Here is a 230,686-nt window from a genome sequence, read left to right on the forward strand (position 1 = left end):
GCGGTTAAGGTGTGCTATACTTAAATCAAACAACCTAAGGAGTGATGTCAGATGGCCCAATCTCAAGCCAAGAAGCATCGGCAAAAGCTCATCCGAGAAGGCAAACGTAGCCCGGAGCTCAGCCGCAGTCCATTTGCGTTCCAAGATCTGCGAACCCGCAAGACGAAAACAAAGCAGGAACAACTTCATCGGCAAAAATATAAGAACCACGCTTCCATGTATGGAGACGATGGTTCTTATTATTTTAATCCTCTGAATCTATGCTTTTCGATACGGTTAAAAAGATCTCGTACATCGTACTTTCCTCCGACGTTTTGGTCTGGTGCTGCTTGAGAAACGCCGTGACCCAGTCCTGAAATTCCTTCGCCTCCTGCGGGGTCAGATACACGTGATCGGTGGTCAATTGCCCGGAAGACGTTTGCGAGCGGGATGCTTTCAAAAACCGCTTTTTGCTTTCATCATATAAATTGCTTAGCAGCTTCTCGGTTTCTGTCAAAGCAACCTGCCTCATGGAATCATCAAAATAACTCTTCTTAATCTGAATAGCCCCCTCATAGGGCTCATAGTACTTCGCCGTAATGCCGTTGATGATCTTCGTGTCCACGAGCTGCAGCAGGCCGATGCTCTCCAGTTTTTTGGCGTGATAATAGACCTTGGCTGGAACTTCCCCCATCTTATCTGCCACTTCCTTCATCGTTGCCGGACGATTTAATTGCTTAAATGTATCCAGGATTTGAAGGCGATACGGGTCAGAATAGATCCGAATGTCCTCCAGGGTTTTTAATTCCTTCACATTGTCCACCAGTAAGCCCCCCACCCGAACCTTAAACGGTTGTCGTCATTGTTTTTAGTATAGCCTGGGTCTATCAAATGCGCAAAGCAGAGGAAGGCGTCAAATTTCCATAAAGCTTCGCTGCTTCAACAATAGCAGTATCGGGATGAGCAGGAGGCACCCAAAGCTCACATACAGGAGATGGACGGGCATCCATTCCCCTATCAACCCGGCCAGCGCACTGCCCGCAGGGATCGCGCAGGTGCAGACCATCGAGTATAACGCTCCGACGCGGCCAAGCAGTTCCTTGGGGACACTTTCCATAAAGTAGGTCGTGGATGGGGTGTTGCACAATGAGACGGAAAGTCCCATGCCAAAGGAAAATAACGCAGCCAAAACAAGCGGTTGAACCGGAATGACTGCAGGCAGGTACATCAGCGCATAGTTGGCTCCAAGCAGCAGGTAACCGGTGAGGATGAGCCGGCTTTTTTTGTAGGCGGAGCCTTTCTTGCCAATCCATAATCCGCTGACAATAGTCCCGCAGATTAAGCTAAACCCCATCAAGCTTAGGCCGGCAGGACCTGAACCTAAAATTTCATCAACATAGACGGCGTTTAGGACGTTAAACGGGGATAAGCAGAAGTTCACGAATGCCGCAGCCATCACGATGGTTATCAGTAGCTTATTGGATACGAGATATTTTAACCCTGCTTTAAGTTCTTGAACAAAGGAGTTATCTGGTTGTGCAGCTTTGAGGTGAGGTGCAGGCGAAGTTGGGTTGGCGTTTGGGCTGGTGTTACGGATCAGCAGGATGAAGCCGGCCGCAAGGGTGAACGTAATTCCGTCAATCAAAATTGCAGCGGAGATGCCCAAAGTTGCAATAATGCCGCCGACGGTGGCCATGCCCGCTAATTCAGCCGCCCGCGAAGCGGAGGTGCTGAAGGAATTGCCGCTGAGCAGCTTTTCCTTGGGCAGCAGTTGGGGAACCAAAGCCAGCTCGGCAGGAGAGGCAAAGCATTCCAGCGTGGAGGTCAGAAAGGTCAGCATATAGAGATGCCAGGGGGCGAGCCAGCCTTGCCAATAGAGGAAGGCCGTGAAGCAGACGATGAGGCCGCGTCCCAGATAGGTGAACGCCGCGACCTTTTTCTTGGACCAGCGATCCACCAGTGTTCCCGCGAAAAAGCTGAAGGCGATGTTAGGGATGAAATTGAGTGCGAACAAGGTGCCCATCATCAGTGTGGAGCCGGTCAGTCTGTATACCATCCAGCTGTAAGCAATCGAGTCAATGGAATCGCCAAAACGGGAAATTACACGAGCGAGCAAAAGGTACATAAACGGTTTATAAGCTGCCAGCTCACCGAACCGGATCAACGGCTGGCTTTTGACGCGCACTTCTTGAGACATGAACACTCCTCCTACACAATAAAAATGTTAATACGTTAAAAATATTTTTACGTAAAGTTTATTTTATCGTTTTTTTGATGGAATGCAAATCTTTTTTTGGCGGGCTTGTCCGACGGGAAGCGGCGGCAAATTCCTCTACCCGTTGTTCCGGTGCGAAACCAGGCAGGAGAAAGAAGGAAGGGCTTACAAAGTGCTTTGATTCTTGACTTTGCTGCGTAACCGTGATAAATTAAATGGTGTTCTCACTAATTTCGTTCCCCGATAGCTCAGTCGGTAGAGCACTCGACTGTTAATCGAGTTGTCACAGGTTCGAGTCCTGTTCGGGGAGCCATTTATATGGAGAGATACCCAAGTGGCTATAAGGGGACCCTCTGCTAAGGGGTTAGACTGCGTAAGCGGTGCGAGGGTTCGAATCCCTCTCTCTCCGTTTTGAGATACATCATGATAAGAGCCTCCGGCGATCCGGAGGCTCTTTGTTGTAAGAGGGATGAGAACCCTCAAATGGAGGGGGCGTCGAAAGCCGTCCAGATTCCGGAGGGCTTTTTCGTGTTTCGCGGGTGAATCGCAGGAAAACAAAAATTTTGTAAAATTAGGGCTTGCAAGCCGAAAATCTTTTTGCTATACTCAATTTTGTCGCCGCTTCTAGTGGTGATTAAGCTGTGGCCCGTTGGTCAAGGGGTTAAGACACCTCCCTTTCACGGAGGTAACAGGGGTTCGAATCCCCTACGGGTCACCATCCTATTTCTTTGATTCATCAATTTCATATGCGGTAGTGGTGGAATGGCAGACACGCTATCTTGAGGGGGTAGTGGGCGTACGCCCGTGGAGGTTCGAGTCCTCTCTACCGCATCCTAAGAAAGTGAAGAACCTTGCGTTTAGCAAGGTTCTTTCTTCATATGCCCGAAGGCATAGGCAAGGGCTAGATTTCGAGTAAGGTACGAATCGCATAAGCCACTCCATGTTCGTCATTGGTTCGGGTGACCGATGTGGCCAGGCGCTTGATTTCATCTACGGCATTTCCCATGGCAATTTTGGTTCCTGCGACTTGAAACATGGATATATCATTGTAGCTGTCGCCAATCACGACGGTATTGGTCAAATCCACTCCCAAATGACCGGCGAGAAATTGCAAAGCGTTACCTTTGTCGGTTTCCTTCGCGATGACCTCTACGATATGCTTGGCAGAGGAGGTCGTTTGCACCTGCGGCTGGCCGTTAAAATGCTGCGTGATTTCGTCGAGTTTGTCTTCGTTATAGGTAAACACCAAAAGCTTATACACAGGCCGCTCTTGCTCTATTAGCTGCAGCGGATGGTCGATTCCCTTGAAACCAAATTGAACGAATTGGATTTTGGCGCTCTCCCACAACCGGTCCCGATCGACCTCTGGATTTGCGCTGACCAGCATATCCATTTCAGCCAGCAGCTTTTGCTCGCCGTTTGAAGGGGAATAGATGGCTTCCGGACAAAAGATTTCGAAATAGACGTCCTGTTTCAGCAAATAACGAACGGCTTCCGCGGCAGCGTCCGGGTGAATTGGCGTTTCCCGCAGCAGCTTTCCTTCCCGGTCGAAAACCTCCGCGCCATTGGATGCGATAATGGGGATGGACAGCTCCCCGGTTAAATGTCTGGCGTCAAAGCTTGCTCTACCGGTACAAAGCGTTACGGTATGCCCCTGGTCCACGGCATGTGAAATGGCGTCCAAGCCTTGGGAGCTCGGGCGGCTGTTCGAGGTAAGCAGCGTTCCGTCCAGATCTACAGCGATCAGTTTCATTGTTTGTTTCCTCCTATCCTTCCATCATTGGTGAGGGTTATCTTTTGGTTATGAGTATAAATTATGAAATGCATTTCAGGTCAAGGAGAGATCAAAACGTGGCAACTCAGCTTTGGATAATTGTTCTGATTGGAGCAGGAACCTATTTATTACGGGCAGGTTCCTTGGTATTAGGCAGCCGGATCCGATGGTCCGATTCTACGAAGGAATGGCTGGCGTACGTGTCGCCTGCCGTGCTTGGCGCGCTGATCGGGCCGCTGCTGCTGCTCGAAGATGGAAAGTGGATTCCGCTCTCGGATAACCTGATGCTGTTTGCCGCTATTCCTACGATGATCATCGCCTGGTGGTCACGCCGTCTTCTGTTAACAGTAACCGCCGGCGTGCTGTTTTATGCTGGTTTTCACGCTTGGATTGGCTAAACAGGATAGAAAGATAGATAGAGGGAGAGGAAGCAGTCATGAACCGGTCGAAACGAAGTGAAGAGATTCAAAAGGCGCTGCGGGATGCGTTTCCGATTATGCTGGCTTATTTTCCATTGTCCATGACTTATGGTGTGCTTGCTGCGGCGGGAGGATTGCCCGGGGGAATGGCCGTATTCAGTTCGGTATGGATCTTCTCGGGAGGGGCCCAGTTTATGCTGCTAGGCATGTTAGCATCCGCTGCGGCTCCCGTGACGATCGTAACGACACTGCTGCTGTTAAACATGCGTCATGTCCTTTATGGGGCAACGATGGGGCCTTACCTGGCGACATGGCGGGAGTCCCCGAAATGGCTGGCAGCGATCGGCCTAACCGACGAAGGGTTCGCGGTCACTTCCAGCCGGGCAGCCCAAGGGGAGCCCATTTCGCCTTCTTATTATATAACTTTTGCGCTGGCGATTTATGGATCGTGGATTGCCGGTACAGCGGCAGGCACCGGATTGGGGAGTTTCGTCACCGCAGAGCTGGCTGAAGTCTTAACTTTTGCGCTGCCGGCGCTCTTTATCGCCTTGCTTGCCGGGGGCGAGCGTACTTTGCCATTCCTGGCCGCAGCCGGCTGCGGGGCAGTGCTCGCCACTTTGGCAGGGATGCTTCAGCTTGGGGGGATCGGCCTGATCGCCGGAGGTTTGGCCGGCGCTACACTTGGGCAGCAGCTCAGCCGAATCCTATCACGGCGTTCGAAGGCCGCCCGGGACAAAGCTGAACGTGCGATTCGCTAATGCTAAGCGTTTTGTGTAATTATTCTTGCTTGGGCGGCAAGTCCAGATTTGAGGAATATTTGGGATATAATGCCCGGATGCAATCAGGACAAATGTCGTGCGTAAATTCCGCGTGCGTATGCTTGATCAAGTAAGCTTCGGTGGTGCACCACATGTTGTCTTCATCCTTGATCTTCTTACATACGGCACAAATGGGAAGCAGTCCCCGGAGCGTGCGGATATGTGCGAGTTCATGCTGGATTTGAAGTTGCAGACGCTTCAGCCGGGTGATGTTGGTACAGGTGATCACGATGCCTTGAGGCGAAAAGGGGTTTTCTTCCGCATATGGGGTTAATTCGGCAAGAAACCATAACTCAGCATCTTTGGTAGGGGCCTTGAATTCAAATTCAAACCTCTCGGTTTCCCCGCTTAAGATTTTCGAAAATTGCTCCAACAGCAGATGGGGGTTAAAATAAGTATGATCATGCGGCCCATGCTGAAAAAACTGAAAAACATTTAATCCGGGCCGTGCCCAGCCCGGAGCAACGCCCAAAAAGGCGGCTCGGTTGGCCCAAGTTCGGTTGACAGAGATGATCGTTCCATTTGGTTCTATGATTGCAACGCTCTGATTCAAAGAATGATAGGGTGCCTTCCATTGGGGATTGTCATTCATGGCGGGTACGCTCCTGTCATGAAACTGAGGGCAGTCTTCCGACCTATTAAGTACTTGCCGGCGCTGTGTTAAGATATAGACATAGTTCCAGCATTTCACTTTATTATAAACGTATTTAAGTTGTTTCACAACTTTTAAATTACTTAAAAACGTCATCAAAGCTGTTGAGGAAGGTTGGAGAGAAGTTGTCAATCTACGAACGTATTGAACTGCTGATCAAAAACGCCGGAATGACGAAAAAGGCGTTTTGCCTCGAATTGGGGATCAGTACCGGGAACTTCGGGGATTGGAAGCGGGGAAAGTCCACGCCAAGTACAAATAAATTGATTGAGATCGCTGCTTTCTTCGATGTCAGCCTGGACTGGCTCATGACTGGAAAAGAGAAACAGGCGGAATACGTGCAGGACCAAAGAACGGAATATATCTCCACCGATAAAGACTGGATTTCGTTCATCGGCACGTTAACCGAAGCCGAGCGAGCTTTCGTTCGGGAATATATCGAGTTTGTTCGTTACCGGAGGCGAAAGTCCGGCCGGATGGACAAATAATTCCACTTTACTTTTGAATACTGCGAAGCTATAATAACCATGTTCGTCTGAACCTAGACTTAACATGCGCGGTAGTGGTGGAATGGCAGACACGCTATCTTGAGGGGGTAGTGGGCGTACGCCCGTGGAGGTTCGAGTCCTCTCTACCGCATTACAGAAGAACTTTCTCGGAGGGATCCGGGAAGTTCTTTTTTTGCTTCTCATCGATTGGGGTGGGCGTGCGGCGTATGGGATGGTGATTTTTTGCACATTCTAATAAAATCTTGCGCAAAGTGCGTCAAATCAGGCCGTTTGGGCAGGTTTTCAAGTTGACACGCCGATAAAAATTCATTAATATGTCTAAGTACTAAAAGAGCTGCGCTCTGGAACGAAATTTGATAATACGGGTGATAACATGGCTTACAGACCGAATGTTGTAAATGTAACCAAGGCCGGCAGCAACGAAAATGACGGATTGTACGAGTTTATCGTGAATCTGGCCGATGGTACGGCGTGCCGCGTGTTTTACCACCGTAATCCCGAATGGCGGTTAACCAACGTCAGCAGGCTGCAAAAGACACCTTGCCCGGTCTGCCGTAAAGACTTCATTTGCGGATGTATGGAGAAGTTTACGGATGAAATCAACCGTCAGATGGTAGAGGGACAGTGGCTCGACAAGCTTACGTCCTAGTAAGAACGCTATGGCCAGCTGGCGACAGCAAGCACGGGAAATGTCCCGTGCTTTTTTCATATCTTCTATAGATGAGATTTGCGTTACCCGCAAACAGGAGAGGGGGCCAAGAGCATGTCAGGTCAACCGGATGAACGGAATGAGCATGTGATCTTATTTGACGGCGTCTGCCATTTATGCCAAGGAGCGGTCAAGTTTATCATTAAGCGTGACCCGGCTGGGCGGTTCCGCTTTGCCTCTTTGCAGTCACAGGCCGGGAGCCGGCTGCTGCAAGCTGCAGGAGCGCATGAGGAATCATTGGACAGCGTCGTGTTGATTGAACGCGGAACCTATTATATCCGCTCAGATGCGGCTCTGCGCATTGCTAGAGGCTTACGGTACCTCTGGCCCCTGCTGTACGCGCTGATCGTCGTCCCGAAGGGGATTCGGGATGCAGTCTATCAATTCATCGCCAAACATCGTTACCGTTGGTTTGGAAAGGACGAAACCTGCCTCGTGCCGACCCGGGAGCTGAAGGAGCGGTTTTTGGAGGATGGGTAGGGTTAAACGGAAACTATGAAAAAGCTCTTGTCTATCATCCATAATTGTGATATTCTTACTGTAAAATTTAGGAATATAGAAACGGAACGGTAGCACCGTCCATTACTCGATTGTTGAATCGGGTTATTGGGCGGTGCTTTTTTTGTTCTCGTTTTCCTTGAAGGAGGGGATTAAGATTCCAATCAAATTGGTGCTGGCCGTGCAAGAGGAGGAGTATATCGAACCATTTTTACAGTATGTACATGCGAGCGAGTTCGATCGGCGTTTGGTGGTGATCGCGTTTAGCCGGAAGGAGGCGTTTGCCCAATATATGCTGGAATCCGGCGGAGAGATCGATGCGGTGTTGGGTGACCCGGCATTCCTTGAGGCGGCGGAAGCCATGAAGCGCCCCGGGCTTTACTTCATTGAACTGGGTGAAGGCGGCGGATCACAGCATTCCGGTAGCTTACGCGTCGACAAGTATCAATCGTTGCATCAGCTGCTTTCTGCGGTGATCGAGCTCGTTCAGGGAGGCTCGGGCAAGGAGGTGCGCATCGGCGGGAAGCCTTTGGTCATTGGGGTTTATTCGACCGTAGGAGGCTGCGGCAAGACAACGGTGGCCCTGCATTTAGCCCGACAGCTGGCGACTGAAGGGGGAAAGGTGTTTTACCTGAACCTGGAGACGATTGGCAGCGAACCGCCGTTTGCCGGGCAGAGCTCAAAGGAGGGGAAGCCTGGATTGGCCCGGCTGCTGTACGACTTGAAGGCCGCGGAGGATCGGCGGGAACCGCCCCGTTTCCCGATTTCTGCGTATGCCTACAGGCATCCCGTACTGCAAGGGGATACGCTGGCTCCGCCGGATAATCTGAATGAGCTGCTGGAAATGGAGCGCAAAGATACGATGGAGTTAATCGAGTACATCGCCGGCAGCGGCTTGTACGATTCGGTGATCGTGGATATGGACTCCTTTCCGGATGGCCGTACGGAAGCGGTACTGGAGCGGGCGGATCGCGTCGTTTGGATCGTTACGGATGACTGGGGAGTGATGCGTAAAACCGGGGGATGGCTGACCCATCTGGAGCGCACTCGGCCGGATTTTTACCGGTCGCTTCTGAAGAAAACTCGCTTTACGCTGAATCGGCATACAGGCAAGCAGTTGACTGATTTGCCGCGGCCGGAGATGAAATTAAAGGCCACGTTATCGTATATTCCGGCCTGGAGTCAGGGCAGCCGTCAAGGGGAATTGCTGCATTCGCCGCTGTATCAACGCGATATGATTCGGCTTTGCCGCGAGCTCCAGGGCGAGGAACCGTCATTCGCTGGTGCGGGAGGGATCCATGATGGAGGAAGCGGACTTCACGGCCCTGCGTAATGAAATTCGCCAGGGGCTGGATGTCACCTCCGTTCTGAACGATGACCAGCTGATGGATTATATTGAGCGGCGCGTGTTGGAGGAGCGGAGATTAAGCGGGGCGACGGCGGCTGAGAAGCGCAAATGGGTGCGCAGACTGTACGATTCGTTTCGCGGGCTGGATGTCCTTCAACCCCTGGTTGAGGATCGCAGCGTCACAGAAATAATGATCAACAGCCATGAGGAAATCTTCGTTGAACGGGAGGGGCAGGTCCAGCGGATTCCCGTCCGCTTCGAGTCTCGGGAGCGCTTGGAGGACATTATCCAGATGATTGTATCCGGCGTTAACCGGGTAGTGAACGAATCGTCGCCCATCGTTGATGCACGCCTGCGGGACGGGTCGCGGGTAAATATCGTGCTGCCACCCATCGCTTTAAAGGGCCCAACGATGACGATTCGCAAATTCCCGGAACGGCCGTTGACCATGGAGCAGTTGGTTGCGATTGGCTCCCTGAGTGAGGAAGCGGCAGAGCTGCTGCAACGGCTCGTGCGAAGCAAATACAACATCTTTATCAGCGGCGGAACAGGCTCGGGGAAAACGACGTTTTTAAACGCCCTGTCCCAGTTCATCCCATCCGATGAGCGGGTGATTACGATCGAGGATTCCGCCGAGCTGCAAATCGTTACGGTCCCTAATCTCGTCTCGCTCGAAACCCGAAATGCGAATACGGAAGGGAAAGGCGAAATTACCGTGCGCGAGCTGATCCGATCCTCGCTGCGTATGCGGCCCAACCGGATTATCGTTGGGGAGGTGCGCGGGGCGGAGGCGCTGGATATGCTGCAGGCGATGAATACCGGCCATGATGGCTCTCTTTCGACTGGGCATGCCAACAGCACAGCGGATATGATCAGCAGGCTGGAGACGATGGTGCTGAGCGGAGCCGAATTACCGCTTCCGGTTGTTCGTCAACAGATCGCTTCGTCGATCGATGTTTTTGTTCATTTGTCGCGGTTGCGCGACCGTTCACGCCGAGTGACGGAAATCTCCGAGGTTGTTGGTCTGAGGGACGGGGAGGTGGTGCTTCAGCCGCTGTTTACGTTCCAGGAAGAAGGGGAGCAGAACGGCCGAATCGTGGGTCACTTGCAAAGCAGCGGCGCAAAGTTAATCCATACGGACAAGCTGCGTATGTCGGGATTACCAGTTGATTAATGCACAGGAAGGAGAGGATGCGGTTTGTTGCTGAAAGCAGGATCCGGTTTGCAGCGTCGGAAGTCCGGGCTGAAACCGACGGCAGACCCAGCAAGTCTTGCGGACTATCGGGTGTATCCTTTGTCTCCGCGACAGAAGGTCATCTGCACGCTGGTTGGAGGAGCAGCTTTCGTTGCATTAGGCTATATTTTCTTCCATGCTCTCCCGTTGGCATTGCTGCTTTCGTTAGGCGGCTTATACACGCCGAAGTATTGGAGCGGTTACCTGCTGCGCCGGAGAAGGGAGAACCTGAGCCTGCATTTTAAGCAAGCGTTGTATTCGCTGTCCTCCTCATTGGCCGCTGGCCGCTCGGTGGAGAACGGTTTTCGCGAGGCGATCGACGATCTAAGGCTGCTGTATCCAGACGGGGATAATGATGTCATGCGAGAGCTTGCGATCATTTGCGCCCGGATGGATTACGGTCAGCCGATCGAGGAGGCGCTGCTGGATTTCAGCCGACGTGCGGCAATGGAGGATATCGACAACTTTGCCGATGTGTTTACGACCTGCAAGCGTTCCGGTGGAGATCTGGTGGAAGTGATCCGGCGGACATCGAACTTGATCGGTGAGAAGCTGGAGATCACACAGGAAATCAGCGTAATGATCGCCCAGAAACGTTTTGAAGCGAAAGCGATGCTGGCGGCACCGGTCTTGTTCTTACTCTTTATGCAATTCACTTCCCCGGATTATATGCGCCCGCTGCATCATGGCGCTGGGTTGCTGATCTCAGGTGTGGCGTTGCTGTTATATGCAATCTGCGCCTGGCTGATGTTAAAGATCATCGATATTCGAGTATAAAGGGGCGTTGGCTGATTGTACCTTGTGGTTTCGGGATTGCTGCTGTTCGTATTAAGCGGAGGCTGGCTATATGCTTACCAGAAATCTCGCTTCCTCTACCGGGGAGATCTGGATTTGCATCTGGAAGGATTAAAGCTTGTTCGCCTCTCGCCGCCAATGTTGCTGCTTTTGGAGCGGATCAAGGTATCTCAGCGATTTCCCGGCTTCTTCTTTAAAGTTCAGCGTGCCGTGCAGAAAATCGGCGGCAGCCGGCGCAGCCGCGAAATGACGCTGCTCTGGCTATCGGAGGCGCTCACGTACAGTTACATTTGTCTCCTGTTCGGGTGTCTGATGACGTTGCTGAGCGACGCCCCTGCCGGCTTAGGGATCGGCGTCCTGTTCGCTGTGTTGGTGCCGATGGCGCTGCTCAATGACCTTCATCGCAAGGTTCAGCGGCGGGAACAGGCTGTCCTGCTGGAGCTGCCGGAGCTGCTGAACAAAATCGTGCTGCTGGTAGGTGCTGGGTCAACCGTCCAGCAGGCGATGAAGTTATGCCTTGAGCGCAAGCGGGAGCAAATCGGACATCCCTTATACCGGGAGCTGCTGCAGATGCAGAAGGAATGGGAAGGGGGGGATTCATTTCAGCAGGCGATGGAAGGATTCAGCAAACGCTGCGGCATTCAGGAGGTGTCGGCTTTTACGACGGCAGTTCTGTTAAATTACCGCCGCGGCGGAGAGGATTTTGCCCTGGCCCTGCGAGACTTGTCCCATTCATTGTGGGAGAAACGCAAAGCCGTCGGCAGAACGCTGGGCGAGCAAGCCTCGTCCAAGCTGGTGTTTCCGATGGTGCTGCTGTTTATGGCAGTACTGATTTTGGTTGGGGCACCGGCCTTTATGATTATGAATTTGTAATGCACACAGAGGAGGAGAAAACATGTTAACGGCAATTCGCAAAGAGATGAGAAGTTTTTGGCGTAATGAAGAGGGGCTTGGAATGCTGGAAATGATCTTGATTATCGCGGTGATCGTTATTATCGCTGCGATCTTCCGCAAACAGTTGAAGGCGATCATTGAGAGCTTGCTCGATAAAGCCAAGACGAAAACGGAAAACTTCATGGACGAGACTTAAGAATGAAGCTGTGGCAGGATCAACGCGGGGTTTTTACGGTTGAAGCTTCTTTGGTGCTTCCGTTGATTTTTTACACGGTGCTGATTCTTCTGTTCTTCTGTCTTTACCTTTACCAACAGGCGTTGTTGGGGCAGGCTGCCATCGTTGCGGCGGAGCGAACCGCTTATACCTGGGATAACAGCTACCGGGACGGCTTAACCGGAGCCTATGCCGATGGGAAGTACGACTCCCTCTACTGGCGCCTGGGGGATGACGGGTTGCTGCAGGCGATTTTTGGCGGGGACGGCGGCGACAGGGCAGTGAAGCTGGCATTGCCTGCGGATGCAGGTGATGGAGAGGCTCAGTCGCTTCCGCTGAAGAAGCTGAATCGGACAGGGGCCAGGCTGCCTGAAGGCATCGACGGGGAGATGCGCTATGACAACCGGCTGCTGCTGCGCAAGGTAAGTGTTGCGCTGGATCGGTTCGTCCCGCTGGCTCCGTTGGAGGCTTGGATTGACGATATCCATCAGCGCAGCCGCGCGGAGTCTTATGTGGTCGAGCCGACGGAATGGATTCGGACCGTTGAGCTTGCGCGATATTATGGCGAGAAGTTCCGAAGCGGCAAAGGTGCAGGAGGAATGGACAAGCAGGAAGCGCAGGAAGCGTTGATACGGTTTGGAAAATAACCGGAAGGAGAAGGAGGCGGAGATGTCGGTGTTTTCACGGAATCGCTCGGAGCAAGGGGCGGTTACGGTATTTTTTATCGTAATTTTTGCCGCGGTGTTTGCGTTTGTCGCCCTGTTTATCGATTTCGCCCGCATGTTCGCTTTGCAAGCACAGGTGGAGACCTTGGCGCATGCGGCTTCGAGATCCGTCCTGTCCGCATATGATCGCGAGTTGGCTGAACGGTACGGCATATTTGCATACGGGCAAACGGACGGGAATTACATCATGTCGAAGGTGCTTCAAGACCAATTTGAGCTGGTCCGGCAAACGGACGGGTTCCCTTTGCTAAACGCAAGGCTGGATTCCTCCACCGCCAGCTTCATGCATCCAATCGGGACTTACCCGGTGTTCGAGCAGCAAATTCGCGAGCAAATGAAGTATCGGGCGCCCATCGACGTTACCATCGAGCTGCTTAATCGCTTTAAACCGATGGCCGGAGTGATGAAGGAAGCCTCTAATACGGTAGATTTGCTGGGGAAGTTGCAGAAGCTTTACGACCAGCGGGAGGCCAAGCTTGATGAGCTCTTGGAGCTGCAGCGCCAAGCCGCCAAGACGGTGGAGTCTTATGCGAAGGTGCTGTCGGGAGGCGGCGGGAGCGGCAGTCTCTCCACGTTGGCCGATGCCACAGCCGAATATCCTGAATTTGTGAGCCAAGTTGAGGCGGATGAGGGCCTGGAGCCGGAGGATCGGATGTATACAGCGGAAATCAGCCGCTACCGTTCTGCAACCAGCGGGTTGTTTGCTGCATTGGATCGCGCTTTGCGTACTGCAGAGCAGAGGCATGCATCGTACCTGCCGCAGGCGAAGTCGCTGCTCGATGAAGCGCGGCGGATCAATGAGCAGATGCGGCAAACGATCGCGGAGGCGGAAAATCGCCCGGAACAAGCGGCCTATAACGAAGTATCCGTCGGAACGAGCACCCGCAGCGGCAGCTCGGATCCGGTTGGCGAGGGAGCGGCAATCACCGAGATCCGGGCTCAAGCCGATTCGTTGCTGCTGTCCGATGAGTTATTCGCCGGCCTAGCCTCAGATATGGATCGGCAGACCGCGGCATTCGCTGAACTCCGGAGCGTGGGAAGCGCGCTGCTGGCGCAAAGCGGCTCCGTATTATCCGCCACAACTCCGCCCAGCTCTTTCTCTTCGAGCGTGAATAGTGCTGTCAGAGTAAGTGATGCCTATCTGCGTCAATTCGTTACTTCCGGCTCAAGCAATGTTTTAGAAGCGAGTGCATGGAGATTGGATGCCCATCGGTCCTCTGACAAGGAGCGGAAGGCCACAGAGCAGGCGGCAAGTGCAACACTGAAGGATGCAGCCAGTTGGATCCGCAAGATCGAACAGTTCAAAAACGGATTAAGTGAACATCAAGCGAAATTCGATCAGCTGAAGGCGAAGATGGAAGCGAACCGTTCGTTGAACCGTTCCGTGGCTGGCGAGGAGGCTGGGTCTACGAGCGTAAACGATGATCCGAGCGAGGCAGGACGCACCTCCATGGGGATCATGGACAACATCTATGGCGGGTTGGCGGGCCTGATGGGCGGCATGTCGGATTCCGTTTATCAAATGGAATACGTTGCGAGTTATTTTCACTTCCTCGATGTCAGTGTCTTAAACGGTCTGTTTGAGGGCAAAGGCCAAACGGACCCGCTGGAAGTGATCCGCAGACAGCTGGCACCGGAAAGTCAAGAGGTCGAGTATATTCTGTACGGCGTGCATAATCCGGCGGGGAATATCGCGGCTGCGTTCGGGGAGATTTTTGCCATGCGGCTGGCCATTCGGACGATGGAGGGCTTAGTGAAAAATGCGGCAAAAGGCAATCCGTTGCTGGTTTTTGCTGCGGCCTTGCTGTACGGAGCGCAACATGCGCTGCAGGACATGATTTCTTTAACCCGGGACGGAAAGATTCAATTAAGCGACTATCTGAAGGTCGATCTGACCTACCGGGATTATCTCAGATTATTTCTGCTGCTCCATGGCCGGAGCGAACAACGATTGTCGCGGATGCTGGCCGTGATCGCGCTTAATACCGGGGTGGATCCGGCGGAACGGTCCACATATGTCCAAGGGAAGGTAACCGTGGCGATGCCGTTATGGTTTTTGCCGGGAGTAAGCAAAGCGCTGGGGAAAGTCGGCATATTGAAAGGTCATGTGGAAGGAAGCCAGTATTATGTGGCCAAGCAAGCGGATTTTTCATATTAAGGGAACGATGTCGCGCCGCTTCCGGAAGAGATTTTCGGAAGGAAGCATCACTCTGGAAGCCGCCCTAGTCGCTCCGGTGTTTGTGCTGGTTGTATTCTGGTTTGTTTTTCTCGTCCATATGACGCTGCTTTACGGACAACTGCATCTGACCGCAGCAAATGCTGTGAAACAGATCTCTGCTCATATTTATCCGGTAGCGCTCGCAGTCCAGGCTCAGCATAGTGAGGGACAAGAGGTGCAAGCTCCAGCCGCAAAGCCGGGTGATGAGAACTCAGGAGTTTCTTCGGCTGGGGGATCCGATGTCCCAGAGATTACAACGGAAAGCGGTCCGTTTTCCTGGAAGATCCCGTCCCTGTCCCTGGAGGAATGGGCGAGGCAATATGCGTCCAACTTGCCGGAGCCGCTGTCGACATGGGTAATGGATGCTGCACTTAAAGGTGACGAACCGCTGCAGGAGCTTAAAACGAAAGTGTCCGAGGCCGTATTGGACCCGTTGGTCAAGCCGATGCTGCGCCCTTTTCTTCGCGGCACCCTGCTGGAAGAAGAACGTCTGCATGTCACCCGCGTTACGGTTCCGGACTTGAAGACGGGGAAGCAACCTTACTTTGGCCTCGAGTTAAGTTATGAGCTGCCTTTAAAGGTTCCGCTTATCGGCCGGCAACTGGTGCTGCAGACAAGGGCGGAGGAGCGGTTGTGGATCGGCGATACCGGGGAGCTTGATCCCGGAGCTGGAAGCGGTGAAGATCAAACGGGTCAAGCGGCGGTCGTGATCGCTAAGCCCGACCCGGCGTACGCCGGACACCGAGCGACGGTTCTGGCTCAGGTTGCCCCGGGGTCAACCGCCAAGCTGACCGTGTATTACAAAAGCGGGGTCAGCCAAGCGAAATATTTGGGTGAGGCGACGGCGGATGACCAAGGCCAAATCAGCTGGACTTGGCTGGTCGGAGGAAACACCACGCCGGGGACGTGGAGTTTCGTGATTGAAACGGAGGAAGGCATACGTACGACGGCCACGTTCGAGGTGGTAAGCCCGCGTTCGCAATAGGAAAAGGAGTGAGGAACGGATGATTGAGATTTGGGGTTGTTTGCTGATGTTGCTTGCAGCCTTCGTAACGGATTTAAGAACGATGAAAATTCCTAACGTGATTACGGTTACGGGCATTTTCACCGGACTGTCTTATCACCTGTTAACGGACGGGTGGAAAGGCGCCTGGTTTTCAGCGGCCGGGGCGGTCACCGGGTTTGGGCTGATGTTTGCGCTGTATTTGCTTCGTGCGGTCGGAGGCGGCGATGTCAAGCTGTTTGCAGGAATTGGGGCCTGGACGGGCATCGCTTTAACTTTATCGACGATGATGTATTCGATATTGGCCGCCGGGTGCATCGGTCTGATCCTCTTGATTTGGCGCCGGGAAACCGGGCATCGTCTGCGCCGGATTGCCGGCAGCCTCCTTGGAGCGGCGATGCTGCGCAGCCCAGCCCCCATCCAGGCAGTCGCCAAACACCAACTTCAGTTTCCGTTTATGCTGGCTGTGGTGCCGGGAGCACTACTGGCGATTTACTATATGTAACGTATGGGGAGGGATGGAACATGCCGGAGCTGGTTACTGATTTTGTCCGGGACGGCGGTACCTACATGATCCTGCAGACGCAGGAGGGGCTGAGGCCGGAAGATTTGAACCGCGTTCAACGCTCCATGCTGGCCGCGGTAACCGTACCAAATCTGCTGCGGCTTGATATCCGTGAAATCGATTATCAAATCAGCCTGCATTATGATATCACCGGAAAAAGAATGCTCTCCCAGTGCCTTCGCAGCGACAAGATCAGTATGCCGGAGTTTTACGGTTTGCTGCTCCAGGTGGTTGCTGTACTGGAGGACAGCAAGAGGTATATGCTGTCGCCATCCGGTTTTTTATTGGATGAGACGTATATTTTTGTGGAGGAGCCGTTGTCCAGCGGGGCCATGTATTTTACATATATCCCTTGGAAGGAAGCGCCGCCCGAACCCCCGCTGTCTCAGTCGCTGCTATCGCTGATAACCCGGATGCTGACCTGTGTCTCCCGGGTCGAGGGGGATGGAATCCCGCAGTTGGTCCGATTATGCGGAGATGAGCTTTTTTCATTGGGAGAACTAAAAAAAATGCTGCTCAATTTATTGTCGGAGGAGCCGGACGCCAAGTCCATGGGCGGTGAGCGGGTTGGGGAGAGGAAATCTATTCTCAACGATCCGTCTCCAAGATTGGCAACGTCATCACCACTTTCGTCCCCCCGTTCTGCCGTCGTTAAGGAATATGTTCCTATTGGGGATCAGGCCGAATCGGGAAAATGGGCCGGGGCCGCTGCATCGAATGCCCATGATGCAACTGATGTAAGTTCAATAAGGGGAGCTTGGCCAGGTCTCGATGACGCGGAGGCAACGGGAGAGACGCGAATTAAACCAACCTACCTTGTACTAGGTCTCATTCTGGTCGATGCTTTAGGTTGGAAGTTTCTCTATCTCGATCGTCCCGGAACATTGGGGTTAGCGCTTGGCGCTATGCTTACTGTATTGTTAGGGGCGGCGGGGGTAGTGTTATGGCGTAAATTTTGCAGCAGTTCCGCCAGCTTGGAGGAAGAAGAGGCGGAAGTTGATCACGAGGTGGCCTCCGGGCCGCTCGGAACTTCGCATTCGTTGGACTTCACGGACGAACGGCATTTTGGCTCATCATTCTTCGGCAGAAATGCCGCAATGTCGGAACGTTCGGGTTCTGCGGCGGAGGCCTCGATGGAGTCGTTTGTGCCCCGGCTAGGCCTTCCGGACATGATGATGGAGCCCTCCGGTTCCGCCATGCCTGAGCCGGAATCCGAAGCGAGGTTATCGCCGCCTACGGTTCTGCTGAGCCGGACCGGCCTGGCAGGACAGGACAGCCCGGCCCGTGAACGCGTTCCGCGCTATTACTTGGAGCGGTACGAGTCTTTCGGCGGTGCGGCGGAGCGAATTCCACTGACGCCGGGCAGCTTTGTGATTGGCCGCTCCGAAGACATTGCGCAATACGTAGAGAATACTTCTGGTGTCTCCCGTGCCCATGTGGAGATCTTGGTGACTTCGCACGGCTGTACCTTAAAGGATCTCGGTTCAACCAATGGAACCTACCTCAACGGGGAAAATGTGGCACCCTATAAAGAATATCCTTTGCAAGCTGATGACGTGTTCGTGTTGGCGGAAACGAGGTTTAAGTTTGGAGTGGAAGCGGCCTGAACTCAAATTTGAAATGACCGTAGATTCTCACCGGAAAAGCAGGTATAATGAACGAGAATTATTCTCAATTACAACTTACATACACGGCTTACTGGAAAATTGATTAAAGGATGGTTCTCGACATGTCTGCATTAACCCAATCTTCTAAGCCTCGCTTGCGCTCCCGTCCCTTGGCGGCAACGTTGATTCTGATCGGCGGCGCGGCGTTGCTGCTATTTGCGATCAGCCTCTCGATTTCCGTCGGGGCGGCGGATATTAAACTCGCGACCGTCTGGGATGCGTTGTTCCACTTTCAAGCGGAACAAACCCAGCATCAAATTATTATGGAGCTGCGTCTCCCGCGCGCCTTAGCCGCTGCTTTGATCGGTGCGGCGCTTGCGGTAGCCGGTGCGATTATGCAGGGGATGACCCGCAACCCGATGGCCGATTCGGGCTTGCTGGGGCTTAACTCCGGGGCCGGCCTGGCGCTGGCTATTTGCTTCGCATTGATGCCGGGAACCCCGTTCCTGCTGACCATGCTGTACTCGTTTATCGGGGCTGGTCTGGGCGCTGGGCTCGTATTTGGCATCGGCTCTTTGACCAAAGGAGGCCTGTCCCCGGTCCGGCTGACCTTGGCAGGCGCGGCTGTCAGCATGCTGCTGACCGCGATCAGCGAAGGCATCGCCATCTATTTTAAGATTGGACAGGATCTTGCCTTCTGGTACGCCGGTGCGATTGCTGGTGCCAACTGGTTGCAAATCAAGATGGTTTCGCCCTGGGTATTCGCAGGTTTGCTTTGCGCCTTGCTGCTGTCAAGATCCATTACCCTGCTGAGCCTTGGCGAAGAGGTGGCAACCGGTTTGGGTCAAAGAACCGGCTTAATCAAGGTGCTTGGCATGATCATCGTCTTGATCCTTGCCGGCAGCGCAGTTTCAATCGTTGGCGCGATCGGCTTTGTGGGCCTGATGGTTCCGCACGTCGCCCGTTTTCTCGTTGGCGTGGATTACCGCTGGGTTATCCCTTCCTCAGCGCTGCTTGGCAGCTTGCTGATGGTGTTTGCGGATATTTTGGCACGACTGGTTCATCCGCCGCATGAAACGCCGATTGGCGCGCTCATCGCTGTCATTGGGGTACCGTTCTTCCTCTACCTTGCGATGAAGCAGAAGGGGGGATTGGAATGAACCGGATCGAAGCTCCTTTGCATTTGCGGCAAAAAGCCCGCAAAGCTTATATCGTAATGACCGTATTTGCGATGCTGATCATTGCGGTGTTCATTTTTAGCATGAACACCGGGTATATCCGGCTGTCGCCAATGGATGTATTTAAGACTTTGTTTGGAATGGGGACGGACAAACAAGAGCTGATTCTCTACGAATTCCGGTTGCCGCGGATCGTCATTTCCGTGCTCATCGGGATGGGCATGGCGGTTGCGGGCTGTATCTTCCAAGGGATTTCCCGGAACCCGCTGGCCGATCCCGGCGTGCTGGGGATTAATGCCGGAGCCGGCCTGGCGGTAACGCTGTTTATTTCTTTTTATCCGACGACGGCCAGTGCGCCCGTCTATTTGATGCCGGTCTTGGCTTTCCTCGGATCGGCCGGGGCAGCAACATTAATTTACGTGCTCTCTTTCAAAAAAAATTACGGGTTGCTCCCGATTCGGATGGTGCTGGTCGGGATCGCGGTAGCCGCTGGCATCAACGCGGCGATGATCGTGCTGCAGCTGCGGCTGCGTCCCGAGAACTTCCAGATGCTGCAGATCTGGTTGGTTGGCAGCATCTGGGGGACGTCTTGGAAGTACGTGCTGGCGCTGCTGCCTTGGCTGATCGTGTTGCTGCCCTACGTGTTCTTGAAGTCCCGCGCGCTGAATGTGCTTAACCTGGGGGATCAAACTGCCACAGGCCTCGGCACTTCGCTGGAACGCTCCCGATTGGGCCTCCTGGCGGCTGCGGTTGGCTTGACCGGCTCCTGCGTTGCGGTGGGCGGCGGTATCTCCTTCGTTGGGCTGATTGCGCCGCACTTGGCCCGCCGATTGGTCGGGCCCAAGCATGAGTATTTGCTCCCGGCCTCCGCGCTGGCCGGCGGCTTGCTAGTGATCCTGGGCGACACGCTGGGCCGATGGGTCCTGCAGCCGGCCGAGATCCCAACGGGGATTGTGGTGGCGATCATCGGTGCACCGTATTTCTTGTACTTGTTAACGAAGTCTCGAGTGTAATAGATAGAGAGAAGCAAGATAAAGGCCCGGAGAACTGGATGTTCCAGTCCTCCGGGCCGTTTTTTTTCATTTGGATTACTTCAGATCGGCGACGGCGGATTCCAGATCGGGGAAAGCGAAGGTGAATCCTGCGTCCAGCATAGCTTGGGGGATGACCTTCTGCCCCTCGAGCAGCAGCAAGGACATCTCGCCTAAACCCGTTCGGAGCACTGGTGCCGGGAGCGGCAGCCAGAAGGGACGGTGATGCACGCGGCAGACCGTGCGTCCGAATTCCCGGTTCGTCACCGGCTGTGGACTTACCGCGTTCACCGGCCCGTGAATGGACGGATGCGTTGCACAATAATCCATCAGCCTTACCATGTCTCGCAGGTGAATCCATGGGACCCATTGCTTGCCGCTGCCGAGGCTACCTCCAAAGCCCAGCAAATAGGGCAGACGCATCAAGGGGTAAGCGCCGCCATCCCGCCCCAGCACGACTCCGGTGCGCAGCTTAACAAGGCGGACTCCACGGAACTCCCGGTCCGCCGTCTCTTCCCAGGCCGCAGTCACCTCGGCGAGAAAATCGGGAGGCGGCGATGGGATCGCGGTGCTCTCGTCAAACGCTTCGGTGAACGAGAGGCCGTAGATCCCCACAGCGGAGCCTTGCACGACAACCTCGGGCTTTCGCTTCATTCGCTCCACGGCGCGTGCTGCCGCCCGGGTGGACTCCAGGCGGGATTCCAATATCCGCCGTTTCGCCTGCTGTGACCACCGCTGGTTCAGCGTAGCTCCGGCCAGGTTGACGATCGTTGAGGCGCCATCCAGCAACGAGGGGGTCTGCTCAACCTCCGCCCATGTCACCGAGGTAAGCCTCTCATTCCTATAGGTCGCCTCACGCAGCCAGCGATTTCCCTTGGCCGTCCTCCGCGTGACGACCATAACCTCATGTCCAAGGTCCAGCCAATACTCGGCTAAAGCCCGGCCGATAAACCCCGATCCCCCGAAAATGACCGCTTTCATGCGGCAAAACCTCCTTCATGCAAAAACATCCAGCAACCTAGTGCAAGACAAGGTGCCGGATGTGATTTTGCGCGGGTAGATGTTTATTTGTTCATTAGATGTTGGTAAGGGCGATAATCGATCTGATTTTTCTCCAAAAACTTGACGAGGAACTTGTTGTCGCGTTTCGGCGTGGCTATGATATAGCCTCGGATGCAGTGCTCCTGCGTAACCTCGGAGGCGTTCTCCTGCACCGCGATTTTGCCGATCTCGGCGGCAATCGAATGCTTGGCGATATCCCGGAACGGCCCCGGAACCGGCTCAACCAACCGGTCGAGGAATGCCTTGGCCTCGTCGGTCCAGAGATGGCGGCTCTTCTCAACCCAATAGTTCTGCCAATCCAGCTTCGACATGCCGTCCGCCTTCGGGAGCACTTTCAGGAATTTGCGGAACATAAAGTAACCGCCGATCGCCATCATGCCTAGCAGCACGAAGCCCCAAAACGCAATACTGTTCATAAACCAGCGGTTTGGGCCTTGGGCGGTCAATATGTAAACGGTCGTTTGCAGCACATTCATCACCTCGGAACGGATTTCGCTTTTCGCGAAAAATTCAGCTATTATGAAAAGTAGAAATTAAATCTTTCAAATCAGAGATAATCAGCTAAAATTATACCTTATTTCTTTATTTATTTCAGCATTCAAGCTAAAATAGGTTTGTTTAGCGATTTAATGTCCAAAAGGGGGAAAACACTTTGCTGAAAATTGGTTCCCATGTTTCGTTCTCGGACAAGGGCCTGCCCAGCGCTACGGCCGAGGCGGTGAGCTACGGCTCCAGCTCGTTCATGATATACACCGGGGCACCGCAAAACACGCGGCGTAAACCGATTGAATCGATGAATATTGAAGAAGGCAAAGCGGCGATGGAGCAAGCCGGGATCGGCGAAATCGTGGTCCATGCGCCTTATATTATCAATTTGGGTTCTTATAAATCCAACACCTATCAGCTCGCAGTTGACTTCCTGCAGGAGGAAATCCGCCGCACGCATGCGCTTGGTGTACGTAACATCGTGCTTCATCCCGGCGCTTTTACGGACAAGGATGCCGAATATGGGGTGAACCGCATTGCAGAGGGACTAAACGAAGTCCTGAACGGAACCAACGAAACGGATGTGTGCATCGCCCTGGAAACGATGGCCGGCAAAGGCACAGAGGTAGGGCGGAGCTTCGAGGAGATCGCGCAGATTATCGACAAAGTCCAACACAACGAGCGGTTAACGATCTGCCTCGATACCTGCCATATCCATGATGCGGGGTACGATATTGTCAACGATTTGGACGGGGTACTGAAGAAGTTCGATGACACGATCGGATTAAAGCGGATTGAAGTCGTTCATATCAATGACAGCAAAAATCCGGTAGGCGCGGCCAAAGACCGCCATGCACCGATTGGCTCCGGCTGGATCGGATTCGAAGCGATCAATCGCGTTGTGCACCACGATGCGCTGCAAGGCCGGCCGTTCATTCTGGAGACGCCTTGGGTCGGGAAGGATGCGAAGACGCAACGTCCGATGTACGAAGTGGAAATCGCGCTGCTGCGGGGGAACGTTGCCGAACGGTTTGGCGATGCCTTCCTGAGCGATGTGGAGCGTTTGGCTGACTTTTTCGCCAAGCAGGACATCCATTCGCGTTCCTTTGTGTTAGACACGTGGAATCTGCTCAAAAACGACGCCAAAGCGAAAAAAGCGGACCCGCGTGAACCGATGGAACGCTTATACGACCTTACCGTGGAAGCAAGCTTATTCCCGGATCTGACGGAAGAGCAGATCAACCATCGCCTGGTGGCCTGGTTCGCCAGCGGTAAATAAGATATAGATAACACAAGAAGCAAGGGGATCGGAAGAACAATGGATACACATGTCAAAACGGGCGGACAACCCGTAAAGCCTTATGAAAGCAATCGTGCGCGCATGCTGATTTCCTGTCCGGACGGACCGGGGATCGTTGCGGCCGTATCCCGCTTCCTGTATGAGCATGGAGCGAATATCGTGCAATCGGACCAATATACGATGGACCCCGAGGGCGGGATGTTTTTTATGCGGATCGAATTTGATTTGGACGGATTGGACGGGCGGATCGACGCGCTCAAAAGCGATTTCGAAGCGATTGCTTCGCAGTTCCGGATGCAGTGGAACATCTATCAGCTCAGCCGCAAAAAGAAGCTGGCCATCTTCGTGTCGAAGGAGGATCATTGCCTCGTCGAGCTGCTCTGGCAGTGGCAGGCCGGCGACCTGGACGCTGAAATCTCTATGGTGGTGAGCAACCATCCGGATATGAAGGAGTACGTCGAGTCGTTTGGGATTCCGTATTACCATATCCCTGTGACGCCGGAGACCAAACACGAAGCGGAGCAAAAGCAACTCGAGATCGTTAGCGGCAAGGTTGACCTGATCGTGCTGGCGAGATACATGCAAATTCTCTCTCCGGCCTTGATCGAGCCGTACCGCAATCGTTTGATCAACATCCACCATTCGTTCCTGCCTGCTTTTGTCGGGGGAAAACCGTACGCCCAAGCGTATAACCGCGGGGTAAAGATCATCGGTGCCACTGCGCATTACGTGACGGAGGAGCTGGATGGCGGCCCAATCATTGAGCAAGACGTGCAGCGTGTCAGCCACCGTGACGATGTGAGCGAGCTGAAGCGCATCGGCCGCACCATCGAACGGGTCGTGTTAGCCCGGGCAGTGAAATGGCATATCGAAGATCGGATTTTGGTGCATCAAAACAAGACGGTTGTGTTTAACTAACCGGCCGTGCAGTTTCCATTCGAGCAAAGAAAACCGGCATCCCAGACGGCTTGTCATGGGTGCCGGTTTTTTGCTATGATTACGCTCCCCGTAATACATAGTCACCGGCATAAACGGCGGATGAGTAACTAAATCAACTCAAAATATTTCATTCGCGAGAGAAGGTTTGGGAATAATGGTATGGAAAAGGGGAGAAGGAAGTGCTACAATAGATAAAGTCAAAATGATTTATTCAAAATGATTGTTTTGTAACCGCAGCGTTAAGGTTTCATGAGTTTCAAGATTTTTTCATCATTAAGGAGGAAATACGAATGCCACTTACAGACAACAATTCGATCGACAACCTCTCGATCACCACAATTCGTACGCTGGCGATCGACGCGATCGAAAAAGCGAAATCCGGTCATCCGGGCATGCCGATGGGCTCTGCTCCGATGGGTTATCAATTGTTCGCCAAAACGATGGTCCACAATCCAGACGAACCAACCTGGATCAACCGCGACCGTTTTGTTTTGTCCGCCGGCCACGGTTCCATGCTGCTGTACAGCTTGCTGCACCTGTGCGGTTATGACCTTCCAATGGAAGAAATCAAGCAATTCCGTCAATGGGGCAGTAAAACGCCAGGCCATCCAGAGTATGGTCACACTGCAGGCGTTGATGCAACAACCGGTCCGCTGGGCCAAGGGTTGGCGATGGCTGTAGGGATGGCGCTTGCCGAAACGCAACTGGCTGCGACCTATAATAAAGGCGATCTGAAAGTAATCGACCACTATACGTACGGCATCTGCGGCGACGGCGACCTGATGGAAGGCGTAGCCAGCGAAGCCGCATCGCTTGCCGGCCACCTGAAGCTGGGCAAATTGATCTTCCTGTATGACTCCAACGACATCTCGCTGGACGGTAAGCTGAACCTCAGCTTCTCGGAAAACGTACGTCAACGCTTTGAAGCTTACGGCTGGCAAACGCTGCGCGTCGAAGACGGCAACGATCTGGCTGCGATCGAAGCGGCGATCGAAGAAGCGAAACGCGACACCGAACGCCCAACGCTGATCGAAGTGAAGACGATTATCGGCTACGGCAGCCCGAACAAGCAAGGGAAAGGCGGGCACGGCGGTACGCACGGCTCCCCGCTGGGACCTGAAGAAGCGAAGCTGACGAAAGAGAACTATAAATGGGTTTACGAAGAAGATTTCTATGTTCCCCAAGAAGTGCGCGAGCATTTTGCCAAAGTCAAAGAACGCGGTATTGCGGCATATCAAGCTTGGCAAGAAACGTTCAAGCAATATAAAGCACAATATCCGGAGCTGGCTGCTCAATTCGAGCGTGCGATCGCTGGTGACCTGCCTTCCGGTTGGGATGCGAAGCTTCCGAAATACAGCCCTTCGGACAAAGCCGTTTCGACTCGCGTCGCTTCCGGTAACGCGCTGAACGGACTGGCTCCGAACGTGCCTCAGCTGCTGGGCGGCTCCGCTGACCTGGAAAGCTCGACGATGACGCATCTGAACGACCTGGCCATGTATACGCCGGAAACCCGCGATGGCCGCAACCTGTACTTCGGCGTGCGCGAGTTCGGCATGGCTGCGGCGATGAACGGCATCATGCTGCACGGCGGCTTGAAAGTATTCGGCGGTACGTTCTTCGTGTTCACCGACTACCTGCGTCCAGCTGTACGCTTGTCCGCTCTGATGAAGCTGCCGGTGACTTACGTGCTGACACATGACAGTATCGCGGTTGGCGAAGACGGCCCAACGCATGAACCGATTGAACAACTAGCTTCCCTGCGCATCATCCCAGGCTTGACGGTAATCCGTCCGGCAGACGCCAACGAAACATCCGCAGCATGGGCTTATGCAGTAGAAAATAAAGCGAATCCGGTGGCCCTGGTGCTGACGCGTCAAAACCTGCCGATCCTGGAAAACACGGCTGAAAAAGCACGCGAAGGCGTGAAGCGCGGCGGTTACGTTGTATCCGATGCGAAGGACGGCAAGCCGGTGGCTCAGATCATTGCTACAGGCTCTGAAGTTCAGCTGGCGATCAAAGCCCAAGCCGCATTGGCTGAAGAGGGCATCCATGTACGCGTCATCAGCTTGCCAAGCTGGGATCTGTTTGACAAGCAAGATCAAGCTTACAAGGACTCCGTCATCCTGCCGGATGTCAAAGCCCGCGTAGCCGTAGAAATGGCGCATCCATTTGGTTGGGAACGTTTTGTCGGCGAGAAAGGCTCGGTCATCGGCATCGACAAGTTCGGGGCATCCGCGCCTGGCGACAGAGTGATCGAAGAGTACGGCTTTACGGTTGAGAACGTCGTTAGCCACGTGAAAGCTCAATTGAAATAATTTTAGTGTAAGTTCAACAAGTCGGGTTAAGGCCGACTTGTTGAACAACCTCTTGTTAGGGGATGGAAGGGAGAGGGGAACGTGACCCAGCAACTGCAAAATGTGACTGTAGATAAGCAAGCCAACATCTATTTCGACGGCAAAGTCACGAGCCGGACCGTATGGCTTCCAGACGGAAGCAAACTGACGCTGGGGATCATGCTCCCCGGGGAGTACGAATTCGGCACGGATTCGCTGGAAGTGATGGACATCTTGTCCGGGGACCTGAAGGTGCTGCTTCCGGGCGAAACGCTGTGGCGCGAAATTAGCGGGCGTGGAACGTTCACCGTTCCCGCCAAGTCTTCCTTCAAGCTGGAGGTGCGCAGCGTCACCGATTACTGCTGCTCCTACGGGGCAGGAGCCGAGGCGTAGCAGCCTCCTGGCGGGATAACCAAAAAGGCAGGTATCAGCGAATGAACGACAACGCTGAACCTGCCTTTATGTTCCTCTCCTGTTGGAGCGGCTTTCTGATTATTCGCCGATTTGCTTGCCAATCCAGGCTTCATACACTTTGACGATGGAGGAGAGGTCCTCATCGCCGAAGCCTTGGGTTTGCCCCGCTTGGAACAGGCTCTTGGCCAGGTTCAGCATCGGGGCCGGGATGCCGGAGCCGTCGGTTAGCGCAGACGCGAGCTTCAAGTCTTTGAGCATCAACGCCAGCGAGAATTGATTCGTAAAATCATGCTCTATGATTTTGCGGCCTTTGAGCTCTGCGGCTTTACTGCCGGCGGAGCCCAGCTGCACGAGCTCCAGGAAGCGGTCGGCCGGCAGACCCGACTTGGCGGCGATCGCAAAGCCTTCGGCCAGCGCCAGGTTGTTGATGCCAACGATGGTGTTGTGGGCCAGCTTGGCGACGGCGCCGCTGCCGTTGTCACCCATGTGCAGCACTTTTTTGCCCATCGTGTCAAACAGATCCGTTACTTGCGCCAGCGTCTCCGCCGAGCCGCCGACCATAAAGACGAGCGTGCCGTCGATCGCTGCCGGCGAGCTCCCGGTGACCGGGGCGTCAAGGAACGCGCCGCCAAGTGCGGCTACCTGTTTAGCCAGACGTTGCACGAGCGCCGGTGAGATGGTGGAGCAGTCGATGACGGTCGTTCCGGGCCGGATTCCGGCTAAGACGCCGTTTTCCCCTTCGTATACTTCAGCGATGGAATCATCGTTGCTGACCATGGTGATGACAACGTCCGCTCCGGCGGCGGCTTCCTTTGGTGAAGGGGCTACGGCGGCACCCAATTCGGCTAACGGCGCTGCTTTAGAGGCGGTCCGGTTAAATACTGTTACAGGATAACCTGCGCGAAGCAGGTTCGAAGCCATCGGTGCACCCATCGTCCCGAGGCCGATAAATCCGATTGTTTTCAAGTTCGTCACCAACTTCCCATAAGAATTGAACATCATTTAATTATTTTAGCACGGGTTGTGGAAACCTGTATATTGTGCCCTTGTCATCGCTGGGAAATTACAGTATCCTAGGTTTAAGTTATTTGAGGCGGCGTTCAGCCCGGGTTTTTTAAGATATCAGAAAGTATAAACTTCGGGGCATTGGCATCCTGATATCGCAAGAAAAACTTCCGCTAAACGCGGTCTGTCTACTTTGAATGTACGTCGATAGACGTTTTTCTTACCAGACAGTATTGAACGTTTCCTCTTGGATAGGGCCAGTTAAGATAAATATTAGACGGAGGAGAGTATCAGCTATGTCCAAAAAAGTGACTTTTGACTACAGTAACGCCCTGCAATTCGTTGGACAACATGAAATCGATTATTTTGCCGAGCCTGTTCGCGTTGCTCATGAGCAATTACATAATGGCACCGGGGCAGGTTCCGACTTCCTGGGTTGGATCAACCTGCCGACCGATTATGATAAAGAAGAGTTCACCCGCATTAAGAAGGCTGCGGCCAAAATCCAAAGCGATTCCGATGTCCTGATCGTCATCGGGATCGGCGGCTCCTACCTGGGTGCGCGCGCCGCAATCGAATCGCTGTCCCATTCGTTCTATAACCTCTTGCCGAAGGACAAGCGTAAGACGCCGGAAATTTATTTTGCCGGGAACAACATCAGCTCCACTTACGTGAATCACTTGCTTGAACTGATCGAAGGCAAAGACTTCTCCGTGAACGTCATCTCCAAATCGGGGACGACCACGGAGCCGGCGATCGCTTTCCGTATTTTCCGTGCGGCATTAGAGAAGAAGTACGGCAAGGAAGAAGCGCGCAAACGCATTTACGCGACGACCGACAAAGCGAGAGGTGCCTTGAAGAAGCTGGCTACCGAAGAAGGCTACGAAACATTTGTGATTCCGGACGACGTTGGTGGACGTTATTCCGTATTAACTGCGGTTGGCCTGTTGCCGATTGCGACTGCAGGTATTAATATTGAAGAAATGATGCAAGGCGCTGCCGACGCGGCGAAGGAATTCAGCAACCCGAACTTGGCAGAGAACGCAAGCTACCAATATGCGGCTGTCCGGAACGCTTTGTACCGGAAAGGGAAAGTCACGGAAATTCTCGTGAACTACGAGCCTTCCCTCCACTACGTATCGGAATGGTGGAAGCAGCTGTACGGTGAAAGTGAAGGTAAGGATTACAAAGGTATCTATCCGGCATCGGTTGATTTCTCCACCGATTTGCACTCCATGGGCCAATTTATCCAAGAGGGCAACCGGAACATCTTTGAAACAGTCATTCAAGTAACAGAGGTGCCTAGCCACATCACGATCGAATCCGATCCGGCGGACTTGGACGGCTTGAACTTCCTGGCCGGCAAAACGCTGGACTTCGTGAACAAGAAGGCGTTCCAAGGTACGCTGTTGGCGCATACGGATGGTCAAGTACCTAACTTGGTTGTCAATGTGCCGGATTTGACACCGTACTCCTTTGGTTACCTGGTGTATTTCTTTGAAAAAGCCTGCGGTATCAGCGGATATCTGCTGGGCGTAAATCCGTTCGACCAACCGGGTGTAGAAGCGTACAAGAAGAACATGTTTGCGCTCCTTGGCAAACCGGGGTACGAGAAGGAAAAGGCCGAACTCGAAGCGCGTCTTTCCAAGTAATATAGGTAATTTCTATTAAATGTTTATCAGCGCCAGAAGCAGTTCACCGGCAAGTTCCGGAGGAGCTGCTTCTTGGCACATTCATAAGGATGGTCTCATATGCTAGAAAAGTACAAGACGGTCAGGCAATCCGGAGAAAAGGAAATCGTCATCAAGAAATCAAGGTTTATCGGGCACGTGAAGCCGGTGGAAACCGAAGCTGAGGCGCTCCAGTTTATCGAGGAAATCAAGAAGAAGCATTGGAACGCTACGCACAACTGTTCCGCTTATATGATCGGGGAACGGGACGAAATCCAGAAGCAATCAGACGACGGAGAGCCAAGCGGTACGGCCGGGAAGCCGATTTTGGAGGTGATCAAAAATCAGGGCCTCAAGAACGTGGCAATCGTCGTAACCCGGTATTTTGGCGGGATTATGCTGGGGGCGGGCGGCCTCATCCGTGCGTACACCGACGGAGCTGTCGCAGCGCTCGAAGCAGGAGAAGTGATCACCCGCGTATTGCATCAAGAAGTGTTTGTTGAACTGGATTACACCTGGCTGGGCAAAGTGGAGAATGAACTGCGGAACCGTGGCATCCGTAAGGGAGAGACGGTGTTTGCGGATAAGGTGACATTATGCTGTCTGCCGCTTCATCCGGAGGCAAGCGCCTTCATGGATTGGATGACCGATTTGACGGGGGGTCAGGCCGTGATGACGGAAGGTGACAAGGTTTATTTTATTGAAGGGGAATAAGGCCTATGGCAAGAAGAGCAGTTGATCAGGAGTTGTCGAGAGAAAGAATTATGGAAGCGGCCCGTCATTTGTTCATTACCAAAGGGTACCGCGGAATATCCATGAGGAGCATCGGTCAGCATTTGGGATACAGCCACGGCTCGCTATATTATCACTTCAAGGAAAAGGCCGAATTGTTTTACGCCATCGTGGTAAAAGATTTCGAGTCGCTTACCCACCTGTGCGAGCAAGTGACAAAACGACCGCCAGCCGACGGGCTCACCAAAGCGGAACAGCTGATGCTGGAGTTTATCAAATTCGGCTTGGAGCATCCGCACCAATACGAAATCATGTTTATGCTCAGGGATGAGGAGATCCTAGCATACTGTCGCAACGAACAAGCTAAATGTTTTAATATGTTCGAGTCGCTCATTCGCAGTTTTCTGCAGGAAGAGAAGCATCCGCTGGAGAAGCATCCGTCTCTTCCGCTCAGTATGTTTTTGGGTATGCATGGATTTATCTCTTACTACATCCAAGATCGGCTGACCTTTGAAGAGATTAAGCCGGCTGCTGTCGCCCACGTAAAGTTGTTAAGCCACAGCGTTTACCGTATAACGTCATAAGGCGTTTTTGTTTTCACTTTGCACTTTATCCAATTACACCAGTATAGCATCAATACTTTATAACACTAATTGACAAAACCGGCCATTCCGAGCTGAAGTTCATCGGGAAGTGCCGGTTTTCGTTTGGGTTTTGGCGAAAAAAAGCCGTACTCCCCGCTTGGTTGCTACTTTTTTTCAGATTGACGGAATGCCTAGGGTTTGGTAATCTATTCTTAACATTAATCCAAGTAAATTTATCAGAATTCAACGAATGATTGAACGGATTCGGGCAGCATTGAGAGGAACGGCAGCAACTTGACTTGGGCTTTCGAAACTGGAAAGGATGTGGGGTTTGGCATGCATGTAGAAGTGCGGAACTTAAATAAGCATTTTGGCAGCTTCCATGCCGTTCGAGATGTTAGTTTTGGCATCGAAAAGGGGCAATTAATCGGCTTGCTGGGGCCGAGCGGCGGCGGTAAAACGTCGATTCTTCGTATGCTCGCAGGTTTGGAGCAGCCGGATGAAGGGGAGATTCTGTTCCATGGACAGCGGGTCAATGAATTAAAGCCGCAGGATCGCGGAATCGGCTTCGTATTCCAGAGTTATGCCCTCTTCAAGCATATGACCGTATTCGATAATATTGCTTTTGGGTTGCAAGTGAAGAAAGTACCGAAGGCAGAAATACGGAAGCGGGTGATGGAGCTGGTTGAGCTGACCGGGCTGAGCGGATTCGAGCACCGCTACCCGCATCAGCTGTCCGGCGGGCAGCGACAGCGGGTCGCTTTTGCCCGGGCCTTGGCTCCGCAGCCGCAGCTCTTGCTGCTGGATGAGCCGTTTGCGGCGATCGACGCAAAGATCCGCCAGGAGCTGCGGTCGTGGCTGCGCGAGTTGATCGAGCAGGTGGGCATCACCTCCATCTTCGTCACCCATGACCAGGATGAAGCAATTGAAGTTGCCGATGAGATTATGATCATTAATCAAGGCCGGCTGGAGCAGAAAGGGACGCCATGGGATATTTATAAGGAGCCGCAGACCCCGTTTGTCGCCTCGTTTATCGGCCAATCGACGCTGGTGGAGCGCGCCACCGATCTGAAGGGCTTCGAGGAAGAATGCGGAGGGATGGCGACGAAAGCCTTGATCCGTCCGGAGTATATTGAAGTGGGCACTGAGCACGAGTTTACGCTGTTATCCGCAACCGCTCCAGGTGTGGTGAAGCATCTCCACTTCCGCGGCAGCGAATGGCTGGTGGAGGTCGAGGTCGGCGGACATACGCTGACAACCTTCCGCTCCCTGGAGAAGGAAACGTTGAAGGCAGGACAGGAAGTGCGCGTGCTGGTGCACCGCGCTTATCTCTTTGACGACGAACGAAGCTGGATTCTTGAGAATCCGCTGAAGCGTGAACCGCTCAGCGTGATCATTTAAATCTAAAGGGCTGTATCGTGGAAAGCCGTTTACGCTTTCCTTGATACAGCCCTTTAGTTGTTATTTCATACCGGAAATCGAATAGTTTTCGATAATATGTTTTTGGAAGATGATGAAGATGATGATGATCGGAACAACCATAAATGCCGAGCCTGCCATCTGCAAGGCGTAGTCTCCGCCGTACTGGCCTTTAAGCAGCTGCAGGCCAACCGACAGGGTATATAGACTCTCGTCGTTTGCAATGATCAGCGGCCACAGGAAGCTGTTCCAGCCCGCGATAAAGGTCAGGATGCCTTGTACCGCGAGGATCGACTTGGAGATCGGCAAGGCGATCTGTACGAAGATACGGAATTCGCCGGCCCCGTCCAGACGGGTGGCTTCCAACAACTCGTCGGGAATCGTCGACATGAATTGGCGGAACAAGAAAATGCCGAAGGCCCCTACTAAGCCTGGAAGTACAATCCCAATCATCGTGTTGGTTAGGCCCATCATGTTCAGGATCAGATAGACCGGAATCATCGTGACCTGCCCGGGAATCATCATGGTGGCCAAAACGAGATAGAACAGACCATCCCGTCCCTTAAACTTGTACTTCGCGAAAGCAAAGCCGGCCAGGGCGTTCAGGAACAGACCCAGGAAGGAAAAGACAACGATGATCAACGTATTTCGCAAATAAACGCCAAACCGCATATTCTCAAACAGTTCTTGGAAGTTCTCCAGGGTGAACTGGTGGGGCCACAGGGTCGGCGGGATCTGCGCCACTTCGCTTTCCGGTTTAAACGACGACAGGATCATCCAGACGAATGGCAGCAGCATCAGCAGGCCCATCACGCCGAGCAGAATTCCGACCAGCCATTGCAGCGCTTTATCGCCCGAGGTTCTGGTTTGCATGTGTGTACACCTCCCGGGATGACATCAGACATCCGCTTCCTTGTTTTGAAATCTGAATTGGATCAACGTGATCAGGATAATGGCGAAGAACAGAATAAAGGAGCCTGCCGCAGCATATCCGAATTTGCTGAATTGAAAGCCGTTGTTATAAATAAACAAAGCTACGGAGATCGTGCCATCCAGCGGACCGCCTTTGGTCATGACAAAAGGTTCCTCGAAGAACTGCAGCCAGCCGATCATCGTGGTGATGGAGACAAAGAAGATGGCGAAGCGCAGCAGCGGAATCGTAATCGACCAGGTTTGCCGCCAGTTGCTGGCTCCGTCGATTTGCGCCGCTTCATAATACGTTTTCGAGATGCCTTTGATCGCAGCGATGAAAATAATCATATTTAAGCCAATCGCCCGCCATACGGCCAGGATAATCAGCGAGATTTTCGCCATGACCGGATCTTGCAGCCAAGGGACAGACCCGAACCCCAGCGAGTTCAAAATATAGTTGAGCAGTCCCAGCGACGGGTTGTACAGGTAGCTCCATACGACGGCTACCGCCACGACGTTGGTAACCGACGGCATATAGAAAATGACCCGAAATGCTTTGAAAATACGGGCTTTACCGAAGTTGATCAGCAAGGCGATCAACAGGGAAATGATGATAACGAGCGGTACGCCGATAATAACGTAAAATAACGTGTTAAAAATGGATTTTTGAAACGATGGGTCCAACAGCACTTCCTTATAGTTATCGAAACCTACAAAGCTGATGTTGGAGAGGTCGGCCAACCCGGCTAAATCCATGTCGGTGAAGCTGATCACCAGGGCAATGGCGATCGGAAGCAGCGAAAAGAGCGCCAGCAAAATTAAGGTCGGCGCAATGAACAGGTAGGGTGCATTTTTTTGCGATAAGCCTTTCATCTCGGATCACTTCCTTTATTCAGCGCGTCTAAGCTAACGTCACCACCTCTGCCCGCCGGGGAGCCGGAGCTGCCGGCGGGCTGGAGGCGGTATGGTAAAGCTTTCGCTTACTTACTGAGGATTTTCTCAGCTTCGGCGTTGAAGGCGTCCATTTCTTTTTGGACATCCGCGCCGCCGCGAACGATACGTTCAAAGCTCTTCAAGTAGGTTTGAGCAATTTGCTCCCAAGTGGTGAGCAGCGGCATCGGTTCGGAATGCTCCAGCTGCTCTTGCAGCGCCTGATAGTTCGGATCGTCTTTGAGGGACGGATCTTCCCAAGCTTTCAAGTTGGTCGGCAGCGATTTGGTCAGCTGCATCCACTTGATTTGCGTTTCCGGCTTGCTCATGTATTGAATGAACTTCAAAGCTTCGTCCTGATGTTTCGTATATTGGAATACCGACAGATCGGAGCCGCCCAGCGCGGAAATATTGTTCTTCTTCGCCGGCAGCGGAGCCACCGCCCATTTGCCTTCCAAATCCGGTGCTTGCGTCTTGATGGAGTTAATCATCCAAGGGCCGCTGATGAACATCGGAACAACGCCCTCGCCGCTAAGCCCTTGTACCGGGTCCAATCCGAGGTCAATCGGCGCGGATCCGTCCTTAAAGAATCCGTTCAGATATTCCACAGCTTCAACGAACTCCGGCTGGTTAAACAGCGGCTTGTTCTGTTCGTCGAGCAGCTTGGAGCCGTTCTGGCGGGCGAACATAAACGCCAGCGATTGCTCGTTCATATCGATGCTGATCCCGTATTTCCCTTTGCCGCGGTCAGCCAGCTTCTTCGCTGCATCGCGAAGTTCATCCCATGTTTTTGGCGGTTGGTCATAGCCCACTTCCTTCAACAGGTCAGTCCGGTAGAAGAGGACGCGGGTTTCGGTATACCACGGAATCCCCACGATTTTACCGTCATATTTGGTCGTGTTTACGGCGCCCGAATAAAATTGATCCTCTTTAAACTCCGGATACTTGTCCACCACCGAAGTCAGATCCATCAGCGCGCCGGCATTCGCAAACTCCGGAATCCAGGTTGTCCCCATTTGGATGACGTCCGGACCTTTCTTCGAAGCGACTGCGGTCAGCAGCTTGTCATGTGCATTGGACCAAGGCAGGGCTTGGACATCCACCTTGATGTTTGGGTTCTCCTTCATGAAGTCGTCGGCGATTTGCGGTAGCGATTTGGCTTCATCGCCCATCGCCCATACGCTGATTTGCACTTGTTTGTCGCCGCCGTTTGCGGCCCCATTCCCGCTGCCGCCATCCGCCGCGTTATCTTTCGAACCGCAGCCAGCAAGAAGGCTAGCGAGCACCAGTGAGCTGGCAATCAGGGTAGTTGCTGTTTTTTTCCACATAAGGATCGTCCTTTCTGAAAATAATAGCTGTAAGTAATATGAGACATTATTTAGCGATTTTATGCAAAACAGATGAGCCGGCCTTGAGGACAGGCAACACCTCCTTCTCAAGCATAGAAATGGGTCCCCTTGTTTGTACCAAAGATGATGCCGCAGAACAGCGACAATAGACAGGTGAAACGTTTCGATTAAGAAAAATATGAACCTAGTTCCCGGAAAATCAGAACCAAGTGAAACGTTTCGATTCATTATAAAACAGATTGTAATCGTATTCAATATCTTTTTTTCGGATCATAACCCGGAGCTGATTTTGTTAAAACGACTTTATTGAAACGTTTCTACAAATTTTGAAATCGCATTCCATGAAAATTGACGGATTTTTTGATTCGATATATAATCCAACTATTCAAATAATCGAAACGTTTCACCATCATGCTATAACAATCATCTTACATCGAAAAAGGTGGGGAACCCATGACACAACAACCCATAGAGAATTATCTGAAGCAGATGACCCTGGAGGAAAAAATCGACCAGTTGCTGCAGCTCGCCGTCCCGTTCTTTGAAGGAGCCCGGACCGAGGGAGAAATCACTGGTCCGATGCAGGAGCTGGGCGTATCTGAGGAAACAGTGCGTAACACAGGTTCGGTTCTCGGATTATCCGGAGCGCAGGAAGCGATCAACGTGCAGCAGGCTCATTTAAAGAAGAACCGCTTAGGCATTCCGCTGTTGATGATGGCCGATATCATTCACGGCTTTAAAACGATCTTCCCCGTACCGCTGGCCATCGGCTGCTCTTGGGATTTGTCTCTGGCTGAGCGAAGCGCAGAAATTGCTGCCAGAGAAGCCGCAGTGTCAGGGGTTCATGTCACGTTTGCCCCGATGGTCGATCTGGTGCGTGATCCCCGGTGGGGGCGGGTGATGGAGTCGACCGGCGAAGATCCATATCTGAACAGCGAATTCGCTCGGGCGTTTGTCCGCGGCTTCCAGGGCCGCGATTTGCGGAACGATACAAGCCGGGTGGCTGCCTGTGTAAAGCATTTCGCCGCCTATGGCGCTGCCGAGGGCGGACGGGATTATAACACCGTCGACATGTCGGAATGGCGGTTGCGTGAAACCTATTTGCCGGCTTACAAAGCCGCGTTGGAAGAAGGCTGCGAAATGGTTATGGCCTCGTTTAACACGGTGGATGGCATTCCGGCAACCGGCAATCGGCGCTTATTACGTCAGCTGCTTCGCGAAGAATGGGGCTTTAACGGCGTGATCATCTCAGATTGGGGCGCAGTGAAGGAACTGATTCCGCACGGAGCTGCGGCCGACGAGAAGGAAGCGGCCCGCCGCTCGATCGAAGCGGGCATCGACATCGAGATGATGACTACCTGCTATATGAAGCATTTGGCGGAGCTGGTGAAGACCGGGGTGGTCGAGGAAAAACGGATTGACGAAGCGGTGCTGCGGATCCTGCAACTCAAAGAGAAGCTCGGACTCTTTGACAATCCTTATCGCGGCGCAGATCCAGAGCGGGAAGCGGAGATCGTCTTCTGCGAGGAACACCGGGCCGCCTCCCGCGAGCTGGCAACTAAATCCTGCGTTCTGCTCAAAAACGAAGGCGTACTGCCGCTGCGGCGGGATCAATCGATCGCGTTGATTGGCCCGTTTGCGCAAAGCGGTGACATTCTTGGCCCGTGGTCATGGCAGGGGTCGACGGAAGCGGCGGTTCGGCTTTATGACGGCCTAGTCGCAAAGGCAGGCGCGAGCCGGATCGTTGTTGCGGAGGGCTGCGGCATCGAGGAAGCCGATGACCGCCGGCTTGAGGAAGCTGTGGCCGCAGCGGCTGGCGCCGACGTGATCGTGCTGGCGTTAGGCGAAAGCTCGGAAATGAGCGGTGAGGCGGGCAGCCGGGGAGATATCCGGCTGCCGCAGGCGCAGCTGGCGTTGATCGAACGTCTCGCTGAGCTCGGCAAGCCGATGGCGGCCGTGTTGTTTAACGGCCGGCCGCTGGACCTGCACGGCGTAGCGGATCGTGTTGGCGCCGTGCTTGAAGCCTGGTTCCCAGGCAGCGAAGGCGGCCATGCGATCGCCGACCTGTTGTATGGGGACGTACAGCCGTCGGGACGGCTGTCGATGTCTTTTCCATATGCAGCAGGGCAGATTCCGGTGTACTACAACCACTTCAACACCGGGCGCCCGAAGGGAGCGCCGGACGCTCAGATTAGATACGTTTCGCAATATCTGGACATGCCAAACGAGCCGCTTTTCCCGTTTGGGTTCGGGCTCAGCTACACCACGTTTATGTATAGCGAACCGGAACTGTCGGCAACGGTTATGACACCAGAACAGCCGCTGACAATCAAGGTGAACGTGACGAATACCGGATCGGCAGCCGCTGAGGAGACCGTGCAGCTCTATATCCGCGATATCGCGGGGGACGTGGTTCGGCCGGTCAAGGAGCTGAAGGGATTCCGCAAAATCCTGTTGCAGCCGGGGGAAACTCAGGAAGTCACTTTTGAAATTACCGAGGCGCAGCTGCGATATCACCATAGCGATTTGACTTACAGCAGCGATGCGGGCGAGTTTGTGGCCTTTGTGGGTCCCAACAGCCGGGATGCCGCGGGCGTGCGATTTATTTTGCAAAAATAGAAATCATAAGGATCAAAGGAGTGGAAAGGATGACGACAGCAACGGAGGCGTGGAAAGTTCTTCAGTCGGGGGACTTGACCTTTACGTTATGGAACAGCGGCGATCTGTACGAAATGAAATACCGGGACATCCTGATGAATCAGCTGTTATCCGGCCCGGTGGAGGGTTCGCTGAACAATCTGTATTTACGTCTGCACCTCCCCGAGGGGATTCGGGCCATTCCCTTGCTTGGCATTCGCTCGATCAGCCGGCTGAGCTTCGGGGCGGATACTGCGGTTTGGAAGGGGGAAGCCGAAGGGATTCAGTACGAGGTCGTGTTGAGACTGGATTCCCGGGGCATTTGGTTCTGGGACGTTCGGCTGGAGGGACAAACCTCGGTTGAGATCGACGTTGTCTATGGTCAGGATATCGGGCTTGCCGAACCGGGAGCGGTACGCAGCAATGAAGCGTATATGTCTCAATACATCGACCATACCGTATTCCGGCATGAGCGGCGGGGCACGGTCATTTGCTCGCGGCAAAACCAGCCGCAGCGCGGAAAATTCCCTTATATGCAGCAAGGGGCGCTCACCGGAGCTGCGGGATATTCGACCGATGGCTTTCAGTTTTTTGGGTTGTCCTACAAAGAAACGGATCGCCCCGAAGCGTTGGCGCGCAAGGAGCTGGCAAACGAAATTTATCAATACGAGTTTGCTTACGCGGCGCTTCAAACGGGCAGTCAACTGCTGAATGGGCAAGCGCGGTTTGTCTTCTACGGACTGGTACGGGAGGATTATCCGGAGGCGATCGAGACGCTGGAATTCGAGGAGTTGATTGAAGACGCGTGGCGTAAATGGGAGGCCGCCCCTGTAAATGCGGTTGAGGCTGCAGCTCCAGTAACCTTAGCGACGGAATTGGGCGAGCCGCTGTCGGGTTTACCGATGGACGACGCCGAAATCGAGGCGCTATTCCCGCATCGTCAGCATGAGGAGCGGGATGGCGGGCAGCTGCTATCTTTCTTCACGGATACGCACGAGCATGTCGTTTTGAAGGAAAAAGAGCTTCAGGTCGAGCGGCCGCACGGCATCATCCTGATGTCCGGCGGGAACGACCGGGTAGGCAGCGAAGTGCTTACGACGACTTCGTACATGTACGGCGTATTTAATTCCCAGGTGGTCGTGGGCAACACCTCATTCCACAAGTGGGTTTCCAACGTACGCAATGCGCTGAACGTCTCCAAAGCGTCCGGACAACGGATCTACGTGGAATTGGACGGGGTGTACCGGCTGTTGACGATGCCGTCGATGTTTGAGATGGGCTTTAACTACGCCCGCTGGACCTATAAAATGGCGGACGATACGATCGTTGTCACCAACTATACCGCAACGGATTCCCCGGAACTTGCGTTGAACATCGTGTCTGCGAACGGCAGAGCGTACCGCTATTTGGTGACAAATCAAATCGTTATGAATGATTTGGAGTTCCAACGTTCTTTTCTCATGGAGCAAAAAGAATCGGTGCTGACGTTCCGGGCCGACCGCGAAGCGCTGTCTGCTTCCGTATATCCGGACCTAGCTTACCGGATGCACGTATCGGGAACAGGCTTTAACGTATATGATGAACGCCGGCTGGCTCCGGGTGCAGCGCCGGGCAGCTCGTCGCTGGTGGTGCTGGAAACGGAGCCTTGCAGCAATTGGACACTCACGGTGCAAGGTTTGCTGCATGACGGGGAATCGAAGCCTGCGATTCGGGAGGTACAGGAAGAAGCCGTTCGGTACCGTGAGTTTTTGGGCCGGGTGATGAACGGCTTCCGGTTATCGCTGGAGGAAGCGTCAGCGCCTGCAGCTCAGGAACTGCAAAAGCTCAATACGCTGGCTTGGTGGTATACGCACAATATGCTTGTCCATTTCTCGGTGCCCCACGGGCTGGAGCAATATGGCGGGGCCGCTTGGGGCACCCGCGATGTTTGCCAGGGACCGGCGGAATATTTTTTGGCGACGCAAAAATACGGGGTGGTCAAAGACATCCTGAAGACGGTGTATGCTCACCAATATGAGGACGACGGAAACTGGCCGCAATGGTTTATGTTTGATCGTTACTTCCGGATTCAGCAGGAGGAGAGCCATGGCGACATCATCGTCTGGCCGCTGAAGGTGCTGAGTGATTACTTGACGGCGACCGGGGACTATGGGCTGCTGGATGAAGAGGTTCCGTATACGGTCAAAGGAAGCTTTGAACTGTCTGCCACGCCGGCGACGATCCGCGAGCATGCGAAGAAGGAAATCGGCTATATCCGCAGCCATTTCTTGCATGATACTTATTTGTCTTCCTACGGCGACGGGGATTGGGACGATACGCTGCAACCGGCGAATGCCCAACTCAAGCGCTTTATGAGCAGCAGCTGGACGGTGGCGTTAACGTATCAGACGTTCCGTCAGCTGGCGGAGGCGTTGCCGGAAGAGGAGCAGCATTGGGCAAATGAACTTGCGGAGCTGGCCGAGGGCATCAAGCGTGATTTTAACAAGTATATGCTGGGCACGGAAGTTATCCCCGGTTTCGTCTATATGGAACAACCGGGGCAAGCCGAATTGATGCTGCATCCGACGGATACAAAAACGGGGATCCATTACCGGCTGCTGCCGATGACACGCAGCATGATCGCCGAGCTGCTCACCGCTGAGCAGGCGGAAGCGCATTACGGCGTCATTAAAGAGAAGCTATACCATCCGGATGGCGTGCGCTTGATGGATCGGCCGGCCAAATACCGGGGCGGCGTTAGCACACACTTCAAGCGGGCGGAGCAGGCGTCCAACTTCGGGCGTGAGATCGGGCTGCAGTACGTTCATGCCCATATCCGCTTCATCGAAGCGATGGCCAAGCTCGGCAAAGCCGAGGAAGCTTGGAGCGGGCTGCACAAGATTAACCCGGTGGGGCTTAGGGACGTTGTGCCGAATGCGGAGCTGCGGCAAAGCAACGTCTACTTCAGCAGCTCGGACGGCAAGTTCGCCACCCGTTACGATGCGGAGGAACGGTTTGATGAGTTGCGGAGCGGGAACGTGCCGGTGAAAGGCGGCTGGCGTATTTATTCCAGCGGCCCTGGAATCTATATGAACCAGCTGATCTCCAACTGCCTAGGCATCCGAGTGCGAGGGGAGGACCTGATCATTGACCCTGTGTTGCCGCCGCATTTGGATGGGCTGCGGTTTGATTTTGCGTGGATGGGCCTCCCGACCACGTTCATCTACCACATGAACGGCCAAGGCCGCGCAGTGCGGATCAACGGCCAAGAGATTCCGATTCGGGAGAATCCGGGATTTTACCGTAGCGGCGGCGTTCGGATCAGCCGGCAGGATTTTGCGGCGTTCGGGTCGAATGATCATAACGTCGTTGAAATCTGGATGTAAGTTGAATTCAAGATTCGACGTCGAAATTGCATCTGGGGAACACCTCGTGATCGGAAGACCATTTTTTGAACTACCGAATAAGATAGAGGTTCAAAAAGTGGGGTTTCCAGCACCGAGAAGGTTGGATGAAGCTTAGGGATTGAGTAGCGGAGCGTAGGCAAAACCTACGTGAGCAACTGAAATGTTTCCGAAGGAAACATGCATCGGAAGCATACGCTTTCCCGGCTGAGTCCAAGATTCGATGTCGAAATTGCATCTAGGAAACACATCGTGATGGAAAGAACACTTTTTGAACTACCGATAAGGGGAGTAATGTTGTGGTAAGCATTAAGGACATAGCCAAAAAAGCCGGAGTCTCCATCTCCACGGTATCCTACGCACTTAATGGAAGTCCGAAAATTACCGACGAGACGAGCGCAAGAATTTTGGCGATCGCGGAACAACTGAATTATGTGCCCAATGCTGCCGCACGTTCCTTAAAAACCCGTGAGTCGAAGATCATCGGCGTGTATTTGACCGACTTCAGCGGCGCTTTCTACGGCGACCTGTTGCAGGGCGTAAAAGAAGTGCTGAACCAGAAGGGGTACGACATGGTCGTATGCAGCGGCAAGCAGTCCCATCGACTGCTGCCTGAGCGGATGGTAGACGGGGCGATTATTTTGGACGCTACGTTCTCTAGTCAGGAGCTGCTCAAGTACGCCGACATTGGGCATAAAATCGTGGTGCTCGACCGCGAGCTCAACCACCCGAACATCAATCAGGTTCTGTTGGACAACAAGGCGGGAGCGACCTTGGCGGTCGAGCACTTGATCGAGCAGGGGCACCGCAAGCTTTATGTCGTCACGGGGCCCAAGGGCTCCTATGACTCGAAGCAGCGGCTGAAAGCGGTGAAGCAGACGGTCGCCCGTTTCGATGGAGTGGAGCTGACCGAAATCGAAGGAAACTTCAATAAGGATGCCGGAGAACGGGCGGCTGAGCAGATCCTTCGAAACGTGACCACACCGGTGGGCGTATTTTGCCTGAACGACGAGATGGCGATTGGCCTCTACAATGCGGTGAAACGGACCGATTATGTGATCGGCAAAGACATCCATATTATCGGTTTCGATAACATCGAGTTAGCCGAATATACGGTGCCGCGTCTGGCGACGATCGACTATTCTAAGCGGAAGTGGGGAGCGCTGGCATCCGAACAGCTGCTGAAGATCCTGGCCGGGGAACCGGTCGAGCATGAGCGGGTGTACGTGACGCTGGTGAAGGGCAATTCCGTGGGCCAAGTTTAATTCGGACAAAAAGAGGAGAATAAGGGTACAAATTACCCTTATTTTCACGTTGAGCGAATAACCGGGACGAATAACGGTAAAAAATGGCCTTATTCTGCGAAAACGAGCCTGAAATCCCCCTTCTGAGCACCATTTGGCGAAAATAAGACCCTAAAATGTCCTTATTTTCCAGAAACAAGGGGTTAAGGCTGAAATAAGGCCAAAAATTACCGCTATTTTGGCGCGACAAAAACACAAAGAAGCCGCTGATCCAACCAATCAGCGGCTTCTTCATATTTTATGCTCTTGACCGTACTTCCTGACGCATGAACAGGACGTAGGACAGGCCAAAGCAGATCATGGTGGCGGCCAGCAAACCGGTCAGTTGCGGCCAGATGAGCAATAGGCTTTGGCCCAGTGACAATGGGCTTGCGATCGCCCCGACGAGCTGGTCCATCGTTAGCGGTCCCAAGGCGCGGACGCCGGGGGAGAGCATCGTCGAGATCGTCTCCGAGAACAGCTCTGTCGGGGACAGGCGGTTCAGCGTCAGCACGAGGTTCATCTGCCGCAGCTGCGCCTCCGGCGCCGCCATTTGCGAGACGGCCGTCGCGCTGTCGATCATGTTGATGATCATGCCATAGAAGATCGTAAAGAACAGCCAGATGGCGATGGACGACAGTGCCGACGTTGCTGCCTGCCGGAAGCGGATGGAGAACAGAATCGACAAGCAGAGCCAGAAGCCGATGTAGACCACCGCAATCAGCAGGAAGATGAGGATGCGGGCGAACTCCTCTGGAGTTGGCGGATATCCGATGGTAAACAACCCCAGCCCCATCACCAGCAGCCCCAGCGAAAAGACCACGACCGCAATGATCACCAAAGCAGAAACGAATTTAGCCTTGATGAAGTCATCGCGGTAGATCGGTTGCGACAGCAGGCGGCCCAACGTTCCTTTATTCCGTTCGGAATTGACGGCGTCGAACCCTAACGTGATTCCAATCAGCGGTCCTAACCAGGAGAGGAAGGTAGAAAAAGAGGGAACCGCCAGTGCAGAACTGGTTAAGGTATACATTTTCAGGAACAGGAACGTATCGCCCGCCCCGCCGCTAGCTGAACTGCTGCCCGAACGAATCGCCGAGACAGCGGAATAGATCGAGCCGATGCAGGCCAGTACGATGATGCCCATTAGGATCCCAAAGCGCCAGCTGCTCAAGTGGTCACCAATCTCCTTCTGGACCATCACCCAAAAAGAGGAAGACGAGCGCTCCCGCGGCGGATTCGCTTCTCCGCCGGGACGGAGCTCTGCCCATAGCTTGCGTGCCCGTTCCCGCCACTCATCCAGGCGCAGCTGCTCTTTGAAAGAACGGCTGCCCACGGTTTTGTTTGGCTGCATCATGACTCACCCCTTTTTTCAAAATAGCGATGGTAGATATCGTCAAGTCCGTATTCCTTGCGGCGGATGTACACAAGCTCCGCATCCTTCTGAATCACGGCTTCGGCGATTTGTGCGGTAAGGTCCCGTTCACAAACCACCGTTGCGGTAACGCCCCGCTCGATCTCGTCGTCCCCTTGCTGCGGGTAACGGATGTCACGGACGCCCTGGATGCTGGAAATGTTACGGGCTAGCTCCTCCGTCCAGCCTTTGGCGCCAACCTCTACATAGACGTTGCCGTCCGCATCCAGCTGTTTGGACAGGGTGCGGATGTCGCCGCAGGCAATCAACCGGCCTTGGACGAATAGACCAACCCGGTCGCATATTTGCTGCACTTGATGCAGATGGTGCGAGGACAGCAGCACCGTCAGCTTCTCGTCGCGGCTGAGCGAAGAGATGAGGGCAAGCAGCTCGCGCACCCCTTCGGGGTCGATCCCGAGCGTCGGCTCGTCGAGGATGATGACCTCCGGATTTTTGATGAGCACGTCCGCCAGACCTAACCGCTGCCGCATCCCGCGGGAGAACGCTCCGACCTTCTTGCCGGCGTTGTCTGCAAGTCCGGTTTTCTCCAGCAGGGCTTTGGCGCGTTGCAAAGCTTCTTGCTCCGATACGCCGTTCAGTCTTGCTGTATACACAAGATTATCCAGCGCCGTCCGATCCTCATAGAACCCGACATCATCGGGCAGATAACCCACCTTCCGCTTCACCTTCAGCGCCTCGCGCGTCGGGTCAAAGCCGCAAATCCGCGCCTGTCCCGAGGTTGGCTCGGCCAACCCGAGCATCATCAGGATCGTTGTGGTTTTCCCTGCACCGTTGGGGCCAAGCAAACCAAAGATTTCCCCGCGGGCGATGCTTAAGTTCAGATGATCAACGGCGGTGGCTTCTCCGTATTTCTTCGTCAGCTGCACGAGTTCAATGACCGGACGTTCGCCAGTAGCCGATGGGGTAGGTGTCTTGCCGGTTTCCGTAACCATGGATTATCTTCTCCCATATTTCCGGAACAGGTAATAGATGCCTCCGCAAACGGCCAGTATGATGAGAACCCCCACCCATCCCCATAATACGGACGATTTTACGGTAACCCGCAGATCAGCGTTCGCGCTTTTGTTCGCGGAGGAGGCAGTCAGACTGACGATGTAGTCCCCTGGGAGCGATTTTTTGCTGGATTTAATGGTGGCTTGAACCTGCTTGCTTTCACCCGGCGCGATCGATGTGATCGAGGAAGGCTCGAAGGACACCTCCCAATCCGTCGGAGCGGCCGAGGAGAAGGAGAGATCTTGCAGCTCAGCGGAGCCGGTATTTTGGACCACGAAGGTCAGTTTGCGTTCGGAACCTGCGCCCACGTCTGTGCTCAGCCGGTCATCCACCGTGGAAAACTTCATGTCGTACGTTCCCGTTACGACCGCTTCGATTTTGGCGTTGGCTGTGGTATCGCCGCTCGTTGCCGAAATCGGGATTTCATAGGTGCCGGCTTTGATTTGCTCCGGCGGCTTCACTTCAATCGTAATCGACTTCTCGGTGTTGGGTTCCACTTCAACCGAAGTGACGCTGTTGCCGTCAGCTTTGAAACGAACGTCCCATCCTTGCTCGGCTTGTGCGTTGAAGGCGTAGGTCTGCTTTTGCGTCGTTCGGTTGCGCAGCACCGCGCTATACGTAAACGTGGAGTCCGAATGGCCTTCCATGTTGGCTTGATCCAAGGTCAGCTCGGTTTTGAAGGTCCCTTGCTCGGAGACGTTAACGACCAGCGGCAGCGTTGCATCATCCGCTTTAAGATTGAACACGTACCGGCCTTTGTTAATTTGCAGCGGGACCTCAAGATCGAGGGTGAAGGATTGCGTTTCACCGGCCTTTACCGCCAGCCGCGATATTTCGCGCCCGCCTGCGGTGAGCTCGTATTTCCAATCCTTGCTTTGCGTCTCTAGCGAGAGATTGGCCGAAGCCGTACTGCTGCCATGGTTGACAAGATCGATCGAATAAGACACAGATTCGCCCGGTGCAGCGGACCATTCCAAATATGGCGTGAAGAGCTCCAATGAGCCCGCCGCCGAGGCTTTGCCGACCCCGGATAAGGCAACGCTTAGGGTCGTGACCAGAATGAGCAGCAAGAACGCCGCTTTTCGATAGGTTTGAAGCATCTCTTGTACCCCCTAAGAAAAATAATGATGTTCATCAAAGGTACGCACGAAACGACGCTTTGGATTTATTCGATTCTAGAAATTTTTTTGGGGTTTTCAAGCGAATTCATTTTTGATAAAACGGGAGGTAAGAAGAGGAGAAATTTTGCGGGAGGGACAAGTATGGACCTGCAAAATGAAGAGATGACCAGGCAGCTGCGTGAGATGTGCAACGGTTCCGTCCGCGCATTTGATGCGTTTTATGCCTGTTATTCTCCTTTTGTCATGCAGGTGGCCGGCCGTCTGGTTGGGGAGCGGATGGAGGCCGAGGATATTTGCCATGAGGTGTTTTTGGAGGTGTTGCGGCGGGGGCAAGACTATGACCCGTCGCGCGGGTCAATCAAAGCCTGGCTGGCGGTGATGACCCGCAGCCGCAGTCTGGACCGATTGCGGCGCAAAGCGCGGCTGAAGTATCCGGGCGATGAGGCGCTGCGCCGGGATGCGGTGGACGAAGACAGCTCCGGCGAGAACCAAGTCTTGTCCCGGCTGGAGCGGGAAGCGCTCCGCACAGCGATCTACGCGCTGCCGGAGACGCAGAAGAAGGCGATTATGGGCTCTTATTTCGCCTTGCAAACTCAACGCGAAATGGCGGAAGCCTGGAGCGTTCCGATTGGCACCGTAAAGTCTTGGGTACGTTACGGGCTGAACAATTTGCGCAAGCAGCTGGAGAAGCAAGGTTGGGGAGAACCGCTGGAAGGAGGGAATGAGCATGAACGGGCAAGACAGCGATAAGGTTCGCAACATCGGTGGGCCAGGCAACGAGAACGTCTGCATTCGGATGTACACCGAGCAGGAGTGGATTGATTGGTTGCTGGGAACGCTGGAGGAACCGCGGCACTCTGAAATGGCGTTTCACCTGGATAGCTGCACGGTCTGCCTGGAGCAGAAAACGTATTGGGAGAGCGTCCTGGGGATCGACGGCGAGGACGGTTCATTGCCGGGGCAGCTGAAGAAAACGGAGCAACCGGGGACGAAGGTGCAGCCAGAGCAAATGGAGCTGCCGGAACTGCCGGGGAGACCGGCTGTTGGCAACCGGGAGCTTACTCCAAACCTGGCGGCTGCCCCAGGACCGTCGCAGCCTCAACTGCATCAGCAGGCCGTTTCTCCTTCCGCGCAGCGCTTGGACCCGTGGGCGGGCGCTATCCCTTCCGAGCGGATACGGCGCAGCCTGCGGAGTCGGGTAAGATGGATCAGCTGGCGACGCCGAGCGTTACGGCTGTTCACCGTTCGTTGGAAGTGGACGGTGTCGCTGGCGGCCGCGCTGATCGTACTGGTCGGCATGAGGGTTGTCATCGATCACCTGAACCAGCCCGAAGCCAGCTGGGACCGCTATGTGCAAACCTACGAGCCTGAAGCGCTGCCGGTCCTGTCGAAGCCGGACACGATCTCTTATCCAATCGCCATGGGCCGCATGGAGCCGGAGAACGGCATGGTGTGGTACAATGCAGGTACCCGAGAGGTGCTGATGCTGGTCGGCGGGCTCGTTCCGGATAAAGGGCAGATGGTCCGCGTATGGATCGTGAAGGAAGGGGCGCGCGACAGCTTAGGGTTGCTGCAATACCACAACAACCGGGCGCATCTCTACGTCAAGGACAAGACGCTGAGTTATGGAGACAGCCTAGAGCTGACGATTGAACCCGCTTATGGCGCGCCGGAGATGAACGGGTTTTCTAATTCGATCTCGTTGGATTTGTTGGGGCGGTAGTGCCAAGCAAAGCGAGATTTGGGAGGTTTCCTAAATTTCGCTTTTTTACGCGAGAGTTGCAGGATATGGCGAGCGGGGCACGACTCGTAAAACTAAGGCGAGCGGCTCGGCAGGAGGGAGACATTTCGATATGGATCGGCTTGAGTTTATCGGCACCGGGGATGCGATGGGCGTTCCTAGAGTGTATTGTGATTGCGAGGTGTGCGGGGAAGCGCGCAGCTCCGGTGTGAACCGGAGGTATCGCGCTCTGGTGGCGGTGGAAGGTGAAGAGGGCGGCTTCCTAATCGATTGCGGACCGGATTGGCGGTCCGGGATGGAGCGGCGAGGGCAGCGTTTTGCGGAGCAAATTCTGATCACGCACGCCCATTTCGACCATATTGGCGGACTGCCCGAATGGGCCGATGCCTGCCGCTGGCTGGGTAGACGGGGACAATTGTATGCTCCGCAGGAGGTGTTGGACACGATCCTTCGCCAGTTCCCTTGGCTGGGCAGCCATTTAGATCTGCATGCCGTTGGCGCGGAGGGCACTCGCCTAGCCCGGTGGCAGATTTCCGCGTGGAAGGTCTTCCACGGCAAAAACGGCTTTTCGTACGCCTATCGATTAGAGAAAGATGGCTTCACCTGGGCTTACTGCTCGGATTCCATCGCCTTGCCAGAGGATCAAAAGCAGCCGTTGTTTGGCCTTGATCTGCTGGTGCTGGGCACAAGCTTTTATCACGAAACCGCCGAATTTACGACCCGGTCGGTGTATGACGTGAAGGAGGCACTGGAGTTGTTGAACGAGATTCGGCCGACGCGGACGGTATTCACGCATCTGTCGCATGACATCGATCTGCGACGCGATTATGGACTGCCAGAGGGAGTGGAGTTTGCAGTGACGGGAATGCAAATGTCGCTGCAGAAGGGAAAGTAAAGGCTAAGGGGCTCCGAGGGGATTTCCAAAGGATTTTCAAGGAGATGTACGAGGGATTTACGAGCAGATGTACAGCTGTGTTCCAACGGATGCACCGGCGGATGTACGGCTTCGTTTCCCAGCGAATGTCCTAGCGGATGTCTGAACTTCGTTGCCAACCGTTGTCCAAGCAGATGTCTGAGCTCCGTTTCCAGCGGGCATGATAATGTATGCGAAAATTCGAATACATTTCACCCACGTGGAGTCATTTTGACCAAATGTATATGAAATTTCATGCTTATTCACCCCATTTTGACGCAAATGCCCTGAATCTATATGAAAAACCGAATAGATTTCGAGTTTTGGGCGTTTAACAGCAAATTATATTCGAAATTTCAGCTATATTAAAAAAACTAACTGGAAGGATCCAGTTAGTTTTTTGCATTCAGCACAAACTTCTCGATGACATGCTTCACGCCGTCTTCATTGTTGCTTAACGTGACATAGTCGGCGATTTCCTTCAGCGCTGGGATGGCATTACCCATCGCCACGCCTAGGCCGGCGGCTTCGAGCATCTCATGGTCGTTCCAGGAGTCGCCGATAGCGATCGTTTCTGATAAGTCGCAACCAAAATGGGCGGCCAGGAAGCGCAGAGCATGGCCCTTGGTGCCTTCCTCATGCATGATTTCCAGGAAGTTCGGCTTCGACTTGGTGATATGAACGCCGTCCCCGAGCAGCTCGCGCAGCTCCGGCGCGATTTGGTCCAGGTAATCGGGTTCGTCGATGATCAGCATTTTTGGCGTTGGCTGGGCGACCAGCTTGGCAAAATCCGGCTCCACATAATATTGCGTCCGGTTCAGCTTGGTGTAGTCGATCAGCTTCTGGTTCTCCTCGCGGGCGTACAGCTTATCGTCAATGTACGTTTGCAGGTGCAGGTTGCGCTCGATGCAGTATTCGAACAGCTTGCGCGCTGCTTCCATGGGGACGTAACGCTCGTAGAGCACCTTTTCGTCCATCAGGTTTTTGACCAGTGCGCCTTGGTACGTAATAATCGGTACGTTAAGTCCCGTTTGACGGGCGATCGCTTGAGCAGATGCGTAAGCGCGGCCGGTAGCCAGCGTGACGACGACGCCCTTGGCCACCGCTTGCTCCAACGCCTGCTGTGTTGCAGGGGTGACCTCTTTGTCATCATTAATTAAAGTATCATCAATATCGATGGCAATCAGTTTATACATGGTTTCTCTCCTTTAAGGAAGATCTCTCTATCCAACCGATTCGGGGGATTCAGATTCAACTCCACCCGATTTTAATTCCGCGAGCAGCATGCCTCCCAGAATACATAGACAGCCAAGCCCAGTGGCCCAGCCTAATTGCTCGCCGCCAAAAAGCACGCCGGTCGCTGCAGCAAAAACCGGTTCCATGGCGAAGATGACCGCGACCCGGGAAGGACTGGTGAATTTCTGGCATACTGTCTGGATCCAAAACGCAAATGCACTGGTGGGCCCGATGGAAACGAGCAGCGCAAGCCATACTTCCGGCTGCATCAGTTGACCGGCTGTTTCGCTCCAGGAAGCGGTGCGCTCGAACAGCAGCGAACCCGCCGCACTGAGGACGCCCACGACCGCCATCTGCAGCGAAGCTAAGGGCAAGGCCGGATAACGGGGGGCAAATACGCCGGTATAGGCGACGTGCAGACCGAAACCAACCGCGCACAAAAACACGAGCGCATCCCCCAGGTTCAAGACGAGGCCGGAACTGCCGGCGAACGCCAGCAGGTAAAGCCCGGCGGCAGCCAGAATTGCGCTAATCCAGGTGAAACGCGAAATTTGATGTTTTAACAGCCAAAAGGACAAAAAAGGCACGATAACAACAGACAATCCGGTAATAAAACCGGCGTTTGAGGTTGAGGTATACAGCAAGCCAACCGTTTGAAACGTATAGCCTAAAAACAGGAATAACCCTAGCAGCGCAGCATGCCCCATCATGCGCCAGGACAATTGCTTCCATTCTTGCCGGTAGAACACGCTAATGATCAAAGCGAGCAGCAGCGCTGCCCCGATAAAACGGATGCCGTTAAAAGCCAGGGGCGGGAGCACCCGGACCGCATGCTGAACGATCAGAAAGGTGCAGCCCCACATGAACGCCACGAACAACAGCGCCAAATCCGCCAGGCGGGTGCGGTTCGCGGCAGGCTTATTCATAAAAGTAGAAGCCGGATGCTCGTCAATCTTCAAGGAAAATCAGCCCGATGAATTCGTCCAGTTCAACGTTGCCGAAATAGTGCTTCACGTCAACGCCGGCGAGCGCATCCCGTACAGCCGAATCCTCATATTTTACGCCTCTCAGCTTGTCCTCGATATCGGCTACGTCGCCGACACCAAAGAAATCGCCGTAAATCTTAATGTTCTGAATATGTCCGTCCTTGATGTTCATGCGCAGATCGATAATGCCGACGGGGAATTTTTTCGCGTGCTTCACATTGCTCTCCGGCGACAAACCATAGTTCCAATCCCAGTTCTTGTAGCGTTGCTCGGAAATTTCATGGATTTTTGCCCAATCCGCTTCCGTCAGCTTATATTGAGGCACTTCGTGCGGTTCCATGCCAAAAATATGCCGCAGCAGCTCAGCGCGGAACTCCTCGATCGTCATTTTGCGATCCAGGAAGTCGATGATGTTGGCCACCCGGCTGCGCACGGATTTGGTGCTCTTCGATTTGAATTTTTCCGGATTGGCGTTCAGCGCGGCCTGTACGTTGTCGAGGTTCAGATTAAACATCAGCGTACCGTGGCTAAACATGCGGCCCCGCGTAGCAAATTGGGCGTTGCCCGAAATCTTCTTCTCCCCAACCTGAAGATCGTTGCGTCCGGTCATCTCCGCATTAACGCCAAGGGATTTGAGCGCAGCGACCACCGGCTCGGTAAACTTGCGGAAGTTATGGAACGACTCGCCGTCATCCTTGGTGATGAAGCTGAAATTCAGGTTCCCCAGGTCGTGGTACACCGCACCGCCGCCGGAAAGCCGACGGACGACTTGTACGCCGTTCTCCTTAACGTATTCCTGATTGATCTCCTCGATGGTGTTCTGATGCTTGCCGATAATGATGGAAGGTGCGTTGATATAAAACAGCAAATAGCTGTCGTCCTCCAGCGGCAAATGTCTTAAGGCATATTCTTCGATGGCCAAATTGACGGACGCATCGGTAATGCCTTCGTTATCGATAAACAGCATGGTTCTCCATCCTCCTATTTTGCGGCCGGCCGCCTGATTCTCAGGCCCCGGGATGTAGTCATACACGCATACGATTTTATTGTAAACCAATTGGTGTCGAAACCAAAGGGGGAGCAGCGTTTTTTGCCGGAAAAGAACGCAAAGTTCTTCCTTGTTGACGGAAAAAGACGGGACACCGATAATGGGGACACCTGAACTTTTTGGAAAGAAAAGAGGAATCGCTCGATGGAGTTAGAGATTTTTGGCCACGGCGGCGATCTGGTGACGGCTTCGGTCCGGTACGGCGTGGCGGCAGGGGAATGGACGGATTTTAGCGCGAACATCAATCCGCTGGGGCCACCTCCTGGACTGCTGGATGCGCTGCGCGAGGCGTTGCCCGGCATCGTGCGGTATCCGGATCCCGGGCACCGCGGGCTGGTCAAGCAGTTGGCTGAGCACCTTCAAGTCGAGGAGGAAATGCTGGTCATTGGCAACGGGGCGGCGGAAAATATGGCACTGGCGCTGCTGGGACTTACTCCGGAGAAGGTTGGGGTGGTGGAGCCTTGCTTTTCCGAATACCGTACGCTTTCGGAGCAGTTTGGTGCCCAGGTGCAGTTGGTATTTGGAACGGAAGCGCGGGCGTTTAAGGCCGCGCCGGAGGTGGTGGAGGACCTGATTCGAGAGACGGATTTGGCGTTTATCGGTCAGCCCAACAATCCCAATGGAGTGCAATACAGCTTGGACGAACTGCGGCGGTTTGCGGCGGCCGGAGAGCGGTACGGCACGTATGTGGTTGTCGACGAAGCGTTTATCGACTTTATTCCGGAACCGAAACGCCGCACGTTGCTGCCGGAGCTTCGGGATTATCCGCATCTCATCTTGATCCGGTCGATGACGAAGTTTTATGCGATTCCGGGCCTCAGGCTCGGTTACGCGATCACGCATCCGGAGACGGCCCAGCGCATGCGGGACAAGCAGGTGACCTGGAGCGTCAACTCGTTGGCACTGCTGGCGGGGGAGTATTGCTTGAGGGCGGATGCTTCGTATGAGCAGGCGACAATCGAGTTGGTGAAGCGACAGCGTGACCTTCTGATGGGTGAGCTGACGCGTCTCGGGTGTCAAACCTGGCCGGGCGAAGCGAACTTCCTGCTCGTACGGCTGCCGGAGCCGTGGACGGCCGAAACGATGCAAACGGCGCTTGGGCGGCGCGGGGTGCTGGTGCGCAGCTGCGCGATGTATCCGGGGCTGACGGAGCGGGATATCCGGCTGGCGGTGAAGGATGAGCCGGCCTGCAGCAAGCTGCTGCGGGAGCTGGAAGCAATCATGCGCGGCTAAAGGACGGGTAAGCGTTCGATGTTGTGCTATTGAACTTAGGTGTATTAAAAGTTGTTGTTGGTGGACTTTCATGTTGGGAGGAAGGGAAGGATGACGATGGGAATGCCTTTTACGGCGGCCCGTCCGGGCGAAGTGTATGAATCCAAGGTATGGCCCGGCTTAAAGCTGGAATATGGGGAGCGGCATTTGCTGCTGGAGGCGCCGGAGGAGATGGACGGACTGAGCAGCGCAGTCTATGGCGGTGGATCTGGCCGGCTGCGCCGGATGGTCAACATCTACGTAGACCGCCAATACCGCTGCGACGATCCGGCGCGGGACATTGCGGAGTTGCTGGAGCAATGGGGATACCCGGCCGAGGGGACAGCGGGGCTGCTGACGGCGGTCCCGATGCGCTACGCCGCGGTGGCAGAGGAACGCGGCGAGGATTTCGCCGTCTTCTGCTGCGCGACGGCGGGGGCGTCGAACGCCGCGCGGGCGGGCGTTCGGCGGACGACGTTCCCGGCCTCATGGACGCCGGGAACGATTAATGTGCTGCTGGCCGTGGATGGGCGGCTGACGCCGGCGGCGATGGTCAACGCCGTAATGACGGCGACGGAGGCCAAGACGGCCGCGCTGGGCGATCTCGGCGTGCAAGACGCCGAGAACGGGCTTGCGGCCACCGGCACCACGACCGACGCGGTCGCGCTTGGCGTGAGTCAGCGGGCCGACTGGCCGCTGCTGCACGCTTACGCGGGCACCGCGACGGACCTGGGCGGCACGGTGGGCCGCCTGGTGTACGCCGCCGTAGGCGAGTCGCTGCGCGCTGCGGCCGCAGGCGCGGGGGCGCGCCGATGATGGCGGCGTGGTGGGTGGTGCCGGTCGCGTATGCGCTCGACCGGCTGCTCGGCGATCCGCGCTGGCTCCCCCACCCGGTGGTGGGGATGGGCAAGGCGATCGCCGCGCTCGAGGCGGCCATCCGCCGCCTCGTCCCGCCCCGCCGCTACCGCGCGGCGGGGGTGCTGCTGCCGCTGGTCGTAGCCGGCGGCAGCTTTGCCCTGACCTGGGCGCTGCTGCGCCTGCTCGCCCAGGTCAGCCCGTGGCTGGCGGCCGCGGTGGAGGCCGCCCTCATCTGGACGACGATCGCCGCCAAAGGCTTGCGGGAAGCGGGCATGGACGTGGCCGGCCACCTGCTGCGCGGTGACCTGCCCGCCGCCCGCCGTGCGCTTGGCATGATCGTCGGACGCGACACGGCGCACCTGGATGCGCCGGAGATCACGCGCGGCGCCGTCGAGACCGTCGCCGAGAACATCGTCGACGCGGTGGTGTCGCCGCTCGTTTTTGCGCTGCTGGGCGGCGCCCCGCTGGCGATGGCGTACCGGGCGGTCAACACCCTCGATTCGATGGTCGGCTACAAGAACGACAAATACATCGATCTCGGCTGGGCCTCCGCCCGGCTGGACGACATCGCCAATTTCATCCCCGCCCGGCTGACGGCGCTATTGCTGTTCGCCGCAGCCTGGGCTTTGCGGCTGGATGCCCGCGGCGCGCGGCGAGCGGTACGCCGCGATGCCCCCAAGCATCCGAGCCCGAACAGCGGCTACCCGGAGGCCGCGGTGGCCGGGGCGCTGGGCGTGCGGCTCGGGGGAGAAAATTCCTACCACGGCGTCGTATCGTTCCGCGCTTATATGGGGGAGAAAACCCGCGAGCTGGTGCCCGAGGACGTAGCCAGCACGGCCCGCTTGATGTTCTGGGCCGCCAATGCCACGGTGATCCTGGGAACGGGGATCTGGATTGCGGTCACCGGGAATTGGGGTTGGATATAGTCGGAATCGTGGGCACGCAGGGGAGGTGGAAAGAGGATGAATGTGGAATGGTGGCTGGTTCGCCACGGCCTTACAGCATGGAACACGGAACGCCGATATCAAGGCCACAGCGATCCCCCGTTGCTGCCGGGAGAAGCGTCGGGTTTAACCGAACTGCGCCGGGAACTGGAAGGGGTAAACTTTGCAGCGGTGTATGCCAGCGACTTGCGGCGCTGTTTGGAAACGTTGGCTTGGGCCCGTCCCGATCTGCTGGACAAGGTGCACATCGACCCCCGGCTGCGGGAAATGAACTTTGGCCAGTGGGAAGGCCAAACCTATGAGATGCTCAAGGATGACGAGCGGTACCGAGCCTGGATCGATGACCCGCAGGCGATAACGCCGCCCGGCGGCGAATCGTGGCAGGCTTTTCAATCGCGCGTATCGGAGGTATGCCGGGATCTGCTGGAGCGTTCTGGAGCTGTGAAGGGGACGGTCTCGGGCCCCCTAAACCGGGCCAGCGACCAACCCGCGGAGCCTCTTTCGCTAGGGCTGGCGCCGCAACCCTCAGCATCAGCGCAAGAACCTTTGCGCCTGCTGATCGTCACCCACGGCGGCGTTATGTCGTTGCTTTGTTCGCTGCTGCAGCCCGGCCTGGGGTTTTGGGATACCCATGTTGGGCCGGGCGGGATTCAACGTTTGTATTTTCAAGGGCAAGAAGAATCAGAAGGGGGGAAAGGAAGTTGAAGCTAAGTCTGCTGGATTTCGTTCCAAGGCTTCCGGGCTATTCGGCGGAGGAGGCGCTCGAACAGGCGATCCGTTTGGCCCGGGAGGCGGAAGCGCTGGGCTATCACCGCTACTGGACGTCGGAGCATCACGGGATGGAAGGACTGGCCAGCGCGGCCCCTGAGGTACTGCTGTCCGCCATTGGAGCGGCGACCCGCCGGATTCGTCTTGGGTCTGGCGCTGTATTGCTACCGCATTACAGTCCGCTGAAGGTTGCGGAAAGCTTCCGGCTGCTGTCGGCCCTGTATCCGGGGCGTGTCGACCTCGGCATCGGGAGAGCTCCCGGCGGTGAGGCGCACGTGACGATGGCTTTAAGCGGCAATTTTCTGGAACGGGTCGGCCGCTATCCGCAGCTGGCCAAGGATCTGGCTGACTTGCTAGCGGATAATTACCGCTACGACGATCATCCGGTGATCGCCCGGCCGATTCCGCGGCTTCCGCTGGAGTTGTGGATGCTGGGCACCAATGTCAAGAGCGCAGGGTACGCAGCCGAGCTCGGAACGGGGTACGTTTTTGGCCAGTTTATGAGCGACAGTAACGGAGCAGAGATCCTGCGGTCGTACCGTGAAGCCTTCCGCCCCTCCGTTCACCTGGCCAAGCCGTCGACGATCCTGGCGGTGGGTCTCATCTGCGCGGAGACCGAAGCGCATGCAAAGACACTGGCGGCGAAGACGACGGAAGGGTTCCGCGATCGCGGCGGGGCGCCTTTTCAATGGTTTGCCGGGACAGCCTTGCAAGCCCGCGAGTATTTGCAGGACCTGCAAAACCAGTGCAGGAACGACGAGTTCCTGATCGTATCCCCCATCCCCGATTACGAGGAGCGGCTTCATTCCTATCGGCTACTGGCTGAGTTAGGTATATAATCCCGAGAAGCGGTCGCTCAACCCACTCCAAGCCGATCCAACATAACGATATACAAGTTCCCCTTGGCAACCAAGATATAGGCTAGGGGGCTTTTCTTTTCCTGGGGAAGGAAACAGGGGAACATCTACACACCTAAAAAAAACCTACCGGATATCCAAAGTCCACGCCTTGTTGAAAGCGCTTAAAGGCATAATAATGGGCTTATCCTAAATACAGGGGGTATGATCCAATGGTCAATCAGAAGCTATGGAAGAGAACTTCCGCAATCGCTTTAACCGCCGTATTGGCGCTGAGCCTGTCGGCATGTGGAGGCGGCGGTGCGAAGAATAATGCGGCGGCGAATGAGCCTGCCGGAAACGGGGGGAAGAGCGGGAGTGGAGAGAAGATCACCATCACGTTCCAGAACATCTATCCGGACCCGGCTACTCCGTCCTATAAAACGATCCATGCACTGGTGGAAGAGTATGAAGCAGCACATCCCAATATCCACATCGAGCTCGACACGCTGAATACCGACCAGCAAAAGATCAAGCTCAAAACGCAAGCGGCATCCAAAGAGGTTCCGGACATCACGATCGTGAACCCGGCCGCGCAAATGAAACCGTTCGTGGACGCCGGCCTGCTGGCACCGCTGAACGACATGCTGGACCAAAACGGGCTGAAAGACACGTACCAAGAGGGTCTGCTTGATTATTACAGCTTCGACGGCAACGTTTATGCGCTGCCAGACGGGAACAACATCGAGGTCGTTTACTATAACAAGGAACTGTTCGAGCAAGCCGGCATCACGAAAGTACCGGAAACGTTCGACGAATTCCTGGCTGACGTGAAAATTTTCAAAGAAAAAGGCATCACGCCGCTGGCGATCGGGGAGAAAGATTCTTGGACCGGTTCGTTCCTGTTCATGAACATCCTGCTTCGCACCAACGGCGGCCCAGGCTTCCTGCAAGACGTTATGGATGGCAAGAAAACGTTCGAAGATCCGGCGTTCATCGAAGCCGTTGACAAGTTCCAAGAGCTGGTGCAAGCCGGTGCATTCCCGGACGGCGCGACCTCCATTGACGCTACGGCAGGCGGCAACATCTTCAAATCCGGCCAAGCCGCCATGTGGGTGATCGGTTCCTGGGAAACCGGGGCCATCGACGCTTCGTCCGTTGCAGGCAAAGTTGGTGCGTTCCCGTTCCCGACGGTGGGCGGCAAAGGGGATCCCAACGAGTTCATGCTGGCGCCGGGCAGCGCGTTTGCGGTATCGGCGAATAGCGAGCACTTGCAAGAAACGAAGGACTTCCTGAACTTCTTTACGCTGAACTTCCCGAAGAAGCAATTTGAGAACAAAAACGCTGTCGGCCTTGGCCAAAAAGTTGACGGCGACCTGAAAGCGGCCGGTTACTCCGACTTGGCCATCGAAGTCGCCGAATTGTTCAACAAAGTGAAGGGCGGCGACCTGGCGTTCGACAATACGATGAACCCGGCAACGGCGCAAGTCCACCTCAGCAGCATCCAGAACCTGTTCGTGCAGAAAGTGGATTCCGCTCAAGTGGCCAAAGAGCATCAAACCGCCTATGAAGCCAACAAGCAGTAATTCCATTAGCCAATAACCATACCTGATCTTCTAAAAAAAGTTACCTTTCCATCGATGCGAAGTAGCCCTTGTAAGCATTCGTGCTAGAGCGCTTCTTCGCATCGCATTTCTATTGGGGGGCGGAGAGATGAAAGTACTGAAGGTGCCCGCACGCACAATAGCCGTCTTCGTATTGCCTTGTCTGTTGTTGTATGTGTGCTTGGTGTTTGTTCCGATACTCGTATCGTTTGGGACCAGCCTGCTCAACTGGGACGGGATCACCACCCCGAAGTTCACGGGACTGTCCAATTTCCGAGATATGTTCTGGAACGATCCGGTCTTCTGGCCGTCGGTCCGGAGAACGCTGCTTTATGCGGTAGCCTCCATGCTGGAGATTCCGCTTTGCTTGTTTTTTGCGATTTTGCTTAGCCGTTATTTGAAAAAGGGGAACACGCTGGCGTCGATCTATTTTACGCCGGTCATTTTATCGGTTGTGATCATCGGACAACTCTGGAAAACGATCTATAACCCGACCTCGATGGGCGGCATGCTGAACGGCGTGCTTATCGCCCTGGGTCTGGACAGCTGGACGCATAACTGGCTGACCGAGCCGAAAATCGCGATGTACAGTCTGTATTTCGTGTCGCTGTGGCAGTATTTCGGCTATCATTTGTTGATTCAATATACCGGGGTGCAGAACATTCCGGACGAGATTTATGAAGCTGCAAAAATCGACGGGGCAGAAGGGTTCAAAGCAGACCGCTACATCACAATGCCGCTGATCGTCCCGATCTTTAAAATATCGATCGTCCTGGCGTTTATCGGCTCGTTGCAAGCGTTCGACCTCGTCATGGTGATGACCGCAGGCGGACCGGCGCATGCCACCGACGTCATCTCCACGCATATGTACAACAGCTCGTTCCTGTCCTTGAAATACGGGTACGGCAGCGCGATTGCCACGTTCCTGGTTCTGTTGTGCCTCACATGCACGGCGATCATCAACTCCATCTTCAACAAGCTTGAGCGCAAATACAGCTAGCAAAGGAGGCGAGGTTCATGCGAAAAATCAAAAAAGGAATCGTATACCTGCTGTTTGCGATTCCGGTGGTTACCCAGCTGTACCCGCTGTTGTGGCTGCTGCTGTATTCTTTGAAGACGAATGAGGAGATCATGGGCGGAAGCTTCTTCGCCTTGCCGAAAGAACTGCAGTGGCACAACTACAAAGACGCTTACGAGTCCGGGAGCTATTTGAAATATTTATCGAACAGCGTGATCGTTACCGGCATCACGATGATCTGCGTCATCCTGCTCAGCTCGATGGTGGCGTATGCCATTTCGCGGTTCCGCTGGCGGTATGGGAACATGGTCATGACCATCTTTTTGATGGGGATGATGATTCCGATGCAGGCTACGCTGCTGCCGTTGATGGTGATTTTTAAAAATGTCGATATTCTAAATACGCATCTGTCGCTGATTTTGCCGTATATCGCTTTTTCCACCCCGATCTCCGTCTTTATCCTCAGCGGGTTTATGAAGAGCATCCCGGCGGAAATCGAGGAATCGGCGTTTATCGACGGAGCAAGCATTTATCGGATTTTCCGCAGCATTATTTTGCCGGTGTCCGTCCCGCCAATGATGACGGTTTGTATTTTAACCTTTATCACGATTTGGAACGAATACATCTTGGCCGCCACGTTCATTTCGTCGGAGAGACTGAAGACGCTGCCGTTTGGGGTATATACATTCGTCAGCCAATATTCTGTAAACTACGGAGCCATCGGCGCTTTCCTTGTGATGGGGGCGCTACCGGTCATTTTGATCTATTTCTTCCTGTCGAACCAAATTACGAAAGGAATGGTAGCCGGAGCAGTAAAAGGGTAAAGATTGCGCTTGCAAAATAAGGACGCCATCTTATAATGAAGGAGCAGCAGGACACGGGGTTGGGAGGGAGAAAACAGTTGCGAAACAGCTTTCATTCCATAAACCATCGGTTGTTTTTGCTGTTTCTTTTTTGTATGTCGGGCATTTTGCTGATCGTCAGCGTGCTCTACTACAGCCGGACGACTGAGCAATATCACGAGAAAATTAGTGACCTATCGCAGAAAAACGTAGCTCAAACCGTCGGGCTGTTTAGCCTGCTTTATGAAGGGTACGACAGCTTGTCGAAGTCGATCACCAACAATTTTGAAATGATCCGCCTGCTGAACGAAAAAACCGACGAGCCGGCGGTTGCCTATATTAACGAACAATCGATTACGAACATTATCGGGGCGATCTTTTACTCGCGTGATGATTTGGTGGGCATTCACGTTATCACCAACCGGGGGAAGATCTACAATTACGGCAACTCGATGAATGTGCTGGATCCGTCCTATCCCCAGGAAGACTGGTACCGCCAGCTCCGCGATTCGTCCGGGAAATTGGTATGGTTAGGCGTCTATTCCCACTCGCTGATCGATTTAGCCGAGGACAGCCCGGTGTTTGCCTTTGGCCGGCAAATTTTTGATTTGAACGAGCACAAACCGATTGGCGTCGTGCTTTACGAGGTGAACCCGGGGCCGGTGCTGGATGCTTTGGATAATCTCAAGCTGGGCGAGCATAGCGAGGTCTATCTCGTCAATCAGCAAGGCCAAGTTGTCTCCTCGTTGACCGAACCGGCACCGATGCTGGACGACCTCCCGAAGCTGGATGCAGCCCGCAACTTGGTTGTAGAGCAGGAGGGTTCGGGGATCACGGTGGCGTCCCGTCTGCCTTTTTCCGACTGGTCGGTGGTCAGCGTGACTCCCCGGCAGGATTTGAATGTAGAGTTATTGGAAACGAAGCGGTATTTGCTGATCGTCATTTCGATCCTGATCATCGTCTCCGCCGTCGTCGCCAGCATTGTGTCGCGGACAATTGCCAATCCGCTGAAGAAGCTGATCCGCGAGATGCGACAGGTGGAAATAGGGAACTTCCGCGGGATGGTGAACGTCTCCTCCTACCAGGAGATTAATATTCTGGTCGCCTCGTTTAACCGGATGGTCAGCCGGATTGAGGAGCTGATTGAGCGGGTGAAGATCTCCTCGGTCAGTGAGAAGAACGCCGAGCTGCATGCGCTGCAGTCGCAGGTGAATCCGCATTTTTTGTATAACACGCTGGATATGATTTATTGGATGCTGGATGAGAAGGAGAACGACCGGTTAGGCGAGCTCGTCTTATCGCTGTCATCGATGTTCCGCTACAGCAGCGAGTGGAAGGACGGAGCGAAGGTTACGCTGCGCGAAGAGCTGGAGCAGATCAACCATTATTTGACGATTATCTTGATTCGGCTGGAGGGCCGGCTTCGGGTGGAGAAATCGATCGATGAACGGTGGCTGGACATTCGTCTGCCGAAAATGACCGTTCAGCCGATTATCGAAAACGCGGTGAAATATGGGCTGGAATCGCTCAAACGCCAAGGTGTGCTTAAGTTATATACCCAAGAGGTTGGAGATGTGCTGAAAATCGTGGTGGAGGATAACGGCAACGGGATGACGGCCGAGCGGCTAGCTTGGTTGAAGCAGTCGATCAACTGCCCGATCCCGAAGGTATCCGGCACGGGCAGCAGCGGCATTGGGCTGCAAAATCTGCACCGCCGCCTTCAACATATGTTCGGCGAACGTTATGGTCTGGAGATCGAAAGCATTCCTGATCAAGGAACCAAGGTGGCCGTCGTGCTGCCGCTTCCGATGGAGGGGGAGGTTGCCACATGAATATTTTGATTGCCGATGACGAACGGGCGATTCGCGAGGGCATTAAGCGAACGATTAAGCGGATTTATCCGGAGTACGGGGTGGAACTGGCCGAAGGGGCTGAGGAAGCGGCGAAGCTGATGGGTGAGAAGCGATTCGACATCGTGCTGACCGATATTTTGATGCCGGGAATGAACGGCCTGGAATTCATGCGTATTTTCAAACGCAGATTTCCCCGGGTGAAGTGGGTGGTCATCTCCGCGCACAGCGAATTCGCCTACGCCCAGGAGGCGGTGCGGCTGGGAGCTCGCGATTATCTGCTGAAGCCGATTGGGAAGACGCGCCTGCAGGAAATTATCAGTACCCTGGCCACGGAGGTCCGTGAAGAAAGCGAGCTGACGAAGGAAGAGGAGCTGTTAAAAGCTAATCTGAAATATTTGCGCGAGGGCGTATTTCAGCGATTGGCGTCGGGGCTGGATATCGGGAACCTGGATTTGACGCCGTTTATGGAGGACTATCGAAGCTTTTATTTGATGATGGTTCAGATGGATGCCGGGGACAAAAGCGTGCGGCTGGAGCATTTTATCGTTGAAAACGTGTTGTCCGAGCTGATCGAGCGCCATGGCCGGGGGTTTGTTGTCAGCTATGACCGCCAAAGCCTGCTGGGACTGATCACGCCGCGGGAGCCGGAGCGAATCGAACGGTTTCAGGAGGAAGTGAAGGCGCATTTGAAGCACTATTTGAAGGTGCCTTTTCAAATCGTGCATTCAGGCTTAAACAACGATTTCAAGTCGGTGCCGCAGGTGGTCATGCGCATGAAACAGGCTTCCGATTCGCCGGTTGCCTTGCTGGATCCGCCGAAGGGCAGCGGGGAGAAAGCGATCGAAGTTGCCCTCCAATATATCAAGGAGCACTACAATGAGGAGCTTTCTTTGGAAAAGGTCGCTTCCGTCGTCTTCCTGAACCCGGCGTATTTCAGCCAGCTGTTTAAGCAGAAGGTGGGACTCGGCTACAAGGAATACGTAACCTCGCTCCGTCTGGAGCAAGCGAAGCAGCTGCTGCTGAACCCGAAGCTGAAGATCGCGGAGATTGCGGAATACCTCGGGTATCAGGACATCCGCCATTTCGCGCAGATGTTCCGCAAGAAGTATCAAGTCACGCCGAATGAATACCGGCAGCAGCAGAATATTAACATCTTGCTGGCCAGCAGCGGCAAGAGGAGTAAGTAGGGAAGAGCGTTCTGTTCTGGTGTACAATGGGAGAATGAACGAATAGACGAGAGAGGATGTCGCAAGATTGCACCCAAGATATAGGATGGTATGGGTTGTTCAAAGAGGAATGTGACGTGTTGTGTTACATTCCTCTTTCTTATTTACAGAATTCCGTCGATTATTTGCACCCAACTTCGGAATGCCTAAATTTTTCCTTTCTATACCTTTAGTCCTATTCTATAATGTTAGCAAAATTTACATATCAGGGGTGGGAGTATGAATCGGAACGAAAGGTTGGGAAGAATCGCTGCTTGGCTTAGTGTCGGCTTCACGGCGGTCCTGGCTGTTTGTGCGTTATGGGCAAAGACGCCATGGTATATCCCCTGCCTTGTGCTATTTACTTTGCTCAGCTTGGGGTCTTCGTTGTTCTTTGGAACCGGCCTGCGGGCAGCACTGGGAGGCGGGGCGCTGGCGGGCAAGCGTTCTCCTTCGGGGACAGGTGAATCCCAGCGGGAGGAAACCGATTGGACGGCAGTATTCAATGAGTCGCTAGTGGCGGCGGATCGACTGCAGGCGGCGGTTGGCGAAGTGAGCGAGAGCCTCGAGCAGCTGCAACGATTAGCCGATACTGCAGCGGCCGAGGATCTGAAGCTCAAGCAAAGCAGCGAACGTTCGCTGGAACAGGTGCAGGAGAGCCTGGCGGCAATGGAAGAGGTGGCGGCCTCGGCCTCCCAAATCCATGACGCAGCGGGGCATTTGCTTACCCGCAGCGAAAACACTCGAGCCGAGGCCATGCGTATGGCGGGAGCGCTCGAAACCGTAGACGGCACCATTCGTTCTTTGGCGCAATCCCAAGAGTCGATCGTGGGGCCGATGGAGGATCTGGAGGGGAACACCCGGAAGCTGGGCGCATTGTATCGGAGCTTGGAGGAGATCGCGGCAGAGGTCGCGTTGCTTGCGCTGAATGCGTCGATCGAGGCGGCTCGTTTGGGCGAGCAGGGGAAAGGTTTCGATGTCGTCGCCGTGCGCATGCGCCAGTTGGCGGATCAAAGCACCAGGGCGATCAACTCCTCCGCCCCGTTGTTCCAGCAAATCTCGGCGGATGTCGAGCGTGTGAAGTCCACGCTGATAGAGGGACGTGACTCGGCCCTGGAAGGAATTTCGCTGATGAAGCGAATGGGGGAGGACATCCGGTTCATTGCGGATGAAGTGGCAGAGGTGAACGGGCTGGTTGCCGAGGCGGGACAGCGAAGCCGGGAACAAGCCGAGCTGACGCGGAATATGGAGGCGATGCTAAGCGAGGTGCATGAGGCTCTCAATCGGAGCATCACCCATGTGGAGGGAGCGCTGGCTCGGATGGAATCGGAGCGAGAGCATATTTCCAAGCTGCAGACGGTGGTCGTGGGCTTGGATCGGGCCCAGGGCGAACTGATGGTATCATTGAACTCCGTCCATTCCGGGGCGGATCCGGCTGCCGGTGGCGAAGACGCGGTGGCCCTTGGTCAAGCCTATGCCCGGAAGCTGCTGGAGGCAGCCGAACAGCCAGGTTTCCGCATGCTGGAGCCGGCTAGTCACCGGGCTGCACTGGAGCAGCTGTTAGCCGCAGAGCCTGGTCTAGAAGCGGCCTGGTCGAACCGCAAGGACGGCTCTTTTATCGTATCCATTCCGGAAGCCGGCTTGCTTAACGCCAAAGGACGGGACTGGTTCCGCCAGGCGATTGCCGGAGAGACGGTCGTCTCCGAAGTGTATATCTCCGCGATCACCAAGCGGCGTTGCATGACGCTGGCCGTGCCGATTGTCCGGGAAGGTGAAGTCATTGGTGTCCTGGGAGCCGATTTGTCTTTAGAACGGGGCTAAACAAAGGAATAACGGATTAGTTATTGTCAGTCCTCCGCTTTTCCCCTATAATCCAATAGAGAAGAAAGCCTTAAGACAAGCGTACAATTTGTGCCCGTAGGTCCTGGAGCAACGGTGAAGCATGCCGTACCGCTTCGGGTTAAAAGGGAAGCCGGTGCAAATCCGGCACGGTCCCGCCACTGTAAACAGGGACGAGCTCATGATGCCACTGTCGCCCGCGAAGGGAGATGGGAAGGCGAGTTTTCGTCGAGACCTGGAAGTCAGGAGACCTGCCACGGGAATTCAAGACGGTCCTTCGAGGAAAGGATAACGTTCTGCCAAGAGCATCATGGCTTGGCGCTGCCATCGTGGAGTCTCTCCGCTTTGCGTGCGCACAGCATGACTTTGTAGACGTAACCCCATCCGCTAGGATTGGGGTTTTTTCTTTGTGCCGGTAGAGGGTTAGCCGGACTTCTTCGCCGCCGGCTGCACAACGTACCGCTGGAACACAAGGCGTTTCTTTATTTACTGAAAAATAAAGCAAGGGGAGATCTGGAGATGAAAAACTGGAGAAGACTAGGAAGCCTGTGGCTGCTGGCGTTGCTGCTGGTGCTTGCGGCCTGCGGTAACAATAACGCCGTCACCCCGGGGACAGGGAACACAGCGGACGCTGCACAACCGACGCAAAACGCTGGAACGAACGCGGCGGCCGACAATTCGGCGGCACAAGAGACGACTTACCCTTATACCGTCACTGATTCTACCGGTAAAGAGTTTACGTTTGAAGCCGCGCCGGAACGTATCGTCTCGCTGGCGCCTTCGGAGACGGAAACGCTGTTTGCACTGGGACTGGACGAGCAGGTCGCTGGCGTATCCGACCTGGATGATTATCCTGAAGCGGTGAAGGACAAACCGCGGATGGGCGGGTTCCAGGTGAATGTCGAGGCAATCGTGGCGGCGCAGCCGGACCTAATTCTTGCGGCGAGCCTGATCGATGAAGCAACGGTCAAAAACTTGACGGATATGGGATATAAAGTGTTCCAGTCCAATCCGAAGACGATCAACGAAGTAATGGAGCATATTCGGACGATCGGCGAAATTACCAACCATCAGGCTGAAGCTGCTGAAGTGGTCGGCAAGATGAAGGAAGAGGTCCAAACGGTAACCGATGCGGTAGCTTCGCTAAGTGAAGACCAGAAGAAGAAGGTCTACATCGAGTTTTCTCCGGGATGGACGGTTGGCAAAGGCGAATTCATGGATGAGATGATCACGTTAGCTGGCGGCATCAACGTTGCTTCCGATGTCAAGGGATGGTCCGAGATCAATGAGGAACAAATTATCCAAGCGAACCCGGACGTCATTTTATACGCGAAAAGCGTTGTTGACGAAAATAACAAGACGTTAGCGGACATCATCAAAGGCCGTTCAGGCTGGGACCAAATTACGGCCGTGAAGGAGAACCGCATTATCGCTCTGGACGATAACCTGCTGAGCCGTACGGGCCCTCGCGTCACGCAAGGGCTGATTGAAGTGGCCAAGGCGGTTCACCCGGATTTGATCCAGCCATGAAGCGCGGCAAATTCGCCGGATACGGAGTCATCGGGCTCTTGCTCCTGGTTGTGACGCTGCTGCTCTGCATCGGCATCGGCTCCGTTTATGTGCCTGCTGGAGAAATCGCGGCGATCTTGCTGCACAGGCTCCCGGGGTTAGACCGCCTGATCACGCCGGATTGGACGATGGCAGCAGAGCAAATCGTCGTCCAGGTCCGGTTGCCTCGCGTGCTGCTCGGGATGCTGGTCGGCGCTTCGCTCGCCGTAGCGGGCGCCGGCTTCCAAGGGGTGCTGCGCAACCCGCTGGCGGATCCGTTTACACTGGGCGTATCGTCAGGTTCGGCAATCGGTGCGGCGGTGCTGATCTTTTTCGGATGGCAGTTTTCCCTGTTTGGGATCTTTACGCTTCCGATGGTTGCGTTCCTGGCGGGGGCGGTTACGTTATGGATCGTGATCTGGCTGGCTAGAGAGAACGGACGGCTGCCGATTGAAAGTCTGGTTTTGTCCGGCGTCGTGATGCAATCGTTCCTAGGGGCTGTTGTCTCCTTTTTAACGGCAATGTCGAAGAAAACCATTAATGAAATTTACTATTGGACGATGGGCAGTTTAAGCTTGCGCGGATGGTCGTATACGGCCATCCTTTTGCCGTATTTGCTGCTGGGAGCCTTATTCCTTTGGAGCCGGGCTAAACATTTGAACCTGCTGACTTTAGGTGAACGTCAAGCCTCCCATTCCGGGATGGCCGTAGAACGAACCAAACTAGCTGTGTTGCTCGTTGCTACACTGATGACGGCGGCTGCGGTATCCGTGTCAGGGGTAATCGGATTCGTAGGCCTGGTCGTTCCGCATATGATCCGTCTGATCACCGGCCCGGATTATCGGCTGATCATTCCTTTGTCGGCGCTGGGCGGCGGGATATTTATGATGTGGAGCGACTTGGCGGCTCGCTCGCTGCTGGCTCCAACGGAGGTCCCGCTGGGCATCGTCACCGCCTTTGTGGGGGCGCCTTTCTTTGGGTATCTGTTGTATCGGAAGAAGAAACAGAGGGAGGAGGAGCTGCGTTGATCAAGGTGTCTGGGGTTGCCAAGGCGTTTGGCCGGCTGGAGGTGCTTCACGGTGTGGACTGGCAGGTTGGCTCCGGTGAGTTTTGGGGCTTGATTGGACCCAACGGCAGCGGCAAAACAACCTTGCTCAACTTGATCTCCGGCGTGGAGAAGCCGGATGCCGGCGAGATTGCGTTGAGCGGACGACCGCTTTCGTCGTATTCGCGCAAGGAGCTGTCGCGCAAGGTCGCCGTCCTTCAGCAGGACGGGCTTCCGGCTGTGGCTTTTACGGTGCGTGAAGTGGTGGAAATGGGGCGGTTCGCCCATCAGGATTGGCGCGGCAAGGAGATCGGCGGGGCGAAGGCAGGCGAACGCCTCATTGATGGAATTATGGAACGTCTCGACCTGAAGGAGCTGGAGCATCGTCCGCTGAGTGCGCTTAGCGGGGGGCAACGCCAGCGGGTAGCACTTGGGAAGGTGATGGCTCAGCAGCCCGAGCTGGTGCTGCTCGATGAACCAACAACCTATTTGGATTTGCGTTACCAGATGCAATTTATGGAGCTGGTGGCCGAATGGCAGCGCGATGCCGGACTTACCGTCGTTTCAGTGATGCATGATTTGAATTTGGCTGCCTTGTTTTGCAGCCATCTCTTAGTGATGAGCGGCGGGCAAATTGTGGCGCAAGGCGCGCCGGACGGCATTTTGTCACCGGAGCTGGTTGAAACCGTATTTGGAGTTCAGGCCCATCAAGTGGTTCATCCGGATTCGGACGTTCCGCAGCTATTGCTGCGCCGGGCAAGTTTAGGTTAAGGGTACGAGTCAGTAATACAGAAAAGGGGAATATGGTTATGGCATACAATTCAGTCGAACAGCTTGCGCAAGCAATTACTCCTTTGGACGAAGCAGCGATGAAAGCGGCGCAGGTCCATTTGGACCAGTTGACGAAGCCGCCGGGAAGTCTCGGGAAGTTGGAAGGATTGGCAGTGAAGCTGGCAGGCATCACGGGAATCATTCGTCCGGAGTTTCCAAAACGGTCGGTAATCGTAATGGCGGCGGACCATGGCGTTTGTGAGGAAGGGGTCAGCGCGTTTCCGGCAGAAGTGACGCCGCAGATGGTGCATAACTTTTTGGCCGGCGGCGCAGCGGTGAATGTGCTGGCACGCCAGGCTTCGGCTGACGTCGTTTGCGTGGATATCGGGGTGAATGCAGAGATGTCACATCCGGGGCTGCTGCAACGTAAGTTGCGTTACGGGACAGGAAATATGGCCAAGGGACCGGCGATGAGCCGGGAGGAAGCCGAAGCCGCCATTCGAGTTGGGGCCGAGGTGGTCGCTGATGCGGTGTCCCAAGGCGTTCGACTGTTCGTCACCGGGGAGATGGGTATCGGAAACACCACAGCCAGCGCTGCGATCATGAGCAGTCTGACGGGGATCGCACCGCAGCAGAGCGTTGGCCGTGGAACCGGGGTCAACGATGAACGGCTTCGGCACAAAATTTCCGTCGTGGAGCGGGCGCTGGAGGTCAATCGCCCGAATGCCAACGATCCGCTGGACGTGCTAGCTAAGGTCGGCGGACTGGAGATTGCCGGAATGACTGGCGTCATTCTGGGAGCCGCAGCTCATCGCTGCCCGGTCGTGATCGACGGCTTTATTTCAACTGTGTCCGCGCTGCTGGCGGTACGTATACAGCCGAATGTTGCCGACTATATTATTGCTTCGCACGTCTCCCACGAGCAAGGACACCGTGCGCTCCTGCAGGAGCTTGGCCTTAACCCGATGCTGGAGCTGGATATGCGGCTTGGGGAAGGCACAGGCGGCGTGCTGGCGCTCCATCTTGTAGATGCGGCTTGCCGGATCATTGCCGAAATGGCGACGTTCGAAAGCGCGGGCGTCGCGTCCGGTGAAGGAAATGGTGGGGGGACCGAGTGATGAAGATCCTGGTGACCGGCGGAGCCCGCAGCGGCAAAAGCACATTCGCTGAACGTTGGGTCATGAAACAGGCAACATCCGCTGATTACGTTGCAACGGCGCAAGCGTTTGACGATGAGATGAAGGCCCGTATCAGGTTGCACCAGCTCCAGCGGGAGCAAAGCGGGTTCACCTGGACGACGCATGAAGCGCCGCTTGAACTAGCAGAGCTGCTGCAGGAGTTAGGTAAGCGGCCCGTTGCAAAGGAGGGCGCGGCCGCCGAAGCCGCGGGTCCGGTTGTGCTGGTCGACTGCCTGACGTTATGGTTGTCGAACGTGCTGCTGAGCGCATCGGAACAGGCCGATGGTGTGGACGCCGTTTTGACGCGGGAAATTGAGCGGTTGACCGCTGCGGCCGAGGCTTTTCCCGGCACTTTGGTGATGGTTACAAATGAGGTTGGCAGCGGGATCGTGCCGGAGTATCCGCTTGGCCGGCAATATCGGGATTGGGCCGGGCTGCTGAACCGAACGATGGCGTCGATCGCGAATCAGGTGTTTCTGGTTACCGCCGGCATCCCCATCGAGTTGAAAAGCAGGGAGTATCGCTTATGACGAACGGACCAGAGCACAAAGCGCCCTCCGGGGCGGGTAAGCATGGAGCTCTGCAGCCGATCTTGGCGGCCTTCCAGTTTCTGTCACGCTTTCCGGTACGGGCTGAACTGGATTTTACAACGGACTTGCTGCGGCGCAGTATCCCCTATTATCCGCTTGTCGGAGCAGCAATCGGCGCTGTCGTCTGGGCAGGCGGCTTGCTTGCCGACTGGCTGCTTCCTTCGTACCCGGCAGCCATCCTTTCCTTATTGATTTGGGTTGGATTAACTGGAGGTTTGCATTTGGACGGTTGGATGGACACGGCCGACGGACTGCTGAGCTACCGGTCACGCGACAAGATGCTTGAGATCATGAAAGACAGCCGGGTAGGCGCCATGGGCGTGCTGGCCTGCGTCCTATTGCTGATGCTCAAAGCCTCGCTGCTGACCTCGCTCTTCCAAGGGGGCCTGCTGACGTCAGGACTGGCGATATGGCTGGCACCTCTGTGGAGCCGGTGGTTTATGACCCGGGCGATGCACCGCTGGCCCAAGGCCCGGCAAGGTGAGGGATTGGCTGCGCAATTCCACGGCTTCAGCGAACGGGATGCCTGGGGGAGTACCATCATGGCGGTGACGATATCCGTTGTAGTGTTGCTGCTCACTTTGCTCGTGTCGCTGGGAGGAATGGACGAATCGGCTTTGCTGCGATCGCTGCTGTTTATCGGCTTGTCTCCCTTTATCGCCTGGGCGGCGGGAACTTGGGCCGCTCGACGAATCAATGCCAAGCTCGGCGGTTTGACCGGCGATACCTACGGGGCGCTGGGCGAAGGGTTGGAAGCTGTCCTGTTGCTGCTTGCAGTGCTGATTTTTGCCCATTGATAACTCGCGGAGCGGAGGTGCTCTTGGGGGAGGGGACCTTCTACGGCGAGCCTTTTGCATCATTATCCCCTTGAATCAGAACCAAGGAGAAAAGAAGAAGGTTAGAGCTGGACAGATTAATCGAGAATCCTAAGAGAAACAGGTCGACTGTTAAGTAGCGGAGAATCAAAATCGTGCATTATCACCGTATGCTGAATGAAAGGGATAATGGTGGAAAGGTCGAGCGTCATCACCACCACCTGATCGAGAGGGATAATGGTGGAAAGGTCGAGCGTCATCACCACCACCTGATCGAAGGGGATAATGGTGTAAAAGGCCCTGGCAAGATACTACACTGCTGCACGGTTTGGAAAGGAGGGGAACGCGATGGGCGAAAATCATAAGAAGCTTCTGGATCAGGATCAGGAAAAAAGCGCATCAGCATCAGGTGCTGTACTCATGGTTCAAGGGACGGCGTCTGACGTGGGCAAGAGCGTGATCGTGACGGCGCTGTGCCGTATTTTTGCGCAGGATGGGCTTAGACCAGCTCCGTTTAAGTCGCAAAATATGGCTTTGAACTCGTATGTTACAGCGGACGGCCAAGAGATTGGACGGGCCCAAGGCATTCAGGCGGAGGCTTGCGGCATTGCCGCCACCACCGACATGAATCCGGTACTGATCAAGCCAACTGGGGACATGCATTCGCAGATCGTTGTTCATGGGCGTCCTTACCGCCACTTAAGCGCATCTGATTATCGTGAGGAATTTTTGCCTAAAGCCAAGCCGCTGGTGATGGAAGCGCTCAGCCGGCTCCGCGACAAGCATGGCATTGTGGTGATCGAGGGGGCTGGGAGCCCGGCGGAAATCAACCTGAAGCAACGGGATATCGTCAACATGAACTTGGCTGAATGGGCGGATGCTCCCGTGATCTTGGTGGGGGATATTGACCGCGGCGGCGTTTTTGCTTTTCTCGTTGGTACCCTGGAGCTGCTTGAGCCACACGAACGCGCCCGCGTAAAAGGGTTCATTATCAACAAGTTCCGCGGCGATTTGTCTCTATTGCAGCCCGGGCTGGATTGGCTGGAGCAGCGGACCGGAATTCCCGTACTAGGAGTGCTCCCCTTTCTGCCTGATCTGGATATCGAAGCAGAGGATTCCGTTGTCCTGGATACCTATCCTGCCCATCCAGAGCAAGCGCCAAGTAAGGAACTGGACATCGCAGTCATCCGTTACCCGCATATTTCCAACTTCACCGATTTTGATCCGTTGGCCGCCGAACCGGACGTGTCGCTACGTTATGTAAGCAAGCTGTCGGAGCTTGGGCATCCCGATGCGGTGATTTTACCGGGGACCAAGGATACGATCAGCGATCTGGAATTTTTGCGTAGGCAAGGGCTGGCGGAGGCTATTTGCAGCCTGATTGAAGAGGAGACGCGCACCCAGCTGGTCGGAATCTGCGGCGGATATCAAATGCTGGGAGAACAACTGCATGACCCCGAAGGCGTGGAGTCCAATGAACCGAGGTCTGCGTTAGGATTGGGCCTGCTCCCCTTGGCAACAACCTTCCTCTCAGGCAAAAAAACGGTACGGGTGCACGGCTATACGTGCGAGGACCAGCCGATATCGCTGCACTCTAAGAACCGCCGGCTGCCGATCTCAGGCTATGAGATTCATGCCGGCTCGACCCAGCAGCTGCGGGACACTCGTCCCTTATTTATGCTTCGGGTCAATGAGGAGCCAGTACAAGGGTCAGGGACAGCCCCGGAGTTAGAACAGGCTGAGACGCAAACACATCCGGAAGGCGCAGCCCGCGCCGATGGCAGGGTGTTTGGGACGTATCTGCACGGAGTGTTCCATAATGATGCCTGGCGACGTGCTTGGCTGGACGGACTGCGTACGAGCAAAGGGCTCGAACCTTTGGGCGTCACCTTTGTTTCTTCCTCGCGGAAGGAGGAAGCCTTCGATCGGTTAGCGGAGCAGGTTCGCAGGCATTTGCGCATGGATCTCATTTACGACATCGCCGGGATCCAAGGTAAGCTTTGACAAATCGGGTGATGTTAGGGTAGGATAAAAATACGCTTAATTTTCGATGGGTAAAGTCGAAAAGCGGGGGAACCAATCTTTTGGGGCGAATCGTTGTAGGATTAACGTAGGGAACCATCTTTCCCGAGCCCGTCAGCTAACCTCGTTTGCAGTGGATGGGTCATTTTAATATTATTTCAGTCATCAATTAATGACCCTGTTCTTTGAAGCGGGGTCTTTTTGCGTTCTGCAAGACCTTTGACCCGAGCATTCGGCGGAGTACTCGCATTCACTGCAAGTTTCGAGCTTCTTCTTTACGCATCGCACTATTAAAGGAGGAGAGGATTTATGGCTAGTCCGAAGTACATCACCGATATTGCCAAGGTGAGCCAGTTGTCCGAGCAGGAGCGGCAGGAGTTGAAACCGATTACGGACAAATTCGTTTTTCGGGTGAATGACTACTATTTGAATTTGATCGACTGGAATGATCCAGAGGACCCGATCCGCAAGTTGGTGATCCCCAATACGGGAGAGCTGAAGGAATACGGGCGTTGGGACGCTTCCGACGAAGCGGCGAACTATGTGGTGCCTGGCTGCCAGCATAAATACCGCACGACCGCGCTGCTGATCGTGTCCGAGGTTTGCGGCTCCTATTGCCGGTATTGCTTCCGTAAACGGTTGTTTCGCAACGATGTGAAGGAAGCGATGGCGGATGTCACGCCTGGCATCGAGTATATCGCCCAGCATCCGGAGATCAACAACGTCCTGTTAACCGGCGGTGACAGCTTGATTTTGGCTACAAAGAAACTGCGTTCGATTCTCGAACGGCTAAGAGCCATTGAGCATGTAAAAATCATCCGACTCGGCTCCAAAATTCCTGTTTTTAATCCTATGCGTATTTATGAAGATCCGGAATTGCTGGATCTGATTAGGGAGTTCTCCACTGTAGACCAACGGATTTATGTCATGGCGCATATCAATCATCCGCGCGAAATTACCCCTGAAGCCAAAAGAGGGTTCCAGGCGTTACACGACGCTGGGGCTATCGTGGTTAATCAAACGCCGATTCTCAAAGGCATCAATGATGATGCGGCCGTGCTTGGCGAATTGCTGGACCGCTTATCGTGGGCCGGCGTCACTCCGTACTATTTCTTTATCAATCGTCCCGTTGCCGGAAATGCTGATTTCGTGATCCCGCTGAAACGAGCATATCAACTGGTGGAGGAAGCGAAAGCCCGTACATCGGGGCTTGGCAAACGCGTGCGGCTTTCAATGAGCCATTCTTCGGGAAAAATCGAAATCCTGGCCATTGAAAACGGGCAGGCTTATCTCAAATATCATCAGTCCCGGGACGGTGAATACGGCAAATTTATGATTTTGCCTTGCCCGGATGATGCTACCTGGTTCGACGATCTGCCAGGCAGTGAAGCGTACTGGAAGAAGCCGGAATCGAAGCTGGATACGCAGTCGGATCAGCCAACGGAAGACGCTGCAAGCGCAGTGTCCATTACGGGATAAAACAAAACGTACCCTTCCGCTTCCCCGATCAGGGGAGCGTGAAGGGTACGTTTTGTTTTTAGAGTCAGATCCGGAATTTTGCGATCGACTCCTGCAGCGCCAACGCCTGCTCATGCAGCGAACGAACCGTACGCGCGTGATTTTCCATTTCGCTCAGTTGTTGCTGCGAATAGCTGCTGATTTGCTCCATGTTAGCGAGCGACTTGGCGGTAATATTGGCGGATTCCTCCACCGATGCGGTCACTTCCTCGGTACCGGCGGATACCTCTTGGGTGGATGCTGAGACCGATTGAATCGTCAAGTTCACGTTCTGAATCAGCTTAGTTAATTGTTCAAACGCCTGACCAGCTTGCTTCACCCGTTCTGTTCCGGAGACGATTTCCTCGCTGGCCCGTTGCATAGCGTTGACGGAGTTTTCCGATTCTTCTCGAATACTGAGCAGGTTCTCACCGATTTCCTCCATCGCCTGGCGGGACTGCTCAGCCAGCTTACGGACTTCTTCGGCGACGACAGCAAACCCTTTGCCGTGCTCGCCGGCCCGTGCCGCTTCGATCCCCGCATTCAGTGCCAGAATATTAATTTGCTTCGTAATTTCCGTAATGGTTACGACAACGTTTGAAATTGACTCCGAGCGATCATTCAGCGTGCGGATATGCCCCAGCGTCCGATTAGCCGCATCTTCTACATGCTGCATCTGCGTAACCGCCGTTTGTGCCAAAGTATTCCCGGCACCGGCTTCATCCGCAGCTTGTCCAATCTGTTCGGTGACTTCGGCAGACGAAGCGGCAATGTGCTGTACACCTTGCGAAATTTCTTCCATCGCACGGGCGTTTTCGGCCGCTGCGGACGCAATCGTCATGCTGCCGGCTTCGATTTCCTTCGTCGCTACATTGGAACGGGCGATCAGATCCTCAAACGTCGTAACCGAACGGGACAAGTTCTCTGAGCCGTCGACGACCGCCCGGGACGTTTGCATCACGGCAGCGAACATGTCTTTGAGCTGATGAGTCATCGTTTGGAAGCTCCCGGCTAATTGGGCGATTTCGTCATTTCCTTTCACTTCGATGGTATGGCGGAAGTCCCCGCCAGCCATTTGTTCCGTGACCGTCACGAGCTTTCGGATCGGCTTCGTGATTCGCGTACTAACAAAGTAAGCTGCCGCCATGCCCGCCACAATGACAAGCAAGGTGATGCCGATACAGATGTATAAAATTTGGTCTTTCTTCTTATCGATGAAGGTAGCGTCAAGGCCCACGGCGAGCATCGCTTTGCTGCCGGGAATCGCGATGAAAGCTGTTTTGTGCGAGCCGAATTTGTCGGTATACAACTCACTGATTTGTACCCCGCCATTGGCCGCAGCGGTCATGGCCGGCTGAAGCTCCAGCTTGTCGCCGGGGGTCATCTCCGAGTTCTCATTCGTCGCCAGAACTGTAGCGCCGTCATCTTGAATATGTAGTAAATAAGCAGTGCTCAAGTTGTAGTCCTTAGTGCTCTTCGTCAAATACGATTCCACCGCAAAACGGGAGTTATCTTTACCGCTGAGCAATTGCAGGGATTGGGTCGTATCTAACCGTTTGAAGATGTCTTGAGTACTAGTTTGCAGCACTTTATCGAACTGTGGCAGCACATTTTGCTCAATGATCCCCATAGAGATGTTATAAAAGCTGACGCTAAATAAAAGTGAAGATACGACAATAATCACCGCATAGGTACTCATCAATCTGCGGCTGATGGAGCGATTAATGACCTTGAACACGAAAATCCTCTCCGTTCCCCTTAAAAAATGTGAAGTATACGCCTGGCTGTCTCTCTTTTCTTTTTAACCAGCGGTTCATAAATATCATTTTATAGGAAAAAAGGTCCTTTGAAAACGAAAAATTCCTACATTTTTTGGTTTTCGTAAAAAGTTTCAAAAAAAACGTCTAAATCTATCGGAAAAAGCTAAAAAGAGAGCCCTGCGAATCATTTTTTGGAGATCGCCAGGGCTCTTCGAGTATGAATATTACATTACATGTTAGATATAAGTTAGTTGTTTCGGATAAGATGTGAGCACTTCAACGCCGGTTGCTGTGACTAGCACATCATCTTCGATACGAACTCCTCCGATGCCTGGCACATAAATGCCAGGTTCAACCGTAAAGACGTGGCCTTCTGCGAGGAGAAATTCGTTCTCCCCATGAACCGAAGGGAACTCGTGCACGTCGATCCCCAGCCCATGGCCAAGGCGATGGATAAAATAAGGTCCATAGCCGGCAGCTTCGATTACTTCGCGGGCGGCGCGGTCAATGGAGGCGAAGGTGACGCCCGGCCGGATGGCGGCAATCGCAGCTTCATTGGCTGCCAGCACCGTTTCATAAATCCGGACGAGTTCCTTGGTCAGCTCGCCAACCGCGAAGGTACGCGTGATGTCGGATGCGTAGCCATTCGCATAAACGCCGATGTCAAACATCAGCAGGTCGCCGCGCCGGATTTGCCGGTCGCCGGGGACGCCATGCGGCAGGGCAGTTTTCTCGCCGGACAGCACCATGGAATCGAAGGAAGGCCCGTCTGCGCCGAGCTTGCGGATTTGGTACTCGACTTCCGCAACAAGCTCGTTTTCGCTTACGCCTTCCGTTGCTTTTTTCAGCGATTCGCTAAGCACCTGTTCGATCAGATGTACGGCGTGCTTGATCTTGCTGACTTCTTCTGGGCTTTTCCGCACCCGCATGTCCCGAAGCCAAGATCCAACATCTACAGATTCGGAGAACGAGAGCTTCTCCTGCATTCGCTCGAAGTTGGCCACGGAGACCTGCTCCTTCTCAAAGCCCAGCGTACCCAGCGAGCCCGCGAGGCGTTGCTTCAAGAGGGCGTAAGGGTCGTCCGTATCGCTATGGGTGATGATCTCCGTTAAGTCCGCGGCTTTGCGGGCTGCCTCTTCATCCAGCGCAGGGACGACCAGAAAAGGCTCGCTTCCCGCCTGAAGGACGGCGCCGAGGAAGCGTTCATGCGGATTGCTCAGAAAGCCGGTAAGGTAATACACATGCTTCGGATCAGTGATCAGCAGCGTGTTGACGCCGGATTCACGCATTTTGCGTTCTAATGCAGTCCATTTATCATTCATTTTGCAAAAAACTTCCTTTCGTTCAGTCTCTTATTCCATTATAGGCCAATGCGGGGAGGAACGATAGTTAGGATCGTTGCGCCGGGCGGGCCAGGGCGGGACGGATTGCTTTTTTAGGTAAAAGGTTTACTTTTTAAATATTTTCAATAAAATAGGAAGAAGTTAGATTATTCAAATTTGAATATGAAACAAAGGAGAGAAGATGTTGGCTACTGCAACGAAAAATTCTACCCGGCTCATCTTGTTCGGATTAATGCTGGGGATTCTGATGTCAGCGATGGACAACACGATCGTGACGACGGCCATGGGGACGATTGTTGCCGATCTCGGCGGAATGGAGCAGTTCGTTTGGGTGACTTCGGCCTATATGGTGACGGTGATGGCGGGGACGCCGATTTTCGGCAAGCTGTCGGATATGTATGGCCGGAAACGCTTCTTCCTATTTGGCATCGCGATGTTCCTGCTTGGCTCCGTGTTGTGCGGGCTCGCCGGAAGCATCGTGCAGCTGAGTATTTTCCGCGCGATCCAGGGGATCGGCGGGGGAGCGCTGATGCCGATTGCGTTTACGATCATTTACGATATCTTCCCAGTGGAGCAGCGGGGGAGAATGACCGGACTCATGGGTGCCGTGTTTGGCACGTCGAGTATTTTTGGCCCATTGTTGGGCGCGTTTATCACCGACTCGCTAAGTTGGCATTGGGTTTTCTACATTAATGTGCCGATCGGTATCGTGTCGTTGGTGTTGATTATCTTCTACTATAAGGAGTCGTTGACGCACGCGAAGCAGCAGATCGACTGGGGCGGGGCATTTACTTTGGTTGGCGCTGTGGTGTGCCTAATGTTTGCCTTGGAGCTGGGCGGCGAGAAATACGCATGGAATTCCAGCGTGATTTTGGGCTTGTTTGCGGGATTTGCCGTGTTGTTTGCCGCGTTCCTGCTGCTCGAAACGAAAGCGCAAGAGCCAATCATATCGTTTGATATGTTCAAAAATCGGCTTTACGCGACAAGCTGTTTGTTGGCTTTATTTTACGGGAGTGTATTTATCGTTGCTACGGTATATATCCCGATCTTCGTGCAGGGCGTCTACGGCGGATCGGCGACCAACTCCGGCATTATTCTGATGCCGATGATGATCGGTTCGGTGGTCGGCAGCATGCTGGGCGGGATGCTCGCTTCCCGCATACCATACCGCACGGTGATGGCCTTGTCGGTGGTTTGCTTCGTCGGCGGTATCTTTGCGCTTAGCACGTTAACGAATGATTCGTCTCGCATGCTGCTTACGCTTTACAGCATCCTGACCGGCTTTGGCGTTGGCTTCTCCTTCTCGGTGCTCAGTATGGCGTCCGTGCATCACTTTGACATGCGGCAGCGCGGAGCGGCGACATCAACCAACTCGTTCCTCCGTTCGCTGGGCATGACGCTGGGGATTACGATCTTTGGTATCGTGCAACGCAACCTGATGTCGGGGGCCATGGCCGATGCGTTTGCTGGAATGGGACAAGGCGGCGGGAATTTCGGCGATACCCGGGAAGCGCTGAGTCCGGAGAAAAGAGCGCTGATTCCGCCGGCGATTTTGGACAAAATTACAGAGGCGTTGTCCATTTCGATCGCCCATACGTTTATGTGGGCCCTCATTCCGACCGTTTGCGCAGTGCTGGTCGTGCTCGCCATGCCGAAGGACCGAATCGAGCGCAAGGCGTTAAAGCCGTCGAATCAGCGGGGGTAAGCAGCAATGAAAGCTTTAGCGATCCGTCTTTGTATTTTGGGTCTGCTGCTCGAGGAGGATCAGCATCCTTATGAGATGCTCATCCGTATCCGGGATCGGTTCCTCGACCAGCACGGCAATTTCAAAATCGGTTCGCTGTATTACGCCGTCGACCAGTTGGCCAAATCGGGGCATATCGAGGCGGTGGAGACGATTTATGGCGAGGGCCGTCCGGACAAGACGGTCTATCGGATCACGGACAAGGGCCGGGAGTATTTTCAGAAGTTGCTGATCGATCGGTTCCAGGAGGAAGTGTCCGGATATCATCCGCTGCATGTTGCTTTGGTCTTTGCCAGGTATGGGGACCGGGAGAAGCTGATCGCCATGTTGCAGGACCGGATTCGGAAAGCGGAGCATGAGGTCAATTTGAGCTATCAGGTTTACGAAGAACATCGGGGGATCGTACCAAGGAGCGTGCTGCACCTGATGGTCGGACGTTACGAGCATGCCCGGACGGAGCTCAATTGGCTGCGGCGGCTGCTCAAAGATGCCGAGGCCGGACGGTTGGGGGACCGCGATCCGGTTGATTTGCTAAACGAAGAGGAATAAAAGAAACTCCCCGGGCACCGTGTGCGATTTTCGCTGACGGTATCCGGGGAGTTTTTTTAGGTTTATCTATTTGAGTTTTGGTCTGGTGCATCCGGCCGCAGTTCTTTGACCAAGCTTGGCGGCGTTCGGCCTTCGAGGGCGGCCACCAGGTTTTCAGCGGCCCGCATCGCCATTTGCCGGCGAGTTTGGTCTGTCGCTGATCCGATATGCGGCAAGGTCACTACGTTTGGCAGCTTCAGCAGCGGATGGTCCGGATCGATCGGTTCCTTCTCGAACACATCCAATCCCGCGCCGTAGATTTGACGGTTCTGCAAAGCGGCGGTCAGCGCCTGCTCGTCAACGGTAGCCCCTCTGGAGGCGTTGACGAACACAGCCGTCGGCTTCATCAAGGCAAATTCCCGAGCGCCGATCAGCTTGCGCGTTTCCGGTGTGAGCGGCGTGATCAGCACGATAAAATCCGCTTCCTTCAGCAGCTCATCCAGGGTGCAATAAACGGCACCCAGCCTAGCTTCGGCTTCCGGTTTCCGGCTGCGGTTGTGATACAGCACCTGCATCCCAAAGCCGAATTGCCCCCGATGGGCCACCGCTTCGCCGATTTCCCCCATCCCGATGATGCCAAGCTTCTTGTGGTGGACGTCGAGACCAAACAGGTTTTGGCCGTCACCGCGTTTCCATTTCCCTGCCTTCACGTATCGGTCCAGTTCCGATACCCGGCGGGCGACGTCCAGCATCAGGGCGAAAATCAAGTCGGCGACGGTGTCGTTCAGGACGGCCGAGGTGTTGGTTCCCAGCACGCCGCGGGCTTTCATCGCCTCGAGATCAAAGTTGTTGTAGCCAACGCTGATATTGCTGACAACTTTTAATTTGGGGGCATGATCCAACAGCTCCTGATTGATGCTGCGGTCCGCGGTCAACAATCCCTCGACGTCGCTTAAGCTGGCTAGAAGTTGGGCGCGGGTGATCGGTTCGTCGCCTTCCCATTTGCGGATTTCACAATGCTCTGCCAGATAATGTTCGACTTCCGGGGGGATCGGCCGGGAGATAAACACTTTTGGTTTCATGAGGTTCTCCTCTCTCAGGGGGATAGATCCATTGTTACGCACACCACGTAGACAAGGATTTAGCGATTATCGACTTTTTCCGGATACATATCATGATTAAGCAGGCGATGTTCCGCCATCGCTTCGTACTTGGTGCCGGGACGGCCATAGTTGCAGTAAGGATCGATGGAGATGCCGCCGCGCGGCGTAAATTTGCCCCAGACTTCGATGTACTTCGGATCCATGAGCTTGATCAAATCGTTCATAATGATGTTCACACAGTCCTCATGGAAATCGCCATGGTTGCGGAAGCTGAACAGATAGAGCTTTAACGACTTGCTTTCCACCATTTTGATATCGGGAATATAGCTGATGTAGATGGTGGCGAAGTCAGGCTGTCCTGTGATCGGGCAAAGGCTGGTAAACTCCGGGCAGTTGAATTTTACAAAATAATCACGGTACGGATGTTTATTGTCAAAGGTCTCTAATACCTCAGGCGCGTAGTCAAAAGGGTATTTGACGCCCTGGTTGCCCAGCAGGGTCACGTCTTGCATTTCTTCGGGTTTTCTTCCGGCCATGTGAAGCCCTCCTTATAGATATATTCATTAAAGCAATCTAGCGGACCGTACAGCCCTTATTTGCCTTTTTCCCGGACATTTCCTGTTGTAACGGACTCCAGCGACCTTATTTGGCTTTTATCGCAGCCGATGTGCTGTTTTACATCAAAATAAGGTCTACTGAGTCCGGTAGATTTGGAAAGCTCCCTCGGAGCCTCAAATAACGTCTCTGGTGTCCGTTAGCCGCGGGGTGGAGGTCTCGGCTGCATTCAAGATTCGATGCCGAACCAGCCTCCTCGAATCCGCCTCGTGATCGAAAGCCGATTGATGAACTGCCGTTTCAATGAAGGTTCAAAAATCGGGTTTGGAGCACCGAGAAGGTTGGATGAAGCTAGAGACTGAGTAGCGGAGCATAGCTAGGAGCTATGTGAGCAACGGAAGGCTCGGCTGAATTCAAGATTCGACGTCGAACCTGCACCCTCGAATTCGCCTCGTGATCGAAAGCCGATTTTTGAACTTCCGCTACACGCCGCGTTTGTTGCCCCAGACGAGGGCGTGGAGCTGCGGCAGCACCCGGACATTGTTCAGGTCCGGCGTGGCCATTACCTTGTCGATGAGCGCTTCGTAGCGGCGCAGCAGGTCGGACGCATGCTCCTGGATGTCCATCCGCTTCACGTCCGGGTTGCCCACCTGCACGTACATCGGCACGTTGGGGTAGCGAGTGTGCACCCGCTTGGCGTAAGCCAGATCGTCATCGTCAAACACGACGACCTTCAAGCTGACGGCGAGCGGGTGAGGCCGGGCAGCCAGCCTAGCGACGATATCGTCCAGCACGTCCCAGTTGGTGTCCATGCCCGAGCTTGGCGGCTTCGGCGACAGAGTCACCTGGTCGACCTCGGCCAGCCAATCCTGCCAACGCGAGCCTTGCGTCTCGACTGCGACGGTGATGCCTTCGGCGTGAAGCAGCTCCACCAAGCTGGCCAGCTGCGGCAGGAGGGCGGGGTTGCCGCCGGACAAGGTGACGTGGGAGAAACGGTCGCCGCCGATGTCGCGCAGCTCGCCAAGGATTTCCGCCGGGGTCAGGCGGCGGATCATCTCCTTCGCGCTGCCGTCCCAGGTGAAGGCGGAGTCGCACCAAGAGCAGCGATAATCGCAGCCGGCGGTGCGGACGAACATCGTCTTCTGTCCGATCACCATACCCTCGCCTTGTACGGTGGGGCCAAAGATCTCCATGACGGGGATCGGCAGCTCGCGGTGCTCTTGTGTGGTCGCTTCCTTACTCATCCTGCATCCACTCCCGTCTCGCTTCCGCATAGCTGGTTGGCGTCTCATAGAGGCGGACGAACTCCGTCCGGGCCTCCAGCACCGGATTGCGATAAGCTTCCGATTGCAGCGCCTCCTCCATCTTCTCGAACAGCCACACCACCATATTTTCGGCGGTGGTATTCATCGGCGGCAGCGTTTCATTAATGTAACGATGGTCCAGATAAGCTTCAATTTCGTTCTTCCAAATCTCCTTGATCGTGCCAAAATCAACGGTCATGCCGATCTCATCCGGCCGGCCGCTGATGCCAAACACCACTTTGTACGTGTGGCCGTGCAGGTTTTTGCATTTGCCGTCATACGCATGCAGGTGGTGCGCGGCATCAAAAGTGAATTCCTTGCTCACCAGCACCCGGCGGCGGTGGTAACGTAGCTGGTCCCGGCGGATGTCCTGGTCCAGCTTCTGCAGCGCTTCAACGATGCGAAATTCCTCCGGTGTCCGGTTCATCGTGAATTCGCCTCCTGGCGTTCCAGCAAGTATTTGTCCAGTCCAGCTTTTCTCAGCTTGCAGGCCGGGCATTCGCCGCAGCCATCGCCGATGATACCGTTGTAGCAGGTAAGCGTCCGTTCGCGCACGAAATCAAAGGCTCCAAGCTCATCGGCTAGCTTCCAGGTCTCTGCTTTGTCGATCCACATGAGCGGCGTATGGATCACAAACTCGTAATCCATCGCCAAATTCAAAGTCACGTTCAGCGATTTCACAAACACGTCGCGGCAGTCGGGATAACCGCTGAAGTCGGTCTCGCAGACGCCGGTAACGATATGCTTGGCACCTACGCCTTTGGCGAGTACGGCAGCAAAGCTGAGGAAGAGATGGTTGCGGCCGTCCACAAACGTGCTTGGCAGCTCCCCCTCCTGATGCTCGATCGCAATGTCGCTGCGCGTCAAAGCGTTGGCCGTTAATTGGCCAAGCAGGCTCATGTCTAACACGGTATGCTTGATGCCAAGCTCGGCGGTAATCGATTTCGCGCATTCGATCTCCAGCTTATGGCGTTGGCCATAATCAAACGTCACGGCCTCAACCTCGCCGAATTGCTGGATCGCCCAGAACAGACAGGTTGTGCTGTCTTGACCGCCGCTGAACACAACAACCGCTTTTTCCTTTTTAAGCATAAAAAAACCCTCCGTCTTCTTTAATAGTGAAGCAGGAATCCTTCGTTCCCGGCCCATTGTGATAGAAGAAAGAGAGTTCTTGAACTGGTCACAAAAAAACAAGCCCATTTCGACCGGCAGGGTGTCCTTGGCGCTGCGACTCCGTTGCCGTACAGCAAACGGGCATGCGAGCGCGAAGAACCCGCCGAATCAAGGCAGGGCATTTATAGTTTTTTATAGAGGGAGTTCTCGAACCTCTCCCGTGTATTCCCGTAGGAATAAGCACGGATTTCTTCTTCAATTTCGTTATGCACTGGGGAGCGGGCCTCCAGGCACAAACCCCATTATAACATATTTTGCGCAGAGGGGAAGTGAAGGCGCGATCACTCAGTTAAAATGTTACTAAGGAGGCATCGGTTCACTCACATCGAAATGTTACCGAAGGGATGTGTGTTGAAATTGAGCATGAAAACACGACGTGAAGTGATCCGTACCTTGGCTGATCAATACAAGAGAGCGAAATCGCGAAATGAAAAATCTGTAATCCTTGATAATGCCGTGAAGGTGCTGGGTTGCCAACCCGTAACGTCTGCCTCCACTGGGTAACAAAATTACGTGAGTGAACCACTATCCTTCGGTAACATTTTTAAATGAGTTGACACGGAAGGGAGGGTCGGGTGTACTATTTTTAATGAAATTGAGCTAATTTGGTTCACAAACGAGCGAAACTCACCGATAGCGGTTTGCAGCCTGTCTTTTGATGGCCTGAATGGCGCCCATATGAAGTCCTTCATGGAAGATCGTTCTCACAAGTACCTGCTCAAGGGTATGCATCCCCATATCCGTTGGCGGATACTCCTCCTCCAGCCGATCCCGGTACTGCTGCTCTATGAAGCGAGGCTGCTCCTGAAGCAGTGATATCAATTCTGACAATGACGGGGTTTCGTCCGTAAAATGCGATGGGTTCGTTCCGTAACCGAACCATTGATTAAAGCTCATCGGGACCGGCATATCCTCTTTCGTAAGCACGCGTATCCATAAATACTGATCCAGAACCACATGCCCCAGATTCCATCTGATATTGTTGTTGAAACCATCCGGTACAATGTCAGCCTCGTCTTCCGACACGTCTTCAACCACCTTCAGCAGCTCTCTGCGGTATGTATGCAGCTGCTCAAACAATACCTCATGTCTTCTTTCCATCGAAATACCTCCCAGATTCTGATATCTTAATATAATTATGTGAAAAAATATAAAATCCTTTTATTTCGAAAAAATAGGAGCGCCATAAATGCGCCCCGCTAAGCCTATCGAACCTTCCGCTTCTTTTATTCAATCAACGGACTCCTGAACTGCGTCACGATTGCTCGGAAAGGTACCGATCAGATCCAGCTTGATCCAATGATGCCCATTGCTGACCTCACTCTTGTATACCTTCGTTTTAGCACCCTGATTCGCGAACACAAGATCGTTGACACCGCGGTTGAACATCCTCGACGATATAACCTGGCGTAGTCGCAAGCGTCCCCATGTCGAACCAGTACTCCTCCTCCTCATCTGCCGATATAAAACCGTTCGTCACCATCAAGCTCATATTTCCGCTGTTATCCGCATCGAAGAAGCGAGCTCCCCAGGCCCATCCCGATTGCTGAATGCCCATTTCCTGTGCTCGGTCGACATACCTTCCGTTCTCATCTTCATGCCATAACTGATTTCCTTCCAGCAAATATCTTTCCTTACCTGCTGGTAGCGCTCACGGGATGCCAGGCGGTCGGCGGGTTTGACGTGGCCAAAGCGCTGGCCAACAGCGCAAAGACGACGAGCAGTGAGTCGAAACAGACGGTTACCGTCGAAGTTGTTCCGGCTGAATCGGCCAAGCTGACTGCGGAGGACCAAAAAGCAATTGATCTTATGAATTCTTTCTCTCTGAATATCGATAGTGCAAAGGTGCAGGATACCAAACATATTTCGATGAAAGGCTCCGTCGGCTTGAAGGGAGAGAAGATTCCGTTCCTCTTCTTCATGGACGACAAGGGGATTGCGCTGTAGGTTGAAGGCGCGAAGCAGCCGTTGTACATACCTCAGTCCATTGAGGGCGTGACGCTGCCTGACACGAGCGAATTGGAAGCCGGGGCGCAGGAGCTGACCGTCAAACTGGCGGAATTCGTGCTGAAGCATTTCCCGAACCCTTCGGTATTGACCGTGAAGCAAACTTCCTCGCAGGTAAACGGGGAGACGTTGAGCTTGACGAACCTGCATGCGGAAGTGCGCGGCGACGAGCTGTTTGGGCTGATTAAGCCGTTCCTCGCCAGCGCGGTGAAGGATGAGCAAGGGCTCAGAGACCTGATTGGGGATTATTACGCGCAGCGACAGCGAAATGTGGAACATCGGCGGGACAGTAACCGCGGATCAAGTGGATACGAGTGTCGGTGTTATCGACGTGACGGAAACGGAGTTGACCCCAGGGCAAATTTTGCGCAATTTCCAGGGTTCCGCTCCGCTGTACAAATTGCTCAAAGAAGACCTTAATTTGACCCATAGACAGCTTGTGCTCGATACCCAAAGCGACTACTATGGATTGATCACGAAGAACGGCATCTCCTTTGTACAGTTGCGTTACTTGGCTGAGCAGTTAGACGCCGAAGTGAAGTGGACGCCGGGGTCTGGCCAGATTGTCGTGATCGATGACCTGACCGGCAAGGAGATCGTTCTCAAGGTCGGCTCGAAGAAAGCGGCGGTGGATGGCAAGGTGGTAACGCTGAGCCAGCCAGCCTTTGTCCATAAGGACGGGTTGACTTACGTGCCGCTCCGATTCCTGGCAGAGGCGCTTAGCGCATCCGTAGACTTCGACGCTGACGGTTGGATCACTATCGTTAGAGAATAAGCGGTGCAATCAAAACGATAATGGAGGGACCTTCCCAAGCTATCCTGATGATGGCAAAGGGAAGGTCCTTTATTTTGGGCTGACGATTGATTAATTGTCCTAGCCTGTGTATAATGATAATCATTATCAGTAGAAAATGGGGGAGCAATACAAATGAAGGTGTTCAAACATCGATTTCTTGCGGTGGCAACGGTTCTGTTGCTGACAGTTGTGCTTGCGGCTTGCGGCCAAAACGGCGGCAATACGGCAAACGATGCGGCGGCGTCGAACCATAATGCAGCGGGAAGCGCGCAATCCGGCAACGGAACCAACGATTCCGCCGAAGGACAAGCGGCAACGAAGGTTTACAAGGACTATACCGGGCAAGAGGTTGAGATTCCAACCAATCCGCAGCGGATTGTATCCATTACGCATCTGGGTGATCTGCTGGCTCTCGGCGTGAAGCCGGTTGGGGCGGGCTCGCTTGCTCTGGAAAACTCGGTTCTGCTGAATAAGGAACTGGAAGGCGTGGAAAGCGTCGGTGATATCTCAGTAGAGAAAGTGCTGGAGCTTCAGCCGGACCTGATTATTGTCCCGACCTATACACCGGCCGATATCGTTGAGCAATTAAAGAAAATTGGTCCGGTTGTCACCCTGGCCACCACAGGCTGGGAGGGAATTGACCCGCTGGAGGAAGTGAAGACGGTGGGTGAAATGCTGGGCCGTGAGCAACAGGCGGAGGAATTTATTACCCGGTATAAGCAAAAAGCCGAGGAGGCCAAAGCCAAGCTCAGCGAGGTGATCGGACCCGACGAAACCGTGGGCACGTATTCGATCTGGGCGAAGAACTTCTGGGTATGGCCAAAAACTCGGGATGCCGGCTATAACCTGTACGAAATGTTTGGCTTGAAGCCGCAGGAGAAGATCGAGAAAGAGGTATTCCCGACCACAGGCGCGGATATTTCTTTGGAGGTCGTTCCGGAATATGCTGCGGACCATATGTTCGTGACGGTGTATGAACCGGACGGCGGGAAGGAACGCGCAGAGGAAGTCATGAATGGACCGGTGTGGAAAAACATCCCTGCCGTGAAAAATAACCACGTGTACTTGCTGAACTACAAAGAGTTCTGGATGGTGGACGGACTGAATCTGGAGAAGCAGCTGGATATTCTCGTGGACCTCGTCGTCAGCCAAAATCAAAAATAAAACAACCAACCCAAGAGGGCCGTTCCTCGCGTCGTTTGCCGATGCGCCAGAACGGCTTTTTCATGTCTAGCGCCAGCCGGCAAGCCAGCTTACAAGATCTGCCGGTGGATGGCCAACGCCCATTCCTCCGCGATCATGCGCTCGGGAAGGAGATCGCCAATCAACATGAGATAAGTGGATCATTGACAAAGAAGACGCTAGTTTCTAAGATATGTTTATTCGTAATGATTACGTTTAATACCCAAGAATAGGATGGATCGATATGCTAAAAATGAAACGGGGCGACGTCCTGCTGATCGTTGTTCTGGTCTTGTTGGGTTCGACGTGGCTCTTCCTGCGCCAGGTGCTGGAAAGCCGGGAGACGGTAGATCCGGCAACGCTTCGCGCCGAAATCCAGGTGGACGGCGAATCCTACCGCAGCGTCCCCTTGGACGTCGGGGAGGAGACCATCGAAATCCACTCGAAATACGGGAACAATACGCTAAAGGTCTTTGACGGGGGGATCCAAATGATGTACGCCGACTGCCCGAAAAAAATCTCCATGCAGATGGGCTTCATCTCCCGGCCCGGCGAGACGATCATCTGTGTGCCCAACCGTGTGTATGTGGAGATCGTCCGCAGCGGCGCTCCAGGCCCGGATGATAACGGCGTAGACGCCTATATCCGCTAGTTTTCCATCCCCGACAGATCCTCCCATGCTTTCACCGAATCCTCGCTAGGATAGACGTAGGGTCGTTTGTGGTCTTGGAATTTCTCGGATGCGCTCCGCGTTAACGGTAAGGATCGCCTCGCCCTCCCGCGTTTGCGGCTCAATGGTTCCTTCCACCTCAAGCCAGCTGTCTTTAGTCAGCTCAACAAGCGGCTGGTCGGAGGTGACCACGAGCCCAAACGCGCTCCGATCAGCACGAAAGGCAGCGCTTCCAGCAAGATGCTGAGAAAGCTGGTTTTGAACGTTTGCAGCTCGTCAAGCGGGACCTGTCGAATCAGCGACGGGTATAGGACCGTCAGGCAGGCGAGCGCGAAAGCGGCCGGCACAAGAATCGGCAGCATTCGGGTGATGGCTTGTTTATTCATGACGTACTCCTTTTGGACAAAATCAGGATCTAGTGCAGTATTATACTATTATTTTCCAAGGCGTTTCAGAACGAAGTTGATAGATTCGTTCGCAGATCCGTATCGATAGTTGACAAAGCCCAGGGAAGGAAGATATAGTATTGATTGTTAATCGTAATAATTACGAATAAACCAGAGCGGGCATCTGGTCTTGCATACGAAAGGGGATGAAACGAAATGAATGAACATATTGCGCGCCCGATTCCCGTTACGGTGCTGTGCGGATATTTGGGTTCGGGCAAAACAACGCTGCTGAACCACGTCTTGAGCAATCGCCAGGGGCTGAAGGTGGCGGTGATCGTCAATGATATGAGCGAGATTAACGTCGATGCGGAGCTGATCAGCGCCGGCGGGAGTTTGTCACGCACGGAAGAGAAGCTGGTGGAGTTGTCGAACGGCTGCATTTGCTGTACGCTGCGCGAGGATTTGCTCAGAGAGGTGCAGAAGCTGGCAGCGGAGGGGCGGTTCGATTACATATTAATCGAGTCAACAGGGATCAGTGAACCGGTACCGATCGCCCAAACGTTTACTTATGCGGATGCCGAGACAGGGATTGATTTGACGGGGATCGCCAAGCTGGACTGCCTGGTTACCGTAGTGGACGCCTACCGGTTCTGGCATGATTTCTCCTCCGGAGAGACACTTCTGGAACGCGGGCAGCAAGCAGGAGAAGGCGACAATCGCGATGTGGTTGATTTGTTGATCGATCAAATCGAGACCTGCGACATTTTAATTTTGAATAAATGCGACCTGGTAGACGAGGAGGAGTTGAAGGAACTGGAGGGTGTCCTGCGTAAACTGCAGCCAACCGCCAAGTTTATCCGCTCCACGATGGGCTGCGTGGATCCGCAGGAAATTTTGAACACAGGCTTGTTCGATTTCGAGAAAGCCAGCCAATCGGCCGGATGGATCCGGGAACTGGAGTTGGAAAACCATACGCCGGAAACGGAGGAATACGGTATCGGTTCGTTTGTGTACCGGCGGAGACGGCCGTTTCATCCAGAGCGATTGGCGCAGTTTATGAGCCAGTGGCCAGAGGAAGTGGTGCGGGCGAAAGGGCTCGTTTGGATCGCAACGGAGTCCGATATGGCGGCGAATTTGAGTCAGGCCGGGCCGTCGATTCAATTTGGTCCGGCTGGTTATTGGCTAGCCTCACTGTCTGATCGTGAGCGGGAGGAGCTGTTTAACGAAGAGCCGGAGCTGCGGCGTAAATGGGACGATGTGACGGGCGACCGGATCAATGAACTGGTGTTTATCGGCATTGGAATGGATCGCGCCGGGATTGAACGGGAGCTTAATGCTTGCTTGTTAAGCGACGAAGAGATGCAGATGAATTGGGCGAACTTCCCCAATCCGCTGCCGTGGATTTCGGCGGAAGAGCTGGCGGGCGCCAACTAAAGACTAATTCTTGAGGAGGAATAGACATGCGAGTGGTCATCACATTAGCTTGTACGGAGTGCGGGGATCGAAACTATACGACAACCAAAAATAAAAAGACCCATCCCGAACGTCTGGAACTGCGGAAATACTCGCCTCGGCTGCGTAAATACACGATTCATCGGGAGACGCGCTAATTGAGCTTGGGAGAGTTGGTACCGTTGGAGGGCGATTTGTCGTCTTTGTTAATCGTAAAAATTACGCTTTAGAGAAGAAGGGGTAACATGATTTTATCCTCGATGGAAAACGTCGTGTTTGGGTATGGCGACAAACCGGTCATTGACGGGGTGTCCCTCGAAATCCATGCCGGCGAGTTCGTTGGCATTACCGGACCTAACGGTGCGGCCAAGACGACGCTGCTCAAGCTGTTGCTCGGTCTGCTGAAGCCGTGGAGCGGGAGCGTGAAAATCAACGAGGAAGCGTTGGTGGAGGGCCGGCTGAACGTAGGTTACGTCCCGCAGCAAGTCGCCGCGTTTAACAGCGGGTTCCCTAGCCGGGTGCTGGAGCTGGTGAAGTCGGGGTGTTATCCCCGGCTCGGTTTGTTTCGCCGGTTTGGTGCAGAGGAGCAGCAGATCGTCGAACGCAGCTTGAAGCAAGTGGGGATGTGGGAGCAACGATACCGGAAAATCGGCGAGCTGTCAGGCGGACAGAAGCAGCGGATTTGCATTGCTCGAGCCTTGGCCGGGCAGCCTCGGGTGCTGGTTCTGGATGAACCCACGACGGGCATGGACCGGCAAAGCCGCCAAGGATTTTATCAGCTGCTGCGGCACATGACGGACCAACACGGATTGACGGTGATCATGGTGACCCACGGCCCGGAGGAAGCGGAGGCGTATCTGGACCGCATCATATCCCTGGAGCAACAGGAAAGCGAGGAATGGCAATGCTTGACTACGCGTTCATGCAGCGTGCGTTTTGGGCCGGCGCTTTGATCGGCAGCATCGCCCCGGTCATCGGCGTCTTCCTGATGTTGCGGCGCCAGGCGCTGATGGCCGATACGTTGTCCCACGTTTCGCTGGCTGGTGTAGCCCTCGGGGCTGTGCTGGGCTGGAACCCGGCCTTGGCCGGCTTTGTCGCTGCCATCCTCGGCGGGCTGCTCATCGAGCAGTTGCGTCGGAGCTACCGAGCGTATAGCGAGATGCCGGTTGCGATCGTCATGACTTCGGGGCTGGCACTCGCCGTCGTGCTGATGAGCTTACGAAGCAACCTGAGCCAAAGCTTCAGCGCGTACCTGTTTGGCTCGATCGTCGCGGTGAGCGACACACAACTGGTGTTGATGGCTGGCGTCGCTTTGCTAGGCGCCGCGTATTTCATCGTGCTGCGAAGACCGCTGTACAGCCTGACTTTTGACGAAGAAACCGCTCGAATCAGCGGGATCCCGGTGAAGTGGCTGTCGTTCTCCTTCGCGGTGTTTACCGGCATGGCGGTGGCGGCGGCGATCCCAATTGTTGGCGTGCTGTTGGTGTCCTCGTTGATCGTGTTGCCAGCCTCGCTGGCGCTGCGGTTGGCCCGCGGGTTTGCGGCAGCGATTGTCATCGCAGTTGCCTCCGGCCTAACGGGGATTTTCAGCGGGCTGACCGCTTCGTATTACTTGGATATGCCGCCTGGCGGGACGATTGCGTTGATTTTGCTGCTGTTTTTATTAGCCGGCATCGCGGGGCAGAAGGTACGGGGATCCCTAGCTCGGAGGAACGGGCGCAGCGTGAGGCAGGCGGCGAGAAGCCAAGGGGAGTCTATAATCTTGCCGTCGGAAGAAGGCGGAAGAATTTAGTGTGGAATCAAAGGGAGAGATGAGAATGAATTTACAATATGTGAAAAGGTTCGCCACTGCGGCGGCCCTGAGCTTGATGCTGGTGATCGCCGGTTGCGGCGGGGGTGGACAGCCCGCAGGGAATGCTGCCAATTCGGCGAATGCCGCAGAGAAGACAGCAGGCAATAACGAAGCGGTGAATGCGAAACAGCCGTTGCGGATTCAAACGAGCTTTTACCCGATCTACGAATTTACGAAGCAGGTGGCTGGCGATCTGGCGACGGTGGAGTTGCTCGTTCCCGGCGGTGTGGAACCCCACGATTGGGAGCCTAGTCCTCAGGATATTCGGAAGCTGACGGAATCCGATCTGCTTATCGTAAACGGTGCCGGAATGGAAAGCTGGCTGGAGCAGGTGGAGGCCTCTGCATCCGGCGGCAAGCCGGAGATCATTGAGGCCAGTGAAGGGATTACGCTGATGGAAGGCGGAGAAGAAGAGGAGCATGGGCATGACGAGGAGCATGCAGCCGAAGAAGAGCATGCCGACGGGGATGAGCATGACGCAGATCACGCTGCGGATCACGACGCAGATCATGAAGCCGAAGCTGGAGAAGCCGCTCACGACTCCGATCATGATCATGGCCACGATCACGGCGGGCTGGACCCGCATGTTTGGTTGTCACCGGCGCTGGCAGTCCAAGAGGTTCGCAACATTGAAGCCGCCTTGGCGAAGGCTGACCCGGAGAACGCCGCGAACTATAAGCAAAACGCCGACGCATACGTTGCCCAGCTAGAGCAATTGGATCAAGATTTCGCCAACGCGTTCGCTAATGCGAAACGCAAGGATTTTATCACACAACATGCGGCATTTGGTTATTTGGCTCAGGAGTACGGGCTGACTCAAGTGCCGATCGCCGGGTTATCCCCTGACCAGGAGCCGTCAGCGGCGCAGATGACGGAGATCGTGAAGTTCGCCAAGGAGCATCAGGTGAAGACGATTTTCTTCGAGACGTTGGTTTCTTCCAAAGTAGCCGAGACGATTGCCCGGGAAATTGGAGCGAAGACAGCGGTCCTGAACCCGATCGAAGGACTGACGGCCGAAGACGAAGCAGCTGGCCGGGACTATCTGTCGCTGATGCGTCAAAATCTTGAAGCTTTGAAAGCTGCGTTAAACGAGTAACTTCACTGGATACGATATGTGCTCCATAAGCAAAGCAGCCCAAAGCCACATTAGGCAAGGGCTGCTTTTTATTTTTCTAACGAATGTTTTTACCATAGAAGATTTCATCCATTTCGGTGACCAGCATCTCGGTAATCTGCTTTTGCTCTGCGGGAGACAGATCGTCCTTCGTGTACCCAAACAGATAGTTGTTTAAATCAAATTGCTTCAACTTGCATTTCGTGTGAAAAATATGCTCCGGGTACACATTAACATCAATCATCTGATACTTCTCGATTACTTCATCGGGAATATAGTTCTGGATCGAGCTGATATCGTGGTCGATGAACAGCTTGTGGCCGTTAATGTCGCGGGTAAAACCGCGCACGCGGTAATCGATGGTCATGATGTCCGCCTCGAAGGAATGGATCAGGTAGTTTAGCGCCTTCAGCGGCGAGATCTCCCCGCAGGTCGAAACGTCGATGTCGGCGCGGAACGTGCTGATGCTCTCTTTCGGATCGTATTCAGGATACGTGTGGACGGTGATGTGGCTTTTGTCGAGCTGTATCACCACAGATTCCGGCAGCGGTCCGGGCGATTCGTCAAACGACTCGGTGGGCACCTCCACCACGGGGCCTTCAGAAATCAGCATCGTTACACTAGCCCCCTGCGGAACGTAATCCTGGTTCGCGATATTCAAAATATGAGCGCCAATAATTTCGGAGACGGTGCTGAGAATTTTCGTCAGGCGGTCGGAATTGTACTGGTCGTCGATATAGGCGATATAGGCTTCGCGTTCCTGTTTGGTCCGGGTGTAACAGACATCGTACATATTAAAGCTTAACGTTTTGGTCAGGTTGTTGAACTCATGCAGCTGAATGCGCTGCTCCGGCGTCAACTTCATGAGAGATCCCCCTTAGCATAGGTATACCCTATTGGTTATTCCCTTTTCTTCTGGAAATAAAACGTTCCGCTGCTGCTGTATCCCCATCTGGTGAATCGATGTCTAGTCTTTCGGGTCCTGAATCGAATCTGCTGGAGATGTCTTCCTTCCCTATGATTCCCACCTTATGTTAGTTTGACAGAAATAGCATTCATATTGTATCCTACAATCAAATTGAATTAGACCTCACTTTCTAGCAATGGTGGGGTAGAGGCGCGATATTTAACAGTCTTCGGTGGAGCTTGAGCAGGCGATGAGCCCGGGGAGAAGGAAATGTCGCCGAAGCGGTATACAGGCTCACTGTATGCTGCTGGGCCTGCAGTTAATAGCTGCAGGACTGTCTTGGTAGATGACCCGATCTATCAAGTTGCGCTATCTCGTCGAGGGGAAAGTGGGTGTCAGGACGGAAATGAACCCATCAAACGGCCTCGGTGTGTATCCGAAGTCGTTTTTTTGTTTCTGTTTTTATCGATTCATTATTTTGTATGGAGAGTGAAGAAAAATGAGAAAAACCTGGTCGTTATCCATCCTCATGTTATTGTCGGCGGTGCTGATCCTTGCAGGGTGCGGCTCTTCCTCCGGCGGCAAAGACGATAATACGTTTAAAGTAGGGCTCGAAGCGGGGTACGCTCCGTTTAACTGGACGCAAAACGATGATTCCAACGGCGCGGTTCCGATTGACGGCAGCTCCGAATACGCGGGCGGCTACGATGTGGAAATCGCCAAGAAGATTGCCGACGGCCTCGGCAAGAAGCTGGTGATCGTCAAGACGGAATGGGACGGTCTGGTTCCGGCGTTGACCTCCGGTAAGATCGATGCCATTATTGCCGGGATGTCCCCGACCGAAGAGCGTAAGAAGACGATTGATTTCTCGGATAACTACTATAAATCGAACCTGATTATGGTGGTGAAAAAGGGAGGCCCTTATGAAGGAGCTACCTCGATCCAAGATTTCAGCGGCGCGAAAATTACGGCCCAACTGAATACGTTCCACTATTCCGTGATCGACCAAATCAACGGGGTGAACAAGCAACCGGCGATGGATAACTTCCCGGCAATGCGCGTGGCCTTGGAATCCGGAACGATTGACGGTTATGTATCCGAGCTTCCGGAAGGCGTCAGCGCCGCAACCGCGAATGACAATTTCGCTTACGTGGAATTCCAGGACGGCTTCACCACCTCGGATGATGACACCGCCATCGCGGTTGGGCTCGAGAAGGGCAGCGACTTGACGGCGAAAATCAACGAAATTCTCGCGGGCATTTCCGAAGATGAACGGTCCGCGATTATGAACGATGCGATTAAGAACCAACCTGCAGCGAACTAAATAAAGCACGGGACATAAGCCGGCTGCAATGGGATTGCAGTCGGTTTTATGCGGTGCGGGAGGAAATCAAATGACTTACGAGTGGATCATCCAAATTATTACCGATAACTGGCCCATGTTTTTGCGTGGAGCCGGGGTAACGTTATATATCTCGCTCATCGGCACGATGATCGGTGCGGCGATTGGTCTGCTGGCCGGCGTGATCCGAACCATTCCGGTGCCGGAACGCGGGCTCAAACACTGGCTGCTGAAGATCGTTAACGGCCTGCTGACCATTTACATTGAATGCTTCCGGGGAACGCCGATGATCGTTCAGGCGATGGCGATTTTTTACGGATCGTCCCTGCTGTTCAATTACGATATGGACCGGACGTTTGCGGCGATCTTCATCGTTTCCATTAATACGGGAGCTTATATGGCCGAGATCGTGCGCGGGGGCATCTATTCGGTGGACAAAGGGCAATTTGAAGCCGCCCATGCGATTGGGATGACCCATTGGCAGACGATGCGCAACGTGGTGCTGCCGCAGGTCATTCGCCATATTTTGCCGGCGACGGGCAATCAATTTATTATTAACATCAAGGATACCTCGGTGCTGAACGTCATTTCCGTGTCGGAACTGTACTTTATGACCAAGTCGATTGCCGGGAACAACTTCCGGTACTTTGAATCGTTCTTTGTGGCCAGCGTGTTGTATTTGATCATGACGTTAACCGTAACGAAAATTTTACAGCGTATCGAAAAAAGGCTGGACGGCCCCGAAAGCTATACGCTGCAGCGCTAGCAGAAAGCAGGAGTGAGGATGGACAAGGTAATCGAAATTCGGCATTTGAGCAAATTTTTTGGTACCCACGAGGTGCTTAAGGATATCAATCTGTCGGTCAGCAAAGGAGAAGTCGTCAGCATCATCGGCTCCTCCGGTTCCGGCAAATCCACGCTGCTCCGCTGCATCAATCTGTTGGAGAAGCCGAGCGGCGGGGAGATTATCTACAATGGCAACAATATTTTGGAGGATCTGCAGAAGGCCTCGTTGTACCGCCGGCATTTGGGGATGGTGTTTCAGCAGTTTAACCTGTTCAACAATCATGACGCGCTGAGCAACTGCGTCGTGGGACAAGTCAAGGTGCTGAAGCGCTCCAAGGAAGAAGCGACTGAAATCGCGATGAAATATTTGCGGGATGTCGGGATGGAGCAATACATTCATGCCAAACCGAAACAGCTCTCCGGCGGACAAAAGCAGCGGGTAGCCATCGCCCGCGCCTTGTCGATGGACCCGGACGTACTGCTGTTCGACGAGCCGACCTCGGCGCTGGATCCCGAGATGGTGGGCGAGGTGCTGAAGGTTATGAAGGAGCTGGCCTACTCTGGACTAACGATGATCGTCGTTACCCACGAGATGGAGTTCGCTCGGGAGGTGTCCGATCGGGTCGTGTTTATGGACCAGGGGGTCATCGCCGAAGAGGGAACGCCAGAGCAGATCTTTAATGCACCGAAGCAGGAGCGGACGAGAGAGTTCCTGAAGCGGACGTTAAATCGGGAAGGGTAAGACGAGTCAAATGGAGATAGCGGCGGAACCTGGATGTAGATCTGGGCTCCGCCTTTTTTTGTCCCCATTCGTGCGGGCATCGATCAGGATCGCGGCGTTTGCTCCTTGTAATTGAAGGAATGCCAAACCCCAAAGTTATCCTTGACGTTGATCGTGCGTCTCCCGCCCATGGAGGCATCGACGTAGTAAGGGTAACGGCGGCTGGCGGTAAAATGACCGCGGTACGCGCCGGCAAACGTTACCGGCACAATCTCAAACCGGATCTCGCGGGGGGAAACACGGGTCGTCTGCGTGGAGTTGCCATAGTTGCTCTCATGCGTTTGCTGGACGCTGCTATCCGCTTTTAGCATATTGATGTCGCTTTGCATCGCGGTGATCGTTTCTCGCAGGCCGGTCACATCGGGAGCTCCGCCAATCTGCGGGATGCAGAGCCGTTGTCCCACCCGCAGCGAGTTCGGATCCACTCCCGGGTTCGCTTCCAGGATGCTGGCGACGGTAACGCCGTATTCCTGCGCGATCTGATACAGCGTATCGCCGCGTTCGATGATGCGGGACACATGATTCGGCGGGCAGGAGGGGATGCAGATCACCTGGCCGATTTGCAGGTTGTTCGGGTCAAGGCCCGGGTTCGCGGCTAAGATGCGCGTGACGCTTGATTCCAGCCGGAACGCGATGATGTTCAGCGTATCCCCAGGCTGCACCGTGTAGGGGTAGTGCTCTGCGGGGCATTGCCGATAATAATGGGAGTTAAACAATAGAACTTCCCCTTTCGTTTAGGCTTCTTCCTATACCGTATGCGATGCTTGGGCGTCGGTTACTGGAATCTCGCTGCGGACGGGCCGTTGTCTTCGGCAATCAATGGGGCTGCATTGCGGATCGACGGAGGCTTGGTGCGCAGCATCGTTTGAGTTCCTTACAAATCCGGAATCTGCCAATCGATTTCAGCTAAACCTTTCGAGCGCAAAAATTGATTGGCCCGCGAAAACGGCCGACTGCCCAGAAATCCCCGATGAGCCGACAAAGGGCTGGGGTGCGGTGACTTGATCAAATGATGCTCGCGGTTTGTGATCAGGGCCGCTTTTTTCTGGGCATGGCTGCCCCACAGCAGGAACACGACCGGCTCCCGCTTCTGGTTGAGCGTTTCGATCACCTTGTCAGTGAATGTCTCCCACCCGATGTCCTTATGGGAGTTCGGGGTATCGGCCCGCACGGTCAGGACGGTGTTGAGCAGCAGCACGCCTTGCTTTGCCCATGGGACCAAATAGCCGTTGTTAGGGATACGGCAGCCCAAATCGTCCCGCAGTTCCTTGAACATGTTCTGCAGGGAAGGCGGAGCTTTGACCCCCGGTTTGACGGAGAAGCTGAGCCCATGTGCTTGTCCTGGGCCGTGGTATGGATCCTGGCCGAGAATCACCACTTTGGTGTCGGCGAAGGACGTATAATGGAGCGCGTTAAATATATCATACATATCGGGATAAATCGTTCGGGTACGGTATTCATTCGCCAGAAACTGGCGCAGCTGCAAATAGTACGGTTTCTTGAATTCGGGCTCCAGGAAGGGGGCCCAATCATTGTGAAGAATCGTCAAGCCAAGTCACCTCGCAAGTTCTAGAATGCTTAAGTAGACTTCGACATCAGCGAGCCTAGTTCCTCCTTGACGCGTGCGAAGGCGCTCGCTTGCTTGGAACACCGTGCTAGAATTCAATATAATAGAGGTAATGTACTAACGGGCGGGAGGACAGGCGATGAATAAGCAGGAACAGGTACTCCTGGAATTCAGGAATTTATTTAATAAACTGGTCTGGCTCAATAAAATGAAAATAGAAGACCGACTGAAAGGGGTTAAGCCTTCCGAAGTCCATTGTATCGAGGCGATTGGGAAGCAGGCGGAGCCCAATGTGACTCGGCTTGCTGAGACCCTCTATATGACGCGAGGAGCCATTACGAAATTAACGAAGAAGCTGATGGACAAAGGTCTGATCGAAAGCTATCAGAAGCCGGACAACAAGAAAGAAATCTATTTTAAACTGACCGCGCAAGGTCAGAACATTTTTGATATCCACGAAGAGTTGCATGAGGAACTGCAAGCGCGCGATCAAGCCGTATTTGAGCAGGTGACGGAGGAGCAATTTGATCAGATGCTGCACTTTATTGAACGATATAGCCGACACTTAGATGAGGAAATGAAGAAACAAGGGATCTCCCTGCACGACATCAGCAGGAAGTGATTTGGCACAACACATAGTTAAATTCCAGGCAGTCCACTCGATTAGGAGCGACTGCTTTTTTTTGTTTCGATAATTGTTGACAAGGAAACAATAATACGTTATGTTTTTGTTGACACAGAAACAAAATGACTATAATAACATCCGAGAGGAGAATCCCATGCAGAACGTAAAAGAGAAAGGAAGAGAGTTACCTAGAGAAATCCTCATGGCTGCCTGGGCAATTGCCCTTGGAGCCATTGCTCCTATGCTTGATTCAACGATGGTGAATATCGCGATCGATATCCTCACCAAAGATTTTCAGACGACGCTGGATATTATTCAATGGTCCATCACCGGTTATGTGCTTGCCCTTGCGATGGCGGTACCGGTCTCCGGCTGGCTGATGAACCAATTTAACGGGAAGAAGATTTTTGTCGGCGCCGTTGTTGCTTTTGGCATTATCTCCGTCTTTGTCGGCTTCAGTTGGAATGTCTTCAGCTTTATATTTTTTCGCTTGGTGCAAGGATTTAGCGCCGGGATCATTACCACGCTGATGTTCACGCTTCTAGTCAAAACCGCAGGGCCGGATTATCTGGGGCGAGTGATGGCGATCGTCAGCACACCGATGATTTTTGGCCCCATCCTGGGACCGGTCATCGGAGGCTTCATCGTTCAATGGGCGTCCTGGCAATGGATTTTTTTCATTAATGTGTTGATTGTTCTGATCTCCGCACCGCTGATGATGAGAAAAATCCCCAACTTCGAGCCGTTCAACCGAGACAGCAAACTAGATGTCATTGGGATCGCCTGCTTGTCCTTCATGAGCGCTGCTTTGATCTATGGCATTACAAAGGCGGCGGACCATGCCTCGTTTAACAATCCCGAGACTTTGTTATGGGTGGGCATCGGCCTTGCTTTAGCCGTTATCTATTTCGCGTACAACCGTTTCACGAACAATCAAACCGTACTCCCTTTGAACCTGTTTGTGCATCGGAGTTTTCTGGCTTCCAGTGTTGGACTGTTTCTGGCGAATATGGCCATTATGGGACCGATGCTCATCTTGCCGTTGTTCTTTCAAAATTTCCGGCATTTCACGGCCATTGAAGCTGCGCTTGCGTTAATTCCCCAAGGCCTAGGGATGCTCGTTACCCGTCCGTTGATCGGCAAAATGATCGATCGGATCGGCGCGAAATACGTGGTGATAGTGAGCCTGATTCTATCGCTGATCGGGTCCGTTCCGCTGATCTTTATCACTGATCAAACGAGCATGGTATGGATTTCCCTTGTCTTGTTTATTCGGGGAACCAGCATCGGGGGCATTAATCTCCCGTTAACGAGTGACGCCTATACGGGACTAAACGATCATCAGCTTTCGGAAGCCGGCGTTGGGATCAATATCATCGAGAACCTGGGTGCCAGCTTTGGCTCAGCGGTGATCGCCACTGTTGTTGCAACAGTCGTCCAAGGCCTGCAACCCACGGTGGCAAATAGCTTAAAGGGCTATCACGCCGGATTCCTGGTTTCCACCCTCGTCCTCATTCTGATTTTTATCCCCGGGCTGTTCCTCACCCATAAGAAGAGGGCGATGAGCGCATAAAACAAGCCGCGAGGTTCTCCTCGCGGCTTCAGTTCATTCTTTATTTATCAAGCCATTGGAAATGGAAGGTGCCTTCTTGGTCAACGCGTTCGAACGTATGGGCGCCGAAGTAGTCGCGTTGGGCTTGCAGCAGGTTAGCAGGCAACCGCTCGGAACGGTAGCTGTCGTAGTAAGCCAGAGCGGAGGAGAAGGCCGGTACCGGAATGCCGCGGGTTACAGCAGTGGCAACCACTTGTCTCCAAGCGTCTTGGTAGTTCTCGACGACATTCTTGAAGTAATCGTCGAGCAGCAGGTTTTTCAGATTCGGGTCGCGATCGTACGCATCTTTAATATTTTGCAGGAAGCGAGCCCGAATGATGCAACCGCCGCGGAAGATCATGGCGATGGCGCCATAATTCAGATCCCAGCCATATTCCTCGGAAGCGAGACGCATTTGCGCGAAGCCTTGGGCGTACGATGCGATCTTGCTGGCGTACAGCGCCTTGCGGACCGCTTCAATGAATGCTTCCTTATCGCCGTCATACGGCTGGGTGGCCGGACCGTTCAACCGTTTGCTGGCGGCCACGCGTTCGCTCTTCATTGCGGAGATGAAGCGGGCAAACACCGACTCGGTGATGATCGACAGCGGTACGCCAAGATCGAGGGCGCTTTGGCTCGTCCATTTGCCAGTACCTTTCTGGCCGGCGGAGTCCAGGATCACGTCCACCATCGGTTTGCCGGTAGCTGGATCCTTCTTGCCAAAGATGTCTGCCGTGATTTCGATCAGGTAGCTGTCCAGCTCACCGCTATTCCATTCCGTAAAAATCTTGTGCAGTTCATCAACGCTCAGCCCCAGCACATCCTTCAACAAATGGTACGCTTCGCCGATTAGCTGCATATCCCCGTACTCGATCCCGTTGTGAACCATTTTCACGTAGTGGCCGGCACCGTCCGGGCCGATGTAGGTGGAGCAAGGATCGCCGTTCACTTTGGCCGAAATCGCCGTCAAGATTGGCTCAACCAATTCGTAGGCGTCCCGTTGGCCGCCAGGCATGATCGCCGGGCCTTTCAGCGCGCCTTCCTCGCCGCCGGATACGCCGGCGCCGATAAAGCGGATGCCTTGGGCTTCCAGCAGCTTGTTGCGGCGCTGGGTGTCCGGGAAGTGGGCGTTCCCGCCGTCGATCAAGATGTCCCCTTTCTCAAGGTAAGGGACCAGTTGGTTGATCGTGTCGTCGGTTGGCTTGCCGGCTTTCACCATAATTAGAATTTTACGCGGCGTTTCCAGCGATTGCACAAATTCCTCGATGCTGTAGGTGCCAACGAAATTTTTGCCCGGCGCTTCCTCCAGCAGTTCTTTGGTTTTCTCAGGCGAACGATTATACAATGCAACGGAGAAGCCTTTGCTTTCGATGTTAAGCGCGAGGTTCTTGCCCATGACGGCGAGACCAATCACGCCGATTTGTTGTTTTTTCATATATACCTACCTCCAAACCTATCCTCTCTAATCTATGAGGTAAAGCTCTTATTTTACGGATTTCTTCCAATCGGCCGCGAACTTCTCCAGCCCTTGATCCGTCAGCGGATGTTTGGCCAGTTGTTCGATGACCGCGAACGGAATAGTAGCGATATGCGCTCCAGCTAAAGCTACGCGGGTAACGTGATCCGGATGGCGGACAGAAGCGGCGATGATTTGCGTATCCAGGGTATGCACACGGAACAGCTCCGCAACTTTCGATACTAGCTGCACGCCGTCTTCGGAAATGTCGTCCAAGCGGCCGAGGAACGGCGATACATAAGTAGCGCCTGCACGAGCGGCCAGCAAAGCCTGGTTGACCGTAAAGATCAAGGTGACGTTGGTCTTGACACCTTTTTGCGCCAAATATTTGGTTGCTTCGAGACCTGCCAGCGTCATTGGCAGTTTAATCGTGATTCGTGGATCATGGTTGTTGATTTTGATCAGCTCTTCCGCTTGGGCAATCATCTCTTCGGCTGTGACTGCATCCGGCGTGACTTCCGCCGAAACGGACTCCACGTCGGGGACGGCCTTCAAGATTTCCTCAATGCGGTCCTCGAACTTGACGCCTTCTTTGGCGACGAGGGAAGGATTGGTTGTCACCCCGGATAAGACGCCGATTTTATGGGCTTTTTTAATGTCTTCCAGATTGGCCGTGTCAACAAAAAATTTCATCGTAATCCCTCCAAATTTATAAATTTTAGATTTGAACGATCAGGGACAAAAAGTTCCGTATTCCCCCTTATTTGATGGACAAGGACTCTTGAGACGATGGGTTACCGGTGCTCTCTGCGGAGGTTGCCGCTTCGCTATCGCGGTCGAACCACCACTCGAACCCGTCTTTGGCCAGCAGCTCGTAGGCCGCTTGCGGACCGAAGCTGCCTGCCGGATATGGATATAACGGCACCTCATTCGCAGCGTAAGCATCCAGGATTGGCTGCACCCATTTCCAGGACAACTCGACCTCATCCCAATGCGCAAAGAAGGAGGAGTCGCCGCGAAGTGCGTCATAAATCAGGTTCTCATAGGCTTCAGGCACTTCACTGCCGCTCTTATGGGAGCCGATCAGCACCTTCGTGAGATCCTGTTGCTGAGCTTCGCCTTCCGTATTCAGACGCAGGTAAATGCTCTCGTTCGGGCTGATTTCGAACACGAGCAAATTCGGTTTACCGCCGTTGTTGGCTGTGGAGACTTGCTTCACCGGCTCGCGGAACTCAATGACGATCCGTGTGGCTTTCTCCTTCATGCGTTTGCCGGTACGGATGTAAATCGGAATTCCGCGCCAGAAATCGTCATCGATTTGCAGTTTGGCTGCGATGAAGGTATCGTTTTGGGAATCCTGCGGGATCCCGGCTTCGTCTTTATAACCGACAACCGGTTTCCCTTGAATGGTCCCGCTTGTATATTGACCGCGGACCACTTGGGTTGGGACGTCTTGACGCAGCAGCGGCTCCAGTGATTGCATCACATGCTTCTTCTTCGAGCGCACTTGCTCCGAATCGTCGCCTTTCGGCAGATGGGCGGCAAGCATCATCAGCAGCTGCAGCATATGATTCTGGAACATATCGCGCAAGGCACCGGAATGGTCGTAATACCCGGCTCTTTCCTCAACGCCAACGGTTTCGCTGGCCGTAATTTGCACGTTTGCGATGTAACGGTTATTCCAGGAAGCCTGGAGCACCGGATTCGTTTGCTGCAGCAGATGAAGCTTCTGTACCATCGGTTTGCCGAGGTAGTGGTCGATGCGGAAAATTTCCTCTTCGGTAAAAGCTTTGCTAAGCTGTGCATTGAAATCGCGGGCGGATTGGAGATCGCGGCCAAACGGTTTTTCAATGACAAGCCGTTTCCAGCCTTTCGTGTCGCCTAGTCCGCTGTCTTGAATATGGTTTGCAATTGTCTCGAACAGCTCTGGACCAACCGACAGATAAAATAACCGATTGGGTTCCGCCCCTAGGGCCTGTTCGCGTTCTTCAACGAGCTTCAGCAGGCTTTGATAGTCTTCCTTGCGGTCGACGTCCAAGACATGATAGCGGAAGAAGCTGAGAAATTTGTTCACAGCCTCTGCATCGCTGGCTTCCCGTCGTGAAAAGCTGTGCAGAGATCGTTCGATGTTTGCCTTAAAGGTTTCATCGGACCATTCTCTGCGGCCCAAGCCGATTACGCTAAAAACTTCCGGCAGCTTTCCATCCAAAAACAAATTAAACAAGGCAGGGTAAATTTTGCGTTTCGCTAGATCCCCAGTTGCCCCAAACAATACAAACGTATTGGCATCCATCTAGGTTCTCTCCTCTCAGCATAGCTTTTCTCTTATCCATTAATGGAATACAGGTTCTCTGTTTGTGGGATCCGGGATGTTGCCCATTCCCAACCTCTAAGCTATGGATTATTTGGAATGACTCCAATATAATACGAATATCACCATAGGTGAAATTAATATATTTGACAGGAGCTATAGACCAGGTTTATGACAAACAATTATGAACTATATAAAGTGTTTTATTGGGCAGCGAAAACCGGCAGCTTAACCCAAGCAGCCAATGCGTTGTTCCTGACGCAGCCCAGCGTCAGCCATGCCATCAAGCAGCTGGAGGAAAGCTTTGGCCTTTCGTTGTTTTACCGTAACTCCAAAGGAGTGTCGCTGACGCAGGAGGGCGCGATCTTGTACTCGTATATCGAGCAATCGCAGATCTTGATCTCCCTGGCGGAGAAAAAGATGGCCGAGCTCAAAAACCTCGAGACCGGTGTTCTGCGGATCGGCGGCAGTGACTCGTTGTTTAAGCATTACTTGCTTCCGTATTTGGAGGATTTTCATCGACGGTATCCGGACGTCGGGATTCAGCTGCTTCACGGGACAACTCCGGAGATCATGGGTTTCTTGAAGGAGGGGAAGATCGACCTGGGCGTAGCCCGGATGCCGATCGTCGATCCGCATATCGAGGTGCGGGAGGGCATTCAGCTGCAGGACTGCTTTGTGGCCGGCTGTGCCTATGCCAATCTCAAGGACAAAGTGATTTCGCTGGAAACGCTGCTGGAGCACCCGCTGATCTTGTTCTCGCGCAACAGCCGCGCCCGCATGGCGATCACCGAGCTGTTCTATGAATATGGCTACGAGCTGAAGCCTGAAATTGAGGTTGGCAGCGTCGACCTGCTGATCGAATTGGCGCGCAAAGGACTGGGAATTTCTTATGTGGCCCGGGAGTTCGTGTCGAAGGAACTGGAGGACGGCTCGCTGTTTGAAATCAAACTGGACGTAGAGCTGCCACCGTCCCAGGTGGGCATTATGAATATGCGGAACGTGCCGCTTACGACTGCAGCCCAGAAGTTTATGGAGGAATTCCGGTTATTTCGAAAATAACTATAATAACAAGAAGGGAGGGAATTGCTAGTAAGGAATCCCTTCCTTTCTTCATGTTGTGAATAGCTCGTTTAAGTTCCCCCAATCAGCTTTTAGCAGCTTCTTTAACAATTCGACCTGCTCGGTTCCAAGAGCATCCGCAATAATCTGCTCCAGCGCTGCCTTGATGGTGGCGTTCTTCTCATAACAGCTTTCGCCCAACGGCGTTAATTTCAAGCTTTTTTCCTTCTTGTTATGCTGGGCTGGTATGACCTCAACCAACCCTTTGGCTTCCAAGCTCTTAATGAATTTGTGGGTCGCCTGCCGCGAAATATCCACCTGTCTTGTTACCTGCGAAATCGTTGGATTTTGCTGATAAATCCTTGCCATGATAAACCATTCTGAGTTGGAGATATATATCTCGTTCCGTTCGTTCCACACCTGCTCACAGAGGGAGCGAAGCTGGACATGACGTTCGCTAATCAGATCGATCAGGTTCAAAGATTCAAATTTGGGATGCATGGAATCCCTCCATTTCCGTTCCTGTTGCTAGTTCTCCTACACTATACAAAGACGGCCGGAAGTTGTCAATTTAGTTGACAAATTAACGGAAAAGGAGTATATTAACAATAGTCAACTTAGTTGACAAAATAGAGGGGCGGGATCACGGCCATGTTTGATAAGGGGGATTTGATCAGTTATTCGGTGCATGGCGTTTGCCGCATCGACGAGGTTTGCGTAAAATCGCTGGCCGGTGTTTCCAAGACTTATTATGAACTGCATCCGCTGAGCAATGAGACCTTAAAAATCAGCATTCCGGTCGATAGGGCGCCCTTGCAATTGCAGAAATTGATGGGGCCGGAGGAAGCGATGGCGTTAATCGACTCTTTTATGGCACCGGGCATTCCATGGATCGATAACAATCATGAACGGCATCACAATTACAGTGCGATTGTCAAGACAGGCGACCGGGAGGGAATCGCGAAGGTTGCCAATACGTTGATGCGCAGGAAACAATGGTCTGAGCAAAATCATAAGAAACTCGGCAATCAAGACAACCAGCTGTTATTGGGCATACAGAACACTTCATTTAACGAAATGGCCATCGTGTTAAAGACCACATACGATGACGTTTTGCAGGCTGTCCAGGAGAAGGTTGCCGTGAATCAGTCATAAACGGGTTCTTTATACGAGTTATACGAGGAAAGAGAGGTGCAGCTGCACCTCTCTTTTTGGGCTTATTGATAACATTGATTTCTAAACCTTTAGCATGCCGCGGAACCCTCTGGCGCCATAATAGGATTCCGCCCCGTTATGGTACACAAAGACTGTGTCGTAACGGCGGTCGCAGAAGAGGGCGCCGCCAAGCTTACGGATGGAAGCAGGGGTTTGCACCCAACTGGAGGTCTTCAAATCAAATTTCCCCAGCTTCTGCAGTTCCCGGTATTGCTCTTCCGTTAACAGCTCAATTCCCATAGCAGCCGCCATGTTCATCGCGCTGTCTTCCGGCTTATGCTGCTTTCTCGATTCCAGGGCTTCATGGTCGTAACAGACGCTTCTGCGGCCCTTGGGCGATTCCGCCGAACAATCTACGAATAAGATTTGATCGGTTTGCTCATCGTATCCAATAACGTCCGGCTCGCCGCCGGTCCGTTCCATTTCATGGAGCGACCACAGTTTATCGGGCTGCGCCTCCAGCTTCGCTTGGACCTGAGCCCATGCCAACTCGGGATGGCGATTCATGTTTGCCTCAAAACGCTTGCTTAAAACCTGGAGCAATTCTTCACTTTGTTCCGGTGCTAAAACCTTGAGTTCTTTGTTCATCATGAGCAACCTCCTCAAAACTTGTTGTTTTTCACCTCTACAGTTCTTCCGTGCTTAGCGTAAAACCTTCAATCACCGCGTCCTCATCAACCTCAATCAGAATGCAGCGTTTGCCGTGATAATTGACTTGCTTCAGGTACTTTAGATCTTGAGGGCTGACCGAGATCGTGGCTACCTTCGTTTCGATCTTGATCGATTTCGAAGTAAACTTCGGCACGACGCTGCTTGCTTTGATCTCATAGTTTTTGTCGTCAACAACCGTTTGGTACGCCAGCTCCACCTTTTCCGTCGTAACGTTCTCCACGCCGCTGGCTGTCAGCACGCGCTCCACATCCCTATAATCCAGCTTCGGCGGTTCTTCCTCCTCGTGGGTTTCAATCACCTGCTGAATTTCTTCGTATACGCTCGCAATCGTGGAGGCGTCAAGCTGATCTCCGGCAATTTCCTTGACGATGTCCTCAAAGATCGCTCTCTCTTCCAGCGCGGTTACCGTCTTCTCGGCGTTTAGGACCTGATCGATAAAATGCTGATTTGGATCATTCGCTTTGCCCGCGCAATAGAGTACCCGATTCACATCAGAGAAGCCGTCCGTAATGCTGGGATAGAAGAAGCCTTGCTCCGGCGAGCGCAGCTTGATGATTGGATCAACGATCACGTTGTACTTGAACTCGCGTTCGACATAGTCGAACATAAGCGTTTTTCGCTGCGGTTCGGTTGAATTGATGCTGCACAAAATAAACGGATTCGCAAACATCTCATCAGTTTCGCTTTCCTCGGCTTCCTCATTGCGCTCCTTGGTGGGCTTGTAGTATTGCCCGCGGACGAAGGTGATTACCGTATCCCGTTCATACGTCGTATCCTCCAGCATTTTCTCTACCAGCAGAAGCATCAAATCATGCCATTCGTCGGCATCACCGGTCACGAGAGCTTGATGCAGCAGGTCTTGCGAAGGCTTGTCCGTTTCCGGGTGATCCTGGAACTTTAGCTCGAACAGCTTCTGATCCAATTCTCCGGACAGCAGTCTTTTGAAATTGCCCATATGCAATTCCTGCTTTTCTCTCTCCAACAGCTCAAACGGTGTACGCTCAAAATGATAGATTTCGTTCGTTTCCTTCATAATATAGACGTTCAGAATGTCGTAAATACTTAGTCTTTCATGATCCAGTTTGAATTGCTTGCGGATATAAGCGAGTTCCTTCTTGATCAAGATAATTCCCCTTTGCAAAAATTCAATATTTGCATTGTACTATAATGCTCGTCACCTGTCATGATACGTAAAAAATGAAAAAGACCCAAACCGTTAAGTTTGGATCTGAAGTGCACCCCTTAGAATAGACATTGGAAACCCCCCCTGGTTATTCCGATGAATTCTAGGGGGTGCATTTTTTATTGCAATCAAAGGACAACGATTTAAATCATACTCTGAGGAACTGAAGTTGGAGGCGATACGTCTTTATTTGGAGGCAAAATGGACGTATCGGCAGATTAATGAGCACTTAGGGATTCAAGATAAGGATCGGATGAAACGCTGGATGCGAAAATATCGCGAACAGGGGGAGTTTGGTCTACTCGACCAAAGGGGGAGACGAAAGGAATATGTGGATCAGGACCGCTATACGAAGCAGTTACAACGGGAGAATGAAATGCTAAAAAAGTGTTTGGAAATCTGGAAACAGGAGGTAAAGAACAAAGGTATGCATCCATTCGGAAAGCCTCACAAGGGTACAACATCAGCAGCTTGTGCAAGTTGTTTGGTGTCTCCAGAAGTGGATACTACGCTTATTTGAAACGTCAATTGAAGATGATTGATCGGGATCACGATGCAAAAGCCTTAATCCAAGCCGTATATAATCGCTATCGTGGTATCTACGGCTATCGACAAATTCAACTCTTCCTACTGCAAGACGAGGAGGTGTGGATGAATCATAAAAAGGTTCTTCGTTTAATGCAACAATTAGGGCTACGTTCACACATTCGACGTAAGCACCGTTTTAACTATGCTTCGAATGTAGGCAGCCGCGTCGCTGAGAATACGCTGCAACGTCAATTTAAGGCGGATGCCCCTAACCAGAAATGGGTAAGACTTATTTAATAATGAAATCGTAGCGTATCACATGAGTCTACGTAATGATAATCAGCTTGTACTTCAAACCTTTGAGAAGGCCTTGAATCAAACGAAAGACGTGACGGGATTGATCGTTCACAGCGATCAAGGATTCCAGTACACGCCTCACGCCTACCACGACATGCTGCTGAAGGTTGGCGCCCGAATCAGCATGTCTAGACGAGGCAATTGTCATGACAAAGCCTCTATGGAGAGCTTCTTCTCGCATCTCAAAACAGAAGGGCTCTATCCCTATCATATCCGAACTCTAGACGAGACACAAAGGCGAATTGAAGAATATATTGAGTTTTACAACAACAAACGACCACAAAGAAAACTAAACAAGCTGACGCCGAGTGAGTTTCGACGCCAGCTCGTAGCCTAGGGGCTTTTTCCAATGTCCACTAAACGGGGGCTTGACCAAAAAGCAAAGGCGGCTTAATTTTTTCTTCTCTTCAATCAATTCATTGCTGGAAATTCCGAGTATCTCGTATGCCTGTTGTACCATATCACGATCTTTATCGAATATTGGATTCGACAGGTCGTAGATTCCGCTTTTGGCTGTGACATGATGGAGGCTTTAAACCATAGGATGGAAGCTTGTCATACTCTCCTTCCCGATGTACCATCAAACTTCGATTAATTCAAAACATTTAGATGGAGGAGATGTATTCATGCAACAATTCGGTCCAGAATGGTTAAAACCGGCTTTTGATCATAGGTTTAATGAATTGGTGAGGCAAGCGGGTATGCAGCGGGAGATTGATCAATTACAAAACAGGCATCGAGAACTTGAGAATTTACTAAAAAGTGAGTTATCACAAGCCCAGTATGAGTTATATCTTGAGATGGAAGAGATCATCAATTATCGCAATACTCTCATAATACAGCAGTTATACTTTGCTGGACTAAAGGATGGGGTTCAGTTGTTGAGAGAGTTACTATAGTCTGCCATAAGGCAATTTGATAAAAGATCGTTTTGATATTGGATTTTCCTTATCAATACGATCTTTATTTTGGATTCTTCGATTGATGTTGGACTCTGACATTCAAGTTGAGTATAGGTTACGACAGCAATAGCCAGTCCTCTCTGTTATTCCAGAGAGGGGTTGGCGACAGCAAAATCCTTCCGACCATCTGTTAAAGATGTCGTTCCGCTGAGGATTGTTATTCCTTATCATCAACCTCGCCATATTCATTTTCAACAAGTTTGATCATCTCTGAAGGCGTAGTGTTAAGAGCCTTCGACAATGCAAATATCGTTGTAAGGGTCGGTTGATAAATACTTCTTTCCAACATTGAAATGTATGTCCGGTCAAGGTCACTCCTGAAGGCAAGTTCCTCTTGGGACATCTTTTTGGTAACTCTCAAGGACTTAAGAACTTTGGCGAATGATAATTCTAAAGTCATAAACACGCCCCCTTAAATTTTCTATTATTATTCAGTATGGGAGCAATTTCCACGTAGTATACTCTACAAATGGGGTTTATTTTGGGATAACTTTGTAGTAATATTGAACTACGAATAGTTCTAAAGACTCAAAATGACACTAACTGTTATAGGCATTGTCGCATTTAGTCTATTATGCGGATAATTGTTGAAAGATGACGTGAACTTCATATTTCTCATATCGAAAGGCAAACCTATTGAAAAATAGGGACGCAAAACTATGGACCTAAGGAAGTTGATTCTACGGTCGCCAAGTTGCCAAGAGTGAGGTGAATGTATCTAAAACATCACTCCTATGGATGTTTTTTTATTTTTACTCGGGAGGGACAAATATGGCAAGAATCCTGATCGCTGACGACAGCCCTTCTATTCGTTTCTTGATCTCAGCCTTAGTTACCGAAGCAAGCCATGAGGTTGTCTTACAAGCTAAAGACGGACTCGAGGCACTAAACGCATACTACGAAACGAATCCCGATTTATTAGACTGAAAAAGGATGTAAAAGTACTTTCAAAACCATTTGATGTCAATGAGTTTTTCGAATCTATTGCCACAACCTTAGCCAACCATAGTTGATAGGAAAATAGATTCAAGGACCTCTCACACATAAGACTCATACTAAATATCCGAAAATTCAGATATTATCTGGCTTGTAGTGAGGTGTTTCCAATGTCAGAACATATCAGTGAACAAGAAATCATTAATTTGTTGAAAAAACTTGACGAAGCTCCTAGTTCTCAGGTATGTGAAGAGGCTGGATCATTCTCATCTACTACTCAAGGAGTAGACGCAAATGCTGTGGTCACTGATGGGTTTATTAAGGTTGAACAAGGCAAGATTACGGTTGGAAACCCCACCAATGGTGGTAAGTTTCCGGCTATTAATGCGACTCCACCAGTCAAGTTAATGGTGGATGGAAAACAGATCGATAAAGAGACGAAGGTTACATCTGAAAGCGTGATCAAATGGGAGATTGAAGAAAAGCCTTTATTTGAGATAACTGTATCGGATGACAAAATAGAAGCATATCTAACTATTAATCGGACACAAAGATATGCGTGGATATTAGCAGATAAGACTCCTTCATTAAATGTGACTTTGACTGCTGAGGAAGATCTTACAATTATATTGGAAACTTTGAGTTTACAAGATATTATTACGGCTGTTGAAAATATGAAGATAAAAATGAATCTTGATGTTGTGGCGATTCAAACGGAGATCCTCCGACCTTCTTTTCGACCTGTAACCATTGCTAGGGGTAAAGCCCCAGTCCAAGGTCGGGATGCACAACTTGATCTATATTTCTCTGAAAATATCGAGAACATATTTACTGAGGTCAGGGGTTATATCGACTATAAAAATCATATGAAAATTCCTTCCGTCAAGAGCGGAGATGTTATCGCCAAAAAGACCCCTCCTGTCGAAGGCCAGGCGGGGTATGATGTTTTCGGAAACGTGTTGCTCCCAGAACCAGTCAAGGACATTCGTATTGCAGGAAAGGATAATGTGGAGATAACACCCGATTCCATCGTCATTGCTCTAAAGGAAGGGCGACCTAGAGTTACAGGAAATCGGATCAAATACTTTGATATCAACACGGCATTTATCGTACCAGGAAACGTTGATATGCAGACGGGAAATATTGTGTTTGCTGGTGATGTGATCGTGTATGGCGATGTCACGGACAACATGATCATTGAATCACTTGGAAACATTTATGTGGCTGGCAGTGTTTTCAATGCAACATTAACCGCGACTGGCAGTATCGCAGTCAAGGGAAACGTAATAGGAAGTAATCTTTATTCAGGGTATTTCGGAATGCTTTACAACCGACTCTATAACAGTTCTAAACAATTGATCGAAATACTTGAAAAAATGATGGAAAGTGCGAAGTTATTGCTTCATGAGTTGGCCAAGAAAAATATGCAGGTACGTTATGGACAAGTCTTAGTGCTGATTACGGAAAACAAATATCAGCAAGTCGGGGATGTTGTGAAAGAATTGTTAGGCGTAATTTCTAGTATTCAATCTTACAATAAAAATGATTTACAGCAGTTGAACTATTACTTGGAGTTATTTCTGCAACCAACAAAAATAATTGAGGTAATGACAGCACCGAAAATGGAAGATTTCTTGCGTATTCTGAAAGAAGCATATATGAGAGTCGCATTAAGTCAAGAAACGAATGTGCAAATTGTCATCAATCAGGGGCAAAAATCAATTCTCAAGTCGAATGGAGATATTCTCATTCGTAAAGAAGGAGTGATCCAATGCGATCTCTATTCAGCAGGGAACATCATCTTCTTATTGGACAATTCCGTATGTCGGGGTTCCAAACTTGAGGCGGGAGACACCATCTCAGCTATGTATGTTGGAGGGACTACTGGAGTATGGACAAGCCTTAAAGCTGCAAAGAAAGTTATTGTGAAGAAAATGTTTGAAGGCAAAATCATTGTGGACCGGTATAGTATGGATATCTTTGAACCAGTTGAAGAAATGACGTTTGACCGCAATACCATTAGACAAATGGCATAAGAAAACGGGGTGATTCTTATTGATAATACATGGTTTATTGGGAGAAGATTAAACAACAATATCTATTCCAAGCAAGGCAGTTTGCTTCTGCCAAAGAACAGTATTTTGAACACTCGCCATCTTGATCTTCTACGTCAACATGGAATCGAGATTGGGGCAGAAGATACCGAGTTGGTCACCGAAGTAATCGTTGATGAAGCGATATCTGAAGTTCAGTCGATTTATGAAAAGATACACCAAAATTCCAGTCAACTTTCAAATCAAGTTATCCGTCATATTGTTATGCCGAAAATTCAAGAAATTTGTTTCAATAATAACCTTTCAAACGTCATATTGGACTTAAGCAAGAAAGATCATTACACTTATCGACATTGTATCGGTGTTGCAATCCTCTCCTACTTAATTGGTAAATGGTTGGGGCTGAAAGAAGAGGAACTGAATGACCTCGCCGTAGCGGGGTTGCTTCATGACCTTGGAAAGACCAAGATCCCTGATTCGATCTTGAAAAAACCAGGCAAACTCAGTGTGGAAGAGTATTCTGAAATGAAACGCCATACTCACTTTGGGTATGAAATGGTTAGCAATCTTCCAGGCATGTCGGAACAACAAGCATTGGTTGCCCTTCAGCATCATGAACGGGAAGATGGCAGCGGCTATCCTTTCGGGGTCAGCGGTGATAAGATCACTTACTTCAGCAAAATTGTAGCCGTTGCCGATGTGTTCCATACGATGGTTTCAGAGCGGGTGTATAAGAAGCCAGTTCCCTTATACCAAGTGTTTCAAGAAATCTATCAACGTGCATTCGGATTATTCGATCCGATCATTGTTCAATGTTTTATTACCAACGTAATGAACAGAATGATCGGGGATTCAGTTCTCTTATCAGATGGTCAAGTGGCTCGCATAGTTATGCTGCATCCAGATGACTTGATCAATCCGCTGGTTGAGTTTCAAGGGCAATTTTATGATCTGCGGCATTCTAAAAATAAAATCTTGGGCTTTACCAGCAACCAGTAACGACGAGGTTGGGAAAATTCTGATATTTCGGGTGCATTAAAGGAACTCTTTAAACATGCGAATATTGCGCTGTATAAAGAGAAGCGGAAACGGGCAAAGGCATTGAACGGAAAAAGACTCGGCATTGAAAAACAGTAATTGAGATGAGAGGTACGTACAACCTATGTAATAGGGGCTGTAAAATAAACTGTGTAAACTCTCCAACCAATCTATTAAACTAGGAGAAAGGTTGGATGGAAAGGATGAACATAGTGGCCCCAAAGTTCAGCAGAGATCAAGTGAAGGCCTTCATTAAAGACAACGATTTTCCAGATTAGCAAGGTGACTTTAACAGGTGATTTGCCGGTGGCCCACTAACCATTGCACGTCCATAGCTTCGCGTGTGATACGAGATCAGAAGTGTCTCAACCAGCTTAATCATGGTTTGCGCAATAGTGGGTGAACAGTTTGTGTAACGGGCTTGTTCGCCCCAATTCTTGATCGTTCTCTCCCGACTACAGCTATCATAAATCAAAAAGAGGCTAACCAGATTAAGCTGGCTAACCTCATAATACGAAAATTCTTGACAGACTCCGAAAATGTCCATTACCCTGAGCATTTTCTACGCTCTCAACAATTTGAATTATCTTGTTGAAGTTACCAGCCTAACCCCGATGATGTTTTTAAAGGGTTAGGCTGCTTTTCGTTTTGACAACTGGTTTAGGCGCCCTATTATTTGTCAATACGATGTGTTGACACTACACACTCCACATGACTCGTCTGCGGAAACATATCCACCGGCTGCACCCATTCCAGCGCATATCCGCCGTCCAGCAGCGCTTTGCAATCCTTTGCCAGGGTGGACGGGTTGCAGGAGACGTAGACGAAGCGCTTCGGTTTCGTCTTTAGCACCGCTTCGAGGAAGCGGGGATCCAGCCCGGTGCGCGGCGGGTCAGCGACGATGACGTCCGGGGCGAATCCGGACTTGACCCAGCGGGGGAGTAACTCCTCGGCGTAACCGGTGTAAAACTGAGCGTTATCCCGGCCGTTCCGGGCTGCATTCGCTTTGGCGTCCTCGACGGCTTCGGGGATCGATTCGATGCCGCGAACCTCCTTCGCGTAAGGTGCTAGCCACAGGCCGATCGTGCCGGTGCCGCAGTAGGCATCAACGACGGTTTCTTTACCCGTCAGACCCGCAGCTGCACGCACGGATTCATACAGCTTGACCGTTTGCAGCGGGTTCAGCTGGAAGAAGGCGCGGGGCGATAGCGTGAATTCCAGATCACCCAGCGATTCCTGAATGCTGTCTGCGCCCCACAAGATCTCTGTCCGGTTGCCAAATACGAGCGAGGTGTTCTTCGGATTCACGTTCATTGCGATGCTGGTCAGCTCGGGCATCGCCAGTCGCAGCTCCTTGACCAGCTGCTCCCGGCGCGGCAGCTTGTCGTTGGCGGTGACTAGCGTGACTTGCAGCTGCCCGGATTGGAAGCCAACGCGGACGACAATCGTACGGACCAGCCCTTGGTTGCTTTTTTCCTTATATACTGGAATACCTAGTCGTTGAAGCACGTCCCGGGTCTTGTCCACCACCTCGTTCACCTTCGGGTGTTGAATGGGACAACCGGTAATATCGATCAGCTTATGGGAGTCGGCCGCATACAAGCCGGCGATCATGCCCTCTTGGGACATGCCTAATTGCAGCTGCGCCTTGTTACGGTAGCCCCAAGGGTGATCCATGCCCAGCATCGGCTTCAACCGCACGTCCTGCAGGCCGGCGTAACGCGCAAACGCCTCCCGGATGATCTCCTCTTTGCCGGCTAACTGTCCCTCGTAGGACAGATGCTGGATCTGGCAGCCGCCGCAGATGCCGAACACCGGGCATGGCGCCTCCAACCGATGCGGAGAGCGCTTCTCGATCTTTCGAATCACGGCAGCGATATATTTAGGCTCCACGCGGGTAACCTCTGCATGTATGACCTCACCGGGAATACCGCCTTCGACGAACACGGCTTTCCGCCGATAATAGCCGACGCCTTCGCCGTTAATGCCCAGCCGCTTGATCGTCACGACGATCCGGTCGCCGGTACGTATCTCATCGGCCTGTTCCCGCTTGGCGATCGGCGGCTTGGGCCGCGATTGCGTTTTGTTGCCCGGGCGGTTGCCGGAATAGTTACGTTCTTTCATGAATCCTGATTCTCCATCCTGTTAGGTTTGTACTAGACTCAATATACCATGGGAATCCAAGGGATACCATGACCTGCATCGACGAAGGGTTATGGCAGCTGCAATAACAGAAAAACCAGAAACCGGTGCCAGCAAGCGAGAGGTTGATCCAACCAAAGATTTTGGCGTATTTCTGTTCCTTTTGCTTCTGCTGAACCTTATAAATCGTTTGATCCACCAGAAGCAAGACAAGTCCGGAAAAGAGTGAGATGGAAGCGGTAAAAGCAAACACGTGATTCATCACATGCACCTGATTCATGACATGCACCTCCTAATTCGCTTTAAGCCGGCTCGACGGATCGAAACACTGAGTTTCACGGATCCCGGGATGTTCGCATACATCTGTCCCCAGTCGCTTTTCTGGTGAATGTGCTAGGATATAACAGAACAAGGGTTTCCCGAACCCCGTAGATCCCAATCGTGGAGAGCACGAGCAACAAGTACAAGCTGGCGCTGACGGCGATGCCCAGCATGACCGACTTCAAGCCAATTTAAGAGATGAACTGATTTCATCGACATCATGATAACAAACAAGAAGGGGAAGATGACAAACGGCCAATAAATCAGGTGAACATAGGCAAATTGAAGCGCATGAATAATCGTCAATGGTTTGAAAAAACTGGTCGAACAGCGCCGGGACAATCAGCGCATCCCAACTGTTCGAGGAAGAAGACGAAGGTGATGGTTTTGAAGGATGCTTCTTCTCATACGCTTCGTATTTGGATTTCCAATCCAGCATATCTGCCGCCTCCGAACGAATTGTAGGATTATTAGAGAGTGTTGGACTTTTTGGAAAAGTTTATGTAGCGTTTGCGGCGGTTGCCCAATTCTCCAAACCCCGGTAAACTAAAAAAGTGCATAAAGCCGGTCTGTCCCGAAAATCCGGGAGGACGACGGCCGATTGGGAAGTTAGGAGAAATCAAGCGAAATGAGCACGGAAGCACTTACGATGGAACATGCGCAGCAGCTGCTGCAGAAATATTACGGATATCCCGATTTCCGCGAAGGGCAGCGGAGAATCGTCGAGAGCGTATTGTCCGGCGCGGATACGCTGGGCATTATGCCGACGGGCGGAGGCAAATCGATCTGTTACCAGATCCCGGCTCTGATGTTGCCGGGTCTGACGCTGGTTGTTTCCCCGTTGATCTCGTTGATGAAGGATCAGGTCGATGCGCTCACGGCGATGGGCATCTCCGCCGCCTACATCAACAGCACGCTGTCGGGCAAGGAAGTGAACGACCGCATCCGGGCGGCGCGCCGCGGTGAGCTGAAGCTGCTCTATGTTGCGCCGGAGCGGCTGGAGCTGGACTGGTTCCGCGAGGAAATGAGCGGTCTATCGATCTCCTGCGTCGCCGTCGACGAAGCGCACTGCGTCTCGCAGTGGGGCCATGACTTCCGGACAAGCTATCTGGCGGTCTCCCCGTTTGTGGAATCGCTGCCGCAACGGCCGATCCTCGCAGCCTTTACAGCCACGGCCACTCCGGAGGTCATGGACGACATGGTCCGTCTGCTGCGCCTTGCGAATCCGGCCGTGTTCGTCACCGGCCTCGGTCGGGATAACCTGGCGATGTCGGTGCTGCGCGGTGAGAACAAGCGCGAATTCGTCCTGAATTACGCGACGACCCATGCGCATCAGCCCGGGATCGTCTACGCCGCAACCCGCAAGGAGGTTGACGACCTGTACGAGCGCCTGCGCCGCGCCGGCATCCCTGCCGGCCGCTACCATGCCGGCTTGTCCGACAAGGAGCGGGAGGAGAGCCAGGAGGCTTTTCTCTATGACGACATTCGCGTGATGGTGGCGACCAACGCCTTTGGGATGGGGATCGACAAATCGAACGTCCGTTACGTGATCCACTACAATATGCCGAAGAACATGGAGGCTTATGTTCAGGAAGCGGGCCGGGCTGGCCGGGACGGCGAGCCCAGCGAATGTATCCTGCTGTTTAGTCCGCAGGACATCATGACGCAGAAATTCCTGATCGAGCAAAACCCGCAGGATGGAGAACGCAAACGCAACGAGTACCGCAAGCTGCAGCAGATGGTTGAATATTGCTACCAGACGAGCTGCCTGCGCTGGGCAATGCTGGATTATTTCGGTGAGGCTCACGACCGCACGCCTTGCGGTGTTTGCAGCTCCTGCCGGGACGAACGGGAGCTCGTCGACATGACGCGCGACGCGCAGATCGTCTTCTCCTGTATCCACCGGATGCGGGAGCGGTTTGGCGTCTCGCTGGTCGCTTCGGTGCTCAAAGGTTCGCAGAACAAAAAGGTGCTGCAGTACGGCTTTAATCAGTTGCCTACCTATGGCATGCTGCGCACGCGCACCGAGAAGGAAATTTCTGAACTGATCAATGTGTTTATTGCGGAAGGATATTTGGCCTTGTCCGAAGGGCAATACCCGGTCGTAAGGCTGCAGCCGTTGGCGGTTGAGGTGCTGAAGAGCCGCCATCAGGTGATGCTCCGTGCGCCGGAGACTGCCGCCGCGTCCTCATCGTCATCTAGCTCGCGGCGCCGCAAGTATGATGAAGGGCCGTCCGCCGTCAACGAGACGGTGTTCGAGCAGCTGCGCTTGATCCGCCGCGATTTGGCCGAGAAGGAGCGGGTGCCTTCCTATATTATTTTCAACGATGCGACGCTGCGCGAGATGAGTGTGGTCTGTCCGACCAGCGAAGCGGATATGCTGAGAATCAAGGGCGTCGGCGAAGTGAAGTACCGTAAGTACGGAAAGCCGTTTCTGGAGTTTTTTCAAAATATGGAGTAGGGTTGTGAGCATGTGAAAGTCATATTGGCAACGCTGAACGCAAAATTTATTCATACCTCGCTGGCGATCCGGCTGCTCAAAGCCTACAGCGGCAACGAGTTTGACATCGATCTGGCCGAATATACGATCAAGGACCCGGTGATGAATATCGTGTCGGATCTGTTTAAGCGGAAGCCGGATGTCATCGGGTTCTCCTGCTATATCTGGAATATCGAAGAGACGATTCGAGTGGTGGCCTTGCTGAAGAAAGTGCTGCCGGAAGTGAAGATTGTACTGGGCGGCCCCGAGGTTAGCTACGACACGAAATACTGGATGGAGCGCATCCCGGAGGTGGATTTTATCGTCATGGGGGACGGTGAGGAGACATTCCACCATTTGCTGCAGGAACTGTCCGGGGAGCAGAAGTTCCACTTCGTGTTTGGCGCGGCCTATCGCAAAGGAGAAGAGGTCGTACTGAATCCGCCTCGGCCAAAATCCGATCTGAACACGCTGCCGTCGCCGCATCGTTTTCCCGAGGATATTCCGAATCTCGGCAAACGGATCGTGTATTTCGAGACCAGCCGCGGTTGCCCGTTCAGCTGCCAGTTTTGCCTCTCAAGTATTGAGGTGGGCGTGCGGTATTACGATATCGAACGGGTGAAGTCGGACATCCTGTACCTCATCGAGCATGGCGCGAAGATCATTAAATTTCTGGACCGCACGTTTAACATTAACCGCAATTACGCGATGGAGATGTTCGAATTTCTGATCAACAACCACCAGGGTTGCGTGTTCCAGTTCGAAATCACGGCGGACATCATGCGGCCGGAGGTGCTGGACTATTTGGCGGAGAACGCGCCGCCCGGCATCTTCCGCTTCGAGATTGGCGTGCAGTCGACAAACGATCCAACCAACGAGCTGGTGAAACGCCGCCAGAACTTTACGAAGCTGACCCGGACCGTCACCAAAATCAAGGAAAGCGGCAAAATCGCCCAGCATCTGGATTTGATCGCCGGATTGCCGGAAGAGGACTATGCCACGTTCCGCAAAACGTTTAACGACGTGTTTGCTTTGCGTCCCGAGGAGCTGCAGCTTGGCTTCCTGAAGATGCTGCGCGGAACCGGGCTGCGGAATGACGCGGAGAAATACAACTACGTGTTTATGGACCATGCGCCTTATGAAATCCTGAGCAATAACGTGCTGCCGTTTGAGGACGTAATCCGGTTGAAGCGGCTGGAGGACGTGCTGGAGAAGTATTGGAATGCGCACCGCATGGATCACACCGTGGAGTATCTGGTCACTCACGAGTTCGATTCGCCGTTTGACTTCTTCCAGGAGTTTGGCGACTATTGGGAGGAACAAGGCTGGCAGCGGATCGGTCATCAGCTGGAGGACCTGTTCACTCGTCTTCACGCGTTCTTAAGCGGACGCACTTTGAAAGAGCCGGAGGTTGTGCTTGGTTTAATGAAGCTCGACTACCTGCTTGGACACAAGTATAAGCCGCGGAAAATCTGGTGGGAGGACCGGGTGGACAAAGACCGGCGCAGCGCGTATTTCCGTGCGCTCGCAGAAGCCCCTGCTGCTTTGTCAGAGCAATTTGCGGCATACGGCCTGGATGAACGCGGGCTGCAGAAGTATGCGTGCATCGAAGAGCTGCCGTTTGCGCTGGGCGATGTACTGCGAGCGGAAGGGTCAGAAGCGCCAGCAAGCCCGGCGAACGCAGGGGATGAGCCGCAAGGCACGCTGCTTGTTGTCCTCTACCAGCAGGAAGCAGACGAGCGGCCGGTGTATTTCCACGCCCCTTTAAGCGCTTGGTCCCCGGAGCATTGCACCCTGGTCAAGTGAGGAGAGCAATAACGAAAAAGCGAGCCTGCAAACCGGCTTCCTCTTCCCGAGGAGCCGGTTCAGCAGGCTCGCTTTATTTGTTTATTCTGCGTTCGCTGCTTCGGGCGGCAGATGCCACTCCAGCCAATTCAACACATCCGACATCACTTCGTCGCGGTTGATTTCGTTCAGCATTTCATGACGGCCGCCGGGATACAGCCGCACCTCAACGTCCTTGAGGCCCAGCTGATGGTACAGTCCGGCGAGACGCCGGACGCCGGCGCCGTTTTGGCCGACCGGATCGAGGTCGCCGCCAAAGATATAAACCGGCTTATCCTTAGGGATGGAGCGCATCTTCTCCGGGCGGTGAATCTCCTGCAGCAGGCCAAAGAAGCCGTAAAAGAAGCCGGCGCTGCACAAGAAGCCGCAGTGCGGGTCGGCGATGTATTTATCCACCTCGGCCTCGTCCCGGGAGAGCCAGTCGAAGGGCGTCCGCGCCGGGAGGAAGTTACGGTTAAAGCTCCCGAAGGTCACCGCGTTCATCAGCAGGCTGGGATGGGTCTCGCCTTGCAGCAGGCTTTGTAAGCGGGCGAGGCTTCGCCCCAGGCCCAGCAGCCCCCGGGGACCATCTGTTCCCGAGAGAATAAATCCAGTATAAGGCTCCGGGGCTAGGTACATGACCTTCTGCGTCAGAAAGGAGCCCATGCTATGGCCGAGCAGAAACAAGGGGAGATCGGGATGCTCCTGACGGATAATCTTCGTAAGCTGAATCATATCCTTCGCCATGCCGGTAAAGCCTTGTTTGCCCGGCCAGCCTAATTCCTCTGGACTTCCAGCCGTGCGCCCGTGCCCGCGGTGATCGTTCGCGTAGACGATAAAGCCGTGGGCGGTCAGCAACCGGGCCAGGCGCTCATAGCGCTTGGCCGTTTCCGCCATGCCGTGGGCGATTTGCAGCACACCGCGCGGCGGGTCGGCGGAATCAGCGGCGATCCAACGATACACGAAGACCCCATGACTTGTGTCATTGTCGAACGTAAACGTATGCTCTTTCAAGCGTAGCCCTTCTTTCCACGGAATTATGGGAAGACCTCAAGCGAGAAACGCAGGCTGGAAAAATTCGATCCGTTCGCCGTCCGGTCCGTTAAAGAAGAAGAATCGGCTGCCGTTCGGCAGACTGCGGATTTCCGGGTCGAGACCGGATAAGCCTAATTTGGAAATCCGGGCATATTCCTCTTCGATATCACTAGCGGTAAAGGCAATATGATGCACCTTGCCCTCATTCGGCAACTCTTCTCCTTCGGGGAGATTAATCAGCTCGACCTCAACGGATTCCTGGCCCGGAAAGGTTAGGAAAGCCAGACGCAGCGGGTCTCCCACCTCACCGATCGTGGATAACAGCTTCATGCCGATAATCCGTTCATAAAACTCGATGGAATCCTCCAGAGCCGAGACGCGAATTCCAATATGCTCGATTTTGCGAATGCCCATACCGATGACCCCCAGTTCAATTCGAATTGGTTGATTTCTTTTCAATCGCGATCAAATACGGGGCAGCCGGCCTTTGCGGCTGCCGGTACAGGATCGCCTGTCCGGCGGAAGCGGGCAGTGCAGCCGCCCAGGCTTCCACCGCCGCCGCTTCGGCGTCGCCGCCGGGATGGCCGGGGTAGAGGACGGCCGTCAAGATCCCGCGCGGCCGCAGCAGGGCCAGAGCGGCCTCCAGGGCGGGCAGCGTGCTGTCCGGCTGCGTGATCAGCGCCGGGTCAGCGCCCTCGGCTGGCAAATAGCCGAGGTTGAACATCACGGCGCCGAGCCGCCCGTGCACGTCCGCGGGCAGCACGGCCGCCATGTCCGCGTGGCTCGCCTGAAGCAAGGTGACGCCGGCGATGGAATCCGCCGGCTCCTTGTCCAGCCGAGCCTTCGTTAGGGCCAGCGCCTGCGGCTGGATATCGAAGGCGAACACTCGCCCCTTCGGACCGCAGGCTTTGGCCAGGAACAGCGTGTCCGCGCCGGTTCCCGCCGTGGCGTCGACGGCCGCGTCGCCGAGCCTCAGCCGTTCGCCGGCCAGTTTATGCGCGAAGCTTAATACGGAGAGGAAGCCCATAAGCGCTCAACGTCCTCTCCAGTATTTGCCCTGCCAGGAATCGCGGCGCTTCAGCTCCGCGTCGATGGCGTTGAGCACTTCCCATTTTTTGAGGCTCCACATCGGTCCGATCAGCAGGTCGCGCGGCGCGTCTCCGGTCAGCCGATGCACGATCATTTCTGGCGGCAGAAACTCAAGCGTGTCCACAATCAGCTTGACGTATTCGTCCTGTTCCAGGAAACGCAGCAATCCTGCTTCGTACTGCTTCACCATCGGCGTCTTGCGCATCAGATGGAGCAGGTGGATCTTAATGCCCTGCACGTCCATGTTCGCCACGGCGCGGCCGGTCTCCAGCATCATTTCATGCGTTTCCTGCGGCAGGCCGTAAATGATATGCGTGCACACCCGGATGCCGCGTGCGCGCAGTTTCTCCACCGCATCGAGGTAGCATTGCGTATCGTGCGCCCGGTTGATCAGCGTGGACGTCGACTCATGGATCGTTTGCAAGCCCATTTCGACCCAGAGGTAGGTGCGCTCATTGAGCTCGGCTAAATAATCCACGACATCGTCCGGCAGGCAATCCGGTCTCGTGGCGATGGATAAACCGACGACACCCGGCTGCTCCAGAATCGCTTCGTAATATTCACGAAGCACCTCCACCGGCGCATAAGTATTCGTATAAGCCTGAAAATATCCAATATATTTCGCATGCGGCCACTTCAGATGCTGCCGGTCGCGGATCGTGGCAAACTGCGTTACCAGATCGTCCCGGCGGCTTCCGGCAAAATCGCCCGATCCCCGGGCGCTGCAGAACGTGCAACCGCCCTTTGCGATCGAGCCATCGCGGTTGGGACAAGTGAATCCGGCATCTAGCATCACCTTAAATACCTTGTCTCCGAACTCTTGGCGCATCTCGAAATTCCAGGTATGAAATCTTTTGTCTCCCCACAAAGCAGGAGTGTCCGTCATCAGTGTACTCATTGCGGCTCCTTCATTTTGTCACAAAATATTTTTTGCATATTTATACAACGGCGAAAGCCCCGTCCGTACGCCGCTTCCACTGAATTTATTGTATCAAATTTCACTGGAAAAGGGGAATGCTGCTTGCCTGTTTCCTTGCGGCAGGGTACGGAAATATGTTATTTTGAGAATATCAATTTCGTTGGACCCCAATTCCAAAATATATCGAAAAAGGAATCACTCGTCTCGTCTCCCCGGCGAACGGTTGGTTCCTTTTTCATTGCGCGCTTTACATTTGCAGCAAACTTCGGCACAATATTGCAAGGAATGGATACCAAGAAAGCGGAGGAATAACATGCGTTTACGCGGCAGAAAAGGAATACGGGAGCATTTGGAGGAGCAGCAGGATCTGGTTGTCCTGAATCCCCGGGAATATAAAGGACGCTGGGCGGAGGTGTTCGGCAACGGCCGTCCGATCCACATCGAGCTTGGCATGGGCAAAGGTCAGTTTATCAGCGGCATGAGTGTAAAATATCCAGACGTGAACTTCATCGGCATGGACATGTATGATGAGTTGATTCGCCGGGCGAGCGAGAAGGTGCGCGCGAAATGGGACGAGCAGGGCGGGCTGAAGCCGCAAACCGTTCGTCTGGCGCTGGGGAATATTGAAATGATCGAGGAGTTTTTTGCGCCAGGGGAAGTGGAGCGCATTTATTTGAACTTCAGTGATCCATGGCCGAAGAAGAAGCATTGGCGCCGGCGCTTGACGCACCCGCGGTTTTTGGAGAAATACCGTCATCTCCTGAACGAAAACGGCGAAATTCACTTCAAGACTGACTCCCGCGTGCTGTTTGAATTTTCGCTGAATGCCTTTGCCGCGGTTGGATTGCAGATGAGCGACATTTCGCTTAGCCTGCATGAAGGCGGGATTAATGAGGCCCATGTCATGACGGAATACGAAAGCAAATTCGTAGGACAAGGCATGCCGATCTACCGCTGCGAAGTAATGGTTGGCGAAGCGGCCTTACAACGTTACCATGAGCGGAAGATGGAGATGTTTAAATAGCAAAAAAATCGGAGCAGGATGAATCCTGGCTCCGCTTTTTTGTAAATCGCCTTCCTGATCAGGCTGGTTATTTTCGGATGAAATTCGTATTTCCAAGTAAATCAATGATAGCTTGAGCACTTTGCATCGGCCGGAACCGGGCGATATGGTTCAAGACCTCTTCCCGTTTGCGAACGACTTCATCGTATTGCTCAGTCAAACGTTTGATCCAATCGGTGATATCGTCCAGTGATTTCATGGGCGTTCCCCAACCTTGCTGAGCAAAATAATGTGAATTTTCCTCTTCCTGGCCGGGAAGCGGCTGGTGGAACAGCATCGGGATGCCTTTGGCCAACCCTTCCGAGCAGGTCATGCCGCCCGGCTTGGTAATCAGCAAATCGGACACTTCCATCAGCTTGTCGATTTCCTTCGTGAACCCAAGCAGATGGATGTTGGGATGAATGAACCGGGGGTCCTTTTTCATTTTCTCCAGCGACTTCTCGTTGCTGCCCAGGCAGAAAATGACTTGGATTTGCTCCCGGTAAGAGGCGAGCAGTGCATTGACCGCTTCGTCCTTCATGAAGCCCCAGCCCCCGCCCATGACCAGAACGGTAGGCATATCCTTCAGATGGAATTGCAGGCGGATATCTTCCTTCCGATGGCGCTCCCAGAAATTCGGATGGATCGGGATGCCGGTAATCAGGATTTTATTATTGTCTACGCCCCGTTCCATCAATTTCTTCTGCACCTGGTCGGTGGAAACGAGATAACAATTCACTTCCCGGCTCACCCAAGCACCGTGCACATCATAATCGGTAATGACGGTACAGAGCGGGACGTCCAGCATACCTAGCCGTTTCAGGCGGGAAATAACCGCGCTGGGGATCGGATGGGTGCAGACGATCACGTCGGGATGAAGCTGACGGATAATTTGAATTGTACGCGTATAAAAAATCCGATGAAGAGCCATCGTCGTCAATCGGTTTAAAGATTTTTTGTAGTTGCTGCGATACATCATACGGACAAGCCGAGGCTGCGAGGACACCGTTTTCTTGTAAGCGGTGATGATGATCGGCGCCACCCTAGGGTTCAAAAAACTGCCCAGCTCTAGGACTTTCGTCTGTATGTTTGGCGCAATCTTTCGTAAACTGCTGGAGAGCGCGTAGGCCGCTTGCGTATGACCGGCTCCAAACCCCTCGGATAAAAGTAAGACTCTCTGTTTTTGCACTGGTTTCACCTTATTCCTGCAAGGTTTTCCTACTGTCTACAATATCCCCTTTAAGCCCATAATGCAACCGTTCCAAGCGCTACAGAGGAGCCGATGACCGCTCCTGCCAAGGTGTCTGAAGGGTAATGTAGGCCTAAATAAATACGCGAAACTGCCACGATCAGAGCGATCGGCAACAGCACCAGAATCAAGCTTGGGACCGCGGCCATAAACGGTACCGTTATAGAAAAAATGGCCGTCGTATGCCCGGACGGAAACGAGTGGTCCGTCAGCGGGTTCCGGAACGTATTGGTGCCCGGCAGCGTTAAGTAGGGCCGAAGACGCGGGTAGGTTTTTTTGACGAGTGCTACTGGAAGATGACTGATCGCGAGCGCGACGCAGGATTGCAAGCCGATTTTGCTCCATGGCTGCGGAGCCGCAAGCCAGATGAGCAAGGACGAAAGGATGGTGAACCAAGCTCCCCCTAAATGAGTTAAATGATACAGCCAGAAATTCAGAAAACTGCGGTGCAGGCGGCCGTTGATTCCTACAAAGAGCTGTCGGTCGAGTTGTTGAAGCTTATGGAATAAACGAGTCATAATATCCCTCCGCACGATGGTTGGCCGCGTTCTAGTCCCCGGAAACTGCCTGTCCCGTGGCTGCTCTTTTCAAATAGCATGGCATTTTCAAGTTAGACTAATCATATTTTTATTCTATGGCCTTTTCAAGGACGTTTTTTTGCGCTGCAGGCCGTGCTCTTTTTGACTTTTCGTTCTTCGCCCTTGTACAATGATTCAAATCATAGCAGATCTGTTTAAAAAAATGGTGCAGATTTGTTAACTTTTTGCCAAGTGAGTTCGTCTATGTAATTGTAACGCCAACAAGGTGTCCAGCCGAGCAATAAAAAATTAAAAAAAGAAATAAAAATTGCCAAAAGTGATGAAAATAGGATGTAACCGTACCTGAAAGCAGGTTGCGGGGCCCCCGTATGCCAAAATTCACCGGTCTTCCAGTTTTTTGCGCAACGTAAGGGCCATAGTTGCTTTGACAAACAACGTCAAGTTGTGGAAAATCGTATTTGGTTTGAAAAAAGAGCCGGCAACGAGTCCAAAGAAAGATCTAGAAAGAAAGAGCAAGATAAGAAAGAAAGGGTCATTCACAATCTAAAACTCCGAGAGATAAAGAAAAAAACAATCGGGGTAAAAAGGGGGCAAGAAATCATGTTGGATGTCATCTTGATTTCACTGCAGGTCATTCTGGCAGTGGTTGGGGTGTATCAATTTGGTTTGGCTTTATTTGGCATGTACAGAAAGAAGAACAAGGTGCAATACGAACCGAGCAAATCCTTTGCTGTGCTGGTTGCAGCACATAATGAGGAAAAAGTGGTCGGGGCGTTGATGGAAAATTTGAAACAAATGAACTACCCGAAAGAATTGTACGACGTGTTTGTCATTTGCGATAACTGCAGCGATAATACCGCAAATATCGTTCGCAGCCACGGGATGAACGCTTGCGTGCGGACCAACCCGAACTTGCGGGGGAAAGGCTATGCCATCGAATGGATGCTGAAGCAGCTATGGAAGATGCCGCGTCAATACGACGCCGTTGTGATGTTCGATGCCGACAATTTGGTGCATCCGGACTTCCTGCGGGAAATGAATAACGATCTTTGCGCCGGCGCGCGGGTCATCCAAGGCTACATCGATACGAAGAATCCGGAGGATTCCTGGATTACCGCTTCCTACGGGATTTCGTACTGGTATTGTAACCGCCTGTGGCAGCTGTCCCGGACGAACCTGAAGATGGCGAACTTCCTTGGCGGCACAGGAATGTGCTTTGAAACCGAGCTATTGAAAGAAATCGGCTGGGGCGCTACAAGCTTGGTAGAAGACCTTGAATTTACGATGCGTTGCGTTGAACGCGGGGTATATCCGGTGTTTAACTATGACGCGAAGCTGTTCGATGAGAAGCCATTGACGTTTAAAGCGTCGGCGCGCCAACGTCTGCGCTGGATGCAAGGGCACTTCACCGTCGCTCGCCGTTATTTCTTCCCGCTGCTGTGGAAGAGCATCAAGGAGCGGAACATGGTGAAGCTGGACATGGCGCTTTATGGAGCCAACGTGTACATCGTGTTATTGACGTTCCTGCTGACGGCGTTTATCTGGGTCGACCAATCGTTGCTGGAAGGGCCGCATGTTCAAACGTTGTACGGCTACCTGCCGATGTGGGTGTCGTATGTGGCGGTTGTCGCAAACGTGTTTATTTTCTTGATGGCGATGTTCCTGGAGAAGGTCAAATCCAAGAAGGTCTACGCTTACTTGGTCCTGTTCCCGATTTACTTGATCTCCTGGTGGCCAATCACGTTCTACGCGTTCTTCACCCAGAACAACAAGCAATGGAGCCATACGCAGCATACGCGGGTGGTTCGCCTGGAAGAAGTCCAAAGCAACAAGGTGAGTTAAAAATCGATTCGCTCCCAGCTTCATCCAACCTTCTCGGTGCTGAAAAGTCGATTTTTTAACTTTTGATTAAATGTTACAAAGTTTACGAAGCGGGCTCGGCGTCGAATCTTGAATTCAGCCGGGCCCTTTAAAGTTGGCTTTTTGCGCCTGCTGGGAGAATAGCGGCAAAAAATAGCCTTATTTGCTGCGAAATTGGAGTTTGCGGTAAAATAGCGGAATTTATTTCCCTTATTTTTGCCGGAAGGCGCGAAAACAAGGGATTTTGCTGCGAGTTTGTGGAAATAAGGCCATAAAACGGTCTTAATTTGACCCATTAGAGCGCCTACAGCGAAATAAGGGTAAAAATGTCCTCTATTACTCCGAAAACATCGCCAACCCGCCCATGAATCCGCCCATGTTTAATCCGGTCTCATCAGACATTCGTTTTTTTGCCAACTCCCCTTGACTTGGTAAAATACACATGGTATAGTATTTGAGGTTGCAAGATATTTTTGGATTGCAAGCAGAGGCCCCGGCTTCTCACCTGACCGACGCACGTGTTGGCTGGTTTTGATCCGTTCATTTATGAATGCAATGTTCATGAAGAATTGACGATCAATGAGGGATGCGGGTATTGGGCCTGCATCCTTTTTATGTGTGTGAGTACAGGGTCCAAGTCATTACTAAGACCACTTGGAGGTGGAGGATTATCAGTAAGGAACATTTGATCAATGAAGAGATTCGTGCGAAAGAAGTCCGTCTCGTAGGCGCTGAAGGCGAACAAATCGGCATTAAGCCGCTGCGCGAAGCGCTGCAGATGGCGATGGACCTGAATCTGGATCTGGTGAACGTTGCGCCGACTGCCAAGCCGCCGGTATGCCGGATTATGGACTATGGCAAGTTCCGTTACGAGCAGCAGAAGAAAGAGAAGGAAGCCCGCAAGAATCAGAAAATTGTGGACATCAAGGAAGTGTGGTTCCGCGCGAACATCGAGGAACACGATTTCCAAACGAAACTTCGCAATGTGATCAAATTTTTGAAAGATGGCGACAAGGTAAAATGCTCGGTTCGCTTCCGCGGACGGGAAATTACCCATGCCGACATCGGGAAGAAAATTCTCGACCGCGTCAAAGATGAGGTTGCGGAAATCTCGAACGTTGAACGAGTTCCGAAGCTGGAAGGACGCAGTATGATCATGATCCTGGCACCGAAAAACTAATCGTTTGTTTTCTATATATGATCGTTCCAACAGCGGAATGACCTGAAAGAGAAAACGGGCGTCACAAACTTTGAGGGGGAAGTACAATGCCTAAAATGAAAACCCACAGCAGTCTGAAAGACCGCTTCAAAATTACCGGATCCGGTAAAGTTAGACGTTACAAAGCGAACCGCAATCACTTGCTGTCCCATAAGTCCAAACGTGCAAAACGTGTTTTGGCCAACAGCCCTGTTGCATACGCAGGTGACGTTCGCCGCATGAAGCAGCAACTGGCGAACTTGAAGTAATTTTCGAAGGAACAATTTACACAACTTATTGGGAGGTTTTTTAAATGGCAAGAGTAAAAGGCGGATTCGTCGTTCGTCGTCGTCATAAAAAAGTATTGAAACTGGCTAAAGGTTATTTTGGTTCGAAACACCGCATTTTCAAAACTGCGAACGAGCAAGTGATGAAATCCTTGCTGTACGCTTACCGTGACCGCCGCGCGAAAAAACGCGACTTCCGCAAACTGTGGATCGTCCGTATTAATGCCGCAGCTCGCATGAACGGTTTGTCCTACAGCAAATTGATGCATGGCTTGAAGCTCGCTGACGTGAACATCAACCGCAAAATGCTGGCTGATCTCGCAGTTAACGACCTGAATGCCTTCAATTCTTTGGCAGCTGTCGCTAAAGAAAAAATCAACGCTTAAAATTCAAACGATTAAGGCGCTGTTTCCGGATCCTTCCGGGACGGCGCTTTTTTTGGGGAATAGAGCGGTCCGAGGACGATTACATAGGCAGGAGCAGAAGCGTGAATGATCGCATGGGTATGGTCGCAAAGCTGAATTCGAATGTGCTTTTTGCTGGAAATTCATGGAACTCTCCCCCCGGATGAGCTTATGCGTTTGGAACAGAATATCTTAAGTGCATGGTATGGAATTGTTGAAAATATGGAATGCTGTATAAGAACCGCACGACACGTCCGTCGATCCTTACAAACCTGGGAAAATACCAATGTTTGCGCGTGAATTAGGTCTGAATGTTCGGAAATAGCGTGGTTAGCCGGATAATCTCACATGATGCGAACATTGGATGATAAATTTGTCGAAAGTAAGCGTTTTATCAAAGGTAAAGGCGAAAATTATTTAACCCAAGGTTATTAAAAGTATGGATTTTAGTATATTTTACAGGTATAATCTGTCTGTGTGGTCAACTTAGATTAGACTCACAAAATTTTAAGGGGGATTAACCGCAATGAACAAAGCCTTCAAACTTTCTTTACTCTTGGTGCTCGCATTTACTCTGATTTTGGCGGGATGCGGTAACAACAATGCAGCAAACAACGGCGGAACAACCAATACGGGGAATGCTGGAAATACAGCAGACAACACGCAAGCAGGCAACGGCGGAACGGCAACCGATGCATCGAAGTTTAAAATCGGTCTCGTTACTGACGTAGGCGGCGTAAACGACAAATCCTTCAACCAATCGGCATGGGAAGCGCTCGAAGCGCTGCATGAGGAGCTAGGCATTCAAAACAAATATCTGCAAAGTGCTCAAAGCTCCGATTATGTTCCAAACTTGAACCAATTCGTACAAGGCGGCTATGACTTGACTTGGTCGATCGGCTTTGACCTTGGCGATGCGACATTACAAGTTGCTCAAGCGAATCCAAACGCAAAAATGGCAATCATCGACAACGTGGTTGATGCTCCTAACGTAGAGTCCGTAACATTTGCCGAAAACGAAGGTTCCTTCTTGGTTGGCGTTGTTGCTGGTCTGACCACGAAAACAAACAAAATCGGCTTTATCGGCGGGATGGAAAGCCCGGTTATCAAACGCTTCGAAGTTGGTTTCCAAGCGGGTGTAGCTGCGGTTAACCCAGATGCAAAAGTAACGGTTACTTATGCAGGTGCATATGACAAACCGGACGTAGGTAAATCCTTGGCAAGCCAATTGTTTAACGATGGCGCAGACATCATCTTCCCGGCTGCAGGTCAAACGGGGAACGGCGTATTTAACGAAGCAGCTGCTCGTAACCAAGCCGGCGGTGCTAACAAATTGTGGGTTATCGGCGTAGACAAAGACCAATCGCTGGAATTCGGTGACGAAGTAACCCTGACTTCCATGATGAAACGCGTTGACGTTGCTGTTAAGAACGTAACTCAACAAGTCATCGACGGTAGCTTCAAAGGCGGTCAAGTCACGAACTTGACGCTGAAAGAAGACGGCGTAGGTTTGCCGGAAGAGAATCCGAACCTGAGTCAAGAAATCTTGGACAAAGTCGAAGAATTCAAACAAAAAATCGTCAATGGCGAAATTACGGTTCCTGCTGAGTAATCAGCAAGCGCAAGACATTTACGTCCGTATGGACAGTGGAATATAATTAAGTCATTCAAGCGAGCAAGGCCAGTGGATCTACTGGCCTTGTTGCTTGCGTTAATCCCATAATGGTGAGGGTGGTTTCATGAGCGCTGAAGCTCCCGTAGTCGAGTTGAAGCAAATCACAAAACGGTTTCCCGGTATCGTCGCGAACGATTCCATCAGCCTAACCTTACGCAAGGGCGAGATTCACGCCTTGCTAGGCGAGAACGGCGCGGGTAAATCAACGTTGATGAACATTTTATTTGGTCTGTATCAGCCGGATGAAGGCACAATCGAAATGAATGGCCAGCCGGTGACAATCGACAATCCCAACAAGGCGATTAAACTAGGCATTGGGATGGTGCACCAGCATTTTAAACTAGTTCATCCTTTTACGGTGACCGAGAACATCATTCTTGGCATGGAACCGAAAAAGGGACTTAATATCGACTATAAATCGGCGACCGCCCAAGTGGCGAAACTGTCGGAGCAGTACGGCCTGCAAGTTGATCCCAACGCGAAAATCCACGATATTTCCGTAGGGATGCAGCAACGGGTCGAGATCTTGAAAATTCTGTTCCGCGGCGCAGATATTCTTATATTTGACGAACCTACCGCTGTGCTGACTCCCCAGGAAATCGAAGAACTGATGGCGATTATGAGACGGCTGGTGGCAGAAGGCAAGTCCATCATCTTGATCACGCACAAACTGAAGGAAATCATGGAGATTTCCGACCGAGTTACGATTATTAGACGGGGCAAAGTGATCGATACCGTCGAAACAGCAAAGACGAATCCACAAGAACTGGCCGAGAAGATGGTGGGCCGCGGCGTGACCTTTAAGGTTGATAAAAAAGAACCGCAGATTGGCGAGCCTGTCCTGCAGCTGAGAGATTTGAAAGCGAAGGACAAGCAGGGGATTCAGATCCTGAACGGGCTGAACCTGGATGTGCGTGCCGGGGAAATCGTCGGCATTGCCGGGGTTGACGGCAACGGACAGAGCGAATTGATTGAGGCGATCACTGGATTGCGTAAAATTGATTCCGGCTCCATCAAGCTGTCGGGCAAGGAAATTGCCAACCTTCCGGCGCGCAAGATTATCGAAAGCGGGTTGTCCCATATCCCAGAGGATCGTCATAAGCACGGCTTGGTGCTGGACTTTTCCATCAGCGAAAACATGATCCTTGAGACCTATTACAAAGCACCTTACAGCAAGGGCGGTATCCTAAATCGGCGGGCGATCGACGAGCATGCCAAGCAATTGGTTGAAGCGTTTGACGTGCGTACGCCAAGCATAGAGACGAAAGCGCGCTCCCTGTCCGGGGGGAACCAGCAGAAGGCGATTATTGCGCGGGAAATAGACAAGAATCCAGATCTGCTGATTGCTGCTCAACCGACACGGGGACTGGATGTCGGTGCGATCGAATTTGTTCATAAACAGCTGATTGAGCAGCGGGATCAAGGCAAAGCGGTGTTGCTGATCTCCTTCGAGCTGGATGAAATCATGAACGTGTCCGATCGGATTGCCGTCATCTATGAAGGCCGGATTGTCGGGGAAGTGCTTCCGCACGAAACCAATGATCAGGAGCTGGGTCTCATGATGGCGGGAAGCCTGGAACGGGGAGGTCAAAGCGTTGGATAAGTTGCGAAAAATATTTACGCTAGATAGCATTATTCTTCCGATTGTAGCCATTGTGCTTGGCTTATTGGTCGGCGCGGTGGTTATGCTGGTCGGCGGATACAATCCGTTAGTAGCTTATGGTGCCTTGGTGCAGCGGGTCGTAGGGAATCCGTACGATTTCGGCGAAACCATCCGTCAAATCACGCCGTTGATGTTCACGGGGTTAGCGGTCGCTTTCGCCTTCCGCTCCGGGATGTTTAACATCGGTGCGGATGGACAAGTCTTGATCGGCATGACGGTGGCGACAGCGGTATCGCTGTCCTTCAAGGGATTGCCATCGGCCATCCTGGTGCCTTTAGCAGTTATTGCCGGGGGAATTGGCGGCGGACTTTGGGCTGCCATTGCGGGATACCTGAAGGCCAAACGGGGCATCAATGAAGTTATCACCACGATCATGTTGAACTGGACGGCGCTGTATCTTTCCAACTACATCATTCGTAATTTTTACCTGCTTAAGGGCCAAAACCGTTCGGAGAACATCGATGCGTCCGCTTCGATGACGTTCTTAAACGATGTGTTTAATAACGCACGGGTCCATTGGGGAACGGTAATTGCTTTGCTGACAGCCGTATTCTTCTTTGTGTACCTCTGGAAAACGAAGCAAGGCTATGAAATGCGCTCCGTGGGTCTGAACCCAAATGCGGCGGAATACGCCGGGATGAACGTCGGCCGCAACATCGTGAAAGCGATGTTCATCAGCGGTGTGTTTGCGGGTCTGGCCGGCACGTTTGAGGTGCTTGGCGTGTTTCATTATCAATCGGTGTTCGCCGCGTCTCCGGGATACGGGTTTGACGGTATCGCCGTGGCGTTGCTGGGCATGAACCATCCGTTTGGCGTGGTGCTTGGTTCGATCCTGTACGGCGTATTGACGTACGGCTCGGCCGGGATGAGCTTTAGCGCCGGTGTACCGCCGGAACTGATCAAGATCGTAATCGGTTCGATCATATTCTTTATTGCCGCTCAAGGCATTGTAAGAATCGTGCTGAAGCCGTTTTACCTGAAGCGCAAGAAAGAGAAGGTGTCGTAAGATGGACGTACTTACACTGCTTGGTCAATTGCTGAACTCCACCCTTGTCTTTTCCACGGCGTTGATATTTACGGCGCTTGGCGGTATCTTTTCCGAGCGTTCCGGCGTCGTTAACATCGGCTTGGAGGGTTTGATGATATTCGGTGCGTTTGCGGCTGGCGTCGGGACCTACTATGCCCAAGAAGCAGGGATGGGCAGCTTCTCGCCGTGGGTTGGCGTGATTGCGGCGATGGTAGCGGGAGCGCTCGGCGCGCTGATTCATGCCATTGCTACGATTACGTTTAAAGCGGATCAGACGATCAGCGGGATCGTAATCAACTTCCTGGCAGCGGGCTTGACCGTGTACATCGTCAAATTGATTTTCGACGGAGCCGCTGAAACTCCGCTGGTTACCGTGTTCCATAAGGTTCCAATTCCGATTCTGCGCGATATCCCGATCATCGGGGAAGGCTTCTTTAACTCGTACCCAACGACGTATCTGGCGCTAATCCTCGTCGTGGTCATTTACTTCGTGTTGTTTAAAACGCCGTTTGGACTGCGCCTGCGTTCTGTCGGCGAACATCCAAGTGCGGCGGACACGCTGGGCGTTAACGTGACCAAAATGCGTTATATCGGGGTGCTGCTCAGCGGTGTCCTCGGAGGGATCGGCGGCGCTACGATTACGCTGACGACAACCAGTACGTTTGCCCATAATACGATCTCCGGCCAAGGCTTTATTGCGATTGCGGCCATGATCTTCGGTAAATGGAACCCGCTGGGCGCCTTTGGTGCGGCGATGTTCTTTGGCTTCTCGCAGGCGATCCGCAACTACGTGCAGTTGTTCGATTGGTCGAGAAGTATTCCGCAGGAATTTATCTTTATGATCCCTTACGTGCTGACGATTATCGTCCTCGTTGGTGCGGTGGGTCGATCCTCGGCGCCGGCGGCGCTTGGTACGCCATACGATCCGGGGAAACGTTAAGCTTCAAGTTGAAAGGATGCTGCCCTTGGTCAGCATCCTTTTTTTGCCCTTCTGGAGTTAGAAGCCCGTTTGTCAGCGGTCAAGGCGATGGTGTATGCCAGGGTGGAGACAGGCGCATATGCTAAGGGTGTACACAAAATAGCCGAGTCAAACGGTTCGGCCAGAGCGGTTTTCACGGCTATAGGATCTAACCTGACAGGAGGAATTCGGATGGGCAGAACGGTTACGAGAAAAGAAGCCGAGAAATGGCTGGGCAAGCAGATCGCGGCTTATAAAAAAGACGGCACGGTGGTTACAGGGAAGCTGGTGAAAATTAGCGGCAATCGCTTGATCCTCCGCCAAGCTCCCGGCAAAAAAGTCAAAACCAAAGCGTTAATCCCGCTTGTATTGTTTGATCTCTTAGCGATCGGCACCGCTCCATACGCCTTTGGCGGTTATTCGTACGGGGGGTATCCGTATGGCGGAGGCGTACCGTACGGCGGTTATCCTTCCCCGTATTTCTGGTAAGCTGGCTTAATTGCGGCTGGGCAGTCTTTTTTCCAGCTCATAACATTGGGACAACGGGATGTAACGCTGAGTCCGATATCCCAATTTGCGGTAAAAGAGGTGGGCTCGGGTGTTATCCCGGTCCACCATTACTTTTGCCCGTTGACATCCCCGGGAGACCGCGAAGTTTTCCGCATGGGCCATTAACGTTTTGCCATGACGCTGCCGTTGGTGTTCCGTTGCCACCGCCATCATATCGATATATAACAGGTCGCCGTAAATAAGAAAATGGATGAAAGCGACGGGATCCGCTTCGTAGGTTGGTGACGCAATCAGCGATACGCCGCGTGACAGCCGCACTGGGAGATCCTTAAAGACCGCTTCAATATCCTGAGGAGGCATATGGGTGAAGGGGACAAGCTCCCTGCGGATGAGATCGTAGATGACGGGATCGTCCTGTTTCGGCCTTCTGTAACGAATCATACGCGAATCTCCTCCTAACCGTGCATAAGATTGGGCGCTATCTTTTATCATATGAGGGAGAGGAGGGAAAGGGTTCCTGTTGGAAACTTTAATTGTTTAGGGTATTGACGTGCGGTGTCATCTAATCATATAATGTTCCTAAACATTTGAAGCATATCTTGCAAACGGCAATGATGAGGACGAAGCTTTAAGGGCTCTTTGCTCAGAGAGTGGATGGATTTGCTGAGACCACCACCAAAATCCCTTAACTGCGAGCTCACCTCGGAGCTGTTTCCCTGAAAAGCTGCAAGCCATCCGCGGTGGAGCTTGCGACAAAGGCTTAGTAGGGGGAATCGTCTGGTCCGCGTTATGGACCACGAGTAAGGCAGCTTAGGCTTTTACTCGTCAAGGCTTGGCACTGCGAGGTGCTGGGTAAAAATGGGTGGTACCACGGAGGATTAAACCTTTCGTCCCTCGGAGCAGGAAACTGTTCCGGCGGACGGAAGGTTTTTTTAGTTTAATAAGAGTTTCAAAAATTGACTTTTAAAAAACAACCTATGAAAAGGAGGATGACTGATGAGCGCGCAAATTCCAGAAGTGCGGTCTACAGAACAATTACGAGAGAAATGGATGAAACCGGAAGTCATTTCGGGTTCCGAAATCCTGCTTCGCAGCTTGCTTTTGGAAGGTGTCGAATGCGTCTTTGGTTATCCGGGCGGAGCGGTGTTGTATATTTACGATGCGCTGTACGGATTTAAAGACTTCCATCACCTGCTAACGCGACATGAGCAGGGCGCCATCCATGCGGCAGACGGGTACGCTCGGGCTACCGGCAAAGTCGGCGTATGTATCGCCACCTCCGGTCCGGGAGCAACCAACACGGTGACGGGGATCGCCACTGCGTTTATGGATTCAGTTCCGCTGGTTGTGATTACGGGGAACGTCGTTTCCAGCCTGATCGGTACGGATGCGTTCCAAGAAGCAGATATTACCGGCATTACGATGCCGATTACGAAACACAGCTATCTGGTTCGGCGCGTAGAGGATTTGCCGCGAATTATTCACGAAGCATTCCATATCGCGAACACGGGACGCAAAGGACCGGTTCTGATCGACATTCCGAAGGACGTATCCGCAAACAAAACGTTGTTCGAGCCCGTCCAAACCATCAACCTGCGCGGTTACAACCCGACGGTGGTGCCAAACCGCTTGCAGCTGGATAAATTGGCTGCGGCGATCCAGGAGGCTGAACGTCCGGTGATTATTGCCGGGGGCGGCGTCGTATACTCCGGCGGACATGAACAGCTGTTCGAATTCGTTAATAAGACGCAAATTCCGATTACAACGACTTTACTTGGCTTGGGTGCTTTCCCGAGCGGCCACGAGCTGTGGATGGGAATGCCGGGAATGCACGGCACGTATACGGCCAACCAGTCGATTCAACAATCCGATTTGCTGATCAACATCGGGGCGCGGTTTGACGATCGGGTGACCGGTAAGCTGGACGGATTTGCCCCGCATGCCAAAGTGGTGCATATCGACATCGACCCAGCGGAAATCGGCAAGAACGTTTATGCGGACATTCCGATCGTGGGAGACGTCAAAACGGTGCTGGAAATGCTGAATCCACTCGTATCCCGGGCGGACAAAGCGGATGCTTGGAGAGCACAAATCCAACGCATGAAAATCGAGAAGCCGCTGAAGTATAAGGACTCGGATACGGTGCTGAAGCCGCAGTGGGTCATCGAGATGCTGAACGAAACGACAGGCGGCGATGCGATCATCACGACCGACGTAGGTCAGCATCAAATGTGGACGGCCCAGTACTACAAATTTAATCAGCCTCGCTCCTGGATCACTTCGGGCGGCCTCGGAACTATGGGATTTGGCTTCCCTGCCGCTATTGGTGCACAAATGGGACATCCCGATCGGCTGGTGATCTCGATCAACGGTGACGGCGGCATGCAGATGTGTGCTCAGGAGCTGGCGATCTGCGCGATCAACAACATTCCGGTCAAAGTCGTGGTTATCAATAACCAGGTACTCGGCATGGTTCGCCAATGGCAGGAATTAATTTATAACAACCGCTACAGCCATATCAATCTCGAGGGAAGTCCGGATTTCGTCAAACTGGCGGAAGCTTACGGCGTCAAGGGCCTGCGGGCAACCAACAAAGAAGAAGCCAGACGCGTATGGCAGGAAGCGCTCGACACGCCGGGACCGGTACTGGTGGAATTCGTGGTCAGCAAAGAGGAAAATGTATATCCGATGGTTACCCAAGGCTCCACCATTGATCAAATGTTGATGGGGGACAGTGAATGATGATGAAAAGCCATGCGATCTCTGTTTTAGTGAACGACCAGCCAGGTGTTCTGCAGCGTGTTGCCGGCCTTTTCGGACGGCGCGGTTTTAATATCGAGAGCATTACCGTAGGGCAATCCGAGGAAGCAGGCTTGTCCCGGATGATCATCGTCACGCAAGGGGACGACAAAACGCTGGAGCAAATTGAGAAGCAGCTCTACAAACTGATCGACGTGATCAAAGTTGTGAATCTCAGCTCCAGACCGATGGTGGCGCGCGAGCTCGCTTTGATCAAGGTTAAAGCGGAGCCGGCGGAGCGCCCGGAAATTATGGGCGTTGTCGAAACGTTCCGCGCCGCAGTCGTCGATATCGGGACGCACAGCATGATCGTCCAAGTAGTGGGCGATACCGAGAAAATCGATGCAATGATTGAATTGCTCCGTCCATACGGGATCCGGGAGCTGTCGCGCACCGGCGTGACCGCCATGATCCGGGGGAACGCGTAAAACGTAAACAAGGCTTCACCAAAGCTCATTGACACTACAGTAGAATTGCCGCCGCGCGCGGCTTCACCTCTCCGCTCGCTGCCGAGCGGGTGTTTGAGGGGATCGATCAAGCCAAGAGTTCACTTTACCGCTTCAAGGCGTCGGTCCGTTGAAATACCCGCTCGTTACAGGCGGAGGAAACCATATTATACTAATTATCAAGGGCACAGCTTGACTGTCCCGCAAATCTTAGGAGGGCATAAGAAATGGCAGTTACTTTGTACTATGAACAAGATGCAGATCTCAGCGTATTGAAAGGAAAAACCATTGCTATTATCGGTTACGGCAGCCAAGGACATGCCCATGCGCAAAACCTGCGCGAAAGCGGACTGAATGTCATCGTCGGCCTGCGCGAAGGTAAATCCTTCAACAAAGCGAAGGAAGACGGTTTTGAGGTATTGTCCGTTGCGGAAGCAACCAAACGTGCAGACGTTGTGCAAATCCTGATGCCGGATGAAACGCAAGCTGCGGTTTATAACAGCGAAATCGCTCCTAACCTGAAAAAAGGCGCCGCATTATTGTTCGCTCACGGCTTTAACGTACATTTCGGTCAAATCGTACCTTCCCCGGACAATGACGTGTTGCTCGTTGCGCCAAAATCCCCAGGTCATATGGTTCGCCGTACTTATGTTGAAGGCTTTGGCGTTCCCGGTCTGATCGCGATCCACCAAGACGCTACCGGCAAAGCGAAAGAAATCGGACTCGCTTATGCGAAAGGGATCGGCTGTACGCGTGCAGGGGTTATCGAAACTTCGTTCCGTGAAGAAACCGAAACCGACCTGTTCGGTGAACAAGCTGTATTGTGCGGCGGTGTATCTGCCTTGATCAAAGCCGGCTTCGAGACGCTGGTTGAAGCAGGTTATGCTCCAGAAATGGCATACTTCGAGTGCTTGCACGAAATGAAGCTGATCGTCGACCTGATTTATGAAGGCGGCTTGGCGACCATGCGCGATTCCATCTCCAACACGGCGGAATACGGCGACTATGTTACTGGCCCGCGCATCGTAACGGAAGAAACGAAGAAAGCGATGAAAGAAGTGCTTTCCGATATCCAACAAGGGAAATTCGCCCGCGATTTTATCCTGGAAAACCAATCCAACCGTGCGTTTCTTACGGCAACTCGCCGCAACGAAGCGAACCATCCGATCGAAGTGGTTGGCAAAGAGCTGCGCGGTTTGATGCACTGGATCAAGAAATAAGCGGTATACCGCTCCTATTGTAAAACGTAAGATAAGTATTAACCTGAATATCCAATGCGGCCGTGCCTAATGCGTGAGCCGCATTGGAGCTTTTCGGAGGAGGTGCATGGCATGCGCAAAATCTACATTTTTGATACGACGCTTCGGGATGGGGAGCAGTCTCCCGGAGTCAACCTGAATACTCGCGAAAAGCTGGAGATCGCCTATCAGCTGGAGAAGCTGGGAGTCGACCGGATTGAAGCGGGCTTCCCTGCAGCTTCGCCCGGGGATTTGGCCGCCGTGAACGCCGTGGCGCGTGCGGTTAAGAAGTCGACGGTGATCGGTTTGTCGCGTTCGCGCACCCAGGATATCGATGCGGTCCGCGAAGCGCTGCAAGGAGCGGAAGACCCTTGCATTCACTTGTTCCTGGCCACCAGTCCGATCCACCGGCAATATAAGCTGAAGATGAGCAAAGAACAAGTACTGGAAACCGCGCAGGCGGCACTTCGTTATGCGAGCAAGTACTTTTCCAAGATCGAATTCTCCTGCGAGGATGCCGGCCGGACTGAATTGGATTTCCTCTGCGAGATGACGGCGATGGCTATCCGCGAAGGCGCATCGGTGGTGAATATCCCAGATACGGTAGGGTATTTGTATCCGGAAGAATACGGCAACATCTTCCGTACGCTGAAGGAGAAGGTGCCTGGGATCGAGAAAATCCAGCTGAGCGCCCATTGCCATGACGATTTGGGCCTGGCGACGGCGAACTCGCTGGCGGCCATTTTGGGCGGCGCAGACCAAATCGAAGGAACGATCAACGGGATCGGGGAGCGGGCCGGCAACACCGCGCTGGAGGAAGTGGCGATGGCGCTGGAAACCCGGTTTGATTTCTTCGGAGCCAAGACCACGCTTGAACTGTCGGAAATCGCCCGTACGAGCCGGCTCGTCAGCCGCTTGACCGGGATGGTTGTGCCGGGCAACAAGGCGATTGTGGGCGCAAATGCGTTTGCCCATGAATCCGGCATCCACCAGGACGGCATGCTGAAGGAGAAAACCACTTACGAAATCATGTCGCCGGAGACGATTGGGCTCAAGGAGAGCAAGTTAGTGCTGGGCAAGCATTCCGGCCGCCACGCTTTCCGCGAGAAGCTGGTCGATATGGGGTATACCTTGGACGACGAGCGGTTAAATGAAGCTTTCGCCAAATTCAAGGCGCTCGCCGATAAGAAGAAGGAAATCACCGACGAAGACCTGCTGGCGATCGTTGAGGAGAAGCTGGTCGATACGCCGGAGGAATTCCGTCTCGAGACGATCTTTGTTTCTTACGGCAACGAGGCAACGCCTGCAGCGAAGGTGCGGCTGGTCACCCTTGGCGGCGACATCATCGAGAAGGAAGCCGAAGGCAACGGTTCGGTTGATGCGATTTATAACGCCATCGACCTGGCTTCCGGCGAGGAAGTCAAGCTGGCGGACTACTCGATCAAATCGGTTAGCCAAGGCAAAGACGCCCAGGGTGAAGTGCATGTCGTGCTGACGCAAAACGGCATCTCCGTACAGGGCCGCGGCATTAGCACCGACATTTTGGAAGCGAGCGCCCGCGCTTATGTCGATGCTATTAACCGGTTGATTGAGAAGAGAAAAACCCACTCTACGATTCAGGCGTAACTCCTACGTGGATGTGCGGTTACAGCGGAGCTGATTCATTCAGCTTCGCTGTTTTTATTTTTGCTTATAGTTAAAACCTATGACCTTAATAGATTCTATATCTTTGTTTATCCTAACCCGGTGTGTTACAACTGAAGAAGAGGATGTTCACGAAAGGGAGCTGGAAGCAATGGCAGAAGTCAAGAAAATCGCGGTCATCGCGGGCGACGGCATCGGGCCGGAAGTGGTGGCCGAAGCGGAGAAAGTGTTGAAACGGACAGAGGAACTGTTCGGATACCGATTTGAAACGGAGCATGCGTTGTTCGGTGGGATCGCCATCGACGAGAAAGGGACGCCGCTGCCGCAGGAAACGTTGGAGATTTGCCAAAAGGCTGACGCTGTTCTGCTCGGGGCCGTAGGCGGTCCAAAATGGGACAACAATCCGAAGGAGCTGCGCCCGGAAACCGGTTTGCTCGGCATTCGTAAAGCGCTGGGCTTGTTCTCGAACCTGCGTCCGGCAGTTGTGTTCGACTGTCTGAAGGACGCTTCGACGCTTAAACCGGAAATACTTGAAGGAACGGACCTTATCGTTGTACGTGAGTTGACCGGAGGCATTTATTTCGGCGAAAAATACCGCCGCGATACAGAGCATGGTCAAGAAGCAGTGGATACGTGTGCGTATAACGTGAACGAAGTGGAGCGGATCGTTCGCCAAGCGTTTGAGATTGCACAGAAGCGCCGGAAGAAGCTGGCTTCCGTGGATAAGGCAAACGTGCTGGAAACGTCGCGGTTGTGGCGTGAAGTCGTGAACCGTATCGCGCCGGAATATCCGGACGTTGAGCTGGAGCATGTCTTGGTGGATAACTGCGCGATGCAGCTGCTGCGCCGTCCTGCCAGCTTCGATGTGATCGTAACGGAAAATATGTTCGGCGACATTCTGAGTGACGAAGCGGCCATGTTGACCGGCTCGATTGGCATGTTGTCCTCCGCTTCCTTGGGCGAAGGCAGCTTTGGGCTGTATGAGCCCGTGCACGGTTCGGCGCCGGACATCGCAGGCCAGAACCTGGCGAACCCGATTGCGACGATCTTGTCCGTTGCGCTGATGTTCCGCTTAACCTTTGGCTATGCTGATGCAGCCGACGCGATCGAAGCCGCTGTAACCGACGTGCTGAATGCCGGACATCGTACCGGCGACATTGCCGTTGACAAGAGCAAAGCGATTGGTACAAAGGAAATGGGCGATCTGATCGTAGCTGCGATGAAGAAATAAATCAATCTGCATGGGGCCGTTTGATTGACTTTGGAAATGGCCGATGTTACCATGTGGGAAGAAATAAGAAGAAGGACCCCCTGTTTGAGCCTGGCTCAAATCGGGGGTTTTTTGCCCAGAAGCTTTCTCTGGCGAAGGATTGGCCAAACTCCCAGGATTTACAATCCATACGCAGGAATTTGAAGCAAGCTTCACGAATAAATTATATGAAAATCCCGGCTTCAGGGAGAGCCAGGAAGAGGAAATGAACCAAACGCGGGAAGGGGTGAAGGGGAATGAGCTTTTGCTGCGGAGCCAGCATGCTGGGGACAAAGGGCACCTTAAAGCATTATCGCACGCAGGTACATAATGTGCCCCTGTTATTTTGCCCGGTGTGCCACCGGGTTGAGGTTCATTATAAAGTGGAGAACGAATACGAAATTCTGGCCGAATACGCGCATGGTGACGGAGTGGCGGAGATTGATTTTCAGGATTTTGTGATGGAGGACGATGACTCCATTTTCGGAAATTGCGTAAATCGGGAAGATGAAGATCCCTTGGCCATTGTGCAGAGCCAAATCGATATTTCGCTGGACCTCATGTCTGTTGCCAAACAAATCGGCGACGAGAAATGGACGGAGGAGCTAAAGAAAAGGCTGGCGGTCATGAGCCGTCGCCGGGCCCGGCTGCTACACAACAATCGTTAAATCCTAGAAATAGTCTTCCGGAAGGGAGACTATTTGCATTTTTTTAGGACTATGGTAGTCGTTTTGCGTTGATCCCACTTTTTTCGACAGTTTCTCTGATTGACGGTATTTGGAAAACTTGACTATGATTGAAACAGGTGGCTTTTGACTTATCGGGAATTGAACCATGGACAAGTATGGCATCGCCTGGTGCGAAATATGACATAGATCGCATAACAAGGTTGAGGTGAGTGCACCGCGTCAGGGTAAAGGTCTTCTAGGTAGTGATGGTATGTTGTCTTGCAAGGCAAAGTACATCATTTGAATAAAGGGGGAACCAAGCTTGTTGAGTGAATTTCAAGAGACATTGCTCCAGTCCGTCAAAGCATACCAATCGACCCAACTCGTAAAAAACAAGTATGAGAACGTACTCCAACACCTGGACAGCGGAATCATGCTGTTTGACTGTGATGGGGTTCTAACCTTTATCAATGTACAGATGGCCAAGCTGCTTGAAATGCCGCGCCAATCCCTGATCGGCTGTAATTTATTGCAGCTGCTGCGGCATCCGCATCTCAACCAATTTAAGAAGCGTAAGATCTTGCGTATTTACCGGGAGACTATCTTTCACCGCAAAAAGTACCATGAGTTAATTGACGAATACGGCAGACATTGGCTGATTACGGTTACATACGGGGATCAGATGGATGGGGATTTTCTGCTTAGCGTCAAGGATGTTTCTGATTTTAAACGGATCGAACAAACGGCTTATCAGAACGACAAGCTGGCGATGCTTGGAAAAATTTCCGCGGCGATTGCGCATGAAATTAGGAATCCGCTTACAGCGATCCGCGGATTTATTCAGTTGCTGCGGCCTCATTTGCTGCAGCTGGGCAAGGATGAGTATGCCCGGATTATCTTAACGGAAATCGACCGGGCGAACGATATTATCCATGAGTTTCTAAATTCTTCGAAGCCTTCGGCTCCGCAGAAATCGACGGTCAACGTTTCTTCCTTGTTGAAGGAGGTTGTTCTGCTTACGGAGAGCGAGGCGTTGATGAAGGGATGCCAAATGATCCTTCACGAGCCAAACGAGGAGCTGCTCGTCTCCATCGATGTTAAGCAGATCAAGCAGGTGCTGCTGAACATTATCAAAAATGCGATGGACGCCATCGCCGAAGTAGGCGGCGACCACCAAGGGGTGATCGATATCCGTGCGGAGAAGGAAGGCAAATCGGTTTGTATCTCGATACAAGATAACGGCGGCGGAATGGACAAGGGGATGCTAAGCCGCTTGTTTGATCCGTTTTTTACGACGAAGGAGAAGGGAACGGGATTGGGATTGTCGGTGAGTTACCGGATCATCCGGAACCATCGGGGGAACATTTCCGTGGACAGCTTAAAAGGAGCGGGAACGATCTTTACCGTTTCGCTCCCGCTGGCATTATAAATTAATCTTTAGGGCCTTTGGCCGCAGATGGCGTAGAGGACGCCGCGTACTTCCCGCAAGCTGCAGAACAGGACTTCTGCTGCGAGCAGGAGGCGCAGGCGCCTTTTTTGCTTTTCTTGAAGCCGCGGTATAACGCGAAGGCAGCATATCCAAAAATAGCGGTAAGGATGATGATGTCGGCCATAACAGGCAGCTCCTTTCGTTTATCGAATTTTGCTTAAGCCAGTCCGAATCCTAGCCGCCATCCGATCTGATAGATCAAGAAAGCCACGAGGTAAGCCAGCGTCAGCGAATAGCCGATAGCAAATAACGTCCACTTCCAGGAAGCTGTTTCTTTGCGAAGAACGCCAACCGTTGCAAGGCACGGGGTGTACAGCAGAACGAAGGCCATAAAGCTGTAGGCCTGCAGCCCGGTGAAGGATGCGGCAATTTGGCCTTGCAGTCCGGCCATATCCGGAACATGGTAAATGATGTTCATCGTTGATACCACGACCTCCTTGGCCATAAACCCGGTAATCAGCGCTGCCCCGGATTGCCAAGTGCCGAAGCCTAGCGGCTGCATGACGGACGCGAACAAGCCGCCGATGGCTGCGAGGAAGCTGTCATCCATGTTGTCCGCGACGCCACCCGGACCAAGGTACGTGAGCAGCCAGATCAGCACGGAACCGCCGAGAATGAAGGTGCCGGCTTTGCGCAGGAAGCCTTTGCCCTTCTCCCAGGTGCTGCGGAACAGGGTGACGCTTTGCGGCATCCGATATGGCGGCAGCTCAACGATAAAGAAGGAACGTTCGTTTTTGAACAGGAACAGCGAGAACACTTTGGCCAACCCAAGCGCCAGCACGATGCCAAGCATATACAGAGAAAAGACGATCAGACCTTGCGACTCAGCGAAAAAGATGCCGGCAAATAAAGCGTAAACCGGTAACCGCGCGGAGCAGGACATCAGCGGAATGAGCAGCATGGTCAGCATCCGTTCCTTCGGCTGCTCGATGCTGCGGGAAGCCATAATCGCCGGCACATTGCAGCCAAAGCCTAGGATAAATGGAATTAACGCTTTGCCGTTTAGACCGACGATTTCCATCAATTTATCCATCATGACGGTAATCCGGGCCATGTAACCGGAGTCTTCAATGAAGGAAATGATCAGGAACATGATGAAAATCTGCGGAATAAACACCAGTACGCCGCCAACGCCGCCGATGATGCCGCCCGTGATCAACGCCTGCGTGAAGCTTGAAGCCCCTATGCCGGTCAGCAGACCCTCCACACCGCTGATCAGCGGACCGCTGATGAACCCGTCCAGCAGATCAGAGAGCGGGTTGCCGAGCCAATCAAACGTCAGCTGGAAAGTGAGATACATGAAAACCATAAACAGCGGGAGGCCGAGAAACGGATGGGTGACAATACGGTCGATGCGTTCGGTCATCGAGTGCGGTTTCTTCTGTGAGGCATCCACGGCTTCACTGCAAATGTTCTGAATCCGCTGGTTCCGGACGGAGCGGATATACGCTTCCGCGGAGGAAGCCAAATCGTTCGCAGCCAGCTTCGCTTCTACTTCGGCCCGGATCTTCTGCAGCATGTGCAAGTTGGTCTGCGGCGGAAGCGCGGAGATGACCGCCGGGTTGTCCTCCAGTACCTGCAAGGCGATCCAGCGTAAGGCCGGACGTTGTTCCTCCCAGTCTGCTGCAAGCTCACGCGTGATGTCGTGAATGGCTTGCTCGATCACTTCGCCATAATCGATCGTAAATTCCGGCTTTTGCGCCGATTCAGAAGACTGTTGTTCGATTGCCCGCAGCACTTCTTTACTGCCTTTGCCGGTACGTGCAATCAGCGGGAGAACGGGAACGCCCAGCAGGGCCGCCAGCTTCTCTGGATCCACCTTCAACCCGCGGGCCTCGGCAACGTCTATCATATTTAACCCGATGATTACCGGTTTGCCGTATTCCAGTAGCTGCAGCGTCAGATATAGGTTACGCTCCAAGTTAGAGGCATCGACGATATTCACGAGCACGGAAGGGGGCTCGGAGGCCAGGTACTCGGCTGCAATCCCCTCATCTCGGGACAAAGGATGCAGGGTATAGATCCCGGGCAGGTCGGTGAGCAGTCCGGTTGTGCTTCGCAGGTGCCCGACTTTTTTCTCCACCGTTACGCCGGCCCAGTTCCCGACATATTCGTAAGAGCGGGTTAAGGCATTAAACAGTGAGGTTTTCCCTGTGTTCGGGTTCCCAATGAGTGCGGCGTTGTTCATGAGACTGCCACCTCGATATGGGCCGCTTCCTTCTGGCGGATGCCCAGCAGTTGCCCGGCGCATTCCAGCGTGACCGGACCGCCCCATAAGCAGTACCGTTTCACGACCACGCGGGATCCTTCCCGGATCCCGAGATCCGCGAGGCGCCGTTTCAGGATCGGGTCCATATTGCCAATTTGCGTGATGGCACAAGTGGTCCCGGGTTTCAAACCTAGCAGGCAGCATCGGCAAGGTTTCATGAAAACTTCCTCCTTCGTCATGTAAGTAAGCCGAAAACGGCTGAAAAATCTAGTTGATTAAACGCTATTGAGAATCAATCTCAATTAAATTCACAAGTAATATAGCACGCACCGCTGGCCCATACTGTGATTTACTTCATAACGAAGAATGGAAACTTCGTGATCCAAAGATGACTTTTCGAACAACTGCTAAAATAAAAGTTCGAAAAGTCAGGTTTGAAGCACCGAGAAGGTTGGATGAAGCTGGGACTGAGGAGCGGAGCGTACGTTTTGGGTACGTGAGCACCGGAAGGCCCGGCTGAATTCAGTTTCGACGTCGATAGAAACTTCTTGATATACTTCGTGATCCAAAGATGACTTTTCGAACAACCTTTAGTAAGATGGATAGTAAAACGAAACGATGGAGAGGAATATGCCAGATGAAAGCCAACAAATGCAAAATCGTCGACTGCACCATCCGTGATGGAGGACTGGTGAACAACTGGGACTTCAGCGTAGAATTTGTCCAAAAATTATACGCGGGCCTGAATGAGGCGGGTGTGGATTATATGGAAATCGGCTACAAAAACTCGCCGAAGCTGCTGAAAGGCGCCGATGAAGCCGGTCCTTGGCGGTTTCTGGACGACGATTTCCTGCGCAAGGTAATTCCTCAAAAAGGAACGACGAAGCTATCCGCACTGGTCGATATCGGCCGGGTAGACGAAAACGATATTTTACCGCGCAGCGAAAGCCTGCTCGATTTAATTCGAGTTGCTTGCTACATTAAAGATGTGGACAAAGCCCTGCAGCTGGTGCAATTGTTCCATGATCGCGGCTACGAGACGACGTTGAATATTATGGCGTTGTCCAACGTGATGGAGCATGAGCTGCTGGAAGCCTTTGAGATGATCAAAGATAGCGTCGTTGACGTTGTCTACATCGTTGATTCCTACGGAAGTCTCGATTATAAAGACATGGAGCATTTGGTCAACAAGTTCAAAACCCATTTGCCAGGTAAACGGCTAGGTGTTCACACCCACAACAACATGCAGCTGGCTTTTTCCAATACGCTGGTGGCCGCTGAAAATGGGGTTGAACTGCTGGATGCCTCTGTGTATGGCATGGGACGCGCGGCCGGCAACTGTCCAACCGAGCTGCTTGTGACCCATCTGAAGGGTACGAATTACAAGCTGCGCCCTGTACTAGAAGTTCTGGAGGAGCTCTTGATCCCGCTTCGCGAGAAGGAAGAGTGGGGGTACCTGATCCCTTACATGATCACGGGGACGCTTGACGAGCATCCGCGTTCCGCGATGGCGCTGCGGGCTTCGGACGACAAAGACAAAGTCGTCGATTTTTACGATAAGCTGACGACGCCGGAGACAACGGTTCATCGTCCCAAAAAATCATAAAAATTAAGCCCGGGCCTTGTGTCCGGGCTTCTATTTTTCCTCGACAAATTTGAGAAGAAGGCAGGAAATAAGCGGAATATGTTGAATAGTAGACTCATGACGGATCGATAAGTACTTACCTCCGGAGGTTGATACGCATTGAGGATTAGGGCAGAGGAACGAACGACAATCATCCAAGGGGTAATCGGATTGGCGGCGATGATCGGGGTTGTCCAGTTGTCGGCATGGAACGGATATCCGCCGGGGACGGACGCGGTTGTTCAGACGCTGCATCTTTTGGCAGGCCTCATGTGCCTGGCCGTATCATTCGCCATATTTGCGCAGGGATGGATTCTGTTTACCGACAAACTTTCCAAGCAGCGGCTTTACACGGCCGTTTTATTTTCGATGATCGGGATATTGGATATCCTGTATACCGTTTTATACGGTGACATCTCGCTGCTTGGCTTCGAACCGAGCGAAAATTTGGCGACCTGGTTTCTGGTGATCTCACATTTGCTAGGGGCCTTTGGGATGCTGCGGATCTTTGCTGCAACGGACCAGCAGGTGTCCGGACAGCAGAAAGTGACCATGTTTGTCAGTGCCGTCTTGGTGACACTGGCAGGTCTGTTTGTGTTAAACCGGTACCAAGACCGCTTGCCGACATTATTTGAAACGGAGCTTCTACAACTGGTTTTGCAAGCGGGGATTCCTCTGCTCTACCTCCTCGTGGCTGCGGCTGTCCTTTATCGGCATCGGGCAGAGCGCCCGTCGGCGATGATGACGGTAACCCGGTCACTGCTCTTCATGGCGATGGGGCATGTCTTGCTGACCTGTCCGCCGGGGCATGTTGAGGGGTTAACCCAGGCGGCGGGGCAATGGTATATGGGCATTTCGTATTACATCGTATTAAAAGGGGTTTACCGGCTGACGATTGAAGAACCGTTGCGCGGCAAACTGCTCGTGGAAGCCCAGATGAAGCATATGGCTTACCATGATGATTTAACCGGACTGCCGAATTTGCGGCAAATGAAAGAGCAGTTGGACGAGCTCTTGGGATTTACGCGGGCTTGTATCGGCGTGGCGGTTATCAATATCGACCGGTTTAAGGCGATTAACGACTCGTTGGGTTACAGCGCGGGGGACAAGGTGTTGACCGAGCTGGGAAGTCGGTTAGCGGTGCTTGAAGGCCCTCAGCAGTGGGTGTACCGGATGGGCGAGGACGAATTCGCCGTGGTCTTCTCCGAGCTGCCGGATGCTGCGGCCGCCGAGGACCGGGCTAAACAGCTGTTAGCCTCTGTAGATCCGGGGGTACTCATCGACGACACCGAATACCATATTTCCTTGAGCATGGGTTTGTCCGTATTTCCGAATGACGCCGACTCAGTGAACGAGTTGATCCAATTTGCCGATATGGCGGTGCACCATGCTAAGGAACAAGGCGTGGAGTTTCTGCGTTATCATGCAGCGATGAAACAGCGTACCCAAGCGAAGGTGGAGCTGGAGAACGATATGCGCAAGGCGCTGGAGCGGGAGGAATTTTTCCTGGAGTTCCAGCCGCAGATTCGTTTGGATACGGGGAAAATGGTTGGGATGGAAGCGCTTGTCCGTTGGAACCACCCGAAGCGGGGACTGATACCGCCAAGTGAATTCATTCCGCTGGCCGAAGAGAGCGGGCTGATCGTTCCTCTCGGCGAGTGGGTGCTGAAGACGGCTTGCCAGTATAATAAGAAATGGCAGATGGACGGTTTTGAACCGGTTTGCGTATCCGTCAATTTATCGATGCGCCAGTTCCGGCAATATAATTTAGCAGAGCACGTGAACGCGATCCTGCGTGAGGTAGGGTTAGATCCGCAATACCTGGAGCTGGAAGTGACGGAAAGCATGACATACGATATTGAAACCGCGCTAGATCAGCTTCATCGCTTGAAGCGTTTAGGGATACATATCAGCATCGATGATTTCGGCACAGGCTACAGCTCGCTTTATTATTTGAAAAGCCTGCCGATCGATCGGTTGAAAATTGACCGCGCCTTCGTCAAAGAGGTCATGTACGACGGGAACGACGCGGCGATCGTCTCCACCATCACCACTATGGCACATCACTTAAAGCTGAAGGTGACGGCCGAAGGCGTAGAGAACGAGGAGCAGTTGGAGTTTCTGAAGCGCCAACGTTGCCACGAAGGACAAGGATATCTGTTTAGCAAACCGGTGTCTGCCGGTGTGCTGGAAAGCGAGTTCCTTAGCCGGTTAGCCGGCTAAGGAATTTTTTTAACATTATAGAATTTATAAATTTTGGGGTGGGAGCAGGTCTTCCGCCTGATTTCTGTTTTTGGTAAGGTTAGGATATGGAGACGAACATTTTGAAACGAATCTTCTTTGATGAGCGAGGGCACTGGGATCGGTTTGTGGCAAAACATGGTGGCAAGCTGCGTGCCAATGTGCGGAAAGAAGTAGAGAAGTTCCGTCGATGCGGGGATCCCAGAAACGGGTTTAAGCTGATGGTATGTGAAGGATGTCATGACCTATGGCTCGTTCCGTATCGTTGTAAAGGAAGATTCTGTACGACCTGTTCATGCGGAGAAACAGAGGAATGGGCACGTCTCCTGGAACAAGATGTATTCCAAGTCAACCACCGCCATGTCGTCTTCACGATCGACGAAGGATTACGGGAAATCTTTCTGCTCCATCGGGCAAAATTACTCAAAGAATTTATGGATGAAGCGGTACGCTTAGTCAAAGAACATTTTGAGAAGAAACATAAGGTAACTCCCGGAATCGTAGCCGGGTTGCATACGTTTGGGGCACGGCTTAACTTCAATCCTCATGTACATATGCTTGTAACGATGGGAGGAATGAAGAAGACCGGCGAGTGGAAAACATACGATTTTATTCCGTTCGAGATGCTGCGTAAGCAATGGCAGACGGTTGTTTTGAAGCTGATTCGTCGAAAGTTAAGTGAACAAGAGAAAAAGCAAGTGCAGTCCCGTTTGCAAAAAGCTTACTGCGAGAACGGAGAAGGCTTTTATGTGCATGCTCCGAAACAGAAAGGGAACGTCAAGCAGCAACTCGGGTATATCGGGCGATACATGAGAAGACCAGCGATAGCGGTTAGCCGGATCGAAGCGTATGACGGAGAAAAGGTGACATTTCGTTACCGGGATAAGAATGACGGGGAAGAGAAGACCGAGACGATTTCGGTAGAAGAATTTATGGGTAGACTTGTGCGGCATATTCCGGATGAAAACTTCAAAACGATCCGTTACTACGGGGTTTATTCGCGGCGGATCAAGAGCCTGTGCAAGAAGTTAGTCAGTGAGTGGCAAAAAGCCGCGAGAAGATGGATTGTCAAGGCAAAGCGGATATTAAAACGCAGAACGTGGAGTGAACGGATCAAGGAGCAGACGGGGAAGCCGCCATGTTGCCCAAAATGCGAAAGTTATTACGAATACAAGGGAGAAGCCTGCCTTGAGGATGGGAAGTTGAAGGTGAAGTACGCGGTGTGCTCCACCTCAAAGGCATGTCTGGAGAGGATGATTCGGGATGTCGCCGGTGTCAAAGAAACGAAAGGTAGCGAAGAAAAAGAAAAAGCCGCAAAGCGGGCTGCATAGCAAAGCGAAAGTAACCTACATCTGTCTTCAATGTCATACAACAGAAGAGATTCCGCTGAATGTCGTTCGAAATTTCGATGCGATGGATGATGGAGATCCAACAGTACCTCCGCAATTCCGCTGCGAGGAATGTGGAGGAGGCATGTACCCGGAATATTACAAAGGAATTCATGGTTACGAGTACAGGATTAGTGACGTAAGAAAATAAGCCGGATGTAGATTGTTCCCCACACCCGGCTATTTTGCACGTATGAACTAAATCGTACGAACTAAAGGACGCCGTCAGGCGTTTTTCTTAAGATATCAGAAAGTATAAACTTCGGGGCATTGGCATCCTGATATCGCAAGAAAAACTTCCGCTAAACGCGGTCTGTCTACTTTGAATGTACGTCGATAGACGTTTTTCTTATGATTTAAGAAAGGATGAGTTGGGTGTAAGTGTTGACTTTTGATCGAACGTTCGATTATAATGTGGCCATGAAAAATAAATCCGATAACAAAACAGAGCTGATCTATCAGACAACGATTGAACTTCTCAATGAAATTGGACTATCCGAAATATCCATGTCCAAAATTGCGAAGAGGGCGAATATCTCTTCGTCGACCATTTACTTTTATTTTGAAAGTAAAGAAGACTTGCTGATTAAACTATACTTTAAGCTCAAGGAACAAATGCATGAGAAGATGTTTCTTGGCGTAACGGCGGATATGTCAGTCAAGGCTGCCTTTGAGAAGATCTTGCGTAATTATTCCAGTTATATCGTGAATAATCAAGCAAATTTTCTGTTGATGGAACAGTTTCTTGATTCGCCGTTTATACAAAAACACTGTAAAGATCAAAACGGTGGCGTGTTCAAGCCGATGTATCCTTTATTCGAAAGGGGGATTAAGGAAGGACTGTTTAAGGATTCGGAAACGAATCTTCTCGTTACTTACTCCTGCTTGCCATTTGTCCAAATGGGCAAAGAGTATATCAATGGTGAGTATGAATTCAGCCCTGCCAACATCGACAAAATGATTCAAATGAGCTGGGATGCGATTAAAGCATGAACGGCCCATTTTTTTAACCTTTATCGATCGAACGTTCGATAAAAAGAATGAATTTTATAGCATTTTGAACGAACGTTCGATTAAAAAAGGGGGGTGAGGCTTATAAGCACTAAAGTAGAACTCGGCAATACAAATCATTCCGAAATGTTGATTTCTTAACATACGAAACAAAATGACAAAGGAGAGATTTTTTATGGAAAAAAGAGCTCTTGGGTCAAGCGGGCTGAAAGTCTCTGCTATGGGATTAGGCTGCATGACCATGTCTGATTTTTACGGTAGCGACCGGGATGAACAGGAATCGATACGGACGATTCATCGAGCATTGGACCTTGGTGTAGACTTCTTGGATACCTCAGATCTGTACGGTATCGGAGAAAATGAGAAACTGGTGGGAAAAGCGATTCAAGATCGGCGTGACGAGGTCGTTTTGGCTACCAAGTTCGGGGTCGTACGCGACAGATGGGGAGGCCCTTGGAGCTATAACGGAAGACCGGAATATGTTAAGGCAGCCGCTGAAGCAAGCTTGCGCAGATTAGGCGTTGACCACATTGACCTGTATTATCTGCACCGGATCGATCCCTTCACCCCCATTGAGGAGACGGTAGGGGCGATGGCTGAGTTGGTTAAAGAAGGAAAGGTCCGTTATATCGGCCTTTCGGAAGCCCCGGCACATCTGATCCGCAGTGCACATGCAGTTCATCCAATCACAGCAGTGCAAACGGAATACTCCTTATGGTCCCGAGACATTGAAGACGAAGTTCTTCCTACTCTCAGAGAGCTTGGCATCGGATTTGTCGCCTACAGCCCGCTTGGACGCGGGTTCCTAACCGGGACAATTCAGCGCTACGAGGATTTGGATTACGACGATGTAAGACGAAATTTCCCAAGATTTCAAGGACAGAACTTACAGAAAAACCTTCAATTTGTTGCTCGGATTCAAGAAATGGCGGCTGAAAAGGGATGCACCGCCCCTCAACTGGCGTTGAAATGGATTTTGATGCAAGGTAACGATATCGTGCCGATTCCAGGAACGAAAAGAAGAAAGTATTTAGAAGAAAATATTGCAGCCTTGCAGGTTGAACTTACGGATTCGGACCTTCAACGTCTCAATCAAATCGCGCCCAAAAACGTTGCTGCAGGACATCGTTAATTACAGAAAATGAAGGAGGATCACCATGACTGAATCCATAGATTTTGAACTAGGCATCAATACTTTTCTAGAGACCTCACCAGATCCTGTAACGGGCAAGAGAATCAGCCATTCCGAGCGGATTCGTAACGGGATCGAAGAGATCGTTGTTGCCGATCAAGTTGGCCTTGATGTGTTTGGAATCGGAGAGCATCAACGGTTTGATTTTGCCTCCGAAGCTCCAGCCGTCATCCTTGCTGCAGCGGCAGCTTTAACCAAGCGAATTCGGCTCACGAGTGCCGTTACCGTCCTTTCCTCGGATGATCCGGTTCGCGTCTACCAATCATTTTCAACGCTGGACAGCATCAGTAATGGGCGGGCCGAAATTATGGTGGGGCGAGGATCCTTTGTTGATTCGTTCCCGTTGTTTGGCTACAGCTTGAATGACTACGACGAATTGTTTGAAGAACACCTTGAGTTGCTTCTAAAGATTAGAGCTTCGGAAAAAGTCACCTGGCGAGGGGGGCATCGCCCGGCGATTCATAATCTCGGCGTCTATCCGCGATCTGTCCAAGACCCGCTTCCGGTGTGGATTGGCTCCGGCGGACGACCAGAATCGGCCATACGAGCAGGAATGTTGGGATTGCCCATCGTCTTTGCGATCATTGGCGGAAACCCGGAAAGATTTGCTCCGTTAGTCGAATTGTATAAACAAGCAGCTGCGAGTGCAGGTCACGATGTAAGTAAGCTTAAAATTGCGACACACTCGCACGGCTTCGTCGGAGAAACCACAGAACTGGCTGTCGAGTTACACCGACCTTACACGGTCGTTCAAATGAACGAACTCGGCAGAGTGTTGGGATGGCCGCCATACAGCGCTGCATCCTACGATGATGCTCGCAAGATGAATGGTGCCCTCTATGTAGGTGATCCTGAATATGTTGCAGAGAAGATTCTTCTCGTCCGCAAAAAGCTAGGAACAAACCGTTTCTTCTTGCATCTGAATATCGGCACGTTGCCACATCGTGAAGTCCTGCGTGCCATCGAGATGTTTGGCACCCGCGTTGCACCGATTGTTCGAAAAGAGATTGCAAAAGAAAACAAGCAGACAACCGTTTAAAATATCCTTCCCTGCGGGGAGTCATATATAAGGGAGTTTTGATGCGTATGACACAAAAGTCAGCAATTGACGACAATGACGGTATATCCAAGGAACCTGGGGTCGCCTTGAAGTTAGATCATCATGTTGAACTTGCTCTTCCACCGGTGAGAGCCGGATTTTCAGATGATGGACGTCTTGCTTTGCAAGTCGGTTCTGATTTTCTGATAGGCGACATGTATCTTGCGAACATTCTGAAAACGATTATTGCAAATGAAAGTTTCGTATATATGTATTTGAACGAGGATGTGTCACATCTTTGCGATTTGTTGCTGGAGTCAGAATTGATTTTATTATCTGAACGGCTTAAGGAACACTTTGCTCATACGGTTAACCATCCAGTGGACCCTTTCCAACCCGAAGGGATTGCCCGATTATTAGGTCTTGATGCTGCTTCAATAAGCAATGAGGCGAATCGAAATCTTTTGCTAGAGAATTTAAATCATTTATTGGTGAGACGATTCGGTAAAATTTCCGACACAGGCAAGTATAGAGAATCTTCTGGCTTGAACAGAGCTATAGAGATTCATCATGAAGGCACTGCAAACCCTACACTGAAGATAACGTTAAATAAGAATGAGGGTGAACATACGTTCCTTGACTCTCATTTTAAAACAGAAGTTATTTCTACGTACGGAATTTCAGCGGTAGGCGCCTCCGAGGCGGTTGCAGATATTGGCAAAACGATAACGACGTTTGAACGTATTATTCCTCGGCTTGGAATGTACTATGCTCTATCCCAAGCTCAGATCGCTTTGCTTCGTTTAGGATGGGGCTCAAAGGACTTGGAAGTAAGCGATAGCGTAATCAAAAACTGGATTAGCGAGGTTACCGCCAAGCTATTACCTGCAAGTAGAATGCCGAGCGAAACCACGATTTTATATTTCATCAAGGCGACTTTAGCGGATGGTTCCGAGGTGAATGGGATGTGGCCAAATACATTATCAGCCGAGTTATTTTACAACCTCGAAACCGGCCGTGTAGATAAATATGTTTCCGAGCATGAACATGACTTGGAACTGAAAGATGGTAAGAGATTTACCATCGCCAACACGGCAGATGGTGGTGTAGCCGTCAGAGCGGCTCCAGCCGATACGACGGACACCCATCATACACTTCAGTTCTATAACGATACAGAACATTTGGATAAAGGTTTGATATTACCAACTGAAGACCGGTCAGTCTCTCTACTTGGCCAAATCAATCCTACAGCCGGTCGTTTTAAAACATCACATTTGAGAGCCCCTAAAGGAAAGGAATTTAAATTTGTCCTGTGGGGATCCAATAATTTTGATGTTTATATCGTGGAAGAAGGTCAAGGCGGAGTTTATACCATTAACGATAACTCCGTTTCGTGAGCGCGGGGATGGCGAGCCCACCTGCCGGCAGCAAGAGCTGCTGGCAGGTTTCGCTTGCGCTCGCATGCGAAACGTGATATATTAATTTCTGCCTTCTCAAAAAGGCCTGCATTACTTCGGGACGTAGCTCAGCTTGGTAGAGCACCTGGTTTGGGACCAGGGGGTCGCATGTTCGAATCGTGTCGTCCCGATCTGTACATTGCGGGTGTAGTTCAATGGTAGAACTCCAGCCTTCCAAGCTGGTAGCGTGGGTTCGATTCCCATCACCCGCTCCATAATGAAGAAGCTTAAATCCTTACTTCGGTAAGGATTTTTTTGTTGTTGCGGCGGAAGTAGTTTAAAATTTATTTTCTCAATTTTTGATATTTGTGATTTAAATCACATATATAGTGAAATAAATCACATATAATAAAGACATCAAAGATGATCATCCGAAAAACAAAAAACCAACGATAAATAAGAGGAGTGGTTCTTATGTTTAACAATTTCCTGAGAACAAACAAAGTGGCGATGTGGCTCCTGACCGTTATCCGCGTCTACCTGGGCTACCAATGGATCGAAGCCGGCTATCATAAAATCACCGGCGGCTTCGATGCCGCAGGCTTCCTGACCGGAGCGATCGCGAACAGCACTGGCGACCATCCGGCCGTACAAGGCTGGTGGGCAGCCTTCCTGGAACACTTTGCCTTGCCGAATGTCGGACTCTTTAACTTCCTGGTGCCTTACGGCGAATTCCTGGTTGGCCTGGGGCTGATCCTCGGTACCTTCACCACCTTCGCTGCACTGATGGGCTTCGTGATGAACGCCGCGTTCCTCTTCTCGGGTACGGTAAGCACCAACGCGCAAATGTTGATCCTTGAAGTACTGATTCTCGTCGCTGCAGCTAACGCTGGTAAAATCGGCCTCGACTACTACGTGATGCCTTACCTCCGCAAGTTGTTCCACAAAAAAGGCGATGCCGGAACGCAAGCCCCGACGCCTAAGCAACCGCTGAACGTTAAACACACGGCGTAACAAACAACCATAAAGCAGAAGGGCTCTCCTAGAGAGCTCTTCTTTTTTTAAGATATCAGAAAGTATAAACTTCGGGGCATTAGCATCCTGATATCGCAAGAAAAACTTCCGCTAAACGCGGTCTGTCTACTTTGAATGTACGTCGATAGACGTTTTTCTTAATATGACATTGCGATGTCTTATTTGTAGGGTATACTTGTCATCAAAAGGAGAGGGTACGCGTGCAAATGAACCGTCTGTTTGAAATCGTCTATCTGCTGCTGGAGCGTAAAACGATCACTGCCGCCGAGTTGGCGCAGCGGGAACCGGAATCGGTTGCCCGGATGAGGGCGTTCCTGGAAGCGAATGGATTAACCGAGAATTTCGATGACCTTCGCAAGCATCATGAAATCTATCTGTCGGACCCACGCAAAACCGCGCCGGAGAAGATGAAAACCGTGCTGCGGCATCCGGTAAGGCGGATCTAAGTCTTTGGATCAGTCGGATTTGCCGGGGTGAATCACTTTCACTCGGCCTACCTGACCGTCCTGTAGCCGGACCTTAATGCCGTGCGGATGGGTCGCGGAGTTCGTCAGAATGTCCTTGACTATGCCGCGGGTTAGTTTGCCGGTGGGCTGATCTTTTTTTAATACGATGTCCACGGTGAGGCCAGGCCTGATGTTCTTGCGTTCGTTGCCGTTCATTGGGCGGGTCCCTCCTTGACGTGATGGAGTAGCGTTTGGTATAACCACTTTAAGATACCATAATTCACCGCTGACTTGCCAACGGCTGTCCGTTTAGCATATAATAGCAGGTAATTATGACATGAAATGCGTGGATGGAGAAGAGTAAGCAGGAACCGACCAACAGGGAAGGGGCGCCGGAGATTGAGAGCGCCGCTAGGGAAACGGAGCTGCCGAAGTTCGCTCCGGAGCAGTTCCTTGAACTGCCGCTGCGAATCGTTACGCCGCAAGGCGTATGGTTGCAGCCCGGCACATTAGGGGATACCGGTTACGAGCCGTTATTTCGTTGGAGCGAGAGCAATGCGCACCTTGCGAGCCATGTGGCTGGCTGAGGTTTACGCGGTGCTCTAACAAGGGTGGTACCACGGTCTTTTCGTCCCTTACGGGAGAGAAGGCCTTTTTATTTTGCCTTAAGAGGTTGTTCAATAAGTCATCTTTTGATCACGAAGCAGGACATGAAGCGGATTCGACGTCGAATCTTGAATTCAGCCGGGCTAAGCGTATGCTTACGATGCATGTTTCCTACGGAAACATTTCAGGTGCTCACGTACCCCAAACGTATGCTCCGCTTTTCAGTCCCTAGCTTCATCCAACCTTCTCGGTGCTGAAAACCTGACTTTTTGAACTGACGCTTGTGACTCGGAACGGTTTTGTAAGAAACCGAATCGAGAAGCAGCGCTCATAACATTTTTAGGAGGAGCTATTCATGAAAGAACGTCTTGAAGCACTAAAAGCGGAGGCGCTCAAAGAGCTGGCGGAAACCGTCGATGCCGGGCATTTGAACGACCTTCGGGTCAAATATTTGGGCAAAAAGGGCGCATTAACTGAAATTTTGCGCGGGATGGGGTCCTTAAGCGCCGAGGAGCGTCCGGTGATCGGTCAGATCGGCAACGAGGTCAGAGCCGCCATCGAAGCGGTGATTGAAGAGAAGCAAGCGGTGTTCCAACGCCAAGAAACCGAAGCGCGGCTGGCCGCTGAGAAAGTGGACGTCACGCTGCCGGGCCGACCGCTGAAGCAGGGGAGCATCCATCCGCTGAACCAGGTGATTCAGGAAATCGAAGAGATTTTCATCGGCATGGGGTACCGGATTGCGGAAGGCCCTGAGGTTGAAACGGACTACCACAACTTCGAGGCGCTGAATCTGCCGAAGGACCATCCGGCCCGTGATATGCAGGATTCCTTCTACCTGACGGAAGATTTGCTCATGCGGACACAAACGTCCCCGGTACAGGTGCGGACGATGGAAGCGATGCAAGGGGAAGTGCCGGTCAAAATTATCTGCCCGGGACGCGTATTCCGCCGGGATGACGACGATGCAACCCACTCGTTCCAGTTCCATCAAATTGAAGGGCTGGTTGTAGGCAAACGCATCCGGATGAGCGACCTGAAAGGCACTTTGCTTGAGTTCACGCGCAAAATGTTCGGACCTAACACGCAAATTCGCCTGCGCCCCAGCTTCTTCCCGTTCACGGAGCCAAGCGTTGAGGTTGACGTAACGTGTATGAAGTGCGGCGGCCATGGCTGCCGGGTGTGCAAACAGTCCGGCTGGCTGGAAATTCTGGGCAGCGGGATGGTGCATCCGCGCGTGCTGGAGATGAGCGGCTACGATCCGGAGCAATACAGCGGCTTCGCATTTGGGATGGGTGTAGAACGGATCGCGATGCTGAAGTACGGCGTTGATGATATCCGCTACTTCTTCAACAACGATCTGCGTTTCCTGCAGCAGTTTGCCAGAGTTTAATTTCACGTAAAGAGGGAAGGGAACTGACAATGAAAGTATCAACCGAATGGTTGTCTGACTATATTTCGCTGGATGGGGTAAATGTTGAAGAGCTGGCGGAGCAAATCACCCGGTCCGGGATTGAAATCGATTCGATCGAAAACCGCAATCAAGGCGTTTCGAACGTTGTGGTTGGTTTTGTCAAAAGCAAAGAAAAGCATCCTGACGCTGACAAGCTGAACATTTGCGTCGTTGACGCGGGGCAGGGAGAGGATCTGCAAATCGTATGCGGCGCGAAAAACGTGGCGGCCGGCCAGAAGGTACCGGTTGCGCTCGTAGGCGCCAAGCTGCCGGGCGGGCTGGAGATCAAGAAAGCCAAGCTGCGCGGCGTCTTGTCGCAAGGGATGATCTGTTCGGCCAAAGAGCTTGGCCTCAACGACAAGCTGCTGCCGAAGGAACAGCAGGAAGGCATTCTCGTATTGCCTGAAGAAGTGGAGATCGGCACACCGATTACCCAACTGCTGGGGCTGGACGACAAGGTGCTGGACTTCGACCTGACGCCTAACCGGTCGGATTGCCTGAGCATGATCGGGGCTGCTTATGAGGTAGGCGCGATTTTGAACCGCGAAGTAAAGCTGCCGCAGCCTGAGCTTGCCTCCTCTGGCGTACTGGCCAAGGAACGGATTCAGGTTAAGATCGACGCACCTGAGCTGTGCAGCCGGTATGCGGTACGTTACATCGCCGATGTCAAGGTCGGCCCATCGCCGTTGTGGATGCAAAACCGGCTGATGGCGGCGGGAATTCGCCCGATCAGCAACATTGTCGACATCACGAACTACGTCATGCTGGAGTACGGCCAGCCGTTGCATGCGTTTGATGCTGACAAGATCGCCGGCGGCATGCTGGGCGTGCGCCAAGCCAAAGCTGGCGAGAAGCTGGTGACACTGGACGGTCAGGAGCGTGAGCTGGAAGCCGGCGCACTATTGATCGTGGATGGTGAAGATCGTCCGGTGGCTTTGGCGGGCGTCATGGGCGGACTCGATACAGAAGTGACCGATCAAACGGTTAACCTTGTGCTGGAGTCGGCGAAATTTGCCGGCGCCAGCGTCCGCCGCACGTCGCGGACGCTGGGGCTTCGCTCGGAGGCTTCGCAGCGGTTCGAGAAAGAGGTGGATCCGGCTTCCGTCATCCCGGCGCTGAATCGCGCGGCCTCGCTGATGGCAGCCTATGCTGGCGGCCAAGTGGCTGAAGGGATCGTGGAGATCGTTCATCAAGAGCAGGAAGAGAAAGTGATCGCCCTGTCGCTTCAGAAGCTGAACGATTACCTGGGCACGAACATTTCCTCGCTGGAGGCGAAAACGATTCTGGGACGTCTCCGCTTCGAATGTGCCGGCTCGGAGGAGGTCATCGAAGTTCGCGTGCCGACGCGCCGCGGCGACATTACGCGCGACGTGGATTTGATCGAAGAGGTGGCGCGGCTCTACGGTTACGACAACATCGAGGCAACGATGATCGAAGGGGTAACGACAGTCGGCGGCTATACGAAACCGCAGGCGCTGCGCCGCACGATCCGCCAACTGCTCACTCATGGCGGCTGGCAGGAAGTGATGGGTTACTCCTTCATCCGGGAAGGGGCAAGCGCGAAGTTCCCGCAGCTGGGGGAAGGGGATCGGGAGATCCGCCTGGCCATGCCGATGAGCGAGGACCGCAGCGTGCTGCGCGGCAGCCTGCTGCCGGGAATGATCGACATCGCCGTTTACAACCGCAATCGCAAGCAGGACAATCTGGCATTGTTTGAAATCGGCAGCGTCTTCCGCACCAAGGAGGAGAAGCTGACCAAGCAGCCAAGCGAGCTGCCGGTGCTGTCCTTGCTGCTGGCCGGCGAACGGGCAGAAAAACGCTGGAACGCTCCGGCGGAGAAGGTGGATTTCTTTGATCTCAAAGGTGCGTTGGAGAGCCTGTTCGAATACTTGGGGGTTGCTGAACGGATGACGTATGAAGCGGATGGGCCGCAAGGCTTCCATCCTGGACGTTCGGCTTCCATCTTCCTGAACGGCACGTCCGGCAAGGAACGGATCGGTACGCTGGGTCAGCTTCATCCGGAGCTGCAACGGGAGCTGGATCTGGATGATACGTATGTTGCCGAGCTGCTGCTTGAACCGCTGTACCGCTATGCGGGCGAAGCTTACGTTTACCAAGAGCTGCCGCGTTATCCGGCGATGCAGCGCGATATCGCTGTTGTCGTGAACTCCGATGTGGAAGCGGGCGCGTTAATCGGCGTGATCCGTGAAAAGGCCGGCGAGCTGCTGGAATCGGTGGAGGTATTCGACGTATTTACGGGTGCCAAGCTAGGCGAAGGCAAGAAGAGCGTAGCTTTATCGCTGGTATATCGCCATATGGAACGGACTCTGACGGACGAGGAAGTTGCCGCAGTACACGACCGGGTGGTCGAAGGGCTGTCGCAAACTTTTGCGGCGGAGCTTAGAAAATAGCAGGAATTGGACGAAGTCACATCGAATCATTTGTAGAACGACCGATTCGATGTGACTTTCGTGCAATTATCCGCATCTAAGAGACGACTTACAGGACCGAAGGAGGCACATAACGTTGAGTAACCAAGGCCGAATTAGCGTAAACGTAGAAATTTACGGAACTTCTTATAAAATCGTTGGAAGCAGCGCGGAATATATGAAGCAAGTCGCGCGCCGGGTGGATGAGCATATGCGCAGCATCGCCCAGGCCTATCCCCATCTGGACACGCCGCGGCTGGCTGTGTTGGCAGCCGTGCGCATGGCGGAGGAAGCGATCCGGGTAGATCAGCTGCAGAACGAACTGCAGAATGCCAAGCAGGAGAAAACGGTCCTGCTTCAGGAGAACTCAGTGCTGCAGGATTTACATGCCAAGCAGGAGAGCATGTATAAGGCGCTGCAAGAGGAACAGCAGCAGCTGAAGAATGAGAAGCGTCAGCTAGCCGGACAAGCGGAGAAGCTGGAGGCCTCCCTGCTGGGGCAGGAGGAGGAGGCGCGCAAGCTTCGCAGCCGGGTACAGGAGCTGGAGCGTCAGCTTAGCGAACAGCGCGGCAGCAACTCGCAGCTGCAATCCAAGCTTCGCCAAGTCGAACAGCAGACGGCGCGGGAGAAAGAGGAAGCCGCGAAGCTGCAGAAGCAGGTGAGCGAGCTGCAGCGGCGGGAGCAAGAAGCCAAAGCGGCCGAGCAACGGGCACAGCAGCATAGCGGGAAGCTGCAGGAGCAGACGAAGCAGCTCCAGAGCACGCTTCAAGCCGCGCAGGCAGAGGCCAAGCAGCTGCAACAGCAACTGCAGGAACGCAAGCAGCGGGAGGACAAGCTGCGAGCCGAAGTATCAGCGGCGCAGCAAAGCGAGAAGTCGTGGCAGAAGCTGGCTGAGAAGCGCAGCGAGGAAATCAGTCGCCTAGAGATCAGCTTGCTCGAGGCTTCGGACAAGAGTGAACAGCTGAGCGAGCAGCTGGCCGCCGAAGTGAGCCGGTTGGAGCAAGCAAATAACGAGCTGCAAGCCGAGCGGGACAAGGCGTCGGCCCTGGCTGCCGAGCTGGATTCTCTTCGCTCCCGGTTGGAGCAGGCAGCCGAGGAACGGGAGCAAGCACTTCTGGCGGCGCAGGCGGCCGGAGAAGAGAAGCGGCAGCTGGAGCAAGAGCGGGACGAGTTGGCTCTGCGGTTGCAGGAGCTTGAGGACAGCCGCAAGTTGGCAGCAGAGTTGGAAGCCGAGCTGGCGAGCTACCGTGAGGCTGCGGAGCAGCGGGAGCAGGAGTGGCGCAAGCAATGGGCTTCGGCAGAACGCGAGCTGAGCTCTTGGCGTGAGAAGGAAGCTGAGCTGCAGCGGCAACTGGAGGAATGGCAGCAGGAAAGCGCAGCTGGCAGCGAACGGGTCATCACCATGGCCAGCGACTTCGAGGCCTTGGAGGAAGAGAAGCGCAAGCTGGCGGAGCAGCTGCAGGAGGTTACGGACAGTTACGAGGTTATTTCCCATCAGTTCCGGCTGTTGCAGCTGGAGCGGGAGAAGGAGCAGGAGCGGCAGGCTGCGCGGGATGAAGAGTACCAGCGGCTGAAAGATGACTACGCCAAGCTTCAATCGGAATTTAACGAATGGATTGAATTGCTGGAGCAGGATCAAAGTTAATGGCGAGAGGATCGCTTTGATGCGATTCAATGAGAGCAAGAGCCCGCGGCTGTGCGCTGCGGGCTCTTGCTACATGCGTTTATTCAACGATAATTTTGGAGATCATGGCGCTGTGGCCGGAACCGCACATCACCGAGCAGGCCACTTCGAACTCACCGGCTTCGGTTGGCACGATCACGGCGGAGTCGTTCTTGCGGTCCAGCTGCAGCTTTAAACCGGGCACGAGAATGCCGTGATTACCGGAGGCGTTCTTGAAAACGATTTTGACCGGAACATCTTTCTTCAAATGGTATTCGGCTTGATCGAATTGATAGTTGCTGGCTTCAATGACCAGTTCCGCTTCCGGTTGGATATTATTCCCGGCGGCACTGCTGTTCTCAGCCGCTTTGCTGCCGCTGCAAGCGGTAACAAGTAACAAGAGTACGGAAGTTGCAACGATGGCTATGCTTTTCTTCACAATAATCCCTCGCGATACAGTATATTTGTGGCAATTTTAAGAATATCATACCGTATTTTGCAGAGGGTGGGTGGTTTAAGGTTTGAAGAATTGTTGAACTTCCTTCAGTTATAAGTCAAGAGGCCGTTCCTTCCGCAGTGAATGGATCACTTGCGGAGGAAGGCCTCTTAGCCCTGAACACAGCCATTAACGATTGTTTTTGTCTTTGGCAGCGTTAAAGGGAGTTGCGACAGGGATGAACAGGTCAATAATCCCGATGACCAATGCAGCAAGTAATGCACCGATCACAGAGACGGAAACGCCGGAAATGATGAACTGGGCAAGCCAGATCACGAGTGCACTCGTAAGAAAACCGACGATTCCTCGCCCGAACGGGGTAACCTTCGTTCCGAAAATGCCTTCAATGGCCCAACCCAACAGGGCGATGACCAAGGCGAGAAGTAAGGCGCTGCCGAATCCACCGATGCTGAATTGCGGTACAAGCCATCCCACAACCAGCATAACTAAGGCGGAGACGATGAATCGCACGACGTGTCCCAGAAAATGCATGTTACATAGCCTCCTTTTGAGAGTAAGTACGTTTGGCTATACGCAATTATCATGTTCCGCAAATCGCATTCTTATGTGTCCAAGGGGGCAAATGGCGAAAAATGAACGGTTTCGTTATAATGGGATCATAGCCCGAGGGGAGTTGTGAACGTACTTGGACGAGAAAATTTTGAAAACCATGGAATATCAAAAAATTATAGATCAGCTGTCCTCTTTTTCCCAAACGGCACTTGGAAAAAGAACAGCCGAAGCGCTGCGGCCCGTCACCGATCTGGAGGACGTCAAGCGGCTGCTTCAAGCCACCGATGAAGCGTTTAAGGTGGACCGTCTTAAGGGGGCGCCCGGATTCGGCGGAATCGTGGATATCACTCCGGCGGTCAAGCGGGCCCGGATCGGCGGGACGCTGAATCCGCACGAGCTGCTGGGCATTGCAACCACGCTGGAAGGCTCGCGCCGGATTAAACGGTATATTGCCACGATGCACGAAGAACATGAAGTTCCGCTGCTGTATCACTTAAGCGATACCTTAAGCGATCAGAAGCCGTTGGAGGATGCGATCAAACGCTGCATCGACGAAAGCGCGGAGGTGCTCGATTCGGCTAGTCCGGAGCTGGCCACCATCCGCCGCGAGCTGCGGAGCGGGGAGGTGCGGATCCGGGAGAAGCTGGATGCGATGATCCGCTCCGCTTCGGTGTCGAAGATGCTGCAGGATCAGCTGATCACGATCCGCGGCGACCGCTTCGTCATCCCGGTCAAAGCGGAATACCGCGCGCATTTTGGCGGGATCGTACACGATCAGTCCGGATCGGGAGCTACGCTGTTCATTGAGCCGGAATCGATTGTGGCGATGAACAACAAGCTGCGCGAGACGCGGCTGCGTGAGGAACGGGAAATCGAGGTCATTTTGCAGAAGCTGACCGCCCTGGTTGGCGAGCAAGCCGAGCTGTTGCTGTACGACGGGGATGTGCTCGGCCAGCTGGATTTCATCTTCGCCAAAGCCCGGTTGGCTCGCGAATTAAAGGGGACGCTGCCGCGGATGAACGACCGCGGGTTCATCAAGCTGAAGAAGGGGCGCCATCCGTTGATTCCGGCTGACCAGGTCGTGCCGATCGATGTGGAGCTGGGGAACCAGTACACGACGATCATTGTCACCGGTCCGAACACCGGGGGGAAAACCGTCACCCTGAAGACGATTGGTCTGCTTAGCTTGATGGCGATGTCCGGGTTGTTCGTGCCGGCGGAAGACGGCAGCCAGCTTTGCGTATTTGATGCCATCTACGCCGATATCGGGGACGAACAGAGCATCGAGCAGAGCTTAAGTACCTTCTCCAGCCATATGACGAACATTATCTCGATTTTGCGCCAGATGACGCCGAAGAGCCTGGTATTGCTGGATGAGCTGGGTGCGGGAACCGACCCGGCGGAAGGCTCGGCGCTGGCCATTGCGATTTTGGAACATATTCATTCGCTGGGCTGCCGGATGGTGGCGACCACTCACTTCAGCGAGCTGAAAGTCTACGCCTACGAACGCAAAGGCGTAATTAACGCCAGCATGGAGTTCGACGTAGCGACGTTAAGCCCGACTTACCGCCTGCTGGTGGGCATTCCGGGCCGAAGCAACGCGTTTGCTATCGCCGAACGGCTGGGGTTGCCGGAGCGAATTCTGGAGTATGCCCGCGGCGAAGTGACTGAAGAGGACATGCGCGTCGAGAACATGATCGCTTCGCTGGAGCAGAACCGCCTTGGGGCGGAGCAGGAGCGGGAAACGGCCGAGCAGCTGCGGCGCGAGATGGAAGAGCTGCGCAGACGCCATGCCGCCGAGCTGGAGAAGCTGGAGCAGCAGCGGGATAAACGCCTGGAGAAGGCGGAGGAAGAAGCGGCAGCGATCATTGCCAAGGCAAGGCAGGAGGCCGAGCGGATTATCAGCGACCTGCGCCGCCTCGCGATGGAGGAAGGCGCGGCCGTGAAGGAGCACAAGCTGATTGCAGCTCGCAAGCAGCTGGATGAAGCCGAGCCGCAGCGCCGCAAGAAGAGTGCAGCGGCCCGCAAGGCGGCCAAACCGCCGCGGCAGATCGAACCGGGCGACGAAGTGATGGTATACAGCTTGAACCAGAAGGGGCACGTCGTTGAGCTCTCCGGCAACAAGGAAGCGATCGTACAGCTCGGCATCATGAAGATGAAGGTGAGCCTGGACGACATGGAGCTGATCGCTGCGCCTCCGGCTAGCAAGCCGGTTCAACGGACGGCTCCCAACGTTAAGCGGACGCGCGATGAGAACGTCCGCACCGAGCTGGATTTGCGCGGAGCGAATTTGGAAGAGGCCTTAATCGAGGTTGACCGTTTCATCGACGAAGCCTACTTAAGCAATTTAGGCCAGATCTACATTATTCACGGGAAAGGGACCGGGATTTTGCGGTCCGGGATCTCGGAGTATCTTCGCAAGCATAAGCATATCAAGAGCTTCCGCCTCGGGAACTACGGGGAAGGCGGAACCGGCGTGACGGTCGCTGAGCTGAAGTAAGAACGAATCGCCTCAAGGTATAAAGGGAGAGGGCGCTATGAAGGAAAGCATTGATCCGATCTTGGAGCAACCGCTGGGGCTGATGATCGGGTATTTTTCCGTGGCGGTGTTAGAATTGATTGTGTTTCTTTCTTGCTTCGAACTGTTTGCAAGATATCGCTGCTGGCAGGAGATCAAGCGCGGCAATATGGCCGCGTCCCTGGCTACCGGCGGAAAAATCTTCGGACTGGCGAACATTATCCGTTATGCGGCGGCACATCCCTCGATTTACGACTTCATGATATGGTCATCGGTCGGAGCCTTGCTGCTGTTCGCTGCATATTTGCTGTTTGAATTTTTAACGCCGGTGTTTCGCATCGACGATGAGATTGCAGCGGGGAACACCAGCGTAGGTTTTATCGCGATGGCCGTATCGGTGTCAGTGTCTTTTTTGATCGGCGCTTGTATAGGTTAGGGATCTCAGTTGAAGGAGTAGAAACGACGTGAAAAACCTGGTCAGGGTGCTATTTATCGCCTCTATTCTGTTTTTGGCCGCGGGCATTATTTATTTGTGGAATGCTTAATTTGGTAACGAAAGGACGAAGTTGGGAATGGATACAACGATTTGCCCATGGTGCCAAACGGAGATCGTTTGGGATGAAGAGCTGGGGCCGGAGGAGGTATGTCCGCACTGCCAAAATGAATTAAAGGGCTACCGAACGATCAACATTACGCTGGGTTCGGAGGAGGAGTTCGAGGACGAGGAGAATGACCATCCCTTCCATGATCGGAAGCATTCCCATGGTGATGATGACGAGGATGCGGATGACGATCTCTACTGGGATGAGGAAGGGGACTCGCATCTCGGAGGCGTCCGCCGGGTCGAGGCGTTTACGGCATCGGGCGGCGATTTGCTGAAGTACGAGACCGGCGTGGAGAAGCTGCTTGACGGGCAAGACGAGGTACCCGAATGCCCGCATTGCCGGGAATATATGGTGTATGCCGGGAAGCAGAAGCTGGTTCCGGAAGGCGGCGAATTTGTTCCTGCCGACGGGGAACACCCGCTTCTTTCAGGGAATGCTGAGCTGAACGTATACGTCTGCACCGCGTGCTTCCATGTCAGCCGGTTTTTGGGTGAAGACGCCCGGATCGCCATGATTCGTACGATTGCCGGTGAAGAAGACAACAAGTAAAAAAATTTGGCAGCCACTGGCCCTGTCCTTGATGGACAGGGCTTTTTCGCGTTTGGGGGCCTGCGGGTATGCTTGCTAAGGCCTCATGCTTCGGTCATTTTTGGGTATCTTACAGGGGGAACTCGAAGTTTGGCCGGGAGGAGCGAATCTATGAAAAAACAGCTGAACAGCCAATCCATCCTGCTGCTGGCGGTGAACGGTCTGTTCGTGCTTGCCGGCGCCTTGTCGGGCACGTTCCTGAACGTCTACATCTGGAAAGTGAAAGCGGATTTTAACCTGATTGCCTGGTTTACGTTCAGCCAGCAGCTGGCCTTGGGACTTGTCTTTTGGATTGCCGGGAAATGGGTGAAGGAACGCGACAAAATGATCTTTTTGCGGCTCGGCATTATCGTCTCGGGCATCTTCTATTTGCTGGTGCTGTGGACGGGCAAACATACGGTGGACTACATATGGCCGCTTGGTTTGTTGTTCGGAACCGGTTCGGGATTGTTCTGGCTGGCCTTTAACGTCGTGTATTTCGAGGTGACGGATGTCGAGACGCGGGACCGATTTAACGGCTGGGTGGGGATTCTCGGTTCGGTGATCGGGATCTTTGGCCCGTGGATCTCCGGCTGGCTGATCTCCATGAAACACGGCGAGGCCGGATACCGGCTGATTTTTACCATCTCGTTAATCGTGTATGGGGTAGGGATCTTACTCAGCTTCTGGCTGAAAAAAAGAAAAACGGGCGGGCCTTATCACTGGCTGGCTCCCGTGCAAATGCTGAAAAAGGGCAGCCCGTGGCGCCAGGCTGCGCCCGCTTCGGCCGCCCATGGTCTGCGCGAAGGCGTATTTTCGTTCCTGATCAATTTGCTGATCTTTATCAGCACTTCTGCGGAGTGGCGGATTGGGCAGTTTTCACTGATCACGTCCCTTGTCTCCCTAGTCAGCTTCTGGGCGGTAGGGAAGTGGCTGAAAATCCGCGCGCGCTACTACGGGATGTTGGTCGGGGCTTTGCTCATCACTGCGGTGATCATCCCGTTGCTCTGGAAGGTCAATTACGTCACCCTGATGATGATGGGGGTAGGGACGTCCTTGTTTTTGCCGCTTTACCTGATTCCCGTCATCTCTTCAGTGTTCGACCTGATTGGCAATAGTCCGGAAAGCGTGGAGCAGCGGGTGGAGCTGATCGTGCTTCGCGAGCTTAGCATTACGGTGGGGCGCTTGGGCGGAACGCTGTTGTTTATCGTGGTCTATTCCCTCATTCCGCGCATGTCAACGATCACCTGGCTGATGTTCGCCTTGGGGGCAACGCCGGTGCTGAGCTGGCTGGCCCTGCGCCGGCTGTTGAAGCGGGAGGCGGCCAAAGCCGCCTGATGCGTATAACTCGGCGGAGTTGGCACGGGCTTCGAGGTTCGCGTCAAGTTGGGATGCGGCCCGATAAAGGGAAGGCCGTCCCGGGATTCTCCAAATACGGCCCCCCCCAGGCGTAACTGATGGACAGGTGCTCCTGTTCCGGAAACCGTTTGTGGATTTCTTCCAACAGGGCGAACATATCGTTCCTGGAGCGGGGCATACTATCGTAAGAAGGATCAGATGGATCAGAAGGATCATCCACCAGGAGGGAATGTTGATGTTGTACTCACAAATGCAGCCATTGTCGATGAAAGAACTGGATTATATCGCCGACTCCATCTCCAACGAGGAGATGCTCACGAAGCTTTGCGCAGCGGCAGCCGCCGTCTCGCAAAACTTTGAAATCGAACAGGCGATGCTGGAGCACATCCGTGCCCATGAGCATCATCTGCACCTGTTAACGGATGCGCTGCGTCAGCATCAAATGGCGGCTCCGGCTTCAACCCCAAATTAATTTTGCTTTCGAGGAGGAATATCCCGATGAATCAGACGGACATCCACGAGCTCTTACCCCAGAACGATTTGTTAAAATCGATTTTGGCCGATTTACGCCGTACTGTTCGAGAATATACGACCGCTACGACGGAGTCGTCCTGTCCGGCTCTACGGCAGATGTTTACCGAGTTGACGAACAGCACCTTGCGATTGCAGGGAACGCTGTATGAACTGATGAAGCACCAAGGCATTTACTCAGCGCCGGCACCGGCACCGCGCCAATTGTTGGACAAGAAGCTGCAAGACGCAGAGAAAACCCAGCAGGAGCTGCGTCAGTTTACCGAACGGCGAACTTCCCGCTGGACGCCCCATGCCCATCAGGCTAACGTGGAGGAGCATCAACCTAATGTACTTCCGCCGTATTCGATCTAAATGCCTAACCGTCCTATCCAAGAGCTTACTTGGAGTGGACGGTTTTTCTATGCAGACGCCCAAAATTCATGTAATATAAGTATTAAATTTGTTCTGCAGACCGCTCAAATGAAGGGCTGCGGGGCATCGCTGGAGGATGAGGGATGAAACAACTAAGCGAATTAAAGCTCAAACTGCTGGACCTCCTCAAAGAGGACGCCCGCCGGGATGCGAACTTACTGGCGACGCTCGTCGGCTCAACGGCGGAGGAAGTGGCGCAAGCAATCCGTGAATTGGAGGAAGATCACGTGATCGTCAAATACGCGACCGTGGTGAATTCAAGTGCACTGGAAGACGAGAAGGTGACGGCGTTAATCGAAGTGCAAATTACACCCGAACGGGGACGCGGCTTCGATACGATCGCGGAGCGGGTATACCTGTTTCCCCAAGTCAAATCGGTATTTTTGATGTCCGGCGCATATGACCTGCTGGTGGAAGTCGAAGGCCGCAACTTGAAGGAAGTGGCGAGCTTTGTCTCCGACAAATTGTCCACCCTGGAGTCGGTGTTGTCGACGAAGACCCATTTTATTCTAAAAAAATACAAGCAAGACGGCATCATCTTCGAAGATCCCGAAGAAGACCGCCGTTTGTTGATATCTCCGTAAAGGAAGTAATGTTATGAGTATTCAATCACAGCGTGCTGAGCAATCGAGTAAAACGATGACATCGTATTTGGCTCCGCGGGTCCGCGAGATTCAACCCTCCGGCATCCGCCGCTTCTTCGATCTGGCTAGCGGAAGCAAGGATATTATCACGTTAGGCGTGGGCGAACCGGATTTTATCACCCCATGGCATGTCCGGGAAGCATGCGTTTACTCCCTGGAACGCGGGTATACGAGCTATACGTCCAACGCGGGAACGCCTGAGCTTCGGGAAGCGATCGCTGAATATTTGTACACGAGTTATCAGGTGAAATACGACCCGAAAGACGAAATCCTCGTCACTGTGGGCGGCAGTGAGGCGATTGATCTGGCGCTGCGGGCGTTAATCGAACCGGGCGATGAGATTCTCGTCCCGGTGCCTTGCTATATCTCCTACTCGCCGATTGCCATGATCGGGGGAGGGGTGCCCGTCGAAATCGAGACTTACGCCAAGCACGATTTCAAGCTCCAGGCCGAAGACCTGAAAGCGAAGATTACGCCCAAATCCAAGGTTCTCATTTTAAATTATCCCAGCAATCCGACGGGCGGCATCATGACGTACGAAGATTGGCTGCCGATCGCCAAAATCGTCGAGGAGAACGATCTCATCGTCATTTCCGACGAGATTTATGCGGAGCTCACCTATGGGCAGAAGCACGTTAGCTTTGCTTCGATTCCGGGAATGAAGGACCGGACGATTCTGGTTAATGGGTTTTCCAAAGCGTTTGCGATGACCGGCTGGCGGATGGGTTATGCATGCGGACACCCGGACTTGATCTATGCCATGCTGAAAATTCACCAATATACGGTGATGTGCGCTCCGGTTATGGGGCAAGTGGCTGCGCTCGAGGCGCTGAAGAACGGGCTGGAGGAGAAAGACCAGATGGTTGAATCCTACAATCAGCGCCGCCGCTTGATCGTTCAGGGCTTGCGCGACATCGGCCTGGAATGTCACGAGCCACAAGGGGCGTTCTATGCGTTTCCTAGCATCGCGTCTACCGGACTCAGCTCGGAGGAATTCGCCCAACGCCTTCTGCTGGAGGCGAAGGTGGCGGCGGTTCCGGGGAATGTCTTTGGCGCCGGCGGGGAAGGGTTCTTACGTTGCTCCTATGCGACAGGAGTGAATCAGCTCAACGAGGCGTTAAATCGAATGGAGCAGTTCGTCCGTAAATTGAAGCAAGGCTGATTTTGCAAATTACTTAAGACCTACCTGAGAAGATGGAGTTAATGGGGTTAATTAACAATTCTTTCATTTTCTAATTGCTATAATTTTAATGGACATGGTATAATTTGATTTTGGAAGAAGGTTTTAGTTTCTCAGGGAGGGATTTCTTTTGTGCGGTGAGTACAACGTGCCTTACAATAACGCTTTATTTACTGATGGCCGCGTCATGAGCCCGTGCATGGATCAAGAGGAACGGCCGCATTCACCGCAAGCCGTAACGCTGGAGGATGAAATTCACTTGCTTCGCAGCAAGATGGAACGGCTATTTCTGCAAGAAAAATCCTTTACATCGGACATCGTGATTGAAATCAGCAGCTTATTGGACCTGAAAATTAATGAATTCATGAAAACTATGAAAACCACTCCAAAATCCATTCGACGTTAACCTTGTTTGATCCTTGAAGTTGAAGGAGATCCGCCTTGCGGGTCTCCTTTTTGCGGTTCCAGCAGTTGCATGACCAGCCGGGCTGTGATTTATGGTAAGATGGTACGAGAGTATGTCACGGGGAGGAAAAACGAATGTCGATCTATACGCGTTCCGGCGACCAAGGGCTAACCACGGTCATCGGCGGTCGAGTAACAAAAGATGATGCGCAGGTTGAAGCCTACGGTTCGATCGATGAGCTGAATAGTTTCGTGGGACAAGCAGTCAGTTTATCGGACGAGGTGACGTTTGGCGATCTTCGTGAACAGCTGCTGGAGATCCAGCACGAGTTGTTTGATTGCGGCTCCGATCTCGCCTACGTCAAGCTGTCGGAAAGCCGCTACAAGGTGACGCCGGAGCTCGCACAGCGGCTTGAAGCATGGATTGATCGTTACGAAGCGGACAATCCGCCGCTTGAGAAGTTTATTTTGCCCGGGGGAACGCCGCTGGCTTCGGCCCTGCACGTTTGCCGGACTGTATGCCGGCGCGCCGAACGCCGCGTCGTTACGCTGAGCCGGGTCAAGGAGATTAATGCCGAGGTGCTGATCTATCTGAACCGGTTGTCGGACTATTTCTTTGCAGCGGCTCGCATGGCTAATCATCGCCAGCAGGTGGCAGATATCGAATACGTGCGGAGCGGGAAGGTGTTTGGCAAGAAGTGAGTTCCGAATATTATGATCCGATTGAATATCAAGTCCCTGCAGCGGAGGACGGTTGGACGGTCAAAAGCGTGCTCCAACGCCGGATGGGGATCTCCCGCAAGCTGCTGTCGCGGATTAAGCTGACCGAGCGCGGGGTGATGCTGAACGGGGAGCGGGTATACATCAGCGTCCCGGTGAAAGCCGGGGATACGGTGAGCGTCTCGCTGGAAAAGGAAACGTCAACCGACATCCTGCCGGAGCCGATACCGTTTGATATCGTCTACGAGGATGAGGCGCTGCTGATCGTCAATAAAGCGGCGGGATTGATCGTGCATCCGACGCATGGTCACTACACGGGGACGCTGGCCAACGGCGTCGTGTATTATTGGCAGGAGAAAGGCGAGAAATTCCGCTTCCGCCCCGTGCACCGGCTGGACCAGGAGACGAGCGGCTTGATCGCCATCGCCAAAAATGCCTACGTGCACCAGCATATTTCCGAGCAGTTGATCGCAGGTGAGGTCACCAAGAAATATACGGCGCTGGTGCACGGTTGTCCGGCGGTGCCGGAAGGAACGATCGACGGCCCGATCGACCGCGATCCTGCCGAACCTCACCGCCGGATTGTCACCCCGTCGGGCTATCCCTCGTTGACCTATTATAAGGTCGCGGAAGCCTACGGCGACGGGGCTCGGGTTGAGCTGCGTCTCGGTACAGGACGGACGCATCAGATCCGCGTGCATATGACGTCGATCGGCCACCCGCTGATCGGCGACAAGTTCTACGGAATGCCGGGGCTCGCGGAGCTGCCGGCACCTGCACGCGAACGAATCGCCCGCTTAGATGCGGCGATCGGGCGACAGGCGCTCCACGCCTCAGAGCTTGGCTTCCGCCATCCGCTTACCGGTGAGGCGCTGACCTTTAAGTCAGAGCTGCCAGAGGATATGCTCAAGCTGGAAGCGATGCTGCGTTGGGCGAGTTTTTAGGAAAGTGGTAAGGAGGAATAAGGAACGTGAGCAAACTGAAGGTTTATCATTATCCGCAATGCGGGACATGTAGAAGTGCAATTAAATCGCTGCAGGCCAAAGGGCATGAACTGGAGCTGCATCATATCAAGGAAACGCCGCCGAGTGCTGCCGAACTGGATAAGCTGGTGGAACTCAGCGGGTTGGAATTGAAGAAGTTTTTTAATACGAGCGGTGAGGTTTACAAGACAATGGGCTTAAAGGACAAGCTGGCGGGGATGTCGCGGGAGGAGCAGCTTCAGTTGCTGTCCTCGAACGGCATGCTGATCAAGCGCCCGATCGTGACGGACGGAAAGACCGTAACTGTCGGTTACAAGGAAGAAGCCTATGTACAGGCTTGGGGCCAATAAATTTGAACGAGAAGGGTGGCTTGGGTGAACCGTGGATTTGGCGCAAAGCAGTAAAAATACGATTCTGCTAGTGGACGGAATGGCGTTAATGTTCCGCGCCTATTACGCTTCGGCCGCAACCGGGTATATCCGGCGGACGAAAGCGGGCGTTCCGACCAATGCGGTGTACGGGTTTATGCGTTATTTTTGGGACGCGGTGCAGAAGTTTGGGCCGACGCATATCGCCTGCTGTTGGGATTTGGGCAGCAAGACGTTCCGGACGGAGCAGTTTGCCGATTACAAAGGAAATCGTGCGGACGCGCCAGAGGGTCTGATTCCGCAGTTCTCCATGATCCGCGAGGTGATGGACAGCTTGGGGATTCCGAACATCAGCTCACCGGGTTATGAGGCGGACGATTGCATCGGAACGCTGGCAGCTCGCTTTGGTCAGGAGATGGACGTGCTGGTGCTGACGGGCGATCACGATATGCTGCAGCTGGTCAGCGAGCGGACAAGCGTAATCATCATGAAAAAAGGCCACGGCAACTACATGGTGTATACGCCGGAGGCCTTGATGGAGGAGAAGCAATTAAGGCCTGAACAGATCGTGGACCTGAAGGGTTTGATGGGGGATACGAGCGACAACTATCCGGGCGTGCGCGGCATCGGCGAGAAAACCGCCTTGAAGCTCGTGCAGGAGCACGGCTCGGTGGAAGGCATCCTGGCCAATCTGGACCAGTTGTCCAAATCGGTCCGGGCCAAAATCGAAGCGGATCTCGACATGCTGCATCTCTCGCGGCAGCTGGCCAAGATCCGCTGTGACATTGAGCTGGAATGCGATGTAGAGACCTGCCGGTTTGAGCTGAATCCGGCGCAGGTAATCTCCAAGTTCGAGGAACTGGAGATGGCCAGCATCAGCGTCTGGATGGGTGTCGTTTAAAAGTGGCCATTAAGGTCAATGGAGTCCGTTACACCGAGAAATTGCCGGGAAATAGGTGAATAAGAGCAATACGGTCCATTACGCAGGTTGCTGTTTTTGCGGTTTTGCGTACAACTTTAATCCGTGAAGTACGGTTCACCTAATACCTGGTACAGAAAGGTGCGCAGTTCGGTGCCTTCCTCCTCGTTCAGGTTATAAATATGTTCGAGGTACCCTTCCTCCTCCAGGTCGTCGGTGCCAAGAATGGCCGTACGGCCGTTGTGCAGGTCGGTGACCAGCTTCTTCCCATAGAAACGATTGGTTGTGGTGACCGCCAGGTCATAACGCTTCAGCGATCCGCCGATGAACGTGACGAACCGGGTCGAAGTGTTTTCGGTACTGTCGGACAGGAAATCAAGCTCTTGATGCGGGTCGCTCATCCTGTAATGCCTCCCTTATTTCGGAATGTCTCTAGTTATTATACCGGAAAACGGAAGACAATGGGAAAATGATTCCTATGCATTGACAGCTTGGTTGATTATGGTATTATTAGGGATAACAGGTTACGTTTGGAGGAAGCACCTCTTTTGCGAATTTCGCAGAAGAGGTGCTTTTTGTTTTGCGCAAAAAGATGAAATGACTCCTTCGTAGCTGAAAATTTTTCAAGGAGGGACAGGTTGATGCGGGTTGTATTTTTGAACAGTCTGGAGAAGAAGGACGGCGGGGCCATGATTCGGGGGGCCCAGGTGTGGATTGGAGAGGAGGACGGCGTTTGGCGGATGGGCTGGAATGAGGTGACAGCAGACAGTGAGCAGGAGGACCTTTGGTACGAAGGGGCTTCATGGTCGGAGATGCTTCATATTTACCGCCATCGATTGGCCGCCAAGCTAGGCGAGGGGTTTCGCCCCATAATGGAGGGAATCTGGGACGAGAAGGAAGCGTTAACCGGACGGGGGATGGCGGCGCAGAAGCTGTTTTGCTATAGCGAATTAAACAGCAATGAACCGGTATACAACGAGTTGACGGCCTGGCGTCGGAGAAAAGCTTCGTCTGAGCGCAAAGCGCCTTACTTAATTGCCAGCAATCGGTTGCTGCGGATGATCAGCGTATTTCTGCCGCAGACCGTGGATGAGCTGTTGCAGCTGCCGGGCGTTGGTGAGAACAAGGCCGGCGAATATGGCGCCGAGCTGCTGGAGATCACTCGGGCGGCCGAGCGGAAGCGCGGGTTCCCGCTGGATTGGGTCGAGCAGGAAATCGACGACGAGGTTTTCCGTACTTGGCTGTATAAGCAGAAGGAAGTGAAATACCGGGCGGAAATGGAAAAGTTCAACGTCCGTCGAGCGGTGCTCGAAGCCTTGGCCGCAGGGCTTAAGGTAGAGGATATTTGCGCCCGTACGGGCATCGAGCGGCGGGATGCGGTGGAGCTGCTGGAAAGCTTGGAGAAGGAGGGCTACAACACCGAGGATTTGGTGAGTGCCGAACTTGAGGCCATGCCCGAAGCGGAGCAGCAGGCCGTATGGAAAGCTTACGAAGAGCTGGGGGACACGCTCCTGAAGCCGGTTCTGCAAAAGGTGTACGGGCCCGAAGCCAGTGAAGGCGGCAGCGGCAACCTCGATACGCTGTACGAGCGACTGCGCCTGATCCGCATCCGGTACCGCCGCCAGCGCGAGAACGCCCGGCACGCGGGTTGAGGCGGCAAGGGATGCTTTTGGGCAGTAAGGCGATAAGTGTGGTAGTGCGGTAAGGGTAGTAAGTTGGGGGACGAGTGGCAAGTGCAGTAGTGCGGTAGTGACTGTTGGTGCCGTAAGAGTGGTACGTGTTGCTACTCGCAAGAGTCGCAAATGCAGCAGGTAATGAGGGAATTTCGAAGTGTTTGACCGCCGACGGCCGGATGAACTGTAAAAGTGCAGTTGATCCGGCCGAAAATGCCGCCAAAATGCATTTTAACTGTAAAAGTACAGTTCATTTCGGGAGATTTTGCGGAAAGCAGCCCATTTATCGAAAAAAGACTGCACTTTTGCAGTTAAGAGTCGATTTAGGGGGGGATCGCGGCAAAATAACTGCACTTTTGCAGTTCACGCTCGACTCGCCTAATTTAAACGGTCAGGGGGATTCAGGCGCACGTCCAACAAGGGGCTAGTGCAATACGTCTTGCCGTTCTCAAATGGCCAAAGCCGCAACTTAAACGGCGCATTATCAAGCGTCAGCCTAACGCCCGCGCACACACATCTCGCACCTTCAAAGGGTTAGGCTTCCTAGCAAACGTCTCGCCCAACCAAAAAGGCCAACGCGGATTCCAGCCCGTGTTGGCCTTACTGTCTATATCCAATCTCTCTTCCGGAAGATGTAGTACATGCCGAGGCCGAGCACGGCCATGATGCCAAGGACGATAAAGTAGCCGTACTTCGAATGGGTCTCCGGCATATAGTCGAAGTTCATCCCGTAGATCCCGGTGATCAGCGTCAGCGGGATGAAGATCGTCGTAATCGCGGTGAACACGCGCATGATTTCGTTGGCGCGGTTGGCGATGGCGGCCTGATAGGCCTCGCGTAAGTTGCCGACGAGCTCGCGGAACGTGTCGAAGTTCTCGGAGATCTTCACGGCGTTTTCGTAGATGTCGCTGAAGTATTTTTGCAGTTGGTCGTCGATCAGACGAAGGTCTTTCTTGTTCAAAATGTTGATGACTTCCTTCTGCGGACCCAGCACTTTCTTTAGCCACAAAATTTCACTTCGCAGCCCGATGATTTCGTTCAGGTGCGAACGTTTGGTATGCATCAGGATGTCTTCTTCCAGCTTCTCGATCTTCACTTCAATCCGATCGCCGACGGTGAAGTAGTTATCAACCACCAGGTCGACCAGCAGGTACAGGAACCGGTCGGGCTCGCTGACCTCTTGCTCCCACAGGATCGGCTTCACCGCACGCAGCTCGTTGATTTTCTGTTTAGTAACTGTAATGATATAATGCCGTCCCAAGAAAATGTTCAATGCACGCAGGAAAATTTCCTCGTCATCATACCGAATGCTGTTCACGACGATGAAATAGTGGTTCTCGTAGGTTTCGATCTTCGGACGTTGCTCTTCTTCGCTTAAGCAGTCCTCCACAGCCAGATCGTGCAGTGAAAATAAAGGCTGCAGCAGGGCAAGGTCATCCACGCCCGCGTCGATCCAATAGAAGCCTTCTTCCGGAGGGGTGGTTGTCAACTCCACGTCCTCTACGGGGGTAAATACGCCGGCTAGAACATGACGGATTTTCATATGCTTTCACTCCTTTCCCCGGGCCTGAAGGCCTGGGATGCTCTTGTTGCAGCATAGGAAAGGGACCAACCGCGGGTTCGCCCGGCAACGGTCAAAAAGGCGTTTATGCAAATACCGGGAAACGAAAGTGCCCTTTACGTTCCGCAGGTACCCAGCGGGTCGGTTTCCTATGCAATTGTTTGACCTGGGTGTTCCTCTGCGGACTCGGGTCGCCTTCCATTCTCGGTTTCACCTCGCTATGATCAGGTTACATGAATATGCGTCAAACCCTAGGCCCGTCTGGGCCTAAAGGCACTTGTCTAGTATAACGCCAGCGAATGAAATGTTTCAACCCAAAAGTATACTATGTGCACTGGATTCAAGCGGTCCATGAACACCGTGTGATTTTTCTCGCAGAGTTCTTGACGGAATACCATCGGATACTTTAAAGTGAATGTCAGGGAGTACGGGCGATGGCCCAGGCCCCCGAAAATAACTAAATACAGCGAAATCTTATCAAGAGCAGGTGGAGGGACTAGCCCGATGATACCCGGCAACCGGCGATGAAACCCATCGCAGCGGTGCTAATTCTTGCAGGACCGTCCGTTTCGAACGCTGGACGGCTTCTGAGAGATGAGAGAGGCGCATACCGAATACGTAATGACCTTTCTCCCCGTGAGAGAGGTCATTTTTGTATAAACGGCCCCTCGAAACGGATGATGAATTAAGGATGACGCTACGATTAAAGGAGTGAAACCACATGCCGATTAAAGTACCGGACCATTTACCGGCCAAGGACGTGTTGGCCAACGAAAACATCTTTGTGATGGATGAAAGCCGTGCATACCATCAGGACATTCGCCCGCTGCGGATCGCGATTCTGAACCTGATGCCAACCAAGGAAACGACGGAGACACAAATCTTACGTTTGCTGGGGAACACGCCGCTTCAGGTGGAAATCGTCCTGCTACATCCGAGCACGCATACCTCAAAAAATACGTCCGCAGAGCATCTGGAGATGTTCTACAAAACGTTTGGCGATATTCGTAATCGCCGCTTTGACGGCATGATCGTGACAGGGGCACCGGTCGAGCAGTTGGATTTTGAAGAAGTGAACTACTGGGAAGAGTTGAAGGAAATCTTCGAGTGGTCCAAAACCCATGTCACTTCGACCATGCACATCTGTTGGGCCTCGCAGGCCGGATTGTATTACCACTATGGCGTTCGTAAAGTTCCACTGGCGAAAAAGTGCTTTGGTGTCTTCTCCCACACGGTCAACGATCCGAAGGTAAAGCTGCTGCGTGGGTTTGATGAAGTGTTCCAAGTGCCGCATTCTCGTCATACGGACGTGGAACGCTCGGACATCGAACGGGTGCCGGAACTGCAGATTCTGGCGGAATCGGAGGAAGCCGGCATTTATTTGGTCGCCACCCGCGACGGTAAACAGATCTTCGTGACCGGGCACTCCGAATACGATCCGGATTCGCTCAAATGGGAATATGACCGGGATGTTGCCAAAGGCTTGGAAATCGATCTGCCGGTAAACTATTTCCCGAATAACGATCCGACTCGCACCCCGCGTTCTTCGTGGCGTGCCCATGCAAACTTATTATTTTCCAATTGGTTAAACTACTATGTGTATCAAGAAACACCGTACGATATCGATCAAACGGCCGATTTTGTATATGAGATCTAAAAGTGGAGGGATTGCAGGTGGGGGAGAGAAACAAGGAATGGCGCATCGAGAGTAGATTGGCACAAATCGGATCGGTCGAAGAACCGGTCACAGGCGCGGTAAATTATCCGATTTATCAAGCCACGGCGTTTCGGCATCCGCGTCTGGGGCAAAGCACGGGCTTCGATTATATCCGTACGAAAAGCCCTACCCGCAAAGTGCTGGAAGACGCAGCGGCCGCTCTGGAATCCGGCGATGCCGGGTTTGCCTGTAGCTCCGGGATGGCCGCGCTGCAGACGGTATTTACGTTATTTTCTCAAGGCGACCATCTCATCGTATCGTTGGATCTTTACGGAGGCACATACCGTTTGCTGGAGCGGATCATGTCCAAATTTGGCGTAACCGCAACTTATGTGGATACGAACGATTTGGATGCACTCGAACGTGTACGTCAAGAGAATACAAAGGCGGTTATTATTGAGACGCCAACCAATCCGCTGATGATGATCACCGATCTTGAAGCGGTATCGACATGGGCGCGGTCCCATGGCTTGCTGACGATCGTCGACAATACGCTGATGACGCCGTATTTCCAGCGGCCAATTGAGCTTGGTGCGGACATCGTTGTTCACAGCGCGACAAAATACTTGGGCGGCCATAACGATGTCCTGGCCGGTCTGATCATCACCAAAGGCGAGGAGCTGTCTCAGGAGATGGCGATCCTGCACAACTCGATTGGGGCGGTGCTCAGCCCGTCCGATTCTTATCAGCTGATGCGCGGAATGAAGACGCTGGCGCTGCGGATGGAGCGGCACGAAAGCAACGCGCTGGCGATCGCCAAATTCCTGCAGACACATCCACAGGTAGCCGAGGTATTCCACCCGGGATTGGAGGATCACCCAGGGTACGCGACGCAACGGAAGCAGTCGAGCGGCAATACGGGGATCTTCTCCTTCAAAGTAACGGATGCTCGGTACGTAGAGCCGGTGCTGCGCAATCTAAATCTGATTGCATTTGCCGAAAGTCTCGGCGGCGTGGAATCGCTGATGACGTATCCTGCAGTGCAGACGCATGCTGACATTCCGGAGGAGATCCGCAATGCGGTGGGCGTGGATGATCGGTTGCTGCGGTTCTCCGTTGGCATCGAGCACGTTGATGATTTGATTGCGGACCTGAGTAATGCACTGGAAGCGGCGCGGCAGGAAGTCGAAGGGGGACAAGGCGCATGAGCGGGCAGGAGAAACGGGAAAACAAATTTGAAACGAAGCTGATTCACTTCGGCAGCGAGGTGGACGAGGCTACCGGCGCGTCCAGTGTACCGATTTATCAGGCGTCGACGTTCCATCATCACGATATTTTTAATCCGCCGCAGCACGATTACAGTCGTTCCGGCAATCCGACGCGGCAGGCGCTGGAGGATTACATTGCGGTATTGGAAGGCGGGGTCCAAGGCTTCGCGTTTGCCAGCGGGATGGCCGCCATTTCCACAACGCTGATGCTGCTCTCGGCCGGCGATCATATTATCGTGACCGAAGATGTGTACGGCGGGACCTATCGTCTGCTGTCCAATATTTTAACCCGGATGAACATCGAAACGACGTTCGTCGATATGACGCAGCCGGAGCAGGTAAAGGCGGCTTTGAAAGCCAACACGAAAGCCGTCTATATGGAAACGCCGTCCAATCCTACGTTAAAAATCACCGATATCGCGGAAATCTCCGCGTGGGCGCGAGAAAATGGGTTGCTTAGCATCGTGGACAATACGTTTATGACGCCGTATTACCAGCGCCCGATTGAGCTGGGGACAGATATCGTCCTGCACAGCGCAACGAAATTCCTCGGCGGACACAGCGACGTGTTGGCCGGCCTGGCGGTGGCCCGGACGGAAGAATTGGCCCGTCAACTGAAATATGTGCAGAACGGGCTGGGCACCGTCCTTGGCGCGCAGGATTCATGGCTGCTGATGCGCGGCATGAAGACGCTGGGGGCGCGGATGGCGCACAGCGAAGTGAGCGCGCGCAAGCTGGCCGACTGGCTGAGCCGCCGGAGCGACATCGCGGCCGTGTATTATCCTGGCTTGCCGGATCACCCCGGCCGCGAGGTTCAGGAGAAGCAATCCACCGGTTATGGCGCGGTGGTCTCCTTCGACGTTGGTTCAGGCGAGCGGGCCAAGCGGGTGCTGAATCGGGTGAAGCTGCCGCTCGTTGCGGTCAGCCTGGGTGCCGTCGAGAGCATCCTCTCTTACCCGGCGATGATGTCGCATGCCTCGATGCCGCCGGAAGTTCGCGGCGAGCGGGGCATTACCGACGGGCTGCTGCGTTTCTCCGTCGGGCTGGAGGACATCGACGATTTGCTTGCCGATTTGGACGAGGCGCTTGCAAATAGCTGAATAGGCTCGTGAACGGATAAAAAGGCCGCGGTATGCGGCCTTTTTGGCATTTTCCTCTGTATGTGTCACCGTTTCTTCGGCGTCTGCGCCGTGATTGGGTGCTGTTTTTCCTGGGCGGACTGTGTTACGATTGAATTAACATTTTAAATTTTCAGGTATCGCCTGGGATTCATTTATTTGTTCTAAGTCCAGCGGTATGATGTCAAGCTGTTGATTTAATCGAATTGGAAATTTCCCGTGCCTGTTGAGCGCGGAGTCACGAAAAAAGGGCGCATCAAACCAAACCCAGCCAAAAACCATGTCAGATACCAGATTTTTACTGGGAATTCGTGAAGGACTAAGGCAAAGGAGGCGTTAATCCTTGGCGCTATTCACCTTCCTTCGAGGCGTGTAGAGTTGGCCGCTGCGTAGCAGCACATCGACCAGACGCACGAGTTTTCTTGCCGTTAAGACGAGGGCGCGTTTGTGTTGATTCTTGGGCACTTCGTGATACTTCTTCCGGTAATATTCACCGAATTCTTCATCGCGCATCCTAACCGAGTTGGCAGCTTCAACGAGGTAGTAGCGCAGGAATCGGTTGCCGGATTTGATGCGGGCGGTGTCCTCCGCCTCGAAGACGCCGGACTGGTGCCTGCGCCACGTCAGACCCGCGTACTTGGCGACGGCGGCTTGATCCTTGAACCGTTCAATATCGCCGAGTTCGCCGAGCAGACCGGCTGCATAGACTTTGCCGATGCCGGGCACTGACAGCAAGCACTGAGCGCCTTGAATGCCGTCGAGGACCCGCTCGATCGCTTTGTCGAGATCCTTGAGCTGCTTCTGGATGCTGCGGATGGATTCGATGGAGGTGCCGAGCACCAGGTCAATCGAATCCTCCACGACCTTGGACAGCCGATAGGAGGCGCGGGCAGCTTGCTGAATGCAGCGGGCGACCCGCTCGGGATCGGGGAAACGATTGCGTCCCTTGTCCCGCAGATAGTCGGCCAGATCGGCCACGTCCATCTCGGCGATGTCATCGAGGCTGAACTTCTCGGAGAGCATCTCCATGAGCGCATGGCCAAACACGGAGCTGTCGACCTCGGTTGTAAACGCATTGCACTTGTAGAACAGGTTCTGCAAGAAGTACTGCTTCTCGCGAGCCAAGTTATGGACCAAGTGGAAACGCATGCGCGTGAGGCGTTGAAGGGCGACATACTGCTCCTGCATGACGATGGTGGTCGTCAGGCGGCCGAAGCGCAGGCGATCCGCAATGACCCAGGCGTCGAGCCGGTCGGTCTTGTCCATATCCGCATAGGCTTCTCTGAACTTGCTGATGAGCTTGGGGTTCAAGGTGAACACCTTGGCCTTGCGCTCTCGAAGCGCTGGATCCTGATGCAGGTACATGGCAGGGTGCCAGCTGTAGACGGAAGTGGCTTCCAAGCCGATGTGAATCTCGGTGACGGCCAACTTGTCCGCTGCAGCGACGATTTGGTCACGCAAGTGCGAGGCGCCATTCAAATTGTTTTTGACGGTGAGTGTCTCAAGCTTGTCACCGTCAGCGTTCATGAAACACGCTTCGAGCTCTTGCGAGCTCACGTCAATACCGACAAAAAGCTTCAAGTGAAATTCCTCCTTTCGCTAGGGATTCAGGGAATGGACGCTCCGGGATGCCTCCGGCGCACGCGCAGATCTATCACCCTCGCGTATGAGGACACACTTCGGGCCATGAGCTGCCCCGGATCTGCTAAAACCGGGCATGGGATGCCGAAGGGAACAGCCAGCGGGTAAGAAGCTCAGACGCGTACCGGAGAAACAGACTTAAGGAGTAGACGATGCTACTGGAGGCAGAAGGATTTCCCCGAATGGACCCTACGTTCCATTGTCCAGAGGCATACCGGAAAGTCCAGTCCCTGATGGAATTTTCAAAGAACAAGCTGGAAATTTGGAGGCTGTTTTCCATCCCCCGGGGGGATGGAAATGAACCTAAAAGAGCTTTTTAAAGATACTATACGAGGAGGCAGTGATATGACTGCAATCGACGATATATTAAACAAAGCGCTGCAGGGCGGACGCCTGGATTTGGAGGATACGATCCGGTTGTTCGAATCTGACGAAGTGGAGAAGATCGGGCATACCGCCAACATTTTGATGGAGCGCAAGCATCCCGAACCGATCACGACGTTTGTGATCGGACGGAACATCAACTATACGAACATTTGTGACGTATATTGCCGGTTCTGTGCTTTTTACCGCCGGCCAGGTTCTGAGGAAGGGTATGTGCTTCCGGACGAAGTGATTTTTCAAAAAATCCAGGAAACGGTGGACGTAGGCGGCACAGAGATTCTGATGCAAGGTGGAACCAACCCGAATTTACCATTTAGCTATTATACGAACTTATTGAAGGCGATTAAAGAGCGGTTCCCGAACATCACGATGCACTCGTTCTCACCTGCGGAAATCATGAAGATGAAGGAAGTGTCCGATGGGCTTTCGCTGGAAGAGGTCTTGCGCGAAATCCATGCAGCAGGTCTTGATTCGCTGCCGGGCGGCGGAGCTGAAATTTTGGACGACCGGACACGCCGCAAAATCAGCCGCCTGAAAGGCTCCTGGAGAGACTGGATGGACGTAATGCAAACCGCCCATAAAATCGGAATGAACACGACGGCCACGATGGTCATCGGGTTTGGCGAGTCGATGGAAGAACGGGCGCTGCATCTGCTGCGCGTGAGGGAAGCACAGGATGAATGCATCCAGAACGGTTATCCGTCGGAAGGTTTCTTGGCCTTTATCCCTTGGACGTTCCAGCCGGACAACACGAACCTGAAAGCCGAACGGCAAACGCCGGAAGCCTATCTAAAAACGGTAGCGATTAGCCGAATTGTGTTGGATAACATCAAAAACCTGCAGTCCTCTTGGGTGACGATGGGTCCTGAAGTCGGCAAGCTGTCGCTGCAATACGGTTGTAACGACTTCGGCAGCACGATGATCGAGGAGAACGTTGTATCGTCCGCCGGTGCGACGCATAAAGTGAACATCGAATCGATCCTGTCGATCATTCGTTCCGCAGGCAAAGTTCCGGCTCAACGCAATACCAAATATGAGATTTTACGTGTGTTTGATGAAGAAGCTACGGTCGAACGCGATTTTATTATGCAAAACTAACTTGATTCTCCTATAAAATATTGCTGGCAGAACTGCCTTTCATTCCATGAACGGTTCCCGTATATCCGCTACCTTCCCACCATATACTTGGAGAAGGAAGCGGAAGGGGGCCAGATTCATGGATTTTTTTACTGTACGCGTCAATTGTGGTTCCGCCGAATCGGAGGAACGGTTCAAAGCTTTGATACAGGAGGCCGTCAGCAGCTTACATAACCGCGAGGTTCGGCTTAGCTTTCAAGCAGCCGAAGGCGGGATGCTGGAGGCGGTGCTTATCGGACGTCCAGACTCCAGCGGCGGGGGGCAAGCTGCTTGCGATCCACAACTGATCGACCTTTTGTCGCTTGGCATCGCAGAATACATCATCAGCGAGAAGGAAGAAGAGGTCGCCGCTCGAGTCATGAGACGGGATTACAGCTTCGAATCCCGCGAGGAAGCGCAGCAGGTTCATGACATGGTGGACCGGCTTCTGGCCGAAGAAGCTGTTACCGGCTGTGCCCGAGAGGAACGCAAAGCGTTGGTACAAGAAGCGCTACGCGAGTATTTGCAGTCTTCCTCCGACCTCCATCTGGAAGGGTTCGTCTGGTTTCGCCTCAAGGCTTACGAGGACAAGCTGCGCGAAATCGTAGATTATGCCGTCGACGAGTTTTTGCTCGACAAGCAGTATGAGGAATTTATTGGGCTGCTGCAGTATTTCGTGTATTTTCAGGAGCCTTTGACCCCGTTAGTTCATTTGATGCATAAGCACGATCATGAATTTGCGATTCTGAACGAGCAATTTACGCCGATTCGTGTGCCGGCTTCTGGCGGGGTTGTCGCGCGGATTGCCGATCAGGAGATGCAGATGGAGGACGTGATCGTCAGCACCTTGATCTCCCTGTCCCCGGACCGGATTTTGATTCATACCCAGGAACCTGATGCCCAGGTGATTACGACGATCTCGCGGATTTTTGGCGATCGGGTGGAAATCTGCTTGCTTTGCCCGCATTGCCAGCTGTTCCATCAGGAGACGCGGCGTCTAGATCAAGGGTAATGAAGAAGAGGTTTCTTGACGATCCGGGAAGTTCGCATTATAATTACTTCCATTAAGTGAACAACCTTAAATAGCGTGGACAAAGACATGAGCCAGAAGGCTTGAACGGTACAGAGAGAGGGAACTTGGCTGGAATTCCCTTCGGATTCGCTTTTGGTTTACCCCTTTGTAGCTGTATTCCCGAACCTTCGTGAAGTAAGGAATACCGGTTCATTCCCGTTAACGAATGCCGAATTAAGGGCCGTTTCCGAGTTGTGATGCACGGGTGAGTGCTGCGGATTGGCCGAATGAGGGTGGAACCACGGGTATTTAACGCTCGTCCCTTTCCGGGACGGGCGTTTTTTGATTTGTCCGCTTCCGGTAAACAATCACATATTTTAGGGAGGAAATCAAGGTGGCAGTATCTGTTATTTTGCCGGACGGTTCGGTTCGGGAGTATGCGGAAGGCAGCAGTCTGGAGGATGTCGCTGCTTCGATCAGCAGCGGTTTGCGCAAAAATGCGCTGGCCGGAAAAATCAATGGCGTGGCGGTGGATTTAAACACGAAGCTGGTGGATGGCGCCAAAGTTGAGATCATTACTGGGGATTCCCAAGAAGGTCTGGAAATCATGCGTCACAGCAGCGCCCACTTGATGGCTCAAGCGGTGAAACGCTTGTTTGGCAACAAGGAAGTGAAGCTGGGGATCGGGCCGGTCATCGAAGACGGCTTCTACTATGACATGGACTTGGAGCATCCGCTTAATCCAGAGGACCTGCAAAAGATCGAAAAAGAAATGGAACGCATCATCGGTGAAAACCTGCCGATTACCCGCCGCGAGGTTAGCCGTGAAGAAGCGTTAGCGATCTATACGGAGCTGGATGATCCGTATAAGCTGGAGATCATTCGCGAATTGCCGGAAGGCAGCGTCATTTCGATTTATGATCAAGGCGAGTTCTTCGACCTGTGCCGCGGGCCGCACGTGCCTTCGACCGGGAAAATCAAAGTGTTTAAGCTGCTGAGCGTGGCTGGCGCGTACTGGCGCGGCAACAGCAACAACAAAATGCTGCAGCGGATTTACGGTACCGCGTTTATGAAGAAAGCGGACCTGGATCATCATCTGCACATGCTGGAAGAAGCGAAGAAACGCGACCACCGGAAGCTGGGGAAGGAACTCAACATCTTTACGTTCAACAACCTGGTCGGCCAAGGCTTGCCGATTTGGCTGCCGAAGGGAGCGACGGTTCGTCGGACGCTGGAGCGTTATATCGTTGATATCGAAGAAAGACTGGGTTACCAGCATGTATACACGCCGGTGCTGGGGAACGTGGATTTGTATAAAACATCGGGTCACTGGGAGCATTATCAAGAAGACATGTTCCCGAAAATGGCGATCGATACGGAAGAATTCGTGCTTCGTCCGATGAACTGCCCGCATCACATGATGGTTTATAAGAGTGATATGCGCAGCTACCGGGACTTGCCGATCCGCATCGCCGAGCTGGGGATGCAGCATCGTTATGAGATGTCCGGCGCATTAACCGGGTTGCACCGCGTGCGTTCTATGACGCTGAATGACGCTCATATTTTCTGCCGTTTGGATCAAATCAAAGATGAATTTAAGCGCGTCCTGGATTTGATCAAACAGGTATACAACGATTTTGGGATTCATGAGTATCGGTTCCGGTTATCTTACCGTGATCCTCAAGATACGGAGAAGTACTACCAAAACGACGAGATGTGGAATACGGCGCAGCGGATGCTCCGCGAGGTTGTAGAGGAAGCCGGCTTGCCATTCTTTGAAGCAGAAGGCGAAGCGGCGTTCTACGGACCGAAGCTCGACGTGCAGATCAAAACGGCGCTTGGCAAGGAAGAAACGCTGTCGACTGTGCAAATCGACTTCCTGTTGCCAGAACGTTTTGAGCTGGAGTACGTTGGCGACGACGGCCAGAAGCATCGTCCGGTCGTGCTGCACCGCGGGATCCTCGGGACGATGGAACGTTTCACGGCCTTCCTGCTGGAGAACTTTGCAGGGAATCTGCCGCTCTGGCTCGCTCCGGTTCAAGCGAAGGTGCTTCCGGTGTCCAGCAACTTCGACGCTTATGCTCGTCAGGTCGAAGACAAGCTGCGGGCTGCCGGCATCCGCGCCGAAAGCGATCTGCGCAACGAGAAGCTCGGGTATAAGATCCGCGAAGCTCAGCTTGAGAAGCTGCCGTACATGCTCGTCGTAGGCGAAAACGAGCAAAACGCCGGCACCGTTTCCGTCCGCAAACGCGGCCAAGGCGACCTTGGCGCCAAAGCGGTGGATGAAGTGATTGCTCAATTGCAGGAGGAAATCCGCAACCACGTGATTTAGTTCGTGTGCGTTTCGTCTGCACCGTCCGCTCGGGCGGATGAGCGGAGTAAATGTTGCACTTTTTACAACATTTTTGTGTGGGGGAAGGCCCAGTTGAATTAACCCAACCTCAAAAGCTCCAACTGCAAAAGTGCATTGCGTGATGTGCAAAATCCCGATTTCAAGGGGCCTGAAGTGTAAAAGTGCATTTCATTGAGGGAGTTTTTGGCTGAATCGGCGGTTTTGAGCGGAAATGAACTGTATTCATGATTCGACGTCGATCAAGCCTCTTCGGTAAAGCTTCGTGATGAAAAGCCAGGATGTATAGAATTGGGCGTATGTGGAAAACCTTTCGAATAAGGGGGAGGTTTTCTCATGCGCCAATTTCATTTCTGGCACAAGTTTAGTACACGCTGTTTGCTTGCAGGATTGCTTGTATTTACGATGGCGGCGGATCTGCCGGTTGGGGGCTTCCAGCCGCAAAGCATTTACGCGAACCGGCAATACCGGAATTACGCAGAATGGCTGGGGCTGAAGCAAACGCAGCAACTGCAGGCGGTAAGAACAACACGACAATACCAATATCAACGGGTCATCATGATGAACCCGGAACATAAACAGGCTCAACAGGCTCAGCCTGAGCGTAAGAAAAAAGCGGTGGAAACGGTCAAAGTGCTGGCAACCGGTTATACCGCCGGCTATGAATCCACCGGCAAGAAGCCCAACCATCCGCAATACGGCATCACGTATTCGGGCGTTCGGGTGCGGCGTGACAAAGATACCGTCTCGACGATTGCCGCCGACTTAAAGATTTTTCCGATTGGCACGATCCTTTATATTCCGGGGTATGGCTACGGGGTCGTTGCCGATAAAGGCTCCGCGATCCGCGGTCATAAAATCGACCTTTATTTTGATACCATCAAGCAGGTTTATAAGGAATGGGGCAAAAAAGAGGTTGAGGTCCAGGTGGTTCGCAAAGGAGACGGCAAGTTGACCGAAGAGATGCTGAAGGAGCTTGGCAAAGCGATGGAAGTGAACAAAGAAATTCCTGAAAATCTTTGGGACAAGGCGATTTAAGCTTCGCCACCCCTTCGCTTTTTCGCTCGCATAATTCATCTTCCCGGTTCGCATAATAAGGTTCGTGGTCCACGACTAGGGGCTGCGAAAACGCCGACGAATCCACAAAATTGGCGTATGCGAGAGGGAGGTGAAGAATCATGGCAAATCAAAAGAAAGCCGCTTCTCCAGGTTACAAAACACCGAACGAGAAGTTTAATGAGGAATTTGCTGAAGAAAGCACAGCAACCGTTGCTCAGAAAGCGAAAGCTTCTCGCAATGCAACGACTTCAGTGAACAAACAACAATAATGATCGCGTAAAGCGAAAAGAGCGTCCCTTGAGGGACGCTTTTTACATATATTCCCTTTCCCCTCGGTCTTGGGACCGATCAAGCTTTCCATCCCGCGCCGCTGTTCATCACCTTACGCTTCAGGTAAACTGGCATTAGTAAGAGGCAGTCCATTGGAGGTAACGAGATGAGAAATGGCTTATTTGGAAGATTTATTGGAGGGATGGTGCTGATCGGTATCGGGGCAGTTTTTCTTCTGAATCAGTTCGGGGTGACCGATTTCAGCATCGGCGAAATGTTCGCGACATACTGGCCCTTGTTTCTGATTTTAGGAGGGTTGGTGAACTTAAGCAACGGCGGCTGGCGGGGCGGTAACTTTGTCGGCAGTGTCGTATTATTGCTGATCGGCGGGTATTTCCTGGGCCGCAATCTGAATTTAATTGACTTAAGTCCGGGCGACTTTTTCCGCTTCTTCTTTCCGGTGATGTTGATCATCGGCGGGTTGTTCGTCCTGTTCAAACCGCGTGATCCGCATCGGCGCAAACGGCGCGACGATTTTCCGCCGCCTCCGATGCCGCCGCTCGATCCTCCGCCACCAACGTTCCATCCGGAGATGGAGTCTCCGCTGGATTCGATTTTCGGATCGATGGAGAAGGAGAAAGAGAAGGAAGAAGCAGCTAAGCAGGAAAAACCGCGTTTTTCCCATCCTAATTTCGGGCACCACCATCATGAAGGTGGTTCAGGAGGCCATGGATCGGTCATCCAGAAATCCGGATTTATCGGTGATGTTCACTTGGGTCAGGATTATTTCCAGCTGAAGCCGATGAATATCTCCCATTTTATCGGCGATACGATCATTGATCTAACCAAGGCGCAAATTCCTTACGGGGAAACGAAAATTAATGTTTCGTCCTTCATCGGCGACGTGAAAGTGTTCATCCCCGACGATATGGATATCGGTATTGTGGCCACCTCCAGCGCGTTCATCGGCGATTTGAAAGTGCTGACGCAGAAGCAAGGCGGCTTCATGAGCAGCGTCACCGCCGAATCTCCGTATTACGGTGAAGCCAGCAAGCGGATTAAGCTGATTGTCAGCGTGTTTGTGGGCGACGTTAAAGTGAACATGGTAGGGTAACCCATGATTGTGCGGCGGATCTTGATGAATACGAAGTGGGAGCTGTTGTGTTATTTCTTGCTCACCGGCAGCCTGACGGCGGTTGCCTTCTATATCGGAACGACTACCGGGGTGATCGTGGTCAGCGATTCCTGGGTGTGGATTTACGATATGGCAGGCATCGCCGTTTTGGCGCTGATTATCGGCTATATCGCCGGTCGGCGCATCCAGGGGAAGATCGATCACTTACACCTGAACATGCTGCAAGTCGCCAAGGGGAACTTATCGGTGCGGATGCCGGAAACGGCGGACCAAACCTTTAACGGAGTGTACCAGGAATTTAACAACATGATTGATGCCATGGAGAAAAAAATGCAGCTGCTTCAACAGCTTGGCGAGCAAGAGGTTGTCGAGAAGGAGCAGGCAGCGGAAAAAGCGGTGCTGGAGGAACGCAGACGGCTGGCCCGCGATTTGCACGATACCGTCAGCCAGCAGCTCTTCGCCATTCATATGGCGGCTTCCTCTTTGCCAAAGGTGCTGGAGAATAACGCTACTCAGGCAGAAACGGTGCTGAATCAGCTGATCCAGATGTCGAATACGGCGCAAAAGCAGATGCGGGCACTCATCGCTCAGTTACGTCCGATGGAGCTGGTTGGCAAATCGTTGGCCGAGGCGCTCGATCAGTGGTTTCCCGACTATTGCCGGCAAAACGGACTCAAAGGGATTAAGGATATGGACATCCAGGGAGATATGTCGGAAGCGAAAGAGCATCAGCTGTTCCTCATCATCCAGGAAGCGATGGCGAATATCGTGAAGCATGCCGGGGCTAGTATGGTCAGCTTGTCGTTGCGAGAAGGTCCGCGTCAAGTGGTGTTGAGCATCAGCGATGACGGACAAGGCTTCAGCAGCACGTATCAGAAGCAGGGCTCCTACGGGCTAACGACGATGAAGGAGCGGGCGGAGAAGCTTGGCGGCAATGCGGAAATCATTAGCAAGCCGGGGGCAGGAACAACGATACGGGTGCATATTCCGAAGTTTGAGGAAGGGAAAGGGGGAGCTGCGGATGAGCAAAATCAAGGTGATGATCGTCGATGATCATGACATGGTACGGATGGGGTTAAAGACGTATTTGATGCAAGACCCGGGATTCGAGGTGATCGCCGAGGCTGGAGATGGTCGTGAGGCGGTAGAGTTATTGGAGCGAGGACTTCGGGAGGGGCAGCCCGACATCATTCTGATGGATTTGATGATGCCGGGCATGAACGGAGCAGAAGCAACCAAGGAAGTGCGGAGCCGGTTTCCGGATATGAAAATCGTGATCCTCACCAGCTTCTTGGAGGATGATCTCGTCGTGCAGGCGGTTGAAGCCGGTGCGGTCAGCTATGTGCTGAAGACGGTCTCAGCCGAGGAGCTGATTTACGCGCTGCAAGGGGCATACCGCGGGATGCCGGTGATGACGGGCGAAGTGGCCCAGGCGCTCACGCGCGGCCTCCGTCAGCGAACCGTACAAGGGGATGACTCGGGGATGACCGAGCGGGAGAAGGAAGTGCTGCTGTTAATCGCCGAGGGAAAAAGCAACAAGGACATCGCCGAGGAGCTGCATATCAGCATTAAAACGGTCAAAACCCACGTCAGCAACCTGCTGATGAAATGCGAGCTGGAGGACCGCACGCAGCTAGCAATCTATGCCCACCGGCAAGGATGGGTAGGGCGTTCATAGATTTATCATCATATCGGTAAAATGAGGCGTTATCCATACGTCGCCTTTAACGGAAATAGCGCCTGATGGGGCGCTATTTTTGATGCTTCGGCACGGCTCGGTTAGATCTCGAAAATGGCTTTAGATCAGCAATTCTAGCTTTTATCTCCTTTTTAATTGTTTTTAATGTATGTTTAAGGTTTCTGGTACAGAATAAAAATCAAGAAAACAAGAAAAACAAGTTACCCCTGAACCACTCGGGGGAAGGAGGTCAATGAATATGGATGATCAAAGAAATAAATCGGGCCAACCTTTTGAAGACGACGCCAACGCCAATGCAAATGAACCTAAGCGTCAAGAATCTTCGGAGTCGAGTTCTTCCTATTATTATTCTTACGGACCTTTTCAATCCTATGGAAAAAACAACGAGGAATCCGGCCAAGCAACCGGCTACTCGCAAAGCCAACCTCAAGAAGTAGAAGTGACGAGACCGCAGCCGCTGAAACCTTATCCTTCTTCCTATGAAATGATTCGCAGCTCAGCTGAACCAACGAACGGTTCCAATGGAGACGGACGCAGCAGCTTGCCGGCAGCCAAGAGTGTGAACTGGCAATACAACAGCAAACCGCAGCGTAAATCCTCCGTTCGTTCGGTAATCGCCGGTGTATTGGCCGGCATGCTGATTATGACCGGCGCGATGTTTTATGCGGACCGCGCGAACCTGTTTACGCCGGATCAAGCCGCATCTTCTTCGGTGCCGGCATCGAGCAACGCATCCAATAGCAGTGGTACTACTGAATCGTCCGGCAAGGCAACCACTGCATTGTACCCGGTAACGGATTCCGGTGAGGTGACGAAAGTCGTGAATCAAGCTGGGCCGGCCGTTGTTAAAATCGAAACGTTAACCGATGCCAGCAAGCAAAGAAGCAGCAACCCGTACAGCAACGATCCATTCTACCGTTACTTCTTTGGCGATGACTTCTTTGGCTCTGGCGGCAATGGCAGCAACAACGGCAGCGGCGGCTCCTCCTCCGGCTCGAGCCAACTGGTGCCGACGGGGATCGGATCCGGATTTATTTTCGATAAAACGGGCTACATCTTAACGAATGAACACGTTGTGCATAACGCCGACATTGTGCAGGTCACGGTCCAAGGCACAGATAAGCCTTATGAGGCCAAAGTACTTGGCACCAGCTATGAGCTTGACTTGGCCGTTCTGAAAATCGACGGCGACAGCAACTTCCCGTCGATTCCGCTGGGCAACTCGGACAACACGCAGGTTGGGGAATGGCTGGTAGCGATCGGGAACCCGCAAGGCTTTGACCATACGGTGACGGCCGGGGTGCTGAGTGCGAAGGAACGCGACATCACGATCGCCGGGGAAAACGGTGAGAAGGACCGCGAGTACGAGCATTTGCTGCAAACCGACGCTTCGATTAACCCCGGGAACTCCGGCGGTCCGCTCTTGAACCTGAACGGTGAAGTGATCGGGATTAACGTTGCTGTAAGCTCGGATGCGCAGGGCATTGGTTTTGCGATCCCGACCAGCACAGTTACCGAAGTGTTGGATAAGCTGAAAAACAACGAGAAAATTCCACAAAAACCGGTACCATTCATCGGCGCGACTTTGATGACGATGACCGAGGAAGTTGCGAAGCAAATGCAAACCGACGTGAAAGAAGGCTCTATTGTTACGGACATCGTGTTCAAATCGCCGGCTTATAACGCTGATCTTCGGCCGTACGATATTATAGTCGGGGCTAACGGTACCAAATATGCTACCAAAGAGAAATTGATTGAGTTCATTCAGAAACAGCAGGTCGGTGCGAAAGTGACGTTGAACGTCGTACGTAACGGCAAGAACATTGACCTTGAGGTTACGATTGGCGATAAAAACGAGTTTACCAACGTAAACTAATTCGCACGGGAAGCAGCCAAGGCGGTAAAGGCGGCAGGCAGGAGCAGCCTGCCGCCTTTTTGGCTTCCAGATGCGGGTTTACCGTTTATTTTGGTACAATGGAGACAGTAGAGCTTGCTGCCAGCAAGCGAAAGGCAAAGGAGAGATAGCTTGTGAGATCGGCGATTTTGGTCATAGATGATGATGAGAAAATTACGTCGATGCTGCGGCGCGGCCTCGCATTTGAGGGGTATGACGTGTATACAGCTCAGAACGGAGCGGAAGGGCTGTCGATGATGCTGAGCGCCGACCCGGATTTGATCATTTTGGACGTGATGATGCCCAAGGTAGACGGATTTGAGGTCTGCCGGCGGCTGCGCGAGGGCGGAAGCACCGTACCGGTGCTGATGTTGACCGCCAAGGACGAGGTCGAGAACCGGGTGAAAGGCCTGGATATCGGTGCCGATGATTACCTCGTCAAACCGTTTGCGCTGGAGGAGCTGCTGGCTCGGGTACGGGCATTGCTCCGGCGTAAGGACTCGGGCAGCCGATCCGGCAGCCAGCGTTTGATTTTTGAGGACATCATCATGGATCTGGACTCCCGTGAAGTGACGCGGGCTGGTCAGCGTTTGGAGCTGACGGCGAAGGAATTCGAGCTGCTCCATCTGTTCATGCAAAATCCGAAACGCCTGCTCACACGTGATTTAATTATGGATAAAATTTGGGGTTACGACTACAGCGGGGAATCGAATGTGCTGGAGGTATATATTGCCATGCTTCGTCAGAAGACCGAGGAACACGGCGGCAAGCGCGTTATTCAGACGATCCGCGGGGCCGGTTACATCCTGAGAGGAGAGGCTTAAGTATGTCGATCCGGCTGCGGCTGACTGCATGGTATACCGGAATTTTGGCCGTAACGCTGATCCTGTTCAGCGCTTCGATTTATGGGTTGGTCAGATACAATACGTATCTGGAAGTGAGAAACCGGTTGGAGGATCAGGCCAATCGGATCAAGAACTCCCAAAGCTACAGCATCACCCAGGGACTGGATTTGTATTTGGATCCGATGCAGGCGAATCGGTTGGAGGACGCCCAGCTGTTTGTGCAGATTCACAATTATACGGACGGTCACACGCGGTATTCGCAAAATTTGCTGAATTGGAATATGAAATTTCCGGTTCCCACCGGGGATTCGGCGAGCAAAATTGCGGGATTTAAACGGGTGCAGTTATATAATCATTCCTTCTTGCTGTACCAGCTCCCGATTACCCTCGATAACCAGTTGATTGGTTTAATCCAGTTAGCGGCGTATACGGGCGCCGAAGACAAGCTGATGAGCCGGATGAGTACCGTATTGTTATTTGGCTCCATCGTTACCATTTTGGCGGCCAGCTCGTTGGGTTACTTTCTTGCGCGCAAATCGATGGCACCCATCGGTAAAGTCATTGAGGCAGCGAATGGCATCCAGACCGGGAATGATTTGAGTGTAAGAATTGACTACGAGGGGCCGAACGATGAAATCGGCCAACTGATCGGGACCGTCAATAACATGCTGGCCCGAACCGAAGGCTTCTACAGGGAGCTGGATGAAGCTTATTCTGCACAGCGCCGGTTCGTGTCGGACGCTTCCCACGAATTGCGGACGCCGCTTACGACCATTCGCGGTAATGTTGATTTATTAAAACGGATGTGGTCCCAGGATGTGGAGCAGCGCGATCCAAGCGAGGAGGAGCGGGTTCGCAGCTTCTCATTGGAGGCGGTGAACGACATCGCTGCGGAGTCCGAGCGGATGAGCCGGCTGGTGAACGATCTGCTGTCGCTGGCCCGGGCCGATGCCGGGCAAACGTTAACGAAGGAACCGATCCAGTTGGCCCCGGTCGTGGAGGAAGTGGTCCGCCGGGCGCAATTTTTGCCGAGGAAAGCGGAGTGGGTCCAGGGGGATCTGCAAGCGCTGGACGGCGTGACAGTGAACGGAAGCAAGGATTATTTGCAGCAGATGCTGTTTATTTTTATTGAAAATGCGTTTAAATATACCGAGCAGGGCAGCGTCACCATCGATGCGATTCGATCTGGGGGACAGATCGGCATCCGCATTGCGGATACGGGCATCGGAATGGACCGCAGCGAGGTGCCGCATATTTTTGAACGCTTTTATCGGGCGGATCCGTCTCGCGGGATGATTCAAGGGACCGGATTGGGCTTATCGATCGCCAAATGGATCATCGACGAGCATGAAGGTTCGGTGGAAGTGTTGACCAAACGCGGCGAAGGGACGACGTTTATCATCTGGCTTCCCATTGTCTTTAATGCCCTGCCGGAATAGTTTATAATAGAGAGGCTCCCCTCCGTCAGGAATCTGGGGGATTAGAAAGCAGGGATATTTGATGGAAGTCATTAAAATTTCACCGCGCGGTTATTGCTATGGGGTCGTAGACGCGATGGTTCTGGCTCGTCAGGCGGCGCAGAACCTGGATCTGCCGCGGCCGATTTATATACTTGGCATGATTGTGCATAACAGCCATGTCACGAACTCCTTCGAGGACGAGGGAATTATTACGCTGGACGGTCCGAACCGCCTGGAGATTTTGAATAAGGTAGAGAGCGGGACGGTAATTTTTACCGCCCATGGGGTGTCTCCAGAGGTTCGCAAGCTGGCCCGGGAGAAAGGGCTCACCACAGTGGATGCCACTTGCCCGGACGTCACCAAGACCCATGTGTTAATCGAGGAGAAGGTTGCCGAGGGATATGAGGTCATCTACATCGGCAAGAAAGGACACCCTGAGCCGGAAGGCGCGATGGGGGTGGCTCCAGGTAAGGTACACTTGATCGAGAAGGAAGAAGAGATCGATCGGCTTAATCTGACCGCCGACAAAATCGTCATTACCAACCAAACGACGATGAGCCAGTGGGATATTAAGCATATTATGAAAAAATTGCTGGAGAAATATCCGGGCGCAGAGGTGCACAATGAGATCTGTCTAGCGACCCAATTGCGCCAGCAGGCGGTTGCGGAACAGGCGGGTCAGGCTGACCTCGTGATCGTTGTCGGCGATCCGCGAAGCAACAACTCCAACCGGCTTGCCCAGGTGGCTGAGGAGATTGCTGGAGTGAAGGCGTACCGCATCGCGGATATCACGGAGTTGAAGCGCGAGTGGCTGGAAGGGGTCCGCAAAGTAGCGGTCACCTCGGGGGCATCAACGCCGACGCCAATTACGAAGGAAGTCATTCAATATCTGGAACAATATGATCCGGAAGACCCGGCAACTTGGGAAATCGTTCGTACGGTAAATCTAGCGAAGTTGTTACCTCCAGTGAAGGTCGGAGCTCGAAGCAGAGGAGAATAAAACATAGATTTATAGAGCTGAAAACCGCGTCCCATCGCGGTTTTCGCGCATTTACCAACATTTGCGGGGGTCAATAGGAGTCGATTCATGTTATACTCGTTGTAGAAAGGTTACAAAAATGTAACTAAGCTATTAACTACAACGAAGGAGATGACAGAATGAAATCGAATCGACTGAAACGTTTGGTGACAGGTGGACTTACTGCTATGTTGGCAGCAGCAATTGTTGTACCAGCATCGGCCTCGGCGGCCTCGAATACGACGACGAATAAAACTTATACGACATATAAGGTTTATACAACTTACGGCACGAATACGAATACTTGGACGAACTATTTTACAATTCCTTGGTATCTATATTATCCAACGAAGCCAGTCCAAAGCGGTAACCAAGGCACTACGGGCGGCCAGACGCAAACCGGAAATACGCAAGGTACGACTCAAGGAACAACTCAAGGTACTACGCAAGGCACAACCGGTAATACGCAAAGTGCGGTAACCGACAAGTCGCAATTTGCAACGGAGGTTATCCAACTGGTGAACCAGGAGCGCGCGAAGCAAGGCCTTAAGCCGCTCACCGGTGACGCGGAACTGAACAAGATGGCATTGGCTAAAGCGAAGGATATGAGCGATAACAACTACTTTAGTCATACGTCTCCAACGTACGGCTCGCCATTTGACATGATGAAGAAGTTTGGTATTCAATTCAGCTACGCAGGCGAAAACATTGCCATGGGGCAAAAAACGCCGGCTGAAGTCGTAAAAGCTTGGATGAACAGTGAAGGACACCGTGCAAATATTCTGAACGCCAACTACAACCTGATTGGGGTTGGCTACTACAATGGGTATTGGGCACAGGAGTTCGTAGGAAGATAAGGATATAAGCGAAAGGCCGGAGAATTGTTCTCCGGCCTTTTTATGTGCGGTTGCGGCTGAGAACGAGGCGGGGGAGTGGCTCGCCGCCCCCTTTTTACACCATTATCCCTTTCGATAAGGGAGCCAGAAATGGATTGGCGTAGGAGGATGTGTTTTCCGTGTTGTGCCTCTTCCTGGATCATCTGATTACGCGGATTAAACGGGATAATAGGGTAAAAGAGTCTGAAACATGAAGGAGTTTCCGCGAAAGCTCAGTTTATTCCACATATACCTACGCCGATTAGGGTTGACGGGCGAGGTAAATTCGGCTATAGTTACTTTAGTGGTTAAAAGCTTAAAAGCGCACAAGCGTTCAAGCGAAACAGTGATTGTGCATTCGAATATTTGTTTTTAGCTCGTACACGCATCGCCTAATAGGAGAAAGGATGGGATCGAAATGATCGTTATTACTTCAAACCAAACCCCAGAGGAGCGCGTTCAGGAAATTATCGCTGTCATCGAGAAGGAAGGCCTGCAGACTCATGTATCTCGTGGGAAAGATCGGACTGTGATCGGATTGATCGGTACGATTGAACCAAAGCTTGCTGAGCACCTTCGTCAAATGAAGGACGTTGAGAACGTCATTAAAATTTCGAAATCTTACAAGCTGGCTAGTCGGGACTTCCATCCTGAGGATACGGTCATTTCGATCGGCGACGTTAAGATTGGCGGAGACGAGCTGGTTGTCATGGGCGGCCCTTGTGCCGTAGAATCGCCGGAACAAATCGACGAGATTGCGCGTCTCGTGAAAGCAGCCGGCGGACAGGTGCTGCGCGGCGGTGCATTTAAGCCGCGTACGGGTCCTTACAGCTTCCAGGGCATCGGTGTGGAAGGCCTCATCATGATGGCGGAGGCCGGCAAGAAGCACGGTCTGCTGACCATTACGGAGGTCATGACGCCGGAATACGTGGATGTGTGTGCTGAATATGCGGACATTTTGCAGGTGGGTACGCGCAACATGCAGAACTTCGATTTGCTGCGCAAGCTGGGCACCTGCAACAAGCCGGTTCTATTGAAACGCGGCTTTAGCGCAACCTATGACGAGTTCCTGAACGCGGCCGAGTACATTTTGGCGGGCGGGAACCCGAACGTTATGTTATGCGAACGCGGGATCCGTACATTTGAAACGTACACGCGCAATACGCTGGATCTGTCGGCCATTCCGGTGCTGCAGAACTTGAGCCATTTGCCGGTAATCTCTGACCCGAGCCATGGCACGGGCCGCCGTGAGCTGGTGGAACCGATGACAAAAGCATCCGTGGCTGCCGGGGCAGACGGTCTAATTATCGAAATGCACACCGATCCAGACAACTCGATGACCGGTGACGGCGTACAGTCTTTGTTCCCGGATCAATTCGCTGCATTACTGCAAGATTTGGAGAAATTGGCACCATTGGTAGGTAAACGTTTTGATACCCCAAAAGCTGCACTTCGCGTGTAAGATAGACGGACATGTGCAGCGCTTTCACAGAATAGACAAAATCCGAAAGCCCATTCGCCATGCGGTGAGTGGGCTTTTATACTATTTGTCTATTAATTTGTACTATGCGTAATAATACCTTATATCGCATGTAAAAATACCTTACATAAGTATTGACGACTTCGCCTTCATAGTCCTATAATGACGACATAATCATACTAAAGGATGAACGTTAAACGCAAAAATAAGATTTAATGTTCGTGATTTTGGGAGGAAAGAGTATGTCAGCAGAGATCGTTTTAAAAACAATCAAGGAAAAGCAAATCGAGTGGGTAGATTTCCGCTTTGTTGATCTGTCGGGACGTCAACATCACATTACGCTTCCGGCGAAAGAAGTGAATGAGGACACCTTCGTAAACGGCGTTGCTTTCGACGGATCCTCGATCCCTGGGTTCCGCGGTATCGAAGAATCGGATATGGTGATGATGCCGGACCATGGTTCTGTATTTGTTGATCCTTTTACCGCACATCCGACGTTGAACGTATTTTGCGATATTTATACGCCGGACGGCGAACGTTATGAGCGTGACCCGCGCAGCGTAGCGGTTCGCGCAGAAGAGTATTTGAAACAAAGCGGTGTCGGTACCGCGGCATACTTTGCTCCGGAATCCGAATTCTTTATCTTTGACGATGTTCGTTTCGAGAGCGGTATGAACAAAACGTTCTACTCGGTAGATTCCGAGGAAGCGATTTGGAACACCGGCCGTACAGAAGAAGGCGGCAACCTGGGTTATAAAGTGCCGGTTAAAGGCGGCTACGTTCCGGTAGCACCAACCGACAAGCAACAAGACATCCGCAGCGAAATGTGCCGTTTGCTTGAAGAAGCCGGCATTCGCGTTGAACGTCACCACCACGAAGTAGCAACATCCGGTCAAGCGGAAATTAACTTCCGTTTCGACACGCTGCTGAAAACGGCTGACAACCTGATGGTTTACAAATACATCGTGCATAATACCGCCGCTCAATTTGGTAAAACGGCAACGTTTATGCCTAAGCCGCTGTTTGGTGACAACGGCAGCGGGATGCACGTACACCAATCGATCTTTAACGGCGATACTCCACTGTTCTACGAAAAAGGTGCTTATGCTAACCTGAGCGAAATCGCCCTGAACTACATCGGCGGGATCCTCTACCATGCACCGGCGATCATCGCCTTCACGAACCCAAGCACGAACTCGTTTAAACGCTTGGTACCTGGCTTCGAGGCTCCAGTAAACCTGGTATACTCGAAGGGGAACCGTTCGGCTGCTATCCGGATTCCGGTTGCTGCCGTAACGCCAAAAGGCTGCCGTATCGAATTCCGTACGCCAGACTCCACGGCTAACCCGTACTTGGCCTTCTCCGCTATGCTGATGGCTGGCCTCGACGGCATCAAGAACAAAATCGATCCGGTGAAACTGGGCTACGGACCGTTCGACAAGAACATTTACGAGCTGTCGGATGAAGAGAAAGCATCGATTCGCAGCGTTCCGGGCTCCCTGGACGAAGCGCTGGACGCTTTGGAAAGCGATTATGAGTTCCTGACTCAAGGCGGAGTCTTCACGAAAGCGTTCATCGACAACTTCGTGGAAATGAAACGCGCCGAAGCCAGAGCTGTTGCAGTTCGTGTACATCCTTACGAATTTGGTCTTTATTACGATCTGTAAGCCGAGTAGCTATCATACGAACAACCTCTCTATCCGTTGGATGGGGAGGTTTATTTTTTTGCGAACTGAAACCCTTTACAAACCGAGGAATAGATCAGATAATGAAGATATCGAAACCGGTTTCGTTGCTTTATGAAATTGGTTTTTTGAACTCTTGGATGATTTGGGGTTCCGAATCATTTCGGAACATCTGATTTCAACGGAAAGGATGAGGGAAATGGCGACAAGCGGCTGGAAATTCCATGGGAAGGAGGGTGTGTTTCGGCTTGAACAGCCTGAGTTAAGCAGTTATTTGTATTTTCCTTTGGTTAATGATGCGGGGATGATGTCCTCGGTATCACCGAATTTGCATGGGCAAGCGACAACGGGGCATAACTCATTTCTGCTGGAGCCGATCTCGGTGGAGAGTTTGCATAACTCTAAAGCGGCGCGGAATTTTTGGATCTATCTTGATGGTTATGGGGCCTGGTCCGTGACGGGGAATTCGGCGCGGCAAAACGCGGCGTTATTTTCAGAGGAGAAAGAGAAGACTTTGCTGGAGGCCGGGTTCTTATGGCATAAGATCACGCGGGAAAGTGCCAATCTGAACTTGAGAGCCGAAATCACCAGCTTTGTTCCCGTGACGGACGATAAAATCGAACTGATGAAGGTTCGGCTGACCAATACCGGGGATACGGAACTCACCATTACACCTACCGCGGCGATTCCGCTGTATGCGCGTTCTGCTGACGATCTGCGGGATCACCGGCATGTTACCTCGTTGCTCCACCGGATATATACCTCCGCTCACGGCGTAGAGGTTCAACCGGCACTGTCGTTCGATGAGCGCGGGCATCGCGTGAACAAAACGGCCTACGGCGTATTTGGAGCCGCGCAGGATGGGACTGCTCCGATTGGATTCTTCCCGGTGATCGAAGACTTCATCGGCGAAGGCGGGGCTTTAGACTGGCCGCAGGCGGTGGTCGCCAATCGTCAGCCGGATGTTGAAGCAGGCGCCGAAATCGAGGGGTATGAAGCGGTTGGTGCGCTCAAGTTTGCCACAACCCAGCTAGCGCCGGGGGAATCGGTGTCCTATGTTGTAGCCATGATGATCGCTAATGACCGGATCGATACGAAGCGCATTGCTGCAGCATATTTGTCAGAGGCCCGATTTGATGAACTGCTGGAACAAAACGAAACTTACTGGCGGGGCAAGCTGGATACGCTCGCTTTTCAATCCGGAGATGAACAACATGATCTTTGGTTGAAGTGGGTGACGCTACAGCCGATTTTACGCCGTTTATATGGAAACTCGTTCCTCCCGTATCACGATTATGGGCGCGGCGGACGAGGCTGGCGCGATTTATGGCAGGACTGTCTGGCCTTGCTGGTGATGGAGCCGGATGAAGTGGGGCATTTGCTTTACAACAACTATGCCGGCGTGCGGATCGACGGCAGTAATGCGACGATTATCGGCGCGAAACCGGGCGAATTTATCGCTGACCGCAACAATATTCCGCGGGTATGGATGGACCATGGGGCTTGGCCGCTGTTAACGACGCTACTGTATATTCATCAAAGCGGGGACCTTGGCTTTTTGCTGAAGCCGCAGACGTATTTCCGCGATATTTTCACCAAACGTTGTAAGGAACGTGATCTTGCCTGGACGCCGGAGCAGGGGAACAAGCTGTTGTCGCAAGATGGGCGTATTTACGAAGGGAGCATTTTGGAGCATATTCTGCTGCAAAATATCGTGGCGTTCTTTAACGTAGGCGAAAATGGCAATATTAAGCTGGAAGGCGCGGACTGGAACGACGGACTGGATATGGCGCCGGCACGTGGAGAGAGCGTTGCGTTTACAGCATTTTATGCCAGCAATTTGCTGGAGCTCTCCGAGTTGATTCCTCGGTTAGCACAAGCGCCGGGCGGAACGGATACGATCGAGATTGCCGAAGAAATCGCTGTGTTGCTGGATAGCCTGGGAACGCCGATTAACTACGACAGCATTCCGGCGAAGCAGGAGCTGCTGGAACGTTATTTTGACTCCGTTGTGCCGGCCGTCAGCGGGCGGAAGCGGAAGTTTAGCGTGCAGCAGGTGGCGGAGGATCTTCGGCGGAAAGCGGATTGGGCGTTTGAACATTTACGGAAGCAGGAATGGATCCGCAGTGCTGAAGGGTTCGAGTGGTTTAACGGATATTACAACAACGATGCCGTACGGGTGGAAGGAGACCATCCAAACGGGGTACGTATGACGTTAACCGGTCAAGTGTTTACAATCATGGGCGGCATTGCGACCGAGGAGCAAGTTGGCAAAATCACAGCAGCGGTGGATCGGTATCTCAAGGATGAGCGCATCGGTTACCGGCTGAACTCACGGTTTGGTGAAATTCAACAGAATCTGGGGCGGGCGTTTGGGTTTGCTTTTGGCCATAAAGAAAACGGGGCGATGTTCAGCCACATGACGGTGATGTACGCCAATGCGCTCTATAAGCGCGGATTCGTCCAGGCTGGCAAGCAGGTGCTGGATTCCGTTTACCGCTTGTCCGCGGATTTTGAACGCAGTCGGATGTATCCCGGGATTCCGGAATATATTAACGAACGGGGCCGCGGCATGTATACTTATTTAACGGGATCGGCCAGCTGGCTGCTGTTGACGCTGCTGACGGAAGTATATGGGGTCAAAGGCGATTACGGAGATCTGCGTCTGGAACCGAAGCTGACTGCAGAGCAATTTGATGCAGTGGGAGAAGCGTCGGTGATCACCAGCTTCGCCGGACGTAAGTTGCAGATCGTTTATCGTAACCTGGAGCGTGCCGAATACGGGAAGTATCGAATCGGTCACGTTACCGTAAATGGCGTATCGCTGGATTCCAGCTCTCGTGAGGGGGGCTGCCTTATTCCGCGTCAAGAGATCGAGGCGCTGCAGGAAGGAGCCGTTCACCGGATAGAAATTACGTTAACCGCGTAATAGATAGGAAGGGAACCCATGGCTTATCATTTAAAAAACGACCGATTGCACGTTGAAATTGCCGAACTCGGCGAAGTGTACCAAGGCACCCGGTTCGACGGGGCCGGAATCATCACAGGCGTTAAGCTGGACGGACAACATCAATTCTGCGTGCCGGAAAGCCTGACACCCGGAACCGGAACAGGAGGCATTGGAATTTGCAGCGAATTTGGCATCAAGGAAGCGATTGGGTATGAGGAAACTCAGGTGGGTGAACGGTTCCCCAAGCTGGGTGTAGGCTTGCTCACACGGCCGGATGATGCGGAGTACTTTTTTTACAGGGATTACGCCTGCCAGCGTTTTGAGACTCGGGTGGAGCAAAGTGGTGAGCAGCAGATTTGTTTTACGACCGAGCCTGTGGAATGCCGGGGATACGCCATGCGTATGCAAAAAAGCATCAAAATCTCCGGCAACCTTCTGTCCGTCACTTACATATTGGAGAACACTGGGAGCCGAGTGATTATGACCGACGAATACAGCCATAACTTTCTCGGTATTGACGGATATGCGGTCGGGCCGGATTACGTGCTGAAGCTGCCGTTTGCTCCGGAGATCTGGAGCGATGATCCATCGACGCTGGAGGGCTTGGTGTTTGAGGGGGATCAAGTGACCTGGGAGCGCCGTCCAGAGAAGGACTTCTATTTCCGAATGACCCCCTTCGACGGGCGTGAAACCCCTTGGCTGTGGGAGCTGCAGCATCGGCCCAGCGGACTGACTGTACGTGAGCGGAGCAAGCTTCCGTTAAGCTCAGCCGCTGTTTGGGGGCACGGCCATGTCATTTCCCCGGAAATGTTCGTTACGGTCCATGTGGTACCAGGGGAACGGCAAAGCTGGACGCGAAGTTATGAGTTTAGTGAGATTCCTTGAGTGATCGATCTTAGTGAAGTTCACATGGCCAGCGATGCAGCAAGACCTGGAAAAACCGATCACCCCTTTCCCTTGATGAAGCGTTAATGTGTCAATTCTGCAAAATGGTGAATTTTTGCGAAATAACGGCTTGCTGGGAGATCGAATAGTTGCTATGATAATCGATAATTGTATTCGAAACCAGACATCGATTGTAAAGGGAAGGATGGGGAGAAATGAGTAACAGAGCTTATAACTTTAATGCGGGCCCAGCCGCGTTGCCGCTGGAGGTCCTGGAACGGGCCCAGGCCGAGTTCGTTGATTTCCGCGGGACAGGCATGTCGATTATGGAGATGTCCCACCGGGGAGCCGTCTATGAGTCGGTTCATAACGAGGCAGCTGAACGGTTGCTGAAGCTGTTCGGCCAACCGTCCGGTTATCAGGTGCTGTTCCTGCAAGGCGGGGCCTCCACCCAATTCGCCATGCTCCCGATGAACCTGCTTACGGAAGGCAAGACGGCCGGTTATGTGAAATCGGGCAGCTGGGCGAACAAAGCGATAAAGGAAGCCAAGCTCATCGGCGAGACGTTTGTTGCCGCATCCTCGGAGGAAGATAAGTACATGTCCCTCCCGGACTTGAGCAACTTGAATCTGCCGGAGAATACCGCGTATTTGCATGTCACTTCCAACGAAACGATCGAAGGCACGCAATTCCGCGAGTTCCCGGACACCGGCAGCGTTCCGTTGATCGCCGATATGTCCAGCGATATTTTGTGCCGTCCGTTTGATTTGACCCAGTTCGGCATGGTGTATGCCGGAGCGCAGAAGAACCTGGGACCGTCTGGCGTAACTGTGGTGATCGCTCGCGAGGAGTTGCTGCGGGAGTCGCCAAAGCATCTGCCAACGATGTTCCGTTACGATACGCATGCTGAGAACAACTCGCTGTACAATACTCCGCCATCCTTCTCGATTTATATGGTGAACGAAGTGCTGAAATGGATTGAAGAGCAAGGTTCGCTTGAGGGGATCGAGAAGAAGAACCGGGACAAGGCCGATCTGCTGTATCAAGCGATTGATGCTAGCGGCGGTTTCTACCGTGGTTGTGTCCGGCCGGAGAGCCGTTCGATCATGAACGTGACCTTCCGTCTGGCGAACGATGAGCTGGAGAAGCTGTTCGTGAAGGAATCGGAGAAGGAAGGCTTCGTGGGACTCAAAGGCCATCGCAGCGTCGGCGGCCTGCGCGCTTCGATTTATAACGCGGTTCCGAAAGCCAGCATTCAGGCTCTTGTCGAATTCATGGAACACTTCCAAAAAACGCACGGATAAAGATCGCAGCGGGGCTTCCGCTGGAAGACCCCTGCTATTCCTGAGAACCCCCAACTCGCCTGCTCGCAGGCGGTTCGGGGTTTTTTACAGTCAAAATTTGATATAATGATCAAGTCCGGTCTATGACGGGCCGGGTTTATTTTTCTAGGACGAGGAGTTCGATCATCATGGCCTTACATATTGTGCTGGTGGAGCCGGAAATTCCGGCCAATACGGGAAATATCGCGAGAACGTGCGCCGCGACGGGCATACATCTGCACCTGGTGCGTCCGCTTGGGTTCCGGACAGACGATGCTACGCTGAAGCGGGCCGGCTTGGATTATTGGTATGCGGTGCATATTGAATACCACGATTCGTTTCAGGAAGTGGAGGAGAAGTACGCGGGAAGCCGGTTTTTCTTTGCCACGACCAAAGCCAAGAAGCGGTATACGGATTTCAAGTTCCAGGACGGAGATTTCTTTGTCTTTGGTAAAGAGACGAAGGGCTTGCCGCCGGAGATTTTGGAAGCCCATCCCGACACGACGATGCGCATGCCAATGACCGACAAGGTTCGTTCGCTGAACTTGTCCAACTCGGCGGCGATTATTGTGTATGAGGCGCTGCGGCAGCTTGATTTTCCAGGGATGCAGTAAATTCGATTAGCAGCGCGGGGAAGGGGCTGCGCATGGGGGACGCGGAGCCAGCGGCTGCTTGGCTCCCGGGCCCGCAGGCTGATGCGGGAAGAATCAACCTTCGCTGACATGCAACTTGGTGTAGGATAGAGGACAGATGATGAACCTAGAGCAAAGTTGCAGGGATTGGCAGCTGAAATGTTGATCTCTTTCCCACGGCATAACTGCTGGCGATCAAGCGGGGAATGGGCCGACGCAATAGCCATTGGCGGAGTGCCAAAGGAGTTGTCATTGCAGGCATTCCCGGAAAAAATTTAAAAACATGGAACTGTAGCAGGAATCCCAAAAAAAATAGCGAAATATAATAGATTAGGTATTTGGTTCTATTCTTACATAACTATTTTTCAGGAGAGGTGTACAATTTTATGAAACCTGCTGGTGTGGTCCGTAAAGTGGATCAACTCGGGAGAATCGTGTTGCCTAAGTCACTTCGCAAGAGATATCAAATGAACGAGGGAGATCCCGTCGAGATTTTGGTTCAAGGGGATCACATCATTTTGGAGCGTTACCGGCCGAAATGTGTATTCTGCGGATCGATGGAAAGCGTAAGCGACTTCAAAGAGCGGTCCATTTGCAATCAATGCCTGGTCGAAATGAGCCAACTGTCCTAGTCTCCATCCAGGACATTTGATGCGTTTAACGGCCTCAGAGCATAAGCCTAAATAAGCTTCCCGTGCGGGAAGCTTATTTATTTTGTCGAATTTGCTCATACGGGGTCGGTCTCCACAGAGGGGGCGGAGGATGGTGGAATTTTGATCCTAACGGACCGTAGCGACCTTATTTGACGATTTCCCGGTTATTTCCCAATATAACGGACTCCAATGACCTTATTGGCCTTTTAGAGCAGAGATGATGCGTATTTTCTTCAAAATAAGGCCTTCTCAGTCCGTTGCTATGAACGTTTTTGTCAAGCCCTCGGTTTTAAATCTGCCTGAGCACGTGGCGCGAGAGCAAAAATGCGAGCGACGGTCGGCACGCTGCTATCCGTGGGTTGGTTACCACATGTTATGCCTTCGTCAGGGAGAGCCCTTGCAAGCTAGAAACGCACGTTCAGTTTCTTTCAAAACCTAGTGCAAACGGACTACGCAAATTCTCTCCTGAACCTTCGTTTGCTCCCGGGCCTCGTGCTCCGGCGTGAGCTTGTCAAGCGTCTTCCTTGACAAGCGGTGGGGTACAATTCAACACTTTTCCAAATCCTCATCGAAGATGAGGAACGCCACACGGCGAGTGTGGGGGTGCAGGGGGCAACGTCCCCTGCGTCCTTCATCGTCCAAAGGCGTTAGGAGGCTGCTGGCTGCTCCACGGTTCGAGCAACCGCCCATATGAACCCAATCAATTCCCGGGCCACCGCACCGACGGCCACATTCTTGTGCTTGTTCTTTCCAAACACAAGATGACGGTATTTGTAATGCAATCTTTCTTGCGCCTTCCAGGATAACAGCTGTACGTCGGCGGGCATACCATCTAATCGCTTAGCGAGATCCCCTTTTACGGCAGGACGGTGACGGTAACTCCAAGCGGACTCCACCAAAGTCCGTCGTAAGCGGCCATTTCCGGCTTTGGTCATGCTGCCGCGTCGAGTACTTAGGCCCGTGGAATACTCACGAGGGACCAGTCCCAAGTACGCCATCAGTTGCGCAGGGGAGCGAAAACGCGCAAAGGTTCCGATTTCAGCCGCAAGGGTAATGGCTGTAAGCAATCCAATCCCCCGTAGGGACTGAAGAGCTTGGATCAGAGAAGCCTTAGAACCGGTCGCAGCTTGCTGGACCAGTGCTTTTTCTAGGCGCCCCATGCGTTGCTCGATCTCATCCAAAGTATGAAGCATTTCGCTGAATGCCACGTGCATGGACTCATACGGGAACGTAAGCTGCCCTAACCAGACGCGATACTTCTTGGTCCAGCGACGCTTTATGGTGGCGGGTGGTTCAATCTGGTGACGAAGCAGGAATTTCAAGATCCGCTGACGAGCCCGGTGGGCATCTTCCTTGGCAGCTTCACGGGCGCGAACCAATTCCCGTAGAGCCTCATCTTCCCGTTCGGGGACGTAAACGGGAGTGAGCTCTCCTGCACGATACAAACGCGCGAGTTGCTCGGCATCCCGTCGATCTGTTTTCACTTGGTCGCCGGGGCGTTTGGGAATGAGCGATGGAGCAATGACGACACAGTGGGCCCCCATGGAGGTGATCCAGCGATAGGTTTCGTAACCTGTGGGTCCTGCCTCGTAGCAAAACGATAGCGTTTCGGCCGCTCCCAGCTCTTTGATAAGCTTGCGTAACGCTGCCGGTGTGTGGGGAATGGTTCCGTAATAGCGTGGAGCTTCCCCGCTCACATCTGCAATCGCAACCGAAATTTTTTCTTTGGATACATCTAAACCGACGAATTTTGTGGTAGACTGCATAGTATCAGCTCTCCTTTGCTATGTAGCTCTGAAATGGTTTGGGTTACACTTTCCATTTTAACCTACGAGATGTAGCAATTTGGAGGGCTGTCTTTGTTTTACGTTCATCTTAGCTAGAATTCGGTAAGTCCACCGATGGGAGCAATAACGTCTCTGATGTCCGTTAGCTGGGGGAGAGTGGGCGTTGCTTGAGACGATTCGAAAACAACGGAAGGCCCGGCTGAATTCAAGATTCGACGCCGAGCCTTCTTCTTTTGAATGACTTCGTGATGGGAAGCCGCCTTTTTGAGTTACCGGTTCAATTGAGAGTCAAAAGAGCGGGTTTTCAGCACCGAGAAGGTTGGATGAAGCTTAGGGACTGAGTAGCGGAGCGTAGCAAAGTGCTACGAGAGCAACGGAAGGCCCGGCTGAATTCAAGATTCGACGCCGAGCCTTCTTCTTTTGAATAACTTCGTAATGGGAAGCCGCCTTTTTGAGTTACCTCTTAAAGGCCTTTGGTTTTATCGTCGTTATAGGATGCAGTCAAAATCCCGCACAAAAACATCGCCATAACGAGTGCAATAATCCAGAATGTTAAAGAGAATGACAAGCCGAACACCTCCACGTTGTACTCCTTCCCCTATTATACCCGGCTATCGTCCAAAAATAAATCAAAATGTGATGGATTTCATAGACGAGTTGTTATCGGAGGAAGACGGTTGGTAGCGACTCATTTAAAAAACAAGAAATGCGTTGGCACAGGACGAAGTGTACCGTCGGACGGGTGGTTGATCACCCGGCCATTGACAACCAGGGAGGAGGAGCCTCCGCCGTCCAGGTTGTAGGCGTCCTGTACGCCCAGGTTTGCCAGCTTGTTTTGCAGTTCTTCCAGCGTTGCGCCGGAACGGCCCTTTTCGTTATCGCCGTCGACGACCAGCACCAGCAGCTGATCATCCTTGTAATTTCCGATCACCGTACGCGGCGCTCGCAGCGGGGATGTCTTCCATTTGTCCGGGATCGGGAGCTTGACTCCATTTTGCAGCAGAATCGGGACAAAAGATGCGCCGAACTTCGGTTTCAGCTTGTCCAGGCTCTCTTTGTTTTGAAATTTGCCGCCGATCAGTTGCCCCGATTGATTAAGTCCAACGAAAAATAAATCCTTATAGGAAGGCTCAAAGCCGTTCACATATTGCCCATTGAGGATCGTGGTGCTCAAGGGGTAACGTTGCCCGCGAGAATCGGCAAATCCTCCGGCGTTAATGCCGGCAACCGCGCCGTAGCGTTGCACCGCTTGCATAGTCGTTTCCGCTCCGCCCAGCCGATCTTTGCCCAGCGTCATTTTCATGGCATCCGGCGACTTGAGTCGAATCTTCATCGCATACCCGCGGTACGTGCCGGGGTTCACTTTGTAGAGCTCGATGCGAATCCGGTCGCTTTGAATCGTCTCAAAAGGTACGCCTAACTTGGATGTGATCCGCCGATCGTAGATGGATTCGGGTTTGGCGGAAGCGGTTCTGGCATTTTTGACGATGTCGCTCATGGTTTGGGTGGTCTTCTGGTAGAGCTCGGCCGTCTTTCGGATGGAGGAAATGGTCGTCTTGGCGTCTTTCTCCGCTTTGGTTAAGCCTTCCGAGATGGAGGCGGTGGTTTGGAAGACGTCCGCTTCGGGCGTGATGGGGTGCGGTGACCGGTTCCAATCAATCGCGGCCCCGCTGATGAAGAGAGCGATCAGCAATCCAATCAAGGGTCCAGTAGCCAGCAGGAAAAAACGGTTGATTTGTTTAACTGGCGTGATCATTTCAGCAGATCCATCTTTTTCTGAAGCGCGGCCAACTGCTCCTTGACCTCGCTTAATTGCGAAAACAATTTGTTACTGTTATCCGTTTTTTCGCTGGTGTTGTCCTTGGTGAATTCGAGCAATTCGTTGAACGTTTGCACTTTGTTTTGCAATTCCTGGACTTCGTCGGACAAAGCGGTGAGCTGGGCTGTATAATCGGCTTTCATCTGCTCGGCTTCGCTTTGCCATTTGGCGTCCAGCTGGTCAATCATCGACTGCTTCAAATGGTTGCTATACATATAGGCCGCAGTGACGCCGGCACCGATCAGCAGAATCCAAATCAGTATAATCAGGGCTACGGAAGGCCGCCGTGTTCTCCTGCTGCGACTTGGTTCGGTGACGGTTGCAGGTTCCGTAGAGTAAGGCATGGGAAATCACCTCTAAACATATTTTCATGCGCTTTTCGTGCAGCTTTCATTCTATCATGTCGACACGAGGTTCGCAAAAATGATAGATTTGGCAATCCTTCGTCAAAATCAAGCACGATGCAGGGGTTGGCTCCTGTTGTCTGGAAAATTTGTCCTGCAGTACAATTGCAGATACAAGCGAATGGGAAGCGGGGTGTTCTTGTGGACACGGGCTTGGAAATGCTAAAACGCCGGCTGCCGCCGGTCTTCGCCCGGGAAATCGAAGACGGGGTGCGGGGAGGCCGCCTCATTTCACTGGCTGGGCTGCAAGGGAACGGGGGCGGCGTGCGGCTGGAATGGGAATCCGCTGCGGACGGCCAAGGACAAGGCGGATCGAAGGCAGGGCGCCGCGGTGCTGGCGCCTTGCTGGAATGGCTGGCTGAGGCCTATGAAGAGGCCGAAGGCATCCGCACGGACCCGCAGCAATGGTTGCTGGCCGAAAGCGCCGACGGGGCGCTTGATCTGTTGCTGCGGGTGCTGGTGCCGGGCGGCGGCACGGTGCTCGTCGAGACGCCGGCCGCGCCGGAGGCGCTGGAGCTGATGCGCCGCCGCGGAATCCGGGCGGTCCCGGTGGCCTGTGACCGGGACGGCATGCTGCCGGACGATCTGCGGCGGAAATGCGAGCCGACCGGGGGGAGGCCAGCTTTCGTGTACGTGACGCCGCATTATGCCAACCCGTCCGGCCGGGTGTGGAGCCGGCAGCGCAAGCTGGCGCTGCTGGAGATCAGCGAGCGGTTGGGGTTGCCGATCGTCGAGGATGATACGGCGTGTTTGGTGCCGCTCGCGGAGGGGGCTTTTGCCTCAGGAAGGGCAGACGGGATGAAGCGGATGGGGGGTTCTGCTGCAGAGGCAAGTCCGAAACCCGAAGGCGGCGAGCGGGGAAGCCAGAAGCAGGAGTATATCCAAGTAGTGGAGACGACCAAACGCGAGGATAAGGCTGGGTCTAAGGTGGAATCCATCCTAGAGGATAATGCATCAAAGCGTCAGCAAAAGAAGGAAGCAGTGATCGGTGCGGCGAGTGAGAGAAGAAGCACAGAGGACAGAGAGGCCAAGCAGGAGCGCAGCAGCCAGGCGGACGATGTGGGCAATTGGAATGAAGCCGGGAACAAGGATGAGATGGTGAATAGGAGTGAGAAGGACAACAAGAGCAGAGGCAAACGTGGGGAACCGGACGTGGACCCGAGGACTGAACCGAGTGGAGTGAAAGCAGAAGGAGATGATGGCAAGAGCGAGGCAGTCAGCCTGTTCGAGGGTGAAGAAGCCCAGGAAAAGAACCGGGCTGAGTACTTGGCCGACGGTGCTGGGGCCGGCGCGGACACCACCACATCGCTATATGTGCTGCGCCAGCAAGCGGGACTGTGGGGAGCCGAGATTCTCAGCCTCGGCTCCCTGGAGCGGACGCTGACGCCGCAGCTGCCGCTGGCCTGGCTGCGCGGCGAAGCGAAAACGATGGAACGGCTGCGCCATGTTCCATCGCCTGGCAGCTCCAGCGCCGCGGGTGCGGCCGTGGCCGAGCGAGCCCGGCGGCTTCACGCCTGGCTCGCCCAGCCGCCGGGGCGCGGGCGCGCCGCCGCCGCCGAAGCTGCGGCGGCGTATGCCGCGCGGCGCGCGCTCGCGCTGGAGCTGCTGCAGGCGCCCGCTTGGCGCGGCGCCTGCGTGGAAGACCCCGGCGGCGGGCTGTTCCTCTGGTTGCGCCTGCCCGCCGGGGTCTCCAGCGAAGCGCTGCTGCGCGCTTCGCTGCTGGAGGGCACAGCGTTCCTGCCGGGGACGCTGTGCTATGCCAAAGAGCCGGATGATCGCTTCATCCGGCTCACTGTCGCCGCGCATGAACCTGCGCGGCTGCGCGAAGGGCTGGCGCGTCTCACCGCCGCCCTCGCCGAATTCACGGCGCGCTCTGCGGACTAAACCAGAACCAGACCACCCCAATCCTACCAAAGGAGAAGTAACCATGGAGACGTTGTGGGCAATCGGTAAATTCGTTCTTTTTATTGCCGGTATCGGGCTCGCCATCTATGTGTATCTGTTGTTCGTGAGAGGGCTTAGCCAAATCCCGGACCCGAAAGAGCCAAGCGATAAGGATTAGAGTGAAACGGGCAGATTCGAGACTGAAAATGACTGCCATCCCAGAGCCAGCGCAAAATAAATAAGCTCAGGAACATGTCCTGAGCTTATTTAAGGTCCCTCCACTAGGGAAGGTGCCTACTCCTGTTTCTTTTCTGCGGTCGCCGCCGTCCGCCGCCACCCGTCCACGACGTGGGCGTACTGGCGCAGCCCTTCCGCGCCGGCCGGCGTCAGCGCGTAGCGCCCGCGGACGACGCGGCGGAACCAGCCGTAGTAGTCGCGCTGTAGGATCGCGGCGGCGCTGCCAACGCCGCTGCGGTCGCGCGCGTCCTTGGGCGACATCTCGCCGCCGCCCTCCTCGATGGCGAGCGCCACGCGCAGCGCCCGTTCGCGGTAGGCCGTCACCAGCTTGGTGCCGGTGCTGCCGCCGACGTTGTAGTCGCCGCTGCGTTCGTGGAACTCGTGCAGCAGCTTATCCACTCGGCGTTTAACCACCTTCGGCCCCGGCATGTATAAGGCTCCGTCCCCCGGCTCGCATAGGACTTCCACGAAGGCGGGTTTCGTTTTATACCGGGTTACCGTGATCAACCCCAGTCCCAGCCGGCGGCAAAGCATCGTAATTTCGCTCCACCGCTGGTTGTGCGCCCCTTTTTTGGCGCGGTTCCGCTCCACGGCCAGATACACCTCGGGGCTCAGGCGCTGGCGCTCCAACCCCTGCAGCAGCAGAGGAAGATTAAACGTCTTTTTGATTTCCACAATCAGCGGCTCGTTGCGGTCAGGCCGAACGCCAACCAAGTCGCAATGCCGCACTTCCCCTTTAATGACATACCCTCGCTCCTCAAAAAAAGCCTTCAACGGAGCGTACAATTCCGTCTCATGCTGTACCGCCATGACGATCCCCTTTTCCTCATCGTTCCCATGATCCTGTTCAAGATTATATCACAAAGCCGAATTCCTACTTTTTCCATCTGAATATTTTCATCGGAAAAACGGTCAACTTCTCCCTCACCGGCGCATAGGTATGTAATACACTTTTTTATCGTGGATGCTCCATAATCTGGTCACGTCAGTTCTAAAGATGGGGACGCGGGAGAACCCCTAAAGCGGGAGTACAGGAGGTACCTAACATGGACATTTTTGAGCGAATAGCGGCTTATCGGGCGGAAAGCGACTCCTTGTCGTGGAGCGGCACATTTAAAGATTATGTTGAACTGTTGGCCAAAGACCCTTCGCCGGCGATGACCGCCCATGCCCGGGTCTATGAAATGATTAAATCCTATGGCATCGAAGAGGAAGACGGCCGGAAAAGGTATAAATTTTTTGAGCAGGAAATCTTCGGGCTCGATCGGGCCATCGAAAAGCTGGTCGAGGAGTATTTTCACTCCGCCGCCCGCCGGCTCGACGTACGCAAGCGGATTTTGCTGCTGATGGGGCCGGTCAGCGGGGGCAAGTCCACCATTGTGACGCTGTTGAAGCGTGGGCTAGAGAAGTTTTCCCGGACCGATAAAGGGGCGGTGTACGCCATCGCCGGGTGCCCGATGCATGAGGACCCGCTTCACCTCGTTCCGCATGAGCTCCGGCCGGAGGTGGAGAAAACGCTGAACGTCCGAATTGAGGGCAATTTATGCCCCGTTTGCCAGATGAGGCTGAGGACGGAATACGGCGGCGACATCGAGAATGTCAGGGTCGAGCGGGTACTCTTGTCCGAAGAGGAACGGGTTGGCATCGGCACGTTTAGCCCGTCGGATCCGAAATCCCAGGATATCGCCGATTTGACCGGCAGCATCGATTTTTCCACAATCACCGAATATGGTTCAGAATCCGATCCGCGGGCCTACCGCTTTGACGGCGAGTTGAACAAGGCCAACCGCGGCCTGATGGAGTTCCAGGAAATGCTGAAATGCGATGAGAAGTTTCTATGGAATCTTTTGTCGTTGACCCAGGAAGGGAATTTCAAGGCGGGGCGGTTTGCGCTGATCTCGGCGGATGAGCTGATTATCGCGCACACCAACGAAGCGGAGTACAAAGCGTTTATTGCCAACAAGAAAAATGAAGCACTGCAGTCGCGGATGATCGTCATGCCGATCCCCTATAATCTCAAGGTGTCACAGGAGGAGAAAATTTACGCCAAGCTGATCGGCCAAAGCGATATGAATCACGTTCATATTGCTCCGCATGCCCTGCGGTCCGCAGCGATTTTCTCCATCTTGACCCGGTTAAAGGAGACGAAGAAGCAAGGCGTCGATCTGGTGAAAAAAATGCGCCTCTACGACGGCGAAGAAGTCGAGGGCTACAAGGACGCCGATTTGAAGGAGCTGCAAAACGAGTACCTGGAAGAAGGCATGTCCGGCGTGGATCCGCGTTATGTCATCAACCGGATTTCCAGCGCGCTGATTAAGCAGGACTTGCATTGCATGGGTGCACTTGATATTTTGCGGGCGATCAAAGATGGTCTTGACCAGCATGCTTCCATCACGAAGGAGGAACGCGAGCGTTACCTGAACTTCATCAGCATTGCCCGTAAGGAATACGACGAGATTGCCAAGAAAGAAGTGCAAAAAGCGTTCGTTTACTCGTTTGAGGAATCGGCGCGCACCTTGTTCGAGAACTATCTCGACAACATCGAGGCGTTCTGCAACTGGACGAAAATCCGCGACCCGCTTACCGACGAGGAGCTGGATCCCGATGAGCGGTTGATGCGTTCGATCGAAGAGCAAATTGGCATCTCGGAAAACGCGAAGAAGGCGTTCCGGGAGGAAATTTTGATCCGCATCTCTGCGTATTCGCGTAAAGGGAAGAAATTTGAATATAATCACCACGACCGGCTGCGGGAAGCGATCCAGAAGAAGCTGTTCGCCGACCTCAAGGACATCGTCAAAATCACAACCTCAACCAAAACGCCGGACGAAAACCAACTGAAACGCATCAACGAGGTCAGCAAGCGGCTGATCGACGAGCACGGCTACTGCCCGGTGTGCGCCAACGAGCTGCTGCGTTATGTCGGCAGTTTGTTGAACCGGTAAAGCGTGGCAGCTGTAAGGTGGGGGGAGATCCCTCCACCTTTTTTGACGTGCTTGGGTGTGCATCACGTCACTCCACGTCCCACCACGTCGTGCTCTCCCATTAACTTATTTGGATTCATGTCCCTCCACGTCGCGTTCCCCCACCAACGAACTGGATTCACCTCCCGCCCGTCGCGCTCCTCCACCCAACTAACTGGATTTTCTACCGTTAATTTCGAGCCGAGAAGGCCATTTGAGTAAATTAACTGGAAAAAGTACCTCTAATTTCGCATCAAACTCGCCAAACCCGCGAAACCGCCAAAATTAACGTTACTTTTTACAGCTAATCTTCTCCCAAGTGCAAAATGAGCAAAATTAACAGTAGTTTTTACAACTAATTCCCGTCCGAGCTCCGAACTCCAAGCGTCGAACCTCCTAACTAACTTATTCCGCCGCCCGAAGGCATTTGGCAAGAGGAGCCGGATTCCCACGCCAAGCTTCACCGCCTACTGGGTATTCGCATACGATAATTTGAATTGAAACGTTGGAGGCGAATAACGAATGAGTGCTCAACCATGGGGTTATTCTCAGCATCGTATCGTTTATCAGGCTGATCCGCAACACGTCCATCATTTGCGGACGGTTCGTGACCGGGTACACGACATCTGCCGGCATCATATCAATCAGCGGGTGCGCATTGAAACGATGGAAGGTCATGTGCATGTTGGTCGAATCGTTGGCTGCCAAGGCGGGTTACTGCATTTGGCTGTTCCGCGGCAAGGGGGGCAGCGTGCCATTGGCGCTCCTTATTGGGGGCTAAGTCCTAGCGATGAGACCATTTTAACGCTGGTTCTCTACGAACTGCTGGTCATCGCTTTGCTGTCCTGATGGATCCGCAAAGTAGAATGCTGCCCTGTGGAGCCCGTAGGTAAGGAAGCTGCACTAAAGAGCTCCGCAGACCAGCACGCTCCCCTGAAGAACCCGCAGGAAAGAATGGCTGCACGAAGGCGAAGTGCTTCGCAGACCAGAACCTGCTCCGTCTGGCTCAACACACCAGCACGCTGCTCCTAAGTGCTCCCCAGAACAGACAAGAGCCGCCAGATCAATTGATCCGTGCGGCTCTTCTTCCAGATTGAAACATCCAAGGAATCAACAACGTTAGTTAGTTAATAGAAGAAACAATAGGGGGCGATACCTTGGCAAAGAGTGATCAACTCATGTTAACCATAGTTGCAATCGCGATTCTAGCGTGCACTTTCTGGACCGGTTATGCGATTGGCCTGCGGCAGAGACCGCCGATGGATCCTTCCGATGTCCAGCAGGCCATTCATTCCAGATGGGTCAAGGCCAAAGCGATTTCTATTTCGCTTTAAAAGTCATGTAACTCAAAGCATCTTCCGAGTATGCTTCTGCCCGTCATAGGAGAAGAGCGCCCGCTTTTCTTCCACCACCGTCTCTAGGTGCACGGGGCGGCCCCACAGCTTGTAAACGTAGGGTAGCGTATGCTCCAGATACTTGAGGTCCAGCTCAATCCCTTCATATTGATGCTTCAGCAACAGCTCACCGGAGCGCAGGTAGTCGCCGTCCTGGACGACGATGTACGGCGAGCCGCCGTTGACGCGGGAGGCGATCAGCTGGTCGCGGACATTTTCCCACGATTTGTCGGTGATTTTCCACTCTGGACCTTGCTTCTCGAAAATGTACAAGTCCAGATCGCGGACGAGATCCTTGGTCAAATAGCTGCGAAGGAAGGAAATGTCCGAATCGAGCTCGCGCACTTCGAAGATTTTCTCCCGGCCTTTTCCGGGCTCACGGCCAAAGCGGCGGCGCTCCTCTTCGGTCGGGTTATCCCAGCGGCGCTCGATGTCCTCGAAAATCTTGAGCCCGAGGTAATACGGGTTCAGGCTTTGCCGCGACGGCTGAACGACCAAGGCGTTCAGCTTGGCGAATTCGACCGTTTCGTCACTGGTCAGGTCGAGCTCGCGGATGATGCGCTGATGCCAATACGAAGCCCACCCCTCGTTCATGATTTTCGTCTCCATCTGCGGCCAGAAATACAGCATCTCCTCCCGCAGCATGCTCATAATATCCCGTTGCCAATCTTCCAGCACTTCCGAATATTCCTGGATAAACCAAACGATATCCTTCTCCGGTTCGGGCGGGAAGTGGACGGTGACCTCTTTGGCTTCCTCGGTGCGTCCGCCCGGATGTTCATCCAGCGTCCAAAGATCGTCGTAAGTCCCTGTCTTCACCGGCCCTTGCCGCCCCTCCTTCGCCCGCCGAAGCTTCTCTTCCATTTGCCGCCGTTTGTCATAGCGCATCGGCTTGATTAACTGCGGATCGACGTGCTCTTGGATCGCCAGCACAGCGTCGATGAAGCTCTCTACTGTTTCCGCACCGTAGGCCAATTCGTAACGTCTAATCCGCTCGGCGGTGGCGGCCATGCTCTCCACCATATCCCGGTTGGTGGCGGAGAACCGCACGTTATTTTTAAAGAAATCGCAGTGGGCGAGCACGTGAGCGACGATCAGCTTGTTCTGGATCAGCGAATTGCCTTCCAGTAAAAAGGCGTAACACGGGTTCGAGTTAATGACGAGCTCGTAGATTTTGCTTAACCCGAAATCGTACTGCATCTTCATCTTGTTAAACATTTTGCCGAAGCTCCAATGCGAAAACCGGGTTGGCATTCCGTAAGCGCCAAACGTATATATGATATCGGCGGGGCAAATTTCATAGCGCATCGGATAATAATCAAGTCCAAACGAGTCGGCGATTTCCATAATTTCCGCGATGGCGTATTCGAGCTGTTCTAATTCGCTGCTCAACTGGCCGCACCCCCTTCGCGCTTGTGGAAGAACCGTTTTAACGCGTTATAAACCTCGCCTTTTTCCTTAATGACGTAATACATGAATTTCTCCTGCTTGATCGTCCGGTAGGCGGACATCAAGGTGCTGCCGCGATTGTACTGGTTGACTTCCCCGTAGCCAAACATGTTGCTGCGCTTCATCAGCTCGCCAATCAGCTTGACGCAGCGCTCATTATCGGAGGTCAGGTTGTCGCCGTCGGAGAAGTGGAACGGATATATGTTGTAGCTGGACGGCGGGTAACGGGTGTCGATGATCTCCAGCGCTTTTTGATATACCGAAGAGCAGATGGTGCCGCCGCTTTCCCCGCGGGTGAAAAATTCTTCCTCACTGACCTCCTTGGCCTCGGTATGATGCGCAAGAAACACAATCTCGACCTTCTCGTACTGCCGCCGCAGGAACCGGGTCATCCAGAAGAAGAAGCTGCGCGCGCAGTATTTCTCGAACGCCCCCATCGAACCTGATGTGTCCATCATCGCCAGAATGACCGCGTTGGAGTGGGGGACAACGACCTCCTCCCACGTTTTGTAGCGGAGATCGTCTGGAGAAATGCCGTGAATGCCGGGGGTCCCGGCGGTGGCGTTACGGCGCAGGTTTTCCAAGATGGTGCGTTTCTTGTCGATGTTGGACATGAGGCCTTTTTTGCGGATATCGTTAAAACGGATGGATTCGGTTTCCATTTCTGTCTTGTCTTTATCCTGGATATAAGGCAGTTCCATCTCTGCGAACAACATATCCTCCAGCTCTTCGATGCTAATCTCCGCTTCCACGTAATCGTAGCCCGGCTGATCGCCGGCCTTGCCGCCTTTCCCGCCTTTTCCGCTGTCCTTCGGACTGTCCTGGCCTAGCACGTCTCCCACCTCGCTGCTCCCGTCGCCTTGGCCGACATGCTTATGTTTCTGGTAGTTATGAATGAAGCGGTACTCTTCCAAATTGCGGAGGGGGACCTTAATGATCTGTTTGCCGTCTGACATGATGATATTTTCTTCGGTGATGAGATCTGGCAGATTTTGCTTAATAACCTCTCTCACTTTCTCCTGATGACGTTGTTGATCCTGATACCCTTTCCGGTGCAGCGACCAGTCCTCTTTGGAGACGACAAAGTGATATCGATCAGGCGTTGGCATAGATGAACACCTCCATATCGGGATTTCCCGGAACGCTATATTTGTGGATGTAAATAAAGTATATTCACGGAGAGGGGCGATATGTGAGGGAGCTTGCGCCGGTTTGGAAACAATAAGGCTGGAAAAAGGCGGAGATTCCCGTTAAGCTAATAACAGTTAGATTAGGTTAGGTTTGCGAAGGGGGTCACGAATTGGTGCCGATGAATCAGGTTTGGCTGGAGCTATATGAAGCCGCGGATCAATTTAAGAAGCTGAAGCCATGGGAATGGCTTTCGAACGTTCATTTGTTTGGGGTTCGCAGTCCATGGGATCACCGTATCGGATATTGCTGCGTGATGGGGAGCGGCAAGGAAGTGTTTGGTATGGCCGTTTATTTGGGAACGGAGGGCCTGCAGACGGTGCTTGACATGTTAAATGGGGAATTCATAGGCGATCCGCTGTTTGCGCAGCATTGTTATATGCTGTCCTTTGGCAGCCGGGACGAGCTGTACCCGGAGGAATATGAACGGGTGAAGGAGTTAGGTTTATCCTTTCGCGGCAAAACTGCCTGGCCGTCCTTCCGTCTCTACGAGCCGGGTTACGTGCCTTGGCCGATAACGGACCGGGACGATATTGTCTTCTTGACGGAGATCCTCAGACAAGCGATGGAAGTGAGTCTTTCCTATCGGGAGGATCCCGATGCTCTATTGGAAGGCAATGGGGAACGTTTTCTCGTGCGGATTCCCGTTACCGGGGAGGGTGCGGGTACGACCGAATGGATCAGCGAATGGCTCAAGCCGGACCAGGCGGATCGGCCGCTGGAGCCAGCCGGACGAGCGGTCATGGTGGACGAGCTGCGCATGGTCAAAGCAAGGCGTGCAGTCAGCGCTGATGCGGGGGTCTGGGAGGTAGACAGCTTTTTTATCCCCATGCCCATTGAAGACGAGGAACGTCCGTTTTATCCGACGATGAACGTGATTGCGGATCAAGAGACCGGGCAGATCCTGCATTACGGGTTGACCAAACAGGCGGAAGCGTCCGAGAACCTTGCGGATGGTCTGCTGGGGTTGATCGAGACGTATAGAGTGATGCCGATGCGGCTTGTGGCCCGTACTTCCAGAGTGCTGGACGAGCTGGCATCGGTGATCGCAGGGTTTGGACTTGTCTGCAGTGTAGAACCGCAGCTGCCGGCGATTGAGGAGTTCCAGCAATCGGTAGGAGGCAAGCTATTATAACTAGATAAGTGCAGGATGATAGCCGGGGTTTCCAGCGTAGTTGCTGGGAGTCCCGGTTTTTTTAAGATATCAGAAAGTATACACTTCGGGGCATTAGCATCCTGATATCGCAAGAAAAACTTCCGCTAAACGCGGTCTGTCTACTTTGAATGTACGTCGATAGACGTTTTTCTTATGCCCCAAGGTCGGAATAAATTGGAAATGCACAGTGAACCCTAATAAAAATCAACCCCAAAAGGAGAAGTAGGCATGAGATCGGGATCCTCTTTAAGAAACGTGGACAGCCATGCATTAATTCATGAAGCGGTGCTGGAGGAGGCCAAGGAACTAACGGAGCTGCTCGCACGCTGCCTGAGTAGGGGGAACAGGAGAAGGCGCTGGAGCTCAAACGCAGCTGAAGGACATGATTGTTGCCTTGACCCGGGACCTTCAGCTGCTGCGGGAGCTGCTGTCGGGCACACGCAAAAAGGGAAGGCCAGAAGGACTGAATCCCTCTGGCCATCCCTTTTTTAATATTCCGCTAGGCGAGCTTCTTCGTGTATAAAATGCCGATCGTTTTGGCGCCGCAGTGGCTGGAGATGACGCAGCCGGCGTTGGACACCGCAACCTGGCGGGCGTTCGTTTTGGCCTCTAACGCTTCCTTCAGCACCTTCGCGTCCTCATCTGCCAAAGAGTGCGTCACGAAGATAAGATCTTTATCCATCTCGGATAGATGGCTAAGCGCATTGTTTAACAGCTGATCCAGCGCTTTTTCCCGGCTGCCGCGGATTTTGTAAGCCGGAGTCATTTTTCCGTTCTCGACCTTGATGACGGGCCGGATTTTCAGCAGGCTGCCAACGATGTTCTGCATACCGGAGCAGCGGCCGCCCTTATACAGATAATCCAGCGAATCGATGACAAATTCGGTCTCGACCTGCGGACGAACGGCCGTCAGCAGGGCAACGATTTCCTCAACGCTCTTGCCTTCTGCAGCGGCGTTAACGGCTTTCATCACCTGCAGACCGATGCCGGTCGATAAATTCAGGGAATCGAACACCGTCACCATCCCTTCGGCAAATTCGTCTGCGGCAATCAGCGCATTCTGATAAGTTGAGGACAGCTCTGAGGACAAGCTGATATAGAGAATTCTCCGACCTTCCTCAATATGGGGACGAAACGCTTCGATAAAATCCGCCGGTGACGGTGCCGCCGTCTTAGGCAGCTTGCCCGTCTCATCGACTTTCCGGTAGAGCTCGGGCACCGTCAGATCGATCCCGTCCTTGTAGGTTTGTTCCGAAAACGTAACATACAGAGGCACAATGCCGATGTCGTACTGCGCAATCCATTCAGCGGGGAGATCACAAGTGCTGTCAGCAAAAATTTTAATGGAACCCATATAAATCCTCCTAAACGTCATGGTTATCTATGGGACTTATGAAGCCGCCGATTTTCTTGTATACATAATCGCGACGGTATGGGGGCCGCAGTGGCTCGAAATCACGCAGCCGGCTTCCGCAACGGCGACTTCTCGTACACCGGTCTGCTCCCGCAAAATCACGGCCAACCGATGCGCCTCCTCCTCCGCGAGCGTATGCGCGACCAGGATCAGATCCTCGTCCATGTGATCCTTGTCGGCCAGGGCATGATCAAGCATGAGCTGCACGGCTTTCTCCTTGCGGCCCCGTACTTTGTAAGCCGGGATGATGTTCCCGTCCACCAGCTTCAGTACCGGCCGAATTTGCAGCAGGCTGCCGATAAAATTTTGCATGCCGGAGCAGCGACCGCCTTTGTACAAATATTCCAGCGTATCAATGACAAACTGCGTCACCACTTGGGGGCGTAAGGCGGCAACTTGTCCAGCGATTTCTGCGGCTCCCCATCCTTTCTCGGCTAGGCGCACGGCCTTCATGACGAGCATTCCGATTCCGCTGCACAGGGTCAAGGAATCCACAATGTGAATCCGGCCCTCGGGAAATTCCGCTGCTGCGATTAGCGCGTTCTGATAGGTGGACGACAGCTTGGACGACAAGCTGATATACACGATGTCCATTCCTTGATCGATGTAAGGGCCAAAGGCGCTCATAAAATCTTTCGGGGACGGTGCTGTTGTCTTGGGCAATTGTCCCTCGGCCTCCACTCGGCGATAGATATCGAGCGGGGTAATGTCGATGCCGTCCCGGAACGTTTCATTGCCGAATACGACGTAAAGTGGAACCAGGCCGATGTCATACCGTTCGATCCAACCGGCTGGCAGATCCGAGGTACTATCCGCAAAAATTTTCACTTTAGACATAAGCAGTCTCCTTGGGTAGTTGATGCAAATCACATGTAATGTAAAAGATGAACTTTCATACATTCTATCAAAAAGAACAAGACAAGGAAAAGCCCCAAGACCGACCAAGGACCCGCGGGGTTTAGGGCTTTCGGCAGCTGTCCGCGATGGACGCCGCCGATTCGAGGGAAAGCTTACATGGTACCGCGTTATCCTAGGCCGTGAGGCTTCCAAGCACGATTAGCAAGATGAAGAGAACGAACGGCAAGACCGAAAAAATCGTGCCTAATATCGCAAACACTTTCCTCCGATTACGGATCGCCAAGCCTACGATGCCCAGAATCAATCCAATCAAGTCCAATAAGCCGGAAATCAGGAACAGCAGAACGCCAAGCACGGTCCCGCTTCGCTGCATCAGGTCTTCGGCGATGACCTCCGCAGGCTGGTCCACGAGATCCATCGCTGTAGAAATAATCAGTGCCAGCGCAGCGATATAGCCAATTACGGCAAGTAAGCTGAGTACGAAGGAGGCGATGCCGGGGCCGGAGAATTTCATCCGGTTTGTTGGCTCGTGGGGGGCAAAATAGGGTGATACAGGATCTTGCTCCGATTGACGATAATCCATCCCAAAACTCCTTTATAGACAGTAATGTAAACCTATTCAAGACCATCTTCAAATATCCTCCTGAAAATTGCAAGGATATTTTTGGTTGAAACGGTGGTGGAAATCAGGCTAAACCCTGCGGTATGATGGACACGAAGGCTATGGGACATGATCAGAAAGGGGCGAAATCGATAGTGCAGCGAAAATATGCGGGGATCGGAGCGATTGTCATGCTTCTCTCCGTGGCGTTTGGTGCGTTTGGCGCCCATATTTTGAAAGAGCGGATCGGGGATGCAGCAATCGGCACCTTTGAGACCGGAGTCCATTATCAAATGATTCATGGCATCGCCATGCTGCTGACCGCGTTATTTGCCGCGAAGTGGGGAGATTCCAAGCGGCTGCTGTGGAGCGGACGGTTATTCCTGATCGGCGTGATCTTATTTTCAGGCAGCTTATATGGCCTTGCCACCTTGGACTTACGATGGCTTGGTCCGGTGACACCGCTTGGCGGCGTATCATTTCTAGCAGGCTGGCTGCTGCTCGCACTGGAAGCCTGGAAGGCGGCACCTCGGGCTGGAGCATAAAGCTTAAGGAGATTCAAGCCCTAAAAGGGCTGGCGCAACCTGCATCTACAGGAACCGCCAGCCCTTTTTGCTGCATTGTTCAGATATTTTTTACGTATCCAAAAAATCGATGATCTCGCTTAGCTTCAGTGTGTAGACCTGCTTCTCGTCGACGTGGTATACACTCACAGCATAAGTTTCCGGAAGGAAGTTTAGGATTCGGCACGGCATACTCGTCCGCTTACCGTTACGATTGACGTACAAACGGACAAGCTTATTGCCTGTAATATAGCTTTGAATCCAGGCTTGGAATTCATCGCTTGTCGCCAGCTCCTTGAAGTTGCTCGAAGCCGGCTCGCTTTTCTTCTTCTCCACCACAGCGGGTTGTTTAGACGTTTCTTTGCCGTTATTCTTAGCCTTGACGGCTTGGGCGGTTTCGATGCGGGACTGCGTGCGGGAAGCTAAGGTAGATTCAATAATTCGTCCCAGCTCGATTCCGGAGTTGATGCGGTAATCTATAATGTCAGGGCTGTCGTTC

At 53.0% G+C, this 230,686-nt stretch carries 218 protein-coding genes, 7 tRNA genes, 1 pseudogene and 6 riboswitches (2 of these 232 only partly in view); of the genes and pseudogenes, 161 read left to right on the forward strand and 65 right to left on the reverse strand.

Annotated features, from left to right (window positions below):
- A protein-coding gene (locus U9M73_RS01220; protein ID WP_323075999.1) for a SprT family protein crosses the window boundary here: on the forward strand, positions 1-8 show its final stretch. 463 nt of this gene lie to the left of the window's left edge; only the last 8 of its 471 coding nucleotides appear in the window; its start codon lies beyond the left edge, outside the window; it ends in the stop codon at positions 6-8.
- Between the two features lie 236 nt (positions 9-244).
- Here the strand turns inward: U9M73_RS01220 and U9M73_RS01230 are convergent, their stop codons facing one another.
- Positions 245-802 (reverse strand): ArsR/SmtB family transcription factor, encoded by a 558-nt coding sequence (locus U9M73_RS01230; protein ID WP_036646271.1) that lies wholly within the window; start codon positions 800-802, stop codon positions 245-247.
- Between the two features lie 90 nt (positions 803-892).
- Positions 893-2,176 carry an MFS transporter gene (locus U9M73_RS01235; RefSeq protein ID WP_323076003.1) on the reverse strand — a complete coding sequence of 428 codons (1,284 nt, stop codon included), beginning with the start codon at positions 2,174-2,176 and terminating at the stop codon, positions 893-895.
- Between the two features lie 255 nt (positions 2,177-2,431).
- On the opposite strand from U9M73_RS01235, the gene U9M73_RS01240 reads away from it, so the two are divergent.
- From U9M73_RS01240 to U9M73_RS01255, 4 genes are all read left to right on the forward strand, one after another.
- Positions 2,432-2,507: transfer RNA gene (locus U9M73_RS01240), tRNA-Asn, on the forward strand.
- A 7-nt stretch (positions 2,508-2,514) separates the two neighbouring features.
- Positions 2,515-2,603: transfer RNA gene (locus tag U9M73_RS01245), tRNA-Ser, on the forward strand.
- Between the two features lie 234 nt (positions 2,604-2,837).
- Positions 2,838-2,912: transfer RNA gene (locus U9M73_RS01250), tRNA-Glu, on the forward strand.
- A gap of 30 nt (positions 2,913-2,942) precedes the next feature.
- Positions 2,943-3,025: transfer RNA gene (locus U9M73_RS01255), tRNA-Leu, on the forward strand.
- A gap of 70 nt (positions 3,026-3,095) precedes the next feature.
- Here the strand turns inward: U9M73_RS01255 and U9M73_RS01260 are convergent.
- Entirely contained in the window at positions 3,096-3,947 is an 852-nt protein-coding gene (locus U9M73_RS01260) for a Cof-type HAD-IIB family hydrolase (protein ID WP_260069865.1), read from the reverse strand.
- Between the two features lie 98 nt (positions 3,948-4,045).
- Here U9M73_RS01260 and U9M73_RS01265 point away from each other — a divergent pair, with 98 nt between their 5' ends.
- Positions 4,046-4,366 (forward strand): AzlD domain-containing protein, encoded by a 321-nt coding sequence (locus U9M73_RS01265; protein WP_036646274.1) that lies wholly within the window; start codon positions 4,046-4,048, stop codon positions 4,364-4,366.
- Positions 4,367-4,404: 38 nt separating this feature from the next.
- On the forward strand, positions 4,405-5,145 hold the full coding sequence (locus tag U9M73_RS01270; RefSeq protein WP_009226479.1) for an AzlC family ABC transporter permease: 741 nt from the start codon (positions 4,405-4,407) through the stop codon (positions 5,143-5,145).
- A gap of 19 nt (positions 5,146-5,164) precedes the next feature.
- On the opposite strand, the gene U9M73_RS01275 is transcribed toward U9M73_RS01270, so the two are convergent.
- Entirely contained in the window at positions 5,165-5,926 is a 762-nt protein-coding gene (locus tag U9M73_RS01275) for a PAS domain-containing protein (protein WP_323076005.1), read from the reverse strand.
- Between the two features lie 101 nt (positions 5,927-6,027).
- Between U9M73_RS01275 and U9M73_RS01280 the strand changes: the two genes are divergently transcribed.
- The 16 genes from U9M73_RS01280 (at position 6,028) to U9M73_RS01355 (ending at position 20,367) form a co-directional block, all read left to right on the forward strand.
- Positions 6,028-6,345, forward strand: a complete 318-nt coding sequence (locus U9M73_RS01280; RefSeq protein ID WP_050769818.1) for a helix-turn-helix domain-containing protein — start codon at positions 6,028-6,030, stop codon at positions 6,343-6,345.
- A 68-nt stretch (positions 6,346-6,413) separates the two neighbouring features.
- A tRNA-Leu gene (locus tag U9M73_RS01285) sits at positions 6,414-6,496 on the forward strand.
- 243 nt (positions 6,497-6,739) lie between these two features.
- A complete protein-coding gene (locus U9M73_RS01290) occupies positions 6,740-7,015 on the forward strand; it encodes a hypothetical protein (RefSeq protein ID WP_009226482.1) in 276 nt (91 codons plus the stop codon).
- A 114-nt stretch (positions 7,016-7,129) separates the two neighbouring features.
- Positions 7,130-7,555, forward strand: coding sequence for a thiol-disulfide oxidoreductase DCC family protein (locus U9M73_RS01295; RefSeq protein WP_323076008.1), 426 nt, complete (start codon positions 7,130-7,132; stop codon positions 7,553-7,555).
- Between the two features lie 133 nt (positions 7,556-7,688).
- Positions 7,689-8,906, forward strand: a complete 1,218-nt coding sequence (locus U9M73_RS01300; protein WP_157273520.1) for a nucleotide-binding protein — start codon at positions 7,689-7,691, stop codon at positions 8,904-8,906.
- Positions 8,875-10,095 carry a TadA family conjugal transfer-associated ATPase gene (locus U9M73_RS01305; protein WP_323079037.1) on the forward strand — a complete coding sequence of 407 codons (1,221 nt, stop codon included), beginning with the start codon at positions 8,875-8,877 and terminating at the stop codon, positions 10,093-10,095. Before U9M73_RS01300 ends, U9M73_RS01305 begins: the two co-directional genes overlap by 32 nt.
- A gap of 24 nt (positions 10,096-10,119) precedes the next feature.
- On the forward strand, positions 10,120-10,932 hold the full coding sequence (locus U9M73_RS01310; protein WP_009225755.1) for a type II secretion system F family protein: 813 nt from the start codon (positions 10,120-10,122) through the stop codon (positions 10,930-10,932).
- Between the two features lie 15 nt (positions 10,933-10,947).
- Positions 10,948-11,823: a type II secretion system F family protein gene (locus tag U9M73_RS01315; RefSeq protein ID WP_260069862.1), complete on the forward strand. Its 876-nt coding sequence runs from the start codon at positions 10,948-10,950 to the stop codon at positions 11,821-11,823.
- Between the two features lie 22 nt (positions 11,824-11,845).
- Positions 11,846-12,040 carry a Flp1 family type IVb pilin gene (locus tag U9M73_RS01320; RefSeq protein WP_009226011.1) on the forward strand — a complete coding sequence of 65 codons (195 nt, stop codon included), beginning with the start codon at positions 11,846-11,848 and terminating at the stop codon, positions 12,038-12,040.
- Between the two features lie 2 nt (positions 12,041-12,042).
- The gene (locus U9M73_RS01325; RefSeq protein ID WP_260069861.1) at positions 12,043-12,705 is read left to right on the forward strand and encodes a TadE/TadG family type IV pilus assembly protein; all 663 of its coding nucleotides are present in this window, start codon (positions 12,043-12,045) and stop codon (positions 12,703-12,705) included.
- A gap of 22 nt (positions 12,706-12,727) precedes the next feature.
- Entirely contained in the window at positions 12,728-14,941 is a 2,214-nt protein-coding gene (locus U9M73_RS01330; RefSeq protein WP_323076011.1) for a hypothetical protein, read from the forward strand.
- Positions 14,910-15,986, forward strand: coding sequence for a pilus assembly protein (locus U9M73_RS01335; RefSeq protein WP_323076013.1), 1,077 nt, complete (start codon positions 14,910-14,912; stop codon positions 15,984-15,986). The genes U9M73_RS01330 and U9M73_RS01335 overlap by 32 nt, the downstream gene beginning before the upstream one ends.
- Positions 15,987-16,005: 19 nt before the next feature.
- On the forward strand, positions 16,006-16,509 hold the full coding sequence (locus U9M73_RS01340; protein ID WP_323076015.1) for an A24 family peptidase: 504 nt from the start codon (positions 16,006-16,008) through the stop codon (positions 16,507-16,509).
- Between the two features lie 20 nt (positions 16,510-16,529).
- Positions 16,530-18,176 (forward strand): DUF6382 domain-containing protein, encoded by a 1,647-nt coding sequence (locus U9M73_RS01345; RefSeq protein WP_323076017.1) that lies wholly within the window; start codon positions 16,530-16,532, stop codon positions 18,174-18,176.
- A gap of 122 nt (positions 18,177-18,298) precedes the next feature.
- On the forward strand, positions 18,299-19,336 hold the full coding sequence (locus tag U9M73_RS01350) for a FecCD family ABC transporter permease (RefSeq protein ID WP_260069857.1): 1,038 nt from the start codon (positions 18,299-18,301) through the stop codon (positions 19,334-19,336).
- Complete coding sequence (locus tag U9M73_RS01355) at positions 19,333-20,367, forward strand: FecCD family ABC transporter permease (protein WP_323076019.1); 1,035 nt, start codon at positions 19,333-19,335, stop codon at positions 20,365-20,367. Before U9M73_RS01350 ends, U9M73_RS01355 begins: the two co-directional genes overlap by 4 nt.
- Positions 20,368-20,442: 75 nt before the next feature.
- Here the strand turns inward: U9M73_RS01355 and U9M73_RS01360 are convergent, their stop codons facing one another.
- Together U9M73_RS01360 and U9M73_RS01365 are read right to left on the reverse strand one after the other, a co-directional pair.
- Positions 20,443-21,366, reverse strand: a complete 924-nt coding sequence (locus U9M73_RS01360; RefSeq protein WP_260069856.1) for a TIGR01777 family oxidoreductase — start codon at positions 21,364-21,366, stop codon at positions 20,443-20,445.
- An 83-nt stretch (positions 21,367-21,449) separates the two neighbouring features.
- The gene (locus tag U9M73_RS01365) at positions 21,450-21,923 is read right to left on the reverse strand and encodes a DUF2621 domain-containing protein (protein WP_260069908.1); all 474 of its coding nucleotides are present in this window, start codon (positions 21,921-21,923) and stop codon (positions 21,450-21,452) included.
- A 176-nt stretch (positions 21,924-22,099) separates the two neighbouring features.
- On the opposite strand from U9M73_RS01365, the gene U9M73_RS01370 reads away from it, so the two are divergent.
- From U9M73_RS01370 to ppnP, 4 genes are all read left to right on the forward strand, one after another.
- Positions 22,100-23,212 (forward strand): deoxyribonuclease IV, encoded by a 1,113-nt coding sequence (locus tag U9M73_RS01370; protein WP_009226021.1) that lies wholly within the window; start codon positions 22,100-22,102, stop codon positions 23,210-23,212.
- Between the two features lie 39 nt (positions 23,213-23,251).
- On the forward strand, positions 23,252-24,151 hold the full coding sequence (purU, locus tag U9M73_RS01375; RefSeq protein ID WP_009226022.1) for a formyltetrahydrofolate deformylase: 900 nt from the start codon (positions 23,252-23,254) through the stop codon (positions 24,149-24,151).
- Between the two features lie 311 nt (positions 24,152-24,462).
- A complete protein-coding gene (gene tkt / locus U9M73_RS01380) occupies positions 24,463-26,487 on the forward strand; it encodes a transketolase (protein WP_260069855.1) in 2,025 nt (674 codons plus the stop codon).
- Between the two features lie 81 nt (positions 26,488-26,568).
- The gene (gene ppnP / locus U9M73_RS01385; RefSeq protein WP_009226024.1) at positions 26,569-26,898 is read left to right on the forward strand and encodes a pyrimidine/purine nucleoside phosphorylase; all 330 of its coding nucleotides are present in this window, start codon (positions 26,569-26,571) and stop codon (positions 26,896-26,898) included.
- Positions 26,899-26,997: 99 nt separating this feature from the next.
- On the opposite strand, the gene U9M73_RS01390 is transcribed toward ppnP, so the two are convergent.
- Positions 26,998-27,885 (reverse strand): NAD(P)-dependent oxidoreductase, encoded by an 888-nt coding sequence (locus tag U9M73_RS01390; RefSeq protein WP_260069854.1) that lies wholly within the window; start codon positions 27,883-27,885, stop codon positions 26,998-27,000.
- Between the two features lie 335 nt (positions 27,886-28,220).
- Between U9M73_RS01390 and U9M73_RS01395 the strand changes: the two genes are divergently transcribed.
- From U9M73_RS01395 to U9M73_RS01410, 4 genes are all read left to right on the forward strand, one after another.
- Positions 28,221-29,576: a glucose-6-phosphate isomerase gene (locus tag U9M73_RS01395; protein ID WP_323076023.1), complete on the forward strand. Its 1,356-nt coding sequence runs from the start codon at positions 28,221-28,223 to the stop codon at positions 29,574-29,576.
- Between the two features lie 99 nt (positions 29,577-29,675).
- On the forward strand, positions 29,676-30,308 hold the full coding sequence (locus tag U9M73_RS01400) for a YigZ family protein (protein ID WP_009226027.1): 633 nt from the start codon (positions 29,676-29,678) through the stop codon (positions 30,306-30,308).
- Between the two features lie 5 nt (positions 30,309-30,313).
- Entirely contained in the window at positions 30,314-30,910 is a 597-nt protein-coding gene (locus U9M73_RS01405) for a TetR/AcrR family transcriptional regulator (RefSeq protein ID WP_009226028.1), read from the forward strand.
- Positions 30,911-31,246: 336 nt separating this feature from the next.
- Positions 31,247-32,311 carry a sulfate/molybdate ABC transporter ATP-binding protein gene (locus U9M73_RS01410; protein WP_323076026.1) on the forward strand — a complete coding sequence of 355 codons (1,065 nt, stop codon included), beginning with the start codon at positions 31,247-31,249 and terminating at the stop codon, positions 32,309-32,311.
- A 60-nt stretch (positions 32,312-32,371) separates the two neighbouring features.
- Here the strand turns inward: U9M73_RS01410 and U9M73_RS01415 are convergent, their stop codons facing one another.
- The 3 genes from U9M73_RS01415 to U9M73_RS01425 all read right to left on the reverse strand — a co-directional run bounded on the left by U9M73_RS01415 (position 32,372) and on the right by U9M73_RS01425 (position 35,499).
- Positions 32,372-33,202 carry a carbohydrate ABC transporter permease gene (locus tag U9M73_RS01415; RefSeq protein ID WP_009226030.1) on the reverse strand — a complete coding sequence of 277 codons (831 nt, stop codon included), beginning with the start codon at positions 33,200-33,202 and terminating at the stop codon, positions 32,372-32,374.
- 24 nt (positions 33,203-33,226) lie between these two features.
- The gene (locus U9M73_RS01420) at positions 33,227-34,114 is read right to left on the reverse strand and encodes a carbohydrate ABC transporter permease (protein WP_260069852.1); all 888 of its coding nucleotides are present in this window, start codon (positions 34,112-34,114) and stop codon (positions 33,227-33,229) included.
- Positions 34,115-34,221: 107 nt separating this feature from the next.
- Positions 34,222-35,499 carry a sugar ABC transporter substrate-binding protein gene (locus tag U9M73_RS01425; RefSeq protein ID WP_028539735.1) on the reverse strand — a complete coding sequence of 426 codons (1,278 nt, stop codon included), beginning with the start codon at positions 35,497-35,499 and terminating at the stop codon, positions 34,222-34,224.
- A 474-nt stretch (positions 35,500-35,973) separates the two neighbouring features.
- Between U9M73_RS01425 and bglX the strand changes: the two genes are divergently transcribed.
- The 3 genes from bglX to U9M73_RS01440 all read left to right on the forward strand — a co-directional run bounded on the left by bglX (position 35,974) and on the right by U9M73_RS01440 (position 42,805).
- A complete protein-coding gene (bglX, locus tag U9M73_RS01430) occupies positions 35,974-38,139 on the forward strand; it encodes a beta-glucosidase BglX (RefSeq protein WP_323076028.1) in 2,166 nt (721 codons plus the stop codon).
- 29 nt (positions 38,140-38,168) lie between these two features.
- Positions 38,169-41,522 (forward strand): GH36-type glycosyl hydrolase domain-containing protein, encoded by a 3,354-nt coding sequence (locus U9M73_RS01435; RefSeq protein WP_323076029.1) that lies wholly within the window; start codon positions 38,169-38,171, stop codon positions 41,520-41,522.
- Positions 41,523-41,839: 317 nt separating this feature from the next.
- Complete coding sequence (locus tag U9M73_RS01440; protein ID WP_323076030.1) at positions 41,840-42,805, forward strand: LacI family DNA-binding transcriptional regulator; 966 nt, start codon at positions 41,840-41,842, stop codon at positions 42,803-42,805.
- Positions 42,806-43,082: 277 nt separating this feature from the next.
- Here U9M73_RS01440 and U9M73_RS01445 read toward each other — a convergent pair whose 3' ends face one another.
- Genes U9M73_RS01445 through U9M73_RS01455 form a run of 3 tightly spaced genes read right to left on the reverse strand, consistent with a single transcriptional unit; the run spans position 43,083 to position 46,351 of the window.
- Positions 43,083-44,180 carry an ABC transporter permease gene (locus U9M73_RS01445; protein ID WP_009226036.1) on the reverse strand — a complete coding sequence of 366 codons (1,098 nt, stop codon included), beginning with the start codon at positions 44,178-44,180 and terminating at the stop codon, positions 43,083-43,085.
- Complete coding sequence (locus tag U9M73_RS01450; RefSeq protein WP_009226037.1) at positions 44,177-45,190, reverse strand: ABC transporter ATP-binding protein; 1,014 nt, start codon at positions 45,188-45,190, stop codon at positions 44,177-44,179. The genes U9M73_RS01445 and U9M73_RS01450 overlap by 4 nt, the downstream gene beginning before the upstream one ends.
- A 3-nt stretch (positions 45,191-45,193) precedes the next feature.
- Complete coding sequence (locus U9M73_RS01455; RefSeq protein WP_009226038.1) at positions 45,194-46,351, reverse strand: COG1470 family protein; 1,158 nt, start codon at positions 46,349-46,351, stop codon at positions 45,194-45,196.
- A 162-nt stretch (positions 46,352-46,513) separates the two neighbouring features.
- Between U9M73_RS01455 and U9M73_RS01460 the strand changes: the two genes are divergently transcribed.
- The 3 genes from U9M73_RS01460 to U9M73_RS01470 all read left to right on the forward strand — a co-directional run bounded on the left by U9M73_RS01460 (position 46,514) and on the right by U9M73_RS01470 (position 49,008).
- Positions 46,514-47,122, forward strand: a complete 609-nt coding sequence (locus tag U9M73_RS01460; protein WP_036645957.1) for an RNA polymerase sigma factor — start codon at positions 46,514-46,516, stop codon at positions 47,120-47,122.
- Positions 47,100-48,095, forward strand: a complete 996-nt coding sequence (locus tag U9M73_RS01465) for an anti-sigma factor (protein ID WP_323076036.1) — start codon at positions 47,100-47,102, stop codon at positions 48,093-48,095. The genes U9M73_RS01460 and U9M73_RS01465 overlap by 23 nt, the downstream gene beginning before the upstream one ends.
- 130 nt (positions 48,096-48,225) lie before the next feature.
- A complete protein-coding gene (locus U9M73_RS01470; protein ID WP_009226041.1) occupies positions 48,226-49,008 on the forward strand; it encodes an MBL fold metallo-hydrolase in 783 nt (260 codons plus the stop codon).
- 410 nt (positions 49,009-49,418) lie between these two features.
- On the opposite strand, the gene U9M73_RS01475 is transcribed toward U9M73_RS01470, so the two are convergent.
- From U9M73_RS01475 to lplA, 3 genes are read right to left on the reverse strand one after another with little or no spacing between them, the layout of a single operon-like run.
- The gene (locus U9M73_RS01475; protein WP_009226042.1) at positions 49,419-50,222 is read right to left on the reverse strand and encodes a Cof-type HAD-IIB family hydrolase; all 804 of its coding nucleotides are present in this window, start codon (positions 50,220-50,222) and stop codon (positions 49,419-49,421) included.
- A 27-nt stretch (positions 50,223-50,249) separates the two neighbouring features.
- A complete protein-coding gene (locus U9M73_RS01480; RefSeq protein ID WP_323076037.1) occupies positions 50,250-51,221 on the reverse strand; it encodes a DMT family transporter in 972 nt (323 codons plus the stop codon).
- On the reverse strand, positions 51,211-52,215 hold the full coding sequence (gene lplA, locus U9M73_RS01485) for a lipoate--protein ligase (RefSeq protein WP_323076039.1): 1,005 nt from the start codon (positions 52,213-52,215) through the stop codon (positions 51,211-51,213). Before lplA ends, U9M73_RS01480 begins: the two co-directional genes overlap by 11 nt.
- Positions 52,216-52,440: 225 nt before the next feature.
- On the opposite strand from lplA, the gene U9M73_RS01490 reads away from it, so the two are divergent.
- From U9M73_RS01490 to U9M73_RS01585, 20 genes are all read left to right on the forward strand, one after another.
- Positions 52,441-53,529 (forward strand): pyridoxal phosphate-dependent aminotransferase, encoded by a 1,089-nt coding sequence (locus tag U9M73_RS01490; RefSeq protein ID WP_323076040.1) that lies wholly within the window; start codon positions 52,441-52,443, stop codon positions 53,527-53,529.
- Positions 53,530-53,619: 90 nt separating this feature from the next.
- Positions 53,620-54,363 (forward strand): adenosylcobinamide amidohydrolase, encoded by a 744-nt coding sequence (locus tag U9M73_RS01495; protein ID WP_323076041.1) that lies wholly within the window; start codon positions 53,620-53,622, stop codon positions 54,361-54,363.
- A complete protein-coding gene (cbiB, locus tag U9M73_RS01500) occupies positions 54,363-55,331 on the forward strand; it encodes an adenosylcobinamide-phosphate synthase CbiB (protein WP_323079038.1) in 969 nt (322 codons plus the stop codon). The genes U9M73_RS01495 and cbiB overlap by 1 nt, the downstream gene beginning before the upstream one ends.
- Before the next feature lie 36 nt (positions 55,332-55,367).
- The gene (locus tag U9M73_RS01505; RefSeq protein ID WP_323076042.1) at positions 55,368-56,054 is read left to right on the forward strand and encodes a histidine phosphatase family protein; all 687 of its coding nucleotides are present in this window, start codon (positions 55,368-55,370) and stop codon (positions 56,052-56,054) included.
- Positions 56,051-56,956 carry an MsnO8 family LLM class oxidoreductase gene (locus U9M73_RS01510; RefSeq protein ID WP_157273485.1) on the forward strand — a complete coding sequence of 302 codons (906 nt, stop codon included), beginning with the start codon at positions 56,051-56,053 and terminating at the stop codon, positions 56,954-56,956. Before U9M73_RS01505 ends, U9M73_RS01510 begins: the two co-directional genes overlap by 4 nt.
- Before the next feature lie 230 nt (positions 56,957-57,186).
- Positions 57,187-58,539 carry a sugar ABC transporter substrate-binding protein gene (locus U9M73_RS01515; RefSeq protein WP_260069843.1) on the forward strand — a complete coding sequence of 451 codons (1,353 nt, stop codon included), beginning with the start codon at positions 57,187-57,189 and terminating at the stop codon, positions 58,537-58,539.
- Between the two features lie 127 nt (positions 58,540-58,666).
- The gene (locus tag U9M73_RS01520; protein WP_016313056.1) at positions 58,667-59,557 is read left to right on the forward strand and encodes a carbohydrate ABC transporter permease; all 891 of its coding nucleotides are present in this window, start codon (positions 58,667-58,669) and stop codon (positions 59,555-59,557) included.
- Positions 59,558-59,574: 17 nt separating this feature from the next.
- Positions 59,575-60,399 carry a carbohydrate ABC transporter permease gene (locus U9M73_RS01525; RefSeq protein ID WP_009226052.1) on the forward strand — a complete coding sequence of 275 codons (825 nt, stop codon included), beginning with the start codon at positions 59,575-59,577 and terminating at the stop codon, positions 60,397-60,399.
- A gap of 77 nt (positions 60,400-60,476) precedes the next feature.
- On the forward strand, positions 60,477-62,249 hold the full coding sequence (locus tag U9M73_RS01530) for a sensor histidine kinase (RefSeq protein WP_009226053.1): 1,773 nt from the start codon (positions 60,477-60,479) through the stop codon (positions 62,247-62,249).
- Positions 62,246-63,457: a response regulator gene (locus tag U9M73_RS01535; RefSeq protein ID WP_323076047.1), complete on the forward strand. Its 1,212-nt coding sequence runs from the start codon at positions 62,246-62,248 to the stop codon at positions 63,455-63,457. The genes U9M73_RS01530 and U9M73_RS01535 overlap by 4 nt, the downstream gene beginning before the upstream one ends.
- A 258-nt stretch (positions 63,458-63,715) precedes the next feature.
- Positions 63,716-65,296, forward strand: coding sequence for a methyl-accepting chemotaxis protein (locus U9M73_RS01540; protein ID WP_127576432.1), 1,581 nt, complete (start codon positions 63,716-63,718; stop codon positions 65,294-65,296).
- Positions 65,297-65,376: 80 nt separating this feature from the next.
- Positions 65,377-65,587, forward strand: a riboswitch (cobalamin riboswitch).
- A gap of 246 nt (positions 65,588-65,833) precedes the next feature.
- The gene (locus tag U9M73_RS01545; RefSeq protein WP_028538550.1) at positions 65,834-66,844 is read left to right on the forward strand and encodes an ABC transporter substrate-binding protein; all 1,011 of its coding nucleotides are present in this window, start codon (positions 65,834-65,836) and stop codon (positions 66,842-66,844) included.
- Positions 66,841-67,890, forward strand: a complete 1,050-nt coding sequence (locus tag U9M73_RS01550) for a FecCD family ABC transporter permease (RefSeq protein WP_260069841.1) — start codon at positions 66,841-66,843, stop codon at positions 67,888-67,890. Before U9M73_RS01545 ends, U9M73_RS01550 begins: the two co-directional genes overlap by 4 nt.
- On the forward strand, positions 67,887-68,678 hold the full coding sequence (locus U9M73_RS01555; RefSeq protein WP_036645964.1) for an ABC transporter ATP-binding protein: 792 nt from the start codon (positions 67,887-67,889) through the stop codon (positions 68,676-68,678). Before U9M73_RS01550 ends, U9M73_RS01555 begins: the two co-directional genes overlap by 4 nt.
- A 38-nt stretch (positions 68,679-68,716) precedes the next feature.
- Positions 68,717-69,796, forward strand: coding sequence for a nicotinate-nucleotide--dimethylbenzimidazole phosphoribosyltransferase (gene cobT / locus U9M73_RS01560; protein ID WP_323076052.1), 1,080 nt, complete (start codon positions 68,717-68,719; stop codon positions 69,794-69,796).
- Positions 69,796-70,386, forward strand: a complete 591-nt coding sequence (gene cobU, locus U9M73_RS01565) for a bifunctional adenosylcobinamide kinase/adenosylcobinamide-phosphate guanylyltransferase (protein ID WP_323076053.1) — start codon at positions 69,796-69,798, stop codon at positions 70,384-70,386. The genes cobT and cobU overlap by 1 nt, the downstream gene beginning before the upstream one ends.
- The gene (cobS, locus tag U9M73_RS01570) at positions 70,383-71,243 is read left to right on the forward strand and encodes an adenosylcobinamide-GDP ribazoletransferase (protein ID WP_323076054.1); all 861 of its coding nucleotides are present in this window, start codon (positions 70,383-70,385) and stop codon (positions 71,241-71,243) included. The genes cobU and cobS overlap by 4 nt, the downstream gene beginning before the upstream one ends.
- 173 nt (positions 71,244-71,416) lie before the next feature.
- Positions 71,417-71,626, forward strand: a complete 210-nt coding sequence (locus U9M73_RS01575) for a hypothetical protein (RefSeq protein ID WP_157273486.1) — start codon at positions 71,417-71,419, stop codon at positions 71,624-71,626.
- A 55-nt stretch (positions 71,627-71,681) separates the two neighbouring features.
- A complete protein-coding gene (locus U9M73_RS01580; protein WP_323079039.1) occupies positions 71,682-73,265 on the forward strand; it encodes a cobyric acid synthase in 1,584 nt (527 codons plus the stop codon).
- A gap of 23 nt (positions 73,266-73,288) precedes the next feature.
- Positions 73,289-73,431, forward strand: a riboswitch (cyclic di-AMP (ydaO/yuaA leader).
- Between the two features lie 161 nt (positions 73,432-73,592).
- Entirely contained in the window at positions 73,593-74,762 is a 1,170-nt protein-coding gene (locus U9M73_RS01585) for a KamA family radical SAM protein (protein ID WP_260069840.1), read from the forward strand.
- Between the two features lie 64 nt (positions 74,763-74,826).
- Here U9M73_RS01585 and U9M73_RS01590 read toward each other — a convergent pair whose 3' ends face one another.
- Together U9M73_RS01590 and U9M73_RS01595 are read right to left on the reverse strand one after the other, a co-directional pair.
- A complete protein-coding gene (locus U9M73_RS01590) occupies positions 74,827-76,518 on the reverse strand; it encodes a methyl-accepting chemotaxis protein (RefSeq protein WP_323076058.1) in 1,692 nt (563 codons plus the stop codon).
- 258 nt (positions 76,519-76,776) lie between these two features.
- Positions 76,777-77,862 (reverse strand): M24 family metallopeptidase, encoded by a 1,086-nt coding sequence (locus tag U9M73_RS01595; RefSeq protein WP_323076059.1) that lies wholly within the window; start codon positions 77,860-77,862, stop codon positions 76,777-76,779.
- A 202-nt stretch (positions 77,863-78,064) separates the two neighbouring features.
- Here U9M73_RS01595 and U9M73_RS01600 point away from each other — a divergent pair, with 202 nt between their 5' ends.
- Complete coding sequence (locus U9M73_RS01600; RefSeq protein WP_323076060.1) at positions 78,065-79,588, forward strand: MDR family MFS transporter; 1,524 nt, start codon at positions 78,065-78,067, stop codon at positions 79,586-79,588.
- 6 nt (positions 79,589-79,594) lie between these two features.
- Positions 79,595-80,176 (forward strand): PadR family transcriptional regulator, encoded by a 582-nt coding sequence (locus U9M73_RS01605; protein WP_009226067.1) that lies wholly within the window; start codon positions 79,595-79,597, stop codon positions 80,174-80,176.
- A 62-nt stretch (positions 80,177-80,238) separates the two neighbouring features.
- Here the strand turns inward: U9M73_RS01605 and U9M73_RS01610 are convergent, their stop codons facing one another.
- The 7 genes from U9M73_RS01610 to U9M73_RS01640 form a co-directional block, all read right to left on the reverse strand.
- Positions 80,239-81,237, reverse strand: coding sequence for a 2-hydroxyacid dehydrogenase (locus U9M73_RS01610; protein WP_009226068.1), 999 nt, complete (start codon positions 81,235-81,237; stop codon positions 80,239-80,241).
- A 59-nt stretch (positions 81,238-81,296) separates the two neighbouring features.
- Positions 81,297-81,794, reverse strand: coding sequence for a preQ(1) synthase (queF, locus tag U9M73_RS01615; RefSeq protein WP_009226069.1), 498 nt, complete (start codon positions 81,792-81,794; stop codon positions 81,297-81,299).
- 501 nt (positions 81,795-82,295) lie between these two features.
- Positions 82,296-83,057, reverse strand: a complete 762-nt coding sequence (gene queE / locus U9M73_RS01620; RefSeq protein WP_009226070.1) for a 7-carboxy-7-deazaguanine synthase QueE — start codon at positions 83,055-83,057, stop codon at positions 82,296-82,298.
- Positions 83,050-83,544, reverse strand: coding sequence for a 6-carboxytetrahydropterin synthase QueD (gene queD, locus U9M73_RS01625; protein WP_323076061.1), 495 nt, complete (start codon positions 83,542-83,544; stop codon positions 83,050-83,052). The genes queE and queD overlap by 8 nt, the downstream gene beginning before the upstream one ends.
- Positions 83,541-84,209: a 7-cyano-7-deazaguanine synthase QueC gene (gene queC / locus U9M73_RS01630; RefSeq protein ID WP_009226072.1), complete on the reverse strand. Its 669-nt coding sequence runs from the start codon at positions 84,207-84,209 to the stop codon at positions 83,541-83,543. The genes queD and queC overlap by 4 nt, the downstream gene beginning before the upstream one ends.
- A 199-nt stretch (positions 84,210-84,408) precedes the next feature.
- Positions 84,409-84,452, reverse strand: a riboswitch (PreQ1 riboswitch).
- A gap of 465 nt (positions 84,453-84,917) precedes the next feature.
- Positions 84,918-85,391 carry a DinB family protein gene (locus tag U9M73_RS01635; RefSeq protein WP_009226073.1) on the reverse strand — a complete coding sequence of 158 codons (474 nt, stop codon included), beginning with the start codon at positions 85,389-85,391 and terminating at the stop codon, positions 84,918-84,920.
- Positions 85,392-85,629: 238 nt separating this feature from the next.
- Entirely contained in the window at positions 85,630-85,914 is a 285-nt protein-coding gene (locus U9M73_RS01640) for a hypothetical protein (RefSeq protein ID WP_198136228.1), read from the reverse strand.
- Between the two features lie 59 nt (positions 85,915-85,973).
- Between U9M73_RS01640 and U9M73_RS01645 the strand changes: the two genes are divergently transcribed.
- The 5 genes from U9M73_RS01645 to U9M73_RS01665 all read left to right on the forward strand — a co-directional run bounded on the left by U9M73_RS01645 (position 85,974) and on the right by U9M73_RS01665 (position 88,927).
- Positions 85,974-86,237: a hypothetical protein gene (locus U9M73_RS01645; RefSeq protein WP_323076062.1), complete on the forward strand. Its 264-nt coding sequence runs from the start codon at positions 85,974-85,976 to the stop codon at positions 86,235-86,237.
- Between the two features lie 21 nt (positions 86,238-86,258).
- Positions 86,259-86,717, forward strand: a complete 459-nt coding sequence (locus U9M73_RS01650) for a hypothetical protein (RefSeq protein ID WP_323076063.1) — start codon at positions 86,259-86,261, stop codon at positions 86,715-86,717.
- A gap of 1 nt (position 86,718) precedes the next feature.
- Positions 86,719-87,072, forward strand: a complete 354-nt coding sequence (locus U9M73_RS01655; protein ID WP_050769795.1) for a copper amine oxidase N-terminal domain-containing protein — start codon at positions 86,719-86,721, stop codon at positions 87,070-87,072.
- Positions 87,073-87,225: 153 nt separating this feature from the next.
- Entirely contained in the window at positions 87,226-88,257 is a 1,032-nt protein-coding gene (locus tag U9M73_RS01660) for an ABC transporter substrate-binding protein (RefSeq protein ID WP_009226077.1), read from the forward strand.
- 262 nt (positions 88,258-88,519) lie between these two features.
- Positions 88,520-88,927, forward strand: a complete 408-nt coding sequence (locus tag U9M73_RS01665; RefSeq protein ID WP_009226078.1) for a NusG domain II-containing protein — start codon at positions 88,520-88,522, stop codon at positions 88,925-88,927.
- 176 nt (positions 88,928-89,103) lie between these two features.
- On the opposite strand, the gene U9M73_RS01670 is transcribed toward U9M73_RS01665, so the two are convergent.
- Positions 89,104-89,331: a hypothetical protein gene (locus U9M73_RS01670; RefSeq protein WP_009226080.1), complete on the reverse strand. Its 228-nt coding sequence runs from the start codon at positions 89,329-89,331 to the stop codon at positions 89,104-89,106.
- Between the two features lie 216 nt (positions 89,332-89,547).
- Between U9M73_RS01670 and U9M73_RS01675 the strand changes: the two genes are divergently transcribed.
- The 5 genes from U9M73_RS01675 (at position 89,548) to U9M73_RS01695 (ending at position 93,734) form a co-directional block, all read left to right on the forward strand.
- On the forward strand, positions 89,548-90,768 hold the full coding sequence (locus tag U9M73_RS01675) for a GTP-binding protein (protein WP_316009832.1): 1,221 nt from the start codon (positions 89,548-89,550) through the stop codon (positions 90,766-90,768).
- Between the two features lie 26 nt (positions 90,769-90,794).
- The gene (gene rpmG / locus U9M73_RS01680) at positions 90,795-90,944 is read left to right on the forward strand and encodes a 50S ribosomal protein L33 (RefSeq protein WP_009226082.1); all 150 of its coding nucleotides are present in this window, start codon (positions 90,795-90,797) and stop codon (positions 90,942-90,944) included.
- A gap of 87 nt (positions 90,945-91,031) precedes the next feature.
- Positions 91,032-91,739, forward strand: a complete 708-nt coding sequence (locus tag U9M73_RS01685; RefSeq protein ID WP_009226083.1) for a metal ABC transporter ATP-binding protein — start codon at positions 91,032-91,034, stop codon at positions 91,737-91,739.
- Complete coding sequence (locus U9M73_RS01690; protein ID WP_323076067.1) at positions 91,685-92,578, forward strand: metal ABC transporter permease; 894 nt, start codon at positions 91,685-91,687, stop codon at positions 92,576-92,578. Before U9M73_RS01685 ends, U9M73_RS01690 begins: the two co-directional genes overlap by 55 nt.
- Positions 92,579-92,603: 25 nt before the next feature.
- Complete coding sequence (locus U9M73_RS01695; protein ID WP_316009833.1) at positions 92,604-93,734, forward strand: metal ABC transporter substrate-binding protein; 1,131 nt, start codon at positions 92,604-92,606, stop codon at positions 93,732-93,734.
- Positions 93,735-93,810: 76 nt separating this feature from the next.
- Here the strand turns inward: U9M73_RS01695 and speD are convergent, their stop codons facing one another.
- Positions 93,811-94,617 carry an adenosylmethionine decarboxylase gene (speD, locus tag U9M73_RS01700; RefSeq protein ID WP_009226086.1) on the reverse strand — a complete coding sequence of 269 codons (807 nt, stop codon included), beginning with the start codon at positions 94,615-94,617 and terminating at the stop codon, positions 93,811-93,813.
- A gap of 239 nt (positions 94,618-94,856) precedes the next feature.
- Positions 94,857-95,039, forward strand: a riboswitch (Lysine riboswitch).
- 119 nt (positions 95,040-95,158) lie between these two features.
- On the opposite strand from speD, the gene U9M73_RS01705 reads away from it, so the two are divergent.
- From U9M73_RS01705 to U9M73_RS01715, 3 genes are all read left to right on the forward strand, one after another.
- Positions 95,159-95,983, forward strand: coding sequence for a transporter substrate-binding domain-containing protein (locus U9M73_RS01705; protein WP_323076069.1), 825 nt, complete (start codon positions 95,159-95,161; stop codon positions 95,981-95,983).
- A 70-nt stretch (positions 95,984-96,053) separates the two neighbouring features.
- Entirely contained in the window at positions 96,054-96,767 is a 714-nt protein-coding gene (locus U9M73_RS01710) for an amino acid ABC transporter permease (protein ID WP_036645970.1), read from the forward strand.
- An 18-nt stretch (positions 96,768-96,785) separates the two neighbouring features.
- Positions 96,786-97,529, forward strand: a complete 744-nt coding sequence (locus U9M73_RS01715) for an amino acid ABC transporter ATP-binding protein (RefSeq protein WP_009226089.1) — start codon at positions 96,786-96,788, stop codon at positions 97,527-97,529.
- A gap of 83 nt (positions 97,530-97,612) precedes the next feature.
- Here the strand turns inward: U9M73_RS01715 and U9M73_RS01720 are convergent, their stop codons facing one another.
- Both U9M73_RS01720 and U9M73_RS01725 read right to left on the reverse strand, forming a co-directional pair.
- A complete protein-coding gene (locus U9M73_RS01720; protein ID WP_323076071.1) occupies positions 97,613-98,284 on the reverse strand; it encodes a LysM peptidoglycan-binding domain-containing protein in 672 nt (223 codons plus the stop codon).
- Positions 98,285-98,442: 158 nt separating this feature from the next.
- Positions 98,443-99,117, reverse strand: coding sequence for a uracil-DNA glycosylase (locus U9M73_RS01725; protein WP_323076072.1), 675 nt, complete (start codon positions 99,115-99,117; stop codon positions 98,443-98,445).
- Between the two features lie 157 nt (positions 99,118-99,274).
- Between U9M73_RS01725 and U9M73_RS01730 the strand changes: the two genes are divergently transcribed.
- On the forward strand, positions 99,275-99,757 hold the full coding sequence (locus tag U9M73_RS01730; RefSeq protein ID WP_009226092.1) for a MarR family winged helix-turn-helix transcriptional regulator: 483 nt from the start codon (positions 99,275-99,277) through the stop codon (positions 99,755-99,757).
- A gap of 157 nt (positions 99,758-99,914) precedes the next feature.
- Positions 99,915-101,333 (forward strand): DHA2 family efflux MFS transporter permease subunit, encoded by a 1,419-nt coding sequence (locus tag U9M73_RS01735; RefSeq protein ID WP_323076073.1) that lies wholly within the window; start codon positions 99,915-99,917, stop codon positions 101,331-101,333.
- A gap of 40 nt (positions 101,334-101,373) precedes the next feature.
- On the opposite strand, the gene gndA is transcribed toward U9M73_RS01735, so the two are convergent.
- From gndA to zwf, 3 genes are all read right to left on the reverse strand, one after another.
- The gene (gene gndA / locus U9M73_RS01740; RefSeq protein ID WP_260069824.1) at positions 101,374-102,786 is read right to left on the reverse strand and encodes an NADP-dependent phosphogluconate dehydrogenase; all 1,413 of its coding nucleotides are present in this window, start codon (positions 102,784-102,786) and stop codon (positions 101,374-101,376) included.
- Between the two features lie 48 nt (positions 102,787-102,834).
- A complete protein-coding gene (gene fsa, locus U9M73_RS01745; protein ID WP_323076074.1) occupies positions 102,835-103,500 on the reverse strand; it encodes a fructose-6-phosphate aldolase in 666 nt (221 codons plus the stop codon).
- A 67-nt stretch (positions 103,501-103,567) separates the two neighbouring features.
- On the reverse strand, positions 103,568-105,100 hold the full coding sequence (gene zwf / locus U9M73_RS01750) for a glucose-6-phosphate dehydrogenase (RefSeq protein ID WP_323076075.1): 1,533 nt from the start codon (positions 105,098-105,100) through the stop codon (positions 103,568-103,570).
- A 189-nt stretch (positions 105,101-105,289) separates the two neighbouring features.
- On the opposite strand from zwf, the gene U9M73_RS01755 reads away from it, so the two are divergent.
- On the forward strand, positions 105,290-106,180 hold the full coding sequence (locus tag U9M73_RS01755; RefSeq protein ID WP_009226097.1) for a LysR family transcriptional regulator: 891 nt from the start codon (positions 105,290-105,292) through the stop codon (positions 106,178-106,180).
- A 51-nt stretch (positions 106,181-106,231) separates the two neighbouring features.
- Here U9M73_RS01755 and U9M73_RS01760 read toward each other — a convergent pair whose 3' ends face one another.
- Entirely contained in the window at positions 106,232-106,681 is a 450-nt protein-coding gene (locus U9M73_RS01760; protein ID WP_009226098.1) for a MarR family winged helix-turn-helix transcriptional regulator, read from the reverse strand.
- Positions 106,682-106,831: 150 nt separating this feature from the next.
- Here U9M73_RS01760 and U9M73_RS01765 point away from each other — a divergent pair, with 150 nt between their 5' ends.
- Positions 106,832-107,335 carry a CarD family transcriptional regulator gene (locus tag U9M73_RS01765; RefSeq protein ID WP_009226099.1) on the forward strand — a complete coding sequence of 168 codons (504 nt, stop codon included), beginning with the start codon at positions 106,832-106,834 and terminating at the stop codon, positions 107,333-107,335.
- An 81-nt stretch (positions 107,336-107,416) separates the two neighbouring features.
- Here U9M73_RS01765 and U9M73_RS01770 read toward each other — a convergent pair whose 3' ends face one another.
- Positions 107,417-107,986, reverse strand: coding sequence for a DUF4256 domain-containing protein (locus U9M73_RS01770; RefSeq protein ID WP_009226100.1), 570 nt, complete (start codon positions 107,984-107,986; stop codon positions 107,417-107,419).
- A gap of 34 nt (positions 107,987-108,020) precedes the next feature.
- Positions 108,021-109,190 carry a DUF4317 domain-containing protein gene (locus U9M73_RS01775; RefSeq protein ID WP_323076076.1) on the reverse strand — a complete coding sequence of 390 codons (1,170 nt, stop codon included), beginning with the start codon at positions 109,188-109,190 and terminating at the stop codon, positions 108,021-108,023.
- A 250-nt stretch (positions 109,191-109,440) separates the two neighbouring features.
- Here U9M73_RS01775 and U9M73_RS01780 point away from each other — a divergent pair, with 250 nt between their 5' ends.
- The 4 genes from U9M73_RS01780 (at position 109,441) to U9M73_RS01795 (ending at position 111,034) form a co-directional block, all read left to right on the forward strand.
- Entirely contained in the window at positions 109,441-109,770 is a 330-nt protein-coding gene (locus U9M73_RS01780) for a helix-turn-helix domain-containing protein (RefSeq protein ID WP_323076077.1), read from the forward strand.
- Positions 109,767-110,075, forward strand: a complete 309-nt coding sequence (locus U9M73_RS01785) for an IS3 family transposase (RefSeq protein ID WP_157273487.1) — start codon at positions 109,767-109,769, stop codon at positions 110,073-110,075. The genes U9M73_RS01780 and U9M73_RS01785 overlap by 4 nt, the downstream gene beginning before the upstream one ends.
- 22 nt (positions 110,076-110,097) lie before the next feature.
- Positions 110,098-110,472, forward strand: a complete 375-nt coding sequence (locus tag U9M73_RS22125; protein WP_407673867.1) for an IS3 family transposase — start codon at positions 110,098-110,100, stop codon at positions 110,470-110,472.
- Between the two features lie 289 nt (positions 110,473-110,761).
- Positions 110,762-111,034, forward strand: a complete 273-nt coding sequence (locus U9M73_RS01795) for a hypothetical protein (RefSeq protein WP_009226103.1) — start codon at positions 110,762-110,764, stop codon at positions 111,032-111,034.
- A gap of 220 nt (positions 111,035-111,254) precedes the next feature.
- On the opposite strand, the gene U9M73_RS01800 is transcribed toward U9M73_RS01795, so the two are convergent.
- Complete coding sequence (locus U9M73_RS01800; protein WP_323076078.1) at positions 111,255-111,497, reverse strand: helix-turn-helix domain-containing protein; 243 nt, start codon at positions 111,495-111,497, stop codon at positions 111,255-111,257.
- A gap of 216 nt (positions 111,498-111,713) precedes the next feature.
- A riboswitch (cyclic di-GMP riboswitch) is annotated at positions 111,714-111,799 on the forward strand.
- A gap of 69 nt (positions 111,800-111,868) precedes the next feature.
- Between U9M73_RS01800 and U9M73_RS01805 the strand changes: the two genes are divergently transcribed.
- The 3 genes from U9M73_RS01805 to U9M73_RS01815 all read left to right on the forward strand — a co-directional run bounded on the left by U9M73_RS01805 (position 111,869) and on the right by U9M73_RS01815 (position 115,086).
- On the forward strand, positions 111,869-112,024 hold the full coding sequence (locus U9M73_RS01805; RefSeq protein WP_323076080.1) for a response regulator transcription factor: 156 nt from the start codon (positions 111,869-111,871) through the stop codon (positions 112,022-112,024).
- A 179-nt stretch (positions 112,025-112,203) separates the two neighbouring features.
- A complete protein-coding gene (locus U9M73_RS01810) occupies positions 112,204-114,069 on the forward strand; it encodes a flagellar assembly protein A (protein ID WP_323076081.1) in 1,866 nt (621 codons plus the stop codon).
- 9 nt (positions 114,070-114,078) lie between these two features.
- Positions 114,079-115,086, forward strand: a complete 1,008-nt coding sequence (locus U9M73_RS01815; protein WP_323076082.1) for an HD-GYP domain-containing protein — start codon at positions 114,079-114,081, stop codon at positions 115,084-115,086.
- A 711-nt stretch (positions 115,087-115,797) separates the two neighbouring features.
- Here U9M73_RS01815 and rlmD read toward each other — a convergent pair.
- The 3 genes from rlmD to U9M73_RS01830 form a co-directional block, all read right to left on the reverse strand.
- Positions 115,798-117,249 (reverse strand): 23S rRNA (uracil(1939)-C(5))-methyltransferase RlmD, encoded by a 1,452-nt coding sequence (gene rlmD, locus U9M73_RS01820; RefSeq protein ID WP_009226105.1) that lies wholly within the window; start codon positions 117,247-117,249, stop codon positions 115,798-115,800.
- Positions 117,236-117,547, reverse strand: a complete 312-nt coding sequence (locus tag U9M73_RS01825) for a CLC_0170 family protein (RefSeq protein WP_009226106.1) — start codon at positions 117,545-117,547, stop codon at positions 117,236-117,238. The genes rlmD and U9M73_RS01825 overlap by 14 nt, the downstream gene beginning before the upstream one ends.
- Before the next feature lie 222 nt (positions 117,548-117,769).
- Positions 117,770-118,027 (reverse strand): spore germination protein, encoded by a 258-nt coding sequence (locus tag U9M73_RS01830; RefSeq protein ID WP_260069816.1) that lies wholly within the window; start codon positions 118,025-118,027, stop codon positions 117,770-117,772.
- Between the two features lie 189 nt (positions 118,028-118,216).
- On the opposite strand from U9M73_RS01830, the gene recQ reads away from it, so the two are divergent.
- Positions 118,217-120,049, forward strand: a complete 1,833-nt coding sequence (recQ, locus tag U9M73_RS01835) for a DNA helicase RecQ (protein ID WP_009226108.1) — start codon at positions 118,217-118,219, stop codon at positions 120,047-120,049.
- A 12-nt stretch (positions 120,050-120,061) separates the two neighbouring features.
- The gene (locus U9M73_RS01840) at positions 120,062-121,873 is read left to right on the forward strand and encodes a B12-binding domain-containing radical SAM protein (protein WP_260069815.1); all 1,812 of its coding nucleotides are present in this window, start codon (positions 120,062-120,064) and stop codon (positions 121,871-121,873) included.
- A gap of 81 nt (positions 121,874-121,954) precedes the next feature.
- On the opposite strand, the gene U9M73_RS01845 is transcribed toward U9M73_RS01840, so the two are convergent.
- Genes U9M73_RS01845 through mnmL form a run of 4 tightly spaced genes read right to left on the reverse strand, consistent with a single transcriptional unit; the run spans position 121,955 to position 124,913 of the window.
- The gene (locus tag U9M73_RS01845; protein ID WP_260069814.1) at positions 121,955-122,905 is read right to left on the reverse strand and encodes an alpha/beta hydrolase; all 951 of its coding nucleotides are present in this window, start codon (positions 122,903-122,905) and stop codon (positions 121,955-121,957) included.
- Positions 122,906-122,941: 36 nt separating this feature from the next.
- Positions 122,942-123,340, reverse strand: a complete 399-nt coding sequence (locus U9M73_RS01850) for a VOC family protein (protein WP_260069813.1) — start codon at positions 123,338-123,340, stop codon at positions 122,942-122,944.
- 16 nt (positions 123,341-123,356) lie between these two features.
- The gene (mnmM, locus tag U9M73_RS01855; protein ID WP_323076088.1) at positions 123,357-123,953 is read right to left on the reverse strand and encodes a tRNA 5-(aminomethyl)-2-thiouridylate-methyltransferase MnmM; all 597 of its coding nucleotides are present in this window, start codon (positions 123,951-123,953) and stop codon (positions 123,357-123,359) included.
- Positions 123,954-123,959: 6 nt separating this feature from the next.
- A complete protein-coding gene (gene mnmL / locus U9M73_RS01860) occupies positions 123,960-124,913 on the reverse strand; it encodes a tRNA modification radical SAM protein MnmL/YtqA (RefSeq protein ID WP_009226113.1) in 954 nt (317 codons plus the stop codon).
- Positions 124,914-125,247: 334 nt separating this feature from the next.
- Here mnmL and trmB point away from each other — a divergent pair, with 334 nt between their 5' ends.
- A complete protein-coding gene (gene trmB, locus U9M73_RS01865) occupies positions 125,248-125,958 on the forward strand; it encodes a tRNA (guanosine(46)-N7)-methyltransferase TrmB (protein WP_009226115.1) in 711 nt (236 codons plus the stop codon).
- Between the two features lie 67 nt (positions 125,959-126,025).
- On the opposite strand, the gene U9M73_RS01870 is transcribed toward trmB, so the two are convergent.
- Together U9M73_RS01870 and U9M73_RS01875 are read right to left on the reverse strand one after the other, a co-directional pair.
- On the reverse strand, positions 126,026-127,165 hold the full coding sequence (locus tag U9M73_RS01870; RefSeq protein WP_260069810.1) for an MGDG synthase family glycosyltransferase: 1,140 nt from the start codon (positions 127,163-127,165) through the stop codon (positions 126,026-126,028).
- 50 nt (positions 127,166-127,215) lie between these two features.
- Positions 127,216-127,743 carry a phosphatase PAP2 family protein gene (locus U9M73_RS01875; RefSeq protein ID WP_036645980.1) on the reverse strand — a complete coding sequence of 176 codons (528 nt, stop codon included), beginning with the start codon at positions 127,741-127,743 and terminating at the stop codon, positions 127,216-127,218.
- 621 nt (positions 127,744-128,364) lie between these two features.
- Here U9M73_RS01875 and U9M73_RS01880 point away from each other — a divergent pair.
- From U9M73_RS01880 to U9M73_RS01920, 9 genes are all read left to right on the forward strand, one after another.
- The gene (locus tag U9M73_RS01880; protein WP_323076090.1) at positions 128,365-129,606 is read left to right on the forward strand and encodes a glycosyltransferase family 2 protein; all 1,242 of its coding nucleotides are present in this window, start codon (positions 128,365-128,367) and stop codon (positions 129,604-129,606) included.
- 703 nt (positions 129,607-130,309) lie between these two features.
- A complete protein-coding gene (infC, locus tag U9M73_RS01885; RefSeq protein ID WP_009226729.1) occupies positions 130,310-130,804 on the forward strand; it encodes a translation initiation factor IF-3 in 495 nt (164 codons plus the stop codon).
- Between the two features lie 86 nt (positions 130,805-130,890).
- The gene (gene rpmI, locus U9M73_RS01890; RefSeq protein WP_127576616.1) at positions 130,891-131,091 is read left to right on the forward strand and encodes a 50S ribosomal protein L35; all 201 of its coding nucleotides are present in this window, start codon (positions 130,891-130,893) and stop codon (positions 131,089-131,091) included.
- 44 nt (positions 131,092-131,135) lie between these two features.
- Positions 131,136-131,495, forward strand: a complete 360-nt coding sequence (rplT, locus tag U9M73_RS01895; protein WP_009226727.1) for a 50S ribosomal protein L20 — start codon at positions 131,136-131,138, stop codon at positions 131,493-131,495.
- 544 nt (positions 131,496-132,039) lie between these two features.
- Positions 132,040-133,125: a BMP family lipoprotein gene (locus U9M73_RS01900; protein WP_127576615.1), complete on the forward strand. Its 1,086-nt coding sequence runs from the start codon at positions 132,040-132,042 to the stop codon at positions 133,123-133,125.
- Between the two features lie 127 nt (positions 133,126-133,252).
- Positions 133,253-134,791 (forward strand): ABC transporter ATP-binding protein, encoded by a 1,539-nt coding sequence (locus U9M73_RS01905; protein ID WP_260071734.1) that lies wholly within the window; start codon positions 133,253-133,255, stop codon positions 134,789-134,791.
- Positions 134,784-135,857, forward strand: a complete 1,074-nt coding sequence (locus tag U9M73_RS01910) for an ABC transporter permease (protein ID WP_127576613.1) — start codon at positions 134,784-134,786, stop codon at positions 135,855-135,857. The genes U9M73_RS01905 and U9M73_RS01910 overlap by 8 nt, the downstream gene beginning before the upstream one ends.
- A 1-nt stretch (position 135,858) precedes the next feature.
- Positions 135,859-136,818, forward strand: a complete 960-nt coding sequence (locus U9M73_RS01915) for an ABC transporter permease (protein WP_127576612.1) — start codon at positions 135,859-135,861, stop codon at positions 136,816-136,818.
- Positions 136,819-137,028: 210 nt separating this feature from the next.
- Entirely contained in the window at positions 137,029-137,325 is a 297-nt protein-coding gene (locus U9M73_RS01920) for a hypothetical protein (RefSeq protein ID WP_009226722.1), read from the forward strand.
- Between the two features lie 6 nt (positions 137,326-137,331).
- Here U9M73_RS01920 and U9M73_RS01925 read toward each other — a convergent pair whose 3' ends face one another.
- Entirely contained in the window at positions 137,332-137,787 is a 456-nt protein-coding gene (locus U9M73_RS01925; RefSeq protein WP_323076096.1) for a GNAT family N-acetyltransferase, read from the reverse strand.
- 555 nt (positions 137,788-138,342) lie between these two features.
- Between U9M73_RS01925 and ilvB the strand changes: the two genes are divergently transcribed.
- The 7 genes from ilvB (at position 138,343) to U9M73_RS01960 (ending at position 146,819) form a co-directional block, all read left to right on the forward strand.
- Positions 138,343-140,088 carry a biosynthetic-type acetolactate synthase large subunit gene (gene ilvB, locus U9M73_RS01930; protein WP_009226720.1) on the forward strand — a complete coding sequence of 582 codons (1,746 nt, stop codon included), beginning with the start codon at positions 138,343-138,345 and terminating at the stop codon, positions 140,086-140,088.
- Positions 140,085-140,573, forward strand: coding sequence for an acetolactate synthase small subunit (gene ilvN / locus U9M73_RS01935; protein ID WP_009226719.1), 489 nt, complete (start codon positions 140,085-140,087; stop codon positions 140,571-140,573). The genes ilvB and ilvN overlap by 4 nt, the downstream gene beginning before the upstream one ends.
- A 245-nt stretch (positions 140,574-140,818) precedes the next feature.
- Positions 140,819-141,811: a ketol-acid reductoisomerase gene (ilvC, locus tag U9M73_RS01940; RefSeq protein WP_323076097.1), complete on the forward strand. Its 993-nt coding sequence runs from the start codon at positions 140,819-140,821 to the stop codon at positions 141,809-141,811.
- Between the two features lie 111 nt (positions 141,812-141,922).
- Positions 141,923-143,455 carry a 2-isopropylmalate synthase gene (locus U9M73_RS01945; protein ID WP_260071736.1) on the forward strand — a complete coding sequence of 511 codons (1,533 nt, stop codon included), beginning with the start codon at positions 141,923-141,925 and terminating at the stop codon, positions 143,453-143,455.
- A 169-nt stretch (positions 143,456-143,624) separates the two neighbouring features.
- On the forward strand, positions 143,625-144,704 hold the full coding sequence (leuB, locus tag U9M73_RS01950; protein ID WP_323076098.1) for a 3-isopropylmalate dehydrogenase: 1,080 nt from the start codon (positions 143,625-143,627) through the stop codon (positions 144,702-144,704).
- Between the two features lie 275 nt (positions 144,705-144,979).
- The gene (locus U9M73_RS01955; RefSeq protein WP_009226715.1) at positions 144,980-145,390 is read left to right on the forward strand and encodes a hypothetical protein; all 411 of its coding nucleotides are present in this window, start codon (positions 144,980-144,982) and stop codon (positions 145,388-145,390) included.
- 322 nt (positions 145,391-145,712) lie between these two features.
- Positions 145,713-146,819, forward strand: coding sequence for an ATP-binding protein (locus U9M73_RS01960; RefSeq protein WP_323076100.1), 1,107 nt, complete (start codon positions 145,713-145,715; stop codon positions 146,817-146,819).
- Position 146,820: 1 nt separating this feature from the next.
- On the opposite strand, the gene U9M73_RS01965 is transcribed toward U9M73_RS01960, so the two are convergent.
- The 3 genes from U9M73_RS01965 to U9M73_RS01975 are packed head-to-tail and all read right to left on the reverse strand — an operon-like array spanning position 146,821 to position 149,306.
- A complete protein-coding gene (locus U9M73_RS01965) occupies positions 146,821-147,003 on the reverse strand; it encodes a FeoB-associated Cys-rich membrane protein (RefSeq protein WP_050769823.1) in 183 nt (60 codons plus the stop codon).
- A gap of 33 nt (positions 147,004-147,036) precedes the next feature.
- Entirely contained in the window at positions 147,037-149,067 is a 2,031-nt protein-coding gene (feoB, locus tag U9M73_RS01970; RefSeq protein WP_260071738.1) for a ferrous iron transport protein B, read from the reverse strand.
- Positions 149,064-149,306 (reverse strand): FeoA family protein, encoded by a 243-nt coding sequence (locus tag U9M73_RS01975; RefSeq protein ID WP_157273532.1) that lies wholly within the window; start codon positions 149,304-149,306, stop codon positions 149,064-149,066. Before U9M73_RS01975 ends, feoB begins: the two co-directional genes overlap by 4 nt.
- 419 nt (positions 149,307-149,725) lie before the next feature.
- Here U9M73_RS01975 and U9M73_RS01980 point away from each other — a divergent pair, with 419 nt between their 5' ends.
- From U9M73_RS01980 to U9M73_RS02030, 11 genes and pseudogenes are all read left to right on the forward strand, one after another.
- The gene (locus tag U9M73_RS01980) at positions 149,726-150,694 is read left to right on the forward strand and encodes an aldolase catalytic domain-containing protein (RefSeq protein ID WP_009226711.1); all 969 of its coding nucleotides are present in this window, start codon (positions 149,726-149,728) and stop codon (positions 150,692-150,694) included.
- A gap of 138 nt (positions 150,695-150,832) precedes the next feature.
- Positions 150,833-152,935 carry a putative bifunctional diguanylate cyclase/phosphodiesterase gene (locus U9M73_RS01985; protein ID WP_323076104.1) on the forward strand — a complete coding sequence of 701 codons (2,103 nt, stop codon included), beginning with the start codon at positions 150,833-150,835 and terminating at the stop codon, positions 152,933-152,935.
- Between the two features lie 86 nt (positions 152,936-153,021).
- The gene (locus U9M73_RS01990) at positions 153,022-154,284 is read left to right on the forward strand and encodes an IS91 family transposase (protein WP_456094082.1); all 1,263 of its coding nucleotides are present in this window, start codon (positions 153,022-153,024) and stop codon (positions 154,282-154,284) included.
- 438 nt (positions 154,285-154,722) lie between these two features.
- On the forward strand, positions 154,723-155,334 hold the full coding sequence (locus tag U9M73_RS01995) for a TetR/AcrR family transcriptional regulator (protein ID WP_260071990.1): 612 nt from the start codon (positions 154,723-154,725) through the stop codon (positions 155,332-155,334).
- 193 nt (positions 155,335-155,527) lie between these two features.
- Complete coding sequence (locus U9M73_RS02000) at positions 155,528-156,484, forward strand: aldo/keto reductase (protein WP_009226708.1); 957 nt, start codon at positions 155,528-155,530, stop codon at positions 156,482-156,484.
- A 25-nt stretch (positions 156,485-156,509) separates the two neighbouring features.
- A complete protein-coding gene (locus U9M73_RS02005; RefSeq protein ID WP_260071988.1) occupies positions 156,510-157,583 on the forward strand; it encodes an Atu2307/SP_0267 family LLM class monooxygenase in 1,074 nt (357 codons plus the stop codon).
- 47 nt (positions 157,584-157,630) lie between these two features.
- Entirely contained in the window at positions 157,631-158,980 is a 1,350-nt protein-coding gene (locus tag U9M73_RS02010; protein WP_323076106.1) for a hypothetical protein, read from the forward strand.
- Positions 158,981-159,097: 117 nt separating this feature from the next.
- A tRNA-Pro gene (locus U9M73_RS02015) sits at positions 159,098-159,171 on the forward strand.
- A gap of 10 nt (positions 159,172-159,181) precedes the next feature.
- Positions 159,182-159,255: transfer RNA gene (locus U9M73_RS02020), tRNA-Gly, on the forward strand.
- Positions 159,256-159,454: 199 nt separating this feature from the next.
- Positions 159,455-159,994: a DoxX family protein gene (locus tag U9M73_RS02025; RefSeq protein WP_009227132.1), complete on the forward strand. Its 540-nt coding sequence runs from the start codon at positions 159,455-159,457 to the stop codon at positions 159,992-159,994.
- Between the two features lie 302 nt (positions 159,995-160,296).
- Positions 160,297-160,461, forward strand: a pseudogene (locus U9M73_RS02030) (GyrI-like domain-containing protein); the annotation flags it as partial.
- Positions 160,462-160,470: 9 nt separating this feature from the next.
- On the opposite strand, the gene U9M73_RS02035 reads toward U9M73_RS02030, so the two are convergent.
- Positions 160,471-160,677, reverse strand: a complete 207-nt coding sequence (locus U9M73_RS02035; protein WP_260071048.1) for a YwbE family protein — start codon at positions 160,675-160,677, stop codon at positions 160,471-160,473.
- Positions 160,678-160,811: 134 nt separating this feature from the next.
- Here U9M73_RS02035 and U9M73_RS02040 point away from each other — a divergent pair, with 134 nt between their 5' ends.
- From U9M73_RS02040 to U9M73_RS02055, 4 genes are all read left to right on the forward strand, one after another.
- The gene (locus U9M73_RS02040; protein WP_009226702.1) at positions 160,812-161,048 is read left to right on the forward strand and encodes a hypothetical protein; all 237 of its coding nucleotides are present in this window, start codon (positions 160,812-160,814) and stop codon (positions 161,046-161,048) included.
- Positions 161,049-161,422: 374 nt separating this feature from the next.
- Positions 161,423-162,457 (forward strand): phenylalanine--tRNA ligase subunit alpha, encoded by a 1,035-nt coding sequence (gene pheS, locus U9M73_RS02045; protein WP_009226701.1) that lies wholly within the window; start codon positions 161,423-161,425, stop codon positions 162,455-162,457.
- A 29-nt stretch (positions 162,458-162,486) separates the two neighbouring features.
- Positions 162,487-164,928, forward strand: a complete 2,442-nt coding sequence (pheT, locus tag U9M73_RS02050) for a phenylalanine--tRNA ligase subunit beta (RefSeq protein WP_009226700.1) — start codon at positions 162,487-162,489, stop codon at positions 164,926-164,928.
- A 115-nt stretch (positions 164,929-165,043) separates the two neighbouring features.
- Entirely contained in the window at positions 165,044-166,591 is a 1,548-nt protein-coding gene (locus U9M73_RS02055) for a hypothetical protein (RefSeq protein WP_323076108.1), read from the forward strand.
- Positions 166,592-166,670: 79 nt separating this feature from the next.
- Here U9M73_RS02055 and U9M73_RS02060 read toward each other — a convergent pair whose 3' ends face one another.
- Together U9M73_RS02060 and U9M73_RS02065 are read right to left on the reverse strand one after the other, a co-directional pair.
- Complete coding sequence (locus tag U9M73_RS02060) at positions 166,671-167,048, reverse strand: cupredoxin domain-containing protein (RefSeq protein ID WP_009226698.1); 378 nt, start codon at positions 167,046-167,048, stop codon at positions 166,671-166,673.
- Between the two features lie 186 nt (positions 167,049-167,234).
- A complete protein-coding gene (locus U9M73_RS02065; protein ID WP_009226697.1) occupies positions 167,235-167,597 on the reverse strand; it encodes a phage holin family protein in 363 nt (120 codons plus the stop codon).
- 154 nt (positions 167,598-167,751) lie between these two features.
- On the opposite strand from U9M73_RS02065, the gene U9M73_RS02070 reads away from it, so the two are divergent.
- The 13 genes from U9M73_RS02070 to U9M73_RS02130 all read left to right on the forward strand — a co-directional run bounded on the left by U9M73_RS02070 (position 167,752) and on the right by U9M73_RS02130 (position 178,813).
- On the forward strand, positions 167,752-170,118 hold the full coding sequence (locus U9M73_RS02070) for an endonuclease MutS2 (RefSeq protein WP_323076110.1): 2,367 nt from the start codon (positions 167,752-167,754) through the stop codon (positions 170,116-170,118).
- Positions 170,119-170,155: 37 nt separating this feature from the next.
- The gene (locus tag U9M73_RS02075; protein ID WP_009226695.1) at positions 170,156-170,572 is read left to right on the forward strand and encodes a DUF350 domain-containing protein; all 417 of its coding nucleotides are present in this window, start codon (positions 170,156-170,158) and stop codon (positions 170,570-170,572) included.
- 136 nt (positions 170,573-170,708) lie between these two features.
- Positions 170,709-171,290 (forward strand): hypothetical protein, encoded by a 582-nt coding sequence (locus U9M73_RS02080; RefSeq protein WP_260071052.1) that lies wholly within the window; start codon positions 170,709-170,711, stop codon positions 171,288-171,290.
- A gap of 150 nt (positions 171,291-171,440) precedes the next feature.
- Entirely contained in the window at positions 171,441-172,646 is a 1,206-nt protein-coding gene (locus U9M73_RS02085) for an MFS transporter (RefSeq protein ID WP_036646433.1), read from the forward strand.
- A 256-nt stretch (positions 172,647-172,902) separates the two neighbouring features.
- Positions 172,903-173,139, forward strand: coding sequence for a hypothetical protein (locus U9M73_RS02090; RefSeq protein WP_260071053.1), 237 nt, complete (start codon positions 172,903-172,905; stop codon positions 173,137-173,139).
- 26 nt (positions 173,140-173,165) lie between these two features.
- Positions 173,166-173,552 (forward strand): spore coat protein, encoded by a 387-nt coding sequence (locus U9M73_RS02095; RefSeq protein WP_323076113.1) that lies wholly within the window; start codon positions 173,166-173,168, stop codon positions 173,550-173,552.
- Positions 173,553-173,695: 143 nt separating this feature from the next.
- Positions 173,696-174,196: an Lrp/AsnC family transcriptional regulator gene (locus U9M73_RS02100; protein ID WP_009226690.1), complete on the forward strand. Its 501-nt coding sequence runs from the start codon at positions 173,696-173,698 to the stop codon at positions 174,194-174,196.
- Positions 174,197-174,209: 13 nt separating this feature from the next.
- Positions 174,210-175,418 carry an aminotransferase class I/II-fold pyridoxal phosphate-dependent enzyme gene (locus U9M73_RS02105; RefSeq protein ID WP_009226689.1) on the forward strand — a complete coding sequence of 403 codons (1,209 nt, stop codon included), beginning with the start codon at positions 174,210-174,212 and terminating at the stop codon, positions 175,416-175,418.
- 205 nt (positions 175,419-175,623) lie between these two features.
- Positions 175,624-175,842, forward strand: coding sequence for an aspartyl-phosphate phosphatase Spo0E family protein (locus tag U9M73_RS02110; RefSeq protein WP_260071065.1), 219 nt, complete (start codon positions 175,624-175,626; stop codon positions 175,840-175,842).
- 134 nt (positions 175,843-175,976) lie between these two features.
- Positions 175,977-176,543, forward strand: a complete 567-nt coding sequence (locus U9M73_RS02115) for a cob(I)yrinic acid a,c-diamide adenosyltransferase (RefSeq protein ID WP_260071054.1) — start codon at positions 175,977-175,979, stop codon at positions 176,541-176,543.
- Entirely contained in the window at positions 176,540-177,505 is a 966-nt protein-coding gene (locus U9M73_RS02120) for an RluA family pseudouridine synthase (protein ID WP_323076114.1), read from the forward strand. The genes U9M73_RS02115 and U9M73_RS02120 overlap by 4 nt, the downstream gene beginning before the upstream one ends.
- A gap of 26 nt (positions 177,506-177,531) precedes the next feature.
- Positions 177,532-177,894 (forward strand): arsenate reductase family protein, encoded by a 363-nt coding sequence (locus U9M73_RS02125; protein ID WP_009226685.1) that lies wholly within the window; start codon positions 177,532-177,534, stop codon positions 177,892-177,894.
- 37 nt (positions 177,895-177,931) lie between these two features.
- Positions 177,932-178,813 (forward strand): 5'-3' exonuclease, encoded by an 882-nt coding sequence (locus U9M73_RS02130; RefSeq protein WP_323079042.1) that lies wholly within the window; start codon positions 177,932-177,934, stop codon positions 178,811-178,813.
- 116 nt (positions 178,814-178,929) lie between these two features.
- On the opposite strand, the gene U9M73_RS02135 is transcribed toward U9M73_RS02130, so the two are convergent.
- Positions 178,930-179,232: a DUF3055 domain-containing protein gene (locus tag U9M73_RS02135; RefSeq protein ID WP_009226683.1), complete on the reverse strand. Its 303-nt coding sequence runs from the start codon at positions 179,230-179,232 to the stop codon at positions 178,930-178,932.
- Positions 179,233-179,472: 240 nt separating this feature from the next.
- On the opposite strand from U9M73_RS02135, the gene U9M73_RS02140 reads away from it, so the two are divergent.
- The gene (locus tag U9M73_RS02140; RefSeq protein WP_323076116.1) at positions 179,473-180,483 is read left to right on the forward strand and encodes an HRDC domain-containing protein; all 1,011 of its coding nucleotides are present in this window, start codon (positions 179,473-179,475) and stop codon (positions 180,481-180,483) included.
- 628 nt (positions 180,484-181,111) lie between these two features.
- Here the strand turns inward: U9M73_RS02140 and corA are convergent.
- Positions 181,112-182,047 carry a magnesium/cobalt transporter CorA gene (gene corA / locus U9M73_RS02145; protein WP_323076117.1) on the reverse strand — a complete coding sequence of 312 codons (936 nt, stop codon included), beginning with the start codon at positions 182,045-182,047 and terminating at the stop codon, positions 181,112-181,114.
- 489 nt (positions 182,048-182,536) lie between these two features.
- A riboswitch (SAM riboswitch) is annotated at positions 182,537-182,666 on the forward strand.
- A 120-nt stretch (positions 182,667-182,786) separates the two neighbouring features.
- On the opposite strand from corA, the gene metA reads away from it, so the two are divergent.
- The 3 genes from metA to U9M73_RS02160 are packed head-to-tail and all read left to right on the forward strand — an operon-like array spanning position 182,787 to position 186,090.
- Entirely contained in the window at positions 182,787-183,722 is a 936-nt protein-coding gene (metA, locus tag U9M73_RS02150; protein ID WP_009226680.1) for a homoserine O-acetyltransferase MetA, read from the forward strand.
- A 17-nt stretch (positions 183,723-183,739) separates the two neighbouring features.
- The gene (locus tag U9M73_RS02155; protein ID WP_009226679.1) at positions 183,740-184,930 is read left to right on the forward strand and encodes an aminotransferase class I/II-fold pyridoxal phosphate-dependent enzyme; all 1,191 of its coding nucleotides are present in this window, start codon (positions 183,740-183,742) and stop codon (positions 184,928-184,930) included.
- Positions 184,927-186,090, forward strand: coding sequence for a trans-sulfuration enzyme family protein (locus tag U9M73_RS02160; protein ID WP_009226678.1), 1,164 nt, complete (start codon positions 184,927-184,929; stop codon positions 186,088-186,090). The genes U9M73_RS02155 and U9M73_RS02160 overlap by 4 nt, the downstream gene beginning before the upstream one ends.
- 354 nt (positions 186,091-186,444) lie before the next feature.
- Here the strand turns inward: U9M73_RS02160 and U9M73_RS02165 are convergent, their stop codons facing one another.
- On the reverse strand, positions 186,445-187,689 hold the full coding sequence (locus U9M73_RS02165; protein WP_016310842.1) for an IS110 family RNA-guided transposase: 1,245 nt from the start codon (positions 187,687-187,689) through the stop codon (positions 186,445-186,447).
- 405 nt (positions 187,690-188,094) lie between these two features.
- Between U9M73_RS02165 and mqnC the strand changes: the two genes are divergently transcribed.
- The 20 genes from mqnC (at position 188,095) to U9M73_RS02265 (ending at position 212,452) form a co-directional block, all read left to right on the forward strand.
- On the forward strand, positions 188,095-189,231 hold the full coding sequence (gene mqnC, locus U9M73_RS02170) for a cyclic dehypoxanthinyl futalosine synthase (protein ID WP_009227031.1): 1,137 nt from the start codon (positions 188,095-188,097) through the stop codon (positions 189,229-189,231).
- A gap of 118 nt (positions 189,232-189,349) precedes the next feature.
- Positions 189,350-190,261 carry a putative sporulation protein YtxC gene (locus U9M73_RS02175; protein ID WP_323076120.1) on the forward strand — a complete coding sequence of 304 codons (912 nt, stop codon included), beginning with the start codon at positions 189,350-189,352 and terminating at the stop codon, positions 190,259-190,261.
- A gap of 394 nt (positions 190,262-190,655) precedes the next feature.
- On the forward strand, positions 190,656-192,593 hold the full coding sequence (thrS, locus tag U9M73_RS02180; RefSeq protein WP_009227029.1) for a threonine--tRNA ligase: 1,938 nt from the start codon (positions 190,656-190,658) through the stop codon (positions 192,591-192,593).
- A gap of 354 nt (positions 192,594-192,947) precedes the next feature.
- Complete coding sequence (locus tag U9M73_RS02185) at positions 192,948-193,649, forward strand: 3D domain-containing protein (protein ID WP_009227028.1); 702 nt, start codon at positions 192,948-192,950, stop codon at positions 193,647-193,649.
- A gap of 140 nt (positions 193,650-193,789) precedes the next feature.
- Entirely contained in the window at positions 193,790-193,939 is a 150-nt protein-coding gene (locus U9M73_RS02190; protein WP_198136242.1) for a hypothetical protein, read from the forward strand.
- Between the two features lie 167 nt (positions 193,940-194,106).
- Positions 194,107-195,054, forward strand: a complete 948-nt coding sequence (liaF, locus tag U9M73_RS02195; protein ID WP_009227027.1) for a cell wall-active antibiotics response protein LiaF — start codon at positions 194,107-194,109, stop codon at positions 195,052-195,054.
- Between the two features lie 3 nt (positions 195,055-195,057).
- Positions 195,058-196,128, forward strand: a complete 1,071-nt coding sequence (locus tag U9M73_RS02200) for a sensor histidine kinase (RefSeq protein ID WP_009227026.1) — start codon at positions 195,058-195,060, stop codon at positions 196,126-196,128.
- On the forward strand, positions 196,097-196,753 hold the full coding sequence (locus U9M73_RS02205; protein ID WP_323076124.1) for a response regulator transcription factor: 657 nt from the start codon (positions 196,097-196,099) through the stop codon (positions 196,751-196,753). Before U9M73_RS02200 ends, U9M73_RS02205 begins: the two co-directional genes overlap by 32 nt.
- A 259-nt stretch (positions 196,754-197,012) precedes the next feature.
- Positions 197,013-198,650 (forward strand): S1C family serine protease, encoded by a 1,638-nt coding sequence (locus U9M73_RS02210; RefSeq protein WP_323076126.1) that lies wholly within the window; start codon positions 197,013-197,015, stop codon positions 198,648-198,650.
- Between the two features lie 152 nt (positions 198,651-198,802).
- Positions 198,803-199,492: a response regulator transcription factor gene (locus U9M73_RS02215; RefSeq protein WP_009227023.1), complete on the forward strand. Its 690-nt coding sequence runs from the start codon at positions 198,803-198,805 to the stop codon at positions 199,490-199,492.
- Positions 199,493-199,494: 2 nt separating this feature from the next.
- Complete coding sequence (locus U9M73_RS02220) at positions 199,495-200,952, forward strand: sensor histidine kinase (RefSeq protein WP_009227022.1); 1,458 nt, start codon at positions 199,495-199,497, stop codon at positions 200,950-200,952.
- Positions 200,953-201,013: 61 nt separating this feature from the next.
- The gene (locus U9M73_RS02225) at positions 201,014-201,973 is read left to right on the forward strand and encodes a 4-hydroxy-3-methylbut-2-enyl diphosphate reductase (RefSeq protein WP_036646656.1); all 960 of its coding nucleotides are present in this window, start codon (positions 201,014-201,016) and stop codon (positions 201,971-201,973) included.
- Positions 201,974-202,131: 158 nt separating this feature from the next.
- Positions 202,132-202,848: a CAP domain-containing protein gene (locus U9M73_RS02230; RefSeq protein ID WP_323076128.1), complete on the forward strand. Its 717-nt coding sequence runs from the start codon at positions 202,132-202,134 to the stop codon at positions 202,846-202,848.
- Between the two features lie 436 nt (positions 202,849-203,284).
- Positions 203,285-204,328 (forward strand): 3-deoxy-7-phosphoheptulonate synthase, encoded by a 1,044-nt coding sequence (gene aroF, locus U9M73_RS02235; protein ID WP_009227019.1) that lies wholly within the window; start codon positions 203,285-203,287, stop codon positions 204,326-204,328.
- A gap of 260 nt (positions 204,329-204,588) precedes the next feature.
- Positions 204,589-206,013 carry a type I glutamate--ammonia ligase gene (glnA, locus tag U9M73_RS02240; RefSeq protein WP_036646655.1) on the forward strand — a complete coding sequence of 475 codons (1,425 nt, stop codon included), beginning with the start codon at positions 204,589-204,591 and terminating at the stop codon, positions 206,011-206,013.
- 217 nt (positions 206,014-206,230) lie between these two features.
- Positions 206,231-208,960, forward strand: a complete 2,730-nt coding sequence (locus U9M73_RS02245; protein WP_323076131.1) for a GH36-type glycosyl hydrolase domain-containing protein — start codon at positions 206,231-206,233, stop codon at positions 208,958-208,960.
- Positions 208,961-208,978: 18 nt separating this feature from the next.
- Positions 208,979-209,866 carry a hypothetical protein gene (locus U9M73_RS02250; RefSeq protein WP_260071062.1) on the forward strand — a complete coding sequence of 296 codons (888 nt, stop codon included), beginning with the start codon at positions 208,979-208,981 and terminating at the stop codon, positions 209,864-209,866.
- A gap of 215 nt (positions 209,867-210,081) precedes the next feature.
- Positions 210,082-211,170: a 3-phosphoserine/phosphohydroxythreonine transaminase gene (gene serC / locus U9M73_RS02255; RefSeq protein ID WP_009227015.1), complete on the forward strand. Its 1,089-nt coding sequence runs from the start codon at positions 210,082-210,084 to the stop codon at positions 211,168-211,170.
- 167 nt (positions 211,171-211,337) lie between these two features.
- Positions 211,338-211,802: a tRNA (uridine(34)/cytosine(34)/5-carboxymethylaminomethyluridine(34)-2'-O)-methyltransferase TrmL gene (gene trmL / locus U9M73_RS02260; RefSeq protein ID WP_009227014.1), complete on the forward strand. Its 465-nt coding sequence runs from the start codon at positions 211,338-211,340 to the stop codon at positions 211,800-211,802.
- A 404-nt stretch (positions 211,803-212,206) separates the two neighbouring features.
- Positions 212,207-212,452 (forward strand): AbrB/MazE/SpoVT family DNA-binding domain-containing protein, encoded by a 246-nt coding sequence (locus U9M73_RS02265; protein WP_009227013.1) that lies wholly within the window; start codon positions 212,207-212,209, stop codon positions 212,450-212,452.
- A gap of 668 nt (positions 212,453-213,120) precedes the next feature.
- Here U9M73_RS02265 and U9M73_RS02270 read toward each other — a convergent pair.
- From U9M73_RS02270 to U9M73_RS02280, 3 genes are all read right to left on the reverse strand, one after another.
- Positions 213,121-214,239, reverse strand: coding sequence for an IS110 family RNA-guided transposase (locus tag U9M73_RS02270; RefSeq protein WP_323076132.1), 1,119 nt, complete (start codon positions 214,237-214,239; stop codon positions 213,121-213,123).
- Between the two features lie 709 nt (positions 214,240-214,948).
- Positions 214,949-216,016, reverse strand: a complete 1,068-nt coding sequence (locus tag U9M73_RS02275; RefSeq protein ID WP_009227012.1) for a phosphodiester glycosidase family protein — start codon at positions 216,014-216,016, stop codon at positions 214,949-214,951.
- Complete coding sequence (locus tag U9M73_RS02280) at positions 216,013-216,423, reverse strand: hypothetical protein (protein WP_009227011.1); 411 nt, start codon at positions 216,421-216,423, stop codon at positions 216,013-216,015. Before U9M73_RS02280 ends, U9M73_RS02275 begins: the two co-directional genes overlap by 4 nt.
- Before the next feature lie 201 nt (positions 216,424-216,624).
- Here U9M73_RS02280 and U9M73_RS02285 point away from each other — a divergent pair, with 201 nt between their 5' ends.
- Both U9M73_RS02285 and U9M73_RS02290 read left to right on the forward strand, forming a co-directional pair.
- Entirely contained in the window at positions 216,625-218,367 is a 1,743-nt protein-coding gene (locus U9M73_RS02285; RefSeq protein WP_323076133.1) for an aminotransferase class I/II-fold pyridoxal phosphate-dependent enzyme, read from the forward strand.
- 43 nt (positions 218,368-218,410) lie between these two features.
- Complete coding sequence (locus U9M73_RS02290; protein ID WP_009227173.1) at positions 218,411-218,545, forward strand: hypothetical protein; 135 nt, start codon at positions 218,411-218,413, stop codon at positions 218,543-218,545.
- Positions 218,546-218,661: 116 nt separating this feature from the next.
- Here U9M73_RS02290 and U9M73_RS02295 read toward each other — a convergent pair whose 3' ends face one another.
- On the reverse strand, positions 218,662-219,414 hold the full coding sequence (locus U9M73_RS02295; protein WP_323076135.1) for a DUF2161 family putative PD-(D/E)XK-type phosphodiesterase: 753 nt from the start codon (positions 219,412-219,414) through the stop codon (positions 218,662-218,664).
- A 236-nt stretch (positions 219,415-219,650) separates the two neighbouring features.
- Here U9M73_RS02295 and U9M73_RS02300 point away from each other — a divergent pair, with 236 nt between their 5' ends.
- The 3 genes from U9M73_RS02300 (at position 219,651) to U9M73_RS02310 (ending at position 222,898) form a co-directional block, all read left to right on the forward strand.
- On the forward strand, positions 219,651-221,546 hold the full coding sequence (locus U9M73_RS02300; protein WP_009227008.1) for a PrkA family serine protein kinase: 1,896 nt from the start codon (positions 219,651-219,653) through the stop codon (positions 221,544-221,546).
- Positions 221,547-222,086: 540 nt separating this feature from the next.
- Complete coding sequence (locus tag U9M73_RS02305) at positions 222,087-222,413, forward strand: hypothetical protein (protein WP_323076137.1); 327 nt, start codon at positions 222,087-222,089, stop codon at positions 222,411-222,413.
- Between the two features lie 329 nt (positions 222,414-222,742).
- Entirely contained in the window at positions 222,743-222,898 is a 156-nt protein-coding gene (locus U9M73_RS02310) for a hypothetical protein (RefSeq protein WP_323076140.1), read from the forward strand.
- A 12-nt stretch (positions 222,899-222,910) separates the two neighbouring features.
- Here U9M73_RS02310 and U9M73_RS02315 read toward each other — a convergent pair whose 3' ends face one another.
- Together U9M73_RS02315 and yhbH are read right to left on the reverse strand one after the other, a co-directional pair.
- Positions 222,911-224,350, reverse strand: a complete 1,440-nt coding sequence (locus tag U9M73_RS02315; RefSeq protein ID WP_009227139.1) for a SpoVR family protein — start codon at positions 224,348-224,350, stop codon at positions 222,911-222,913.
- Positions 224,347-225,516, reverse strand: coding sequence for a sporulation protein YhbH (gene yhbH / locus U9M73_RS02320; protein ID WP_260071995.1), 1,170 nt, complete (start codon positions 225,514-225,516; stop codon positions 224,347-224,349). The genes U9M73_RS02315 and yhbH overlap by 4 nt, the downstream gene beginning before the upstream one ends.
- A 200-nt stretch (positions 225,517-225,716) precedes the next feature.
- Here yhbH and U9M73_RS02325 point away from each other — a divergent pair, with 200 nt between their 5' ends.
- The gene (locus tag U9M73_RS02325) at positions 225,717-226,730 is read left to right on the forward strand and encodes a DUF7309 domain-containing protein (RefSeq protein ID WP_407673967.1); all 1,014 of its coding nucleotides are present in this window, start codon (positions 225,717-225,719) and stop codon (positions 226,728-226,730) included.
- A 520-nt stretch (positions 226,731-227,250) separates the two neighbouring features.
- On the opposite strand, the gene U9M73_RS02330 is transcribed toward U9M73_RS02325, so the two are convergent.
- The 3 genes from U9M73_RS02330 to U9M73_RS02340 form a co-directional block, all read right to left on the reverse strand.
- Positions 227,251-228,105, reverse strand: a complete 855-nt coding sequence (locus U9M73_RS02330; protein ID WP_009227079.1) for a DegV family protein — start codon at positions 228,103-228,105, stop codon at positions 227,251-227,253.
- Positions 228,106-228,141: 36 nt separating this feature from the next.
- Positions 228,142-229,002 (reverse strand): DegV family protein, encoded by an 861-nt coding sequence (locus U9M73_RS02335; RefSeq protein WP_009227080.1) that lies wholly within the window; start codon positions 229,000-229,002, stop codon positions 228,142-228,144.
- 193 nt (positions 229,003-229,195) lie between these two features.
- Complete coding sequence (locus U9M73_RS02340) at positions 229,196-229,606, reverse strand: hypothetical protein (protein WP_009227081.1); 411 nt, start codon at positions 229,604-229,606, stop codon at positions 229,196-229,198.
- Positions 229,607-229,779: 173 nt separating this feature from the next.
- Here U9M73_RS02340 and U9M73_RS02345 point away from each other — a divergent pair, with 173 nt between their 5' ends.
- On the forward strand, positions 229,780-230,169 hold the full coding sequence (locus U9M73_RS02345; protein WP_260071497.1) for a DUF423 domain-containing protein: 390 nt from the start codon (positions 229,780-229,782) through the stop codon (positions 230,167-230,169).
- Positions 230,170-230,259: 90 nt separating this feature from the next.
- Here the strand turns inward: U9M73_RS02345 and U9M73_RS02350 are convergent, their stop codons facing one another.
- On the reverse strand, positions 230,260-230,686 hold the 3' portion of the coding sequence (locus U9M73_RS02350) for a hypothetical protein (protein ID WP_323076146.1). Its footprint extends 122 nt past the window's final position; only the last 427 of its 549 coding nucleotides appear in the window; its start codon lies off the right edge, out of view; it ends in the stop codon at positions 230,260-230,262.

This window comes from Paenibacillus phoenicis, assembly GCF_034718895.1.
GTDB classification, from domain to species: Bacteria; Bacillota; Bacilli; order Paenibacillales; family Paenibacillaceae; genus Fontibacillus; species Fontibacillus phoenicis.

Excerpts from the sequence above, each read along its gene's own strand:
- U9M73_RS01235 (WP_323076003.1), bottom strand. The coding sequence starts at position 2,176 with ATGTCTCAAGAAGTGCGCGTCAAAAGCCAGCCGTTGATCCGGTTCGGT.
- U9M73_RS01260 (WP_260069865.1), bottom strand. The coding sequence starts at position 3,947 with ATGAAACTGATCGCTGTAGATCTGGACGGAACGCTGCTTACCTCGAAC.
- U9M73_RS01270 (WP_009226479.1), top strand. The coding sequence starts at position 4,405 with ATGAACCGGTCGAAACGAAGTGAAGAGATTCAAAAGGCGCTGCGGGAT.
- U9M73_RS01280 (WP_050769818.1), top strand. The coding sequence starts at position 6,028 with ATGACGAAAAAGGCGTTTTGCCTCGAATTGGGGATCAGTACCGGGAAC.
- U9M73_RS01290 (WP_009226482.1), top strand. The coding sequence starts at position 6,740 with ATGGCTTACAGACCGAATGTTGTAAATGTAACCAAGGCCGGCAGCAAC.
- U9M73_RS01295 (WP_323076008.1), top strand. The coding sequence starts at position 7,130 with ATGTCAGGTCAACCGGATGAACGGAATGAGCATGTGATCTTATTTGAC.
- U9M73_RS01305 (WP_323079037.1), top strand. The coding sequence starts at position 8,875 with ATGGAGGAAGCGGACTTCACGGCCCTGCGTAATGAAATTCGCCAGGGG.
- U9M73_RS01320 (WP_009226011.1), top strand. The coding sequence starts at position 11,846 with ATGTTAACGGCAATTCGCAAAGAGATGAGAAGTTTTTGGCGTAATGAA.
- U9M73_RS01325 (WP_260069861.1), top strand. The coding sequence starts at position 12,043 with ATGAAGCTGTGGCAGGATCAACGCGGGGTTTTTACGGTTGAAGCTTCT.
- U9M73_RS01330 (WP_323076011.1), top strand. The coding sequence starts at position 12,728 with ATGTCGGTGTTTTCACGGAATCGCTCGGAGCAAGGGGCGGTTACGGTA.
- U9M73_RS01335 (WP_323076013.1), top strand. The coding sequence starts at position 14,910 with ATGTGGCCAAGCAAGCGGATTTTTCATATTAAGGGAACGATGTCGCGC.
- U9M73_RS01340 (WP_323076015.1), top strand. The coding sequence starts at position 16,006 with ATGATTGAGATTTGGGGTTGTTTGCTGATGTTGCTTGCAGCCTTCGTA.
- U9M73_RS01345 (WP_323076017.1), top strand. The coding sequence starts at position 16,530 with ATGCCGGAGCTGGTTACTGATTTTGTCCGGGACGGCGGTACCTACATG.
- U9M73_RS01350 (WP_260069857.1), top strand. The coding sequence starts at position 18,299 with ATGTCTGCATTAACCCAATCTTCTAAGCCTCGCTTGCGCTCCCGTCCC.
- U9M73_RS01355 (WP_323076019.1), top strand. The coding sequence starts at position 19,333 with ATGAACCGGATCGAAGCTCCTTTGCATTTGCGGCAAAAAGCCCGCAAA.
- U9M73_RS01360 (WP_260069856.1), bottom strand. The coding sequence starts at position 21,366 with ATGAAAGCGGTCATTTTCGGGGGATCGGGGTTTATCGGCCGGGCTTTA.
- U9M73_RS01365 (WP_260069908.1), bottom strand. The coding sequence starts at position 21,923 with ATGAATGTGCTGCAAACGACCGTTTACATATTGACCGCCCAAGGCCCA.
- purU (WP_009226022.1), top strand. The coding sequence starts at position 23,252 with ATGGATACACATGTCAAAACGGGCGGACAACCCGTAAAGCCTTATGAA.
- tkt (WP_260069855.1), top strand. The coding sequence starts at position 24,463 with ATGCCACTTACAGACAACAATTCGATCGACAACCTCTCGATCACCACA.
- U9M73_RS01395 (WP_323076023.1), top strand. The coding sequence starts at position 28,221 with ATGTCCAAAAAAGTGACTTTTGACTACAGTAACGCCCTGCAATTCGTT.
- U9M73_RS01400 (WP_009226027.1), top strand. The coding sequence starts at position 29,676 with ATGCTAGAAAAGTACAAGACGGTCAGGCAATCCGGAGAAAAGGAAATC.
- U9M73_RS01405 (WP_009226028.1), top strand. The coding sequence starts at position 30,314 with ATGGCAAGAAGAGCAGTTGATCAGGAGTTGTCGAGAGAAAGAATTATG.
- U9M73_RS01410 (WP_323076026.1), top strand. The coding sequence starts at position 31,247 with ATGCATGTAGAAGTGCGGAACTTAAATAAGCATTTTGGCAGCTTCCAT.
- U9M73_RS01415 (WP_009226030.1), bottom strand. The coding sequence starts at position 33,202 with ATGCAAACCAGAACCTCGGGCGATAAAGCGCTGCAATGGCTGGTCGGA.
- U9M73_RS01420 (WP_260069852.1), bottom strand. The coding sequence starts at position 34,114 with ATGAAAGGCTTATCGCAAAAAAATGCACCCTACCTGTTCATTGCGCCG.
- U9M73_RS01425 (WP_028539735.1), bottom strand. The coding sequence starts at position 35,499 with ATGTGGAAAAAAACAGCAACTACCCTGATTGCCAGCTCACTGGTGCTC.
- bglX (WP_323076028.1), top strand. The coding sequence starts at position 35,974 with ATGACACAACAACCCATAGAGAATTATCTGAAGCAGATGACCCTGGAG.
- U9M73_RS01435 (WP_323076029.1), top strand. The coding sequence starts at position 38,169 with ATGACGACAGCAACGGAGGCGTGGAAAGTTCTTCAGTCGGGGGACTTG.
- U9M73_RS01445 (WP_009226036.1), bottom strand. The coding sequence starts at position 44,180 with ATGATGCAGCCAAACAAAACCGTGGGCAGCCGTTCTTTCAAAGAGCAG.
- U9M73_RS01450 (WP_009226037.1), bottom strand. The coding sequence starts at position 45,190 with ATGGTTACGGAAACCGGCAAGACACCTACCCCATCGGCTACTGGCGAA.
- U9M73_RS01455 (WP_009226038.1), bottom strand. The coding sequence starts at position 46,351 with ATGCTTCAAACCTATCGAAAAGCGGCGTTCTTGCTGCTCATTCTGGTC.
- U9M73_RS01460 (WP_036645957.1), top strand. The coding sequence starts at position 46,514 with ATGGACCTGCAAAATGAAGAGATGACCAGGCAGCTGCGTGAGATGTGC.
- U9M73_RS01465 (WP_323076036.1), top strand. The coding sequence starts at position 47,100 with ATGAACGGGCAAGACAGCGATAAGGTTCGCAACATCGGTGGGCCAGGC.
- U9M73_RS01470 (WP_009226041.1), top strand. The coding sequence starts at position 48,226 with ATGGATCGGCTTGAGTTTATCGGCACCGGGGATGCGATGGGCGTTCCT.
- U9M73_RS01475 (WP_009226042.1), bottom strand. The coding sequence starts at position 50,222 with ATGTATAAACTGATTGCCATCGATATTGATGATACTTTAATTAATGAT.
- lplA (WP_323076039.1), bottom strand. The coding sequence starts at position 52,215 with ATGCTGTTTATCGATAACGAAGGCATTACCGATGCGTCCGTCAATTTG.
- U9M73_RS01490 (WP_323076040.1), top strand. The coding sequence starts at position 52,441 with ATGGAGTTAGAGATTTTTGGCCACGGCGGCGATCTGGTGACGGCTTCG.
- U9M73_RS01495 (WP_323076041.1), top strand. The coding sequence starts at position 53,620 with ATGACGATGGGAATGCCTTTTACGGCGGCCCGTCCGGGCGAAGTGTAT.
- cbiB (WP_323079038.1), top strand. The coding sequence starts at position 54,363 with ATGGCGGCGTGGTGGGTGGTGCCGGTCGCGTATGCGCTCGACCGGCTG.
- U9M73_RS01505 (WP_323076042.1), top strand. The coding sequence starts at position 55,368 with ATGAATGTGGAATGGTGGCTGGTTCGCCACGGCCTTACAGCATGGAAC.
- U9M73_RS01515 (WP_260069843.1), top strand. The coding sequence starts at position 57,187 with ATGGTCAATCAGAAGCTATGGAAGAGAACTTCCGCAATCGCTTTAACC.
- U9M73_RS01520 (WP_016313056.1), top strand. The coding sequence starts at position 58,667 with ATGAAAGTACTGAAGGTGCCCGCACGCACAATAGCCGTCTTCGTATTG.
- U9M73_RS01525 (WP_009226052.1), top strand. The coding sequence starts at position 59,575 with ATGCGAAAAATCAAAAAAGGAATCGTATACCTGCTGTTTGCGATTCCG.
- U9M73_RS01535 (WP_323076047.1), top strand. The coding sequence starts at position 62,246 with ATGAATATTTTGATTGCCGATGACGAACGGGCGATTCGCGAGGGCATT.
- U9M73_RS01540 (WP_127576432.1), top strand. The coding sequence starts at position 63,716 with ATGAATCGGAACGAAAGGTTGGGAAGAATCGCTGCTTGGCTTAGTGTC.
- U9M73_RS01545 (WP_028538550.1), top strand. The coding sequence starts at position 65,834 with ATGAAAAACTGGAGAAGACTAGGAAGCCTGTGGCTGCTGGCGTTGCTG.
- U9M73_RS01550 (WP_260069841.1), top strand. The coding sequence starts at position 66,841 with ATGAAGCGCGGCAAATTCGCCGGATACGGAGTCATCGGGCTCTTGCTC.
- cobT (WP_323076052.1), top strand. The coding sequence starts at position 68,717 with ATGGCATACAATTCAGTCGAACAGCTTGCGCAAGCAATTACTCCTTTG.
- cobU (WP_323076053.1), top strand. The coding sequence starts at position 69,796 with ATGAAGATCCTGGTGACCGGCGGAGCCCGCAGCGGCAAAAGCACATTC.
- cobS (WP_323076054.1), top strand. The coding sequence starts at position 70,383 with ATGACGAACGGACCAGAGCACAAAGCGCCCTCCGGGGCGGGTAAGCAT.
- U9M73_RS01580 (WP_323079039.1), top strand. The coding sequence starts at position 71,682 with ATGGTTCAAGGGACGGCGTCTGACGTGGGCAAGAGCGTGATCGTGACG.
- U9M73_RS01585 (WP_260069840.1), top strand. The coding sequence starts at position 73,593 with ATGGCTAGTCCGAAGTACATCACCGATATTGCCAAGGTGAGCCAGTTG.
- U9M73_RS01595 (WP_323076059.1), bottom strand. The coding sequence starts at position 77,862 with ATGAATGATAAATGGACTGCATTAGAACGCAAAATGCGTGAATCCGGC.
- U9M73_RS01600 (WP_323076060.1), top strand. The coding sequence starts at position 78,065 with ATGTTGGCTACTGCAACGAAAAATTCTACCCGGCTCATCTTGTTCGGA.
- U9M73_RS01605 (WP_009226067.1), top strand. The coding sequence starts at position 79,595 with ATGAAAGCTTTAGCGATCCGTCTTTGTATTTTGGGTCTGCTGCTCGAG.
- U9M73_RS01610 (WP_009226068.1), bottom strand. The coding sequence starts at position 81,237 with ATGAAACCAAAAGTGTTTATCTCCCGGCCGATCCCCCCGGAAGTCGAA.
- queF (WP_009226069.1), bottom strand. The coding sequence starts at position 81,794 with ATGGCCGGAAGAAAACCCGAAGAAATGCAAGACGTGACCCTGCTGGGC.
- queE (WP_009226070.1), bottom strand. The coding sequence starts at position 83,057 with ATGAGTAAGGAAGCGACCACACAAGAGCACCGCGAGCTGCCGATCCCC.
- queD (WP_323076061.1), bottom strand. The coding sequence starts at position 83,544 with ATGAACCGGACACCGGAGGAATTTCGCATCGTTGAAGCGCTGCAGAAG.
- queC (WP_009226072.1), bottom strand. The coding sequence starts at position 84,209 with ATGCTTAAAAAGGAAAAAGCGGTTGTTGTGTTCAGCGGCGGTCAAGAC.
- U9M73_RS01635 (WP_009226073.1), bottom strand. The coding sequence starts at position 85,391 with ATGGAAAGAAGACATGAGGTATTGTTTGAGCAGCTGCATACATACCGC.
- U9M73_RS01660 (WP_009226077.1), top strand. The coding sequence starts at position 87,226 with ATGAAGGTGTTCAAACATCGATTTCTTGCGGTGGCAACGGTTCTGTTG.
- U9M73_RS01665 (WP_009226078.1), top strand. The coding sequence starts at position 88,520 with ATGCTAAAAATGAAACGGGGCGACGTCCTGCTGATCGTTGTTCTGGTC.
- U9M73_RS01670 (WP_009226080.1), bottom strand. The coding sequence starts at position 89,331 with ATGAATAAACAAGCCATCACCCGAATGCTGCCGATTCTTGTGCCGGCC.
- U9M73_RS01675 (WP_316009832.1), top strand. The coding sequence starts at position 89,548 with ATGAATGAACATATTGCGCGCCCGATTCCCGTTACGGTGCTGTGCGGA.
- rpmG (WP_009226082.1), top strand. The coding sequence starts at position 90,795 with ATGCGAGTGGTCATCACATTAGCTTGTACGGAGTGCGGGGATCGAAAC.
- U9M73_RS01685 (WP_009226083.1), top strand. The coding sequence starts at position 91,032 with ATGATTTTATCCTCGATGGAAAACGTCGTGTTTGGGTATGGCGACAAA.
- U9M73_RS01690 (WP_323076067.1), top strand. The coding sequence starts at position 91,685 with ATGGCAATGCTTGACTACGCGTTCATGCAGCGTGCGTTTTGGGCCGGC.
- U9M73_RS01695 (WP_316009833.1), top strand. The coding sequence starts at position 92,604 with ATGAATTTACAATATGTGAAAAGGTTCGCCACTGCGGCGGCCCTGAGC.
- speD (WP_009226086.1), bottom strand. The coding sequence starts at position 94,617 with ATGAAGTTGACGCCGGAGCAGCGCATTCAGCTGCATGAGTTCAACAAC.
- U9M73_RS01705 (WP_323076069.1), top strand. The coding sequence starts at position 95,159 with ATGAGAAAAACCTGGTCGTTATCCATCCTCATGTTATTGTCGGCGGTG.
- U9M73_RS01710 (WP_036645970.1), top strand. The coding sequence starts at position 96,054 with ATGACTTACGAGTGGATCATCCAAATTATTACCGATAACTGGCCCATG.
- U9M73_RS01715 (WP_009226089.1), top strand. The coding sequence starts at position 96,786 with ATGGACAAGGTAATCGAAATTCGGCATTTGAGCAAATTTTTTGGTACC.
- U9M73_RS01730 (WP_009226092.1), top strand. The coding sequence starts at position 99,275 with ATGAATAAGCAGGAACAGGTACTCCTGGAATTCAGGAATTTATTTAAT.
- U9M73_RS01735 (WP_323076073.1), top strand. The coding sequence starts at position 99,915 with ATGCAGAACGTAAAAGAGAAAGGAAGAGAGTTACCTAGAGAAATCCTC.
- gndA (WP_260069824.1), bottom strand. The coding sequence starts at position 102,786 with ATGAAAAAACAACAAATCGGCGTGATTGGTCTCGCCGTCATGGGCAAG.
- fsa (WP_323076074.1), bottom strand. The coding sequence starts at position 103,500 with ATGAAATTTTTTGTTGACACGGCCAATCTGGAAGACATTAAAAAAGCC.
- zwf (WP_323076075.1), bottom strand. The coding sequence starts at position 105,100 with ATGGATGCCAATACGTTTGTATTGTTTGGGGCAACTGGGGATCTAGCG.
- U9M73_RS01755 (WP_009226097.1), top strand. The coding sequence starts at position 105,290 with ATGACAAACAATTATGAACTATATAAAGTGTTTTATTGGGCAGCGAAA.
- U9M73_RS01760 (WP_009226098.1), bottom strand. The coding sequence starts at position 106,681 with ATGCATCCCAAATTTGAATCTTTGAACCTGATCGATCTGATTAGCGAA.
- U9M73_RS01765 (WP_009226099.1), top strand. The coding sequence starts at position 106,832 with ATGTTTGATAAGGGGGATTTGATCAGTTATTCGGTGCATGGCGTTTGC.
- U9M73_RS01770 (WP_009226100.1), bottom strand. The coding sequence starts at position 107,986 with ATGATGAACAAAGAACTCAAGGTTTTAGCACCGGAACAAAGTGAAGAA.
- U9M73_RS22125 (WP_407673867.1), top strand. The coding sequence starts at position 110,098 with ATGAGTCTACGTAATGATAATCAGCTTGTACTTCAAACCTTTGAGAAG.
- U9M73_RS01795 (WP_009226103.1), top strand. The coding sequence starts at position 110,762 with ATGCAACAATTCGGTCCAGAATGGTTAAAACCGGCTTTTGATCATAGG.
- U9M73_RS01800 (WP_323076078.1), bottom strand. The coding sequence starts at position 111,497 with ATGACTTTAGAATTATCATTCGCCAAAGTTCTTAAGTCCTTGAGAGTT.
- U9M73_RS01805 (WP_323076080.1), top strand. The coding sequence starts at position 111,869 with ATGGCAAGAATCCTGATCGCTGACGACAGCCCTTCTATTCGTTTCTTG.
- U9M73_RS01810 (WP_323076081.1), top strand. The coding sequence starts at position 112,204 with ATGTCAGAACATATCAGTGAACAAGAAATCATTAATTTGTTGAAAAAA.
- rlmD (WP_009226105.1), bottom strand. The coding sequence starts at position 117,249 with ATGAAAGAACGTAACTATTCCGGCAACCGCCCGGGCAACAAAACGCAA.
- U9M73_RS01825 (WP_009226106.1), bottom strand. The coding sequence starts at position 117,547 with ATGAATCAGGTGCATGTGATGAATCACGTGTTTGCTTTTACCGCTTCC.
- U9M73_RS01830 (WP_260069816.1), bottom strand. The coding sequence starts at position 118,027 with ATGCTGGATTGGAAATCCAAATACGAAGCGTATGAGAAGAAGCATCCT.
- recQ (WP_009226108.1), top strand. The coding sequence starts at position 118,217 with ATGAGCACGGAAGCACTTACGATGGAACATGCGCAGCAGCTGCTGCAG.
- U9M73_RS01850 (WP_260069813.1), bottom strand. The coding sequence starts at position 123,340 with ATGGGCATTCGCAAAATCGAGCATATTGGAATTCGCGTCTCGGCTCTG.
- mnmM (WP_323076088.1), bottom strand. The coding sequence starts at position 123,953 with ATGGGCTTCCTCTCCGTATTAAGCTTCGCGCATAAACTGGCCGGCGAA.
- mnmL (WP_009226113.1), bottom strand. The coding sequence starts at position 124,913 with ATGAGTACACTGATGACGGACACTCCTGCTTTGTGGGGAGACAAAAGA.
- trmB (WP_009226115.1), top strand. The coding sequence starts at position 125,248 with ATGCGTTTACGCGGCAGAAAAGGAATACGGGAGCATTTGGAGGAGCAG.
- U9M73_RS01875 (WP_036645980.1), bottom strand. The coding sequence starts at position 127,743 with ATGACTCGTTTATTCCATAAGCTTCAACAACTCGACCGACAGCTCTTT.
- U9M73_RS01880 (WP_323076090.1), top strand. The coding sequence starts at position 128,365 with ATGTTGGATGTCATCTTGATTTCACTGCAGGTCATTCTGGCAGTGGTT.
- rpmI (WP_127576616.1), top strand. The coding sequence starts at position 130,891 with ATGCCTAAAATGAAAACCCACAGCAGTCTGAAAGACCGCTTCAAAATT.
- rplT (WP_009226727.1), top strand. The coding sequence starts at position 131,136 with ATGGCAAGAGTAAAAGGCGGATTCGTCGTTCGTCGTCGTCATAAAAAA.
- U9M73_RS01900 (WP_127576615.1), top strand. The coding sequence starts at position 132,040 with ATGAACAAAGCCTTCAAACTTTCTTTACTCTTGGTGCTCGCATTTACT.
- U9M73_RS01905 (WP_260071734.1), top strand. The coding sequence starts at position 133,253 with ATGAGCGCTGAAGCTCCCGTAGTCGAGTTGAAGCAAATCACAAAACGG.
- U9M73_RS01915 (WP_127576612.1), top strand. The coding sequence starts at position 135,859 with ATGGACGTACTTACACTGCTTGGTCAATTGCTGAACTCCACCCTTGTC.
- U9M73_RS01920 (WP_009226722.1), top strand. The coding sequence starts at position 137,029 with ATGGGCAGAACGGTTACGAGAAAAGAAGCCGAGAAATGGCTGGGCAAG.
- U9M73_RS01925 (WP_323076096.1), bottom strand. The coding sequence starts at position 137,787 with ATGATTCGTTACAGAAGGCCGAAACAGGACGATCCCGTCATCTACGAT.
- ilvB (WP_009226720.1), top strand. The coding sequence starts at position 138,343 with ATGAGCGCGCAAATTCCAGAAGTGCGGTCTACAGAACAATTACGAGAG.
- ilvN (WP_009226719.1), top strand. The coding sequence starts at position 140,085 with ATGATGATGAAAAGCCATGCGATCTCTGTTTTAGTGAACGACCAGCCA.
- ilvC (WP_323076097.1), top strand. The coding sequence starts at position 140,819 with ATGGCAGTTACTTTGTACTATGAACAAGATGCAGATCTCAGCGTATTG.
- U9M73_RS01945 (WP_260071736.1), top strand. The coding sequence starts at position 141,923 with ATGCGCAAAATCTACATTTTTGATACGACGCTTCGGGATGGGGAGCAG.
- leuB (WP_323076098.1), top strand. The coding sequence starts at position 143,625 with ATGGCAGAAGTCAAGAAAATCGCGGTCATCGCGGGCGACGGCATCGGG.
- U9M73_RS01955 (WP_009226715.1), top strand. The coding sequence starts at position 144,980 with ATGAGCTTTTGCTGCGGAGCCAGCATGCTGGGGACAAAGGGCACCTTA.
- U9M73_RS01965 (WP_050769823.1), bottom strand. The coding sequence starts at position 147,003 with ATGGCCGACATCATCATCCTTACCGCTATTTTTGGATATGCTGCCTTC.
- feoB (WP_260071738.1), bottom strand. The coding sequence starts at position 149,067 with ATGAACAACGCCGCACTCATTGGGAACCCGAACACAGGGAAAACCTCA.
- U9M73_RS01975 (WP_157273532.1), bottom strand. The coding sequence starts at position 149,306 with ATGAAACCTTGCCGATGCTGCCTGCTAGGTTTGAAACCCGGGACCACT.
- U9M73_RS01980 (WP_009226711.1), top strand. The coding sequence starts at position 149,726 with ATGAAAGCCAACAAATGCAAAATCGTCGACTGCACCATCCGTGATGGA.
- U9M73_RS01990 (WP_456094082.1), top strand. The coding sequence starts at position 153,022 with ATGGAGACGAACATTTTGAAACGAATCTTCTTTGATGAGCGAGGGCAC.
- U9M73_RS02000 (WP_009226708.1), top strand. The coding sequence starts at position 155,528 with ATGGAAAAAAGAGCTCTTGGGTCAAGCGGGCTGAAAGTCTCTGCTATG.
- U9M73_RS02005 (WP_260071988.1), top strand. The coding sequence starts at position 156,510 with ATGACTGAATCCATAGATTTTGAACTAGGCATCAATACTTTTCTAGAG.
- U9M73_RS02010 (WP_323076106.1), top strand. The coding sequence starts at position 157,631 with ATGACACAAAAGTCAGCAATTGACGACAATGACGGTATATCCAAGGAA.
- U9M73_RS02025 (WP_009227132.1), top strand. The coding sequence starts at position 159,455 with ATGTTTAACAATTTCCTGAGAACAAACAAAGTGGCGATGTGGCTCCTG.
- U9M73_RS02035 (WP_260071048.1), bottom strand. The coding sequence starts at position 160,677 with ATGAACGGCAACGAACGCAAGAACATCAGGCCTGGCCTCACCGTGGAC.
- U9M73_RS02040 (WP_009226702.1), top strand. The coding sequence starts at position 160,812 with ATGGAGAAGAGTAAGCAGGAACCGACCAACAGGGAAGGGGCGCCGGAG.
- pheS (WP_009226701.1), top strand. The coding sequence starts at position 161,423 with ATGAAAGAACGTCTTGAAGCACTAAAAGCGGAGGCGCTCAAAGAGCTG.
- pheT (WP_009226700.1), top strand. The coding sequence starts at position 162,487 with ATGAAAGTATCAACCGAATGGTTGTCTGACTATATTTCGCTGGATGGG.
- U9M73_RS02065 (WP_009226697.1), bottom strand. The coding sequence starts at position 167,597 with ATGCATTTTCTGGGACACGTCGTGCGATTCATCGTCTCCGCCTTAGTT.
- U9M73_RS02075 (WP_009226695.1), top strand. The coding sequence starts at position 170,156 with ATGAAGGAAAGCATTGATCCGATCTTGGAGCAACCGCTGGGGCTGATG.
- U9M73_RS02080 (WP_260071052.1), top strand. The coding sequence starts at position 170,709 with ATGGATACAACGATTTGCCCATGGTGCCAAACGGAGATCGTTTGGGAT.
- U9M73_RS02085 (WP_036646433.1), top strand. The coding sequence starts at position 171,441 with ATGAAAAAACAGCTGAACAGCCAATCCATCCTGCTGCTGGCGGTGAAC.
- U9M73_RS02090 (WP_260071053.1), top strand. The coding sequence starts at position 172,903 with ATGTTGTACTCACAAATGCAGCCATTGTCGATGAAAGAACTGGATTAT.
- U9M73_RS02095 (WP_323076113.1), top strand. The coding sequence starts at position 173,166 with ATGAATCAGACGGACATCCACGAGCTCTTACCCCAGAACGATTTGTTA.
- U9M73_RS02100 (WP_009226690.1), top strand. The coding sequence starts at position 173,696 with ATGAAACAACTAAGCGAATTAAAGCTCAAACTGCTGGACCTCCTCAAA.
- U9M73_RS02105 (WP_009226689.1), top strand. The coding sequence starts at position 174,210 with ATGAGTATTCAATCACAGCGTGCTGAGCAATCGAGTAAAACGATGACA.
- U9M73_RS02110 (WP_260071065.1), top strand. The coding sequence starts at position 175,624 with ATGAGCCCGTGCATGGATCAAGAGGAACGGCCGCATTCACCGCAAGCC.
- U9M73_RS02115 (WP_260071054.1), top strand. The coding sequence starts at position 175,977 with ATGTCGATCTATACGCGTTCCGGCGACCAAGGGCTAACCACGGTCATC.
- U9M73_RS02135 (WP_009226683.1), bottom strand. The coding sequence starts at position 179,232 with ATGAGCGACCCGCATCAAGAGCTTGATTTCCTGTCCGACAGTACCGAA.
- U9M73_RS02140 (WP_323076116.1), top strand. The coding sequence starts at position 179,473 with ATGCGGGTTGTATTTTTGAACAGTCTGGAGAAGAAGGACGGCGGGGCC.
- corA (WP_323076117.1), bottom strand. The coding sequence starts at position 182,047 with ATGAAAATCCGTCATGTTCTAGCCGGCGTATTTACCCCCGTAGAGGAC.
- metA (WP_009226680.1), top strand. The coding sequence starts at position 182,787 with ATGCCGATTAAAGTACCGGACCATTTACCGGCCAAGGACGTGTTGGCC.
- U9M73_RS02160 (WP_009226678.1), top strand. The coding sequence starts at position 184,927 with ATGAGCGGGCAGGAGAAACGGGAAAACAAATTTGAAACGAAGCTGATT.
- mqnC (WP_009227031.1), top strand. The coding sequence starts at position 188,095 with ATGACTGCAATCGACGATATATTAAACAAAGCGCTGCAGGGCGGACGC.
- U9M73_RS02175 (WP_323076120.1), top strand. The coding sequence starts at position 189,350 with ATGGATTTTTTTACTGTACGCGTCAATTGTGGTTCCGCCGAATCGGAG.
- U9M73_RS02185 (WP_009227028.1), top strand. The coding sequence starts at position 192,948 with ATGCGCCAATTTCATTTCTGGCACAAGTTTAGTACACGCTGTTTGCTT.
- U9M73_RS02190 (WP_198136242.1), top strand. The coding sequence starts at position 193,790 with ATGGCAAATCAAAAGAAAGCCGCTTCTCCAGGTTACAAAACACCGAAC.
- liaF (WP_009227027.1), top strand. The coding sequence starts at position 194,107 with ATGAGAAATGGCTTATTTGGAAGATTTATTGGAGGGATGGTGCTGATC.
- U9M73_RS02200 (WP_009227026.1), top strand. The coding sequence starts at position 195,058 with ATGATTGTGCGGCGGATCTTGATGAATACGAAGTGGGAGCTGTTGTGT.
- U9M73_RS02205 (WP_323076124.1), top strand. The coding sequence starts at position 196,097 with ATGAGCAAAATCAAGGTGATGATCGTCGATGATCATGACATGGTACGG.
- U9M73_RS02210 (WP_323076126.1), top strand. The coding sequence starts at position 197,013 with ATGGATGATCAAAGAAATAAATCGGGCCAACCTTTTGAAGACGACGCC.
- U9M73_RS02220 (WP_009227022.1), top strand. The coding sequence starts at position 199,495 with ATGTCGATCCGGCTGCGGCTGACTGCATGGTATACCGGAATTTTGGCC.
- U9M73_RS02225 (WP_036646656.1), top strand. The coding sequence starts at position 201,014 with ATGGAAGTCATTAAAATTTCACCGCGCGGTTATTGCTATGGGGTCGTA.
- U9M73_RS02230 (WP_323076128.1), top strand. The coding sequence starts at position 202,132 with ATGAAATCGAATCGACTGAAACGTTTGGTGACAGGTGGACTTACTGCT.
- aroF (WP_009227019.1), top strand. The coding sequence starts at position 203,285 with ATGATCGTTATTACTTCAAACCAAACCCCAGAGGAGCGCGTTCAGGAA.
- glnA (WP_036646655.1), top strand. The coding sequence starts at position 204,589 with ATGTCAGCAGAGATCGTTTTAAAAACAATCAAGGAAAAGCAAATCGAG.
- U9M73_RS02245 (WP_323076131.1), top strand. The coding sequence starts at position 206,231 with ATGGCGACAAGCGGCTGGAAATTCCATGGGAAGGAGGGTGTGTTTCGG.
- U9M73_RS02250 (WP_260071062.1), top strand. The coding sequence starts at position 208,979 with ATGGCTTATCATTTAAAAAACGACCGATTGCACGTTGAAATTGCCGAA.
- serC (WP_009227015.1), top strand. The coding sequence starts at position 210,082 with ATGAGTAACAGAGCTTATAACTTTAATGCGGGCCCAGCCGCGTTGCCG.
- trmL (WP_009227014.1), top strand. The coding sequence starts at position 211,338 with ATGGCCTTACATATTGTGCTGGTGGAGCCGGAAATTCCGGCCAATACG.
- U9M73_RS02265 (WP_009227013.1), top strand. The coding sequence starts at position 212,207 with ATGAAACCTGCTGGTGTGGTCCGTAAAGTGGATCAACTCGGGAGAATC.
- U9M73_RS02270 (WP_323076132.1), bottom strand. The coding sequence starts at position 214,239 with ATGCAGTCTACCACAAAATTCGTCGGTTTAGATGTATCCAAAGAAAAA.
- U9M73_RS02275 (WP_009227012.1), bottom strand. The coding sequence starts at position 216,016 with ATGATCACGCCAGTTAAACAAATCAACCGTTTTTTCCTGCTGGCTACT.
- U9M73_RS02280 (WP_009227011.1), bottom strand. The coding sequence starts at position 216,423 with ATGCCTTACTCTACGGAACCTGCAACCGTCACCGAACCAAGTCGCAGC.
- U9M73_RS02290 (WP_009227173.1), top strand. The coding sequence starts at position 218,411 with ATGGAGACGTTGTGGGCAATCGGTAAATTCGTTCTTTTTATTGCCGGT.
- U9M73_RS02295 (WP_323076135.1), bottom strand. The coding sequence starts at position 219,414 with ATGGCGGTACAGCATGAGACGGAATTGTACGCTCCGTTGAAGGCTTTT.
- U9M73_RS02300 (WP_009227008.1), top strand. The coding sequence starts at position 219,651 with ATGGACATTTTTGAGCGAATAGCGGCTTATCGGGCGGAAAGCGACTCC.
- U9M73_RS02305 (WP_323076137.1), top strand. The coding sequence starts at position 222,087 with ATGAGTGCTCAACCATGGGGTTATTCTCAGCATCGTATCGTTTATCAG.
- U9M73_RS02310 (WP_323076140.1), top strand. The coding sequence starts at position 222,743 with ATGTTAACCATAGTTGCAATCGCGATTCTAGCGTGCACTTTCTGGACC.
- yhbH (WP_260071995.1), bottom strand. The coding sequence starts at position 225,516 with ATGCCAACGCCTGATCGATATCACTTTGTCGTCTCCAAAGAGGACTGG.
- U9M73_RS02325 (WP_407673967.1), top strand. The coding sequence starts at position 225,717 with ATGAATCAGGTTTGGCTGGAGCTATATGAAGCCGCGGATCAATTTAAG.
- U9M73_RS02330 (WP_009227079.1), bottom strand. The coding sequence starts at position 228,105 with ATGGGTTCCATTAAAATTTTTGCTGACAGCACTTGTGATCTCCCCGCT.
- U9M73_RS02335 (WP_009227080.1), bottom strand. The coding sequence starts at position 229,002 with ATGTCTAAAGTGAAAATTTTTGCGGATAGTACCTCGGATCTGCCAGCC.
- U9M73_RS02340 (WP_009227081.1), bottom strand. The coding sequence starts at position 229,606 with ATGGATTATCGTCAATCGGAGCAAGATCCTGTATCACCCTATTTTGCC.